This window comes from Shewanella phaeophyticola (assembly GCF_025398315.1).
Lineage (GTDB): Bacteria > Pseudomonadota > Gammaproteobacteria > Enterobacterales > Shewanellaceae > Shewanella > Shewanella phaeophyticola.
The window spans coordinates 3,056,583-3,287,268 of record NZ_JAODOQ010000001.1; the positions used below are offsets into that span (position 1 = coordinate 3,056,583).

181 protein-coding genes, 35 pseudogenes and 2 riboswitches (2 of these 218 only partly in view) are annotated in these 230,686 nt (G+C 42.7%); of the genes and pseudogenes, 80 read left to right on the forward strand and 136 right to left on the reverse strand.

All coding sequences use genetic code 11. The annotated features are described in order from the left end of the window. From glmM to rlmE, 4 genes and pseudogenes are all read right to left on the reverse strand, one after another. A protein-coding gene (gene glmM / locus N4T56_RS14145) for a phosphoglucosamine mutase (RefSeq protein ID WP_261733665.1) crosses the window boundary here: on the reverse strand, nt 1-906 show its 5' portion. Its footprint begins 432 nt before the window's first position; only the first 906 of its 1,338 coding nucleotides appear in the window; its start codon is at nt 904-906; the stop codon falls past the left edge of the window. A gap of 78 nt (nt 907-984) precedes the next feature. Then, nucleotides 985-1,818, reverse strand: a complete 834-nt coding sequence (gene folP, locus N4T56_RS14150) for a dihydropteroate synthase (protein WP_390904063.1) — start codon at nt 1,816-1,818, stop codon at nt 985-987. 69 nt (nt 1,819-1,887) lie between these two features. Then, nucleotides 1,888-3,838, reverse strand: a pseudogene (gene ftsH / locus N4T56_RS14155) (ATP-dependent zinc metalloprotease FtsH). Nucleotides 3,839-3,883: 45 nt separating this feature from the next. Continuing rightward, entirely contained in the window at nt 3,884-4,513 is a 630-nt protein-coding gene (gene rlmE / locus N4T56_RS14160; RefSeq protein WP_261733666.1) for a 23S rRNA (uridine(2552)-2'-O)-methyltransferase RlmE, read from the reverse strand. Between the two features lie 90 nt (nt 4,514-4,603). Here rlmE and yhbY point away from each other — a divergent pair, with 90 nt between their 5' ends. Continuing rightward, nucleotides 4,604-4,903, forward strand: a complete 300-nt coding sequence (gene yhbY, locus N4T56_RS14165; RefSeq protein WP_188917254.1) for a ribosome assembly RNA-binding protein YhbY — start codon at nt 4,604-4,606, stop codon at nt 4,901-4,903. Between the two features lie 68 nt (nt 4,904-4,971). Here the strand turns inward: yhbY and secF are convergent. The 12 genes and pseudogenes from secF to dnaK all read right to left on the reverse strand — a co-directional run bounded on the left by secF (nt 4,972) and on the right by dnaK (nt 20,898). Next, nucleotides 4,972-5,895, reverse strand: a pseudogene (gene secF / locus N4T56_RS14170) (protein translocase subunit SecF). A gap of 4 nt (nt 5,896-5,899) precedes the next feature. Then, nucleotides 5,900-7,725: pseudogene (gene secD / locus N4T56_RS14175) on the reverse strand (protein translocase subunit SecD). A gap of 300 nt (nt 7,726-8,025) precedes the next feature. Beyond that, a complete protein-coding gene (locus N4T56_RS14180; protein WP_261733667.1) occupies nt 8,026-8,412 on the reverse strand; it encodes a hypothetical protein in 387 nt (128 codons plus the stop codon). Between the two features lie 215 nt (nt 8,413-8,627). After that, a complete protein-coding gene (gene greA / locus N4T56_RS14185; protein ID WP_188917245.1) occupies nt 8,628-9,104 on the reverse strand; it encodes a transcription elongation factor GreA in 477 nt (158 codons plus the stop codon). Between the two features lie 226 nt (nt 9,105-9,330). Continuing rightward, nucleotides 9,331-12,553 (reverse strand): annotated as a pseudogene (gene carB, locus N4T56_RS14190) (carbamoyl-phosphate synthase large subunit). A 22-nt stretch (nt 12,554-12,575) separates the two neighbouring features. Further along, nucleotides 12,576-13,733 (reverse strand): glutamine-hydrolyzing carbamoyl-phosphate synthase small subunit, encoded by a 1,158-nt coding sequence (carA, locus tag N4T56_RS14195; protein WP_261734836.1) that lies wholly within the window; start codon nt 13,731-13,733, stop codon nt 12,576-12,578. A gap of 171 nt (nt 13,734-13,904) precedes the next feature. Then, nucleotides 13,905-14,718 (reverse strand): annotated as a pseudogene (gene dapB, locus N4T56_RS14200) (4-hydroxy-tetrahydrodipicolinate reductase). Nucleotides 14,719-14,791: 73 nt separating this feature from the next. Next, nucleotides 14,792-15,409, reverse strand: a complete 618-nt coding sequence (locus tag N4T56_RS14205) for an FKBP-type peptidyl-prolyl cis-trans isomerase (RefSeq protein ID WP_261733668.1) — start codon at nt 15,407-15,409, stop codon at nt 14,792-14,794. Nucleotides 15,410-15,490: 81 nt separating this feature from the next. Further along, nucleotides 15,491-16,296, reverse strand: a pseudogene (locus N4T56_RS14210) (M48 family metallopeptidase). Between the two features lie 97 nt (nt 16,297-16,393). Then, nucleotides 16,394-17,626: a DEAD/DEAH box helicase gene (locus N4T56_RS14215; protein WP_261733669.1), complete on the reverse strand. Its 1,233-nt coding sequence runs from the start codon at nt 17,624-17,626 to the stop codon at nt 16,394-16,396. Nucleotides 17,627-17,736: 110 nt separating this feature from the next. Next, the gene (gene dnaJ / locus N4T56_RS14220; RefSeq protein ID WP_261733670.1) at nt 17,737-18,864 is read right to left on the reverse strand and encodes a molecular chaperone DnaJ; all 1,128 of its coding nucleotides are present in this window, start codon (nt 18,862-18,864) and stop codon (nt 17,737-17,739) included. 111 nt (nt 18,865-18,975) lie between these two features. Further along, on the reverse strand, nt 18,976-20,898 hold the full coding sequence (gene dnaK / locus N4T56_RS14225) for a molecular chaperone DnaK (RefSeq protein ID WP_261733671.1): 1,923 nt from the start codon (nt 20,896-20,898) through the stop codon (nt 18,976-18,978). A gap of 403 nt (nt 20,899-21,301) precedes the next feature. Here dnaK and N4T56_RS14230 point away from each other — a divergent pair, with 403 nt between their 5' ends. Then, on the forward strand, nt 21,302-21,637 hold the full coding sequence (locus N4T56_RS14230) for a hypothetical protein (RefSeq protein WP_188917218.1): 336 nt from the start codon (nt 21,302-21,304) through the stop codon (nt 21,635-21,637). A gap of 345 nt (nt 21,638-21,982) precedes the next feature. On the opposite strand, the gene N4T56_RS14240 is transcribed toward N4T56_RS14230, so the two are convergent. The 4 genes from N4T56_RS14240 to N4T56_RS14255 all read right to left on the reverse strand — a co-directional run bounded on the left by N4T56_RS14240 (nt 21,983) and on the right by N4T56_RS14255 (nt 28,250). After that, the gene (locus tag N4T56_RS14240; RefSeq protein WP_261733672.1) at nt 21,983-23,257 is read right to left on the reverse strand and encodes a glutamate-5-semialdehyde dehydrogenase; all 1,275 of its coding nucleotides are present in this window, start codon (nt 23,255-23,257) and stop codon (nt 21,983-21,985) included. Between the two features lie 10 nt (nt 23,258-23,267). Then, nucleotides 23,268-24,377, reverse strand: a complete 1,110-nt coding sequence (gene proB, locus N4T56_RS14245; RefSeq protein WP_261733673.1) for a glutamate 5-kinase — start codon at nt 24,375-24,377, stop codon at nt 23,268-23,270. Between the two features lie 170 nt (nt 24,378-24,547). Then, nucleotides 24,548-25,837 carry an NCS2 family permease gene (locus N4T56_RS14250; protein WP_261733674.1) on the reverse strand — a complete coding sequence of 430 codons (1,290 nt, stop codon included), beginning with the start codon at nt 25,835-25,837 and terminating at the stop codon, nt 24,548-24,550. 871 nt (nt 25,838-26,708) lie between these two features. After that, nucleotides 26,709-28,250, reverse strand: coding sequence for a M17 family metallopeptidase (locus tag N4T56_RS14255; protein WP_261733675.1), 1,542 nt, complete (start codon nt 28,248-28,250; stop codon nt 26,709-26,711). Between the two features lie 163 nt (nt 28,251-28,413). Here N4T56_RS14255 and N4T56_RS14260 point away from each other — a divergent pair, with 163 nt between their 5' ends. Further along, nucleotides 28,414-29,877 (forward strand): aminoacyl-histidine dipeptidase, encoded by a 1,464-nt coding sequence (locus N4T56_RS14260; RefSeq protein ID WP_261733676.1) that lies wholly within the window; start codon nt 28,414-28,416, stop codon nt 29,875-29,877. A gap of 68 nt (nt 29,878-29,945) precedes the next feature. On the opposite strand, the gene dinB is transcribed toward N4T56_RS14260, so the two are convergent. From dinB to N4T56_RS14355, 19 genes and pseudogenes are all read right to left on the reverse strand, one after another. After that, nucleotides 29,946-31,025 (reverse strand): DNA polymerase IV, encoded by a 1,080-nt coding sequence (dinB, locus tag N4T56_RS14265; RefSeq protein ID WP_261733677.1) that lies wholly within the window; start codon nt 31,023-31,025, stop codon nt 29,946-29,948. A gap of 133 nt (nt 31,026-31,158) precedes the next feature. Then, nucleotides 31,159-31,626: a bacterioferritin gene (gene bfr / locus N4T56_RS14270; protein ID WP_261733678.1), complete on the reverse strand. Its 468-nt coding sequence runs from the start codon at nt 31,624-31,626 to the stop codon at nt 31,159-31,161. Nucleotides 31,627-31,637: 11 nt separating this feature from the next. Continuing rightward, nucleotides 31,638-32,108 carry a bacterioferritin gene (gene bfr / locus N4T56_RS14275; protein ID WP_261733679.1) on the reverse strand — a complete coding sequence of 157 codons (471 nt, stop codon included), beginning with the start codon at nt 32,106-32,108 and terminating at the stop codon, nt 31,638-31,640. A 220-nt stretch (nt 32,109-32,328) separates the two neighbouring features. Next, nucleotides 32,329-32,553, reverse strand: coding sequence for a (Na+)-NQR maturation NqrM (gene nqrM / locus N4T56_RS14280; RefSeq protein WP_261733680.1), 225 nt, complete (start codon nt 32,551-32,553; stop codon nt 32,329-32,331). A gap of 55 nt (nt 32,554-32,608) precedes the next feature. Then, nucleotides 32,609-33,622 carry an FAD:protein FMN transferase gene (locus N4T56_RS14285; protein ID WP_261733681.1) on the reverse strand — a complete coding sequence of 338 codons (1,014 nt, stop codon included), beginning with the start codon at nt 33,620-33,622 and terminating at the stop codon, nt 32,609-32,611. Nucleotides 33,623-33,738: 116 nt separating this feature from the next. Further along, nucleotides 33,739-34,986, reverse strand: coding sequence for an NADH:ubiquinone reductase (Na(+)-transporting) subunit F (gene nqrF / locus N4T56_RS14290; protein WP_261733682.1), 1,248 nt, complete (start codon nt 34,984-34,986; stop codon nt 33,739-33,741). Between the two features lie 45 nt (nt 34,987-35,031). Beyond that, nucleotides 35,032-35,639 (reverse strand): annotated as a pseudogene (nqrE, locus tag N4T56_RS14295) (NADH:ubiquinone reductase (Na(+)-transporting) subunit E). Between the two features lie 5 nt (nt 35,640-35,644). Continuing rightward, a pseudogene (locus N4T56_RS14300) lies at nt 35,645-36,278 on the reverse strand (NADH:ubiquinone reductase (Na(+)-transporting) subunit D). Beyond that, complete coding sequence (locus tag N4T56_RS14305) at nt 36,278-37,063, reverse strand: Na(+)-translocating NADH-quinone reductase subunit C (RefSeq protein ID WP_261733683.1); 786 nt, start codon at nt 37,061-37,063, stop codon at nt 36,278-36,280. The pseudogene N4T56_RS14300 and the gene N4T56_RS14305 overlap by 1 nt, the downstream one beginning before the upstream one ends. Beyond that, a complete protein-coding gene (locus N4T56_RS14310) occupies nt 37,056-38,255 on the reverse strand; it encodes an NADH:ubiquinone reductase (Na(+)-transporting) subunit B (RefSeq protein WP_261733684.1) in 1,200 nt (399 codons plus the stop codon). Before N4T56_RS14310 ends, N4T56_RS14305 begins: the two co-directional genes overlap by 8 nt. After that, a pseudogene (locus N4T56_RS14315) lies at nt 38,255-39,591 on the reverse strand (Na(+)-translocating NADH-quinone reductase subunit A). The gene N4T56_RS14310 and the pseudogene N4T56_RS14315 overlap by 1 nt, the downstream one beginning before the upstream one ends. Nucleotides 39,592-40,002: 411 nt before the next feature. After that, on the reverse strand, nt 40,003-42,075 hold the full coding sequence (locus tag N4T56_RS14320) for a TonB-dependent receptor (RefSeq protein ID WP_261733685.1): 2,073 nt from the start codon (nt 42,073-42,075) through the stop codon (nt 40,003-40,005). A gap of 179 nt (nt 42,076-42,254) precedes the next feature. Further along, nucleotides 42,255-42,764: an S-ribosylhomocysteine lyase gene (gene luxS / locus N4T56_RS14325; protein WP_188926516.1), complete on the reverse strand. Its 510-nt coding sequence runs from the start codon at nt 42,762-42,764 to the stop codon at nt 42,255-42,257. A gap of 143 nt (nt 42,765-42,907) precedes the next feature. Continuing rightward, nucleotides 42,908-43,996 carry a TRAP transporter substrate-binding protein gene (locus N4T56_RS14330; RefSeq protein WP_261733686.1) on the reverse strand — a complete coding sequence of 363 codons (1,089 nt, stop codon included), beginning with the start codon at nt 43,994-43,996 and terminating at the stop codon, nt 42,908-42,910. A 259-nt stretch (nt 43,997-44,255) separates the two neighbouring features. Beyond that, complete coding sequence (locus N4T56_RS14335; RefSeq protein WP_261733687.1) at nt 44,256-44,555, reverse strand: BolA family protein; 300 nt, start codon at nt 44,553-44,555, stop codon at nt 44,256-44,258. Nucleotides 44,556-44,779: 224 nt separating this feature from the next. Then, nucleotides 44,780-46,102, reverse strand: coding sequence for a DASH family cryptochrome (locus tag N4T56_RS14340; RefSeq protein WP_261733688.1), 1,323 nt, complete (start codon nt 46,100-46,102; stop codon nt 44,780-44,782). A gap of 122 nt (nt 46,103-46,224) precedes the next feature. Continuing rightward, entirely contained in the window at nt 46,225-46,872 is a 648-nt protein-coding gene (locus N4T56_RS14345; RefSeq protein ID WP_261733689.1) for an alpha-ketoglutarate-dependent dioxygenase AlkB family protein, read from the reverse strand. Nucleotides 46,873-46,896: 24 nt separating this feature from the next. Continuing rightward, complete coding sequence (locus tag N4T56_RS14350) at nt 46,897-47,865, reverse strand: magnesium transporter CorA family protein (protein WP_261733690.1); 969 nt, start codon at nt 47,863-47,865, stop codon at nt 46,897-46,899. Nucleotides 47,866-47,903: 38 nt separating this feature from the next. Beyond that, nucleotides 47,904-48,231: pseudogene (locus N4T56_RS14355) on the reverse strand (winged helix-turn-helix domain-containing protein). 193 nt (nt 48,232-48,424) lie between these two features. Here N4T56_RS14355 and N4T56_RS14360 point away from each other — a divergent pair. The 4 genes from N4T56_RS14360 to N4T56_RS14375 all read left to right on the forward strand — a co-directional run bounded on the left by N4T56_RS14360 (nt 48,425) and on the right by N4T56_RS14375 (nt 50,764). Further along, nucleotides 48,425-49,156, forward strand: a complete 732-nt coding sequence (locus N4T56_RS14360; RefSeq protein ID WP_261733691.1) for a PH domain-containing protein — start codon at nt 48,425-48,427, stop codon at nt 49,154-49,156. Further along, entirely contained in the window at nt 49,149-49,529 is a 381-nt protein-coding gene (locus N4T56_RS14365; RefSeq protein ID WP_261733692.1) for a hypothetical protein, read from the forward strand. Before N4T56_RS14360 ends, N4T56_RS14365 begins: the two co-directional genes overlap by 8 nt. Then, nucleotides 49,442-49,891 carry a PH domain-containing protein gene (locus N4T56_RS14370; RefSeq protein WP_261733693.1) on the forward strand — a complete coding sequence of 150 codons (450 nt, stop codon included), beginning with the start codon at nt 49,442-49,444 and terminating at the stop codon, nt 49,889-49,891. The genes N4T56_RS14365 and N4T56_RS14370 overlap by 88 nt, the downstream gene beginning before the upstream one ends. A 69-nt stretch (nt 49,892-49,960) precedes the next feature. Beyond that, entirely contained in the window at nt 49,961-50,764 is an 804-nt protein-coding gene (locus N4T56_RS14375; RefSeq protein WP_261733694.1) for a PH domain-containing protein, read from the forward strand. A 131-nt stretch (nt 50,765-50,895) separates the two neighbouring features. Here the strand turns inward: N4T56_RS14375 and N4T56_RS14380 are convergent, their stop codons facing one another. Then, nucleotides 50,896-51,327, reverse strand: a complete 432-nt coding sequence (locus N4T56_RS14380) for a universal stress protein (RefSeq protein WP_261733695.1) — start codon at nt 51,325-51,327, stop codon at nt 50,896-50,898. 322 nt (nt 51,328-51,649) lie between these two features. Between N4T56_RS14380 and N4T56_RS14385 the strand changes: the two genes are divergently transcribed. Continuing rightward, complete coding sequence (locus N4T56_RS14385) at nt 51,650-53,071, forward strand: coniferyl aldehyde dehydrogenase (protein WP_261733696.1); 1,422 nt, start codon at nt 51,650-51,652, stop codon at nt 53,069-53,071. Nucleotides 53,072-53,147: 76 nt separating this feature from the next. Then, nucleotides 53,148-53,738 (forward strand): TetR/AcrR family transcriptional regulator, encoded by a 591-nt coding sequence (locus tag N4T56_RS14390; protein ID WP_261733697.1) that lies wholly within the window; start codon nt 53,148-53,150, stop codon nt 53,736-53,738. A 42-nt stretch (nt 53,739-53,780) separates the two neighbouring features. Here the strand turns inward: N4T56_RS14390 and N4T56_RS14395 are convergent, their stop codons facing one another. Beyond that, nucleotides 53,781-54,098 (reverse strand): DUF1289 domain-containing protein, encoded by a 318-nt coding sequence (locus N4T56_RS14395; RefSeq protein WP_261734837.1) that lies wholly within the window; start codon nt 54,096-54,098, stop codon nt 53,781-53,783. Nucleotides 54,099-54,537: 439 nt separating this feature from the next. Here N4T56_RS14395 and N4T56_RS14400 point away from each other — a divergent pair, with 439 nt between their 5' ends. Both N4T56_RS14400 and N4T56_RS14405 read left to right on the forward strand, forming a co-directional pair. Continuing rightward, entirely contained in the window at nt 54,538-55,092 is a 555-nt protein-coding gene (locus N4T56_RS14400; protein WP_261734838.1) for a DUF4136 domain-containing protein, read from the forward strand. Between the two features lie 120 nt (nt 55,093-55,212). After that, nucleotides 55,213-55,857 (forward strand): DUF2913 family protein, encoded by a 645-nt coding sequence (locus N4T56_RS14405; RefSeq protein ID WP_261733698.1) that lies wholly within the window; start codon nt 55,213-55,215, stop codon nt 55,855-55,857. Between the two features lie 172 nt (nt 55,858-56,029). Here the strand turns inward: N4T56_RS14405 and N4T56_RS14410 are convergent, their stop codons facing one another. Next, nucleotides 56,030-56,602, reverse strand: coding sequence for a DsrE family protein (locus N4T56_RS14410; RefSeq protein WP_261733699.1), 573 nt, complete (start codon nt 56,600-56,602; stop codon nt 56,030-56,032). A 91-nt stretch (nt 56,603-56,693) separates the two neighbouring features. On the opposite strand from N4T56_RS14410, the gene N4T56_RS14415 reads away from it, so the two are divergent. From N4T56_RS14415 to N4T56_RS14425, 3 genes are all read left to right on the forward strand, one after another. Continuing rightward, nucleotides 56,694-57,227: a GNAT family N-acetyltransferase gene (locus N4T56_RS14415; protein ID WP_261733700.1), complete on the forward strand. Its 534-nt coding sequence runs from the start codon at nt 56,694-56,696 to the stop codon at nt 57,225-57,227. A 222-nt stretch (nt 57,228-57,449) separates the two neighbouring features. Further along, complete coding sequence (locus tag N4T56_RS14420) at nt 57,450-57,704, forward strand: DUF2960 domain-containing protein (protein ID WP_261733701.1); 255 nt, start codon at nt 57,450-57,452, stop codon at nt 57,702-57,704. Nucleotides 57,705-57,730: 26 nt separating this feature from the next. Next, nucleotides 57,731-58,240, forward strand: a complete 510-nt coding sequence (locus N4T56_RS14425; RefSeq protein ID WP_261733702.1) for an RDD family protein — start codon at nt 57,731-57,733, stop codon at nt 58,238-58,240. A gap of 61 nt (nt 58,241-58,301) precedes the next feature. Here N4T56_RS14425 and lptG read toward each other — a convergent pair whose 3' ends face one another. Both lptG and lptF read right to left on the reverse strand, forming a co-directional pair. Next, nucleotides 58,302-59,360, reverse strand: a complete 1,059-nt coding sequence (lptG, locus tag N4T56_RS14430) for an LPS export ABC transporter permease LptG (protein WP_261733703.1) — start codon at nt 59,358-59,360, stop codon at nt 58,302-58,304. After that, nucleotides 59,357-60,469: an LPS export ABC transporter permease LptF gene (gene lptF, locus N4T56_RS14435; RefSeq protein WP_261733704.1), complete on the reverse strand. Its 1,113-nt coding sequence runs from the start codon at nt 60,467-60,469 to the stop codon at nt 59,357-59,359. Before lptF ends, lptG begins: the two co-directional genes overlap by 4 nt. Nucleotides 60,470-60,742: 273 nt before the next feature. On the opposite strand from lptF, the gene pepA reads away from it, so the two are divergent. The 9 genes from pepA to N4T56_RS14480 all read left to right on the forward strand — a co-directional run bounded on the left by pepA (nt 60,743) and on the right by N4T56_RS14480 (nt 70,370). Further along, nucleotides 60,743-62,251, forward strand: coding sequence for a leucyl aminopeptidase (gene pepA / locus N4T56_RS14440; RefSeq protein ID WP_261733705.1), 1,509 nt, complete (start codon nt 60,743-60,745; stop codon nt 62,249-62,251). Nucleotides 62,252-62,464: 213 nt separating this feature from the next. After that, complete coding sequence (locus tag N4T56_RS14445) at nt 62,465-62,815, forward strand: transporter substrate-binding domain-containing protein (protein ID WP_261733706.1); 351 nt, start codon at nt 62,465-62,467, stop codon at nt 62,813-62,815. After that, on the forward strand, nt 62,802-63,254 hold the full coding sequence (locus tag N4T56_RS14450; protein WP_261733707.1) for a substrate-binding periplasmic protein: 453 nt from the start codon (nt 62,802-62,804) through the stop codon (nt 63,252-63,254). The genes N4T56_RS14445 and N4T56_RS14450 overlap by 14 nt, the downstream gene beginning before the upstream one ends. A 242-nt stretch (nt 63,255-63,496) precedes the next feature. Further along, nucleotides 63,497-64,189 (forward strand): DUF4189 domain-containing protein, encoded by a 693-nt coding sequence (locus N4T56_RS14455; protein ID WP_261733708.1) that lies wholly within the window; start codon nt 63,497-63,499, stop codon nt 64,187-64,189. 9 nt (nt 64,190-64,198) lie between these two features. Beyond that, nucleotides 64,199-64,570: a hypothetical protein gene (locus N4T56_RS14460; RefSeq protein WP_261733709.1), complete on the forward strand. Its 372-nt coding sequence runs from the start codon at nt 64,199-64,201 to the stop codon at nt 64,568-64,570. A gap of 84 nt (nt 64,571-64,654) precedes the next feature. Continuing rightward, entirely contained in the window at nt 64,655-65,104 is a 450-nt protein-coding gene (locus tag N4T56_RS14465) for a DNA polymerase III subunit chi (RefSeq protein ID WP_261734839.1), read from the forward strand. Between the two features lie 33 nt (nt 65,105-65,137). Further along, nucleotides 65,138-68,050 (forward strand): valine--tRNA ligase, encoded by a 2,913-nt coding sequence (locus N4T56_RS14470; protein WP_261733710.1) that lies wholly within the window; start codon nt 65,138-65,140, stop codon nt 68,048-68,050. 307 nt (nt 68,051-68,357) lie between these two features. After that, complete coding sequence (locus N4T56_RS14475; protein WP_261733711.1) at nt 68,358-68,696, forward strand: PBPRA1643 family SWIM/SEC-C metal-binding motif protein; 339 nt, start codon at nt 68,358-68,360, stop codon at nt 68,694-68,696. Nucleotides 68,697-68,831: 135 nt separating this feature from the next. After that, nucleotides 68,832-70,370 carry an MFS transporter gene (locus N4T56_RS14480; protein WP_261733712.1) on the forward strand — a complete coding sequence of 513 codons (1,539 nt, stop codon included), beginning with the start codon at nt 68,832-68,834 and terminating at the stop codon, nt 70,368-70,370. Nucleotides 70,371-71,013: 643 nt separating this feature from the next. On the opposite strand, the gene N4T56_RS14485 is transcribed toward N4T56_RS14480, so the two are convergent. The 4 genes from N4T56_RS14485 to N4T56_RS14500 form a co-directional block, all read right to left on the reverse strand. After that, on the reverse strand, nt 71,014-73,317 hold the full coding sequence (locus N4T56_RS14485) for an OmcA/MtrC family decaheme c-type cytochrome (RefSeq protein ID WP_261733713.1): 2,304 nt from the start codon (nt 73,315-73,317) through the stop codon (nt 71,014-71,016). 275 nt (nt 73,318-73,592) lie between these two features. Further along, nucleotides 73,593-75,923, reverse strand: coding sequence for an OmcA/MtrC family decaheme c-type cytochrome (locus N4T56_RS14490; RefSeq protein ID WP_261733714.1), 2,331 nt, complete (start codon nt 75,921-75,923; stop codon nt 73,593-73,595). A 336-nt stretch (nt 75,924-76,259) separates the two neighbouring features. After that, nucleotides 76,260-77,216: a LysR family transcriptional regulator gene (locus N4T56_RS14495; protein ID WP_261733715.1), complete on the reverse strand. Its 957-nt coding sequence runs from the start codon at nt 77,214-77,216 to the stop codon at nt 76,260-76,262. Nucleotides 77,217-77,280: 64 nt separating this feature from the next. Beyond that, entirely contained in the window at nt 77,281-77,994 is a 714-nt protein-coding gene (locus N4T56_RS14500; protein WP_261733716.1) for a 16S rRNA pseudouridine(516) synthase, read from the reverse strand. Nucleotides 77,995-78,064: 70 nt separating this feature from the next. Here N4T56_RS14500 and N4T56_RS14505 point away from each other — a divergent pair, with 70 nt between their 5' ends. The 3 genes from N4T56_RS14505 to N4T56_RS14515 all read left to right on the forward strand — a co-directional run bounded on the left by N4T56_RS14505 (nt 78,065) and on the right by N4T56_RS14515 (nt 81,603). After that, nucleotides 78,065-79,288: a [protein-PII] uridylyltransferase family protein gene (locus tag N4T56_RS14505; RefSeq protein ID WP_261733717.1), complete on the forward strand. Its 1,224-nt coding sequence runs from the start codon at nt 78,065-78,067 to the stop codon at nt 79,286-79,288. After that, nucleotides 79,179-80,708 (forward strand): HD domain-containing protein, encoded by a 1,530-nt coding sequence (locus N4T56_RS14510; RefSeq protein WP_261733718.1) that lies wholly within the window; start codon nt 79,179-79,181, stop codon nt 80,706-80,708. The genes N4T56_RS14505 and N4T56_RS14510 overlap by 110 nt, the downstream gene beginning before the upstream one ends. 391 nt (nt 80,709-81,099) lie before the next feature. Continuing rightward, the gene (locus N4T56_RS14515) at nt 81,100-81,603 is read left to right on the forward strand and encodes a YcxB family protein (protein ID WP_261733719.1); all 504 of its coding nucleotides are present in this window, start codon (nt 81,100-81,102) and stop codon (nt 81,601-81,603) included. A 1-nt stretch (nt 81,604) separates the two neighbouring features. Here the strand turns inward: N4T56_RS14515 and N4T56_RS14520 are convergent. After that, nucleotides 81,605-82,266 (reverse strand): annotated as a pseudogene (locus tag N4T56_RS14520) (uracil-DNA glycosylase family protein). Between the two features lie 91 nt (nt 82,267-82,357). On the opposite strand from N4T56_RS14520, the gene N4T56_RS14525 reads away from it, so the two are divergent. After that, nucleotides 82,358-82,615 carry a hypothetical protein gene (locus N4T56_RS14525; protein ID WP_261733720.1) on the forward strand — a complete coding sequence of 86 codons (258 nt, stop codon included), beginning with the start codon at nt 82,358-82,360 and terminating at the stop codon, nt 82,613-82,615. 131 nt (nt 82,616-82,746) lie between these two features. On the opposite strand, the gene N4T56_RS14530 is transcribed toward N4T56_RS14525, so the two are convergent. The 14 genes and pseudogenes from N4T56_RS14530 to N4T56_RS14595 all read right to left on the reverse strand — a co-directional run bounded on the left by N4T56_RS14530 (nt 82,747) and on the right by N4T56_RS14595 (nt 97,151). Next, entirely contained in the window at nt 82,747-83,130 is a 384-nt protein-coding gene (locus tag N4T56_RS14530) for an MAPEG family protein (protein ID WP_261733721.1), read from the reverse strand. Between the two features lie 174 nt (nt 83,131-83,304). Further along, nucleotides 83,305-84,648, reverse strand: a complete 1,344-nt coding sequence (locus N4T56_RS14535; RefSeq protein ID WP_261734840.1) for a sensor histidine kinase — start codon at nt 84,646-84,648, stop codon at nt 83,305-83,307. Beyond that, entirely contained in the window at nt 84,648-86,060 is a 1,413-nt protein-coding gene (locus N4T56_RS14540; protein ID WP_261733722.1) for a sigma-54-dependent transcriptional regulator, read from the reverse strand. The genes N4T56_RS14535 and N4T56_RS14540 overlap by 1 nt, the downstream gene beginning before the upstream one ends. 92 nt (nt 86,061-86,152) lie before the next feature. Next, nucleotides 86,153-87,364, reverse strand: a pseudogene (locus N4T56_RS14545) (FtsX-like permease family protein). Nucleotides 87,365-87,386: 22 nt separating this feature from the next. After that, entirely contained in the window at nt 87,387-88,700 is a 1,314-nt protein-coding gene (locus N4T56_RS14550; RefSeq protein WP_261733723.1) for an ABC transporter permease, read from the reverse strand. 10 nt (nt 88,701-88,710) lie between these two features. Further along, nucleotides 88,711-89,409 (reverse strand): ABC transporter ATP-binding protein, encoded by a 699-nt coding sequence (locus tag N4T56_RS14555; protein ID WP_261733724.1) that lies wholly within the window; start codon nt 89,407-89,409, stop codon nt 88,711-88,713. Nucleotides 89,410-89,541: 132 nt separating this feature from the next. Then, the gene (locus N4T56_RS14560; RefSeq protein ID WP_261733725.1) at nt 89,542-89,763 is read right to left on the reverse strand and encodes a hypothetical protein; all 222 of its coding nucleotides are present in this window, start codon (nt 89,761-89,763) and stop codon (nt 89,542-89,544) included. Between the two features lie 37 nt (nt 89,764-89,800). Then, nucleotides 89,801-91,060, reverse strand: a complete 1,260-nt coding sequence (locus tag N4T56_RS14565) for an efflux RND transporter periplasmic adaptor subunit (RefSeq protein WP_261733726.1) — start codon at nt 91,058-91,060, stop codon at nt 89,801-89,803. 821 nt (nt 91,061-91,881) lie between these two features. After that, nucleotides 91,882-92,079: a helix-turn-helix transcriptional regulator gene (locus tag N4T56_RS14570; RefSeq protein WP_188952830.1), complete on the reverse strand. Its 198-nt coding sequence runs from the start codon at nt 92,077-92,079 to the stop codon at nt 91,882-91,884. Next, a complete protein-coding gene (locus N4T56_RS14575) occupies nt 92,069-92,476 on the reverse strand; it encodes a hypothetical protein (RefSeq protein WP_188952828.1) in 408 nt (135 codons plus the stop codon). The genes N4T56_RS14570 and N4T56_RS14575 overlap by 11 nt, the downstream gene beginning before the upstream one ends. Before the next feature lie 286 nt (nt 92,477-92,762). After that, nucleotides 92,763-93,525, reverse strand: a pseudogene (istB, locus tag N4T56_RS14580) (IS21-like element helper ATPase IstB). Then, complete coding sequence (gene istA / locus N4T56_RS14585) at nt 93,515-95,032, reverse strand: IS21 family transposase (RefSeq protein ID WP_188927181.1); 1,518 nt, start codon at nt 95,030-95,032, stop codon at nt 93,515-93,517. The pseudogene istB and the gene istA overlap by 11 nt, the downstream one beginning before the upstream one ends. A 147-nt stretch (nt 95,033-95,179) precedes the next feature. Next, nucleotides 95,180-96,064: a cobalamin-binding protein gene (locus N4T56_RS14590; RefSeq protein ID WP_261733727.1), complete on the reverse strand. Its 885-nt coding sequence runs from the start codon at nt 96,062-96,064 to the stop codon at nt 95,180-95,182. A 49-nt stretch (nt 96,065-96,113) separates the two neighbouring features. After that, nucleotides 96,114-97,151 (reverse strand): DUF2235 domain-containing protein, encoded by a 1,038-nt coding sequence (locus tag N4T56_RS14595; RefSeq protein WP_261733728.1) that lies wholly within the window; start codon nt 97,149-97,151, stop codon nt 96,114-96,116. A 132-nt stretch (nt 97,152-97,283) separates the two neighbouring features. Here N4T56_RS14595 and N4T56_RS14600 point away from each other — a divergent pair. The 5 genes and pseudogenes from N4T56_RS14600 (at nt 97,284) to N4T56_RS14620 (ending at nt 100,050) form a co-directional block, all read left to right on the forward strand. Then, a pseudogene (locus N4T56_RS14600) lies at nt 97,284-97,827 on the forward strand (isochorismatase family protein). A gap of 61 nt (nt 97,828-97,888) precedes the next feature. Then, nucleotides 97,889-98,680 (forward strand): sulfotransferase family protein, encoded by a 792-nt coding sequence (locus N4T56_RS14605; RefSeq protein WP_261733729.1) that lies wholly within the window; start codon nt 97,889-97,891, stop codon nt 98,678-98,680. Between the two features lie 39 nt (nt 98,681-98,719). Continuing rightward, nucleotides 98,720-98,887, forward strand: a complete 168-nt coding sequence (locus tag N4T56_RS14610; RefSeq protein WP_261733730.1) for an SEC-C metal-binding domain-containing protein — start codon at nt 98,720-98,722, stop codon at nt 98,885-98,887. A gap of 18 nt (nt 98,888-98,905) precedes the next feature. Further along, nucleotides 98,906-99,088, forward strand: coding sequence for a hypothetical protein (locus N4T56_RS14615; RefSeq protein ID WP_261733731.1), 183 nt, complete (start codon nt 98,906-98,908; stop codon nt 99,086-99,088). Beyond that, nucleotides 99,085-100,050 (forward strand): aspartyl/asparaginyl beta-hydroxylase domain-containing protein, encoded by a 966-nt coding sequence (locus N4T56_RS14620; protein WP_261733732.1) that lies wholly within the window; start codon nt 99,085-99,087, stop codon nt 100,048-100,050. Before N4T56_RS14615 ends, N4T56_RS14620 begins: the two co-directional genes overlap by 4 nt. Before the next feature lie 73 nt (nt 100,051-100,123). On the opposite strand, the pseudogene N4T56_RS14625 reads toward N4T56_RS14620, so the two are convergent. After that, nucleotides 100,124-101,728, reverse strand: a pseudogene (locus tag N4T56_RS14625) (tetratricopeptide repeat-containing sulfotransferase family protein). A gap of 254 nt (nt 101,729-101,982) precedes the next feature. Between N4T56_RS14625 and N4T56_RS14630 the strand changes: the two are divergent. The 4 genes and pseudogenes from N4T56_RS14630 to N4T56_RS14645 all read left to right on the forward strand — a co-directional run bounded on the left by N4T56_RS14630 (nt 101,983) and on the right by N4T56_RS14645 (nt 105,973). Then, nucleotides 101,983-103,293 carry an ABC1 kinase family protein gene (locus N4T56_RS14630; RefSeq protein WP_261733733.1) on the forward strand — a complete coding sequence of 437 codons (1,311 nt, stop codon included), beginning with the start codon at nt 101,983-101,985 and terminating at the stop codon, nt 103,291-103,293. A gap of 57 nt (nt 103,294-103,350) precedes the next feature. Then, a complete protein-coding gene (locus N4T56_RS14635) occupies nt 103,351-103,605 on the forward strand; it encodes a hypothetical protein (RefSeq protein ID WP_261733734.1) in 255 nt (84 codons plus the stop codon). A gap of 100 nt (nt 103,606-103,705) precedes the next feature. Beyond that, nucleotides 103,706-104,083, forward strand: coding sequence for a VOC family protein (locus N4T56_RS14640; protein ID WP_261733735.1), 378 nt, complete (start codon nt 103,706-103,708; stop codon nt 104,081-104,083). Between the two features lie 164 nt (nt 104,084-104,247). Next, a pseudogene (locus N4T56_RS14645) lies at nt 104,248-105,973 on the forward strand (pseudouridine synthase). A 79-nt stretch (nt 105,974-106,052) separates the two neighbouring features. On the opposite strand, the gene N4T56_RS14650 reads toward N4T56_RS14645, so the two are convergent. From N4T56_RS14650 to N4T56_RS14660, 3 genes are all read right to left on the reverse strand, one after another. Next, nucleotides 106,053-106,634, reverse strand: coding sequence for a hypothetical protein (locus tag N4T56_RS14650; RefSeq protein ID WP_261733736.1), 582 nt, complete (start codon nt 106,632-106,634; stop codon nt 106,053-106,055). Nucleotides 106,635-106,869: 235 nt separating this feature from the next. After that, entirely contained in the window at nt 106,870-107,649 is a 780-nt protein-coding gene (locus tag N4T56_RS14655; RefSeq protein WP_261733737.1) for a prolyl hydroxylase family protein, read from the reverse strand. Nucleotides 107,650-107,756: 107 nt separating this feature from the next. Then, on the reverse strand, nt 107,757-109,124 hold the full coding sequence (locus N4T56_RS14660; RefSeq protein WP_261733738.1) for an aldehyde dehydrogenase family protein: 1,368 nt from the start codon (nt 109,122-109,124) through the stop codon (nt 107,757-107,759). Between the two features lie 110 nt (nt 109,125-109,234). Between N4T56_RS14660 and N4T56_RS14665 the strand changes: the two genes are divergently transcribed. Beyond that, nucleotides 109,235-109,591: a winged helix-turn-helix transcriptional regulator gene (locus N4T56_RS14665; RefSeq protein ID WP_188955736.1), complete on the forward strand. Its 357-nt coding sequence runs from the start codon at nt 109,235-109,237 to the stop codon at nt 109,589-109,591. Between the two features lie 198 nt (nt 109,592-109,789). Further along, nucleotides 109,790-110,551: a substrate-binding periplasmic protein gene (locus N4T56_RS14670; RefSeq protein WP_261733739.1), complete on the forward strand. Its 762-nt coding sequence runs from the start codon at nt 109,790-109,792 to the stop codon at nt 110,549-110,551. A 937-nt stretch (nt 110,552-111,488) separates the two neighbouring features. Here N4T56_RS14670 and N4T56_RS14675 read toward each other — a convergent pair. The 14 genes and pseudogenes from N4T56_RS14675 to N4T56_RS14740 all read right to left on the reverse strand — a co-directional run bounded on the left by N4T56_RS14675 (nt 111,489) and on the right by N4T56_RS14740 (nt 124,207). Next, the gene (locus N4T56_RS14675) at nt 111,489-111,848 is read right to left on the reverse strand and encodes a hypothetical protein (RefSeq protein ID WP_261733740.1); all 360 of its coding nucleotides are present in this window, start codon (nt 111,846-111,848) and stop codon (nt 111,489-111,491) included. Nucleotides 111,849-111,914: 66 nt separating this feature from the next. After that, nucleotides 111,915-112,991, reverse strand: coding sequence for a GIY-YIG nuclease family protein (locus N4T56_RS14680; protein ID WP_261733741.1), 1,077 nt, complete (start codon nt 112,989-112,991; stop codon nt 111,915-111,917). Further along, a protein-coding gene (locus tag N4T56_RS14685; protein WP_188927198.1) for an IS3 family transposase occupies nt 112,988-114,147 on the reverse strand; the annotation gives its coding sequence in 2 pieces (ribosomal slippage) (nt 112,988-113,898 and nt 113,898-114,147; 1,161 coding nt in all). The genes N4T56_RS14680 and N4T56_RS14685 overlap by 4 nt, the downstream gene beginning before the upstream one ends. A 37-nt stretch (nt 114,148-114,184) precedes the next feature. Then, on the reverse strand, nt 114,185-114,568 hold the full coding sequence (locus N4T56_RS14690; RefSeq protein ID WP_261733742.1) for a hypothetical protein: 384 nt from the start codon (nt 114,566-114,568) through the stop codon (nt 114,185-114,187). A 406-nt stretch (nt 114,569-114,974) separates the two neighbouring features. After that, nucleotides 114,975-115,292 (reverse strand): hypothetical protein, encoded by a 318-nt coding sequence (locus tag N4T56_RS14695; RefSeq protein ID WP_261733743.1) that lies wholly within the window; start codon nt 115,290-115,292, stop codon nt 114,975-114,977. Nucleotides 115,293-115,379: 87 nt separating this feature from the next. Next, complete coding sequence (ltrA, locus tag N4T56_RS14700; RefSeq protein ID WP_261733744.1) at nt 115,380-116,669, reverse strand: group II intron reverse transcriptase/maturase; 1,290 nt, start codon at nt 116,667-116,669, stop codon at nt 115,380-115,382. Between the two features lie 980 nt (nt 116,670-117,649). Beyond that, nucleotides 117,650-117,892 carry a hypothetical protein gene (locus N4T56_RS14705; protein ID WP_261733745.1) on the reverse strand — a complete coding sequence of 81 codons (243 nt, stop codon included), beginning with the start codon at nt 117,890-117,892 and terminating at the stop codon, nt 117,650-117,652. A gap of 279 nt (nt 117,893-118,171) precedes the next feature. Beyond that, a complete protein-coding gene (cobO, locus tag N4T56_RS14710; RefSeq protein ID WP_261733746.1) occupies nt 118,172-118,810 on the reverse strand; it encodes a cob(I)yrinic acid a,c-diamide adenosyltransferase in 639 nt (212 codons plus the stop codon). 128 nt (nt 118,811-118,938) lie between these two features. After that, complete coding sequence (gene cobU / locus N4T56_RS14715) at nt 118,939-119,469, reverse strand: bifunctional adenosylcobinamide kinase/adenosylcobinamide-phosphate guanylyltransferase (RefSeq protein ID WP_261733747.1); 531 nt, start codon at nt 119,467-119,469, stop codon at nt 118,939-118,941. Beyond that, nucleotides 119,469-120,254, reverse strand: a complete 786-nt coding sequence (locus N4T56_RS14720) for an adenosylcobinamide-GDP ribazoletransferase (protein WP_261733748.1) — start codon at nt 120,252-120,254, stop codon at nt 119,469-119,471. Before N4T56_RS14720 ends, cobU begins: the two co-directional genes overlap by 1 nt. 9 nt (nt 120,255-120,263) lie before the next feature. Then, complete coding sequence (cobT, locus tag N4T56_RS14725) at nt 120,264-121,403, reverse strand: nicotinate-nucleotide--dimethylbenzimidazole phosphoribosyltransferase (protein WP_261733749.1); 1,140 nt, start codon at nt 121,401-121,403, stop codon at nt 120,264-120,266. Between the two features lie 12 nt (nt 121,404-121,415). Further along, a pseudogene (locus N4T56_RS14730) lies at nt 121,416-122,503 on the reverse strand (FecCD family ABC transporter permease). Then, nucleotides 122,496-123,306 (reverse strand): annotated as a pseudogene (locus N4T56_RS14735) (ABC transporter ATP-binding protein). Before N4T56_RS14735 ends, N4T56_RS14730 begins: the two co-directional pseudogenes overlap by 8 nt. Nucleotides 123,307-123,385: 79 nt before the next feature. Beyond that, nucleotides 123,386-123,504, reverse strand: a riboswitch (cobalamin riboswitch). Further along, nucleotides 123,503-124,207, reverse strand: coding sequence for a histidine phosphatase family protein (locus N4T56_RS14740; RefSeq protein ID WP_261733750.1), 705 nt, complete (start codon nt 124,205-124,207; stop codon nt 123,503-123,505). (Overlaps the previous riboswitch by 2 nt.) Nucleotides 124,208-124,416: 209 nt before the next feature. On the opposite strand from N4T56_RS14740, the pseudogene metH reads away from it, so the two are divergent. Further along, nucleotides 124,417-128,133 (forward strand): annotated as a pseudogene (metH, locus tag N4T56_RS14745) (methionine synthase). A 236-nt stretch (nt 128,134-128,369) separates the two neighbouring features. On the opposite strand, the gene N4T56_RS14750 reads toward metH, so the two are convergent. The 4 genes from N4T56_RS14750 to N4T56_RS14765 all read right to left on the reverse strand — a co-directional run bounded on the left by N4T56_RS14750 (nt 128,370) and on the right by N4T56_RS14765 (nt 130,888). Continuing rightward, nucleotides 128,370-128,822, reverse strand: coding sequence for a DUF3465 domain-containing protein (locus tag N4T56_RS14750; RefSeq protein WP_261733751.1), 453 nt, complete (start codon nt 128,820-128,822; stop codon nt 128,370-128,372). Between the two features lie 5 nt (nt 128,823-128,827). Then, on the reverse strand, nt 128,828-129,583 hold the full coding sequence (locus tag N4T56_RS14755) for a hypothetical protein (RefSeq protein ID WP_261733752.1): 756 nt from the start codon (nt 129,581-129,583) through the stop codon (nt 128,828-128,830). Between the two features lie 70 nt (nt 129,584-129,653). Next, nucleotides 129,654-129,974 (reverse strand): DUF3465 domain-containing protein, encoded by a 321-nt coding sequence (locus N4T56_RS14760; RefSeq protein ID WP_315903090.1) that lies wholly within the window; start codon nt 129,972-129,974, stop codon nt 129,654-129,656. Nucleotides 129,975-130,006: 32 nt separating this feature from the next. Then, nucleotides 130,007-130,888: a LysR family transcriptional regulator gene (locus N4T56_RS14765; protein ID WP_261733753.1), complete on the reverse strand. Its 882-nt coding sequence runs from the start codon at nt 130,886-130,888 to the stop codon at nt 130,007-130,009. A 147-nt stretch (nt 130,889-131,035) separates the two neighbouring features. Here N4T56_RS14765 and N4T56_RS14770 point away from each other — a divergent pair, with 147 nt between their 5' ends. Both N4T56_RS14770 and N4T56_RS14775 read left to right on the forward strand, forming a co-directional pair. Then, the gene (locus tag N4T56_RS14770; RefSeq protein ID WP_261733754.1) at nt 131,036-131,758 is read left to right on the forward strand and encodes an outer membrane protein; all 723 of its coding nucleotides are present in this window, start codon (nt 131,036-131,038) and stop codon (nt 131,756-131,758) included. Between the two features lie 39 nt (nt 131,759-131,797). Further along, nucleotides 131,798-132,151, forward strand: coding sequence for a hypothetical protein (locus N4T56_RS14775; protein WP_261733755.1), 354 nt, complete (start codon nt 131,798-131,800; stop codon nt 132,149-132,151). A 166-nt stretch (nt 132,152-132,317) separates the two neighbouring features. Here N4T56_RS14775 and trxC read toward each other — a convergent pair whose 3' ends face one another. The 10 genes and pseudogenes from trxC to pbpG form a co-directional block, all read right to left on the reverse strand. Further along, entirely contained in the window at nt 132,318-132,740 is a 423-nt protein-coding gene (gene trxC / locus N4T56_RS14780; protein WP_261733756.1) for a thioredoxin TrxC, read from the reverse strand. A 343-nt stretch (nt 132,741-133,083) separates the two neighbouring features. Continuing rightward, nucleotides 133,084-133,452 carry a PH domain-containing protein gene (locus N4T56_RS14785; RefSeq protein ID WP_261733757.1) on the reverse strand — a complete coding sequence of 123 codons (369 nt, stop codon included), beginning with the start codon at nt 133,450-133,452 and terminating at the stop codon, nt 133,084-133,086. 407 nt (nt 133,453-133,859) lie between these two features. Then, on the reverse strand, nt 133,860-134,837 hold the full coding sequence (locus tag N4T56_RS14790; RefSeq protein ID WP_261734842.1) for a transposase: 978 nt from the start codon (nt 134,835-134,837) through the stop codon (nt 133,860-133,862). A 224-nt stretch (nt 134,838-135,061) separates the two neighbouring features. After that, nucleotides 135,062-135,598 carry a type II secretion system protein gene (locus N4T56_RS14795; RefSeq protein ID WP_261733758.1) on the reverse strand — a complete coding sequence of 179 codons (537 nt, stop codon included), beginning with the start codon at nt 135,596-135,598 and terminating at the stop codon, nt 135,062-135,064. Between the two features lie 193 nt (nt 135,599-135,791). Then, nucleotides 135,792-136,442, reverse strand: a complete 651-nt coding sequence (locus N4T56_RS14800) for a YitT family protein (protein ID WP_261733759.1) — start codon at nt 136,440-136,442, stop codon at nt 135,792-135,794. Between the two features lie 491 nt (nt 136,443-136,933). Next, a pseudogene (locus N4T56_RS14805) lies at nt 136,934-138,219 on the reverse strand (acetyl-CoA hydrolase/transferase family protein). 320 nt (nt 138,220-138,539) lie between these two features. After that, nucleotides 138,540-138,968 (reverse strand): HopJ type III effector protein, encoded by a 429-nt coding sequence (locus N4T56_RS14810; RefSeq protein WP_390904125.1) that lies wholly within the window; start codon nt 138,966-138,968, stop codon nt 138,540-138,542. Between the two features lie 95 nt (nt 138,969-139,063). Then, entirely contained in the window at nt 139,064-140,692 is a 1,629-nt protein-coding gene (locus N4T56_RS14815) for a methyl-accepting chemotaxis protein (RefSeq protein ID WP_261733761.1), read from the reverse strand. Between the two features lie 343 nt (nt 140,693-141,035). Further along, entirely contained in the window at nt 141,036-141,713 is a 678-nt protein-coding gene (locus tag N4T56_RS14820) for a cupin domain-containing protein (protein WP_261733762.1), read from the reverse strand. 293 nt (nt 141,714-142,006) lie between these two features. After that, the gene (pbpG, locus tag N4T56_RS14825) at nt 142,007-142,915 is read right to left on the reverse strand and encodes a D-alanyl-D-alanine endopeptidase (protein ID WP_261733763.1); all 909 of its coding nucleotides are present in this window, start codon (nt 142,913-142,915) and stop codon (nt 142,007-142,009) included. A gap of 286 nt (nt 142,916-143,201) precedes the next feature. On the opposite strand from pbpG, the gene N4T56_RS14830 reads away from it, so the two are divergent. The 8 genes from N4T56_RS14830 (at nt 143,202) to N4T56_RS14865 (ending at nt 148,411) form a co-directional block, all read left to right on the forward strand. Then, complete coding sequence (locus N4T56_RS14830; RefSeq protein ID WP_261733764.1) at nt 143,202-143,567, forward strand: hypothetical protein; 366 nt, start codon at nt 143,202-143,204, stop codon at nt 143,565-143,567. Then, complete coding sequence (locus N4T56_RS14835) at nt 143,473-144,528, forward strand: hypothetical protein (RefSeq protein ID WP_261733765.1); 1,056 nt, start codon at nt 143,473-143,475, stop codon at nt 144,526-144,528. The genes N4T56_RS14830 and N4T56_RS14835 overlap by 95 nt, the downstream gene beginning before the upstream one ends. Before the next feature lie 11 nt (nt 144,529-144,539). After that, entirely contained in the window at nt 144,540-145,352 is an 813-nt protein-coding gene (locus N4T56_RS14840; RefSeq protein ID WP_261733766.1) for a mechanosensitive ion channel family protein, read from the forward strand. Nucleotides 145,353-145,416: 64 nt separating this feature from the next. Next, a complete protein-coding gene (gene rpiA, locus N4T56_RS14845) occupies nt 145,417-146,076 on the forward strand; it encodes a ribose-5-phosphate isomerase RpiA (RefSeq protein ID WP_261733767.1) in 660 nt (219 codons plus the stop codon). A 256-nt stretch (nt 146,077-146,332) separates the two neighbouring features. Then, on the forward strand, nt 146,333-146,887 hold the full coding sequence (locus N4T56_RS14850) for an RNA polymerase sigma factor (RefSeq protein WP_223420015.1): 555 nt from the start codon (nt 146,333-146,335) through the stop codon (nt 146,885-146,887). Next, complete coding sequence (locus tag N4T56_RS14855; RefSeq protein WP_261733768.1) at nt 146,884-147,027, forward strand: hypothetical protein; 144 nt, start codon at nt 146,884-146,886, stop codon at nt 147,025-147,027. The genes N4T56_RS14850 and N4T56_RS14855 overlap by 4 nt, the downstream gene beginning before the upstream one ends. 20 nt (nt 147,028-147,047) lie before the next feature. After that, nucleotides 147,048-147,479 carry a hypothetical protein gene (locus tag N4T56_RS14860; protein ID WP_261733769.1) on the forward strand — a complete coding sequence of 144 codons (432 nt, stop codon included), beginning with the start codon at nt 147,048-147,050 and terminating at the stop codon, nt 147,477-147,479. Beyond that, entirely contained in the window at nt 147,476-148,411 is a 936-nt protein-coding gene (locus N4T56_RS14865) for a DUF4097 family beta strand repeat-containing protein (RefSeq protein ID WP_261733770.1), read from the forward strand. Before N4T56_RS14860 ends, N4T56_RS14865 begins: the two co-directional genes overlap by 4 nt. Before the next feature lie 147 nt (nt 148,412-148,558). Here the strand turns inward: N4T56_RS14865 and rsuA are convergent, their stop codons facing one another. Further along, nucleotides 148,559-149,251, reverse strand: coding sequence for a 16S rRNA pseudouridine(516) synthase RsuA (rsuA, locus tag N4T56_RS14870; protein WP_261733771.1), 693 nt, complete (start codon nt 149,249-149,251; stop codon nt 148,559-148,561). A 300-nt stretch (nt 149,252-149,551) separates the two neighbouring features. Between rsuA and N4T56_RS14875 the strand changes: the two genes are divergently transcribed. The 4 genes and pseudogenes from N4T56_RS14875 (at nt 149,552) to N4T56_RS14890 (ending at nt 154,008) form a co-directional block, all read left to right on the forward strand. Further along, nucleotides 149,552-151,639: a M13 family metallopeptidase gene (locus N4T56_RS14875; RefSeq protein WP_261733772.1), complete on the forward strand. Its 2,088-nt coding sequence runs from the start codon at nt 149,552-149,554 to the stop codon at nt 151,637-151,639. Between the two features lie 531 nt (nt 151,640-152,170). After that, the gene (locus N4T56_RS14880; RefSeq protein WP_261733773.1) at nt 152,171-152,950 is read left to right on the forward strand and encodes a GTP pyrophosphokinase; all 780 of its coding nucleotides are present in this window, start codon (nt 152,171-152,173) and stop codon (nt 152,948-152,950) included. Nucleotides 152,951-153,074: 124 nt separating this feature from the next. Further along, a pseudogene (locus tag N4T56_RS14885) lies at nt 153,075-153,476 on the forward strand (SMI1/KNR4 family protein). Nucleotides 153,477-153,507: 31 nt separating this feature from the next. Further along, complete coding sequence (locus N4T56_RS14890) at nt 153,508-154,008, forward strand: DUF4447 family protein (protein WP_261733774.1); 501 nt, start codon at nt 153,508-153,510, stop codon at nt 154,006-154,008. A 95-nt stretch (nt 154,009-154,103) separates the two neighbouring features. Here N4T56_RS14890 and N4T56_RS14895 read toward each other — a convergent pair whose 3' ends face one another. Beyond that, nucleotides 154,104-154,721, reverse strand: coding sequence for a glutathione S-transferase family protein (locus tag N4T56_RS14895; protein WP_261733775.1), 618 nt, complete (start codon nt 154,719-154,721; stop codon nt 154,104-154,106). Between the two features lie 81 nt (nt 154,722-154,802). Then, a pseudogene (locus tag N4T56_RS14900) lies at nt 154,803-157,356 on the reverse strand (TonB-dependent receptor). 554 nt (nt 157,357-157,910) lie between these two features. Between N4T56_RS14900 and N4T56_RS14905 the strand changes: the two are divergent. From N4T56_RS14905 to N4T56_RS14925, 5 genes and pseudogenes are all read left to right on the forward strand, one after another. After that, complete coding sequence (locus N4T56_RS14905) at nt 157,911-158,450, forward strand: PH domain-containing protein (protein ID WP_261733776.1); 540 nt, start codon at nt 157,911-157,913, stop codon at nt 158,448-158,450. Between the two features lie 16 nt (nt 158,451-158,466). Beyond that, a pseudogene (locus N4T56_RS14910) lies at nt 158,467-159,727 on the forward strand (Nramp family divalent metal transporter). A 10-nt stretch (nt 159,728-159,737) separates the two neighbouring features. Then, a complete protein-coding gene (locus tag N4T56_RS14915; RefSeq protein ID WP_261733777.1) occupies nt 159,738-160,787 on the forward strand; it encodes a serine hydrolase domain-containing protein in 1,050 nt (349 codons plus the stop codon). 84 nt (nt 160,788-160,871) lie between these two features. Then, nucleotides 160,872-161,336, forward strand: a complete 465-nt coding sequence (locus N4T56_RS14920) for a YehS family protein (protein ID WP_188738445.1) — start codon at nt 160,872-160,874, stop codon at nt 161,334-161,336. 487 nt (nt 161,337-161,823) lie between these two features. Further along, nucleotides 161,824-163,512 carry an NAD-dependent malic enzyme gene (locus tag N4T56_RS14925; RefSeq protein WP_261733778.1) on the forward strand — a complete coding sequence of 563 codons (1,689 nt, stop codon included), beginning with the start codon at nt 161,824-161,826 and terminating at the stop codon, nt 163,510-163,512. 79 nt (nt 163,513-163,591) lie between these two features. Here the strand turns inward: N4T56_RS14925 and N4T56_RS14930 are convergent, their stop codons facing one another. Continuing rightward, nucleotides 163,592-164,026 (reverse strand): DUF3069 domain-containing protein, encoded by a 435-nt coding sequence (locus N4T56_RS14930; protein WP_261733779.1) that lies wholly within the window; start codon nt 164,024-164,026, stop codon nt 163,592-163,594. Nucleotides 164,027-164,488: 462 nt separating this feature from the next. Between N4T56_RS14930 and N4T56_RS14935 the strand changes: the two genes are divergently transcribed. From N4T56_RS14935 to queG, 3 genes and pseudogenes are all read left to right on the forward strand, one after another. After that, complete coding sequence (locus tag N4T56_RS14935; RefSeq protein WP_261733780.1) at nt 164,489-165,010, forward strand: hypothetical protein; 522 nt, start codon at nt 164,489-164,491, stop codon at nt 165,008-165,010. A gap of 147 nt (nt 165,011-165,157) precedes the next feature. After that, nucleotides 165,158-166,318 (forward strand): GGDEF domain-containing protein, encoded by a 1,161-nt coding sequence (locus tag N4T56_RS14940; RefSeq protein WP_261733781.1) that lies wholly within the window; start codon nt 165,158-165,160, stop codon nt 166,316-166,318. A 40-nt stretch (nt 166,319-166,358) separates the two neighbouring features. After that, nucleotides 166,359-167,584 (forward strand): annotated as a pseudogene (gene queG / locus N4T56_RS14945) (tRNA epoxyqueuosine(34) reductase QueG). Between the two features lie 41 nt (nt 167,585-167,625). On the opposite strand, the gene N4T56_RS14950 reads toward queG, so the two are convergent. Next, complete coding sequence (locus tag N4T56_RS14950) at nt 167,626-167,832, reverse strand: dodecin (RefSeq protein ID WP_160053226.1); 207 nt, start codon at nt 167,830-167,832, stop codon at nt 167,626-167,628. Between the two features lie 381 nt (nt 167,833-168,213). Between N4T56_RS14950 and N4T56_RS14955 the strand changes: the two genes are divergently transcribed. After that, complete coding sequence (locus N4T56_RS14955; RefSeq protein WP_261733782.1) at nt 168,214-169,119, forward strand: LysR family transcriptional regulator; 906 nt, start codon at nt 168,214-168,216, stop codon at nt 169,117-169,119. Here the strand turns inward: N4T56_RS14955 and N4T56_RS14960 are convergent. From N4T56_RS14960 to N4T56_RS14985, 6 genes are all read right to left on the reverse strand, one after another. Then, the gene (locus N4T56_RS14960) at nt 169,099-169,839 is read right to left on the reverse strand and encodes an HDOD domain-containing protein (RefSeq protein ID WP_261734843.1); all 741 of its coding nucleotides are present in this window, start codon (nt 169,837-169,839) and stop codon (nt 169,099-169,101) included. The two genes, N4T56_RS14955 and N4T56_RS14960, sit on opposite strands and share 21 nt — an antisense overlap. Nucleotides 169,840-169,954: 115 nt before the next feature. Beyond that, nucleotides 169,955-171,946, reverse strand: coding sequence for a TonB-dependent receptor (locus N4T56_RS14965; protein ID WP_261733783.1), 1,992 nt, complete (start codon nt 171,944-171,946; stop codon nt 169,955-169,957). 130 nt (nt 171,947-172,076) lie between these two features. After that, nucleotides 172,077-172,268, reverse strand: a riboswitch (cobalamin riboswitch). A 136-nt stretch (nt 172,269-172,404) separates the two neighbouring features. Next, nucleotides 172,405-173,067 (reverse strand): hypothetical protein, encoded by a 663-nt coding sequence (locus N4T56_RS14970; RefSeq protein WP_261733784.1) that lies wholly within the window; start codon nt 173,065-173,067, stop codon nt 172,405-172,407. Nucleotides 173,068-173,186: 119 nt separating this feature from the next. Next, a complete protein-coding gene (locus tag N4T56_RS14975; RefSeq protein ID WP_238106757.1) occupies nt 173,187-173,498 on the reverse strand; it encodes a DUF3622 domain-containing protein in 312 nt (103 codons plus the stop codon). 126 nt (nt 173,499-173,624) lie between these two features. Then, complete coding sequence (locus tag N4T56_RS14980; protein ID WP_261734844.1) at nt 173,625-175,541, reverse strand: peptidase U32 family protein; 1,917 nt, start codon at nt 175,539-175,541, stop codon at nt 173,625-173,627. A gap of 154 nt (nt 175,542-175,695) precedes the next feature. Continuing rightward, complete coding sequence (locus tag N4T56_RS14985; RefSeq protein ID WP_261733785.1) at nt 175,696-176,262, reverse strand: phosphoribosyltransferase; 567 nt, start codon at nt 176,260-176,262, stop codon at nt 175,696-175,698. 349 nt (nt 176,263-176,611) lie between these two features. On the opposite strand from N4T56_RS14985, the pseudogene N4T56_RS14990 reads away from it, so the two are divergent. Together N4T56_RS14990 and N4T56_RS14995 are read left to right on the forward strand one after the other, a co-directional pair. Continuing rightward, nucleotides 176,612-177,223 (forward strand): annotated as a pseudogene (locus tag N4T56_RS14990) (DNA-J related domain-containing protein); the annotation flags it as partial. Nucleotides 177,224-177,336: 113 nt separating this feature from the next. Then, nucleotides 177,337-177,992, forward strand: a pseudogene (locus N4T56_RS14995) (thiol:disulfide interchange protein DsbA/DsbL). Between the two features lie 85 nt (nt 177,993-178,077). Here N4T56_RS14995 and N4T56_RS15000 read toward each other — a convergent pair. Next, a pseudogene (locus N4T56_RS15000) lies at nt 178,078-179,917 on the reverse strand (alpha-amylase family glycosyl hydrolase). Between the two features lie 63 nt (nt 179,918-179,980). Beyond that, nucleotides 179,981-180,951: pseudogene (locus N4T56_RS15005) on the reverse strand (aldo/keto reductase). Between the two features lie 456 nt (nt 180,952-181,407). Between N4T56_RS15005 and N4T56_RS15010 the strand changes: the two are divergent. Then, nucleotides 181,408-182,301, forward strand: coding sequence for a LysR family transcriptional regulator (locus N4T56_RS15010; RefSeq protein ID WP_261733786.1), 894 nt, complete (start codon nt 181,408-181,410; stop codon nt 182,299-182,301). On the opposite strand, the gene N4T56_RS15015 is transcribed toward N4T56_RS15010, so the two are convergent. From N4T56_RS15015 to N4T56_RS15035, 5 genes and pseudogenes are all read right to left on the reverse strand, one after another. Continuing rightward, nucleotides 182,298-182,813, reverse strand: coding sequence for a cytochrome b/b6 domain-containing protein (locus N4T56_RS15015; RefSeq protein ID WP_261733787.1), 516 nt, complete (start codon nt 182,811-182,813; stop codon nt 182,298-182,300). The two genes, N4T56_RS15010 and N4T56_RS15015, sit on opposite strands and share 4 nt — an antisense overlap. Beyond that, a pseudogene (gene hemG, locus N4T56_RS15020) lies at nt 182,813-183,338 on the reverse strand (menaquinone-dependent protoporphyrinogen IX dehydrogenase). The gene N4T56_RS15015 and the pseudogene hemG overlap by 1 nt, the downstream one beginning before the upstream one ends. A gap of 188 nt (nt 183,339-183,526) precedes the next feature. Further along, on the reverse strand, nt 183,527-185,161 hold the full coding sequence (locus tag N4T56_RS15025; protein ID WP_261733788.1) for a di-heme oxidoredictase family protein: 1,635 nt from the start codon (nt 185,159-185,161) through the stop codon (nt 183,527-183,529). A gap of 141 nt (nt 185,162-185,302) precedes the next feature. Continuing rightward, complete coding sequence (locus N4T56_RS15030; RefSeq protein ID WP_261733789.1) at nt 185,303-186,469, reverse strand: imelysin family protein; 1,167 nt, start codon at nt 186,467-186,469, stop codon at nt 185,303-185,305. A 41-nt stretch (nt 186,470-186,510) separates the two neighbouring features. Next, the gene (locus N4T56_RS15035) at nt 186,511-187,908 is read right to left on the reverse strand and encodes a hypothetical protein (RefSeq protein WP_261733790.1); all 1,398 of its coding nucleotides are present in this window, start codon (nt 187,906-187,908) and stop codon (nt 186,511-186,513) included. A gap of 442 nt (nt 187,909-188,350) precedes the next feature. Between N4T56_RS15035 and N4T56_RS15040 the strand changes: the two genes are divergently transcribed. Further along, a complete protein-coding gene (locus tag N4T56_RS15040) occupies nt 188,351-189,184 on the forward strand; it encodes a TIGR03899 family protein (RefSeq protein WP_261733791.1) in 834 nt (277 codons plus the stop codon). On the opposite strand, the gene N4T56_RS15045 is transcribed toward N4T56_RS15040, so the two are convergent. The 3 genes from N4T56_RS15045 to N4T56_RS15055 form a co-directional block, all read right to left on the reverse strand. After that, nucleotides 189,174-189,779 carry a hypothetical protein gene (locus N4T56_RS15045; protein ID WP_261733792.1) on the reverse strand — a complete coding sequence of 202 codons (606 nt, stop codon included), beginning with the start codon at nt 189,777-189,779 and terminating at the stop codon, nt 189,174-189,176. The two genes, N4T56_RS15040 and N4T56_RS15045, sit on opposite strands and share 11 nt — an antisense overlap. A 184-nt stretch (nt 189,780-189,963) precedes the next feature. Then, on the reverse strand, nt 189,964-190,578 hold the full coding sequence (locus N4T56_RS15050; protein ID WP_261733793.1) for a glutathione S-transferase family protein: 615 nt from the start codon (nt 190,576-190,578) through the stop codon (nt 189,964-189,966). A gap of 94 nt (nt 190,579-190,672) precedes the next feature. Then, complete coding sequence (locus tag N4T56_RS15055) at nt 190,673-191,350, reverse strand: type 1 glutamine amidotransferase domain-containing protein (protein WP_261733794.1); 678 nt, start codon at nt 191,348-191,350, stop codon at nt 190,673-190,675. Between the two features lie 320 nt (nt 191,351-191,670). Here N4T56_RS15055 and N4T56_RS15060 point away from each other — a divergent pair, with 320 nt between their 5' ends. Next, nucleotides 191,671-192,078, forward strand: coding sequence for a MarR family winged helix-turn-helix transcriptional regulator (locus N4T56_RS15060; protein WP_261733795.1), 408 nt, complete (start codon nt 191,671-191,673; stop codon nt 192,076-192,078). Between the two features lie 152 nt (nt 192,079-192,230). Here the strand turns inward: N4T56_RS15060 and N4T56_RS15065 are convergent, their stop codons facing one another. Continuing rightward, nucleotides 192,231-193,220, reverse strand: a complete 990-nt coding sequence (locus N4T56_RS15065) for a sensor domain-containing diguanylate cyclase (RefSeq protein WP_261733796.1) — start codon at nt 193,218-193,220, stop codon at nt 192,231-192,233. Nucleotides 193,221-193,689: 469 nt separating this feature from the next. On the opposite strand from N4T56_RS15065, the gene N4T56_RS15070 reads away from it, so the two are divergent. Next, nucleotides 193,690-194,655 (forward strand): 2-dehydropantoate 2-reductase, encoded by a 966-nt coding sequence (locus tag N4T56_RS15070; RefSeq protein WP_261733797.1) that lies wholly within the window; start codon nt 193,690-193,692, stop codon nt 194,653-194,655. Between the two features lie 92 nt (nt 194,656-194,747). Here N4T56_RS15070 and N4T56_RS15075 read toward each other — a convergent pair whose 3' ends face one another. Both N4T56_RS15075 and N4T56_RS15080 read right to left on the reverse strand, forming a co-directional pair. Continuing rightward, complete coding sequence (locus N4T56_RS15075) at nt 194,748-195,638, reverse strand: bile acid:sodium symporter family protein (RefSeq protein WP_261733798.1); 891 nt, start codon at nt 195,636-195,638, stop codon at nt 194,748-194,750. A gap of 67 nt (nt 195,639-195,705) precedes the next feature. Then, nucleotides 195,706-196,515, reverse strand: coding sequence for a class II aldolase/adducin family protein (locus tag N4T56_RS15080; protein WP_261733799.1), 810 nt, complete (start codon nt 196,513-196,515; stop codon nt 195,706-195,708). Nucleotides 196,516-196,606: 91 nt separating this feature from the next. On the opposite strand from N4T56_RS15080, the gene N4T56_RS15085 reads away from it, so the two are divergent. The 3 genes and pseudogenes from N4T56_RS15085 (at nt 196,607) to fdhF (ending at nt 202,979) form a co-directional block, all read left to right on the forward strand. Next, a complete protein-coding gene (locus N4T56_RS15085) occupies nt 196,607-197,515 on the forward strand; it encodes a LysR family transcriptional regulator (protein ID WP_261733800.1) in 909 nt (302 codons plus the stop codon). Between the two features lie 111 nt (nt 197,516-197,626). Beyond that, nucleotides 197,627-198,343: an oxidative stress defense protein gene (locus tag N4T56_RS15090; protein WP_261733801.1), complete on the forward strand. Its 717-nt coding sequence runs from the start codon at nt 197,627-197,629 to the stop codon at nt 198,341-198,343. A gap of 411 nt (nt 198,344-198,754) precedes the next feature. Next, nucleotides 198,755-202,979 (forward strand): annotated as a pseudogene (gene fdhF / locus N4T56_RS15095) (formate dehydrogenase subunit alpha). A gap of 140 nt (nt 202,980-203,119) precedes the next feature. Here the strand turns inward: fdhF and N4T56_RS15100 are convergent. Beyond that, the gene (locus N4T56_RS15100) at nt 203,120-203,341 is read right to left on the reverse strand and encodes a hypothetical protein (protein WP_261733802.1); all 222 of its coding nucleotides are present in this window, start codon (nt 203,339-203,341) and stop codon (nt 203,120-203,122) included. Between the two features lie 227 nt (nt 203,342-203,568). On the opposite strand from N4T56_RS15100, the gene N4T56_RS15105 reads away from it, so the two are divergent. Next, the gene (locus N4T56_RS15105; RefSeq protein WP_261733803.1) at nt 203,569-204,411 is read left to right on the forward strand and encodes a sulfotransferase domain-containing protein; all 843 of its coding nucleotides are present in this window, start codon (nt 203,569-203,571) and stop codon (nt 204,409-204,411) included. Nucleotides 204,412-204,487: 76 nt separating this feature from the next. Here N4T56_RS15105 and lgt read toward each other — a convergent pair. Beyond that, nucleotides 204,488-205,263 (reverse strand): annotated as a pseudogene (gene lgt / locus N4T56_RS15110) (prolipoprotein diacylglyceryl transferase). A 186-nt stretch (nt 205,264-205,449) separates the two neighbouring features. On the opposite strand from lgt, the gene N4T56_RS15115 reads away from it, so the two are divergent. Together N4T56_RS15115 and N4T56_RS15120 are read left to right on the forward strand one after the other, a co-directional pair. Beyond that, on the forward strand, nt 205,450-206,313 hold the full coding sequence (locus N4T56_RS15115; RefSeq protein ID WP_261733804.1) for a pseudouridine synthase family protein: 864 nt from the start codon (nt 205,450-205,452) through the stop codon (nt 206,311-206,313). Nucleotides 206,314-206,334: 21 nt separating this feature from the next. Beyond that, nucleotides 206,335-207,006: a DUF2057 domain-containing protein gene (locus tag N4T56_RS15120; protein ID WP_261733805.1), complete on the forward strand. Its 672-nt coding sequence runs from the start codon at nt 206,335-206,337 to the stop codon at nt 207,004-207,006. Nucleotides 207,007-207,048: 42 nt separating this feature from the next. Here N4T56_RS15120 and ybaK read toward each other — a convergent pair whose 3' ends face one another. Together ybaK and N4T56_RS15130 are read right to left on the reverse strand one after the other, a co-directional pair. Next, nucleotides 207,049-207,516, reverse strand: a complete 468-nt coding sequence (gene ybaK, locus N4T56_RS15125; RefSeq protein ID WP_261733806.1) for a Cys-tRNA(Pro) deacylase — start codon at nt 207,514-207,516, stop codon at nt 207,049-207,051. A gap of 10 nt (nt 207,517-207,526) precedes the next feature. Continuing rightward, entirely contained in the window at nt 207,527-208,489 is a 963-nt protein-coding gene (locus N4T56_RS15130; RefSeq protein ID WP_261733807.1) for a TDT family transporter, read from the reverse strand. 137 nt (nt 208,490-208,626) lie between these two features. Here N4T56_RS15130 and N4T56_RS22850 point away from each other — a divergent pair, with 137 nt between their 5' ends. The 3 genes from N4T56_RS22850 to N4T56_RS15140 all read left to right on the forward strand — a co-directional run bounded on the left by N4T56_RS22850 (nt 208,627) and on the right by N4T56_RS15140 (nt 211,734). Next, nucleotides 208,627-208,779: a LysR family transcriptional regulator gene (locus N4T56_RS22850; RefSeq protein ID WP_390904068.1), complete on the forward strand. Its 153-nt coding sequence runs from the start codon at nt 208,627-208,629 to the stop codon at nt 208,777-208,779. 94 nt (nt 208,780-208,873) lie between these two features. Beyond that, nucleotides 208,874-209,530 carry a LysR substrate-binding domain-containing protein gene (locus N4T56_RS15135; protein WP_390904069.1) on the forward strand — a complete coding sequence of 219 codons (657 nt, stop codon included), beginning with the start codon at nt 208,874-208,876 and terminating at the stop codon, nt 209,528-209,530. Between the two features lie 353 nt (nt 209,531-209,883). Then, nucleotides 209,884-211,734, forward strand: coding sequence for an SLC13 family permease (locus N4T56_RS15140; RefSeq protein WP_261734845.1), 1,851 nt, complete (start codon nt 209,884-209,886; stop codon nt 211,732-211,734). Nucleotides 211,735-211,894: 160 nt separating this feature from the next. On the opposite strand, the gene N4T56_RS15145 is transcribed toward N4T56_RS15140, so the two are convergent. From N4T56_RS15145 to N4T56_RS15160, 4 genes are all read right to left on the reverse strand, one after another. Continuing rightward, nucleotides 211,895-213,559: an AMP-binding protein gene (locus tag N4T56_RS15145; protein ID WP_261733808.1), complete on the reverse strand. Its 1,665-nt coding sequence runs from the start codon at nt 213,557-213,559 to the stop codon at nt 211,895-211,897. A gap of 316 nt (nt 213,560-213,875) precedes the next feature. Then, nucleotides 213,876-214,262, reverse strand: coding sequence for a DUF3592 domain-containing protein (locus N4T56_RS15150; protein WP_261733809.1), 387 nt, complete (start codon nt 214,260-214,262; stop codon nt 213,876-213,878). An 843-nt stretch (nt 214,263-215,105) separates the two neighbouring features. Continuing rightward, nucleotides 215,106-215,636 (reverse strand): hypothetical protein, encoded by a 531-nt coding sequence (locus tag N4T56_RS15155; protein WP_261733810.1) that lies wholly within the window; start codon nt 215,634-215,636, stop codon nt 215,106-215,108. A 572-nt stretch (nt 215,637-216,208) separates the two neighbouring features. Then, the gene (locus N4T56_RS15160) at nt 216,209-217,183 is read right to left on the reverse strand and encodes a transposase (RefSeq protein ID WP_261733811.1); all 975 of its coding nucleotides are present in this window, start codon (nt 217,181-217,183) and stop codon (nt 216,209-216,211) included. Nucleotides 217,184-217,321: 138 nt separating this feature from the next. Between N4T56_RS15160 and N4T56_RS15165 the strand changes: the two are divergent. Next, nucleotides 217,322-217,864: pseudogene (locus N4T56_RS15165) on the forward strand (IS110-like element ISShfr7 family transposase); the annotation flags it as partial. A gap of 168 nt (nt 217,865-218,032) precedes the next feature. Further along, nucleotides 218,033-218,176, forward strand: coding sequence for a hypothetical protein (locus N4T56_RS15170; protein WP_261733812.1), 144 nt, complete (start codon nt 218,033-218,035; stop codon nt 218,174-218,176). 221 nt (nt 218,177-218,397) lie between these two features. Here N4T56_RS15170 and N4T56_RS15175 read toward each other — a convergent pair whose 3' ends face one another. From N4T56_RS15175 to N4T56_RS15205, 6 genes and pseudogenes are all read right to left on the reverse strand, one after another. After that, nucleotides 218,398-218,919, reverse strand: coding sequence for a hypothetical protein (locus N4T56_RS15175; protein WP_261733813.1), 522 nt, complete (start codon nt 218,917-218,919; stop codon nt 218,398-218,400). A gap of 87 nt (nt 218,920-219,006) precedes the next feature. Continuing rightward, a protein-coding gene (locus N4T56_RS15180; RefSeq protein ID WP_261732418.1) for an IS3 family transposase occupies nt 219,007-220,547 on the reverse strand; the annotation gives its coding sequence in 2 pieces (ribosomal slippage) (nt 219,007-220,082 and nt 220,082-220,547; 1,542 coding nt in all). Between the two features lie 882 nt (nt 220,548-221,429). After that, entirely contained in the window at nt 221,430-222,341 is a 912-nt protein-coding gene (locus N4T56_RS15185) for a 2OG-Fe(II) oxygenase family protein (protein WP_261733814.1), read from the reverse strand. Between the two features lie 672 nt (nt 222,342-223,013). Further along, nucleotides 223,014-223,154: a hypothetical protein gene (locus N4T56_RS15190; protein ID WP_261733815.1), complete on the reverse strand. Its 141-nt coding sequence runs from the start codon at nt 223,152-223,154 to the stop codon at nt 223,014-223,016. Between the two features lie 212 nt (nt 223,155-223,366). After that, a pseudogene (locus tag N4T56_RS22855) lies at nt 223,367-223,929 on the reverse strand (fibrobacter succinogenes major paralogous domain-containing protein). A gap of 94 nt (nt 223,930-224,023) precedes the next feature. Further along, nucleotides 224,024-224,923 (reverse strand): AraC family transcriptional regulator, encoded by a 900-nt coding sequence (locus N4T56_RS15205; RefSeq protein ID WP_390904070.1) that lies wholly within the window; start codon nt 224,921-224,923, stop codon nt 224,024-224,026. A gap of 256 nt (nt 224,924-225,179) precedes the next feature. Between N4T56_RS15205 and N4T56_RS15210 the strand changes: the two genes are divergently transcribed. Further along, the gene (locus tag N4T56_RS15210; protein ID WP_261733818.1) at nt 225,180-225,965 is read left to right on the forward strand and encodes an SDR family NAD(P)-dependent oxidoreductase; all 786 of its coding nucleotides are present in this window, start codon (nt 225,180-225,182) and stop codon (nt 225,963-225,965) included. 311 nt (nt 225,966-226,276) lie between these two features. On the opposite strand, the pseudogene N4T56_RS15215 reads toward N4T56_RS15210, so the two are convergent. From N4T56_RS15215 to N4T56_RS15225, 3 genes and pseudogenes are all read right to left on the reverse strand, one after another. After that, nucleotides 226,277-227,984, reverse strand: a pseudogene (locus N4T56_RS15215) (amidase). A gap of 102 nt (nt 227,985-228,086) precedes the next feature. Further along, nucleotides 228,087-229,198: pseudogene (gene aguA / locus N4T56_RS15220) on the reverse strand (agmatine deiminase). A gap of 283 nt (nt 229,199-229,481) precedes the next feature. Then, on the reverse strand, nt 229,482-230,686 hold the end of the coding sequence (locus N4T56_RS15225) for a choice-of-anchor O protein (RefSeq protein WP_261733819.1). It continues 1,885 nt past the right edge of the window; the window shows 1,205 of its 3,090 coding nt (coding positions 1,886-3,090); its start codon lies off the right edge, out of view — the gene reads right to left on this strand; it ends in the stop codon at nt 229,482-229,484.

The window sequence follows — 230,686 nt, forward strand, 5'->3', positions numbered from 1 at the left end:
AACAAATGGAATATCAAGTGCTTGCAGTGCTAAGTCTAACCCTAAATTTGACATAAGGGTACCCACAACACCGCCTTTTAAAATACCACGTTTTTGCGCATCTACCGCTAAAATATACAGTATTTGATCGCCGTCTATCACTTCACCACGATTATTTACCATCATTATGCGATCGCCGTCACCATCAAGGGCAATACCTAAATCGGCTTTTTCAGCTAATACAGTTTCACAAATTTTGGCCATTGAGGTGGCACCGACTTTGTCGTTAATATTTAAACCATCAGGTTTATCACCAATTGCGACAACATCAGCGCCTAATTCGCGAAATACATTCGGGGCAATATGGTAAGTTGCGCCATGGGCACAATCGACAACAATTTTTAAGCCTTCGAGGGTCTGATCAGCCGGAAAGTTACCTTTACAATATTCAATGTAACGACCCGCAGCATCATCAATTCGACGTGCTTTACCTAATAGGTGCGATTCGACACACACTAATGGCTTTTCAAGTTCGGCTTCGATTTCAAGCTCAATGGCGTCATCGAGTTTGCTACCATCGGTTGAGAAAAACTTAATACCATTATCGTAGTAAGGGTTATGCGATGCACTGATAACAACCCCAGCTTCTGCTCTAAAAGTTCGAGTTAAATACGCCACAGCGGGTGTAGGCATTGCACCAAGTAGTAACACATTTAAACCTGCAGCTGATAGCCCAGCTTCTAACGCTGACTCAAATAAGTACCCAGAAATCCGCGTATCTTTACCAATAATGACTTTTTGAGTGCCACTGCGAGACAATACTCGCCCTGCCGCCCAACCTAGCTTTAACGCCAGTTCTGGGGTCATCTTGCCAGCCCCAACTTTACCGCGAATACCATCGGTACCAAAAAATTGTCTTTGTTTCACATGTCCCCACTTAAGCGATTCACTTTGTGATTAATATTATTATGTTTTTATATGAATGGTATGGACTCAAACATTCATTTATAGCTGTTCCATGGTGGCAGACATCACTTTAAGCGCATCGACTGTTTCAGCAACATCATGAACTCGAATAATCTGCGCACCTTGTTGTGCAGCAATTAGTGCACCAGCAAGACTACCGGCTAGGCGTTGGTCAGTATCGCGCCCGAGCAAATGACCTATCATGCTTTTACGTGATAAACCAACAAGTACGGGTAAATGAAATTCATGTAATGTCGGCAACATGGCTAGTAGTCGATAATTATGCGCTAAAGTTTTACCAAAGCCAAAGCCTGGATCAAGGATCAAACGTTCACGATCAATACCCGCAGCTTCACAATAAGCAATTCTTAATTCAAAAAAAGCCGCCACCTCGTCAACAACATCAGCATACTCTGGTGCATCTTGCATTGTTTGCGGTTCACCTTGCATATGCATTAAGCAAATAGGCACATCAAGCGATGCAGCCATGGCTAACGCACCCGGTGCTTGCAATGCTCTTACATCGTTAATTAAGTTAGCACCAGCATTAACCGCGGCTTCCATTACTTCAGGTTTACTGGTATCAATTGAAATCCACACATCATGTGTTTTAGCCGTATATTCAATAATTGGCAGCACTCGTGCAAGTTCCTCAGCCACAGAAACTTCAGCAGCACCAGGGCGAGTCGATTCACCGCCCACATCAATCACTAGCGCACCTTGCTCAACCATATGGTCAACATGTCGACAAGCTTGTTCAAGATCAGTATAAGCACCACCATCAGAAAATGAATCGGGTGTGACATTGACAATACCCATAACAACAGGTGTTGATAAATCGAGGGTTTTATTGGCATGAGTAAATTGAAACACTGGGATGTCCTACAATAAGATTAAAAACAAGAAAACCCCTTTCGGGGTTTTCTTTATTAGCGTGTATATTTATTTAGCAGGTGATTCATCTGCATCATTAATATCTGCCTTTGGTGCTTCTTCAGGCTTTTCTTCTTCAACTTTAGGCGCGCTATTTCCACCACCTTGGTCATCAGAAGAATCATCTTTTTGCCAATCGGCTGGCATACGTACTTCACGACGATTCATTAAATCTTCAATCTGCAATGAATCAATCGTTTCGTATTTCATCAAAGCCTCTTTCATCGCGTGTAAAATATCCATGTTTTCAGTCAACATAGTTTGCGCGCGTTGATAGTTTTTATCGATGAACATTTTGATTTCAGAATCAATAAGCGATGCAGTGTCACCCGACATTGCTTTCGATTTACCCATACTGCGTCCTAAGAAAACTTCGTTTTCTTCTTCTGCATACAATAATAGCCCCTAACTTGTCTGAAAAACCCCATTGAGTCACCATATTACGCGCAATCGATGTCGCGTATTTGATGTCTTGAGAAGCACCGGTAGAGACTTTATCACTACCATAAATTAGCTCTTCAGCTAAGCGTCCGCCATAAGCGACTGAGATTTGTGACTCTAGCTTGCGACGACTTTGGCTAATGGCATCAGCTTCAGGTAAGAAGAAGGTCACACCCAACGCACGGCCGCGAGGGATAATGGTCACCTTGTGCACAGGATCATGCTCAGGAACTAAACATCCTACAATTGCATGACCTGCTTCATGGTAAGCGGTCATTTCTTTTTCAGACTCAGACATCACCATAGAACGGCGCTCAGCACCCATCATGATTTTGTCTTTAGCGCGCTCAAACTCTTCCATGCCAACAACACGGCGATTGCCACGTGCAGCAAAAAGTGCGGCTTCGTTAACCAAGTTGGCTAAATCAGCACCAGAGAACCCAGGAGTACCACGAGCAATAACACTGGCTTTAACATCGTCAGATAGTGGCACTTTACGCATGTGCACTTTTAAAATCTGTTCACGACCACGTACATCAGGTAAGCCTACAACCACTTGACGGTCAAAACGACCAGGACGAAGTAGTGCAGAGTCCAATACGTCAGGACGGTTGGTTGCTGCAATAACGATAATACCTTCGTTACCTTCAAAGCCATCCATTTCAACCAACATCTGGTTTAATGTCTGTTCACGCTCATCATGACCACCACCAACACCGGCACCACGTTGGCGACCGACTGCGTCAATTTCGTCAATAAAGATAATACAAGGCGCTGACTTTTTAGCTTGTTCAAACATGTCACGCACACGAGATGCACCAACACCAACAAACATTTCAACAAAATCTGAACCAGAAATAGTAAAGAAAGGCACTTTTGACTCGCCAGCAATCGCTTTAGCAAGCAAGGTTTTACCCGTACCAGGAGGCCTCTACCATTAACACGCCCGTAGGAATACGGCCGCCTAATTTTTGGAACTTAGTTGGATCACGTAAGTAATCAACTAGTTCTTTTACTTCTTCTTTAGCTTCATCACAACCCGCAACGTCGGCAAATGTCGTTTTGATTTGATCTTCGCTCATCAGTTTAGCTTTACTCTTACCAAACGACATTGCGCCCTTACCACCACCGCCTTGCATTTGTCGCATGAAAAATATCCATACACCAATCAGCAGTAACATAGGGAACCATGAAATAAAGATTTGGGTTAGGAAGCTAGACTCTTCTGCTTCTTGGCCTTCATGGTGATGCCCTTACGGTCAAGATCGTTAATTAAATCTTGATCATACATAGGCATGATTGTGGTGAACTTCTCGCCGGTACGCTTGGTACCTTCAATCGTTCTTTGGTCGCTTTTAACTTCGACCGTGTTGATTTGACCATTTCGAACATTGTCCAAAAAGGCGGAATAATCCATCTTCTGCGAATTCGAAGAAGAGGGGGAATAACCCTGAAACACTGACATCAACACAACAGCGATGACAACCCAGAGTATTAAATTTTTTGCCATGTCACTCAAATTACTAGACCTCTTAACAGTCCTGCGATTATTAACGTTAGACTACTACAACTTGTAACCAGTCGCCACTAGATAGACTTCTCGAGAGCGAGCTCTAGAGGAGTCTGGTTTACGGGTTTTTACTACTTTGAATGCCTCTTTGACAGTTTTCATGTACTCGTCAAAGCCCTCCCCCTGAAAGACCTTAACAGCAAAACAGCCATTAGGCGCCAACACTTGATGACACATATCTAGTGCTAATTCCACTAAATACATAGCTCTAGGTTGGTCTACAGCATCCGAACCACTCATATTCGGTGCCATATCTGATAGTACCACATCCACTTTATCTTGCCCTACTCGGTCAAGCAATGCTTGTAATACTTTGTCTTCTCTAAAATCACCTTGCAGAAAATCAACACCAACAATAGGATTCATCGGTAAAATATCACACGCGATAACTTTACCTTTTTCACCTGCTAATTTCACCGCAACTTGTGACCAGCCACCAGGAGCAGCACCTAAATCAACAACCGTCATGCCGGTTTTAATTAAACTATCTTTTTGCTGAAGTTCTTCTAACTTAAATGCCGCACGTGAACGAAGTCCGCGCTTTTGCGCCAACTTCACATAGTGATCATCAAAGTGTTCTTGCATCCAACGAGCAGAACTCGCAGTACGTTTTTTGGTTACCATTTAAATTCCGCAACGATTCAGAGTTACATAAGCCTTATATAAGGGTAGAATACCGGTTTTTCAACAGTAACTCAGCAAAAGTTGGTACAAATGAACTTAACAACCAAACAAAAACAGCATTTAAAAGGTCTGGCGCACAGTCTAAAGCCAGTGGTGCTGCTTGGTGGCAACGGACTGACTGAAGGTGTTCTGGCTGAAATTGATAGCGCTCTTACTCATCATGAATTGATTAAAGTGAAAGTAGCCTCTGCAGACAGAGAGCTTAAAAATGCCATCGTTGACGCCATTGTACGTGAAACCCAGTCTGCGAAAGTGCAACTTATTGGTCATGTACTCGTTATCTTCCGTCATTCACCTGAAATGAAGATTGCCTTGCCAAAAGCAAAGTAACACAATGTTCAATGAAAAAGCCGCTGATTTCAGCGGCTTTTTCATAAATAAAGATTAACTAAATATGTCTAAGGGGTATCAGGTAAAGGTTCAACAATATAATGCTCTGCTTTAAGCCCTAAAAACTCAGGTAGTGTCGCCCCTACAGAAATCGATGACCAAGTCCCAGTTAGAATCCCAATAAACATTGCAATCGAAAACCCCTCAAGTGGTGAACCACCCATCATCCATAACGCAACCACAGTTAACAATGTCGTCCCTGATGTCACCATAGTGCGAGAAAAAGTAGTTTGAACCGCCAAATTATTAATATCAGATGTACTCCATTGCGATTTTGCGATGAGTTGTTCACGAATTCTATCGGCAATAATAATGGAATCATTCAGCGAATAACCCAAAATAGCTAAAATGGCAGCCAATACTGTTAAGTTAAATTCCATTTGGCTTAAGGCAAAAAAGGCTAATACAAATACAACATCGTGTACTAGCGCAAATAAGGCTCCAGATGCAAGACGCCATTCAAACCGGTAACTTAAATAACCCATAATACAGAGCATTGACACTAACAACGCTAAACTACCTTGCTCAATGAGTTCTTTGCCCACTTGCGGCCCCACTATGCTGCTATTGAGTACCGTCAGCTCTGACGCTAAAGGCGCTAAGACTTGCTGTAACTCAGGGCGCTTGTTTTCATCAGGGATATTGGCATAGCGTAACACCCAGCGCCCTGGCTCACTGGCTGAAATGACACTCACTTCTTGTTGATAGGCGGCGGTCATTAGTGGTTGAATTTCACTGGCGGTAATACGCTTATTTATTTGAATCTCGGTCACCACGCCACCGGTAAAATCTAGGCTCTAATTAAACCCCTTTACGCCAATAATGGTTAATGACAACAGCATCAACACGATTGAGATAATACTTGATGCATAACGCCATTGAGTGAAATGTTGTAACTTGTTTGCTGATTGTTTCTGTTGATTATTGTTCATGTGATTACACCTTAATCGCGCGACGAGTGTCACGCCCATACACTAAATTAATGATTGCTCGAGAAGCAAAAATGCCGGTAAACATACTGGTTAACAACCCCAAACCAAGGGTTAATGCAAACCCTTGAATAGGCTTCATTGCCAATTGAAAACAACACTACTGCAGTGATCATTGTGGTAAAGTTAGCGTCGATAATGGTTGAAAAAGCGCTGTCAAAACCCACATCAATGGCACTAGCAAAACTGCGCCCTTCAGCTAATTTATCTTTAATACGTTCAAAAATAAGTACGTTAGTATCAACCGCCATACCGACAGTAAGCACTAACCCCGCGATACCTGGTAGCGTCAAAACCGCGCCAGGAATTAACCCCAGCAAACCAAACAACATCACCATGTTAGCCAACAAGGCAACGTTAGCCACCCACCCTAAGCGGCGATACCAACAAGCCATAAATAACAAGGTGATCGCCATGCCTAATGCCAATGCGGCAAAGCCATTTACAATGTTTTCGGCTCCTAAACTTGGCTCCAATGGTTCGCTCTTCTACTATGGTTACAGGAGCGGTCATCGATCCCGCTCTAAGCAACAAAGCAAGTTGTTGCGCCTCTTGATGTGAACCTGCCCCCGTAATCTCAAATTTGTTGCCTAGTTGGCTTTGAATCGTCGCAACACTGATAATTTTAGTGAGCTGCTGAGCTTGCCCTTTATCATTTCGGCTGTACTCGCTGTATGCGGTTGCCATGGGGTTGCCAATATTGTCACGAGAAAACTCAGACATTAACTTACCGCCAGTGGCATCTAAACTAATATTGACTTTTGACATGCCAAAATCACCAATCGCAGCACGAGCATCAACAATATGCTCGCCACTTAACACAGGGTTTCGAGCAACATAAACCGGTTGACCTTGTTCATCCTTAAGCACCATGGCATTAACTGAACCCGTTTCTAGTACCGGATAAAACGCTAAGCTCGCAGTGGCGCCAATGACTTTTTTTGCGCTGGCAGGATCTTGCACTCCAGGTAGTTCAATGCGAATACGGTTTTCACCCTGGCGTTGCACCAAAGCTTCGGTAATGCCTAGCTCTTCAATTCGGCTACGCATAATTTGTAAGTTTTGTTGCACAGTAAGGTTAGTCAGCTTTACTTGCTCACTTTCATTCAATGAAACAACCAACATGTCTTGGTGCCCAGAGACTTGCCACAAGGGGTATTGCTCGGCAATAAACTGCCTTATCTGCCCTTTCGCATCTGTTTGCGCTGTCTCAATCGTCACTTCTGCGGCATCACCTTGGCGTACCAACACTGCGTTAATGTGTTCCTTACGTACAAATTGCTTTACCGAGTCACTAACCATAGTCGATTGATTTTTAAATACTAAATCTAGGTCGACATCAAGTAAAAATTGTACACCTCCACGTAAATCCAAACCTAACTTGATGGGTTCAAAGCCCATATTTAATAACCAATTTGGAGCCGCTGGCGCTAATGCCAACGTCACTTGTGCGCGATCGGCAAATGATTCTGACAAAATGTTTTTAGCCAGAGTTTGTTGATCAGCTTGTTGTAACACCACCAAGGTGTTTTGCATCTGTTGATCAATTCGCTTGGTATTAATCCCGGCTTGACTTAACACTTGGTACACTTGTTCTGACGATAAGCTTTTAGGTGTTTTGCTCGATAATTGCACCGCAGCATCTTCGCCATACCAAGACGGCAAAGCACTTAAGCACAGGATGATTAAAGTCACGATTAGCACCCAGTATTTCCACTGAGCGTATTTGTTAAGTTGTTTATTTAACGGTTTATTTTTCGATATTGATGTCATAACACTTGCTCTCACTACACCGTGACAAATCGTCACGATAAAAAACGCATAGCAAACGATAAATAGCATAAGGCTATTGTCTGTTCGCAATGAAACCCATTAGCCTAGCTAATGAAATTTGTAGTCAAAGAAAGGGGTTCTAGCAGGTATGAGCGAGCACGAAGAGTTGATTCGATTCTTTCCAGGCGGAAATTCGAGAAGGACCCGATGCCGAAGATAACACCCAGTCTAATTGCGGACTGAAGTTAATTTGATAGCCAATTTCCAAGCTTGGGATCGGCGGAGAAACAAACTCATAAGCTAATTCATAATTGGGGTTAACGTCATCGGCTTGATGCTGAGCAAGATTAATATAACGAGCCGAATAAGTTGGCACATAGTGAATGTCGTTTGGTCGGTTACGGGAGTGATATCAGGGTTAAGGTTGTTCTTTCCAACATAGCCAAGTCGCGAGGCATCAATATTAATCACTGCTGCTGAGCTTATCTGAGTGACATCAGTAGATTGATTTAGTTTTTTCGGCTCGCAACTAAAGGGGGCTGTACAAGCAGGTGAACTTATAGAGCTTAGCTGTGGGGCGCTAGAGTGCGATGACGGTAAAATTAATACACGACTATTGATCAGGAAGAATGAACTCAACCCTACAATAACCAGCATTAATACGATACGCACCCAAGGAAACGTCATAATAGCCTTATAACCTATATCAATTGACCTTAATTAAGCCAATAGCCCTAAGTAAGAGCCCTAATCAAGCATTATTTAAGATAGTATCGGCACTATTGTTAACAGGCAAATTAAATCTTTTACATCTTGCTTATAAAAAAAGCACTTACCTTAAAAGGTAAATGCTTTTTCATTATGACTTTAACGATATCTCATCATCCAAACCAAATAACGGCTTAAATGTACTCGACAGACACGATGTCGTAATCTGTTAACCCACCTGGAGTAGTGATAGACACTTCATCGCCTTCACTTTTACCAATCAAACCGCGAGCAATAGGTGAGTTCACTGAAATCAAATTTTGTTTAATATCAGCTTCATCGTCACCCACGATGCGGTAAGTCATTTCAGCATCGGTATCGACATTTAAAATGGTCACTGTGGTGCCAAAAATAACTCGACCAGTGTTTTCCATTGTCGTTACGTCGATAATTTGTGCATTTGAAAGCTTACCTTCAATATCACGGATACGCGCTTCACAAATGCCTTGTTCTTCGCGGGCTGCGTGATATTCAGCATTTTCTTTTAAATCACCTAATTCACGTGCTGATGCAATGGCTTCAGTAATTTTAGGGCGGCGATCAAACTTTAAAATCTCTAATTCTTTACGTAGTTGATCCGCACCAACCACTGTCATTGGAACCTTACTCATAATGTCTTTGTCTCCTTTAAAAACAAAAGCATCCCGTGTTAGCTAATGCCAACACAGTGAAAATTCTATTGGAAATACGCAATCGAGTTTGGCTGCGTCTTTGGGATGCATCTCTTCGATGATTGATCACAGCTTACCTAAGCTTTTAACGACTTGCTAGTGATCCATCACCAAAATGTCATAAAAAAGGTCGCCATATGGCGACCTTTTAGTAACGCTTTATGGTTTAACCAACAATACGCTTATGCAGCTCTTGTACCGAACTCACTTTTACGCGGTCATCGGCAGCGTGCGCGAGGCAAGTTGCAAATGCAGCGTTGAGTGTGGTGGTATAGTTCACTTTATAACGCAATGCACCGCGGCGAATTTGACGCGAGTCTTCAATGGCTTGACGACCTTCAGTGGTATTGACGATATAAGTGTATTCACCATTTTTAATACGGTCCAAAATGTGCGGACGGCCTTCATGTACTTTGTTGACTAAGCGAGGATTTATACCTGCTTCACCCAAGATAATGGCTGTGCCGTGAGTCGCATCAATTTCGTAACCTAATTCAATCAACTTAGAGGCTAAATCTGCAACACGTTTTTTATCACTGTTACGCACAGATAATAAGGCACGGCCTGATTTTGGCACTTCTGACGTCGCGCCAAGTTGCGCTTTTGCATACGCTTCGGCAAATGTATCGCCCACACCCATCACCTCACCAGTAGAGCGCATTTCAGGCTCTAATAATGGGTCAACACCTGGGAATTTGTTAAACGGTAAAACCACTTCTTTAACCGAGAAATACGGTGGGATAACTTCACTCGTGAAGTTTTGCGCTTTTAAGCTTTGCCCCGCCATAACACGTGCTGCAATTTTAGCTAACGGTACGCCTGTGGCTTTAGAGACAAACGGTACCGTACGTGCTGCACGAGGGTTAACTTCAATCATGTAGATTTCGTTATCTTTCACTGCAAATTGGACGTTCATCAAGCCAACAACACCCAGCTCAAACGCAAGTTTAGACACTTGTTCACGCATTCTTGCTTGGATATCTGCACTCAAGGTATAAGGTGGTAATGAACAACCAGAATCACCAGAGTGAACCCCCGCTTGCTCAATGTGTTCCATGATTGCACCCACAACCACAGTTTCACCGTCACACACTGCATCGATATCCACTTCAATCGCATCGTCTAGGAAGTGGTCAAGTAACACAGGTGATGCGTTAGATACTTTAACGGCTTCGTTGAAGTAGCGTAGCAAATCTTGTTGGTCGTAAACGATTTCCATCGCACGACCGCCCAACACATAAGATGGACGAACCACTAACGGATAACCAATATTTCCAGCTTCAATCACAGCACTTTCAACTGTTGTTACAGTCGCGTTTTGTGGTTGAATCATGTTTAAACGTTGAATCGCTTGTTGGAAACGTTCACGGTCTTCTGCACGGTCAATTGCATCAGGGCTAGTACCAATAATCGGCACGCCAGCCGCTTCAAGGTCACGGGCAAGTTTTAATGGCGTTTGACCACCGTATTGCACAATCACACCTTTTGGCTTTTCAATACGTACAATTTCAAGTACATCTTCTAAGGTTACCGGTTCAAAGTACAAGCGGTCAGACGTGTCGTAATCGGTTGATACGGTTTCTGGATTACAGTTAACCATAATGGTTTCGTAACCGTCTTCACGTAAAGCTAATGCAGCATGTACACAGCAATAATCAAACTCGATACCCTGGCCAATACGGTTTGGACCACCACCTAACACCATGATTTTGTCACGGTTTGATGGGGTTGCTTCACATTCTTCTTCGTAGGTTGAGTACATGTAAGCTGTGTCTGTTGAAAACTCAGCAGCACACGTATCTACACGCTTGTATACAGGGAAGATTTCATGGCGGTGACGTAATTTACGCACTTCAGCATCGCTAACACCTAACACATCAGCAAGACGAGCATCAGCAAAACCTTTACGTTTAAGCTTACGTAAAACCTCTTCATTCAAACCTGACATGCCTAATTCAGCCACTTTGGCTTCATCAGCAATCAAGTCTTCAATTTGAATAAGGAACCAGTGATCAATATTGGTCAACTTGAAGATTTCATCGCGCGATAATCCTGCACGGAAAGCATCAGCAATGTACCAAATACGGTCACATCCAGGCTCTTTAAGCTCATGACGAATGCGCTGTAAGCCTTCTGTAGACTTATAATCAATAATTGAGTCAAAACCATTGCGACCCACTTCAAGACCCCGAAGCGCTTTTTGTAACGATTCTTGGAAAGTACGGCCAATGGCCATCACTTCGCCTACCGATTTCATTTGCGTGGTTAAACGGTCATTCGCACCGGCAAACTTTTCAAAGTTAAAGCGCGGCACTTTGGTCACAACGTAATCGATTGCTGGCTCAAATGATGCAGGCGTTTTACCACCGGTAATGTCGTTACTGAGTTCATCTAATGTGAAACCCACCGCTAACTTGGCGGCAATTTTTGCAATAGGGAAACCAGTGGCTTTAGAGGCTAATGCAGATGAGCGCGATACACGCGGGTTCATCTCAATGATCACCATACGGCCAGTATTAGGGCAAATACCAAACTGAACGTTTGAACCGCCCGTTTCAACACCAATTTCACGCAGTACTGCTAAAGAAGCATTACGCATAAGTTGGTATTCTTTGTCAGTTAAGGTTTGCGCTGGAGCGACGGTAATCGAATCACCGGTGTGCACACCCATTGGATCAAAGTTTTCGATTGCACATACGATAATACAGTTATCGTTGCGGTCACGAACCACTTCCATTTCGTATTCTTTCCAACCGATTAACGATTCATCGATCAATAATTCGTTGGTTGGCGACAAATCTAAGCCTTGAGAACAAATCTCTTCAAACTCTTCTTTGTTGTAAGCAATACCACCACCACTGCCACCCATAGTGAAAGAAGGACGGATAATACATGGGAAACCCACCATGTCTAATACGCCGTAGGCTTCTTCCATACTGTGAGCAATACCCGCACGCGGACATTCTAAACCAATGGCTTTCATTGCGGTGTCAAAACGGCTACGGTCTTCAGCTTTATCAATGGCGTCAGCTGTCGCACCAATCATTTCAACGTTAAACTCTTTCAGTACGCCCATTTCTTCAAGCTTAAGCGCGCAGTTTAATGCAGTTTGTCCACCCATTGTAGGTAAGATCGCATCAGGGCGTTCTTTAGCAATAATGTTACGTACCACTTCCCAGTGAATCGGCTCGATATACGTTGCATCGGCCATTTCTGGATCCGTCATAATGGTGGCTGGGTTAGAGTTCACCAAAATGACTCGGTAGCCTTCTTCACGAAGGGCTTTACAGGCTTGCGCACCTGAATAGTCAAACTCACACGCCTGGCCAATTACAATCCAAGCCGGCACCTAGGATAAGAATACTTTTAATATCTGTACGTTTTGGCATTGCGTCGTCTTCTCCCAGATAATTACTTAACGTGCTGACGATATTGTTCAATAAGCTCGATGAAATGATCGAACAGTGGCGCGGCATCATTTGAGCCAGGGCTTGCTTCAGGGTGCCCCTGGAAACTAAACGCTGGCTTATCGGTTAAGTGAATACCTTGAAGTGAACCATCAAATAACGATTTGTGCGTGACCTTAATGTTGGCTGGTAATGTTGCTTCGTCAGCAGCAAAACCGTGGTTTTGGCTGGTAATCATGACATTGCCTTGCTCAATATTGCTCACAGGATGGTTTGCACCATGGTGACCAAATTTCATTTTTAAGGTTTTTGCACCTGAAGCCAAAGCAAGTAACTGATGGCCTAAACAAATACCAAATACTGGCGTATCGGTTTTTAAGATTTGCTGAATGGCTTCAATGGCATAGTCACAGGGTTCAGGGTCGCCAGAGCCATTTGATAAAAACACCCCATCAGGGTTCATCGCCAAGACTTCTGCTGCAGAAGTTTTTGCAGGCACAACGGTCACGTCGCAACCGCGGTCAACCAGCATACGTAAGATATTGCGCTTAACACCATAGTCGTAAGCAACGACTTTGTATTTAAGTTCAGACTCTGGCGTGTCAGACGGTAAACCACCGACTAATTTCCAGCTACCTTTGCGCCATTGATAAGCTTTATCGGTAGTGACTTCTTTGGCTAAATCCATGCCTTTCAAACCAGGGAATGCTTTTGCTTCCGCCAAGGCTTTTGCTTCGTCTAGGTCTCCCACCATAATACAACCGGCTTGAGCCCCTTTTTCACGCAGAATTCGAGTGAGCTTGCGAGTATCTATATCAGCAATACCAACCACATTATTCGCTGTTAAATAATCGCTTAATGATTGTTGATTGCGGAAATTACTCGCCAAAAGCGGTAAATCACGAATGATTAAGCCACACGCATGAACCGCATCCGATTCGGTGTCTTCATCATTGGTACCCGTGTTACCGATATGTGGGTAGGTTAATGTTACTATTTGGCGTGAATATGAAGGATCCGTAAGAATCTCTTGATAACCTGTCATTGAAGTATTAAATACCACTTCACCAACAGAGATACCGGTAGCACCAATAGCGGTGCCAGAGAAAACGGTTCCATCTTCGAGTACGAGTAAGGCAGACTGTGTCAACGCGACCTCCAGAAAAGAGCCAAGCCACTGAAATTTTGGGTTTTTATTTTGCGCTAAAATACCAACTTCCGCTTTAATACGAAATTTTGACAAATTCTGTCGAGTATATAAGAAATTGGTAATAACGTCTATGTTGTACTGGATTGTTTTCAAAAAAACACCAATAAATGGTGTTTTTGATTGTTACTGCAACCCAAGCACTTGCTGCATGTCATATAGACCTGCATTTTGATCGGAGAGCCAATATGCCGCTCTCATTGCCCCATTTGCAAAGGTCATCCGACTCGATGCTTTATGGGTAATCTCTAACCTTTCGCCTATATCTGCGAACATTGCGGTGTGTTCCCCCACAATATCGCCAGCACGAACGGTTGCAAAACCTATGGTATTTGGGTCGCGTTCACCAGTGATACCTTCACGGCCATACACTGCACATTGCTCTAAATCGCGACCTAACACATCGGCAATCACCTCTCCCATTTTTAAAGCCGTACCCGACGGTGCGTCTTTTTTATGGCGGTGATGCGCTTCGATTATTTCGATATCGGTATAATCACCCATAACTTGTGCGGCTAATTCAAGCAGCTTCCACATCACATTAACACCCACAGACATGTTAGGTGCTAACACAACAGGAACTTGTTCAGCATAGGCATTAATTTGCTCTTTTTGAGCATGATTAAAACCGGTGGTGCCAATCACAATCGCTTTATGATTTTTAGCGCACCAATCAAGGTGAACAATTGAAGCCTCTGGGGAGGTAAAGTCAATTAACACATCAAAATCATTTGTCACGCTATCCAGTGAATCAGTGATAGCCACATTCATGGTACCCACACCAGCAAGTTCGCCAGCATCAACACCAATTAAGCTTGAGCCCACTCTATCAATGGCTGCACCCAGTTTAATCACTTGTTGCTGTTTAGCAGACTCAATCAAGGTTCTAGCCCATACGGCCACTGGCACCCACTACAGCAATTCTCACTTTAGCAGTCATAAATATCTCCCAGTGTTGACTGAAAACAGCTTATACAAAAACGCCTAAGTTAACTTAGGCGTTTTTAGTGATGTTAGATAATATCTAACAACTCAACTTCGAATACCAAAGCCGAGTATGGCGGGATTGAAGCACCCGCGCCACGTTCACCGTAAGCTAAGTGATGTGGTACATATAATTTAAGCTTAGTCCCTACAGGCATTAACTGTAATGCTTCAGTCCAACCAGCGATAACACCAGATACAGGGAACTCTGCAGGTTGACCACGAGTCACTGAACTGTCGAACACTTCACCATTAAGGAAAGTACCGTGGTAGTGAGTACGTACAGTAGAATCGTATGTTGGCTTTTCGCCGTCACCTTGTACTAATACTTCATATTGAAGACCAGACTCAGTCACAGTGACGCCATCACGTGTTGCGTTTTCAGCTAAGAATGCATCACCTTCAGCAGTAGCAGCTGCAGCTGCGACTTCTTGAGCTTCTTGTAAGCGACGGCTGATTTCAGTGAAAGCAACTTGTAGCTCTTCCATTGTTACTTGGCTTTCTTTACCGGCAAATGCATCAGCAAGACCAGCTTGGACAGCAGGAATATCAATACCTTCAAAAGAATTTGCAGCTAATTGCTCGCCCATTTGACGGCCTACACCGTAGCTTGCATGCTGTTCCATCGTGCTGAACAAATCTGACATAATTAAATTTCTCTCAATAATTCATTAAAAATTCGCACGAGAGTTTATCACAATAATTTACTCTCATGTTGGCAAAAAACATTATTTAACTTGAGCAATTTTACACTCAGTCAAAGACTGTTTTCTTGCCTGTGTATAAAGTGGCATCACTTGATTTTGTGCCGCTTGTAAGTCTTCGATACGATGACTATGAGATGGATGCGTAGACAATAACTCGCACCTTGAACACCACCTGCTTTAGCCATATTTTGCCACAAGGTAATACTTTTTGCAGGGTTAAAACCCGCTTTAGCCATTAACTCTAACCCGACGATGTCGGCCTCTGATTCTTGGCTACGACCAAAGGGCAAAATGATCCCGACATTGGCCCCCAATCCCAGTGCAGCCATGTATAAATCTTTATTGGCTACACCAGAGGCACCAATTGCGGCATCGGCAACTTGCATGCCCAGACCAGTTAACTGCGCGCGCGACACTTGCTCGTTACCGTGTTGCGCCAACACATGAGCCACTTCATGACCCATAACCGTCGCAAGCTGGTCTTGATCGGCCGCCACATTTAATAAACCGGTATACACTCCAATATGGCCACCTGGCAGCGCAAAGGCATTGACTTGGTCAGACTCAAAAAGCACCACATCCCATTGCTGAGATTGATCAGGCAATACCGCCACAATGCGCTCGGCGATACAATTAACATAATCAGTCTGAGCTTTATTTTGACTGATTTTTTCACTTTGCTTCATGGTCTCAAACGACTGTGCGCCCATTTGTTGCATTTGCGCATCAGAAAACAACAAAGTTTGCCCACGTCCAGTCGGCGATTGGTTATTAACACAACCTGACAATAACGCAGCAGCCAATAAGGTTAGTGCAACAGCTTTCATCATCTCTTCCTTTTACATTAAGTCACTAAACATAATCCATGATCTAACTTATTTTATACTCATCCCATTAGCCAATGCATTCCTTGCTCAAGCTAAACTAGCGTGTCGGCTTTCGTTTAACAAAATCACTCGCACTGCGTTTATTCATGGTACGGCGGTTAGCTTGTTTATCGCGCGGTGCGCGTTTACTACTGCCGCTCAAAGGCTTATCTGTAACGGCAAAACCAACAAGTTCATTTAATGGCAAAGCTTGGGTGGTTAATGTGTTAATGGCTTCTAGGTAAGCCATCTCTGAGTGGCTCGTCAATGACAGTGCGACCCCAGCTAACCCTGCCCGCGCAGTGCGGCCAATGCGGTGCACATACACTGCCGCTTGTGCGGGTAAATCAAAATTAATCACCACAGGTAGTGCATCAATATGAATACCACGAGCCAACACATCGGTAGCCACTAATACACTAAACTGTCCCGATTTGAATTGTTCAAGTGTTTGACTGCGCAGCACCTGCTCTTTGTCTCCATGAAGCGCCGCCGCTTTGACACCGGCTTTAAGCAATTTTTTACACAATGCATCAGCATCGGCTTTAGCATTAACAAACACTAATACTTGTTGCCATTGATTAGCTTGCACCAAATGAATCAACGCTTGCGCTTTGCTGCCTTTATTGACGTGATAAACGATTTGCGCGATATCATCAACCGCACTATTGAGTACCTGAGCTTCAATATGCACATGAGTGGCAGACAGTATTTGCTGAGCCAATTCATTTAATACAGCAGGCATGGTAGCCGACAATAACAATTTTTGTCCCACAGGCATCATGGAGATAAGCGAATTAATATCATTAATAAACCCCATATCCAGTAATCTATCGGCCTCATCTAACACCACACTTTGCACTTGGCTAAACGTCACCACACCTTGTTGAGCTAATGCTAATAAACGCCCGGGGGTTGCCACCAATATATTAGCAGGAGTGGTTAATCGCTCTATTTGACATTCAATCGCTTCACCGCCACACACATGCTCAACACGTAAGCCAAGCGATTGTGCTAATGGTTGCAAATTTTGGGCAACTTGTTGGGCTAACTCTCTGGTCGGCACAATCAGCACTGCAGCCAAACTTAATGCTGAAGTCTGACTAATTCGCTGTAAAATAGGCAAGCCATAAGCATAGGTTTTACCGCTACCCGTTTGTGCTAAAGCCAACACATCCTGGCCATTCAATATGGCAGGAATGGCTAACTGCTGAACCCGACTTGGTACAGTAATCATTGCCGGTAAGGCTTTCAATAGCGCCGGGCTGAGTGAGAGATCAGAAAATAACATGGATAACGCCTAATAATGACTACGAACCGAAGATGACTAATTGTACACGCCAATAAAAAAGGCTGCTTACCACAGTAAACAGCCTTTGAAAGAGGTACTAATTAACGTAATTAACTGTTTAAGTCCTGAAAGAACTTTTTAACGCCATCAAAGAAGCCTTCAGCTTTTGGGCTGTGCTTTTTTGATTCGCCAGTTAATGTGGCTTCAAACTCACGCAATAACTCTTTTTGTTTCTCGTTTAAGTTCACCGGTGTCTCCATGACCACTTTACACAGTAAATCACCTACTGCGTGACTGCGAATCGACTTAACACCTTTGCCGCGTAAACGGAACATACGTCCAGTTTGGGTTTCTGTTGGAATTTTAAGGCTCACTTTACCGTCAAGTGTTGGCACTTCAATTTCACCGCCCAGAGCCGCTTTACTGAATGAAATAGGCACTTCGCAATATAAATTGTTGGCATCACGGGTAAAGATAGCATGCTCACGCACACTCACCTGAACGTATAAATCGCCTGGAGGTGCGCCAAACTCACCGGCTTCACCTTCACCAGAAAGACGAATACGGTCACCGGTGTCAACACCAGCAGGAATCTTAACAGACAGTGTTTTGCTCTTTTCAACACGGCCTTCGCCATGACACTTACCGCATGGGTCTTTGATAATTTTACCGCGACCATGACAGGTAGGACAGGCTTGTTGCACCGCAAAGAACCCCTGGCGCATTTGTACTTGGCCTTGGCCATGACAGGTGCCACATGTGGTTGCAGAAGTGCCTTTTTTAGCACCGCTACCATCACATAAATCACAGGTTGCCAGTGTTGGAATACGTAATTCTTTAGTTAAGCCACGGACGGCTTCTTCTAACGATAACTCTAAGTTGTAACGTAAGTCGCTGCCGCGTGCTGCTTGACGTTGGCCGCCACGACGACCACCACCAAAGATGTCGCCAAATACATCACCAAAAATATCGCCAAAATCACCTTGGCCACCGCCATGTCCACCACGGTTAGGATCAACGCCTGCGTGGCCAAACTGATCATAAGCGGCTTTTTTGTCGCTGTCGGTTAAAATTTCGTACGCTTCTTTAATTTCTTTAAAGCTGGTTTCAGCGGCTTTATCACCCGGGTTACGGTCAGGGTGAAACTTCATCGCTAAGCGCTTATACGCTTTTTTAATTTCGCGTTCGCTGGTGTCACGAGAGACACCAAGAACTTCATAATAATCACGCTTTGACATAGTGTTCTGTTTCTCGAAGGTATGAGTAAGTCGCTAAACTTAATTTATACAAACGGGCGTATGAGGATAACCCCAACGCCCGCTTCAATGGTAACTAACTGATATTGTTAATTACTTCTTGTCGTCTTTTACTTCTTCGAACTCAGCATCAACAACATCATCAGCAGGTTTTGATTGACCAGCATCTTGTGCTTGACCTTCTTCGCCACCTTGAGCTTGCGCTTTAGCTTGAGCGATTTCCATTAACTTAGCAGACGCTTCCATAAGAGCTTGAGTTGCCGTGTCCATTGCTTCTTTATCTTTGCCTTTGATAGCAGTTTCTAATTCAGCTACAGCCGCTTCAATCTTCTCTTTTTCGTCGCTAGGTAATTCGTCACCCGCTTCTTCAATTTGTTTCTTAGTGGCATGCACTAAACCATCAGCTTGGTTACGTGCTTGCACTAATTCTTCAAATTTAGCATCTTCATCAGCGTGAGCTTCTGCGTCACGTACCATTTGTTCTACTTCTTCATCTGATAAACCTGAAGAAGCTTTAATGGTGATGTTTTGTTTCTTACCTGTTTTCTTGTCTGTTGCAGACACATGTAAGATACCGTCAGCATCGATGTCGAATGCCACTTCAATTTGTGGTTGACCACGTGGGGCTGGCTCAATGCCTTCAAGGTTGAATTGACCTAAAGACTTGTTAGCGCTCGCTTGCTTACGCTCACCTTGTAATACGTGAATGGTTACCGCATTTTGGTTGTCGTCAGCAGTTGAGAACGTTTGGCTCGCTTTTGTCGGGATAGTGGTGTTCTTCTCGATAAGCTTAGTCATTACGCTACCCATGGTTTCAATACCAAGTGATAGTGGCGTCACGTCAAGTAATAGTACGTCTTTTACATCACCAGAAAGCACACCCGCTTGAATTGCAGCACCTACAGCTACGGCTTCATCTGGGTTAACGTCTTTACGTGGCTCTTTGCCGAAGAAGTTTGTTACCGCTTCTTGTACTTTAGGCATACGAGTTTGACCACCAACTAGAATCACTTCGTTGATGTCTGAAACTGATAAGTCTGCATCAGCTAGGGCGACTTTTAAAGGCTCTAAAGAACGTTGAATTAGGTCTTCTACTAGCGACTCTAACTTAGCACGAGTAATTTTAACCACTAAGTGCTTAGGACCTGTTGCATCAGCAGTGATGTAAGGTAAGTTAACTTCGGTGTGGTTAGTGCTTGAAAGCTCGATTTTTGCCTTTTCAGCCGCTTCTTTCAAACGTTGCATTGCTAAAGGATCTTTGCGTAGATCTAAGCCCTGGTCTTTTTTGAATTCATCTGCTAAATAGTTGATTAAACGGTTATCGAAGTCTTCACCACCTAAGTGAGTGTCACCATTGGTCGCTAATACTTCAAATGTTTGGTCGCCATCATTGCTGTCGATTTCGATGATAGAGATATCGAATGTACCACCACCTAAATCGTATACTGCAACAATGTTATCGCCTTGCTTCTTGTCAATACCGTATGCTAACGCAGCCGCTGTTGGCTCGTTGATAATACGCTTAACATCTAGACCCGCAATACGGCCAGCATCTTTAGTTGCTTGACGTTGTGAATCGTTAAAGTAAGCAGGAACAGTAATTACCGCTTCAGTGACTTCTTCACCTAAAAAGTCTTCCGCAGTTTTTTTCATCTTTTTCAAGATTTCAGCAGAAACTTGTGGCGGTGCCATTTTGTTACCGCGCGCTTCAACCCAAGCATCGCCATTATCTGCAGCGATGATTTTGAATGGCATGATGTTTACGTCACGTTGAACTTCGTCATCTTTAAAACGACGACCGATTAAACGCTTAATTGCAAAGAAAGTGTTCGCAGGGTTAGTCACGGCTTGACGCTTTGCTGGTTGGCCGACAATAGTTTCATCATCAGTGTAAGCGATGATAGAAGGTGTTGTACGATCGCCCTCTGCGTTTTCAATTACGCGTGCTTTGCCGCCATCAAGGACAGCCACACAAGAGTTTGTCGTGCCTAAGTCGATACCAATAATTTTGCCCATGAGGATCCTCCAAATTTGACGTTAGTCGTCACAAATATGTTATTTGATGTTGATATGGGGGTGAACTTGGTGTCTTTCAACCTTTGAGTTGGTTAACTTACCTTTCACGTTTTGCCGCTCATATCAGCCTTGATACCTATATTGGGACAACAAAGTGAAATACAAGGGCAAGATCAAAAAATTTATGCCATTTTACTGATATATATAAATACAAGCTAAAATAGTCGTAGATGATAAGGTTTACCTTTGCGACTGGCCTGGCGTAATCACAACGACCGTTCGAGAATGCTGCACGATTAACACGCACAAAAAACAACCTAAACATTTGATAAAAAACACGATCAAGTGTTATAACAATATTTCGATAAATTGAGTATGAAAGTAAAATAGAGGGATATCGGCAATGGGACTGCCAAGATGGAATTTTAGCGACAGTACTGAACGTAAAATACGCATTGTTATCTTAACGATTGTAGGCTTAATCATGGCCTATGAAAAATTTTATGGGGTAAGTAGTACTCAATATCCGGCAATGTATTTATGTGTGTTTGCCCTTATTGCTACCATCATGACAAATTCTGTTCAGCGCCGTTATTTCACGTTTGTCATGGAATACGCACAAGCTTTTCGCATTGTCGCTATTCTAATGACCTGCGCTTTTTTCATTATTTGGTTATTAACCACCTATGAACGATTTACCTTACCAGCAGCCCCAAGCCACCTTATTTACAATTTATAAGCCGTGATTGCACATAATATAAGGGCGCTAATTAGCGCCCTTATATTAGGGTCTGTTGATCTTCCAAGGTTATTTTTGCAGCGAATTGTTGACCTTTTATACAAGGCAGAGACTTTGAGGTGTAGCTATTCTACATAAAAAGTCGATAACGCAGTAAAAATGGCCAACAAACGCTGCCCAAAGGGTTCGGCTAAAAACGTTTTACTCTTTGTTGAATGATTCTTTGCAAATAAAGAGTTGCTTAGATGACTAGGCATCAATCCATTCGCCTCGATTAAAACGTTTTTAACTCGAACAAAATTCAACCAGCAAAGATCAACAGACCCTAGTGATGATCAATATATTTTATTGCCTACTGGTGTAATCTCCCCAAGCAAGCCACTTGTAAGTGGTTAATGCATCAAGCGCCATCGAGTCGCGTGCATGCAATTTTTGTGTACTCACCGCCACTTCGGCGCCTAAGCCAAATTGAGAACCATCGGTAAACCGAGTGCTGGCATTAACATACACAGCCGCTGAGTCTACCTGGTTCATAAAATGGGCTGCTGCGTGTATATCGTCGGTTAAAATGGCCTCAGAATGACCACTTGAGTATTGCCTAATATGCTCAACAGCAACATCGATATCATTGACCACTTTAATGCCTAAAGTTAGCGATAACCACTCGGTTGAAAATGACTCATCATGCGCCACTGTCACATCAAAACCCAAACCGTCTAAATACCCTGCCGCTTTGCCACAGGCATGAAAACGCACACCAAGCGTATGCAAATGTGAGGCGATATTGGGAACAAACTCTGCGGCAACATCCTGATGTACTAATAAAGTATCTAATGCATTACATACCGTCGGGCGCTGGACTTTCGCATTAGTGATCACATCAATAGCACGTACTAAATCAGCGTGTTTATCAACAAATAAGTGGCAAATTCCGATCCCCCCTAAAATGACCGGAATACTGGATTGTTCAGCACACAAACGCTGCAAATTTTGGCCGCCACGCGGAATGATCATATCGACATATTTATCTAAACGCAGTAAACCACTGACAATACTTCTGTCTGGTGAGTCAATCAGTTGCACTGCATCTTGCGGCAACTTCTGAATGGCGAGTGCTGAACGTATCACCTCGCTCAAAACTTTGTTTGAGGTGATCGTTTCTTTACCACCACGCAAAATTACTGCGTTACCGGTTTTAAGGGCTAATACGGCAATATCAACAGTCACATTGGGGCGCGCTTCATAAATCACCCCGACGACACCCAATGGCACACTGCGACGTGTAAGGCGTAAGCCATTATCAAGTACTCGGCTTTCAGACTCATTGCCAACAGGATCGGCAAGTGCAATAACATTGTCGATATCGGCAATAACGCCCGCTAGACGGCCTTCATCCAACATCAAGCGGTCTATCATCGCATCGGTTAAACCATTCGCTTTAGCATTGGCCACATCTTGGGCATTGGCTTGTAAAATATCATCTTTACGTTCACCTAATTGATGAGAAATCTCCATCAACAAAGCAGATTTTTGTTTAGCAGATAGTGAGGCCAAAACAAAGCTCGCTGCTTTTGCACGCTGGCCAAGTTGTGTTAAGTATTCTGTTTCAGAGGCTGACATAAGCTTATCCTTAGTTATTCAGTACGACCATATCATTGCGATGAATGACCGCATCTCCGTAGTCATAGCCCAGTAAGTGCTCTATATCATTTGAGTGCTTACCGCTAATTTTAGATAAGTCATTGGCGCAATAACGGCTCATGCCTTTGGCCAATACCTTACCTTGCTGATCAATAATTAATAACGTGGCACCGCGATCAAATTTACCTTCAACGGCAACAATACCTTTAGACAATAAACTGCGGCCATTGGCCACCACCGCGGTAGACGCGCCAGCATCTATGATTAATTTACCTTGCGTTGCAGAGCCAGCCAAAATCCACTGTTTACGGCTTTCCAGCGGGTTTTCAATTGCACTAAAATGGGTACCAACAGATTCACGGTCTGCCACTTTGGTGATGACATCAGGATGATGACCCGACGCAATGACGACTTCTATACCAGCACGACGGGCAATATCAGCCGCTTCGAGTTTAGTTGCCATTCCCCCAGTACCTAGACCCGAGACTGAACCACCCGCGAGCAAGCGTAAACTGTCATCGATATTAGCCACTTGCTTAATCAATTGCGCATCTGGGTTAGTGCGCGGATCGGCGTCAAATAAGCCTTTTTGATCGGTTAACAAAATCAATAAATCAGCATCACATAACAAGGCTGCACGAGCCGATAAATTGTCATTATCACCGACTTTAATTTCATTAGTCGCTACCGCATCATTTTCATTAATAATCGGGATAATATTATTTGCCAGCAGTGCATTTAAGGTGTCTCGCGCATTGAGATAGCGTTCGCGATCATGCAGATCGGCGCGAGTGAGTAATAACTGCCCCACATGCAAACCGTAAATACTAAAGAGTTGTGACCAAGCTAAAATTAACTGACTTTGCCCTACTGCAGCTAATAATTGTTTATTTGCCATAGTGTCGGGAAATACGGGGTATTGCAGGTGTTCGCGCCCAGCGGCTATTGCACCTGATGTACATAAAACGACTTCAACACCCGCACGCATTAGTTGGGTCATTTGCCTTGCTAATTCCACCATGTGTGCTTTATCAAGCTTTTTACTGCCCGACGTCAACACACTCGTCCCTAACTTAACCACTACACGGCGATATCCCATTATGTCACTCAGTTAACTAAACATATTCGAATTATTTTTATACCCAATTCTGTGACTAATTCATAGTGAAAGCCACTAATACTGGGCTTTTTTTATCATTGCACAACAAAAAAGGCCAAAAGGCCCTTTTTGTTGTTCAACTGTTGATAAATCGACTTATTAATGGCTCATTAACTGTAAGCAAATTTAGCAATAAACAGTGCTGCTACAACCAATACACCTGAATTCAAATCTTTAAATCGACCTGTCATCATTTTAATTACCGCATATGAGATAAAGCCAAAACCAATCGCATTCGCAATCGAAAAGGTTAATGGCATCAATAAACATGTCACGACAACAGGCGCCGCTTCGGTTAAATCTTCCCACTCAACGTTGACTAAACCAGACATCATTAGAATAGCGACATAAAACAATGTTCCGGCAGTAGCGTATGCAGGCACCATTCCTGCCAATGGTGAAATAAATAACGCGGCAACAAACAACAAACCAACAACCACCGCTGTTAATCCGGTGCGCCCGCCGGCACTTACACCCGCAGTACTTTCAATATAACTAGTAGTAGTTGATGTTCCTAGTGCAGCGCCAGTAATGGTTGCAACACTGTCAGCAGTTAACGCACGTTTAACTCGTGGTAAACGGCCTTTATCATCAAGTAAACCGCCACGCTGAGCCACGGCAACCAAAGTACCAGAAGTATCAAACAAGTCGACAAATAAGAAGGCAAAAATAACCGACAACATACTCACTTCAAGTACGCTTGATAGGTCCATTTTCATGAAGGTTGGCGCAATTGAAGGTGGCATTGAAACCAGTCCGTTATATTGCACATCACCAAATAACAAACCTAATACTGTCACAATCAAAATACTGAAAATGACCGCCGCTTTAAGTCCGCGTTGCACCATAGCGATAATCAAAAAGAAGCCTAATGCTGCCATCATCGCAGGGAAAGACGTGATGTCCCCCATAGTGACTAGGGTTGCAGGACTTGCCACTACAATACCGGCACTTTTTAAACCAATTAGTGCTAAAAATAAACCGATACCCGCTGCAATACCAAAACGCAGTGACATTGGAATACTGTTGACAATCCATTCACGGATTTTCACTAACGATAAAATTAAGAAGCACACGCCAGACATAAACACCGCACCTAATGCAGTTTCCCAGCTATAACCCATCTCACCCACTACTGTGTAGGTGAAAAAGGCATTTAATCCCATCCCTGGTGCTAGTGCGATGGGATAATTAGCTAATAATCCCATAATTAAACAACCCACTGCAGCAGCTAAGCAGGTCGCGACAAATACTGCACCGTGATCCATTCCGGCGTCAGCTAACATCATTGGGTTAACAAAAATGATGTATGCCATGGTTAAAAAGGTGGTTAAACCGGCGACAACTTCTTGCTTTAGGCTAGTGTTGTTTTGTTTTAATTTAAATAATTTTTCTAACATGGAACAAGGTTCCTTGGGTAAGGGTTAAATATAAGTAATTGTTTTAATTGCAATAGGTGGGCTTTGACTCAATCATCAAGCTGTCACGCAACACAATAAAGCAGTATAACGGGATCATAAAACCAACAATGTGAAGCTATGCCAACTTTAAGGAGGGAGATTATAATTATTTACAACACTGATAGCTACAAACCGCCTTTTTATTCAAAGATTTCAGTTTTTTATACAGCGAATTAATAAATTTGAGGCAAAAAAAAGCCTACTCAATAGAGTAGGCAGACATGTTACAAGCATCCCATATGGGGAAAGGAAAGCTAGCACCACTTAACGTGATGTGGCGATAAATCAAATAATTTACCACCTTGTCTAAAACGTCAAACGAGACGAACAAAAGGTTGATGGATATTAAAGCAACTTTAAGAGGGTCAAATCTTAAAGTTTCATGGCGAATATACCGCCACGTAAAACGGTTACGTCGGCAAACCAAGTGTTTTGCCAATAAATTTTGCTGTTACCTGTGTAAGACATAGTCTTTCTCCTGAATAAAGTTAAGTTGTATAAACCTAGTAAAGCTTGGCTCGGTTCCTTGGAACGTACATTTCTCAAATCCGTTGAGACAACTTGTCACTCAGCTCCTTGGAGGCTATATCCATCCTGGATTAACTAGAGTCGACAATCGCAATGCTTGTCGACGAGAAGAATTATACAAAACTGTAATTTAATTACAAGTATTATTTGCTTAAATTCACAAAAACCTCTCAAAAAGTGATTTTATTACAGATATTTTGTATTAAAACTATGTGCAACTATTGTTTAAAAGTTGTTAACATTGACATTTACACCACATAAACAACATGTTGCAACAAAAAAGTTACAGGATCGTAAATTGTAATAAAGTAACCAATGGGCTAGCGGTTGGCTTACCATATAAGGGATCGCCCTCTACAGCGCTACCTGCAATATCAATATGGGTAAAAGGCAACGCCGTTTGCCCTAGGCCAGATGCGTTAATTAAAAACGCTGCTGGATATTGATGTCCTCGAGCAGTAATTGATGACGGACCGTTATTAGATGACACCACATCAGCAGCACCATTTTTATCTGCCACTTTATCAAAATCCTCAGGACGTAAACGTGACACTTCAAATGGCTCGCCCCATTGCTCACCTGTCTGAGCCAATAACGTTGCTACACCTTGTTTTTTAGCCTCACTATTTTCAACTAATGCCGGATAACCGCCATATGCCCTTACAACATGGCCTGTTAAGGTTGCTACCGAAAACAACTGAGGATTAATTGCGCTTTGTGCTTGAATACGTAAATGCGACAATAAATCGGCAAGCACTAAACGCCCTTCAGCATCGGTATTGCCAATACGCACTCGCATGCCTGCATGGCTGGTAATGATCTCATCTGTTACAAAGGCATCGCTACCAATACTGTTTCTCACCAAACCAAGCTCTGCAACAACCTTTACCCCTTTTGGTTTAATAATGGATAATGCTTTCATTAACCCTGCTACAGCCGCTGCACCGCCTTTATCACGACTCATACCAGCCATTGAGCCAGCCACTTTAATATCCGCTCCACCTGTATCGTAAACCACCCCTTTACCGGCAAAGAATAACGTTTTAGTTATAGTACCTTCACCCACATATTCTAGTTTCACCACTCGAGGGTGATGGCGCGCAACATCAAACGAGCTTCGACCCACTGCGCTTAATAACGGGTAGTCAGTATTTAACAGCTCAACTTGGTCTATGACAGAAACCGCTAATCCACTATCTGCAAAAGCATCCACGCAATATTGGGCAAAGCCTATGGCAGACATTCGCTCAGGTTCGGTACCGCAAAGATCTCGCGCCAGTACTCTTCCTGATTCTGCAGCGTTAATTAACATGCTATGAGATGCGCTATTAAGCAAGCCTATTGCGGTTAAACTTGGTGTTAATGACTTAGCTTCACGCGCTTCTAATGGTTGCCATAACTCTTGCCCACACGCTAAAGCTGCAACTTGTTGTGCATATTGAAAGCGCGTACCACTTACCGCTGGCACAACGAGTAATGGTTTACTGGCACCAGCTGCTTTTGCAATAGCAATTCCCTCACGGGCAGCTTTAGCAAACACACGTACATCATGGTAAGCATTATCAGTATCTGCCACCGGCGAAATAATTAGACGACCACCGGCTAGGCCTGGCGCAAACAGTAAAGTGGCACTTTGGCCAACACGCATATCAATTTGGCTAGCATGGGCAGCCAGTAAATTAATTTCATCTTGTTTAATATCAGCAAGGCTCGGCACAATAACCACCACAGCATCCCATCCTTCACCTTCAAAAATGGCTTCGTCACTGGTGACATCAATGAAAGGTACTTGAAATGCTTGCGCAGTTTGATTTATTTGAGTCATAAAAGTCCTTATTCAACAACAGCGTTATTGGTTCATAATTATTTACAGATTTGTGGAGTAAACATTGGCAAATCGGTGTGGCAATATCAAGTAACACCGCAGAATATGTTAAAATATTCTGATATCTGTCGTATCCGACTGAATTATTCATAGAGGGCGTTTCGTGACTGCATTAACTCAATTATATCCTCAGCCTCTTTGGCAATGGTTTGAACAAATTTGCGCTATTCCACATCCTTCAAAACATGAACAGGCGTTATCGCAACATATCCAGCTATGGGCTATAGCTCAAGGGCTTGCGGTTGTTGAAGACAAAGTAGGCAATTTAATTATTCGTAAGCCTGCTACGCCAGGCATGGAAAATTGCAAAACCGTTGTGCTACAAGCACACATCGATATGGTGCCGCAAAAAAATGCCGACAAAGTGCATAATTTTGAAACCGATCCAATCGAAGCCTATGTTGATGGTGACTGGGTTAAAGCCAGAGGCACAACTTTAGGCTCTGACAACGGGATCGGCATGTCTTCAGCGTTAGCCGTTCTTGGCAGCTCTGACATTAAACATGATTCACTAGAAGTATTACTTACCATTGATGAAGAAGCCGGCATGACAGGTGCTTTTGGCTTAGAGGCAGGTTACCTTGATGCCGACATCCTGATTAACACAGACTCTGAACAAGAGGGTGAAATCTACATGGGATGTGCTGGTGGTGTAGATGCACAAATCAGTGTGCCTATGTCTTGGCAAGCTCCGGAGCAAAGTAATGCGAGCTTCTCATTAACCTTGTCAGGCTTAAAAGGTGGTCACTCTGGGGTTAACATTCACTTGGGTCGTGGTAATGCCAACAAATTACTGGCTCGCTTTTTGTTTAAATACAGTGACGAGTTAGCACTTGAGTTAGTCAGCTTTTCGGGTGGATCTTTACGCAATGCCATACCGCGTGAAGCCAATATTGAATTTATGCTACCAAGCGAAAATCTTGCTGCACTTAATGAGGCTATAGCAAGCTTTCAAGCATTAGTGCGCGCAGAGTTAGCAATTGCTGACCCAGATATGTTACTGACCTTAGCTGAGATTAGCGCACCAGCAAAAGTGATGGGCGAAAATGCACAAAACACCTTAATCGATTTACTTCATGCCAGCCCGAACGGGGTGATCCGCATGAGCGATGAAGTGGAAGGTGTCACCGAAACCTCACTCAATATTGGTGTAATTAGCACCGAAGATGAGAGCGTTGAAGTGTTATGCCTTATTCGTTCATTAATCGACTCTGGCCGTGAAGAAATTGCCGGCACGCTCACGGCATTGGCAAACTTAGCCGGTGCCAGTATTGATTTAAGTGGCGCTTATCCTGGCTGGAAGCCAGACAGTAGTTCACCAGTGATGGCCATTGTGCGTGACACTTATAATGATATTTATAAGAAAGATCCGACTATTATGGTTATCCACGCAGGTCTTGAATGTGGTTTATTTAAAGAGCCTTATCCGCTAATGGATATGGTCTCGATTGTACTTACCATTCGCTACCCACACAGCCCTGATGAAATGGTGAACATCACCACTGTTGGCCAATACTGGGAATTATTATTAGCCGTGCTAGCGCGTATTCCAGCAAAAAATGCCTAATCATAAGTAAATGATTCAATTTAATAATAAAGGCGACTTTGATGTCGCCTTTATTGTTTCTGCGCAATCTAAAATGCTAAGTCGAGCTGAGTCAAATTAGCATCGGCCTCATTGTTGTTAGCCGCAGTCATATCAACTAAGCCTATACTCACACCGATTAACCTTATTCCCCGACCTTCTGCACGTAATAATGCTTGTTCAAGCAGTTGGTAAAACACATTCACCGATATCTCATCACTGCGCTGTTCAATGGTGGTTTGTTTAAAGTCATTAAACTTGAGCTTGACGACTTGCTTGTTCACTATACGGTCTTTAGCGCTGCGTTGTACCCGTGCACTTAATTCCTGGATCAGTTGCGGTAAAACTTGATGGCATTGCTCTAGAGTGAATATATCCTTGGCTAAGGTGGTTTCAACGCCCACCGATTTGCGAACCCTGTGCGGACTAATTTGACGATGATCAATCCCTTGAGACCGCTCAATAAGCACATGGCCAAACTTACCAAAAGCCTCAATGAGTTTGGCTTGGGGATACTGCTGTACATCAAAACACGTTGTTAAGCCAAGATCGGCTAACTTTTGGGTAGTGACTTTGCCCACACCAGGAATTTTGCTTAACGGTAAGTCTTTAACAAAGTCACTAATTTGGTTGGGAGTGATCACATATTGCCCATTAGGTTTGTTTAAATCTGAGGCTATTTTTGCTAAAAACTTAATTGGCGCGACACCAGCAGATGCGGTTAATCCTGTTACCGCAAATATCTCATCGCGTATCGCTTTAGCGATTAAAGTGGCACTGCCTTTTTGTTCGGTGCAATCAGTGACATCAAGGTAGGCTTCATCTAGCGATAACGGCTCAACCAAATCGGTATAACGATGAAAAATTTCGCGTATTTGCCCCGAAACAAATTTATATACATCCATCCGTCCGGGTACCAAAATTAACTGCGGGCAAAGCTGCAAAGCATGATAACTCGACATAGCACTGCGCACACCAAACTGGCGCGCTTCATAACTGCAGGTACTTATCACGCCTCGGCGATCGCTTCTACCACCTACGGCAATGGGTTTTCCTCGTAACTCCGGAAAATCGCGCATTTCAACGGCAGCATAGTAACAATCCATATCGATGTGAATGATTTTACGCATTCTTAAACCGTCACTGAATAATTCAACTGATTTTATATTACTGTATATAAAAACAGTATTCAATCGATCGGAAACAAAAAAGCCCAAACAACAGTTGGGCTTTTGAGTAGTTTACATGGCATAAAGCAATCAATTACATTTGCTTTTGTAGATAGTTTTGCAAACCTACACGGTCAATTAAACGTAATTGCTTTTCTAACCAGTACATGTGATCTGATTCAGTGTCATCTAACAATACTTCTAAGATTTCACGGGTTTGATAATCGGCTTTTTCTTCGCACAGTTTTATAACTCGACGTAAATCGTCTGCAACTTTGTATTCGTAATCTAGGTCATTTTTTAGCATTTCTTGCACATCTTTACCGATGTTTAATGCTTCACGACTAGCAACATCTGGAGTGCCTTCTAAAAACAAAATGCGCTGAACAAGCTTTGCCGCGTGTAATTTTTCGTCATCAGACTCATGCAAAATACGGGTATATAATTCGTTAAATCCCCAATCTTCGTACATATGAGCATGAACAAAATACTGATCCATTGCTGATAGTTCGCCAGCTAACAGTAGGTTTAGGGCGTCGATAACTTCTGGATTGCCTTTCATGATAAATCCTATTAGTCGTTAATTTGTGATTGAAGATAGTTTTGAATACCGGTTTGGACGATGAGCCCTTGTTGTGACTCAATCCAATCTAAATGTTCTTCTTCGTCTTCGAGCAGCTCTTCAAGCATGTCACGGCTGACATAGTCTTGCTCTGTTTCGCATACATTAATCGCTTCTCGCAATATGGCAATTTGTTCAGTGACGGCAGCCATATCACAGCTGAGCATTTCTTCTGCATCTTCGCCAATACGCAACTTGTCTAATTGTTGTAAGTTAGGCAAACCTTCAAGAAACAATACTCGTTCAATCAACTTGTCAGCATGCTTCATGTCTTCAATCGATTTTTTGTACTCTTTTTCATTTAGCTTTTCTAGGCTCCAATGTTTAAACATGCGTGCATGTAAAAAATACTGGTTAATAGCCGTTAGCTCACACGTCAGTACACGGTTGAGTTGACTGATGACTTTAGGATGACCTTTCATAGTAATGTCCCTTGGTGAATAATTTGATCTCGATCAATTTTAAATAGCATAAAACACTGTAGAGGCAAACGCAAATTTTACTTTAATTTCATAAACTTACAATTGATAACCATTATCATTATAACTAAGATTTGTAACTCTAGTGTGATAAAACGGCCACAAAAAAAGCCTTCAAAATGAAGGCTCTTTACATTGTAAGCATTAGCTGAGGTCAAAAAGATTAAATAATTCGGTTTTGATTCAGCATCTCTTTGCGCTGTTGTTCTTTTTGCATGCGAAGTTTACGCGCATCACATGGATTGTCACAATCACAGGCTTTTTCAATACCCAGTACACCCAAGCCACCACAGCTGCCTTCTACCGCTTTCTTTTTCACGATATAGCCAACAGACATTAACAAGAAAAATAATAACAACACCACAAACGCTGCTAAAAATGTACTCATAAACAACTCCAATTAACTCAATTTTAGGCCTGACGTAAAAATCAGTAATATAACCCTATTTTACATATGCTTTAAAAGCATCACTGTAATAGACCTGAAAACCTTGATCTTGCTTTTCAATCAGCATTATTGCTAAATTTTTCTCTTTAGCAAGCGCCAACGAAGCTTGTGTACCTAACACCATCATGGCAGTGGCATATCCATCTGCGGTCATACAACTAGAGTGTAGCACGGTTGCAGAGGCAAGTTTATGCTTAATAGGATATCCGTTACGAGGATCGATTAAATGTGAAAAACGTTCACCGTTTTCCTCATAAAAGTTACGATAATCGCCTGACGTTGCCATTGACATGGTACCGGGTTCGATCACTTGCTGCACGGCCTGACCGCCATCTGTAGGCTGTTCAACTGCAATGCGCCATGCGCTACCATCGCCTTTTTTGCCTTTTACGTTTAGCTCACCGCCAATTTCAACCAAATAACCACTGGCCTGATACTTGTCTAAAATAGAAGCAATTTTATCAACGCCAAAACCTTTGGCTATCGATGATAAATCAACATACAAATCTGCATTATGCTTAACTAAAGTTTGCCCTTTAATGGCCAGCTCACTGATACCCATTTTGGCTTTCGCGGCATCGATTTGCGCTTGCGTAGGCACTGTTGTTGGCCTTTTGTCTGGATCAAAGCCCCATAAGTTCACTATCGGCTCTAAGGTAATGTCTAATGCCCCGTCCGTGTCTTGATATAAGCGTATGCCTTCGTTAACAACTTTGAGTGTATCTGCAGAGACTTTAACGCTTTGTTGTACTTGTAATTGATTAAATTTAGATAATTCAGAATCATTGCGGTACGTCGACATTTGATCGTTAACCACTTCTAACGCCATGTCGATCTCAGCTTGCAATAATTGCGCCTCAGGCAAGTTGTCGCCAGGCACCACTTTAACATGATAAGTGATCCCCATCGTACTGCCAGATAGCGTAATAATGGGCTCTGGTGAGCTGCAAGCACTCATGCCCAGTAACAATAATGATGTAATTAATAACTTGATAGCGTTTACGGTCATTTCATATTTACACTGGTTGATGAATAAAAAAATTGCAGCTTGCAGACCTGTGTTAAACACCCTGTCTGCATTGCTGCAATTTCATGACTTACTTGTCAATATTTTAGGCTAACAAATTAGCCACCGAAATCATCAAGTAAGATGTTTTCGTCTTCAACGCCTAAGTCTTTTAGCATACCAATTACGGCAGCGTTCATCATTGGAGGTGCACACATGTAGAACTCACAATCTTCTGGCGCATCGTGGTCACGTAAATAGTTTTCGTACAATACGTTATGAATAAAGCCAGTGTAACCCGTCCAATTATCTTCAGCTTGCGGATCAGATAACGCAACATGCCACTTAAAGTTATCATTTTCAGCTGCTAGGCCGTCAAAGTCTTCAACGTAGAACATTTCACGCTTAGAACGCGCACCGTACCAGAAGCTCATTTTACGTTTTGATTTAAGACGCTTTAATTGGTCAAAAATGTGTGAACGCATGGGTGCCATACCAGCACCACCACCAATAAAGACCATTTCTGCATCGGTATCTTTAGCGAAGAACTCACCAAATGGATCAGAAATAGTCACTTTATCGCCAGCTTTTAGGCTCCAAATGTACGAAGACATTTTACCACAAGGTAGGGTTAAATTACGTGGCGGTGGCGTAGCAATACGCACGTTCAACATAATAATCCCAAATTCTTCTGGGTAGTTAGCCATTGAGTATGCACGAATGGTTTCTTCGTCTACTTTTGACTCTAACTTGAAGAAACCAAAGTGTTCCCAGTCGCCACGGTATTGTTCAGGTACGTCAAACTCAGCATATTTAACATGATGAGCTGGCGCTTCAATCTGAATATAACCACCAGCGCGGAAAGGCACTGATTCGCCATCAGGGATTTGCAGCTTAAGTTCTTTAATGAACGTTGCTTTGTTATCGTTAGAGATAACTTCACATTCCCATTTCTTGATGCCGAAGATTTCTTCGTCAAGCTCGATTTCCATGTCAGTTTTAACGTTAACTTGACAAGATAAACGACAACCTTGACGTGCTTCACCTTTGCTAATGTGATCAAGTTCAGTTGGTAAAATATCGCCACCACCTGATTTGATGTTTACGCGACACTGACCACATGAGCCACCGCCACCACACGCGCTTGATACAAAAATACCGTTGTCTGCTAATACGCCAAGTAACTTGCCGCCTGCACCTGTTTTAATTGCTTTATCTGTGTCGCCGTTGATACCAATAGTGATATCACCGCTGGCTACTAGTTTTGATTTAGCGAATAAAATCACTAATACCAACACTAATACAATCACAGTAAACATACTCACACCTAGATAAACATCTATTGGAGTAGATTCAAGAATACCCATTCACTTATCCTTAAAGGTTCAAATTAATGCGTCGTCTCAGTGCTCTTAAAGAGAAACACCAGAGAATGACATGAAACCTAGAGCCATAAGACCTGCAGTAACAAAGGTAATACCTAAGCCACGTAAGCCATTTGGCACGTCAGAATATTTCATCTTTTCGCGAATACCGGCCAGCAATACAATTGCTAATGCCCAACCAATACCAGAGCCGATACCAAATACCACGCTCTCGCCTAAGTTGTAATCTCGCTCTACCATGAAAGATACTGCACCAAAAATTGCACAGTTCACGGTAATCAAAGGTAAGAAAATACCTAACGCGTTGTACAAAGGTGGGAAATATTTGTCTAACGCCATTTCCAAAATTTGTACAAGTGCTGCAATCACACCGATAAAGGTGATGAACTTCAAGAAGCTCAAATCAGCATCTGGTACGCCAGCCCAAGCTAAAGCACCAGGAGCAAGTAAACCTTGATAAATAATTTGGTTAGCAGGAACCGAGATAGCCAATACCACGATAACTGCAACACCTAGGCCATCGCAGTAGTCACTTTTTTAGACACAGCTAAAAAAGTACACATACCTAAGAAGAACGCTAGCGCCATGTTTTCAATGAAAACGGAGCGAATTAATAAACTAATATAATGTTCCATTGCGTTTATCCTTTTGCTTCAACTTGCTCTGGCTTATAAGTACGGATCATCCAGATCAAACCACCGATCAAGAAGAACGCACTAGGTGGAAGCAGTAATAAGCCGTTAGGCTGATACCAACCACCGTCAGAGATTTTACTGAGGATTTCTACGCCAAATAATGAACCATTACCGAATAATTCACGAATAAAGCCTACTGATAATAAGATAGCACCGTAACCCAAACCGTTACCGATACCGTCCATAAAGCTCATCAAAGGAGGCGTCTTCATTGCATAAGCTTCAGCACGACCCATTACAATACAGTTAGTAATAATCAAACCGACGAAAACCGATAACTGTTTAGAAATCCCGTATGCATAAGCTTGTAATACTTGATCAACTACGATTACTAAAGAAGCAATAATCGTCATCTGCACAATAATACGTACACTGCTTGGAATATGATTACGAATAAGTGAGATAAACAGGTTAGAAAACGCTGTTACCGCTGTTAGTGCTATTGTCATTACCAACGCTGTTTCCAGCTTAGTCGTAACAGCAAGCGCACTACACACACCCAAAATTTGCAATGCAATTGGGTTGTTATTGATAATCGAGTCCAGTCAGAACCTGTTTAAGTTCTTTAACGTCAGCCATTAGCTTACCCCTCCGTTGCGTGCTTTAGCGATAAAGCTTGCAAAGCCTTCTTTACCTAACCAAAATTGCAATGAATGTTGTACGCCGTTACTGGTTAATGTTGCACCAGATAATGCATCCACACCGTAAACAGTGCTCGCCACTGCAGGATTTTTGGTTACATTGATAGCCAAGTCGCCTTGCTCATCGAATAACTGTTTACCTTTCCACAACGCTTTCCATTTAGGGTTTTCAACTTCACCACCTAAACCCGGCGTTTCAGCTTGGTCATAATACACCAAGCCTTGAATCGTGTTTAAGTCAGCTTCTAAAGCCAAAAATGCATACATGGTTGACCACAAACCGTAACCGTGAACGGGTAAAATAACACTGGTTAACTTGCCAGCATCATCACGCACCAAGTACACAACAGCGGTGTCAGCTACGCGCTTAATCGAAGCAATGTCGTTTTCAGGAATCGACGAAGTTGCTACATCACGTGATGCTTTACGTTGATCGTAAGTATTGGCGTCACCTTCAACAAACTCACCTGTTGCAAGATCAACTAAACGTGCTTCAACATACTTGTCATAAGTGGTCAGAATATCTTGCTTAGTGACATTACCTTCTTTGGTATTGATAAGGCTTGCCGATTCAAGAATATACTTTTGCTTATCTAGCAGTTTGTTTTCTAACTGAGTCGGTTTTAACAACACAGCTGCTGTCGATACCAATACAGAACAAACAAGACATAAGCCGACAACAACAAATAGCGTTCTACCGAACGAATCTTTATTACTAGCCACGAGCAATCCTCCGCTTGATATTTGCCTGTACAACGAAGTGGTCAAATAAAGGAGCAAAAAGGTTAGCAAACAAAATAGCTAACATCATGCCTTCTGGGAACGCAGGGTTAATCACACGGATAAACACTACCATCGCACCGATTAAGAAACCGTAAGCCCATTTAGCGGTATTAGTGAACGACGCAGAAACCGGGTCAGTCGCCATAAACATCATACCGAATGCAAAACCACCTAATACGAGGTGCCAGTGCCAAGGCATTGCAAACATTGGGTTAGTATTACTACCGATAAAGTTTAGCAATGTTGCAATCGCAATCATACCTAACAGTACGCCACCCACAATGCGCCATGACGCGATGCGAGCATAAATGATCACTAAACCACCAAGCAAAATAGCAAAGGTTGATACCTCACCTACAGAACCCGGAATAAAGCCCATAAAGGCGTCCATCCAGTTTGCATTTGAGCTGTAATCAAATGTGCCTTGTGCGGCTTGGCTTAATGCGGTTGCACCTGAAAACCCATCAGCAACAACCCAAGAGGTGTCGCCAGACATGCTTAATGGATATGCAAAGAACAAGAAGGCACGGCCCGCTAATGCTGGGTTTAAGAAGTTACGGCCTGTACCGCCGAAGATTTCTTTTGCTACCACCACACCAAAGGTAATACCTAATGCCACCATCCATAATGGAATCGTTGCCGGTAAGGTTAACGCAAACAGCACAGATGTAACGAAGAAACCTTCGTTAACTTCATGACCACGCACCGAGGCAAATAGCACTTCCCAGAAACCGCCGACAATAAATGTCACTGCGTATATCGGTAGGAAGAAGCAGGCACCATAAAACATCAGCGATGCAATACCTGAATCTGCAGTAAGCTGTGCACCAAATAATTCAAATAGGCCAACCTGCCAAACGTCAGGCGTACCGAAATTGGCGGCCATTGCGATTTGTGCTTGTAAGCCTACGTTGTACATACCAAAAAACATGGCAGGAAACGTACAGGCCCAAACAGTAATCATCATACGTTTTAGGTCAAGGTTATCGCGAACATGAGTTGAACCATGGTTCACTTTACCTGGAGTGTAAAATACCGTGGCTGCCGCTTCATAAAGGGCATACCACTTTTCGTACTTACCGCCTTTTTCAAATTGCGGTTCAATACGCTCGATAAAATCTTTCAAGCTCATTAGCCTTCCCTCTCGATCGTATCTAAACAGTCACGTAAATATGAAGCGTAGTCATACTTACCTGGACATACGAACGTACACAATGCCAAATCTTCTTCGTCCAACTCTAATGCGCCTAAACGAGCTGCACCATCAAAGTCCCCAGAGACAAGATCACGAAGTAGCATGGTAGGTAGAATGTCTAAAGGCATCACGCGTTCGTAGTTACCAATTGGTACCATTGCACGATCTGAACCGCCAGTACTGGTGGTCATGTTAAACAAACGTGATGGGCTTAGGTGACCTAAAAATGCACGAGTGATAGAAAACTTGTTGGCACCAGGCATAGCCCAACCAAACAATTCTTTCTCAGTGCCTTCTTCAAGTACACTCACCTGTTGATGGTAGCGCCCCAGATAACCATGAGGTCCTACTGCTGTGCGGCCATTTAATACAGAACCAGACACAACACGCACACTTTCACCTACTGTTTCATTAGCAGTAAGCTCAGTCATGCTTGCACCTAACACGGTACGTACTAAACGAGGTTGTTTTGCTTTAGAGGCCGCCAATTGCCACTACACGCTCGGTGTTTAATACACCTTGAGTAAATAGCTGGCCAATTGCAATCACGTCTTGGTAACCGACATGCCACACACTACGAGTAGCAGATGCATTAAGTACGTGATGAATGTGGGTACCCACTAAACCTGCAGGGTGTTTACCCGCAAACTCTTCAACTTGAGCGTTAGCTGCAGGGATATCAGCACCAGGCGCTTTACATAGGTAAACTTTACCTTCAGTTAATCGTGCTAACACCTTAAGGCCATTAGCAAAATCGTCTTTATGTTCAGCGATGACTACCACAGGATCGGCAGCAAGAGGTTGAGTATCTATTGCAGTAACGAAAATACCTGCTGCTGTAGCATCTACGGCGGGCACTTTACTGAAAGGGCGAGTACGTAATGCAGTCCACAAACCTGATTCAATCAGATTATCGCGAACGGCTTGTACATCTAACGTGTCTAATTTGTCTGCATCATATTGAGCAAAAGCAACGTTATCGTCACCTTCTACTGCAATAACAACAGATTGAAGTACACGTCTTGCACCTCGGTTGATTTCTAAAATAGTACCACTGGCTAAAGCCGTATATTTAACGCCTAAATTCTTTTTATCTTCAAAAAGAACCTGGCCTTTTTGTACTTTATCGCCCACTTTGATCTTCATCGTTGGACGTAAGCCAATATACTCTTCACCCAAAGTAGCTACGTGTCCAATGGCTGAAGTCATTATGGATAACTTGCTCTGGTCCGCCTGCTATAGGCAGTTCCAATCCTTTCTTAATTGTAATCATATCCACAAGCACTACGTTTGAAGGAAAGACAATGCGCCACGTTCCGCTACAAAAACAAAGTATTAACAAATACTTGCCATTTGAGCTAGCGCAGATTTAACACGGAAATGCGATCGAAATCACGCTGGTCGCGCGCATTTTACCGTAAATATGAGACTATCGCCACGAAAATAATAGGTGTTTTCAAACCAATGCCCTCGCGAATCGGCAACATTTAACTCAAATTTAATAAATAACAGCACAATACAAAAAGATAATGGCTATTTTTTGATTTGGCATACTATAGCATTAATTTTTATAGAAATAATTTATATCATTTAACCGCAGCCAAACACACAATAGCCCAAGCATAAATGTGCTTGGGCTATTGATATAGGCTTAAAGATTTAACAAATTTCTCTCTAAGAATTATTAAAAACGAGCTTGATACCCTAAATACGCGGTCATTTCTGATTGGGCTTGAAGGCCTGCTAATGTCCGATTGGCGACTAAGGTTTCGTCAAATAGATTTTCAACTCGTAAATACACTTCGTGCTGCTGAGTAATACTGTAAGTTGCAGCTAAATTGACTTTCCATTGGCTGTCGATTGGCTCAATCGCGGCAAGGTTGCCTTCATATTCTAATTCTGATTGAAACAGCGCCTGTGCCATTACAGATACATCACCCACGACGACACCAGAGCTGAAACTAAACTGCTGCTTAGGTACCCAGGGTAATTGGCTGTCGCCGTCAAAGCACCCATTGGTATTTGAGCAATATCCAATATCTGTTTCGGCTTGGGTGTATTGATATTTTGCTTTAAATGGAATCGAAAAACTGTCAAACGCTAGGCTATACTCAGCCGATAAGTCGATGCCTGTGACCGTCACATCTTCGATGTTTTCTTGCAATGCAATTTGCTCATAATCGCAAATCATGCCAAACATACAACCAATATGTTGATTATCGTAATCATGCAAATAGGCTGTCATTGCCAACGCGAGAGTATCTTGTTGATACGCTACTGAAAGTTGATATTGCAACGCTTCTTGGGCGCTTTGTTGTAAATTACCCGCTGAAGCCGCTGTCCAGGCTTGTTTAGCCTGTAATGCTGCAGACCAGGCTCCTGTAGTGTAAGCCACTTCAATTGAAGGCATCCAACCATCGTCAGAAAAGTCAGCTTCAGTAACATCATAATCATCACTAACATCGCGAGACACACTGACATGCTCATAACCCAGACCAAGGTTTATCGACCAGTCACCATAATTTAATTTTGCATCCACAGCAGATGAAAATGCCGAAGCATCATCGGTGTAAACGGCAAACGCTTCTTTATCACTGGCAGAGGTTAATGATAAATCTTGATTCCATAACCAATCTTGGCCGCCTAATTCCATTTCGGCTTTGTCAGTATGATAACGAGCGCTATAAGTCACTTGATGTTGGCCATACATATTCACGCCTTTAGTTTGCACACCAAAACCCGCAAAGTCGTTATCTTGCGATAAGGCGCCTAAGTTCATGCCATCAGTGGTTGGATTGACTTCAAATGCGGCAATGTTGCTTAACAGGAGTGAATTAATAGTGTCGCCATCAACATACAACATGTCGACGGTTTTTTGTGAATAGGTTTGGTAATAAAAGTCGGTATCAACTGTTGAGGTTTTCGACAAATAAAGCTTATGGGCTAACACATAACGATTACGCTCTGTTTCTTCCATATCAATATTGGCAGCAGAATAAAGTTTGCCAGGGTCCTGGTCAAAATCAGTGTTGGTTAAACCAAGCGAGCCGATGTCGCTATCTTTACTCGAGTATTGATAGCTAAACTCGGTGGTTTGTTTGTTTGTTGCACCAGGTAAGCTGTCGGCGGTAATTTTAAACATTAGGTCAGTTTGGGTTGCGTCTGCATCGCGATCAACTTGATAACCTACTTCATCTGATGCCGATTGATAATCAAGCGCTAAAAGCATGCCGTATTCTTTGGTGGTTCCGCTAGCGATCCCACCGACACTAAAGTCGCTGTTATCGCTCATTTCTACGTTAAACTCACCTGCATTCTTTTTTGGACTAATTGCAGCAGATTGATATTCAAGCTTACCAAATGAAGCTTCCGAGCCGTCGACAATACTGGTCATACTCGACAAGGTGACACTCTGCTGATGCAGCATATTAGGTTGAATCACTAAATGTTGACCAGAATAAGGTGCCGGAGAAAAGAAAATACCATCTTGCATAACCGCCACGCCGTCTGACACACCGCGATGCATTAATTCAACGTCTTCACTTGTTGCTGTCGGAAGCACTGTTGCACCTGTTAACCCAACAGCGATATCACTTTGACGATAATGAAACGCGGTTTGAGTAGATTGTTTTAACTCGAGGTGATTATTTGCCTTATCAATTGATTCTGTCACCGTTTCGGCGACGGCATCAGAAGACTGACAAGCAAAAAGGACTGCAACGGCAATCAATGACAGGCTAAATGGATGGTTAGACATGGTTATCTCCGTATATTTGTCTGGTCAAGCCAAAATAAACATCATATTTGTTATTATGCCAATACAATAACGGTTTCAGTGACATAAAAACAGCATACCGATAACGTTTCCCCCATAAAATGCAATTTTATTAACAAAAAAAAGCGGCCGAAGCCGCTTTTTTACTGTTAGGTAAATGTTTAGAGGTTACCTAAAATCTCATCACTCAACTTTAAGTCATCATTTAAATTGACACTAACACCTGCAGCGATAATCATTCGGGCAATGTCTTGCGCTTCAGTAAGCGAATGCATCTCATAAGTACCACATTGGTATTCATTAAGTTCTGGAATGTCTTTTTGCTCAACCACATTGGTCACATCACCCATTGCAGCAAGCCATGCATCAGCGACAGCACTCTCTGTTGGCTGACCAATTAAACTCATATAAAAACCGGTACGACAGCCCATTGGCGAAATATCGATAATCTCAACACCATCACCATTTAAATGATCACGCATAAAACCAGCAAATAAATGCTCCAACGTATGAATTCCACGCTCGCTTAAAATATCTTTATTGGGTGCGCAAAAACGTAAGTCAAACACGGTAATCGCGTCGCCGCTTGGCGTGCTCATGTGTTTTGCAACGCGCACAGCTGGAGCATTCATACGAGTATGATCTACGGTAAAACTGTCTAATAAAGGCATTGCTTTCTCCCAGAATATAAAATGATGTTGACAATATACGATCGAATAACGAAATAGTATCACTTATCTGCTAACGTCACAGCCTGAGTTTTTATCGTTTTATTCATCTTAAGAACGATTGATCTTGCAAGGTTATTTTGACATTAGTTAAGTGCGTCTTCGGTATAGTGAAAATAACGTTTAACCGCAGCCTCGTTGGTTAAATAAGCTTGTAATACTTTATTAAACATTGGGTCTTTTGCTGCTTCTTCTGTTAATACCTCATCCCTAGCCTGTTTTAATGCAGCTATAACCTCTGGCGGAAAAGGGGTTACTTGCACATTATGTTCACTGATTAAGGTGTCCATTGCTGCAATGTGGCCTTGGGTATAATCATCGAGCATATCTTGATTTATCGCTCTAGCCGCCACTTTTACAATCGCTTGTAAATCGGCTGGTAACGCTGAAAACGCTTGTTGATTAATTAAAAACTCCATCGAAGAACCAGGTTCATGCCAACCAGGATAATAGTAATACTGAGCAACTTGATGTAGCCCGAGTGGTAAATCGTTATAAGAGCGCACCCACTCTGCCGCATCAATGGCTCCTGTTTGCAATGCACTGTACAGCTCTCGTCCAGCTAATTCGTCAACCGGAATCCCACCCAGTTTCTTTAATACCTTACCGCCAATACCTGGTAAACGCATTTTAAGGCCTTTCAAATCTGCCGGAGACATAATAGGTTTATTAAACCAGCCTCCCATTTGCATGCCCGTATTTCCACCCGCTAACGGCAAAATACCAAAAGGCTGATAAACCTCTTGCCATAATTCAATTCCACCGCCATGGTGCAGCCAGGCATTCATTTGTTGGGCATTTAAACCAAAAGGAATTGATGAGAAAAACTGCGATGCTGGTGCTTTTCCTTTCCAATAATGCGCCGCACTGTGACCCATTTGCACCGTACCTTTGCTTACGCCATCAAATACAGACAAGGCTGGCATTAACTCGCCTGCCCCATAAACATGAATCACTAAGCGACCATTAGACATTTGCTCAACCAGTTGCGCAAATCGCTCTGGTGCCATGCCTAATCCGGCAAGGTTTTTAGGCCAAGATGTTGCCAAACGCCATTCAATTACTTGATGAGACGCAGCCGTTTGAGTTTTAGCCACTGTGTCTGCAGGTGGCTGCTGACAACTTGCCAGCAACAATAATCCCAATAACCCGCAGTACAGTTTCAACTTCCCCATGATGAAATCCTTACTTTCTGTCATTGATAACGAACTAAAATAGACCACTGATTTGAACAATAATCACATAAATACCACCTTAACATAACAATAACAACTGACCACTATGACTATCTCAATAACAAACAAAAAAAGCCTCACAAAATGTGAGGCTTTACCGTATAAAGTTTTGATTAAATTATTATTTTTAACAACCGATTGGTTAGCGCCATACTTAAAAACAAGTTATTGCTCAGCAATAGTGGCCGCAACAATTGCGTTATCCTTTACAGTTAGGCGTTTTAGGCACTTCATCCAAAGCTTGCCATTCAGCTTCAGTGTAAACATTAATTGATAATGCATGCACACCATTAGCTAATTCATCAGCTAAGGCTTGATTAACTAAACGATGACGAGCTAATAAACGCTGCTCGCTAAATTTATCGCTGACAATGACGACTTTAAAGTGGGTTTCTGAATTAGGTGGCACATGATGACGATTACTTTCATTAATCACTTCAAGGTGCAATGGCGTAAAGGCTTGACTCAATTTATCTGTAATGATTTGTTCGACAGACATAGTGATACTCTTATTAATCCATATCAATGAAAGCGCAGGGTACTGGTTTGCCGAATAAAGGTCAAACAAGCAAACTAAAACTTATTACTGGTGCACAAATTTACCGCAACTTAAATCCATCCCACATGTTCATGTTGTTGGCCAATCGGCTATATCGACATAATCAAGTTCGACATCATACTCACTGCCACTTTGCGGCAGGTTTTCGCCCCCCAACCAAGCACTTATAAATTTGCCTTGAGGATCGTAAGTTTGCTGTTGCTTGGCAAGATTAAACCGTCTCCCCCTCGAGGGTCTGCGCCCACACCCGCCAGGTATTGCCAATTACCCCAATTAATTGCAACGTCATAATCAATGAGTTGTTGCTGAAAATAAGCTGCACCGTAGCGCCAATCGCATTGCAATTCATGGATTAAACAACTGGCGACAATTTGTCTGCCACGATTAGACATATAACCAGTTTGGTTTAATTGTGTCATCAATGCATTAACCAATGCAAAAGGGGTTGTAGCGCTTTTCCAGGCTTGCAATCGCTGCGCATAAAAACTGGTTAATGGCTTATTGCCGCTAATGCCTGAAAAGCAAAATAGTTTGTTGTTAAACTTATGGCCATACCAATGAAAATACTCACGCCACAGCAGTTCATATTCAATCCATTGGCTTGACTCATTTGCACCATGTTGAGATTCAAATTGGCGTAATGCCGACACCACTTGTCGAGCTGATAAACAGCCATTTGCCAACCAAGGGGAAAACTTGGTTGAGTGCTCCCAGCCCGCTAATTCGTTTCGAACAATTTTATAACGATGGGCTAACTTAGAGGAAAAATAACTGTCTAGCTGTAATAACCCTTGCGCTTCACCGCCACAAAACACATTACTCAACATGTGAGTTTGTTTCAGCCAGGCGGGATAAGATAACCACGATTGTAATAATGTATCTTGCACCTGCAATACAACCATTGGTGGTAACCAGGATGTTTGCTCTTTTGCTGCATCAAAATGGCTGTCTTTAATCCGTTTTCTAAACTGGCTAAAGCTAGGCGGCAATGCGTCTAACTCAAATGGCAGTTGCGGTAAATTAAACAAGGTTTGGGTCGTGCAGCTCACAAATTCAATATCTGTATCGCATTGTTGCTGAATCGCTTGCCAAGCAGCGCGCTCATCTGCACCGCTGTGATGGCTTCGATAAACTCGGTTTATACCATGGGTGTTAATTAAATGAGGCAGGCAAAGCTGCGCCTGTGCATACACAATATGCAATTGCTGACCATATTGATTAAGTGCTTCATCAAGTGCATGCAGCGACTCTAGCAAAAATTTTAGCCTGTGTTGCCCTAGGTACTCTGCTTGATATTGAGATCCCTTAAACCATTGAGGATCGATACAATACACAATCATCAGTTGTTGAGCATGTTGGGCGATGTCGTCAAATATGACGTTATCAGATAGGCGTAAGTCATCACCAAGCCAATAAAGTGCCCTCACATTTTTTGCCGAGGTTATCGCCTTACTAGCCGCTAAAGATTGAGCATTTGCGTTGCTCATGTATTGCACCACTTATTACGTGTTTCATGCTCAATTGATACGTAAATACACCGTGGCAAGGTTCAATTAAAGATAGTTTTTGTCATTAACGGGGCTTGAGGTGATGCGATTTACCGTAAAGCTTAGCGATAGTAATGGGGAATAATGTGCCTAAAGGTAAAGTTGATTCTAGGCTCTGTTACTTTAAGCCGCTTAGGCAAAGCATGTTGCCAATCTTGTTGCATGCCTGGGTGCATAATCAACAAATCTCCCGACTCTAGGGCAAAATTCACTTTGGTTTGCGTTTTTTTATGGCGCACAACAAAGTCTCTACAGGCTCCGAGTGTGACTGACGCAATAGCAGAGCCCTCAATAATTTCGGGTTCATCATCACTATGCCACCCCATGCAGTCGTGACCATTTGCGTAGCGATTGACTAACGCTGTGTTGCTTTGTATTTGATGTTCTGTAAACAATTTTTGTCGTAAACGGCTTAATACCTTAGGCCAGGGTAAGGCGCTAATGTGTAACTTAGAATAATGATAATCACAACCAGGATCGCCAAACCATGCTTGAGTGCGTGGAATAGGATGCCGCTTACCATAGACCTCAATAGACACTCTTTCTAACGGGTAGTGATCAACTTCGTTAAGTAACAACTGTTGCTGTTTAGCAGACAAAAAGCCTTTAATCCAGGTAACAGGTGGCGTTAATGGATGATGAACATCTGTATCGAGATCTAACTGGGCTTGTGGTACCTCAAAGTCAAACCCCTGTTGCAAACCAGACACTTTACCTCCTATTTCAAAAAACAGTTAAAACCAGCGCTTTATTTTAGCCCACCACAGCCCCAAAAGCACAATCAACGCCATAAGCAACAACACAGCAAAATAACCATAAGACCATTTTAGCTCTGGCATATTGTCAAAGTTCATCCCATAAATACCCGCGATAACTGTTAGAGGTAAAAATATGGCCGTGACCAAGGTTAACGTCATCATTACTCGGTTGGTTTTATGCGCGCTCACAGAGATAAAGCCATTAATCAAACTGCTCACTAATCCTTGATACAAGCTTGCTCGGCTCGATAAACGCTCAAACTGGTTATACAAATAGCTTAACTGTTGATAGTCAAACTCAATGTGTTTAGCACCATCGCTTCCTAATAATTGCTGTAATAGCTCTTCATGATAACTAAATGAACGTTTCGCTTTTTGCAATTTACTACTGTATGCCATTAACTCAGCAAGTAAATCGTCACTTGTGGCATCAAAAATCTCGTCTTCTATATCGTTTAAACGTTCTTCTAATGCCAACATCACGGCTAAGTAGTCGGTCACTATTTGACGCATAATGGCAAAACACACCCAGCTCATTTCAGGACTTTCAAGGCGTTGCTTAGCCATGACTTGCTCGGTAATTTTAGCCACACTAATTGAAGGATTTAGATGCTGGGTAATCAAAAACTGACGATTAACGTGCATCAGCAAATGGCTTCTATCGAGTAGTAAATACGACTGTCGTTCCATTAACTCATGCGTTAATAAATATGCGTGATTAGCATAAGCTTCAATTTGAGGAGGGTGGCGCTCACGGTGCGCTTCTTCAAAATCAAGATTATCAATACCAAACTGCGGGTGCGCTTGAAAAAAAGCTTGGTTATTAGAGCCGCTGATGTCAATCCAAATACGCTGCTTTTCTGGCTCATATTGCGCCATAAGACGCTCATCGCCATGCGACAATAGTTGACCTTGGTTATCAAACAATAAGATATGAATGGTCATAATTAACTCATGCTAAGACAACTGGGTGGCCGCTCAAACTAGCTGGCTAATTCTTGGGTTTCTACGTCTTCTATCACGGCTTTAATTTGTTCAAAATGACTATTAACCCAGGCGCTACTGATTCGGCCCACAGGTCGAAATTCGATAATGCCCTTCGTTATGCCTCTGCCCTTGCTGAATAAAATCGACTTTAATACCAATATCGACAAAAGCCGCGATAGCATCTTGCAGAGTGCGCCTTGGCATACCCGTTAACTTTTGTAGACTTAATAGGTTGTGTTGTTCTTCATCGAGAAGATGTGCCAGATATAGCTTTCGCAAAAATGCTTTTTGCGATTTATTAATAACGTTAAGTTGAGAAAACATCGATATAACGCCCTATAAATAATACGACTTTATTTGAAATTACTGCATGTGTTGCCCTGCATGCAAGTAATATCAACAGCTAAGCAATAATCAAATTGCGGTTTGAGATAAACATTTACAACCTGCTAGTCGCAAATTGCCCTAAAACCATGGCAGTATGATAAGGATACGGTAACAAAGGTATAACATAATAATGAACATGAATCCGACACAAAAAAGTCAGCCTTTAGTCGCACAAGCCTCAGATTCAACAGCTGAGTCAGCGGCAGAGTTAAACCATTACCAACATGGCCATATACTCAGGCCGGCACAATATATCCCATTATCCAGGTTAGCGCTGCAAGCCGTCGATGCTAACTACTCTAAATTACTGTTGATTATTAGCGTTACTATCGCGATGTTAATCACCCTAGCCATTACCATTTTTGGCCTAATGAATCCTGATATCCCAACGAGTGTGACCTTATCCATATTACCAGGTTATGCATTGCTAGCTGTGATTATCATTAAGCTTATCCATATGAAAGCCAAACGGATTGCCTATGGTGTATTTGAGCATGAGCTGGTGTTCCGTGAAGGGCTATTTTGGGTGTCAACAACTGCCCTACCTTATACACGCCTGCAGCACGTTAATTTATCTCAAGGCACAGCCGAACGAAAATTTAATCTGGTGTCATTAAAATGTTTTAGTGCCGGCAGTGGCGTGGCAGAGATTGATTTGCCCGGACTAAATGATGAACTGGCTGAACATTTACGTCAGCACCTGTTAGCTAAAGCCGCGGCGAGCCACCAGCCTATAACTGAACAGCCTGAGCATGACGGCGATAGTCCACTAAAAAATGACACTGAAACCACCGCAGATGTGGAGCATCAACTCACCACATCCAGAGCCGAAACATCCTTTGAGGACACACCTCATGGATGAGTCGCCAAAAACACCTCAACCAATAAAACAACCCGATGTTATAGAGGCTAGTACATCTGATCAGCACAGCAATAACGCTCTCGCCAATCAGCTCAAAGAGTGGCAAGCATTATCGCCCTGGTCGATTATTACCTACGTATTTGGTGCGCTCAAAGGGATCCTCAGTAATGGTATTGCCATCATCCCAATAGTTTATACCGGTTGGAAACAAGGATTTGATGGGCAATGGTTGGTGTTGATGATAAGCGTGATAGTGCTGCTTGTCAGTGTGGCTGCGGTGATTGAGTGGCACAAATTTCGCTTTCGTTTGTCAGGGGGAAACTCGATGTTAAACGAGGACTATTTTTTACCAAAAAAGATGAAATCCCGCTAAGCAGAATTCAAAACATACGTTATGAGCAACCTTTTTATTTTAAACCGCTCGCCCTTGGCACACTGGTGATAGAAACCGCTGGGTCGAAAAAAGATGAAGCCAAGCTAGCAGCGTTAAACATCGAACAGGCGCAGACGCTTAAACGCTTATTGCTTAATTTGACGCACCTTGAACAACCGACATCGTCGTCCTCTCAAGCCAATATTGAGCCGCAACTTGATGCTCAAACGCAGAGCTCTACTCCTGTAACGCGTAAATCTCTGGGTGATTTATTACTATTTGGCTTTTATCAAAACAACTTTATTTGGTTTGCAGTGATTGCGATCCATCATCGGCCAAATCGATATGGAAAAGGTATTTGACTCCGTTATCGCCAGACAATTTTGGTTATGGATTGAGGCCAAACCCATCAAAACATTGGCTTACAAAGCTTGTTTTTTATTCTTGGCTTGTTGTTTTTATACGGACTGTTTTCGCTTATTTCGATTATCGCCGCTGTATTAAAATATTATCCTTACAAACTCGATAGGCATACCGACACCCTGCAACGCAGTGGCGGAGTTATTTCACACCAACAAGATGCATTAGCCATTAAAAGGGTGCAGCTGATCCATGCAAAGCAACCGCTAATAGCTCGACTCTTTAAACGTTGGACCTTGTATTTTAAGCAAGTCAAAGGTCAAGAGGTTGAGCAAAAAACCAAACAACATATGCTTATTCCCAGCGTAAAACCAAACGAAGTAGAAGCAATATTAACGGCCATGCCAAATCTCAGTGGCGGCGCAAGCGCTTTACCACATAATTACACGTCTATTCACATAAAATGGTTTACACGACGGATCATACTGCCACTGTCTATCGCCATATTGTTATCGGTCATTGGCGGATTTGATGGACGTAGTTTGAGCTTTTTTGAATCCACCTGGCTAACCACTTCGGTGATTATTGGGCTTATTTATTTACGTTATAAACATTGGGGATATATCATTGACGACCAGGTGATTTGGCAGCATACAGGCTTGCTCGGCAGGCAATGGAAACGCATTGCTTTTGACAAAGTGCAACACGTCAAAATAACTCAAACACAGGGACAAAAACGGGCAAACTTAGCTTATATTGAAATCGGTCTTGCCAGCGGCAGTGTGGTGTTTCCTTATATCCCTATCGACATTGCTAATCAAATCATTTCCCGTTCGCTGCATGCGGTTAGTCGTAATAGTCAAAACTGGATTTAACCTCATACCGCTTACACAAAAACAAAAGTTTTGGGCAATGTCAAACAGACATTTTTCTACTCGAAATGCCAAATGCAACCAGTTACCCATCACTGGTGACTGGTCAGCATTGTTAAATGAGCTTCTAAAAGCTACTTGACCACTAACACTGGGCATTTGGCTTTATTCGCCACTTCTTCTGCCACATTGTCATGCAAAAAGTGTGAGAGACCAGTGCGGCCGTGGCTAGCAATCACCACCATACCTATTTCATCACTATTGGCTTCAGCTAAAATTTCGGTCACAGCATCACCACGACGGATCACTGTTTCAACTTTTAAATCAGTTTTTAACTGAGCTAATAATTCATGCATTTGCTTAGCGGCAGCATCTTCCATGGTTTTAGCCAACTCTTCAGGTGTAATCGCAAGCACCATATAGTTTTCGTCACCTAGAGGTTGATCAACCACATTCAAAATACGAATACCGACATTGTAGAGATTTGCCATCTCAATGGCATATCGTAAGGCATGCGACGCCGTGTCTGAAAAGTCGGTAGGCCATAAAATATTACGTGTACGCATTTTGCTACCCTCCTTAAACGTGAACAACTAAAGAGTCAGTTAACCCGCTTAAACTGGCACAGCCAACAGACTGTATTCACGCAGTTAATAACCCCTCTTACAAATTAAGTGTAGTCATTAATTTGAGTATTTTTAGTGATCAAAATCAAATCAATGCCGAAAACTTGCTTTAGTTCAAAAAAACGCCTAACATCAGACCGACTAATCAGTCGGTTTATGTGAATAAATTTATAGTTAAGCACATTGGCTACAGCTAATGCGATTATGTTTAAACAACATCAGGCGCAATTAACCGACTCAGACTATCAGCCGGAGAAAAATAATGAACATGGCAGTGGATCAGACAGTAAACTCACTCGCGCAATTACTCGACACACAACGTAGCCGTTATTTGTCACAACCGGCACCGAGTTATCAATCTCGCGTTGACAAATTAACTCAACTGAAACTCGCATTGCTCGATAACCAACAAGCGATAATTGATGCCCTTAATCTCGATTATGGTCACCGTTCCTCAAATGATACCGTTATTTCAGATATCATGCCGTGCGTGAACAATATCAATTACACCATTAAGCACCTTAAATCGTGGATGAAGCCTAGCCGTCGTCATGCAGGCATGTTGCTATCCCCCTCAAAAGTGTCTGTGCAATATCAACCTTTAGGTATCATTGGCATTATCGTGCCGTGGAACTTTCCAATCATGTTATCGATGGGGCTGTTAGTGACAGCCATTGCCGCAGGTAATGGTGCCATGCTCAAAATGTCTGAGTTTACCCCTGCTACAAATGGCGTGTTACGCCAATTACTCGCCACGGTTTTTGATGCCTCTGAAGTAACCATTGTTGAAGGTGAAGCGGAAGTTGCTGCAGAGTTTTCATCTCTGCCTTTTGATCATATTTTATTTACCGGCTCTACCGTCGTAGGGCGCCATGTAATGCGTGCCGCTGCCGATAACCTTACTCCTGTAACCTTAGAGTTAGGTGGTAAATCGCCCGCAATTATTGCGCCCGACATGTCGATTGATACCGCTGTTGAACGACTCATTTTTGGTAAATGTTTAAATGCCGGTCAAATCTGTGTTGCTCCTGATTATGTGCTCTGCCCTGCCGACAAAGTCGATGCGTTTATTGCAGCCTACCGCGCTCGTTTTAACAAAATGTATCCTGACTTTGTTAATAACCAAGATTACGGCAATGTCATTAATGATCGCCAATATCAGCGCTTATTAAAAGTGCTTGACGATGCTAAAGCAAAAGGCGCAAAGGTCATATCCGCAACGGATGACCCTATTTCGACCGATAACAGAAAATTAGCAACGCAACTGATTACCGACACAACTGACGACATGTTGATAATGCAAGACGAGATTTTTGAGCCACTCTTACCGATCATTAGCTATAAAAATGTGTCAGAGGCCATTGGTTATATTAACCGTGGAGACAGACCTCTGGCGTTATACATAATGAGTTTTGATGATAAAACCCAACAACATATTTTACAGCAAACCCATTCTGGTGGTGTGTGTATTAATGACACGGTATTTCATGTGGCGGCAGACGACGCGCCATTTGGTGGTATCGAGCCTTCAGGCATGGGGCATTACCATGGTAAAGAGGGCTTCTTAACCTTTAGTCACGCTAAAACGGTGCTAAACAGTGGTAAAATCAATACTGGCGTGTTTGTGCACCCTCCTTATGGTGGGCTCATTCAACGACTATTGATGAAATTTTTCTTGCGTTAACAACGCTGCTGCCCAGTCAGTTCATAGACATTTTCTGGGCAGTTAATCATTTTCAACCACAGGCACTTTTGACTTAATGAGCAGTAAAATAACAACCGCCACAGATAAAAAACAAGCCATTTTAGACTCAGCGCTACAACTGTTTGTCAGTAACGGCTTTAATGCAACATCAACGGCATCAATCGCCAAAGCTGCGGGAGTGGCAACCGGGACGTTATTTCATCATTTCCCAACCAAAAGCGATATAATGAGCCAATTGTTTCTATCAATAAAACAAGAGTTTGCCAATAATATGGTAAGCAATACTCAATTATCTGGTGACATTGAAAAAGACGCTAATAACCTATGGCAAAAAGCCATTGATTGGGCTATCGCACAACCTCTTAAGCAATTGTTCTTTTTACAATATTCAATGTCAGCCGATATTGATATTGCGGTGAGAAAGCAAGCGATGACAAGCATCTTAGGCTTTGTCGTTGAGTTGATTGAGCAAGGTAAGCAGCAAGGCATTATTGCCAATTTCCCCAACGAATTATTACTTGAAAACTGCCATGGGCAGTACTTAGCCGCTATCCGCTTCTTTACAGATAACCCGCAACTCGGTAGTAACCCACAGCACCGCAGTGCAAGCTTTAAACTTTTTTGGCACGCCATGAAAGCTCAGTAATCCACCGACAATGGCCTCTAGAGGTTTAACGACCTAAAAACATTAACCATCTAAATCAAAGCCCGCTAAATCAACATCATCGGTGGCTGAGTTGCTGTTATCTTCAAAATCTAATTGCGCTGTATGAGCGGTTTGCTGGTTAATCATTTCTTGCTGCTTGGCTTTGTGTATTGCATATTGGCGTCGACGCTTGCGCTGAAAGCATAAGCGAATAACATCTTGCTTTTGTAACTCACTGTAACTCATCCAATTAAAACGCTCATCACGGCTTCTTAGGCACCCAACACAATAACCGCGACTGTCAGACTGACACACGCCGACACAAGGGCTGGGTACGGCAAAAAAGCTTAACTGTTCCATCATCAGTGAGATTAACTCCAGTACATAAAATGCAGACTATTTATTATAGCAATCCGCATTAGAATGTGCTCTTTTAGCGAAAGTTATCAGTGCGGTATTCGAGGCAGCCTTTTGAGGGCATAGTGCACTACGTTAAGAAAGGCTAACAAAGAATACCACGCTGATAAATTCGCCCTTCGGGGTTGCGTCCCCCCCATTACGGCTTCAAATGACGTTGATGTAGATGACTACACCCGCAGTCATTTTCATTGTACTGGGTCTAGTGACGTAACCTAAAATAGATCATATTCTAATAAGGATTGGTATTAATGCGATATAGTCATATAAGCCTAATAATCTACAGGCAAACAATCGTCGTATATTAAGGTTATACTAATTGAGTTAATTTTGTACATTATTACACGTTTTAGGAGGTCTTATGACAACATCAAAGCGTTCCATGTTAAGAGGAAGCAGTCCAAGCTGGCACAGCCTGACATTAATAATATGTAGCTTATGTCTCCTCGCGGCATGCGCGACAAAGCCTAAACAAGATTATGATGTTAATTACGATTTCTCTGCACTTAAAACGTTTAGCCAACTCAGTGTTGAGCAAACTGATGACCCACTAACGGCCGACAGAATTAATGCCGATATCAAACAAAGCTTGTTAAACCAGGGGTTTGTTTATCAACCAGACGGTGGCGACTTTTTAGTTAACTATGCGTTTGTCACCCAAAATAAAGAAAAAGACTCTAGCCTTTCTATCGGCTTAGGCTCTGGCACTTGGGGCTCTAAAGGCGGTATTGGTCTTGGTACCAGCATTGGGATCCCGCTTGGCAGTAACACCGCCAAAACCCAAACGATCCAAATTGATATTGTTGATTCAACAGATAAGCGCTTAATTTGGCGCGGTAATGGTCAGTATCATTTTGATCAAGGCGGCGAAGATAAGGCCAAAGGTATTAACGAAACCGTTGCGGCAATTTTGGCGCAATTCCCACCACAAAAATAACGACTTTTGGCCGTTGTTAACCGCAAATGTAACAACGGCCATCGCATTGTAAAAAATCTATTTAGCAATGAGCGGTTGCACGGTAAACTAGCCGCTATTCTACTTTATCGATTTGTTGACATGACCACCGAAACATATAACCAAGCCATACTGGCATTAGCACTTGCCGGCATTGATGCCATCAATACTTCTGCATCACAACATAAAGCCCAACGCACGCCTGCGCAAGAAAGCCATTTTTTATGTAATTGGATGGTTGAATCGTTAAAAACAAAGCGTTTTTCTAAATTGGTTGCCGACGACTTAACAGCGTGGATCCGTCAAGCTCGTAGTCAAGGGGCTGGGGCGCAACTAAAACGTTTGCTCACCTGCATTGCAGACCAATATCAGCAAGCCAATAACAGCCCTATTGCGACAGGTAGCGGGCTTAAAAACTTATTAACAGAATTAGCGTCTCAGCAATGGGTTATCATCACAGACACCGATATTGACGCTAAACTGAAATTAGACAGTGATGGACAATCAAGCTTAATTATCTCTGCTAAAGAATTTAATCAACACATTGTTGATGACAAGATTGTTAAGCCGATTGCAATGTACATACGTGGCGATGAAAAAATCGTAGCTCAACTTGCGTTAACTCAGGGTTTATTACTGAGCCAAGGTAATAAAAAGACCACGTTAATCAAACACCACAAAACCTATACCTTAATGCCAAACAATCTTCATCCTAGTTTATGCTTGCTTTGTCTTGAGCAATATTAAGCCTTTTTTGATCAGCGTAAGGGAATGCATTACAAGCAATAAGGAGTGTCTATAAGAAACGACCTTATCACATTATGTGGTGATGCTTGCTTTGTTATACGTTAAGCGTTTACGCTGATACCTTGCTTATACCATATATGAATCCCAGCCCTAAGCAAAAAGTATCTGGGGTTTAAAATGGGTTAACGCTGTAGCCTTCATGAGCTAATACTGCATGGGCTGTTAACGCAGACAACGCCATGTCAACACCTGGTAATAAATCCTTTTGACTCATGCCATAATAGGCCGCCGTTTGACCGCACACATAAAACCTTACACCCACCTTCACCAACTGTGCGATCAGGTCTTTATTGGCATTATTTTTTTCAGCATTTAGCGTCTGATAGTAGTGTTCTTGAGTCATGTCGTTTGCCGCTTGACCATGTACCACCATCGCCAGCGAAATATCTTCCAGTTTAACGCCTGCTGCCACATGCATATTAATAAAACGAGCAAGGGTATTAATATGACGATTCAATTCTCCGGGTTTAGCTACCGCGCTTAAATCAAACGCCACCTTAAACTTCATTCCAGCAGGGATTGCCAAGTTACTCTTAATTGCAGCCACTTTACCGTACTCAGTGATCACTGTGCCAGGCTTAAAAGCTTCCATACCCGCAACGGCCATATAAGGGGTGCAAGAGCCTGTAATTAACATTGCACCATACAGTGCTCGTTTAGCCAAAAGAGGTAAGCGTTGTTGCATATTTTATCCTTATCGTTGTTGTAATTAGGCCTATCATTGGCTCATCCTGACTCACTTTAACACAGATTAACGCATAGATTTTATGGCGCATATGGGTATAATCGCGGCCAAACCACGCGACAGCCTAAATCATATGTCAATTCGCCCAATCATAGCTTCAGACTGGCCAGCCATTATGGCTATTCAGGCGCAATGTTATATTGAGTTAATCCCAGAGTCTCTTGAAGTCATGCAAAGTAAATGGCAAGCGTCACCCACGACATGCCTTGTCGTTGAGCAAGCTCAACACGTTGTTGCTTATGCATTAGTTCATCCTTGGGCAAAGGGTAATGCACCGTCTTTAGACACTGAAATAGCCCACAATGAAAGCAATAGCTGGTATTTGCATGACATGGCGATTTCGCCAGCAGCTCAAGGTATGGGTCTGGGTAAGCAATTACTCGAGCACGTGATTAACCAGGCGACTCAATTGTCTAAAAACGGCATTGGTTTGGTGGCAGTTCAGGGAGCAAAAGGCTATTGGCAACAACAAGGTTTTTTGCCTGAAGCGCCCTCAGAAAGCTTAAACACAGCTTTAAACACTTACCCCCCTGATGCGTGTTACCTGTATTTAACTCTAGATTAGGCTTGTGGACGAAATAAATTGTGTTATTTATGGCAACTCATTGGGGTTCTAGTTGGTTATCGGCCTACGAACGTGGGACAATTAACCACACTATTTGACCACACGATTAGCGCATCGGTTGCGTTTGGTCCTTATCGTCGAAAACATATCTGTTAGATGATATTGATTATAGATCATATTTTTATTTTTGAATGTAAATGACATTAATTTCAGGAGTTCGCCATGGCGCGCCAAGTAATTTATACCTTTAAAGGCCAAACCAAAACTATCGCCTTTAGCTATGACATCCACCATGACCTTTATGAAGCCGCAGCTGAGGCGGAAGGGATAGATTTAACAAAGTTTCTCGCTATGGAGCAGCAAATCGCCTTAACCTCCAAAAAAGGCGCAAAAGCTGAAAAAGAGTTTCGTAAAACCGAATTTGCCCGCTTTGGTTTTACCAGTATTAAGTTTGTTCGCGAAGACGATGAAATCTAATCTCAACTGAGACTTAAGGAATATCGATGTTAAATTCAGAACATGCCAACTTTCCTCGAGCGAGCTTTGTTCGTCGAGTTGGCGCAATCATTTACGATTCATTATTGGCCGTCGCGGTATACATGTTTGCCGGTGGCATTGGTTTTGGGGTGTTTTTTGCTTTACAAAGCACCGGGTTGATTGCAATGAACGGCTTTGAGCATACCTCAGATTTACTCAATAACACGCCGCTTTACCATGGGCTATATCAATTATGGTTGGCATTATGTGTGTGCAGCTTTTACGCCATATTTTGGAGCCGTGGCGGTCAAACTTTAGGTATGCGAGCATGGCGTTTAAAAGTACAACATCCTAATGGCCAAAACCTCAGTTTTATTACCGCTTGTGCTCGCGTGGTGTGGTCTTTGTTAGGTATTGGTAACTTATGGATTTTAATTAACGACGATAAACTGGCTCTGCAAGATATGATAACCCGCTCAGAAGTAGTGGTGTTGTCGGTTGAAGCCAATCAAATGCGCAATTGGCACGGCGCGTAATCTATACCAACAAAAATGGCAACCTAAGGTTGCCATTTTTGTGTCTTAGTTAATGAGACGATTATTTGCGTATGTAATGTATGGCTAAAGCGGTAAATAACAAACTTGGCGCAACCGCTCCGACAAAAGCGGGTAACTCATACACAAGACTCATAGGACCAAATATCTGGTTACTGATATAAAAGCTAAATCCAGCAACGACACCTAACAATACCCGAGCCCCCATAGTGACCGTTCGTAGCGGACCAAATACAAATGACAACGCCACCAGCATCATCACAGCCACCGTTATTGGCTGCATAATTTTGCGCCATAACGCCAATTCATAACGGCTAGGATCTTGCTGGTTAGTTTCGAGGTAATCAAGATAATCAACCAAACCTCTAATCGATAACGATTCAGGCTTTACTGACACAACACTGAGCTTATCTGGCGTTAACGTTGACTTCCAGTCATCGGTTTCTAAAAATTCACGAACAACTCTATCGTCTTGCACTGATGTATTTTCAACGCCACTTAATTGCCATAAATCACCTGTAAATACTGCCTTCTCAGCATGTGTCACCGACGTTAACTCAAGATTATTGTTAAACTTATACAAGCTTACAGAGTTAAGCATATCCACGTTTTGTACTTCGCCTATATTGACAAACATATCGCCATCTTTAGCCCAAATACCACGATTTGATTTAATTAAACTGCCGCCGGATACTTTAACAGCTTGTAGCTCTTTTGCGCTTTTTTCAGCAACAGGGGCGCCCCATTCGCCGAGCACCATGACCATGATCATTAATGGTATTGCGGTTTTCATTGCCGATTGGGTGATTTGCAAACGCGACATACCAGAAGCTTGCATCACGACAAGTTCGGAGTTGGACGCTAACATGCCCATCCCAATTAATGCACCGAGCAAAACAGCCATAGGAAAAAACATTTCAATATCACGAGGCACTAAAAACAGCACATAAACCCCGGCATCCATCATGGTATAGTTGCCTCGACCGACAACGCGTAGCTGATCAACCCACTTAATAATCCCCGATAACCCAGTTAAAATTAGCAAACATAAGGCTGACGTGCTCACAATCATACGAGCAATATAAAGGTCTAAAATTTTCATCCTGCCACCTGTTTACGCTTAAAAAATCCGAGCAACTTCATTCCAGATGGCCGTTCTTTAATCAACAACAATAACCCTAATACCAATGCACAACCGTGGATCCACCACATCCCCAACGATAATGGAATTACCTCATCTTGTAGCGCCTTACGCCCTGCGACCATTAAGCCAAAGTAGCCCAAATACAATAAAATCGCAGGGAACATTTTAGCAAACTTACCTTGGCGCACATTCACCCGTGCCAGCGGCACCGCAATCAAGGTCATTAATGGAATGGCAATCGGTATCGCTAATCGCCATTGAAATTCGGCCACAGCTTCAGAACCTGGCGTCGCCAGCAACTCATCGATAGGCAATGCAGACAATTTACGTCTACGCTCGTCGATTTCTTGCTCTTTAATTTCCATTTTATAGCCACCAAACTCGATAACTTGTATATCCAGTGACTTAGGGTTGCCTTGATAACGCACCCCTTTTTCTAGCTCTAATTGTTGGCTGCCGATATCGTCTTCTATCACTCGCCCTTGCTGAGCAACCACAAGGTTAGTTAATCCATCTTCATCATCAGGATCAGGTAATTGCGCCACAAACACTTTATTGAGGGTATTATCTTTATTAATCTTTTCAACAAATAACACCGCTCGACCGTTAGGGCTAGTTTGAAAGCGCCCTTGAGTTAATGCGGCAAGTCCGGCTTCTGATTGCGCTTTTTCTAACACTTGATTTTGGCGTTCTTCTGCCCACGAGCCAACATAAATTGACAAATAAGCCGTAAAGATGAGGTTAACTAACGCCAGTAGTAACGTCACCCGGGTCACATACCACTCACTAACCCCCACACCATGCAAAACCACCATTTCATTTTCAGCGTACATTCGCCCATGGGCTAATAAAATCGCTAAAAAGAAACTAAGAGGTAGCACCAAAACCGTCAACTGAGGCAAATTCAGCCCCAATAACGTCAACACTAACGATGCAGGAAATTCACCGTCAGAAGCATCGGCTAACACGCGCACAAATTGCTGGCTGATAAAAATAGTTAACAGTACTAAAAGTACTGCAAATTGCGCTTTTAAAACTTCACCAATCAGGTATCTAAATACAATCACAAGTAGGATCCGGTGGCTAAACTTATCTTTTTACTGGTATCAGAGCAACTTTCATGTAAACTGTCTACTTTCAGAAGTTTTGCTAGTTTTCTGACCAGCGCGGAAGGTGCTTTGGGGTCGTGGTTAACATCTATTTTGGCTGTCAACTTTCGCCTTTTTTTAGTTAATAATCCCAAACAGTTAACACCTTTTCGTTGATTATATGCCAGATGGCCTAATGCAAACATTATCTAATAAATATAAAAATTTGTCTTTAAGAATCTAGGAGTGCTCATGGAGTTTAGCGTAAAGAGCGGCAGCCCCGAAAAACAACGTTCAGCGTGTATCGTTGTAGGTGTCTACGAACCCCGCCGTTTGTCTGGTATCGCAGAGCAATTGGATAAAATCAGTGAAGGTTACATTAGTAACCTACTTCGTCGTGGTGACCTTGAAGGTAAACCAGGACAAATGCTGCTATTGCATCATGTACCAAACGTATTGAGTGAGCGCGTGTTACTAGTTGGTTGTGGTAAAGAGCGTGAGTTAGACGAGCGTCAATATAAACAAATTATCACCAAAACCATTAGCACCTTGAACGAAACCGGTTCAATGGAAGCAGTATGCTTCTTAACAGAGCTGCATGTCAAAGGCCGCGACACCTACTGGAAAGTTCGTCAAGCCGTTGAAGCGACTCAAAACAGCTTATATTCATTTGACGCATTAAAGACCCGCAAGGGTGAAACGCGTCGTCCACTGCGTAAAATGGTATTTAATGTACCAACACGCCGTGAGTTGACCATTGGCGAGCGCGCAATTGAACACGGCACGTCAGTGTCTGCGGGTATGCATTTATGCCGCGACGTGGCGAACATGCCACCTAACATTTGTAATCCAGCTTATTTAGCGTCACAAGCGCGTCAAATGGCTGAAGTACATGAAAACCTTAAAGTCACCACCGTTGGTGAAGAGCAAATGGCCAAATTAGGCATGAACTCTTACCTTGCCGTAGGCCGTGCTAGCTCAAACGAATCTATCATGACCGTGATGGAATATCAGGGCGCAGTCAACAGTACTGAAAAACCGATTGTTTTGGTGGGTAAAGGGTTAACTTTTGACTCGGGCGGGATTTCATTAAAACCTGGCGAAGCCATGGATGAAATGAAATACGACATGGGTGGTGCTGCCGGTGTTATCGGCACTATGAAAGCATTGTGTGAAATGAAGTTGCCTATCAATGTGATTGGTGTACTGGCCGGTTGTGAAAACATGCCTGCTGGCAACGCTTATCGTCCTGGTGACATTTTAACCACCATGTCTGGCCAAACGGTTGAAGTATTAAATACCGACGCAGAAGGTCGCCTAGTATTATGCGACGTATTAACCTACGTTGAACGTTTCGAGCCAGAATTGGTTATCGATACAGCAACCTTAACCGGCGCTTGTGTGATTGCATTAGGCAAACACGCTTCAGGTTTATTTAGCTCGCATAATCCATTAGCACATGAATTATTAAATGCGGGTGAGCAAAGTGGCGACCGCGCATGGCGCATGCCATTGTGGGATGAGTATCAAGACATGCTTGATAGCCCATTTGCTGACATGACTAACCTTGGTGGTCGTCCTGCAGGTTCTATTACCGCCGCTTGTTTCTTGTCTCGCTTTGCTAAAAAGTATAACTGGGCGCATTTAGATGTAGCTGGTACTGCTTGGAATAGCGGCGCAAACAAAGGTTCAACCGGTCGTCCAGTACCGATTTTAAGCCAGTTCTTAATTAATCGTGCTGGGGTTGAAATTAGCGAATAACGCTAAAACTCTCTCTGTAAAAGGTAAAGCATTGTGCTTTACCTTTTTTTTGGCCTTAAACCCAACTTGTACGTTTATTGAACATTTTGAGCGAGTGATATAGACTGCGTTGTTAAAATACGAATTAAATTAAAAACTCATCACAATCATAGGGATTTGATTAATGACACAATATAAACCGCATACAAACTCATTGCCCTATGAGCCTTTGATATGAAACCTCCTTATTTGTCATTTCAACCTTTGCTTTTGGCGATCACTTTGTTGCTCACCGCCAATGTAACCGCGGCACAACCCACCACCAAACTGATGACATATCCGTTACGCCCCTTCAGCTATCAGCAAGATGGCATGATAACGGGATTCGCAGTAGACATTGTTAATGCCATAATACAAAACTCGCACATCGATGCCCAAATTGAGATGTATCCTTTTAATCGAGGCTTTCAGCAATTAAAGTCACAATCCAATACCGCCTTATTTGCTATCGCTAAAAGACCTGAGCGAGAACAAAACATGAAGTGGGTTGGACTAGATTATTACCAGTGGAGTGTATTTTTATAAAAAACGCAGCGCTAACCTGACGTTATCGCGATTAGACGATCTTAAACGTTTGCAAAATGTGGGAGTTGTACTTGATAACGCTGATCACAGTTACTTAAACAGCATAGGGTTTACCAACCTCAGTACTGATAACGATCAATTACAATCGCTCAGAATGCTCAGCTATGGGCGGGTTGATGTTGCCCCGATGAGCGAGTTGGTCATGCCATTTTTAGCACAAGCGGCAAATATTGACATCAGTACCATTGAGCGCACGCCCATTAAATTATACGACTCAACCTTATATATTGCTTTTTCAGCCGACACCAGTGACGCGGTTATCGCACAATGGCAACACGCATTTGATCAATTAAAAGCATCTGGCCGCTATCAAACTATTTTTGATCAATACTTTAACAAAGAAATAAAAATCACCCACAACCAAGTAATACTTAATTAAACATCACTTTATGTAACATCGCAGTACTAAAAACCTATTAACGTACCAACTAACCATTATGCCAATCACATTAGCCAATTACCTTTTTATCAATCTAACAATGGCTATCTTTAATCAATTTCAAAACACCTACAGCTAAACAATTGTTAACTTGTTACACATAAGTAACAGGTCTATTATCTCGTTTGTAAGCATGATAAGTCCATAATCTATAAAACAAAGTCGCAGAAAGGGATCTTCAGGTGAAAGCGCTAAAAGTCATCATCATTACAATCATTAGTGCATTGGCTCTTTATGGATTAGTGGCAATGTTATTGGGCTATCTACTCAGCTCCATGTGCGGTAATACCGTATACACCGAATCGCTATCATTAGATAAAATGTACAAAGCTATTATCTTTGAACGAAGCTGCGGCGGCGCTTCTGGCCATTCAACCCAAATATCAATCATCAAAGCAGATGAGCAACTGTGCGACAATTGCGCGGGCGACGTACTTGTTGCTGACGGCCACCCTAACGACAATAAACTCAACTTAGTCTGGTTAGGACAACAAGATTCTGACAACCAACAACTGCAAATTCATGTTCCTGTTGATCTTACAAATGAGACAAAAGAAACCAGCTGGTCTTCTTGGTTTAACAGTGTCGATATTTCTTATCATGTAATTGATCAATATCCATTAACTTGCGAACAAAACCCAAAAGCTAAAGCGTGTCAATTCATAACACATGATCAAAAATTAATTGAAGTGTTAAAGCAATTTAAAGACTTTAACGATCACAAAGCTCTTGCTGTTGCTGTTAGCGAGAGTGGTCATATTCGCTATGGCTACGCATTTGGTTATGACACAATGCTAAAAGCGCAACGCAGAGCATTAAAAGAGTGCACCAAAGGCACAAGCCCTACCCATGTAAAATGTGAACTAATTCGCTAAGGATAGCTAATGCAATTTGAGCGTCAGCAGCACAAAACACATATCATTGATAACCAAAAAATCGATGTCTGTTACGACCGCTTCACGACCCGCTTTAGCTTATCCATTAATGAGCACCAGATCTTTAGCAGGCTACTGCTCTTAAGCCCATGGCGTAAACAGCAGCTAATGATTAATAACATCCCCTACAATTTAACGATTAAATGGTTTGTGTTATGGCGCTCAAGCTTAACGCCACAACAATCATCTCCTCAACGTCCATCCATCGAAGAGCTATTACCGCAGCGGCGTAGAAAATCCATTATGATTACGCTATACCTCGGATTAATCAGCTCGATTAAACTGACACTCATGACATTGAGCTATGCAAATGTCATATAAATCGCAGAACCACAGCCATTAACCCGCAAGCGATTTTAGTGTAAACTCGTGGCCAACTTATTAACCGCTAAAAAGCTGCACAACATGACTCAAGCCTTGTTTTACCTTATGCCTGATAATCATAATCAAATGAGTGCATTAGATGCGCTTTATTTGGCTGCCTGCCGGTTAGCAGAACAACATTATCGCCAGCAAAAAACCGTCTATATTCACTGCAAAAACAAGCAGCAAGCTTATGCAATTGATGAGTTACTGTGGCAATTTGAGCCCAATGCCTTTGTACCGCATAATTTAAAAGGTGAAGGCTCGGTAACAGGTGCGCCTGTTGAAATTGGTTTTGACACCCTAGGTACAAATAAAAGTCGCCAAGTTCTGATTAATCTTGCAGACCAAATGCCTACTTTTGCGGTAAACTTGCCCCATATTATCGATTTTGTCGCTAATGACGATGAACTCAAGCGCATTGCCCGCAATCGCTACCGTCAATACCAAAGTGCCGGCATCACACCTAGCACCCAAGCATTAGCAGAATAAACACTTAATTTAGATAGAGAACATAACGCTCCTATGGAAAAAACATACAACCCAAAGTCTATCGAACAAGCCCTTTACCAGAACTGGGAAGAGCAAGGTTACTTCAAGCCCCATGGTGATGAATCACAAGGCAACTACTGCATCATGATCCCGCCACCGAACGTAACCGGTAGCTTACACATGGGTCATGCATTCCAAGACACTATCATGGATACCCTCACCCGCTATCAACGCATGAAGGGTAAAAATACCCTTTGGCAAGTGGGTACCGACCACGCTGGTATCGCCACCCAAATGTTGGTGGAGCGTAAGCTTGAAGCCGAAGAAGGCAAAACACGCCATAATTTAGGCCGAGATGCGTTTATAGACAAAGTATGGGACTGGAAAGCACAGTCGGGCGGCACCATCACCAAACAGCTTCGTCGCATGGGCGCCTCTGTTGATTGGGATCGCGAACGTTTTACCATGGACGAAGGCTTATCAAAAGCCGTTCAAGAAGTGTTTGTTCGTCTTTATGATGACGAATTAATTTATCGCGGCAAGCGCCTAGTAAACTGGGATCCAAAGCTGCACACCGCCATTTCAGATTTAGAAGTTGAAAACAAAGAAAAGCAAGGCCACATGTGGCACTTCCGCTATCCTTTGGCACAAGGTGCGCTCACGGCCGACGGTAAAGACTACCTCGAAGTTGCCACAACCCGCCCAGAAACCATGTTAGGTGACAGCGCAGTTGCTGTGCACCCAGATGACGAGCGTTACCAGTCACTCATTGGTAAGTTCATTTTACTACCAATCGTCAATCGTTTGATCCCAATCGTTGCCGACGATTATGTCGACATGGAATTTGGTACAGGCTGCGTAAAAATCACCCCTGCACACGACTTTAACGACTATGAAGTGGGTAAGCGTCATGCATTGCCTATGTACAACATCTTCACGTTAGATGCATCGGTACGTAGCTTTGTTGAAGTGATTAACACCGACGGCACGCCAAACAAAGACATCGAAATGGCCTTGCCTGAGCGTTATGTTGGCCTAGATCGTTTTAAAGCACGTGATGCCATCGTGGCAGAATTTGACACCCTAGGTTTACTTGAAAAAGTCGCGCCACACGGCTTAAAAGTGCCTTATGGCGATCGCTCAGGTGTAGTGATTGAACCATTATTGACAGACCAGTGGTATGTTGCGGTTGAATCTATGGCTAAAACCGCCATTGAAGCGGTTGAAACCGGCGAAATCAAATTTGTGCCACAACAATACGAAAACATGTACTTTTCGTGGATGCGCGACATCAACGACTGGTGTATTTCACGTCAGTTATGGTGGGGACACCGTATTCCAGCTTGGTACGACGAAAACGGTAAAGTGTATGTTGGTCGTAACGAAGCAGAAGTACGCGCCAAGCATAAACTTGCCGATTCAGCCGTACTGCGCCAAGACGATGACGTACTTGATACCTGGTTCAGCTCAGCGTTATGGACTTTCTCAACACTAGGCTGGCCAGACAATTTAGAAGATTTAAAAACCTTCCACCCAACCGACGTGTTGGTGACAGGTTTTGACATCATCTTCTTCTGGGTTGCCCGTATGATCATGATGACCATGCATTTCATTAAAGATGAAAACGGCAAACCACAAGTGCCTTTTAAAACCGTTTACGTAACCGGTCTTATCCGTGACGAAGCCGGCAACAAGATGTCAAAATCTAAAGGTAACGTACTTGACCCACTAGACATGATTGACGGTATTGAACTCGAAGCCCTCGTTGAAAAACGTACCGGCAATATGATGCAGCCACAGCTGGCCGCAAAAATTGAAAAGAGTACCCGCAAAGAGTTTAGCGAAGGCATTGAAGCTCACGGTACTGACGCATTGCGCTTTACGTTAGCTGCAATGGCATCAACCGGTCGTGACATTAACTGGGACATGAAGCGCCTAGACGGTTACCGTAGTTTCTGTAATAAGTTATGGAACGCATCACGCTACGTGCTGATGAACACCGAAACTCAAACCAACCCAGACAGCGACGAAGCCGGCACACCACTTGATTGCGGCCAAATCTTAGTTGACGGCAAACCAGGTGAAATGGAGCTGTCATTAGCCGACCGTTGGATTATTGGTTTATTCAACCAAACTGTAAAAACCTTCGACGACCACATGGCCGCTTACCGTTTCGACTTGGCAGCTAACACTTTATACGAGTTCACCTGGAACCAATTCTGTGACTGGTATTTAGAACTCACTAAGCCTGTGATGCAAAATGGCAGCGAAGCGCAAATGCGTGGCACACGCCATACATTAGTCACAGTGCTTGAAAAAATGCAGCGCTTAATGCATCCAATCATGCCATATATTACCGAAACTATTTGGCAGCGTGTTAAGCCGTTAGCCGGCGTAACCGGTGACACCTTGATGTTGGCTACGTTCCCAACCTATCAAGCAGATCAAGTGGATGCCACAGCAATGGCCGATTTGGAATGGGTAAAGCAAGTGATTGTGGCAGTACGTAACATTCGCGCCGAGCTTAACATTGCCCCGTCTAAGCCACTTAACGCCTTAGTGCGTGGTGTAAGCTATCAAGACCGTATTCGCCTTGAAGCCAACCAGGCTTTCTTTGCAAGCCTCGCTAAGCTTGAAACCATTACAGTGTTAGAAGAAGGTGAAACGGCGCCAATGTCGACGACCCAGTTAGTGGGCGATATGGAACTGCTTATCCCAATGGCAGGCTTAATCGATGTTGCTGCTGAAATGGCGCGTATCGACAAGCAGCTAGAAAAACTGGCGCAAGAAATTGCCCGTATTGAAGGTAAACTGTCTAACCAAGGCTTTGTGGCTAAAGCGCCTGCGGCAGTCATTGAAAAAGAACGTGCAAAAATGACTGGCTTAACTCGCGATATTGAAAAATTAAACGAGCAAAAAGTAGAGCTGGCTAAAATAGAAGCGTAATCAAATATACCAATCAGGATAAATAAGTGATCAGAGATTGCGTAGGAAAAATCGCTTAGAATAAGGCAGAAATTGCAGCGAGCTAGTTGTTCTACCTTCAAAATTTCTAACGACCTTATAAGCGATTTTAACCAGTAAGAATGATCACATTCTTGTGCTGATTGGTATTAGTTACATTGACACTAAAAACCAGCGACGTGTCGCTGGTTTTTTATTTTGCACTTATAGCAAACTTTAATATCCCATTTTGCGTTTTTGCTGTATAAGCTTGCGCCAATATCATCATTCTATTTAATGGGTCAAAACCATGTCTGATAAATTCTTTTTTAAAGGTCGCAGAACCCCAAAGCCAGCCTATGGCGAAAGCGGTTATAACACCAAGCGAGCGACTAAACCTGGCACTGAACTATCGCCATTACTGTTATCTGTGCAAACCGAAGCGCGTAAAGCCGAAGTCGCGACATTGGTTGCTGAGCATAAATTATTTGCCGACATTACGGTTGATGCTGATAAAGCTGAGAACATTATTGAGCTAACAGGACTGTTAAATAAACCTAAGTCAGTGAGTTTTGAAGCCAAGCCTAACCGTAATGACGTTTGTACTTGCGGCAGTGGCAAAAAGTACAAAAAGTGCTGTGGCGCCTAAATATCGGCTAAAAGATACAGCAAATGAAATAAACAAAGCGGATCTCACGATCCGCTTTTTGTTTTTTGGATATTTTCCCTCAACTTAGGTAGAGTGTCTTCCGTTAACTCAACACACAATAATAAAGGGTGACTTATGAGCACTAATTCGCATTCAGGTAACGACCTGAGTGAAGTAAAACAACTGGGAATGTGGGCATCAATCACCAGTCTTGGTTATATTTTTTGGCTGGTCGGCGGCATGGAGCTGGTTGAACGTATTGCCTATTATGGAGTAAAAGCATCAGCAGGCTTATATGCAAAATCTCCGGTCTCTGAAGGCGGCTTAGGCATCGACTTGCACGATTACGGCATCATCATTGCTGTATGGGCTATGCTGCAAACCTTTATCCCGGTGTTTACCGGCGGTATCTCAGACCGTGTCGGTTATAAAGAAACCATTTTTGTCTCGACCATCATTAAAATCATGGGTTATCTCACCATGGCGTTTTTCCCAGACTTTTGGGGATTTTTAGCCGGAGCCATGTTGCTTGCCGCTGGTACCGGGGTATTTAAGCCCGGTATTCAAGGTACATTAGTGTTGTCGACTAAACGCGAAAACACCTCAATGGCCTGGGGCATATTTTACCAGGTGGTTAATATCGGTGGTTTCTTAGGGCCATTGGTTGCTGTGCATATGCGCCAATTGTCTTGGGACAATGTGTTTTATGCCTGTGCGGCAATTATCTCATTCAACTTTCTGTTTTTACTGGCTTATAAAGAGCCTGGTAAAGATGAACGTTTAGCGAGAGCCGCAAAAGTAAAATCAGGTGAATTACAACAAGAAGCATTATGGAAAGATGCACTGCACGAACTGAAAAAGCCTATCGTGCTTTACTACATGTTAGTGTTTGCCGGTTTTTGGTTTTTGTATAACTCGTTATTTGACGTCCTGCCTATTCATATCGCCGAATGGGTTGATACCAGTATTATTGTCACCTCATTATTTGGTCCAGAAGGCACCAGCAACGGCATATTGCAGTTCTGGCTAGGCTTGAGTAATGACGGCACCAAGGTGATGCCAGAGGGCATGTTAAACCTCAATGCGGGTATGATCATGACCACCTGCTTCTTAGTGGCCGCGTTTACGGCTAAATACCGTATTACTACGGCCATGCTAGTAGGATGTATCTTAAGTATTACCGCTATTATGTTAGTCGGCGTCTTTAATGCTGCGTGGATGATTGTATTGGCCATTGCGATGTTTTCTTTAGGCGAAATGATGATTAGCCCGAAGAAAAATGAGTTTATGGGCAACATTGCCCCTGAAGGTAAAAAAGCCATGTACTTGGGCTTTGTCATGTTACCGCAAGGGATAGGTTGGACATTAGAAGGCTACTTTGCCCCTAAGCTTTACCAAATTTATGCCTCTAAAGAGATTATCTCGCGCAATGAGTTAGTGAGCCGAGGCATGAGCCAAAGCGACGTTGATGCGATTCCACAAGGTGAAGCCTTTATGCGTTTAGTCGATTTTACAGGCATGGAAGCACAACCATTAACCCATATGCTTTATGAAGCCAATAACATCGGCATGGCATGGTACATCATTGCTGCTATCGGAATTATTTCAGCTGTGGGTATCTTTATATACGGAAAATGGTTATTAAACATGCAGCGCCAACAAGCCGCAGCGTAATAGCTAATAGCACTCGATGAGTGCTGCATATGAGTAGGACTAAGGGAGGCAGCAATGCCTCCCTTTTTGTATCTACGATAAAATGGCGACCACTCTTGAGTCTAAAGCTAGAGCGCTACGCCGCTAGGACGCTACGCGGCTAGAACCTATAAAATCTTAGAAGCATAGCGCCCCTAGCAAGACGAAGCTCGCTCTAGCAGCGAAGCGACCTAGCAAGACGAAGTCCGCTCTAGCAGCGCAGCGACCTAGCAAGACAAAGTCCGCTCTAGCAGCGCAGCGCCCCTAGCAGGTCGAAGTCCGCCCTAGCAGCAAAGCGACCCTAGCAAAACAAAGTCCGCCCTAACAGCAAAGCGACCTACCAGGACGAAGTCCGCTCTAGCAGCGCAGCGACCTAGCAGGACGAAGTCCGCTCTAGCAGCAAAGCGACCCTAGCAAGACGAAGACCGCCCTAGCAGCGCAGCGACCCTAGCAGGACGAAGCTCGCTCTAGCAGCGCAGCGACCCTAGCAAGACGAAGTCCGCCCTAGCAGCGCAGCGCCCCTATCTACACCGAAAATCAAACAAAAAAAGAGGGCGACATTGCTGCCGCCCTCTTACTTAGTTTCTTAAGTGATGATTAAGAAATTGTTTTTCTGTTCACTCGCTTAGTGAGCCACACTTGAATGCACAGTATCGATACCGTAAGTTTTACCTTCAGCATGACATGTTGCACAAGACTCTACAGGTAAATCAGCAGTTGTATCAGGTGTACCCTCAACAGTCGCGCCATTACTCTTAAAGTGAGCAAGTGCTGCAGCATCAGAGTGAGCATGACAAGAGCGACAAGCTTCTGCTACTGGTGAGATATATAACTCTTCAGTAGTACTCACTTTAATTGCACGTTTACCAGAAGTTAATCCGCCATCGTCAGCAAATAAAGACTCACCGTCGTTATGACATTCTGTACAATTGGTTTCTACAGCTGGGTATCCAAATAATTCACCGCTTTCATCACGGTAAATAGCAGGCTCACCACGAGTTGCATCCCAAAGGCCTGAATGGAATCTGTGTGACACAGCAAATAGGTCTCTTTGACTGAATGTAACGTCGTCTACAGTGACCCAAGTGGCATTACCATCAGCATCAACAGACTTATACTGTACAGGATGACCAGAACGTCCAACATTCTCGTTGTGACAATCCATACATTGAGTAAACTCGGTCACACCATGAGTACCTTTCACATATGTTAAGCTACCGTGACAGCTATTACATTTAGCTTCAGTTACGGTAATACGTGCAGGGTCATCAAAGCGTGAAATAACCTCAGTAGCATCAGCATCAGTTAAGTTGAAATATTTAACAGGTGCACTGTTAGCCACTGCAAGCTGTTCAATATCGCCATCGTCATCAGTTGTACACATCACAATCATGTCATCTTCAGCACAAACTTGAACTTCTGCTGTAACATAGATAGGACCAACTAAAAGGCTTGCATCAAAGTCACTAGCAACCGTTAAGACCCCACCAGTCATGCTCACAGCATCGGTAAGTACAGACATGCCAAGACCACTGGTAACTGCGCCATCTTCAGATAAATTACCAATTAAGTAGCCACGACTTGTAGAAGTCATATAAGGACTTAAGTCAGTATCATCTGCAATTGGCTCACCATTAAGTGTTACATTGGCAGTTACAGTTAACGTTGAAACTAATGGATCGGTTGTCGCAGTAGCAACGGCTGAAGTAAAGTCAAAGACTAATCCTTCTGCAACTCTATCACGTAGGCCGACTTCATGTGCTTCAACTGGGCTTAAGCTACCCGCACCATGACAACCAGAACAAACTGCATCACTTGATGGCACAATACCGTTATGGTTTTCACCCGTTGCCAAATCAACATCAACGTGACAAGACACACAGGCTTCTTCATAGACGTTGTCGTTCCACTGAGTGCCATTATCATGACATGCAGTACATTCATTTAACTCAGATGGGAAACCGATTTCACCAAATAGTTCTGCTGCTTCACCTGTTAGCGAATCAGCAATATGGTGTCCAGCATGGATAGTATGGATCATGGCGTTGAAGTTAGCGTTAAAGCCAACATCTTCGTCATCTTGTCCGCCGGCATAAGCTGGGTTATGACAAGCCACACAGTTTTCAACTTTTTGATAGTTATGGTGAGCATCAATGTTAGCGATACGCATATCGGTATCAGCGTAGCCATCTAATGAACTGTGACATTTAATACATGCCGCATTAGACACTGAATCTTTTTCAGAAACAGCTAGCTCGCCAGTCGCTGGAATAAAATCTAGCGGTGTTGATAAAATTTTATCACTAATGTCATTGCCGTCAGCATCAACCACATCATAGGTGCGGATCATGACACGAACGAGGTCATTAGCATCACCATCAGTTAATACCACTGGCGCATTACCATCGTGTGTCCAAGTACCTGTATAGGTACCAGGGTTTGCAGCATCTTCCACTAATGTACATGCTTCAACTTCACTGCCATCACGAGCCGTTGTGCTGCCCGTTAGGTTACAGTACATGCTGCTACCAAAGTCATTGGCTAACGCATGGTTAGTCCATAACATTGGTGCACCTGTATCAGTGGTATTGGCTGATTGACTGGTCACATAAAGTGCCACTCTTTCAAGGCCAGAGAATGGCACTTCAGCACTGCCAGTACCCACACCAGTAACGGTAAACTTAACGCTAAATGGATCACTGCCCACAACCACAATATCAGCTGGGTCAAGCGTTAAGTTATAATCATAAGCATTTTCAACTGTCGTTACAGTCAAGCCTGCATTGGTACCGTCAGCGCCATCGGCACCGTCAACACCATTGACACCATCAGCTCCGTCAGCACCATCACTGCCATCAGAGCCACATCCCGCTAAACCAAAAGCAGCGATAAAGGCTGCCGCAAGTAAGGTTTTATTATATTTTCTCATCTTAAATCCCCCGATTTAGATTTGTTAGTCTTACACCTATAAAATATAGGGAATTAAGATAGAAAGCTCGTGAGATGTTACAAAGGTGTGATAGCTGGTTGTAAATTCGTTAATTGAAATCGGTAATTTCGATTTTCGATATTCTCAGAATAGAAATTGATAAATTGTTATAGACAACATTGAATAAAAAAGAGAGGCAATATTGCCTCTCTTTTAGTTAGTTTCTTAAGTGATAATTAAGACATGAGTTGTTATCTATTCAATAACTCACAAGCTTAGTGAACACTATCAATACCATAGGTTTTGCCTTCAGCATGACACGTTGCACAAGACTCTACTGGTACAGCGTCTGCAGAGGTAATGTTATCACCAAATACAGTTGCACCATTACTCTTGAAGTGAGCAAGCGCGGCATCACCAGAGTGAGCGTGACAACTACGACATGCTTCAGTGACTGGAGAAATAAATTCGCCATTACCTAATGCTACCGAAGTTCTACCTGAAGTTAAGGTACCTGTACCATCAAAGAATGGCATCGCATCACCAGCAGTATTTTCATCTTTATGACACGCTTGGCAATTAGTTTGATCAGCTGGGTAGTTAACTAAGTCGCCATCAGCATTAATATAAACACCAGATGCTTCTTCAGCATACGTACCACTGTGATAACGGTGAGCAACAGTTGCTAAATCACGGTTGTAATACTCTAGGCCTTCTACTACAACAAACGTACCATCGTCAGATTCAACTTGAACCGTTTCATGGTGAGAACCTACAGCGCTCGCATTGTTATGACAATCAGCACATTGGGTAAAGTTAGTCACACCATGACGAGGTGATTTGATGTGCGCTAAGTTATCATGACAAGCATTACATTTCGCTTCATCAGCTGTGGTACGGTCATTACCCACCTGTGTAGGTGCGGTATACACTGTAGCATTAATGAAACGCATGTTATCGGTAGTTTCAACGCCTGTAGCTGCTGTATCGCCAAACACAAAGTATTTAGTGGCAATGTTAGCAGGAATACCAACATCACAACCCTCATCTGTAGTGACGATCATATCAGTCTCAGCATCACCACACATGTTCATTTCAGATGACACATACAGTGTTTCACCATCTAGTGATGTTGCATCGTCTAATGTTTGAGTTAACACGATTTGACCCGCGTCATTAACCACAAACATTGTTTCATCAGAAATGCTACTACCTTGTTCATAATCACCATTATCATCAAGGGTACCGATTAAGATAGCTTGAGCATATGACTCGTTAAAGAGGTAATCAAACAAGTCAGTACCGCTAGCAGCTGTTTCGCCGTTTAATTCAACACCAATAGTAACAGTTAATACACCTGCAGAAACGTCAGCAGAAACCACATCTAACACTAAGCCATCAGCCAAGTCTGCACGACGATTAACACTGTGTGCTTCCATAGGACTTAAGCTACCAGAACCATGACAGCCAGAACATACAGCATCACTTGCTGGCACAATACCGTTATGGTTATCACCTGTTGCTAAATCAACATCAACGTGACAAGACACACACGCTTCTTCATAGACGTTGTCGTTCCACTGAGTACCATTATCATGACAAACAGTACATTCGTTCGCTTCCGCTGGGAAGCCAATTTCACCGAACAACTCTAACGCATCACCCGTTAGCGAATCAGCAAGCTCATCGCCCATATGAATGGTGTGGATCATAGCGTTGAAGCTGATGTTATATCCTAAATCTGCATAGTCTTCATCAGCGGCCATCGCAGGGTTATGACAAGCTACACAGTTTTCAACTTTTTGATAGTTATGGTGAGCACTAATATTGCTAATACGCATATCAGTATCAGCGTAACCGTCTAATGAACTATGGCAATTAATACATGCCGCATTAGACACTGAATCTTTTTCTGATTCAGCTAACTCGCCAGTTGCAGGAATAAAATCAATCGGTGTTGATAACAGCTTATCACTGATACTAGTACCGTCAGCATTCACAACATTATATGCACGTAGCATCACACGAACTAAATCGTTCTCATCACCGTCAGTTAATACTGATGGCGCATTACCATCATGCTCCCAAGTACCAATATAAGTACCAGGGTTATCAGTATCTTCAACTAACGTACACGCTTCAACGTCAACACCAGCACGAGTAGTTGCTGTACCTGTAAGGGTACAATACATAGCGTTATCGCTAACAAAGTCATTAGCATATAAATGACTTGTCCATAGGTATGGTGCACCCGTGTCAGTGGTATTTTCAGACTGACTGGTGACATATAGCTGAACTTTTTCAAGTCCAGAAAATGGCACAGTCGCTCCACCAGTCCCTTCAGCCGTAGCAGTAAATTTAAGGCTAAAATCGTCAGCACCCACGACAACAACATCTTCAGGCGCTATCGTTAACGTAAATAGTGAAGCATCTTCAACGGTCGTAACAGATAAACTAGCATTAGCACCATCTGTACCATCAACACCATCAACACCATCAACACCATCAACTCCGTCAGCACCATCGCTGCCATCAGAGCCACATCCTGCTAAACCAAACGCAGCAATAAATGCTGCCGCAAGTAAGGTTTTATTATATTTTTTCATCTTAAATCCCCCGATTTAGATTTGTAAGTTTTGCACCTACAAAATATAAGGATTTAAACAAAAATACCCGCGTCATATAACAAACCTGTGATGCTTGGTTGCAAATTCAATAGCGGAAATCGGTGATTTTAAATTTGGTTATACATGAATATGAAACTACAAATTTCACATTTTACAACCCTAAAGAGGTATCTAAAATTCAAAAAAAGCTTGAACCATAAAAGTTCAAGCTTAAAACACACAAAACACTGATGTTGCAGGGTTAAACCAAGTAAACTGTAATAAAATTGTTAATTTAACCACCCCAATCATCAAGGTTGTTTTTTATACAAATATCTATTTCAATACTGAGTTAACAATATTGATTATCATTCCCCGCAAATCAGCAGAATAACGTCGATGATGCTCTGAACGTTCAATTAAACAATAATTTGGCATTGGCATCACTGAGTGAAGTCGTTCAAGCTCTGATTTAGGTAAACGCTTTACGCGTAATTGCGGAAGCTGCTCAGCAAAAGATCCTTCATGACAAATGGCTAATGACAAACTGTTCATGGTCAGTATATGTAAATACCAATCATCTAACTTACTAACACACTCAATGTCTTCTAATAATAGGCCGTTGTTTTGGCAATACAGTTCTAATGGATCAATACGATTATTAAAGCCACGGCAGCGTAAGTACACCAGTGAGTGTTGAACAATATCTTCAATTTTAAAGTGATCAACATTATCCCAAAAAGGGTGTTTCGCATTACCCACAACAGAAATATTACTTGGACAGGCTATAGGATAAACTTCTAAACCATGGGAGTCTTGGGTATCATAACCAATACCAAAATCTAACTCGCCATTGTAAATCAATTCTTCCGTGTCAGCTTGCCAACTGTGCAGCTTAACTTTGCCCATAGTGTCGAGGGGGCACTCACTTAGTGCAATAGCAACACTGGTAATAATGTTTGGCGAAACAGCCACATGCAATATACTGCGCTGACAATGATTGACTTTATCTTCAACAGAGCGCTCCATTTGACTAAACATATCGCAAAGTTGGCAAATAGGTTGATATAAACGTTCCGCTAAAGGTGTCGGTTTTAGCCCCTGTTGACGGCGAAAAAAGAGTTCGTCATTAAAAATAATACGTAGAGAGGTTAGGCAGCGACTAATCTTTGGCGCAGATACAGCCAACTCTTTCGCTGCAAAATTAGCAAAACCTGTTTCGTAAATGAACTTAAACACTAATAAGCTAAATACGTCGAGTTCACTGACTTTTTTTAATGCTTGTAAATCCACGTTTTATCCAATCCGTTGCAAGGAAATACATAAATTAGCATGTTAAGTAACTTAAAAAGTTGATCTACTGCTGAATTACACAATCAATTTCAGCTTTTGTTAATGAACGAAATTCTCCGGGTAACAAGGTGTTATCAAGTACAATCTCGCCTATCGACTCACGATGCAATCCGACCACAGGATTGCGAAAACGGCCAAACATGCGCTTTATTTGATGATACTTACCTTCACATAAACTCACCCTTGCCTGATGGCTAGACAAAATCGTTAGGGTTGCAGGTAATGTTGTTATATTTTCATACTCAAAATACATACCATTAGCAAAAGCGTCGATATATCGCTCATCTATCGGATTGGCTAAGGTGACAATATAATGTTTATCGACTTTATTGTTAGGCGCCATTAATGCAGCAGACCACTTTGCATCATTGGTAATCAATAATAACCCCGTTGAATGCAAATCAAGTCGTCCTGCAATATGCAGCATATCGTGCTCAACCCCTAATAATAAACTCAAGGCCGTAGGGTGTTTATCATCAATCGTTGCACTCACCACACCATCAGGTTTATTGAGCATGTAATATTGCTTTTGGTATTGCTGTAAAACCACCTCATTACACACAATATGACTAAATTCATCAATCAACAAATCAGGTGTTTTAGCATACTTACCATCTACGCTGACTTTGTTGTCAATTAATAACTGACGAACCGCTTTTTTGGAAACCTGTAATCTACGAGCAATAAATTGGTCTAGTCGACCACGCTTAGACGCCATAAAACCTCACTATACCAATTTGATTAAGAATACCTTATTCTGTTTATGGACTACATTAATAAGGAGTAACATGCTTTCGCTACCTGCCAGTACAGATATGCGCCCAGACATGACCACCGCCGAGTTTAAGCAGGCGATTAAGTCACTGGATCTATTTTTACAAGAGAACATATTTCAAAGCGCAATTAATGACACCTTGAACAAGCGATCGCAGTTTTTTGATACCCTATTATGCATACTCTGGCAGTCACTCGAACTAGACCACAATCATATTTCGCTTAACGCAGTTGGCGGTTATGGCCGGCAAACCTTACATCCGTTTTCAGACATTGATATCTGTATTATCCACGATGGTAAACTGTCTGCCACCGACGGCGCAAAAGTCAGCGATTTTTTAACACAACTGTGGGATATCGGACTCGACCTAGGTCATGCTGTTCGCAGCTTAAAAGATACCTTTCAAGCCTGTAAAGAAGACGTCACCATCGCCACCAGTTTACTTGAAATCAGGCATTTATATGGTAACACCGAGCACCAACAACAAGTATTAAACGCATTATATGGTCAGGATTTATGGCAAAGCCAAGCGTTTTTTAATGCCAAACTGAGCGAACAACAAGAACGTCATACCAAAGCTCAAGGTACGTCATTCAGTATCGAACCTAATTTAAAAACCAGTCCTGGTGGTATTCGCGATATTCAAACCCTCACCTGGGTTGCCCGTAAACATTTTGGTGTGGCCAGTATGCAATCATTACGACGCTTTGGCTTTTTAACTAATGATGAATACTCTGAATTAATGGAATGCCAACACTTTTTGTTTAGAGTGCGTTTTGCCCTGCACCAAGCAGCACAACGCTCAGAAAACCGTTTGTTACTACAATATCAAGCAGAAGTCGCCAAACTTATGGGCTTTGGTGATGGTATGCCCATCGGCGAAAGTGGCAATATTGCCATCGAGAAAATGATGCGTCAGCTGTTTAGAGTCATGAAGCGCATTGGCGAATTAAATAAGATTCTCATGGCGTATTTTCAGCGAGAAATTATTCCGCAGCTCAAACCACAAATCATCCCAATTAACGACAACTTTGAAATTGTCGACCAATATATTCATGTGCGTGATGAAACCGTCTTTATCGATCGCACTCAAATTATGGCGTTGTTTGAATTTATCGCGATTCATCATGACAAAATCGTTGGCATTAGTGCCGAAACTTTACGTTCGTTGCGTCAAGTTAGGCGTCGCCTCATGGGCGACTTACAAGATTTTCAGCGTTGCCGCGAGACAATTTAAAGCCATTTTTGCCCACCCACAAGGTATGGTACTTGCCATTACCTTAATGCATCAACACGGCATTTTGGCCTCGTATTTACCCCAATGGCGTGAAGTTGTCGGCCAAATGCAGTTTGATTTATTTCATGCTTACACCGTCGATGAACACACCCATAAGGTGCTGAAAAACATATACGCCTACGGTAAAGACATAAAAAGCCTTGATAAAGACTTAGCGTTAGCAGCAGACATTTACCAAAAAATGTCCAATAAATCGACCTTGTTATTTGGCGCATTATTTCATGATTTGGCCAAAGGCCGTGGGGGTGACCACAGTGAGTTAGGCGCGGTTGATGCCAATATGTTTGCCAAGTTCCACGGGCTAAAAGTGTCACAGCAAAAGCTGATTAGTTGGTTAGTTGAAAACCATTTATTAATGTCGATTACTTCTCAGCGCATGGATATTTACGACTCAGAAGTCGTCAATGCTTTTGCCAAAAAAGTCGGCACCCTTACCCGATTAGACGCACTATATTGCCTTACCATTGCCGATATACAAGCGACTAACGATGACCTATGGAACGATTGGAAAGCCTCATTATTACAAGATTTATACTTTATTACTCGCAAAGCGTTGCGGGGCGGTTTTGAAAATGTGTTGCAAATCCGTACTCTCGTGCGCGAACACAAACAAGAAGCCCTCAATCTGTTAAATGCCGATGAAACGACAGCCGATGCGATTAAAGCACTGTGGCAACGTTTACCGATAGGTTTTTTCAGTAATGCCGAAGCCGACGATATTGCCAGATACACCCAAGCATTATTGCAACATAACCAAAGCCCAGCCGAAGAAAATCAATACAATACATTGATTTTACTCGACGACTCAGTGGTTAAAGGTTGCAGCGACGTATTTGTTTATACCAAAGATAGATCCGGGCTATTTGTTAAACTATTTAATACCTTAGCGGCACTGCGGATGTCGGTAAAACAAGCCCAAATTGCCCGCACTAAAGACGGTTATGTAGTTGAATCATTTAAAGTACTCGACTTTGACGAAAAACCCATTACCAGCGCTCAACGACGTAAACAAGTACTTAACAAGTTATATCAAGTGCTCGATAAAGATGTCACTATCCCTAAAAGACGGGCATCAAGACGCCATCAAAGCTTTGATAATCACCCCAGCATTGAGTTTTTATATTCACGAAAATCAACCCGTACCTTAGTGAATATATCGGCACTAGACACCAGTGAGTTTATGGAACAAATCGCCAGTGCATTTCGAGCACTCGACCTTAATATCCATTCTGCGACCATCAGTACGGTCGGCGAGCGTGCCGACAACGTGTTCTCAATATCCAATAAGCAAGACCAGCAATTAACTTCAGAAGAACAGCAACAATTGACTCTAGAATTGGCAAATGCCATCACAGGGTAGCCAAGATCAACAGACCCTAAGGTCTGTTGAACTTGGCTGGTTGAATTTTGTTCGAGTTAAAAACGTTTTAATCGAGGCGAATGGATTGATGCCTAGCAATCTAAGCAACTCTTTATTTGCAAAGAATCATTTAACAAAGAGTAAAACGTTTTTAGCCGAACCCTTCGGGCAGCGTTTGTTGGCCATTTTTACAGCGTTATCGACTTTTTATGTAGAATAACTACACTTCAAAGTCTCTGCCGCGCACTTGTATATGAGTAATGGCCAACAATTCGCTGCAAAAACAACCTTGAAAGATCAACAGACCCTACCCATTGGTTTACACTTTACTTTGAGCAAACCAATGGCTATGCGATAATCACAGTAATTTTATTGTCGATTTTAGGTCATCATGTCATCAGCGTTTACGTACACCTGCGAATATGTACTCGATAAAGCTTACTTTGAAGAATGCTTTGATCAATCTGTTACAACCCAAGTGCATCCCAAGCAATACCTTAAGACCGCCATCTTTGTGATAATCGGCTTAGGTATTTTACTGCTCGACAACCTCAGTCAATTACCTATCAGCAATAAAGAAACTTACTATTTAGGCTATTTTTTTATTGGTCTCGGTGTAGTGGAATGGTTAAGCATTCGCTTTAAAAGAACCTGGTGGTTATGGCGTCAAATGATGAGTAAAGCCGCTGGCGACACGGTGACCTTAGAGATTAATGATGCGGGTATTCACAGTCAGTCAACTCATGTAAATCAACAGATTGCATGGAAAGATGTTTATCGTGTCACCCAGACTGAAGCAGGCTTTTTGATCGCCTTACAAAAAAGTACGACCTACTTATCTAAACGCTGCTTAGATGTAGCAAGTATCGAGTTTATTGCCAACAAACAATCGTAGTTTACGCCAATGCCTCACGAACGCGTTGTTGAAGGTGGCGAAGTAAATCGTCTTTAAACCAGTGATTGCGGCTCAACCAGATATTATTGCGCGGACTTGGGTGCGGTAAGGGGATAAAAAGTGGCTAAAGCTGCGCCATTGTTTGACCGTTTCGGTGAGGGTTTTAGGTTTGTTAGCGATATCGAAATCAACTAACTCATTATTGGTTAATGCATTAATCGTTGAACGATGCTCACTTAAATAATACTGTTGTGCATATTGGCCAACCAATAACACTAATTTAACTTGAGTTAAGTGAGCCAGTATTAATGCATGCCACTTCGGCGCGCACTCAGGCCTTGGGGGCAAATCACCCGACTGACCTTTTTTAGCTGTGGCAGCGGTATAACTCCCTGGGTAACAAAACCCCATTGGCATTATGGCAACCTGCTTGGTATCGTAAAACCCCTCACGGCTTATGCTCAACCAATCACGTAATCTATCACCACTGGCATCGTTGAAAGGAATGCCAGTTTCATGGACTTTACGCCCTGGCGCCTGACCAATTATCAATATTTTTGCTTGAGGATCGAGTTGCACCACAGGGCGCACGCCATGAGCTAATTTGGCCGCACAAAGCTGACACTGATGAACCTGATTGAGTAACACTTCAAAATCGGTCATATAAATATTACCTTTTTACACTCTATCCAAAGGAACTAAGCTACAGTAATATTTGTCAAAATAACTAAAGTTCTCCCAAGAAGGAACAACCATGCCATCTTTTATTACCAGCACAACGATTATCCGCACTAACCTCGCTGCATTACTTGCCAGTTGCGTTGCGGTCAGCTTTACCGCTAGCGCATTACCCGCCGCACCGCTTAAAGATGTTTTATCATTAAAAGAAGCCTGCCAACAAATCGCCATTGAAGACCAACTACCAGAAGCTGAAGTGAGTGCATTTTTATTAGATTGCGTAAATGACCAGCTTACTGAAATGGGCTACGAACGCATAGCTAGCTTAGATTAAATTGCCAGCCAAGATTAAACACACATAGCCGCGTTAGCATACTAATAAAAAAACGCCGTTAAGGCGTTTTTTTATGGCTATTACAGCATATAAAGCCTTTAAAAAGCCTTTAAAAAGCCTTTAAAAAGCCTTTAAAAAGCCTGGCAAAAAATCGCTATCGATGCGCCAATGGCCACAAACCAAGATAACGATCGTAACGTACCGTAATTAAGTAAATACATGGCATGGTAAACCACTCTCGCCACAACGTGCACGATAGCCAATAGCGCCACCACATCATTAACGTTATTGGTAATTAATGCTGTTAGCACTGCAACCCCAAATACAATTAACGACTCAAATGCATTTTGATGCCCAGCGACTGCTCTTGCGCCAAAACCGGTTAATTGCGCTTGCTGCGCGCGCGGATGGTTATTGTCATAACGGCCTAACTTAGCCATCGCCATTGCAACAGGCACTTTAGCGGCATATGGCAGTAACATGGCTATCAGTAAACAAATCAAAATGGTTTGCATGGTATCCCTTCTCTATTATTTTTAGCACAGTCAAACTAACACTAAGTTAGCTTCAGCATTGAAGACTCAGACTGCTATTAGCGTAAACTACACGCGATAATGTAACCTTATTCAGTATAAAATATGCTCAGCACCAAACTGATGCCCCGACAAGAGTGGTTAAAAAGGCAAAGATTAGCTTGCTTGATAAGGCAACCATACTTTAACACTTAAGCCCCCTTCTGGGCGATTTTGCATACTCATTCGCCCGCCATGCGCTTCTATTATTTCTCGGCACAATGGTAAGCCAATGCCTGTACCCGACTGTTTTGTGGAATAAAAAGGTAACAAAGCTTGCGACAAAACCTCAGAAGACATGCCAGAGCCGAGATCATCTACCTTAATCATTAATCCACTCACTGGGTGAGTAGTTTCTTCAAATGCCAATGACACACTGTCTATGTCTGCACCCGATTCATGGGCGTTTTTGAGTAAATTAATTAACACTTGTTCTAATTGCACAGCGTCGAGCTTGATGTTTAAAGTTGGCAGCGGCGTTAATAGCTTAAACGCATATTGCTGGGTCAATTGTTGCGTCATACGCGTCCAGTCGACCAGCGCTTTTTTCGGTAAAGGTAACTTAGCAAATTGCGCATAGTGAGAAATAAACTGGCTTAAGTGGCTGGTGCGATTTTCGATGGTATCAAAAATAAGCTGCAATTTAGAATTATCTAAATGCTGAGTTAACAACTTACCCGAATTCACCATCGACACGATTGGCGCAACCGAATTATTAAGCTCATGACTGATAATCCGAATCACCTTTTTCCATACAGCCACTTCTTGGCGGTTTAGCTCTTTGGTCAGTTGTTTGAGCAGAATTAAATGATGTTGCTGGTTATTTTGGGTAAAGCGACCACGGGAAATATGCCAAGTTTCAATATCGCCGTCTGTTGCATTATCCCCTGCTTTACCTGCCTCGTTATCCGTCATGGAAAACAGCCCCTCTTGCTCGCTGTTTAAGGCGTTTTTGAGCGAATCAGGTAACATTTCTGCCAACTCAGGCATTAACATGCCTTCAACGTTAACCCCGTGGTTAAATAAATGTCTTGCGGCGCCATTGGCATAAATAACCCGCTGAGAATCATCAATCAATAACATCACATTTGGCGAGTTCTGGATGACTTTATCGAGCATTAACTCACGCTGGTAAATAAACTGACGCTCACTGCGCAGCTTGGCAGACGCTTGGTTATATAAAAGCACTAGGTTATCAAGCTGTGGTTCGCCATAAGGATGCAAAGACACGCTAAAATCGTTATCTTTAAAATTAAGTAAACCGATTTCAAGTGCTTGCAGACTTTCACTTAACCGTCTTGTTAGCCAGATGCTGCAAAAATAACAGACCGCCAGCATCACAATCAGCGCTAACCATAAGGCACTGTCACCTAGGCTAAACCACACCAGCGCGCCACAAAGTAACCCTAGCAGGCAGCTAAGCATATTGGCTAACACCAGTTTAGTTCGCAGCGACAACATCATGATTTAGCGTCTCGAATACCAAATTTATCCATACGCCGATACAAGGCCTGACGGCTTAAACCAAATGACTTAGCCACTCTGGCAATAACACCATTATGCTGAGTTAATGCCGCTTCTATTTGCTGTTTATCAGGCTCATTGATTAAGGGCGCATTATCTTGTTGTTCAACGGGTGGAGTAGAAAAAGATGGGCTTAGATTATTATGACTCGCACCTACTTCAATTTGACTTGCAGGCAGGGTATTTAAACCAAAATCATCAATCGTTAATTGTGCTGACTTAGCTAGCAACGCAGCCCTTTTACAGGCATTTTCTAGCTCGCGTACGTTACCAGACCAGCAATGATTTATTAACGCCTGCTGAGTCGACTTATTAATAATAAACTGCTCACCCATAAAATGGGTTACCAAGGGTAAAATGTCATCTTGGCGCTGTTTGAGCGGCGGCACACTGAGTTCAATCACATTTAAGCGATAAAACAAATCTTCACGAAAGCGTCCATTGGCAATGTCATCGGCAAGATCGGCATTGGTCGCGCTAATGACTCGCACGTTCACTTTGCGGGTTTGATGACTGCCCAAGCGCTCAAATTCACCGGTTTGCAATACCCGCAATAGTTTTACCTGGCCAGACAAGGGCAAATTGCCAATCTCGTCTAAAAATAATGTGCCGCCATCGGCGGCTTCAAAACGACCAACGCGAGTTTTATTCGCCCCGGTGAACGCCCCCGCTTCTGCACCAAACAGCTCAGCCTCGAGTAAATCCATTGGTAATGCACCAATGTTCACCTTAATAAAAGGCTTATCTTTAAGCGGGGAGTTAGCTTGTAAAATGTCGGCTATTTTGTCTTTGCCCGCACCATTAAAGCCGGTGATCATCACTGACACATCTGAGCGCGCCACTTGTAAGGCCAAATCGACACAGCGCTGCATAGCCCCACTGGCAAATACAAGTCCACATAACTCAGCACCATTAATCGCCGACATTCGGTCGCTGTGCACCCGCGATAGTTGATTGTTTTGTTGTGATAAGCGGTATATCGATAATAAATTAGCGATGCTGGTTAGTAACTTAGCATCATCCCAGGGTTTGCCCATGTAATCGGCAGCGCCCGCTTTAACCAACTCCACTGCGGTTTCTAACTGGGTCCAGGCGGTCATTAAAATAATGGGTAAATTAGGCTGTAACTGACGCAATGCATAAAACAGTTGCTTGCCTTCTTCACCGGAGGTGGTGTCGCGGCTAAAGTTCATGTCTTGAATAACTAAGCAAATCTCTTTATTGCTAACAATATCAATGGCATCATCGGGCGAATGACAATAAATGGCATCATAGCCATGCAACTCAATCATCAGTGCAAGTGCCTGGCAAATAGCGTGGTTGTCATCAACAATTAAAATATTATCCATTACGATGATGTGGCTCTCATTGAGTAATTTGTAAATAACGGTAGCATCAAGCTACCGTAAAACAACATAAAATTCGAATAACAATCGCGAACTTACACACTACGCGTTGCCATAGCCGGTGAAATATTCGCTGCCTTAGTTGCAGGCACGATTACCGCCAACGTTGTTACCACCAGCAAACCTATCATTGAGACAAGCGGGTAAATCACTGGCACCATAGGTAAACTATATAGCGACATTAATTGTTGCCCAAGCACTAATGCTAACATGCCGCCAATCACGCCACCCACAATACATATCAAGTAGTTTTCCACCATAAAATATTGAATGATGTCTCTTTTTTTAGCGCCTAGGGCACGACGAGTACCAATTTGTTTGGTGCGGCGTTGAATATTAAACATCACCATACCGGTTAATCCTAGCGCGGTAATCAGTAACAGTAATATCACCATAATACTCAATACGGTCGCCATTAAACGATGGTTACTGTAGGTTAGATTTTTCATCTCACTGAGCGTTTGAAAATGATCTAACACACGATTTGGATTTTCAGCATGCAGTGCTTTACGTATGGTTTCTTCTAACGCTGGAATGTGTTCTGGTAATGCCCGCACCATATAAGACTTATTACTGCTACTGCCACCAAAATCGATATTTTGGATCACGCTGTATTCAAAGTTTTCATGGTCAATCCAAGCCCCTTGTAACTTATCGACCACACCAATAATGGTGACGGCTTGTGCGCCCTGATACATGGTTTTACCCAATGGTGATTCTTCGCCCCAAAATGCCTTAGCGAGGGGTTGCGATACTAACGCCATCATGCCGCTGTCATCTAAGCTGGTATTAATTTCATCGGCGGTAAAATTTCGCCCGGCAATTAACTTAGCGCCCATCACATTGAGTAAGTGCTCATTACCTAAATAAAAAGCAAAACCGGGTGTGCCTTTAGCCGTGTCAGCATCAGGTAGCCGTCAACATAGCGGTCCATCCAACCGCTGTCGCTTAACGGCAACATATTGCTATAACTGGCATCAATCACATTAGGCAATGAACGCAAAATTTGTTGCATTCACTTGGTTTTGCTTCATGTTGTCGATTGATGGATCAAAGTTGTACATACTAAATGTCAATATTTGCTCTTCTGCATAGCCCGATTCACGCTGCATTAACGACAAACGTTCGTTAATAATAAAGCTGGCATTAGACACTATCGCAACGGATAAAATGATCTGCAACAGTAATAAAATCGGCGCGCTTTTACTGCGCATTAAGCTCGATAAAATCGGTTTGATATGAAACATGGTGATGTCCTTATTGAATCCGTTATTGAGTTTTTAAATACACACTCGGTTTAGTGCGGCACACCACCCATGCAGGATAAACCCCAGCCAATACCGCGGTAGAAATAGCAATTAACGGTGTAATAACCCACATACTGGCATCAAGCCCAGTAACACTTTGATCCATTGAAAAATAACTGTGCAGCGCGGTTAACGAACCCCAAGCCCATAACAGCCCTACCACTCCACCAATAAAGCCAATCATGCCCACCTCGACCATGTACTGACTAAATATCTGCCTACGGCTGGCACCAATAGCACGTCGAACTCCCACTTCAGGCGCACGCTTTAAAAATTTAGTCAGTAACAATCCAAGAATATTGACCAGACACACGCTTAAAAACAGCAAGCTTAAACCGACAAGAATTTTGTTGTCTTCTGGTACCACATTGTTGTCTTCAAGCCATTTATCGATATCGCTAATTTGTACGGCTTCCGCTGACGTTTTAGCAGTATCAGTAAAACGGCCAATGACACGTTGCTGCTCAACATAACGAGTTAACCAGCTTTGGTAATTTTGCTTTTCATCTTCGCTGTTAAGCTCTGTCCAAAACTGAATCCACACTTTCTCTGATGCTAAGCGATCGCTGTAAGTGAGCATTGGCTCGAACTGCCAGCCACTGGTGTTACCCCACACATCGAATTCTTCCTGAGCGGTTAACGAAAAAGGAATAAAGATTTCTTCTGCATCATTAAAAGCCCCATTGAGCGGGTCGTAATATTTAGGTTGTGGATTCCAGTCCTCAATAACCCCAACTATCTGGTAAGGTTTACGGTCTAGAAATACTGTTTTGCCCACACTGTTTTTGCCTTCAAAAAAGCGTAAGTTTAACTTTTGGCTAATCACCACTTGATACGCGGGGCGTAAATCAACGTTGGCGTCCCAATAACTGCCATATAAAAATGGCACCGAAAAAATCCTGAAAAAGTCTCTGTCTGTTACACGCACACTTTGTAAAACAGGCTCAATTTTGGGGTTATCAGACTGCAACGCTAAACCGGTACGATAAGTTGCCGCTTTTAGGCTCAATTCATCGTTATTACGCAAGTTCATAGCATCGTTGTAGGTGATGTTTGAGCTAAACTCATCCCAGGTGTCTAACCCTTGGCTCCATAATTGCGCCGAGTTTATCACCTCACTGCGATCGCCCGCGGGGTTATAAGACATGGTTTTATACACGTTAAGAGTCGTAATGGTAATACCAATACCAATTGAAATAGCTAACACCATCAACATGGATAACATCGGCGTTTTACGAATACTTCGCCAAGCTAAATCACAATAATAAAAAAACATGATGTTCCCCTTAACGAGTGCCAGTTGCAGCAGGTTGGTACATCGAAAAATCACACACCTGACCATCAACAATTTGAATATTGCGCTGAGCCCGACGAGCCAATTCAGGGTCATGGGTCACCATAATAATGGTGGTGCCTTGCTGATTAATATTCTCTAAAAGCTCCATCACCTGGCGCGCCATTAAGCTGTCTAAATTACCCGTCGGTTCATCAGCAAGTAAAAAACGTGGTTCGCCCGCCAATGCGCGCGCAATGGCGACCCGCTGCTGTTGCCCACCAGACAATTGAGTCGGTAAATGCTTCATCCGCGCACCTAGCCCGACTTGCTCTAACGCTGATTCGACTCGACGCTTACGCTCGCTGGCATTCAAACCGCGATAACGCAATGGCACTTCAACATTTTCGGCTAAATTAAGATCGGGAATTAAATTAAATCCCTGAAAGATAAAACCAATTTTTTCATTACGCACTTTAGCGCTGTGGTTATCACTTAAATTAGACACATTCACGCCATCAAGGCTGTATTCGCCCGAACTAAAGCCTTCAAGCAGACCTGCAATATTCAAAAAGGTGGTTTTACCTGAACCAGAAGGCTCTGTTACCGCAACAAACTCGCCTTCATTCACTTCAAGGTTAAAGTCGCGTAGCGCGTGGGTTTCAACGAGGTCGGTTTTAAACACCTTGCTGATATTTTTCATCGATAACATATTGGCTTCCTTGGTTTATTAGGTTGTTGCATTCCAGTGCTTCTACTGCGAATGTCTTACTAGTCAAAACTCGAATGCTCAAATTGAGTCATGTAAAAACAGCGCTAAGGCGATGTTATTACTCTAAATGGGCTAAAACTGCAGCTTTACGTTAAGCATGTCGTTAATATTAATGTGTAAACTAACCGCTGAATTGATGTCTATTAAGCGCGTGCTGGCTTGGCTACTGATATCAATTAATTGCAAACTAACCGATAACCAATCTGTCTGATTATCAATACGATAACTCACGGCCATTGCAAGAATAAATAACGCTACTAGCGCAATAAGCTGTCTACGTTGAATAAAAGTCATAGAATGTCCTTACTCAGTTGAGTGTCTATTAATCTGTTTATCGAATTTGAATAGTAGGCTCATTTTTAAAGGTTTCGGTGCCAGATATCACCCAAACATCCCCTTCTTTACCGCCTTCAATCACTTCTACCTGGCTCATGCTGCGTGCGCCTAATTTAATGGCTTTCTTATGCGCGATAGCCTCATTCACTTGATACGCAACTTCGCCGCCCATATTGAGAAAATCACCGCGTTTGACGATTAATACATTAGGTCTGTTTTCCAGTAAGACTCGGGCAGACAAACGCTGATTTTGACGTAACGATAATGTGTTACTGTCAGCAAAACGCACCCTTGCAGTCACTTCACGATTACGTACTTCAGGTGAAATTGACGACAGTTGCCCCACTACATTAACGTTGCCAAAACTCAACTCGACATCCATGCCTAAACCTAACTCATCAGCATAAGACTCGGGGACAGCAAGCTCTGCTTCAAAGGCGGTTAAATCCACAACGGTTAACATCGGCTGGCTCGCACCAATACGGGCTTTTTGCTCCACCAGCCAGTTGCCAATAATGCCGTTCACTGGCGCAACAATATTAAGCGCATTCGCTTGTCGTGTGAGTTCGCGCACCACGATGGCCTGACGTTGAACTTCAAGAGTACGGTTTTTAATTTCAAAACTGAGGGTGTCGCGCATTAACTCAACTTCTTGCTGAGCATGTTTGTGCAGCAGTTTGGCTTTATGTAAATCATCTTTGCTTTTTTCAAAATCAATTCGACTGATCAAACTGGACTCAATCAGTTGGTCACCACGACGACTTTCACGATCTGCCGCTTCTAAATCCACTTTGGCCATGTCTAAAATTTGGCTGACGCGCAGTTGCTCGCGGCGGGCATCTAACTTAGCCCGCTCAAGGCTGCCTTGCATACCTTCAAGTAATGATTGCTGTTGCTGCAACTCGCTTTGCAAACGTGGGCTTTCAACCTTCGCCACCACTTGCCCAAGTTCAACTTCATCACCCGGTTGGCTTAATAACGTCACCACACCTTCTTCCGTGCTATATAAAATGGGTGCATTGGCGGCGACAATTTTACCGGTAGTGGCAATATCACGAACCAAAGTGCCACGGGTTAAAGTTGCCAAACGTAAATCAGCACCATCAACTGAACGTTGATTACTGTCATGACTAAAACTCGCCCACACCAACGCGCTCATCAAAATGGCGCCACAACCTATTATTAAGGGTAGGCGCAGCTTGCGCCCTAGCTTCGGCGCTACAAGGGTATCTTGGCTACTAGTGTCTTTAATCATCTCAAATCCTTAGGTAACACGTTGACAGCACGTACTACTTCACGTTTATATCTAAGATAAAGCACAAGCCATGCCAATAGTTATTTATTATTATTTTTCATAAAGATAGAAATAAAACATAAGAGGCGAACACGTTAAAAGTGTCCGCGGACAGCATTAAAAACTGTCCGGTAATAGGGAAAGTGTCCGAGCGGACACTTTGGATTACTTTGTGTTCATGTACTTTTTGTACCTATGGCCTGCGGCCACTAACGCTTAAGATCGCAAGGTTCCACCCTGCACCGGCCAAAAGGGGATCAACAGCAATCCCCTCTTGGATCACCCCTGCCGTTCCGGCAACATTTTCGCTTTTTAACCAAACAACAGCAGCGAAAAAATTGCGACGGAAATGTAATCCATCTTCTGACCGCGTTTGTAGCCTGCTTCGACTCCATTTTGCAATAAAGAGTGAAAATGCTAACGCTTCAGATGGGAGTCTGATGTGAAGGATTCACGAATGTCGTGGTGGCATGGATGCCAAGGAACGACCCTTCCCCTCTAAAGCTAGCTCGCCATCCATGGCTAGCTCACGTCATTTTCTTCAACGGCCTCAAGTTCAGAGTTGAATTTGGGCATTTGAAAGCTAAAAATAACTCGTTTTTGGACAAAAACGAGTTACGAAATTCTTAAAGTTTCCATATTTCGGATAACCTCAGCTATGACAAAGTACGAGTATCACCTACAAGCAAGTGGCCAGTTTAAGTAATCCACTACAAACAGAATAACACGTCGCTTAGTGGAAAAACTAAGCGAAAAACTCTGTACAGATAATAAAATTTAATTTACAGCTCGTTAGGGAAAAAAATTTCTTCAATTCTTTTTCCAAAAACTTCAGCAATTGAAAAGGCAAGGGTTAACGAAGGATCATGCTTACCTGTTTCTATTGCGTTAACCGCTTGTCGAGATACTTCTAACTTTTCAGCTAAAGTCGCTTGAGACCAACCATTCTCTGCTCGGAGAACCCTTAACCTACTCTTCATAGGTTTCACCTTTCAGTTGGATATATTGCGCTATACCAAAGACTACTGCGATGGCTGGCAACATAAAGGCCGGGTTAAGGGTTGGGACATCAACCATTTCACCTAATAAACCGTAAGCCATAGCTATACACCCAACGACTCCTACTGCCCAAAGTAAACTCTCTCCCATCACTCTTTGAATATATTCATCAAACGACCGATATTGGTTTACCACTACATATAATAAAAAAATGATAGGAACCACAGGCAACATGGCGAGAAGCCCTTTGCTAATTGTAGATAGATCATTATTTTCATTTAACACTACAGATAGAGCAAGAACACCTAAAAACATTGCTATACATAAAAGAAATTTTACTGTGAATTTCTTTTCATTTTTCTCTAATACATTACTCATATTAATTCTCTATTTAACTTTAAATTAAATTCAACTGGATTTTCGAGTGCCATGACCAAACTACATTGTATCAAGCATACCTTACATTTACTCAGTGGCAATGTCAAAGAAACCTGATATTTTATCAGGTTATCTTGTCACAGGAGGTCACAATCTGTCATCGTTATTTTTGTGTTGATTTAGAATGTTTATGAGTTAACGCGTGTTAATTTGCAGGTAAAACTGATCCACGATTTGCATCTAAAAGTGATCCACCCAATTGGTGTTATATGACCATAATTATGGTCTATTTTCTAGCCTTTTTCTCCTTTGATTTTTTAGTTGATTCTTTGAATCGGTAGCTGTCATTGCCGCTTTCAATTATATGGCAATGGTGAGTCAATCTGTCTAGCAAGGCCATAGTGAGTTTTGCATCCCCAAATACCTTCGACCATTCAGTGAAGTTGAGGTTGGTGGTGATAAGTACGCTTGTACTTTCGTAGAGTTTACTGAGTAAATGAAACAGCAGAGTGCCGCCCGCTTGACTAAACGGCACATAACCTAACTCATCGAGTATCACCAAGTCGCACTTGGCTAGGCGATTGGCCATTCTGCCAACATGACCTGCTTGTTTCTCAAGCTCTAAGGTATTCACTAACTCGATAGTGGATAAGAACCGTACTCGGTATTGATGATGTTGAATGGCTTGCACCCCGAGTAGCCGTTGCTAAGTGTGTTTTACCTGTGCCAGAGCCGCCGACGAACACCGCATTCTGGCAATCTTCAATGAACTCACAACGATGTAAGCCTCTAATCAGGTATTCATCGACTTCACTTTCATTGAAGTCGAAGCCGTAAAGGTCTCTGTAAACAGGAAACTTCGCGATTTTCATTTGATAGGCAATACTGCGCACTTCTCTGTCTGCTACCTCGGCTTTTATTAGGGTGTCGAGTATTGGTAAAGCTTGTTTGTAAGCAGGTGAGTCTTGCGAGGTCAACTCGGTAATACTGCTCGCCATGCCATGTAGCTTCAACGTTTTAAGGGTGTGTAATAGAGCTTCAGTGTGCATGGCGTTTACCTCGTAATGTGTCGTAGCGTGATGCATCACTGGTTGGTTCAGTGATTAATTGCAGGCTGCTACCAATCGGGATGGGCGCAGGCTGTGGTGGAGTAATTACGCGGCTTAAACAGTTCATCACATGTTGTTTAGATGGGCAGCCTGCGTCTAAGGCCATTTCAACCGCTTTCACAATATCGGCTTCGTCGTGATGCAATATCAACGATAACACCTCGACCATTTCCTTATCCCCGCGCGCTCGTTGCAGCAAAATGGATTGCAGGTGCTTAAAGCTATCGGGCATAGTATTAAATGGCGCACCATTGCGAAGTGCCCCCGGTTTACGTTGCGCGACCAGCAAATAGTGTTGCCAGTCGTAAATGACTTTGCCGGGTACATCGTGATTCACCATGAACGAGCGGGGATGCTCCGCTATCTGCTGCCCTTCAGCGATGAAGCTCAGCCGACTTGGGTACACGCGCAGGCTAATTCTCCGGTTAGCGAAGCTTGCGGGCACAGAGTAACGATTGCGGTCGAAGCTGACTAAGCAGGTAGAGGATACTTTTTTACTATGCTCTATGAAGCCATCAAACGGTGCGGTTACTTTCATCAATTGGCGTTGTTCTTGATACCACACATCTTCAATGGTTCTATCCGTAAACTGAGGATGCTTACGTGATTGCCAGTCGGCAATGCATTGCGCCTCTAGCCAATCGTTGAGCTCAGTTAGCGTGCTCACGCGCGGTAAACGTTGCCAGATAATTGATCGCGCATCACGCACATTCTTTTCAACTTGGCCTTTTTCCCAACCTGCGGCTGGATTACAGAAGTCAGCTTCAAACAGATAATGGCTAACCATGGTTAGGAAGCGGCGGTTAACAATACGCTCCTTGCCTCTTTGCACCTTATCAACCGCTGTTTTCATATTGTCGTAAATCCCGCGCTCTGGCACACCGTTAAACACCCGAAACGCGTGATTATGAGCATCAAACAGCATTTCATGGCTTTGCGTGGGGTAGGCTCGCAGAATATATGCTCGGCTATGACTGAGCTTAAAGTGAGCGACTTGCAGCTTGGTTTTACGACCATCGATGAAGGCATAGTTCTCGCCCCAATCAAATTGAAAGGCTTCACCAGCAGCAAACTCAAGTGGCACGTAAACTTGGTTGGATGCAGTTAATCTCTGCTCTTCACGCCATTTACGTACAAACGCAGCAACCCTGTCATATGAGCCTGAATAGCCCATGGGTAACAAGTCTTCATACAGATTTTTAACGGTTTTACGCTCTTTGCGTCGTTGCCTTGCTTCTCGCTTCAGCCAACTAATGAGCACTTCTTCGAACGCTTTTACCTTACTCTGCAAGTCACGTTGAGGATAAGCAGGCTCTGCAATGTCGCTTTTAAGATAACGACGTACAGTATTGCGAGACAATCCAGTGCGACGAGTGATTTCTCGCTGGGATAACCCATCACGAAAATACCATCGACGTATAACACTTAATAATGACACATCAATCACTCCACATTCTCCTGCTTAAGGGGGGCAGGAGGTATTAAATATGTGGATCAGTTTTCAATGCAAATTAGGGGGAAAGTGGATCAGTTTTGGGTGCAAATTAACACCGTAGGCCATAAGAAACAGTGCCAAACTCACCAGTTTAACCATCTACCCTCTTACTTTATCCAACGCCTCGCAAACCGCATTAACGCCTAAAATGGCTCTTGGGGTTGCGCGGTGGAGTAAATCTGCATCGAACTGATAAATATGCTGCTTTTTAACTGCAGGAAGCTCTGGCCAATCGGCCCAGTTAATGCCTAATACGTTGCCCTCATCTTGGCTTTGTAAAATCACCTCGGCGCCAGTGAGTAGCACATTTTCGATGCTAATTTGTGGGTACTCACTCGCAGCGTCATAAAACACATTTTCACCATGACACACATCAATCAAGTTTTGGATCCAGCTGCCTTTCGCCACCGTCATCAATGGCGTTGACCATAATTGATAAAACACTTTTACCACAGGCTTAGTCTGATTTTGCTGTTTTATATCAGCTAATTGTTGACGATAATCATCTGCAACTTGCTTCGCCTTAATTGAATGTCCTGTCAATTTACCGAGCAGTTCAAGATCAGTGGCAATATCAGCTAACGTTTTAGGATCGCTATTAACAAGGTTAAAGCCTAAATCTTGCAGTTGCTTAATGTCTTCCATCTTATTGCCGCTTTGCCACACCACAACCAAATCTGGGTTTAACTCAATCACACGCTCAATTTGCACCCCGTAATACCCGCCAATGCTGGGGATATTTTTAGCTTGTGTTGGGTAATCGGCATAATCTGTTGTGGCGACTATGGCATCACCCGCGCCAATGGCATAAAGCATTTCAACACTTTGCGGCGACAAGGCAACGATCCGTTTAGCTGTCGCTACTGGCACTGCGCCGTTTACAGACAGCTCATTAACCGACACTGTTGCAAAAGCAGTTGAGAGTACACTTGATAACATAAATAACGAAAACGCCATCGACAACGAAACAAATAAACGTAACAAAGGGATATCCTTAACAACTTAAGTAACAGATCAAAGATGATAAAACGGCTTATTCGACCAGTTTATCTGGCCAACCATAGTGATCAATATAATTAACTAAATTTTTAGGTCGATAATTACTGTCATTCAACCAACGTGTTTTAACTGATTTATGTAAAACAATCGGCACTAAATCTGGATCTAATTCACGTAAAAAACGCTTTTTAATTCGATAAAAGCTTCGATAAGAATCGTGAATGTCGGCCATGGGATTAGGCAATAAAGTATCAGACAAATGCAGCTCAACCGTTAACTTAAACATTTTGGCTTGGTTTAACATCCACTGTAAGGCAATGTCCGACAAGGTGCTGCCATCCTTATTCGGTGCACAACTACCACCAATATTACTGTGAGCTCCCGCAAACCACACTTGTTGAATATCAATGCCACTGCGAGGTTGCCAAATAGTGGGTTCAAAATCACTACGATGCTCATCCAGTGCCAAAGCATGACGCGCCACTTTAACATTATGCCCAAGCTTGGTGTCGTAAAACTCATCTTTGTCTTCAAATAGTCCTAAAAATGACACCGGGATCCCCATGGCGCCCACGGTATCCCACACGCCGACAAACGCCACTTCGCGCGATGGATGAGAATGCTGCTGCCTAAACGCAACCGAGCGTTCACCTTCTGGCGCAAACGGTTTACTCTTCATTTTATAGTGGTCAAATGCTTGTTGAATCAATTTGGCATCTGGGCGAGTCACAATACCGCAGTTATTAATTAAGCCGCATAAACAGCGCACAGTATAGGCGCCGCGACTAAAACCAAACAAATAGATTTCATCACCTGGAGAGTAGTTTTGCACGATATAGCGATAGGTATCCATGATGTTTTTATGTAAGCCACGGCCAGTTGCACCGCCGATTAATGCATCATGGTATGAGCCAATCCCCCAATCATAAAATACCTGCTGTGGCACGCCATCATCACCTAGCGGTTTAATCGCTCGGGCGAGTTTGAGTACATTGGTTGCGTGATCTTTTTCAAGATCCTTTTCAGGCCGATTCCATGTACCATCGGCACAAATTACAATTCGTTTTTTCATCACAGTCTATGCTCCCTGCCTAAGTCGTCCCGTCATAGTCGTCCTGTCATCACTATAGACTAAAAGCCAATTTGAACCCGACAAAAAATGACCAATACTCGACAATTAACCTTAAGCAAAAGGAACGGCTTTATGATAACTGCAGAGCAAAGTGTATTAATGATTGTTGACGTGCAAGGCAAGCTTGCCCAAGTGATGCAGCAATCTGAACAATTACATCAAAAACTGGCTGTATTAATTCAAGGGGCGCAACTTTTTGATATTCCTATTATTTGGCTAGAGCAACTGCCTGACAAACTAGGCCATACCAGTGATGAGTTGGCGCAACTACTCTCAAAAACCACTCAGCCTATCGCAAAAAAGCACTTTAGCGGTTGGCATTGTGATGAGGTAAAGCAACAACTCAACACATTAAACCGTCGCAACGTTATTTTAGCTGGGATAGAAACCCACGTGTGTGTTTACCAAACCTGCCAAGACTTACAGGCCAACGACATTCAAGTGCATGTGGTTAACGATGCAGTGTCATCAAGAGAATTACAAAACAAAACCCTTGGAGTACAAATGATGCTAAACGATGGCGCAAAACTCACTAACGTTGAGTCGCTATTGTTTGAGTTACAACATGTGACTCCAAGGTGAGCGCTTTAAGGCATTACTCAAGCTGATAAAGTAGCCATATGATGCCAGTATGAGTATGATGTTAAGCACAAATATAACAATAACATCATACTGCTATGCACTCATTTGATCGGCCCATTATTATTTTATCCGCGCCACGTTCAGGCAGTACCCTACTGTTTGAAGTGCTGTCAAAAAGCCAATCGCTGCATACTATTGGCGGTGAAAGCCATGCATTGATTGAAACCATTCCTAAACTCAATATTGCCTATCGTCAGTTTAGCTCCAACGCCTTAAGCGCTGACGATATTGACGATGAGTTAGCTCAGCAATTACAACAACGCTTTAGTGATGAGCTGCGTGACAGTAAAGGCCAAAAGCCTAAAACATCATCGGTTAGACTGCTTGAGAAAACCCCAAAAAACAGCTTGCGAGTTGATTTTTTTAATGCGCTATTTCCAGATGCGTTATTTATATACCTAGTGCGTGAACCCAAAGAAAATATCAGCAGCATTATGCAAGCCTGGCGTTCTAACAAATTTGTCACCTACCCTAACCTTCCAGGTTGGGATAAACGTCACTGGTCACTGTTATTACCGCCAAACTGGCAACAACTTAACCAACAACCGTTGCACAATATCGCGGCGTTTCAATGGCAAGCGGCTAACGATGCCATTATGAGTCAATTGCAAACGTTGCCACCCGAGCGTTGGTGCATGTTGTCGTATGATCAACTTGTGTCTCAACCTGAGCAAACAGTGAAAGCACTGTGTGAGTTCACCGGCATTGAGTTTGACCCAGATTTAGCCAGCTTATGCAGCCAACCGTTACCGCATTCGCGCTACACCATTACCACGCCTAAAGCCAATAAGTGGCTAGACAATTATCACGATATTGAAAAAGTGTGACCTAATATAGCCAATACGCTTGGTCAAATTAATCAACATTTGAGCGCACACGGTCAGCCTGTTTTTGAAGCACAATGGCAAGCACATGATGTGGCACCGCCACCGCCACCGCCGCCTAAAGTCGATGTTGCAACGGTGCCACGTAATAGCCCATGTCCATGCGGCTCAGGTAAACGCTTTAAACAATGCCATGGCGCATTACGTTAATTTAAAGAGAGTCATATAATGAAGTTACCTCATGAATTTTATCAACTCCCTTACCGCTTTGATGTGCCTAAACTCATTGAAGAAATTAGCCAATTTACCGAAGATGATTGGGTGACTCACCACGAGGGATTTCAAGGCAATTCGGCTATTCCATTAATATCAGTCAATGGCGAGTTTAATAACGATTTTAAAGGCCAATGAAACCAACTGCCGCCCTTGAGAAAAGCCCCTACATTAAGCAAATATTGGCCTCATTTGGTGAAGTATTGAGTCGTTCACGCTTAATGCGTTTAGCGCCAGGCGCGCAAGTGCCATTGCATTCAGACATTAATTACCATTGGTATAAACGGGTTCGGGTGCATATTCCTATCACCACCACCGAACAGGTTCAGTTTTACTGTCATGACAAGCAAGTGCATATGGGAGCTGGAGAATGTTGGATTTTCGACTCGTGGAAATACCATAAAGTTGAAAATAATAGCGATCAATATCGGGTTCACTTAGTGATAGACCTGGCAGGTTCAAGTGCATTCTGGCGAACAATATTTAACCATTCCCGGGCAATTGTTGCGCCGCAAACGCCGTCATTAGCTTGTAGCAGTATCGATTATCAGCCAGAAGCCCAGCCTGAAATCATCACCGAGCAATATAATGCGCCTATTATTATGCCGGTCGCTGAAGTGGAATACTTAACTAACGAGTTGCTTGCAGAAGTAAAGCATAATCCACAAAACCCAGCCGCCGAAATTGATGCGTTTAACCTATTAATTGCCGAGTTTGTTGCCGATTGGCGCATGCTATGGCTGCAGTTTGAATGCCAGCAACAAGGTTGGCCGCAGTATCATGCCCTGCGTGAGCGCACTATGAAAAAAGCCATGCAACAGGTGCCGTCATTGCAATTAGCCTACTCTGGCTCTGCCGTTAAAGCATTTGAGCAATTAGTGATTGTGGCGTGTATGAATATTGAGCTAAACCAAACTCGTCAAAGCCCACCGACTCAAGCCGCTCAAGCTAAACCTAGACCTTCACCTCAACCGAGCGTAATGGAACCTTCGGCGACGGCGGCACCTCAACAAGAGATTGCAGCACCGCCAACACGCAATACCCCTTGCCCTTGTGGCAGCGGTAAGCGCTATAAAGCCTGCCACGGTAAAATGAGTTAATACCTACTCACCAAAAAAATCATCAAATAACAAAGGCGCCATATCGGCGCCTTTGTTATTAACATTCCATCGTTTATGTATTGACGAATAAAGTCACATCGTCGTTAACCAAAAACTGCTGCGCCGCTTTTTGAGCTATCGCGTCTAGCTTGGCAATGTCAGCTGGCAGATAGTCGCGGTACTTATCGCCTTGACCAATGGCTTTAGGGTTCATTGGTTGTCTCACTTGGCTGGCACTTGGCGTTAATACCGCACGCTTTGACTCATAAAACGTAAAACACTGCGCCTGAGTCTCTAAGCCACAATAATCTAGCATTCGTTGAATTTGCACCTCTGGCTGATTAACCAACTGCTCAAAACACACATGCAGAATTTCATTAGGGTATAGCGTGTCCCAATGCGCCATGATATCTAAATAGTAGCCTCAATATGTGCTGATGCCATCGAGCGAGTATGAATAGTCATGGCCATGACTAAAATATTGTTTAAACACACTTAAGCCATTATCGACCGTATTGCGCACCACATTAATGATTTTGGCTTGAGGAAACAGGCTTTTAATCAAGCCGATATGCAAAAAGTTATTTGGGTTTTTATCAATCACATACACAGGTGCATCGTCAAAATAGTGATTCACTTCAGCCAAATACTTTACCTTAAAGGCATTAATCTCAGTGGCAGTTAAGTTATTTAGCCGCGCTTGATAGCCGCCCGACATTTCCAGTTGCAGCGCAAAACGCTCCATAAATGGCAGCTCATCCGTGGCACCGACCTGAGTATGACACGCTAAAATTTGCTCCACCAATGTGGTGCCAGAACGCGGCATGCCTACAATAAAAATCGGTGTTTGGTTATGTACTGCCTGTCGATCAATCTGTGCTGATGGCAGGTGTTTTAACAATGAGAACACTAAATTTGAAAACAAAGCCTGCTTAAAAGGTCGTTGAGAAGACATTAACTCATTGGCTTTTAACATCGCCTGACACGCTTTATCAACTTGTTCGTGTTGCTCATAAGCCTTACACAACGCAAATTGGATCAAGCTATGATTGCTAACACTTAACTGAGTATCACCTGCGCAGCGTTCAAGCTCGCTAACATCATCGGCGCTAAATTGATAACGCTTTAAGTCGGCCAGGCTCCAATAACCCACACCATATTGATTACCGCTTAAGTTAATGTATTTTTTGTAAAAGTCGGCGGCGATATCGGTGTTGCTTTTGGCTTTATGAATGTGGCCTAAATTAAGCATTACGGCGGGTTCAGGCATATTATTGCTGACACACCAGTCAAAACATTGCTCAGCCAGTGCCATGTTACCCACTTTAGTGGCAACCATCGCCAGCTTATATCGATACTGATGCGAAGTCGGCTCAAGCTCACACAGCTGCTGTAACAATTGTAAAGCCGCAAAATGGTCTTCTTTTACTTCATTAATACTCACTAAACCTGCCAGCACATTCACGGCAGCAGGCACCAGTGCTTGCGCCGCTTTAAGATGAGATTCAGCTTCTTGCAGTTGTTGTTGCTGCAAATAAATTAATCCCAACATGGTTAAAGCTGAAGCATTGTTAGGGTCACGTTTAACCACTTTGCGAGCATACATTCTGGCCGACGAGTAATTTTTAGATTGAAAAAGAGACTCTGCCTGAGATAAATATTGTTCAATAACGCTCACATCATGATCCTTTAATTATTATTTTATCAATGTAAATTGATTATCCTAATGACAGTGAGATTATCACAACTCACACTGACGACTGAACCCAATACTGAACGAAATAGCTCACAGCTACGTATTGTATTGCATCAGACATAGAGCATTGAATGTCTCAATGGTATGGTAAATAACCTAAGCTCATCCCTTATCCCGAGCTCAGGTTAAATACATGTCTTTAATATTCGACTACCCCCAAAGCATAGTGAGTTGCCATGAAAAATAATGAAGTAAAAGTCCCCAGTGGCCGTTTGTCCCGTTTATCTAAAATGGGTGGGCTAGCATCGCGCTTGGCGGGTAACGTATTATTTGAAGGGGCAAAACAAATGACTAAAGGCCAGTCGCCTAAATTACAACAATTGGTGATGACCCCATCGAACATTGGCCATGTGGCCGAAAAATTATCGCAACTGCGCGGCGCGGCCATGAAAGTTGGCCAAATGTTATCAATGGATGCCGGTGATCTCGTTGCACCAGAGCTAGCCGAAGTGTTAGCTAAACTGCGTTCAGATGCTAAAGTCATGCCGCATAAGCAACTAACCACGTTGCTGGTACAACAATGGGGCCGAGATTGGTTAGCGCCTTTCGCCCAATTTGAGTTACGCCCTTTTGCCGCTGCGTCTATTGGCCAGGTGCATTTAGCCTATTTAGATACTGGCGAAAAGTTAGCGGTAAAAATTCAATATCCCGGCGTACGAGACAGCATCGACAGCGACATTGATAACGTTGCCACCTTATTAAAAGTATCAAGGCTTATCCCCGCAAACGTTAAGCTTGATACTTTACTCGCCGAAGCCAAAGCGCAATTACATAATGAGGCTGACTACCACTTTGAAGCCGAGCAAATCGGGCTTTATCAACAACAACTTGACGACAATCCGCATTTTATTGTGCCTAAAGTGTACTCAGCACTGAGCAATAACAGCATCTTAACCATGCAATTTGTTGAAGGCGCGCCCATTGAATCAGTAGCACAGGCCTCACAAGAGGTGCGCAACCTCGTTGCCAGTCGCTTAATGGAGTTGTGTTTTAAGGAGTTATTTGAGTTTAAGTTACTGCAATCTGACCCTAACTTTGCCAATTTTCAGTATCAGGCCGACAGCGAAAAAATTGTCCTACTCGACTTTGGTGCCACGCGCAGTATTAGCGATAAATTAGCACAAGGTTATCAGCAGCTGATGGCAGGGGCACTTAAGCACGACAAAGCACAAATGGCAGCTGCCGCGCAACAAATAGGCTTTTTTCAAGATGCGATAGATCCTGCGCATAAGCAATTAATCATTGATATTTTCTATCAAGCTTGCGAGCCAATATATTTTGATGGCGAGTATGATTTTAGCCAAAGTACCTTAGCCAAACGCATCACCGAAGCAGGTAAAGCAATGAGCACTCAACAAAATGAATGGCATACACCACCAACCGATGCTATTTTTATTCATCGTAAATTAGCAGGTATGTATTTACTGGCGGCTAAACTCAAGGCAAAAGTGAACGTTGGCGAGCTATTTTCTAAGTATCGAGGTTAATGAAAACACAGTAATGATGCTTGTTATATTGCACATTTACTCAACCAAGGCATCATTATGACGTTAAATCATTTTTGGCGGTCTTACTCTCTTATTAGCATAGCGATGCTCACGCTAAGTGCGCCTTCATTTGCCCATGAAACCAAACAACCAACCACTCAAAGCAAAAGCGAAGCAGACCTAAAACAATGGCCTGTGACAATGGCAAAGGTACAAGCACAATTTACTGAGGCTAAAATGGTCGTCCCTGGGCATGGCAAAATCGGTGATACGTCACTGCTAAGCCATACCATAGACCTGCTCACACAGTAGTCTCACGTCAGCACTGATGTAATAATGCATTATTGTAAAATGATAAAAAAAACAGTTAGTTAATTTATAGTTCAGTTGAACTTACACAAGGAGAGTTACCATGTTTAGTCACGTTATGCTCGGCGTTAATGATATTGAAACGTCAAAAAAATTCTATGATGCCACTTTAGGCGCTTTAGGTATTGCACCAGGAAAAATTGACCCAAAGGGACGTTGCGTTTACATGACCCCAACCGGCATATTCTTATTAACTAAACCAATTAATGGTGAACCTGCATGTCACGGTAATGGCTCAACTATTGGCTTTGCTGCAGAAACCCCAGCATTAGCCGATGCATGGCATGCTGCGGGCGTTGCTAATGGCGGTACAGCCTGTGAAGATGCGCCAGGCGTGCGTTCAGCCCCAGGGATGGACTTATACCTAGCCTACCTGCGCGACCCAGATGGCAATAAACTGTGTGCTCTGCACCGAGTGTAATGAGCTTCAGGAATTCGCTTTAGAAATTAACTTCAGCTCAGCTAGAGTTAATAAACGAGGATGGCCTGGTTCACAGTCAGGCCATCACTTTAGTCAAGGTTACTGATGCATCACAACGCACGACAGGGTAAAATAGCCGCCCTTTTATGCTGTGAGTGTGTGCAATGACTGTTAGCGATCCGTGTTTTATCCCTTTTACTGATGCGATAGCGCTCAATAACACAGTTGCAGAACAAGGACTACCAGAGTCTTTTACCTTCCCATTTTATTATCAACCTCACCCATTAGCCATACTGGCAGCACAGCAGTTGCAGCAGGAGTTGCTTGAGGCTAATCCATGGCAGCATAACTTTGGCTTAGACAGCGACAATGACCGCGGCATGGTTATTGGCAAGATGTTTGGTGTGTTGGTAGTGAAAAATACACAAGGACAGTTGGGATTTTTAGCGGCGTTTTCAGGCAAATTAGCCGAGAAAAATATCTTGCCACCCTTTGTGCCTCCTGTATTTGACATGTTAACTCAAGACAGCTTTTTTAACGCTGAAAACAAACAGATTAACCAGATAAATCAATTCCTCCACCAGCATGAAAGCGACCCGTTATTGGCGAGTTTAACCGCGCAGTTAACTCAGCAACAACAGCAAGCAGAACGTGAGCTTGAGCAATTACGAGCCTTGATAATCGACAGCCGCAAACAACGTAAGCTCGCCCGCGAACAAGCCGATAACGCCTTAGCTCAGGCCGAAATCAGTAGTGATGAGCATAAAAGCTTATCAATTGAGCTTAGCCGCCAAAGCGTGCAGCAAAAACATCAGCTCAATGCATTAAAGCAGCAATGGCAAAGCCAAATCACGGCAACGCAAACCCAGCTAAATGAGCTGCAACAACAAATAAAACAGCTTAAGCGCCAACGCAAACAACTGTCTAACAGCTTGCAAAAAAAACTGTTTGCGCAGTATCAGTTTTTAAATATTGAAGGCCAAGCTCGAGACTTAAACGATATTTTTAATGATGCGCCGAATCACTTGCCGCCAGCCGGTGCGGGCGAATGCGCTGCACCTAAGTTACTGCAATATGCGTTTAAACAGCAATTAATCCCAGTCGCCATGGCAGAATTTTGGTGGGGCGCATCGCCAAAATCAGAAATCAAACAACATCAAAATTACTACCCTGCCTGTCACGGAAAATGCCGGCCAATTTTAACCCACATGCTAGCGGGCATGCAGGTTGACGCTGATCCATTACTGCTTAATCCAGGTAAAGATTTAACCATTGAGATTATTTATCAAGATGATGTGATGGCGATAATCAATAAACCCGCCGAACTATTATCGATCCCCGGTAAAAACATTACCGACAGTGTGTTTAGCCGCATGCAGCAACAATTCCCAAATGCGACTGGAGCCGCTTATTGTTCATCGTTTAGACATGTCGACATCAGGACTCATGGTGATTGCACTCACCAAAGAGGCTAATAAAGCCTTACAACAGCAATTTATACAGCGCAGCGTAACCAAGCGTTACATAGCGTTAATTGAGGGTGTGCCGAGCCAAGATGAAGGCGATATTAGTTTGCCGCTGAGGGTAGATTTAGACGACCGCCCTAAACAACTGGTATGTTATGAGCACGGCAAGCATGCAGAGACATTTTGGCAAGTGCATCAGCGCCTTAATCAGCGCACCTTAGTGCACCTGTACCCTAAAACGGGGCGTACCCATCAATTACGTGTGCATTGCGCTCATCATGATGGTCTTCACATGCCAATTGTCGGTGACGATTTATATGGCGTTGCTGCAAACCGCTTGCATTTACATGCTCAATATTTAGCGTTAGCTCACCCAGAGTCGGGTGAGGCATTAATATTTGAAGTTAAAGCTGATTTTGAATAACGGATGATAAAAACCATAAAACCGATATTGAATCAACAATATCGGTTTTAAGCATAATCGTTGAAAACAAAACGGATACTTAAAAGTTATTGGGTTTCTCTTCTAAGTGCATTTGCTCTACAAGTCCTTGACCTGTACGTTGCTGATAAGTCGACTCAGCCTGCTGCATTCTGTTTTTGCCACTGGTAACCAGAGCTTGACTCTGTTCAGTTTCGCTTTGCCCTTCGGCGACATTGGTATTGCCGTCTTCGATAAGCTCCTTAGCGTCGACATACATTTCGTCTGCATCTTCCCAAGCATCAGCAATATCATCTAAGCGTTCAACTAAATCGGCAGCACGCTTGCCATTTTGAGCACCAGTTAACGAGCTTGCCATTGCTTGAAACGCTTCACGTTGCTTTTGTGCATTGGTTCTCGCGAGGGTAATCAGCTTTTCACCTTCACGAATTTGTGCATTGCCTTTACTTATCGCTTTGCGACCATCGGCTAACAGTGTTTCACCTTTTTTAACGTCTTTTTGACCTTGTTCCCATTGCTGAGAGACATCAAGATGTTTTTCGCTCTCGGCTTTTACTTTTGAGGCAAAGTTATTTTGAGGCGTGGCACATCCGGTCATTCCCACAACACCAACAACGATCAAACTACACAGTACTTTGTTCAATTAACGTCTCAATAATTCAGGTTAGGAACGGCGCAATTAAACAGTTTCAACATAAATAAAGCAAGAGCCTAATCACATTAAATCGCGTTAATGAAACCCAGCCTCCTCGGGCTTTAGCATTAATAGCTAATAAACATATATCGCCAAAAAAACCTAAAACTAAAAGTGATGTGTTAACCTTATTTCCAAATATAAAACATCACTCAATTGATACGAAAAAGTATCCAATGTAATGTTACAGCTCGAACAACACATCCGTTCTAATGATGTATTTAACCCCATGATAAATGGGTTCTGAACTGTGAATACAATGCAACGGATGCATACCATGAGGAAAACACAACACACTCCCCGCAGGTGTTCTTACATCAACTTGCTTAACATTATCACCACGTTTTGCCGGCAAATGTGGATTGTCTGCATTAACCAAAAAGCGAGTTGCGCCGCCCTCAAAATCTTCAGTCAGTAAGATTAAAAAAGTTAATTGACTATAACGATCGCCAAAAGCATCGCGAACTAACTGACCATCAATCACCTGGCTTCCAGGCCATGAACCGTCAGAATGCGGTTTAAAATAATCCCCTTCATTGTAACGATAAAATCGGAAACGATTATTCAACCCTAGCGCGGCTTTGCCAGCAAAAATACCTAAATCATCACCCATAAGGTGCTTAACTTTATTCCAAATAGCTTGTTCTGTAGCGTTATCAACCACCCAGGTCAAACTGTCGTTATGGCGAACATCACGCGGTAATGACACGGCAGCATCGGGCAAAAAGCCCATCGACTCACTTGCCGCAATTAAGCGTTGGCACTCATCGGCAGACAATACATTCAATAACTGAAATGCCCCAGGTACTTCGTCTAACATTTTTTTAGTTGCAGGCGTTGCGGCAACGTCGCTGATAACAGCCGCATTAGGCTGATAATTTGCCCAGGTTGGTAGTGCAGGATGCTCAGCGCCTGGCTCATGGGCGACCACAAAAAACGTTGATTCTTCATTTGTGCTGTTCATTAATAACTGACCTTAATATTCAATATATAGCTTAGATAAACCGCCAATAAGCTAATGGCTAATGGCTAATGTTAAATGACTAATCTTAAATAACTAATGTTAGATGGCTAATAACTCATCACTCTGACCTGGGCAAACTGCCGATGACTCGCCGCCGTACCATGAAAACCAAACCCACTTTGCTTAGCGCCAACCCATGGTGCATTACCTGCCCCACCACCTTGGTTAACCCCCACCATGCCGGCTTCAAGTTGTTCGGCCACCGCATTTGCATCTTGTCCGCCAAATACAGCCGCACTTAAACCATAAACACTGTCATTAGCACGTGTAATCGCATCATTAATGTCACTAAATCGGCTGATAGCCACCACGGGGCCAAAGGTTTCTTCACGCTCAAGTTGCATATCAGGTGTGATACCACTGACTACAGTTGGTTGAATAAACGGTAACGGATAATCATCACTACCTAATAGAAACTGTGCGCCTTTAGCTTTAGCGTCTTGCAATTGTTGCAATACTTTTTGGTGTTGAGTTGGATTAACCATAGAGCCAATATTCACTTGCGGTTGATCCCATTTACCCACTTGATAACGGCTAGCCAGCTGCACCACCTTTTGCTCAAACTCATCGGCAATACTTTCATCCACGTATATACGCTCGGTTGAGGTGCACATTTGCCCGGCATTTTCAAACGAACTTGCCACCGCAAAACGCACTGCAGCATCAATATTGGCGCTGGCCATGACAATCATCGGGTCGTTACCACCAAGCTCCATCACTAATCGTTTTAACCCTGGAGCAGCATTGGCCATAATATGCTTACCTGCGGCCAGAGACCCAGTAAAAGCCACCATATTAATGTCAGCACCAACAAGTGCCTGCCCGATTGCTTTATCACCTTGTGCTACTTGCAACACATGCGCTGGCAACACGTTATTTAAGGTATCGACAAACAATTGCGCGACTAATGGCGTTTGTTCAGACGGCTTTAAAATCACACTATTACCGGCAATTAATGCAGGAAGCAGCAAGTTATTTGCCATCGCTAACGGATAATTCCAAGGCGAAATAACCGCGACAATACCTAAAGGTCGATATTGCAATTGAGTGTTGTTACCACGGTCTTCTGCTGCCAAGGCATCGCCTATTTCACCAGCAAAATAAGGCGCGTTTTGAATCGTGCCGCCAACTTCATAGGTGGCACGACGATAGTCTTTACCCATCTCTTGGCCAATTAACGTCGCCAAGTCATCTTGCACAGCGGCCAATTGCTGGTATGCCTTAACCACATACTGTTGACGTTCGCTTAACGCTAAGCTTGCCCATGCTTTTTGTGATGCTTTGGCTTGCGCTATAACTTGTGGAAGAACAGATATTGCTAAAGCATCAACACTGCCCACCTCAATGGCTTGAATGTTGTCGCTGCCAGCCACTTTATGGTAGCTACCGGCATCATAAGAAGTTAATACAGCCATGGAGAAATGCTCCTTAATGGTACTAGTCTAATTACCGCCTATTTTGATACAGTGGAATACAAAAGCAACCAGTATACTTTTGGTAACCTAGGTTAAATCAAGTAAACATAATGAAAACAACAATTGAAACAATGAATAACGGTCAAAAAAAAGTAATCAACCCATGTACCGAACCTTGCTCAGTTGAACGTGGCATGCGAGTGCTAGGCGGAAAATGGAAAGCGTCTATCTTGTGGCACTTACAAGATGAACCGGTTAGGTTTAACGATTTATCGCGCATGTTGGGCGGTGCGAGCAAAAAAATGGTCGACCAACGCCTTAAAGAGCTCGAAGCCCAAGGATTAGTGACTCGCCATGTGATTAATGACCGCCCTATCGCAGTGTCTTATGCCATTACCGATCTTGGCCGCACCGCGTTGGATATTTTAGAGCGATTGAAAGAATGGGCAGATGAGTATGTCGTGTGATGACACCGCGGTGATATTGTCACTTTTATAAGAAAAAGCTAACGCAACATACAGTTAGCCAACTTGATTAGACTAAAAACTCTAATTAGTAAAATAAACATGACACCAATACAAGAGCGATAATGGTTTAATACGTTTTTATCTTTATCAACATGCTTTAACATTCGCCGCTAAATTACTCGAGGTTAGCCTACATTAATGTTTAAGCTTATTGTCACTTTGGTCGTTATCACCATGTTAGTCCTATCGCCTTCTATTGCTGAGGCGAGAGATAAAGTGACTTTTTACACCGAACCTTACCCGCCATTTCAATCTCAAAATCAACAAGGTCAGCTGGTCGGTTTTTCAATTGATATATTACAGGCTGCTCAAGCGTATCTTGACTTTGATATCGATATTCAAATGATGCCTTGGAGCCGCGCTTATCATAATGCCTTGAGCCAACCCAATACCTTTATTTTCTCTATTGCTAGTACCGACAAGCGTTTAGCCTATTTTAAATGGATTGGTGACTTTTACACAGTGCAGGACATGATCTACAAGAAAAGTAATCGCCCAGATATTCAGCTCAACACTATTGACGATATCAAGCACTATTCTATGGCGTTATCACGCAATGATGCGTCGTTAGATAGGCTTAAACTAGACGAAAAAAACCAAAATGTATACATAGTTAGAAGTCAGCTAGCTGCTCTAAAAATGCTAAATTTTGATCGCGTAGATTTGATTTACAATAATGAAGTCGGGTTTCGCGAAGACGTTAAAAAAATGGGTTATAAAACCAGCGATTTTACCGCCGCACTGCCCGTGGTAAACATGCCCATTGGTATTTCAACCCACAAAGACACCAACGAAGCACTTGCCAACAACATGCGCCAGGCGCTAAATACGATTAAAAAAAATGGCGCGTTAGCACAAATCACCACTCGTTGGTTTGCCCCTAGAGTTATCTCCCAGTAATCCAGTAATCCAGTAATCCAGTAATCCAGTAATCCAGTAATCCAGTAATCCAGTAATCCAGTAATCATTGGTTTATTCGCACGCGTTTGGCAATCCGATTGCGTACAGCACCCACAATTAGCGTCCTCATATTCAGTGTTGAATTGTGGATATTATTAAGCGGATATTATTAAGTGGATAGTATTAAGTGGATATTGCGAAATGGATATTATTAGCCAGCGGCTGACTCATTTTGGGGCAAACCGTGAGACCCCCTTCTCGTGTAGGCAGTGCTTTTGAGCTGGGATCCTAGTTTGTTTTGCTTTGTACTTTTTGTGCTTTACGACCTGCGACCACTAACAGCCACCTCTTTATAATAAAGAATGAAAATGCTAACGCTTCAGATGGGAGTCTGATGTGAATGGATTCACAAATGTCGTGGTGGCATGGATGCCAAGAAACGACCCTTCCCCTCCAAAACTAGCTCGCTCTGATAGGTAGGATGCCTGAATGCCTTGAAGAACAAGGATGTGCTAGAAAGGCCATGGCCAGCTCACGTTTTCTCTTGTAAAGAGTCTTCAACAGCCTCAAGTTCAGAGTTGAATTTAGGCATTTTCAAGCAGAAACCAGCTCGTTTTTGGACAGAAGTTTGTTAGAACAAAAGCCCTAAAAGTGAGCAGTGAGATTAGGAGATGTAAGGTATGGATTAAAGTTCACACTGTTCTCTTATTTCCTAGGCAACGAAATTAGTTGGCGGTGCAAGGGGATCGATTCGGCTAGCGAAAAATGTTACTGCTCAGCACACACCTAAAAAGCATAAGATCTTACGCCGGTATTTACACTATAAAGGTATCACTCGGGCTTGTTCAACACTTGGGATAAGGACGAGGCTACGCGTGCCCTATCCTTATTTGTTATACGTTCTTTACCGTAGATTTAATCGCTGCAATAAAGTCATTTATTTTACTATGTTGAATTTGGGCATATAATAACTGTCTATTTTTATTGGAAGCCCTAAATACAACAAAGACTCTACCTTAAAGACTCTACCTTTCACTCTAATTTTATTGACATTTGCGTGAGCAATTGAGTTTCGGATATGTCGAAAAAGACTCCTAGCTCCGCTATTATCGCCTTTAGCTACTATTATAATTTGCTCAGCTTGCTCCCCTTTTGAGAGACTGTTTTGTATTGTTAAGTCCGATTGCATCCCTGTTTTTTCGACTTTAAATTTTAGATTATTAGCTCGTTTAAACTCGGTAAAGCCTTTTGCACGAAGATCAAAATTCCCTTTAGGATCTAGCATTTTAACTTTCACTTCCCAATGCCTTAAAAGGTCAAGATACAAAGAAGATGCTGTTTTTTATCAAGCATATGCTAAATCTCACTTAATCTTAAAAATCATTTCAGCCATCTTATCTATTATGTTCTGCCTACATTTTGGATTGATGGTTTCCGTATATCCATCTGGCATTAGCATCTTGCTAATAAAAGATGTGTTGCCAGTAATTTTTAAATTTTCATGCAGCTTTCTTTCAAAATGATATATTAAGTCCCCACTTGAGGAATGTATATAATTAACCAATTCATGCGTTAGTAAAGACTTTGCACTTTGTTGCTTCATTCGCTTAATTGGTTCACGATTTGTAATTCCAATTTTTATAGCAATCAATTCACCATCCATAAATAAATCTTGAAGATAAAAATATGCATCTTTACCTCTATTAAAACCAGTTTCACTACATTTGGGGCAACCACTACCACTAAATAGAGTATCTGGTGTAGTTTCCCACTGTTGCCTTTTTTCAGTTAAATCATTGTGATTAAGACAACGAATAATAACCTTACTCTTTACACCCAACTTTGAATCTGTGGAGAACTTTATAAACTCGTACCCTGTTTCTAAGTTGATTTTTTCAATTATATTCGACTCAGTATAGACATATCTATTTCTGCATTTCGGGCATCGGCCACCTCGTAGCACATTATTTATACTAGGTAGCCATGGATTATCAAAAAGTTTACCCTCTCCATGAACAGGGCAACACAAGTTTACTAATGAATGTTTGTTGATATTTTCACTGCTTAAAAAACCAATAACTGTATAAGACGTATTCACTTCTAATTCTTCACGATACTCATCTTCTGAGTATTGATACAGAAAAGAACATTTTGGGCAACCACTACCTCTTAAAATATCTTCTAATCGAGGTAGCCATTTTGTTTTATAAGTATCTCCATTACCATGAGAAGGACAACCAACAACAATACGAGTGTTTTTTCCTTTAAATTCAGAATCAAATCTAACAAATGTGTACTTAGTACTATTTACTACGTTAATCCATTCCGCCTTACTACGTTTATATACTTTAGAACATTTTGGGCATCCTTTTTTATGATAAAGTAAGTTTGATAGCGTGGGAGTCCACGGCGTAAAAAACTTGCTTCCTGTACTGGTCAAGCCAAACTGGACACTTTTAATTGAGAATTTTCAAACTCTACAGGTGACAGATCACCATTAGCAGAATGAAGTCGCTCCAAGTTGTAATATTTCATGTAAGCCGTCACATCTTGCTTCATAAACACCCTTGTTGGTTGAGCAACTTTAAAAATCCAATCGTGTTTCAAACTACCAAAGAAACGTTCAACGACGGCATTATCCCAACACGCACCCACATCCCCCATACTGGCTCGGATACCATAGTTCGATAGCAGCTTACTGAATTGCTTGCTGGTATACTGTGAGCCTCGGTCACTGTGAAATACCAGCCCTCTGTTCGGTTGGCGCAGGTTGTAGGCTTTCATCAATGCCTTAGATATCAAATCTGTAGTCATGCGTTTGTCTATGTGCCACCCAACGATCCGGCGTGAATATAAATCCATCACCACCGCCAAATACATCCAGCCTTCACCTGTCTTTAAATAGGTCACGTCACCAGCCCAAACCTGATTAGCGGATACTGGGTTAAAGTTCATGTTTAACAGGTTCTCAGCCACAGCATCCGAGTGTTTGCGTTGCGTAGTCACCTTGTAAGCACGTCGCTGAGTAACTTTGAGTCGAAGGCGGTGCATAATTTTACGAACGAGATAGCGACCAACCTGGTAGCCTTCTTTGCGCAATTTCTTCACCATTTCACGATTCCCTAAGCTGCCTCGACTTTGCTTAAACAGCTGTCGAATAAGGCGATAAAGCTTCAATGTTTCAAGGCTTATCACGTTTGCTGGGCGTTTATGCCAATCGTAATAGCCTGACTTACTAACACTCATTACTCGGCATAACTGTGCGATAGGGAACAGGTTAGATTGCTGTTTGATGAAGCGAAATTTTACTTCATTTCTCTCGCAAAGAAGGCGCTTGCCTTTTTTAGTATTTCTTTCTCCATGCGTAATTCTTTGTTTTCTCTACGCAATCTTTTTAGTTCATCACGTTCAGACTCTTCTAAAGCGATACCTTGTTGTAGGGCTTGGTGTTTTTCCTTCCAGTTGTAAAGCAGACTAGTGCTAACCCCAAGAGACTTTGCTGCATCAGCAACGCTATAACCTTGTTCTAGCACCATCAAGACGGCTTCATCTTTAAATGCTTGCGGATAACTTTTATGTGATTTTTTTAGACTCATATCGACCTCTTAATTTATTGACCATACTGTCACAAAACTAAGTGTCCGATGGAATTAGACCAGAACATCCCTCTCCATGAATAGGGCAGTCAAGATTTACATTTGTCTGAATGCCTTTAAACTCTCCTAAAAAATTTACGAATATAAATCCTAACTCTTTTACCTGTTCAATACATTCTTCTTGAGTGTATCTGTATCTACCAGAGCACTTGGGACAACCGTAACCTTGCATAACTGAGTCTGCAACAGGTAGCCATGGGTTACCAAATTCACTTCCTTTACCATGCTCTTTGCAGGATAGAATAACTCTAGTTTTTGCATTAAATTTATCGCCAAGAAAATCTATAAAATCATACTTCCCATCTAATCGATTTATGAATTTATTAAAATATGGTAAGTCTTTTTCTAATAATTTTTTCATGAAAGTTTCATTTCTAGCATAGAATGTAATAATGAGATAAAGCTATGACACTGTATTTGGTAGCATACCTGTTTACATGTAGCGACCGCACTGCAGCTTGTCACAAAATGATAATATTTAAAACAGTTAGAACACCAAAACGAGGGGGTAAAACGTTTTGGGGCATAAATGACTTTCGTATATTGCTTGCAACTGTCCAAATTCAACTCTGGACTTGAGGCCGTTGAAGAAAATGACGTGAGCCCAGACATGGATGTCTGGCTAGCTTGTAAGTCCCTTCACAATTTAACGCCCCACAATAAGGGGTCGTAACGCAGTTATTTTTTTGTTGTAGCGTACGTGAAACAACAAAACAAACAACGCAGTGTAAGTCCCAGCAGTGAAGCTGCGTACTTGACGTGATTGGTTATACATTTGCTATCGTAGCCCCAACAGCCCCTGCTGATATAGCGACAACAATGGCCAAGCTTCTTATATAGAGCTGGAATTTGGATTGCTGTATCTGGTATTTGGTTAGCCGTTGACGCCCCATGAGAAATAAAATAATTGATATCCCCAAGATAGAAGGAACCAAGTACTTACCTGAAGTAGACAGTATGTAACCAGCTGACACTATCAAAAACGAGGCCAAGAATAGCCAAGTAGTAGCCAGTATTTTATTTTCTTTCACATGACCATCCATAAAAACTTTCTCCATTTTATGTAATCGTGGTAGAGCGGCCATTACTGACCCGACCCCACACAGATCCGGACGTGCGGAACTACCGCATCCGGCTCTTCAGTTATATATTCACTCGTGTAAAACACGATCCTAGTACCAATCAATCAACACCAAACGCTTGTTGATCTTTGGACTCTCAATTCTAAAATACTCTAACATCTTCTTGAAATTACTCCAGTTATAACTTCGCCGTCCACTACGCCTATTCAACCATTTGTATAAGCTATGAAGAACATAGTCATATACATACGATAAGCTTCGGCTGTTATCTGGCAAACCAAAATAATTTCTAAATCCGACTAATTTTCGCTTTAACTGTGGCAGCCACTCTCTCAGTTTTAATGAGCGTTTAGCTTTGATCCATTGGTAATACTCGCTCAACGTCGCCTTCTGTTTCTTCACAGCTGTTCGTCGTCTGAGTCTTGCTTTACCTTTCGAATCTCTGCCCCAGTAAAACTCAAATCCAAGAAATACAAAATGACGTTTTCGTCCAATATGAAAGCGACTAAATCGCATCAATGATGTTTTATCTTCTGCGACGTCTAGGTTGAATTTCTTTAATCGTTTTGGCAAAGCCTTATAAAAGCGTTCAGCATCATGTGCAAACTGAAACGCACAAACAAAATCATCCGCATAACGGATCATCATTGCTCGGCCTTTCATCCTTGGCTTCACTTTCTTTTCAAACCAAAGGTCTAGCGCATAATGCAAATAAATATTAGCTAACACAGGGCTGATAATGCCACCTTGTGGGCTACCGCTTAATGGCTTAGTAAATTCACCATCAGGGGATTTTATCCTTGCTTTCAACCATTGATTTATCAAATTAAGTATCGCCTTGTCATCAATTCGTTGCTCGAGCATAGCCATCAGCCATTCGTGATCAAGGTTGTCAAAGAAGCCTTTAATATCTGCCTCAACAATATAACCATAACCTTTAAATTGCAGATTGAGCGTTAAACTATGCACCGCTTGATGCGCACTTTTATTCGGGCGATAACCATAGCTATTACGCAAAAAGTCTTGTTCCCAGATACTTTGCAGGATCTGACTGACACTTTGTAGCACTAGCTTGTCATCTACCGTTGGTAGGCCTAAAGGGCGTAATTTACCGTTCGATTTAGGAATAAAAATCCGTTTGATGTCATTAACTCGATAACATTTCTGTTTGAGTTGCTGACCTAAACGGTCGATATTTTCTATCAGCTTATCTCGGTACTTAGGCATGGTAATGCCATCGATACCAGGCTTCGCTTGCTTATTGAGTTGCCCCCAGCTTTGATACAGGCTGTCAGTATTTAGCAGTCCATATAAATTCTGAAACCTGTGCTTGGGGTGGGTTTGTGCTTTAAATGCGATGGCATTAAGTGTGGTTGTCATAGTGGCTCCAGCCCAACTTTGTCTGGACTATGTGGCAGCTTAATACCGAATATAACTGTCAGCTCCTTCGCCATGTACAAGGCTTTCCCCTGCTCAGACTACTATGGGCTGATCTGACTTCCAAAGGGTCATCGTTCGTCTCGCTTTTAACTAGACTTCTCTACCATCGTCCTGATGGAACACCTTTGGATCTCTCAAGTTCCTGATGCATCTCTTTATGCATGCCACGGCTTGATAACTCCGCTGACTCGCCACAACCTCACCCTTCATTTATATGAATAACGGCTGCTTTGCATGGACTTCGATGGCGTTACAAACCTCGTCAGTCAGTTCTAGTATTTATCGGAGCGATACCAGCACTTCAGGATCACGACAATCCCTATGGCCTACATAATTCTCTGTGTACGCTTCACCAATATTGTTCGCGTGATGCAGTCCTCACTGCTGAAAAGCATCTGCTAATCTCACACTCCGCCAAAGGTGCAACACTCGATACAGGTGGCTGGTTAAACCTTACCTGACAGGGACTTACACCCTGCAAGATGCATCAAGCTTCGCTTGACGCACTAACGCTGTTTTTTTAATGGTAAATTAACGTTAACTATAATCGCGAAGCGATGGCCAGCGGTAAGTTTTTCGGCTTGAAAACTCTTGCTATATGCAATTACTCCACTGCTTTAATTCTATGGCAACTTGAGGTTTTAGGGGCAACTTAACTAACATTTCAAAATCAGAGAATGAACCAATTACAGTTAAAAATTCATCGTTAGTCTGCATATCAACTTCCAGACTACTGAGTTTCTCAAACTTAAAGTTCATTAACTCTCGTGAACCTTGCTTCCATAAAATTGATAAATCACCATAAAATCCATTTATTTTAACAGTTAAATGACCGACGAAGTAAATGAATTTGTTGATTGACCGTATTGGGTACTAAAGGGTTCGCCTATTGACTGGCGGTGTTATATGCAAAGTACACATTAGCCAAGCCAAATATAAACTGCCCAAGTAACTGGTAGTAAAGTTAGCGACATATAAAATAAAGCCATCCTTAACTTTGAACTATTAGAAGGCGGAATACCAACCATTAACACTAACCATGCTATTAGGCTTACGGCACCTAAAATTAAATTAGAAACGCTAAATGCCACATAACCAATCACTGCACCTAGAAGCAAACCAATTGACAGAAATGTTAGAGTATAATTACCGATATTTGTCATTGGTGATTCGTTGAGCCCAGCTTTATCAAAGACGCTAATACCTTTACCGAGGCTGTAGCGACCCAAGACAAAAATATAAATATATTGACTAATTTTACATATATATCTGGCAGCTCATTTTTCATCGAACCCCTCGAAAACTACAAAAAAACCAAACTGGAGTTAAACATTTTAACTAATAAATCAATAGCATATAAAACAAAATGTCATATAATGGGTTAAATTTGTCAAACTATGGGTGCATTATGTCAATGTATGGGTTCAGCGACAATTAATAAATCAATAATCAAAACCCAACTGCGCTTTAATGCCGTCATTAAACGCGTGCTTTATCGGTTGAACCTCGCTGACTGTATCGGCTAACTCAATAATGTCGCGATGACAGGCGCGGCCGGTAATAATGACATGCTGCATTGGTGGGCGATTTTTTAACGCCGTTAATACTCGCTCAAGCTCGATGTAGTGATAACTCACCATGTAGGTTAATTCATCTAACAACACCATATTGATCGATTCATCTTTAAGCAGTTTTTCGGCTTCAACCCAGGCTTCCATTGCGGCTTGAGTGTCTTTTTCTTTGTCTTGAGTTTCCCAGGTAAAACCGGTTCCCATGACATGAAACTCAACCCCTGCGCCTTCTAATAAATTACGCTCACCACAAGCCCAGGTGCCTTTAATAAACTGCACTACAGCCGCTTTATGGCCATGACCCACAGCGCGAGCAACCGAGCCAAAACCTGAAGTTGATTTGCCTTTACCGTTTCCGGTGAGCACTAACAAAATGCCCTTTTCATCTTGTGCTGCAGCAATTTGAGCATCTACGCCTTGCTTTACTTTTTGCTGGCGCGCTTTGTGACGCTGCGCTTTAGTAGCATCAACTTCGTTTGTTGATTCATTGTCGTGATTTTCGGTTGTCATATCATTATTCCTGTTGATGTGCTCATCTTAAAATGCACTGCTAATGAGTCTGTAATACGCGCAAAGGGTTATACGCGGATCGGATTAATTTGTATTTGTTGTATATCGAGTATATGACCGCTGAAATACTATTGCTTTAATGCTAATGGCAAGCCAGCGACCACCAGCGTCACTTGATCTGCTATTGACGCGATAGCTTGATTTAACCACCCGGCCTCATCGACAAACCGACGATTGAGCTCGCCCATTGGCACAATCCCAGAACCGACTTCGTTACTCACTAAGATCACATCACTGTGTAATTGGGTCAGGCATTCAAGCAATGCCACCTTTTGCTCAGGCCAACGCCCAGGATTTGGGTCGAGTAAATGATTGGTTAACAGCAGCGTTAGGCAGTCGACTAAGATGACTTGTTGCGGCTTATCAATTGCCGTTAGGGTTTGGGCAACGTCAAAAGCTTGTTCGTGTAGTGTCCAGTTATGGGCGCTGGACACTCTGTCTTGCTGGTGCTTGGCAATACGTTGAGTCATTTCATGGTCTAGCGCTGTTGCGGTTGCAACATAAACGCATGAGTAACCAATGGCTGCGTATTCGGCAACACGCTGCTCAGCAAATCGACTTTTGCCACTGCGTGCACCGCCTAACACCAAATGAATCATTAGCTTAAACCCACTGCTAATATCACTAAATAGCAGCAAACTTCGCTAATTTGTTGCGCTGCACCCAGCGTGTCGCCAGTGTAACCACCAATCTGTTTGCGAAAAAAGCCACCCAATAAAATACGGACTAGCCACAGGGTAATAAACAACACAAAAGCGGCTAGGCCATTGAGCCACAACAATACAAAAATCCCGCTAGCGATTAAAATAAACAAGTCGTTTAATTGCTGGTGTTCAGCAACCGGTTTCGATTTGCTGCTGTCATCATCGCGAACATATTGCTCACTAAAAATAAAACTCGATGCCAATACTCGGCTCAACGTGTGCCCTGCAATGAGCGCACTCACCGCCGCCATTGGACTGTAAAGCGCAAGCTCAACCAATAGTTGCCATTTAAGCAATAACACGAGTCCTAGCGCTAAGGCACCATAACTGCCTAAGCGTGAATCTTTCATAATTCGTAACTTATCAGCTACCGTCCAACCACCGCCAAAGCCGTCAGCGGTGTCAGCTAAGCCATCTTCATGAAATGCGCCCGTGACGAACACACTCGCAACCATCGACAATAATATGGCAATGCTAGTAGGCAAAATTAATTGAGCTAACCAAAACACCAACGCACAAATTAAGCCAATAACTAATCCCACTACACCAAAATACCGGCTGGCCTTGTTGAGTTTATCGTTATCAATTACTACCCACGACGGTATTGGGATGCGAGTAAAAAAACTCATCGCCACAAAAAATAAATTTAACTGCCGCAACCATTTTATATCGCCAGACATTTTGCCCCTTTAAACCACATTATTAACGCCAGCATCATCGAAACTGGCCATTTGATTGTAGAAATTTACAGCCCCTTGAATGAGCGGTAAGGCCAACGCAGCGCCAGTTCCCTCTCCTAATCTTAATCCCAACGATAACAATGGTGTGGCCTGTAATGCTTGTAGCATTAATTGATGCCCTTGCTCGTGCGACTCATGAGCAAACACTAAATAATCGTGTGATTGTGGCGCTAATTTTAGCGCAACTAATGCTGCAGCAGTAGCGATAAAACCATCTATCACCACTAATATTTTTTGCTCTGCCGCCGCCAAAATTGCACCGGTCATTTGCACAATTTCAAAACCGCCCAAGTGAGCTAAAATCGACTCAATTGACGTAAATTCATTACGATGTAAATCGATTGCCTGATTAATTAATGTGACTTTTTTTGTTAATGTCGCATCATCAATGCCTGTACCACGCCCTACACATAGATCAACATCAAGATTAAGCACTGCCGCCATCAACGCCGCTGCCGCACTGGTATTGCCAATGCCCATTTCACCTAAGGCAATCATGCTGGTGCCATTATCGACATGCCTTTTGACCAACAGTTTTGCAAATTCAAACCCCTGACGGACTTGAGCTAACGACATCGCAGGTTGCAAATGCATGGCTTGGGTACCCTCGCCCAAGCGTTGATTAACCACACCTGAATCAGTGGCTAATGGTTGTAAAATACCGCAATCGATGACTTCTAGTGCAAAACCGACCTGACGACAAAACACATTAATTGCCGCGCCACCATAAATAAAGTTATGCACCATTTGGGTGGTCACTTCGCTCGGCGCAATTGACACACCATAAGCCGCAATACCGTGGTCGGCAGCAAACACCAGCATGGTGGGCTTGTTAATATATAACGGTAAATGGGTCGAACTCTGGCTCGATTCAGTGACCGCTGATTCTGTGCGATTAAGTAAAATGTGACTCAATTCACTTTCACGGCTGTATTGCACCCTAGCGATTTGCTTCGCTAAAGACTCAAGCTGCCCTAACGCACCGAGAGGTTTGGTTTTTTGGTTAATTTTGTGCTCTATGGCGTCATCATATTGGCGACTCGCCGCGGTAACAGAAAATAACGATTGTGCAATAGATTGTTGGTTCAATTCTCAACCCTTTTATCGACGATGACGCAAAATAAACAAAAAGAACACACTGCCAAGTGCTGCCGTAATAATGCCAACTGGTACTTCTTGATTTGTTAATAAACAACGGGCAACAACATCAATCCATACCATAAATAAGCCACCTAACACCGCTGTTAAGATCATCGGCTGACGCCCAGAAAACAACAACCTAACAGTATGGGGGATCATTAACCCCACAAAACCAATACCGCCACAACTGGCCACCAGCATTGCGGTAATTAATGAGCACAATAACAACATGCTTAGCCTAAGTTTGGCAACATTAACCCCTAGGGTATGCGCGCTCTCATCACCCGCTTGTAGCGCCATAATTTGTCGCTTAAAAGCCAACATAATCAGTAAGCTTGCGCCAACAGTTACTGTAGGGAGCCATAACTGGGCCAACTGGCTTTTGCAAAACTGCCTAAGCTCCAAAATAATACCGACGCAGCCGCTTGCGGACTGGAAAAATACAACAACAAACTGGTTAACGCGCCAAATAAAAATGAGGTTGCCACCCCAGATAACAACATGCGCTCAACCTGACTTGTGCGGCCAATACCAGATAACACCACCACTAATAGCACAGATAAACTGGCACCAATAAAAGCTCCAACAGGTAAACTGAGCATCGACCAGGATCACCAGGGTTGGTGACCAAGTGACGATACCACCAGCGCACCGCCAAACAGCTGGGCAAAAATCCCCGTTTGACTGAATAGCGAAATCACCACAACTGCTCCAAATGATGCACCAGAGCTAATACCAAATAAATACGGGTCTGCAAGCGGATTTCGGGTCACGGTTTGCAACACACTCCCAGCCAGAGATAAGCCTGCACCGGCCACAAACGCCAACAAAATCCGCGGTAAACGCAGCTCTAAAATAATCCGCTGGCTTAAATTTGCGCTATAGCTTGCATCGTTATGACCACTGATAAACGATGTCAAAACACCCAATACATCAGACAGCATAATATTGGCAGCACCAAAACTGGCGGCAAAAAACGGGGTCACTATGGTTGCTAGCACAATCAAAGCTAACACACTGTAATAGCGAGTATGAGTAGCATTAATCATTGTGTTGGCTCACTTTATTATTACTTTGATAACCATAAAAATAACTGATCAACGGCTTACCATGCTGGGGATGTTGATTAACCTCGCAGCACACGCCAAATACATCGCTGATTTGCCGTTCGCTAAGTACCGAACTTGGATTGCCTTTGGCGATAAGCTTACCTTGATCAAGTAACAGTAATTTGTCACACATGGCACTGGCTAAATTTAAGTCGTGGATAGAGGCGATGACGCTTATCCCAAGCGAGGCCACCAATTCTAAAATTTGAATTTGATAACGAATGTCTAAGTGATTTGTGGGTTCGTCTAATATAAGGATTTGCGGTTGCTGCACAATTGCGCGGGCAATGAGTGCCCGTTGTTTTTCGCCACCAGACAATTGCTCGTAAGGCTGTTGGGCATGCTGACTTAGACCCACTTTAGTTAACGCCGTGTCAATGAGCTCACGGTCACGCTGAGTTGTTGAGTCAAATAAGCCTTTATGCGGGGTTAACCCCATGCTCACTAATTGCTCTGTAGTCAGGTCAAAATAATGCGGTGTGTCTTGCTGCACCACCGCTACGGTGCGCGCTAACGCCTTAGCCGAATAATCGCTAATATGTTTAGAAAATAGCGTAATATTGCCGCCGCTAGGTTCAATATAACGATACAAACAGCGCAAGAGGCTAGATTTACCGGCACCATTAGAGTACAATTAACCCTAACATTTGCCCTTTAGGTAAACTGAAATGAATATCTGCAAGAATGGTTTTACCACCAACTTGCCAAAAAAGATGTTCAACATCTAATACCGACTCAGGCATGGTTTACACCTCGACATGCCCAAAAAGTGCTACTAAAGATCAACATAATAACTCCCCTAAGTCACCCGCTTAGGTATAGATATTGAGGCAATTCAAAGCTGGTATCTGACTTATATTCAATAGGCTATTGAATATCTACAGTTGCGGGTACAGTTTGGGCTTATCCCAATTCCCAATACCTTAAATTACATAATGATTAACGAGTTTCCAAAATTTGCGGCCAATTTAACCTAAAGGTTGCTTTAGCTTGATGTGTTTGGTTATCTACAAGAGATGTAACGTCATCGCTTGGGACATCCCAGTACACATCAACAGACATAATAGCAGCATAGGGGATAGCAAGGTTAGCGAATAATCCATTGTTTTGGCTGCTTTTAAGTACATAAGCCATAATGCAGCGCATTACCCCGCCATGAGTGACCACTAGGGCTTGCGGGTTATTTGCTTCAGGCTCATCTGTTGCATTTAGCGAGTGCCACATGCTGTCGACCACAGCCATAAAACCTTGCTGCACTCTTTGATAAAAATCCACCAAACTCTCACCATTTTCAGGCGTATTGTCTACTTGCCATGGGTCTTGCCAGTACGCATCAAATTGGCTTGGGTTGGCTTGATAAATGGCGTCATAGGTTTGGCCGTCCCATATGCCAAAGTTAACCTCTTGCAATGCGGGCAATACAGTGAGTGGCAAATTTAATTGTTGAGCAATGCTAGTCGCAAAACTTTGGCAGCGCACTAAAGGAGAGCTAAAAATCTGCTTCAAAGGCAATGGCACACAGCTAACAGCTTGGTGCATTTTCTCTCGACCCTGCTCTGTTAATGCCACATCTATTTGGCCACGGGCGATTTCACCACCTTCACACTCACCGTGACGCAAAAATACAATTCTGGCTTGTTTCATTTAATGCCACCTCAGCCTTGCCCTTTGAATAAAAACTCGCGTATTATAGCCGTCTATACGTTTATATGTCTAAATGAAGTTTTTAAGTCATCATTCAGAACAGACTCTTTGCCTTGTAAAATCAGGATATCGCCCTTTTCCATCTATTTAAGGGTATGCTTATCTCAATCAAGGTATCAAGCAACATAGTGATAAAAAGGTAACCGTTTATGGCGAAGTCGACTTCTCACAGTCAAACACTTGAACAACTTAACGCATTATTAGCAGAGCGTATTGTGATTTTAGACGGTGCGATGGGCACCATGATCCAAAATCATAAGTTGCAAGAAGAAGATTATCGCGGTGAACGCTTTAAAGATTGGCATTGCGATGTTAAAGGTAACAATGACTTATTGGTACTCAGCCAACCCGAGCTTATTAAAGCTATTCATGTTAAATACTTGCTCGGCGGTGCCGACATTATTGAAACCAACACCTTTAATGCCACCACCATCGCCATGGCCGATTACGACATGCAAGCCTTGTCTGCCGAAATTAACCGTGAAGGTGCCCGCATCGCTCGCCAAGCAGCTGACGAAGTGGCCGCACAAACCGGTAACCCACGCTATGTTGCAGGGGTACTAGGCCCCACTAACCGCACCTGTTCAATCAGCCCAGATGTAAACGACCCAGGCTTTCGTAATATTAGCTTTGATCAATTAGTGGAAGCCTACGTTGAATCAACCAGCGCATTAATAGAAGGTGGCGCCGACATCATTATGGTCGAAACCATATTTGATACTTTAAACGCCAAAGCCGCTTTATTTGCCATTGAAACCGTATTTGATCAAATTGGCGAACGTTTACCAGTGATGATCTCGGGTACCATTACCGACGCATCAGGCCGTACATTAACCGGCCAAACAACCGAAGCCTTTTACAACTCACTGCGTCATATTAAGCCGTTATCGATTGGCCTTAACTGCGCCCTTGAGTCAAAAGAGCTGCGCCCTTATGTAGAAGAGTTATCACGTATTGCCGAATGTTATGTGTCTGCCCACCCTAATGCGGGCTTACCTAATGAGTTTGGTGGTTATGATGAAACCCCAGAAGAAATGGCCGAGGTCATTATTCAATGGGCAGAAGAAGGCATGCTTAATATTGTCGGCGGCTGTTGTGGCAGCACGCCAACGCACATTAGTGCCATCCGTGAAGCAGTATTACGCCATGCACCGCGTACGTTACCGGAGATCCCCGTTGCTTGTCGTTTATCGGGATTAGAGCCATTAACCATTGATCAAAACTCATTATTTGTGAACGTCGGCGAGCGCGCCAACGTCACCGGCTCTGCTAAATTTTTACGCTTAATTAAAGAAGAAAAGTTTGAAGAAGCACTCGATGTAGTGCGAGAGCAAGTTGAAAACGGCGCGCAAATCATCGACGTCAATATGGACGAAGGCATGCTCGACGGCGCCGCGTCGATGACCAAGTTTTTAAACTTAATCGCCTCTGAGCCAGATATTTCTCGCGTGCCGATTATGATCGACTCATCTAAATGGGACGTCATTGAAGCTGGCCTTAAATGCGTGCAAGGCAAGTCGATTGTTAACTCAATTTCGATGAAAGAAGGCGAAGAAGCCTTTATTAAACAAGCTACATTAGTGAAACGCTATGGCGCTGCGGCGATTGTGATGGCGTTTGACGAGCAAGGCCAGGCTGACACTCGCGCCCGTAAAACCGACATTTGTACCCGCGCCTATCGCTTATTAGTCGATGTAGTCGGTTTTGCGCCAGAAGACATTATTTTCGATCCGAACATTTTTGCTATTGCCACCGGTATTGATGAGCATGATAACTATGCAGTCGACTTTATCGAGTCCATCAAAGACATCAAAGCCACTCTGCCACATGCAATGATTTCAGGCGGTGTGTCAAACGTGTCATTCTCGTTCCGTGGCAACAACCCTGTACGTGAAGCCATTCACGCAGTGTTTTTATACCATGCAATTCAAGCAGGTATGGACATGGGGATTGTTAACGCCGGCCAATTAGCCATTTACGATGACATCGATAAAGAGCTAAAAGACAAAGTCGAAAACGTGGTCCTTAATCTGCCTTGCCCAGTGGCCGACTCAAGCAACACAGAGCAGTTGCTCGACATTGCCGAACAATACCGCGGTGACGGCACCCAAGTGGCCAAAAAAGAAGACTTGGCATGGCGCAGTTGGCCGTTAATGAGCGCCTGTCTCATGCGCTGGTTAAAGGCATTACCGAATTTATCGACGAAGACACCGAAGCTGCGCGTCTTGAAGCCACCCGCCCACTTGATGTGATTGAAGGTAGCATTAATGGATGGCATGAACGTGGTTGGAGACTTATTTGGCGCCGGCAAAATGTTCTTACCGCAAGTGGTCAAATCAGCCCGGGTAATGAAAAAAGCTGTCGCCTATTTAAACCCGTATATCGAACTTGAAAAAGTTGAAGGCCAATCGAACGGTAAAATCTTGATGGTTACCGTAAAAGGCGACGTACACGATATTGGCAAAAACATTGTTGGCGTTGTGCTGGCGTGTAATGGTTTTGAAGTATTCGACTTAGGTGTGATGGTGTCGGTTGAGAAAATTCTCGAGGCGGTAAAAGAGCACAATATCGACATTATTGGTATGTCTGGATTGATTACCCCAAGCCTAGATGAAATGGTGCACAACGTGAAAACCTTCCACCGCGAAGGCTTAACCATTCCAGCCATTATTGGCGGTGCAACCTGCTCTAAAATTCATACCGCAGTGAAAATTGCCCCACATTACCCACACGGTGCCATTTACATTGCCGATGCTTCGCGCGCTGTGCCTATGGTGTCAAAGTTAGTTAACAATGAAACTCGCCAAGCCACCATTGACGAAACCTACGCTGAATACGACATTATGCGTGAAAAACGCCTGTCGCAAACCAAACGTAAAACCATCGTGTCAATTGAAGCCGCTCGTGAAAACCGTTGCAAACACGACTGGGAAAACTACACCCCATTTACGCCAAATGTACTTGGGCGTCAGGTGTTTGATGACTATCCGTTAGAAGATCTAGTGGAGCGCATCGACTGGATCCCCTTCTTTAGAAGCTGGGAGTTACACGGCCATTATCCTGAAATTTTAAACGACAACGTCGTGGGCGAAGAAGCACGCAAACTGTTTTCCGACGGCAAAGCCATGCTAGACACCATCATCAAAGAGAAATGGTTAACCGCCAAAGGCGTGATTGGACTATTTCCTGCCAATACAGTGAATCATGACGACATTGAGCTGTATACCGACGAAAGCCGCACCACAGTTGAAATGACGACTCATCATTTACGCATGCAGCTTGAGCGTGTGGGTAACGACAACTTTTGTCTTGCAGACTTTGTTGCGCCAAAAGACTCAGGCGTCGCCGATTACATGGGCGGCTTTGCGGTAACCGCAGGCCATGGTATTGACGAGCACATAGCGCGCTTTGAAGCCAATCACGACGACTACAATGCCATTATGCTCAAGTGTTTAGCCGACCGTTTAGCCGAAGCCTTTGCCGAGCGCATGCACGAGCGTGTTCGTAAAGAGTTTTGGGGATACGCCGCCGATGAAGTCTTAGACAACGAAGCGTTAATTCGTGAACGTTATAAAGGTATTCGCCCAGCACCGGGTTACCCAGCATGCCCAGACCACACAGAAAAAGGCTTGTTATGGGATTTACTCAAACCCGATGAAACCATCGATTTGAACATCACCGAAAGCTTTGCCATGTATCCAACTGCAGCGGTTTCTGGCTGGTATTTTGCCCACCCTAAATCACGCTATTTTGGCGTGACAAATATTGGTAAAGATCAGGTAGAGGATTACGCTAAGCGTAAAGGCATGAGCTTAGCAGAAGCAGAGAAGTGGCTAGCGCCAGTGCTTGACTATGACCCTGAGTAAAGAGTGATCCTGAGTAAAGCGTGAGCCGAGTAAAGAGTGACTCTTTGTTGAAAGTGATCTTGAGTAAAGAATGAGCCTGAATAAAGGGTGAGCCTGAATAAACTTTGATTCACCTATCATCTTGATGATGCATTTAACGCATCATTAAGATGATTTATCAGCCAATCCACTTACTCGTCTTTTTTGCAGGCATTATTTAACATTCCCGACAGACAGAACTCCCACACCCCAATAGCTTATTGATAGGTGCTGCCATTGTGCTTCAGCCATCCACCGATATGCTGCCCGCGAGGATCGTGGTGAGTCCAATGAATAACACCGCCTTTATTATTAAACTCATACACACCATAAAACTCGACGGTATCGCCAACATTAAGGCCATTTATGCGTGGGGCTAAATCGATATTATGGGCAACGAGTAAAGTGCCACCATTGACAATTTTTAAAATAAACCGCTGATGACGACTGCCTTTAAGATCATCTGACAGTACTTTTATCACATTACCAGAACCCGCCACTTGAACATTACTTTGTCGATTATCAATGGCACTTTGTAAGGCGCTATTACTGGCACTGGCAACGGTATCAGCTGCGAAAACGTTTTGTACTATTTGAGTGGTTTGAGCGTTTTTGTCTAAATAGCCAAATAACGCGATGCCGAGTAAGCCAATGAGCAGTATTTTTTTCATAATTATCAAATCCCTTGTGATAACAAGCCAAGTTTTTCTTGTTCTAAAATCTTACTATGTTGAATTAACAACAAGTCTAATACCTCAGGCGATAAACTAAAAATTTGCACTACATACTCACCAGAACTTGAATGGGTTGCTTGCTCACCTTCATAGGCAATGTGTAAGCCTAATCGCTTTAAGGTTTTCTGATCATAACTAAATAACTGCGCGTCTCTTTTATCGTGTAACCCCGGCATCATGCCTATCACCGTCACAATCTGATTCACCTTTACCTTGTTGAAAAAGTCGAGTTCAGCTTGACGCCATTTCGCAATAAATTGTTCATCTTTTATGTTAGATTTATCAACTTGATTTTTGGATTGCTGTAAAGATAAGTAGAGTGGCTGCAATGCACCGCCATGCCAACCTAATAGGCCACCTTGTTTGACCGTAACATCATTACTGGCAGTAGCAATATAATTAGCACAAGATGATGCGCAGACTTTGTCTACTATCACCTTTAACTCGTATTGATATACCAGTTCACCAAATCGAATGCCTGCGAATACTTCACCGCCACCACTATTGATGATCAGCGATTCTATTTTTGTTGGGCTGTTAGTTATAAGCTGTTCAAAAGAGGCGACATTATCAGCGGTGATTTCGCCACTATAAACAATTGTGTTTGCTGAGAGTGGATCTATCACCACACTGAAAGGTTCAGGCTGGCTTGCACATCCAGCTAAGGTGAAAAGTAAAACAACGAGTAAATTACGCATTCATATTCCATTATGATGTTGAATAAAATAAATTATCACGAAAAACTGCTTTTGCGTAAATTGATAAACATTAAAAATAACCCGTTCGGTTATTAATATTATGGGCAACGAGTAAAGTGCCACCATTGGCAATTTTTAAAATAAACCGCTTGTGACGACTGCCTTTAAGATCATCTGACAGTACTTTTATCACATTACCAGAACCCGCCACTTGAACATTACTTTGTCGGTTATCAATGGCATTTTGTAAGGCGCGATTACTGGCACTGGCAACAGTATCAGCCGCGAAAACGTTTTGTACTATTTGTGTGGTTGGAAGGTTGTTATCTAAATAGCCAAATATCGCGATGCTGAGTAAGCCAATGAGCAGTATTTTTCCATAATTATCAATCCATTATTATAATGCTTTAGTTTAACCTAACATTACAAACTCTGCTCTGCTAAAAATCGCACCAATAATAATGTCAGCGTTTCCCGGCGAGATTTATCTGGCCAAACGGCATAATATCCAAGCGGCTTAAGCTGCCACTCAGGTAAAACATGCACCAATTCACCCGTTTTAATCTGCTCTCTTGCAACAGGTTCAGGCAAAATCGTTAAACCGAGGTTTTGCCGGGCAAAATACCACAATGCATCGGCACTGTTTACGCTGATATTTGACGTTTCAGTCACACTCACTTCTTCACCTGTTTTCGAGGTAAAATCGACAGTACTCGCGCGCATACTAAAACGGATCCAGTTCCAGTCTTTTAAGTCAGTAGGATGCTTAGGTACAGGATGCGACATCACATATTTGGGCGCTGCCACCAACAAACGCTGACTTTCACCTAATTTACGGCACATCAACGTACTGTCTTTTAACCAACCGACTCGAATACTCAGGTCGATTTCTTCATTCAGAATATCGACGACCTGATCTGTGTAATGTAACGACAACGTAACAGTAGGATATTGCAGTGAAAATTGAGCAATGGCGCCCGAAATGGCCGATGAAGTTAAAAACGCAGGCATGGATACTTTTAACGAACCAATAGGCTGTTGCGAATAGCCATTTAACTCATTTATACCGGCTTCAGCACTGCGGGTTATTTCAGCCGCATGAACATATAACTTACGGCCTTCATTCGTCAAAAATAGCTTTCTGGTGGTTCGGTTTAGCAAGCTTACGCCAAGATATTGCTCAAGATCTGATACCGTCTGGCTGACTCGAGAGGGAGCTAAACCCAGTGCTTTGGCAGCAGCCCTAAATGACCCTTCATCAACCACCTTGGCAAATACTGACATATGGCGTAAGTGATTTATCATTATTCTGAATTCAGGAACTATAAAGTCAAATTACTACATATATTACCATCAATTAGAAGCAAGTATAGTTAGCGTTATATTCAACAAAGAACATTTGGTTGATAACAACAAAACTTCAATTACCTGCACACAATACAGAAGGTTTATATGAACACTCGCAGCGCAACAATTGCATTATGTATCGCCACAGCATTGGTATTGCCATCATTAGCTAATGCACAAGGTTTTTATGCTACCGCTCAATTAGGCTACAGTCAGCAGGCAAATGACGTGACACCTTATGGTAACAACATTGCAGCTGACAGTGACTTCCCTGGGGAGTTCGATGCCAGCGACAGCGCTGTGGGTGGGATCGGATTTGGTTATGCTTTTAACGAACAATATCGAATTGAAAGCCGCCTGAGCTATCGTGATGCAAGCTTCAACGATACAAAATTAGGTACCGGTGCCCGTAACGGCGAAGAATATCTTGTAGACGGTAACATAGAAACAACAACACTGACGTTAGAAGCCTTTTATGACTTTGCAAACAGCACTGCATTTACCCCATATATTAAAACGGGTGTCGGTGTCGCCTTTAATCGCTTTTCAGCAAGACTTGGAGGTGCCGGAGTTGCCGCGTTTGACCCGTTTGATGGCAATGTAGATGGTTACTATGATGCTTATAGCGATGAGGATTCAACCGAGTTTTCATGGAATGTCGGCTTAGGTGCTAATTACGCCATCAGTAAAACCGTGTCAGTTTATGGTGAATACCAATACGCTATATTTGGTGACGTAAGCACAGGGCAAGACTCTTTTACCGACGGTTTTAATATCGATAACGCCTCTGCCCACGAAGTGATGTTCGGCCTGCGTGTTTCACTTTAAACATTTGCTAAATCAATTAATACTTAAAGAGATATTATCATGACAAAACTCGCTAAAATTGTATTAAGCCTTTCACTATTGGCTGCTATCCCAACATTATCTTTTGCAGAAGTTATTGAAGTTGCTACCTTTAAACTAAAAGATGGCGTGACTTACCAACAATTCTCACCATTAGACAAAGCGGTTGAAACAGAACACGTTTCCAAACAGGCGGGGTTTTTATCAAGAGAAACAGCCAAAGGTTCTGAAGGTGAATGGTTAGTTATCGTCCACTGGGATAGTGTAGAAAACGCCGATGCATCGATGAATAGCTTTATGACAGCGAAAGCCGCAAGCGATTTTATGGCGCATATTGATGCTTCAACCATGAACATGAAACGCTATACCAAGTAATTTAGCTGCTAATATTTACAAAATAAAACGCCATAATGTGAAATAACATCATGGCGTTTTATTGTTTGATAGACAAAAGGTCGTATCAAAGAAATTAAGCGAACATATTTTCGAATAAACCCAGCCCATTTAAGCAATACACAGCTAATCGCTCTTTTCAGTCAATTTATTTTACTGATGCTAACCACTGATCAAATGACGAAGCAGGCATAGCGCCAGATTGCTGCGCAATCACTTTGCCTTGTTTAAATACCATTAAGGTTGGGATAGATCGAATATTAAATTGAGCCGCTAAAGCTTGTTGCTCTTCGGTATTAAGCTTACCAAAGCGGAATTGTGGCTCCCACTTTTTAGCGGCTTGAGTAAACACCGGCGCAAAGCTTTTACACAGATCACACCAACTGGCCCAAAAGTCCACCACCAGTGGTAATTCAGACTTATTAGCATGGTGGGCAAAGTTCGCCGCGGTTAGCTCTATGGGCTCACCTACAAACACAGGCTTTTTACAATGACCACAGGTTGGTTGTTGCTCAAGACGTTCATCAGGGACGCGATTTAGGGTATCGCAATGTGGGCAAGCTATTATCATGATATGACCTCATCAACTTCATTATTGAGACGAATAAATCATAAACCTTGTTGGTGTGTTAATCGAATAATCGATGCTATTTTTATGATACCAATCAGGATAAATAAGTGATCAGAAATTGTGTAGGAAAAATCGCTTAGAGTACGGAAAAAACTGAATCTAGCTAGCTGTTCTGACTTCAAAATTTCTAACGACGCTATAAGCGATTTTAACCAGTAAGAATGATCACATTGTTGTGCTGATTACACGCCACTTGCAACCAAAAACGTCTATTACTCTGAAAATTGAACAGCCGCGATTTGTTGAAGCACTATGCGTCTATCATGGTCGCAACACATGGCACTTATAATAAATGACTCGAAATTATCTTTGATATTTCCAACATTGAAGACTTACCCGTGAACTCAAATTTTACCTTGCCGATGGCCGAGAAGTAGATTTCTAATTCAGAATCAAGATCAAAAGTGCCTGACGTTTCGATAGAATAAGCCACAATATTTTTGTAAGGCAAAGAGGTAAAATCTTTTTTACTGCCCGTAATACCTTGAACATTCACCGCGATAATACGCTTATTAGTAAACACCACCCCATCACGCATCGTTTTATAAGCGTCGACTATTCGCTCATCATCTAAAAGCAACTCTGCCACTTTTTCAGCAAAGTCAGGGTTTTGCTTAAGCTTAAAAAAGCCTTTATTATTAAAATCTATCATAAAACATCCTTTTTATATTTAAAGCCCGCATTTAACTGATTAAATTTCTGACGCAGACACATCTTTTTATACAAAAACTTAAATAATATTTTCAAAATATCTCTTCAATCATGCCACCCATGATTAAATCATGAAACTTCAATCATGCCACCCATGATTAAATCATGAGAAATAACTGAATAACTCTTTTAAAAATGCCACCCATAATTATATCTAACAACATAACGCCTTTTGATTTGAGTTACCAACATTGGTTATTCTTTTCTCAACAAACAAAATCAGCAAAATTATTCACTGCGGATCACTTAACATTTACAAAATCAGATATTTGGTTAAACACTTCACAGCAGAAGGACTTGATATTGATCAAGTATCAGATGAGATATTCTCAGGAATGATACTAGAGCTTAAGCACACAGCCAGCGCTGGCAGTTTGAAGCTCCTTGTCGTCGTTTTCGCTCTAAATGCTCGCAATATTCAGTTAATGCGGGTAATGCACCTACGGCACCTTTGAATAAAATACCAAATTCAGTAGTGATTTTAAGCCAATTATCAGCGGGAATATTGAGTCTATTTAAGATATCTTGGCTACTTGAACTTATCGCGCCATGCTTATCTTCTCGTATAATTCTGCCAGTGTCATCAACCAGTTTGATGTAGTCTTTGACACTGAACTTTAGCCCATTAGTCATGTTTAAATGTTCATTACCAATAAAGGGTAATAATTCGGTTGGTTGCTCACCTTTTATCGCTGAAGCTATTCGGCGTTGAATGCTGGTGTAATCAGAAGTTTCAGGAGTAGCAGCCACATTAGCGCGGATGGGGTTTAAATCGACATAAGCCATACAAGCTAATACTGCGGCCTCATCGAGTAATGCTTGAGACTTGAATCTTCCTTCCCAGAAACGACCAGTACATTTATCTTCTTTATTGGCCATTCTTGCTATTGGTTCACTGAGGGAGCGCATAAACCAGCTAATATCAATTAAACGTTTACGATATTCTGTAATGCACTCATCAACTGTTTGAAGTTCAAATTGGTTAAGGTCTTCACCTTTAAGATACTTTTGAGTTAGCAATGTACCCTTAAAGCCTTTGTGCCACTGAATCAGCACCTCTTTATCTGACCATTGTCTTACTTTATCTGGGTCGACCTTTAGCACCACATGCAAATGGTTACTCATCACAGCGTATGCACAAATATCAATAGCAAAGATGGTCGCCAACTCAAGAATGCGTGAATCGACCCACTCGCGTCGATGCTCAAAGTTCTCGCCTGTCACATGATCAATACCACACAAAAAGGCTTTACGGACTACACGCGAACAGCAGTGATAATAAGGTGTATCTTCTAAGCTCACGATAGTTTGTCTGAGCCTGGCCATCATTCATTACCTACAAGTATATAAGGATACTTAAAGACTAGACTAACGATTAAATATTCGCCAGAAATCTTGGGTGGCTATCTTTGGGAGAAGTATGCTGCCAAAAATCTTGGGTGGCCATGTTTGGGAGAAGTATGCTTAAGAGGAAATTAACATGGTTTCCTCTTATTTTTATGTGATAAGCGCTACGGCCTTCATGGCCGTAGGTTATAAAAAGGGAAAGGTTAACAACCTGTGGTGACGGTTGTAATCTCAGGTTCACCTGCACTCTTCCAGTGGTATTGGAAATAACAACTGGTTGCGATAACATCAGTTGAGGTGGGCTGTGCAACATCAAGTGCCGACTTAGGGGCAGCGACTACGGCATAACTGCTGCTTGATACATAAATTCGATACGACCATTCATCCATGTCCAGGCCTGCGGCCTCAAAAATTTCAGATGACGTGGTGTAGCCCGAATTAAAACCACTGCCACTGGTATTCGCAGCAGCAGCCCAAGGTTGGTAATTACTGCCTTTCACACCAGAAAACTCAACCGTGTCAGTCATCGCACTGCCAGACGTTAAGGTTTTAGTTTTAAATAATGTCACAGCGCTTTTAATTGACCCAACAGCCCCATTAATCGCTGATATGTGGGCATCAGTCTTTAAATTGATAAACTTAGGCGCAGCTACAACAGCCAAAAGACCTAATATAATAATAACCACGACCAACTCAATCAGTGTAAATCCTGTTTGGCGTGGAGCTGTCAATTTATTCATACTGTGATACACCCTCAATACCCATTAACGATTAATGAGCCATAAAATCATTAGATTAATTATTCTAATTCGATTTTTACACATAATCACCTGAAATCATGAATAAAAACCACATAATGTAACATAAACTAATGACTGTAATTGCACCAAAGTAACAGAGTAGTTAAATATAACAGTGAATATGATGTTTGATTTACGCTTTTTCGGGGTTAAAAATCACGGTGTTTTTGGGCTTTTTAGGTTCGACATAAGCTTGATAACGGCCAGGTTTATGATTAATCGCAATCAACACATTGAGCATTGCGGCGCCCATCACTGACAGTAGGACCACTTCTATCGGGAACATCAACAACGATGAGCTTAAAATAATTGTGTCTATTAATAAGCCAAAATTACCGGCGCGAATTGAATACTTATTTTGTAAATACAACGCCAAAATACCTAAACCGCCTAAGCTTGATTTATGCCTAAACATAATCAGCATCCCTATCCCAATCAACATTCCACCTACCGTCGCAGCAAATACAGGATGGACATTATCGATATGAATAAATAGCGGCATATAATCTGTCATAACAGAAATAATCGATACAGAAATGAAGGTATTGATAGTGAAACGCTTTGACAGCTTGATCCATGCAATATAATAAAATGGCACGTTAACGATAAAAAATAACACACCAAAACTTAACGATGTTAAGTGCATTCCAATCAGTGCCAAACCCGCCGTGCCGCCAGTAATCAGCTGATTACTGCTATAAAGCGTTACGCCTAAAGACACCATTACACCTGCGCAAAACAAAGCCATAATGTCTTCGTAAAAACGGTGTGTTGGAAATTGCATGGTATTTTTATCCTTCTTTAACCAAAGTGTTAATAGCATTAACGCAAAGCTTACGGTTAGTGCTGAGCATAAGCACAACACCTTAAAGGCGCGCAGTTTACAGAAACACTGTAGATTTAACAGTGAATAAAACAAGACAAATGATGAATAACAAGCCAGTGTCGTACACAAAACTTTACACGCGATACGCAGCAGTAAACAAAATGATACGAAAATGTTATTTATCAGGTAATAATCAGTGCAAAACTATGCCTCAACACATAGTTAGGATGTGAATTGCGATATACGCTATGAATGTAAAATTATTTGTCGTGATAGATCAACAACGACTCAATATACCAACCTTGTAAATGACATAATTCAAATAAAGCTAACAATAAACTTGATGAGTTTCATCAATAAAAATGCAGAGCCATATGCTACAAAAAAACTAAAAAAACAACAAGATAAACCAACGCAAAGCCAAGTCTAACAATATCCATTAGCGAGAGTTAAACCCTAAGATGCCAAACTTCAAAGGCTTCTTGGCACAGTTGCTCTCTAAACTTAGGGTGGGCAATATCAATTAGTGCACGGGCACGTTCTCTTAACGATTTAGCGCGTAAATATGCACAACCATACTCGGTAACAATATAGTGAACATGGGCACGAGTAGTCACAACGCCAGCCCCCGGAGAGAGCACAGTCGCAATCCGTGAGACAGTGCCGTTAACAGCAGTACTAGGAAGAGCAATAACAGAGCGACCGCCTTCCGACAGCCCAGCCCCACGAATAAAATCCATTTGCCCGCCTACGCCAGAGTATATTTTTGTGCCTAATGAATCGGCACAAACCTGACCCGATATATCGACTTGTAGCGCAGAATTGATAGACATGACATTGGGATTTTTACGAATAATTGCCGTGTCATTCACTTGTTCAATGTCCATAAAGATCACTGATGGATTGTCATCAACAAAATCGTAAAGACGTTGGCTACCGAGTGCAAAACCGGTCACGGTTTTACCTGGATGTACTTTTTTAAGGCTGTTATTTATCACCCCTAACTCAACGAGATTCAGCACACCGTCTGAAAACAGCTCTGTGTGAACTCCTAAGTTTTTATGCTGTGTTAAGCACGACAACACTGCATCAGGAATGGCACCAATGCCCATTTGTAAGCAGTCACCATCACGCACTAATTGAGCAACATGTTGACCAATTGCTTGGCTGGTTTCATCACTCGAATCAATTAAATGTTGCGGCAATGGCATACTCTGCTCAAAAACTGCAGCCAACTTGTTGTAGTGAATAAATCCATCACCATGAGTGCGGGGCATCATAGGATTGATGTGGGCAATAATTTTTCCCGCCACCTGGCATGCAGCGAGTGTAGCCTCAACCGAAATCCCTAATGAACAAATACCGTGTTTATCAGGCGGCGACACTTGAATAATTGCCGTATCAATTTTTTGCTCGCCTGAGCGAAATAACTTAGGTACCTCAGATAAGAAAATCGGTACATAATCAGCATCACCTTGTTGTAAAAGCTCACGCGTTGGCGCGCCACCAAAAAAGCAACGATGACGGATATGCGGTTTTAAATGTGCGGCACTCAGAGATTCAGCCCGTTCAGTATGCAACTGTAACAAGGTTAACCCCTGCTTTGCGACGGCGTGGTGCGCAAGCGCATCGAGTAAAACCTTTGGCGTAGCTCTATAGAATGAGTCCATAAGGTTTCATAGTTTTCAATTAACGAAACTGCTTCTAACGCACTTTGGCAAATAATGGGTGTCATCGATATAACTCAAGGTAATTAAGCTACTTGTAGTGTAAGGAGGAACATCAAAATTTAATAGTTTTTAGCGCAAAGTCGCAAAGCTAATCACAACAGTTGAGAATGATATCAATCAAATGAATTATTTGAGAGGTCTGCCACAAAGCAGCAAATGATGATTCACCGCAACAAATCTACGTTGTAAGCAATTAGCCAAACAAGTGAGGGGAAAGCAATCGTAATGTCAGTGATGAGTTAGCCAGCACCATAAATACTATTTGATAAAAGTAATAAGTTAGCGCAACTCACAACCTGTGCCTAAATGAGCTTAGACCAGGCTGTCACAAGCGCCACTCAATCAAACTAGCAAGATTTTTTAGTGTTAACGCCAACTGAGAAAATAAAATCCCAGCCCAACCGTGTAGCATAAATTGACGAATATTTTGATGATCGCTGCCCTGAGGTGTGGCAAGCACATCACGATAATGTTGACCAAACAATTGCAATGTTTGCTGCTCGCTCAGTTGTTGTATCTGTCCAAATGCGAACACTTTACAAGAGCCAGAGTTTTGCCCCGCGTCATTTAACTGGTCGCCATTTTTAAATGCACTTGGGGTAAAGTCGTAATTCGCATCAATCAATGCCATCGTATCTTCAAAACGTAACTCATGTGCTCGCTGATTTAATGATTCTAAAAAAGCGTTATATTGCTTGAGTCCATAAAATTTATAACCTTGATAATCTAATACATACATCACCAAACTATACATCAATTTAAGTCCGTAAAGTTAGCACTAACATAACCGTTAAAATGACATATAGCTCAAGCGCCAAGCAGAGCTTCAGCCTCGGTGAGTAAGCTAAATTAAGCTATTTTAAATGTAGCGACTTGTTGCTGCATCGCTTTAGCAAGTGATTGTAAATCATCAACAGAATGAGTGAGCTTTTCAGTTGCTGCGGATGAAGCTTGGGTAATATCATTAATTGTAATAATATTTTTATTTATACTTTCAGCAACATAAGACTGCTCTTCTGCTGCCGTAGCGATTTGAGTATTAAGTTCGTTGATGCTATCAACCGAAGTAACAATATCACTTAACACTGTACCTGCACTGCTTGTTTTATCATTCGCATTGTTTACTAAAACTAAGCCTTCATCCATTGAAGACACAGCCAACACAACACTGTCTTGAAGTTCGCCAATCATAGTATCAATTTGCAGTGTTGATTCTTGGATTCGTTGAGCTAAAGTACGTACCTCATCAGCAACAACCGCAAAACCTCGGCCTTGCTCACCAGCTCTCGCAGCCTCAATAGCAGCATTTAACGCTAACAGGTTAGTTTGTTCAGCAATGCTCTTAATAACGCTTAACACCTGACCAATATTTTGACTCTCTTTAGCGACATGAGAGATGACTTCAGCCGTTTTACTTATTTGATTTGATAATTGTGACATACTGTCAATCGAGTGGTTGACGATATTATTACCGCTCTCTGCATATTCATTAGCTTTCTTGGTTTGTTCTGCTGCAAAATTCGTACTTTGAACAACCTCACTCACTGTTGCTGTCATCTCATTCATTGCCGTAGCGGTTTGTTCTGATTCCTCTTGCTGCTGCAACATTCTATGATTCGTTTCTTCAGTGAAACGTTGCAACTCACCTGACGAGCTATTGATTGTATTGGCTGCATCAGTAATAGATTCAATGATGTTTCTAAGATGTGTAATGACTTCGGTCAAGCTGGTCGAGATCATGCCTAATTCATCATCATTATAAGGTGTAAACACTTGAGTTAAATCTGAATTTTGCTTAATTAGTTGAAGCTTCATTAATATATCTGTTACTGGCCTCATTACACTTCGCAGTATCCATATCGTTAATAAGATGCTGATAACAACGGCACAAAAGGTAAAGAATATAAAGAGCTTAATTGATGAATTATAAATATCTTGGGTTAATAGCCATTCATCACCTGCCACTCTAATTTGTAATGCGACTAACTCAGAAATTTTACCACTAATAGGATCTATGACATTATATAAAGGCATAATATCTTCAGACAACTGACCAGATATTACCCCTGACATATTGTTTAGCTTATTGATTAATAGATCAATCTGCTGATTGGCAGGCGAAAACATTGTATTAGCTTCACTGCTAAGCTGGCTTTCCTCAGGTGTTAACTCTGTAGCTAAATATTTTTCCCAGCGAGTATCAATATTACTTTTGGCACTAATTAATGTTTGGCTTGCTTCTTGAGCTGTAAAATTACCAGCATTTGCTTTGTTAATTGCATCAATGACAGAAACAGCATATTCATCGCCAATTATTTTTAAATCTTCTAATGGAACAACGCGATCGGTATAAATTCTCGCGACTCCACTTTCAATTTTCCCCATCATATTGACTGCAACACCACAAATCATGATAAGGATAACTAATGGAATTAACGTGCTAAAAAGCATTTTTTGTTTGATTTGAAAATTCATCATAAATAGACCGCCAAATAAAAACAATTGATTATAAAGTCCGGTCAATCCTTAGGATGAACTTAGATGGAAACAACATTAAATGAGCGCAATAACATGACTATTAAAATAAGTAAATTACTAACTAAACGTATACTTACTAGCAAGAAACGATCAGAAAAAGTTCTTTAAACTAATAGTCATACACAATTTATATTATGCTTACTTAATATTCAAGCTTACATAAAATTTACATTATATTTTGTAGATTTTTTTTGATAAAAATAACAATTTTAAAATAAATGAGACATATTCCATTGTGATTCTTTAATATATGCTAATCCTGCATTAATAAATTATTTAACGTTTACATGTCATATTTCAAGACAATCAACTCAATCACAAATGGCTCCACTTTGACCAAAATCAGCGTGTCTTGTTCTACATAAGGATTATGCTGGCTTAAATGCGGGCTGCGGATCCAGGTACCAGCAGGATAGCGGCCAAACTCATCAATAAACTCACCGCTTATGACATAAATCTCTTCACCACCAAAATGACGATGCGGTTGAAAGTGTGTACCAGCAGGCCACATTACCAACGCGGTGGATTCTGTGCCATGCTGATGCAATGGCATTACCTTTAATTGACCATGCCCAGGCAGCCATTTGGCGCTATGGGTATCAATGGCCACTTGTTGCGAGTCAGTAGATTGAAACTGATGTAACTTCACTAACAATGTGCAACCTTCAATACTAAACGGTGCATGTTCAAACCCTTCAGGGTTGCGTAAATATGTGCCTGCTGGGTAATCGCCCGTTTCATCTGAAAACACCCCGTCGAGCACTAAAATTTCTTCACCTAGTGGATGAGGGTGTGAGTTAAACTTAGCGCCGGCCTCATATTTAACAATACTGGTTGCATGGCCGCGTTCAGCTTCTTCACGCGCCAAGCGTTTACGTAGCACTCCTACTGCTGGGCTATTTTGCCATTCCATCTCATGAGTGTTGATTACCACTCGCTGGCTAAAATCCATGTTCAACATATTGATGTCTCCAAACTCATTAATGGCAACAGTGTAAAGTGTTAATGCGTGATAAAAAAGTAGGTACTTTTTGGTGCCTAGGGTCTGTTAATCTTTCAAGGTTATTTTTGCAGCAAATTGTTTCCCATTACTCACATTTACAATTGCGCGGCAGAGACTTTGAGGTGTAGTTATTCTACATAAAAAGTCGATAACGCAGTAAAAATGGCCAACAAACGCTGTCCGAAGCGTTTGGCAATAAAAAGCCCAATCAACAAATGTGACAGGGCTTTATTTAAACAGGAGGTTAACGACTAAATACTATTACTTTGAGCTGCTTGGCGCTCCAACTTATACGCTTTTGCAGACGCAGGAATAGGCGTTGTCCGCCCTGTTTCTAGCCATTTTTTTAAGCGAGTTGCATCTGCCATATGAGTATATTTACCAAACGAATCGAGCACCACAAAGGCCACCTTGCGTTTATCCATTTCGGTTAACATCACTAGGCAGTGGCCAGCTTTATTGGTAAAACCCGTCTTAGTTAATGCAATATTCCAATTGTTTTTAAACACTAACTTATTGGTGTTTTGAAAATCTAATGCATATCGCGGTGAAGAAAAGTAAACATGTTTTTTAGTGGTCGAACTCAGCTCACCTAACAACGGATAGGACTGACTCGCCTTAAGTAACAAAATCAGGTCATTGGCACTCGACACATTGCTTGGCGACAAGCCAGTGGGTTCCACATAGTGGGTATTTTTCATCCCTAATGCAGCCGCTTTTTCGTTCATGGCCTTCACAAACATATCAAAGCCACCTGGATAATGGTGCGCTAACGAGGTTGCGGCGCGATTTTCCGATGACATTAACGTCAGTAGCAACATGGTTTTACGCGTCACCTTGCTGCCGATACGCACACGCGAATAGACATTTTGCATCACTGGTGAGTCGGTAATTTTTATCGAGATTTTTTCGTCTAGCGGCAATTTAGCATCCAGTGTCACCATCGCAGCCATTAATTTAGTCACAGAAGCTATCGGCACTGATTGATGTTGGTTAGTGGCATATAAGACTTCGTTAGTGGCTAAATCAACTAACATGGCACTGTTTGATGCTAGCTCTTGTTGAGGCTGCTCTTGAGAAACGGGGGCAGCAAAAGAAACCGCACTAGTCAGTGTGGTTGAACAAAATAAGGCACAGGCAAAAAGAAAACGAAACTTCATCACGCTCACTTGAAAATAGGCTAATAACGATTGAGTATACGACAAAGGTTTAGTTCAACAACAGATAAAATACTACTTTTGGGTAGGTATTTCGCAATTAATTAACGTAGATCAAACGCACAGATTTAGCTTTGCCTAATATTCGTACAATTTAGGTCACTTGCGGTATTCACTGTCAATATGATGCCAAAGTAACAAGCAGCAATAAAGAGTCAAATACCGCTTTTGTTGTCTTCATGTTAAGATGAAAATAATCGTTTAAAAAGAATGATAAAAGAGAGTGTAAATGGACATTAACTTGCGTTTCTTTAGTCGATTGGGTCAATGGGCAACCAATGTATTAGCCCCTAAAAGCCCACTAAAGTCTGAGTCAGATGACGCGCAGCAGGGGCTAATTTCACTCAAAACTATCGCCAATCAATACCCATTGCAAATCGGTCAGGGACAGCTCAACGAAGCCGTGCCCACCAGACCATTTTACTCAAGCGATCGTTTTGTGGGCAGAGAGTCACAGCTTAAGCAAATGGCCAATGTAATCAACTTATGGCGAAATCATCATGGTGAAATCAGTGCTATTGTGCATCTCTGCTGGTTCGGGGTTATCGGCTTTTTTAGGTTATATGCCAACGTTATTGCAACAGATCCAAGCTGACATTGAGCATGAGCCTCCAACAAATGCCAAAGCCCTACCAGACACCTGGTTGATAATGAGTTTTTACCAAGCGCCGTTAAATGCCCTTGCCGCCATCACCAACCTATGCCATTGCTTTAACATTGCCCCACCACACAGTATTTCAGACAGCAGCATTACCGACACCATCTACGCGATTAACCAACAATCGCCGCAGCTGATCATTATTGATGACCTACACAAGTTAATGTTAAGAATGATGGGCAATTACCAGGCACTGATCACCTTTGCCACCATCATTATGGAAACAAGAAAACACCACTGCTGGATTTTAGGTTGTGAAAAATACGCTTGGCAGCGACTCAGTGCCCAATATCAAATCACTCATTTTATTAAACATATCATCAATATTGATTATTTTAATGCCCAAGAGCTTGCTAGTATTCAAACCCAACAATTAGTCGAATTAGGCTTAATCAGTACCGACTACCTTGAACAAAATCCAGTAAAAAAGCCTAATAATCACAGCACAAAAACTCAAGACGACACTAGCGCAACGGATGTAAACCCTTACGATGAACAATTAAAGCAGCTCCACTCCATTAGCCAAGGGCATCCAAAATTAGCGGCGTTATTGTTGCAATATTCACTCACACACCAAGCAGATATAACATCAGACAACAAACATAAAACCGACATTTGTAAAATCAACTCGTCCGCCATTCAAGAGTGCCATGACAATGATTTATTTTCATTAGCTGAAATTTACATCCATGGCGGTTTAAGAGTAGAGCAACACGCCCATATTTTTGCCCAATCCATTGAACAAAGCAGTTTACAATTAGCTTACTTAGCTCGCCACGGCTTAATCATTGCCCAATACTCACAGCAAGATTTTGCTCAGCATTTTTATTTTATTACCCCTACGTTAACAAAAATTATCGCCAGCCATTTGGTCAACAATAACAAGCTGTTTAATTAAACGAGGCGAACATGGACAACTCACGTGAGGCATTACAAGCTTTTTTAGACATCATTTCATTTGATCGCATTTTAAGCATTTTATTGCTGTGCTTAACTGCGTGGCTGTTTTTGGTTCTGGTGCAATTTTGTTTAAACCAACTCAACAACAAACTGCCTAAATACCGCCTAATTTGGAATCGGTCATACCCATTTGTGCGCCTATTTGTGTGGCTGTGTGTGATCATTTATTCCATTGTCGGCATTATTGATCCTCATGAAAACTTAATCTTAGCTGTGGTTGGTTCTATCAGTATTGTGGTGGGCTTAGCCACGCAAGAACCAGCAAAAAATATGATTGCTGGATTTATTATTATGCTTAATCCGCCTTATCGGGTGGGTGACATGGTGACACTGGCAGGCCATTACGGCGAAGTGATAAAACTTGAGTGGAGCGTAACCTGGCTGCGCACCTTTGACGACAATACCGTCATGGTACCCAATGCTGAGGCGCTTAAAACAGCGGTATCGAATGCCAATAGTGGTGCATTAGATGAAATGGTCGTGGTTCAATTTACCATCCCTATGGTTGCCGAACTTCAAAAAGCCATCGCCCTAGCACGCGAGGCCACACAATGCTCGCCTTACACTTTTTTAAATAAACCTATTATTGTCAATCTAAGTAATGACTACTCGTTTGGGCAGTATCAACAAATCATTACCGTTAAAGCTTATGTTATGGATGTAAGGCTCGAAAAAAAGTTTGTCAGTGACATTAATATCAGGGTGTTAAGTGCATTTAAAAAAGCCCATTTTTATGATGAACAACAAACGCCAGCAGCATAATGTGCGCTATAATCGCGCCAATTAAGTTTCACATTTTTAAAAATTAACTATTGGGGATCAGATAATGACACAAGATGAAATGAAAAAAGCCGCAGGCTGGGCTGCACTGCAATATGTCAAAAAAGACACCATCGTCGGTGTTGGCACTGGCTCAACCGTTAATCATTTTATTGATGCATTAGCCACGATAAAAGACGATATCGAAGGTGCGGTATCAAGCTCTGAAGCATCAACAACAAAACTCAAAGAGTTGGGCATTGAAGTATTTGACCTCAATAGTGTTGACGCTATCGATGTGTATGTTGACGGCGCAGATGAAATTAACGACCGCATGGACATGATTAAAGGTGGCGGCGCAGCATTAACTCGCGAGAAAATCGTCGCAGCCGTGGCTAAACAGTTTATCTGCATTGTCGACAACACTAAGCAAGTATCGATTTTAGGTGATTTTCCATTGCCAGTTGAAGTCATCCCAATGGCACGCTCGTATGTGGCGCGCGAGTTAGTTAAGTTAGGCGGCGATCCGGTTTATCGCCAAGGTGTTGTGACCGACAACGGTAACGTGATTTTAGATGTTTACAACATGCAAATTTTAGATCCAAAAGTCATGGAAACTAAAATTAACGCCATCGTGGGTGTAGTAACAAACGGCTTATTTGCAAACCGCGGCGCAGATGTATTACTCGTGGGTACGCCAGAGGGTGTGAATACCGTTACCTTGTAATTACCGCATACTTTCTCATAGCTTCTGCTATTACAGAAAAAATGGCCTCGCAAATTTGCTAGGCCATTTTTTTAACTGCTATAAGCCTTAAATCACCATCGCTTCAAGGCTGTTCACGGTGTCAAAAAATTCTGGCATTCGCTATATATCCACACTGAAGAAAAAACTTTACCTCCATATAAACCTTTTACCGACTTGCACCTGTCAAATAACTACACAATCATAATCGACAGTTTGGAATATTAAGGATGCCGGTATCAATCAGCCCAATTCACAGCCAATAAATCACCTTGCGCAGCTAGACGACAATCAACTTGTCGCCATTGCGACTACCGGGTGTCAGCAGGCCTTTGAACAACTGTATCGCCGGCACCACCAGCGAGTGTACGCCATTTGTTTTCGGCTCAGTGGCCAATCCAGTTTGGCTGACGATATGACCCAGGCATGTTTTATTCGCTTATGGAAAAAGTTGGCGCAATTTAACGGCGATAGCCAATTTACCACCTGGCTGCATCGATTATGTGTTCGCCAAGCTATAAATGATCTCAAGGCACAGCAATCGTTATGGCGACGCTTTTTACCTGCAGAAGATGTCGCCCATCAAGACGTGCCCAGCGTCGAGTTAACCGATCACCATTTGCTCGACAAATGTATCGCCAGATTACCGCAACGAACCCGCATTGTGTTTGTGTTATGTGCCATTGAAGGTTATCAACACAACGAAATAGCAGCACTGCTGAACATTGCCGTCGGCACCAGTAAGGCGCAATATCACAATGCCAAACATTTACTACAGGAGATGCTTGCATGAGCGCTAAAAAGCATGACCTAGACCATTTAATTAACACGTTACCACCTGAGATTGCGCCAACCACTGACTTATGGAATGACATTAAGCCGCATTTAACGCCGCAGAAAACGCATCATAACAGTGTAGTGCGCCCCTTATAGCTATAGCCGCAACATTGGTAGTGTGCTCAATATTATGGTTAACGCAATGGCGCGCCGAACCAGAGCTAATCCAGGTACAAACGGCAAATGTTACCACTGCAACAATCGACACATCGGCATCAGTTGAAGTGGATAATCACTTAATAGAATTAATAAACCAAATTGCCCAAACTCATCAAAGTCAGTTAGAAGGATTTATTCGCAATCAATATACCGTTAGCTGGCAGTTATCAGCAGACAATAAGGAACACATTCAAACCGACATTGCCAAAGCGCTTGCAGAGCTAGAAAGTGCCTCAGTTCAAGTGCAAGCAGCATTAACACAACAGCCTACTAATCAACAACTTTGGCAATTATGGCGATGGATAATGCAGCGTCAAATCACCCTATTACAACAAGGGCAAAAATTGCCTTTTACCCACACACGCCCATCACAAGGAAATACCCTATGAGCAGCATTAAATACGCACTGTTAGCGCCACTAATGGCCATAAGCGCTTTAACGATTGCAGCAGAGCCGGTCGACCAACAGCAAGATGTTGCAGCTAACCCCAACGTGAGTGTCAAAGTACAACGTGGCAATGTTGAATTTATTCGCTGGGACAACAACAGCATCCAAGTTAAAGGCGAACTTGATGAACTAAGCGAAGGCTTTATATTCGATGTAAAAGGCAATACGGTAGTGATTGAAGACAAATTGCCGCGCAGTTATCAAGGGAGTAATAAGCAGGGCTCACAACTGACTATCTATTTACCCACACAGCTGAGTTTGGACGCTGAAGGCGTATCAGCCGACTTTGCCCTGTCTCAGCTCAACGGCCAAATCGCCATCGCATTAGTCAGTGGCAATATTGAAGCCAAACAACTGAGCGGCAGCAACAAGTTGACCACGGTTTCGGGCAACATTAATAGCGAACAATTAAGCGGAAAAATCAAACTTGAAACGGTATCAGGTGACATTGACGACAAGGACAGCAAAGGTGAGGCAGAGTTTAGGTTAGTCAGTGGAGAACTTGATACTCAAAGCGACTTTACTCAGGTGAGTATTGATCAGGTTTCTGGTGATATTGAGGCGACCTTAAGCCAAATAAACCAAATTAATATGGTTACCATCAGCGGCGATGCTAACCTAAACCTCGGCGCGCAGCTCAGTAAAGGCCACCTTGAAACCATTAGTGGCGATTTAACCATGGCATTTAGTGCAGCACCTAATCTAAATTTTATGATAGACGGTGGCCCAGGTGGCAAAATTAATAATCAATTAACTGACGATAAACCGATTAAACAAAAGTACTCATCCAGCCAAAGTTTGCAATTTAAAAGCTTGTCTGGTGATGGTCAGGTCAATATCAACACCATTAGTGGCCGCATTAGCGTGAAGTAATACCATTACATCCGTTGATTAATATTCATTCAGTAAAATGCCCAGTGATATCGCTATCGCTGGGCATCGTTACTTGATACTAATATCGCTGAGCAAAGTTACAGATTAAAATTAACCTTAACGAGAGTTCGCTTAACCAAGCTAGCATTACTTTACTGAACTCACTTCATCATCGGTTAAATAACGCCATTCTCCGGGCGCTAAATCAGCATCTAATTCAATACTGCCTACCGCTTCACGGTGAAGGTTAACCACTTTATTACCCACTGCAGCAAACATGCGTTTTACTTGGTGATATTTGCCTTCACTAATGGTTAAACGCACCTGAGTTGGCGCAATAATCTCAAGTACAGCAGGCTTTGTTAATCCATCTTCATTACGCAGTTCAATACCGTTAGCAAACACAGAAATTAAGCTGTCATCGACAGGATCTGCTAACTCAACTAAATAGCGCTTACCGCAATCCTTTTTCGGCGAGGTGATTTTGTGCGACCATTGGCCGTCGCTGGTAATTAACACTAAGCCTGTGGTGTCAGCATCTAAACGCCCAGCAATGTGTAAGGTGTCAGCTTTTTCAATTTCCATCAAACTTAATACCGATGGATATTGCTCATCAATGGTTGAACAAATGGTATCAACGGGCTTGTTCATCATCACATAGCGATCGCCTACTATGCTGATAGACTGGCCTTCTAAGCGCACATCCATTTGCGGCGATACCTTAAAACCAGAATTCTTAACCACCTCACCATCACAGGTTACATCACCACGATGCAGAGCTCTTTTGGCCAACGAACGGGTTAATTCGGTACTTTCACAGATAAATTTGTCTAAACGCACGATACACACTCAATCTAAAAATAATGGCGCTATTATGCGGCTTACACGGTTAAATAGAAATCAAACAGTGATATTTTTACGGGATACGTAATTTTTGGTTACATATCCTCAGCCATTCTGGAGGAAAAAGGGTTAAATGCGCCTTGTTTTCTGGCCTCCTAAGGCCTTAACATAGTATTCACAAAAAAAGTGTTGGTTTTTTCCTTACTAAGTAGCATTTAAGGATCCAACAACATAATAAAAATATAAAAATGCTCATACGCCTAAACTAGGCGCCTTAAACAAAGCAAAGGAAACACAATGAAAAAGTTGGTTATTGGAGGTCTTTGTGCCTCACTTATCGCTGGCCTAAGTGCATGTAGCGACGACAAAGCAGCAGTAGTCCCGGCAGCAGACGTAGCAAAAACAGCTGCAGCCGTTGCCGTTGAAAAAGCACTGACATCAGGCATTACGTTCGACAACATCGATAAATCAGTTCGCCCACAAGACGATTTTTACATGTACGTAAACGGTGCATGGATGAAAACAGCTGAGATCCCTGGCGATCGTACTAACATTGGCGCATTTTACGACTTACGTGAACATGCCCGTGATGACGTTAAAGCGATTATTGAAGACTTAAGCGCCACACCTAATCTAGCCGATGGCAGCGACGAGCAAAAAGTAGCTGACTTATATCGTTCATTCATGGATGTTGAAACCCTCAATAAATTGGGTATTACGCCGATTCAAGCTGACCTAGATAAAATTGCCGCATTAAAAGACAAACAAGAGTTAACCGCGTTTTTTGGTGAAAACCAAGCAAATGGTGGCGGTACGCCATTAGCATTTTATATCTCTGTTGATGCTAAAGACTCAACCCGTTATGCCACTCACATTTGGCAATACGGTCTAAGCCTGCCTGAAAAAGATTACTACTTTAATCAAGAAGAACGCTTCGTTAATATCCGTAAAGCCTTTGTTGAGCACATTGAAAAAATGTACAACCTAGCAGGCTTACCAAATGCTAAAGCAAACGCAGAAGCCATTCTTGCTCTCGAAACCCAAATTGCAGAGCAACATTGGGACGTGGTTGAAACCCGCGACAGCACTAAAACTTACAACTTATACCAGGTTAAAGACCTTGCAACACTAGCACCAGACATTAACTGGGAAGGTTATCTAGCAGCGTTAGGTGGTGACAAGCAAACTGACATCATCATTAACCAACCTAGCTTCGTTCAAGGCTTAAATGAAGTCATCAAGACCAACGATCTTGCGGCATGGAAGAACTACCTAACCTGGATGACCCTAACGCATAATGCCAGTAACTTGTCTGAAGCATTAGACAATGAAAACTTTGCGTTTTTCTCTAAAACCTTAAATGGTCAAGAAGAGCAAGAACCACGTTGGAAACGTGGTGTGAGTACAGTAAGTGGTACCTTAGGTGAAGTCGTTGGTAAAGTGTACGTTAAACGTCATTTTGCTCCAGAAGCTAAAACACGTATGGAACAGCTTGTAGAAAACCTGAGTGCTGCCTATGGTTCAAGCATTGATTCATTAGACTGGATGAGTGCAGACACTAAAGTGGCTGCCAAAGAAAAACTGGCTAAATTCAACCCTAAAATTGGTTACCCTAACAAGTGGGAAGACTACAGCCAATTAACCATCAAAGCTGACGATTTAGTCGGTAATGCTAAGCGCGCTGCAGTTGTACAGCACAACAAAGAAGTCGCTAAATTGGGTCAGCCCATTGATAAAGACGAGTGGCACATGACGCCACAAACCGTTAATGCTTACTACAACCCAACCATGAACGAAATCGTGTTCCCTGCAGCGATTTTACAGCCGCCATTCTTTAACCTAGAAGCAGATGACGCAGTAAACTACGGCGGTATCGGCGCGGTAATCGGCCACGAAATGAGCTATGGCTTTGACGACCAAGGTGCTAAGTTTGACGGCGAAGGTAACATGCGTGACTGGTGGACAGAAGCTGACTTAAAAGCGTTTGAAGCCAAAGGTAAAGCGTTAATTTCTCAGTACGATGGTTATCAAGTATTTGACGATTTACACGTTAACGGTAGCCTAACGTTAGGTGAAAACATTGGTGACTTATCAGGCGTGACTATCGCTTATAAAGCTTACAAAATGTCACTTAATGGCCAAGAAGCACCGGTCATTGACGGCCTAACTGGCGACCAACGTTTCTTTATGGGCTTTACCCAAATTTGGCGTGTGAAGATGAAAGAAGAAGCAATGCGTAACCGCGTAGCAACTGACCCACATTCACCTGGTCACTTCCGTGCACTTGGCGCATTGTCCAACATGCCTGAGTTCTATACCACTTATGACGTGAAAGAAGGCGACAAAATGTATATCGCCCCAGAAAACCGCGTTAAAATCTGGTAATCAATACTGTAAAAGCTGACCTAGGTCACATTTACACACAACAAGGGCATCGTTTGATGCCCTTTTTTTATGAGAAAATAATTTAAACCACTGATATATAGGTACATACATCCATATTCTCTAACCATCTCTTCGGTATAATACCAATTCCACTAATTATCTGGTCATTCAGCGGGAATTCTGTACCTTCTAGGCAAGTAATAGGATTGTAGGCATAGTTACTCTCGGCAACTGCTCCTGCGTTGCTCTACCTCCTGCATCCATGCAGTCGTACGTCAAAATACTATTAAGCAGCATAGAAGGCACAGAAACCCGCCTTGCAGGAGGCGCTCAGACTGTCCATTTCTTTGTTGCATTGCCTTAGAAGGGAATAACCATTATTTCAACAATGCGCCTCAAACTGAACAGTCTGAGCGACTCTGATTGGTCACATAATTAATGGAAATGGTATAATTAAACCTTGTTCATTAAGCCCCTATTCAGCTAAAAAACGGTAAAGTGATTTCACAGACATTACGCTGGAGCTATTCAATGAATAAGTTGTTTCGTACCTTTTTTATCTTTTTAATTTTACTGTCTACCCGCGGCGCGATTGCTCAACCTAACGAAGTTAAATATAACAAGTTAGCCGAGCCATCTGATTTCAGTCAAAAGTCATATAATGACATTGAGCAATTAGTCAGTTTAAGCGAGCAGCATACCGCGCTTGCACAACAAGACACTCAAGATCTGGATGCCTTAATGGCACGTGCACCAGCAGCTCAACAAGAGCTTATTGAGCTACTTAATCATATTAACCAGGCTAGCCATACCTCTGCGATTATTCCCGCGACAAAAAGCTACGCTCGTGCTGCACAAAAAGTGCAATTAAAGTTTAATGGTGACGCTAGCCAATTAACCGATATCGCCCGTGCCAGTGTGGTCGCCAATGATGTTAATAGCCTATTAACCAGTTACCAACAATTACGCGAGTCCACTGATGTGGTGCAATTAAAAAACCGTTTTGCTGAACCAAAAACCTCAGGGTATCGCGACTTAAACGTATTGGTTAAGTTGCCACAAAGCCAAATGGTGGTTGAAGTACAGTTTCATTTAAATGATATCGCCGAGATTAAAAGTGGCCCAGAACACCAGGTGTATGAGCAAATTCAAGCCATTGAACTACAAGCTAAAAAGGAGCGTAGAACGTTAAACGACTTTGAGCGCGCCAGCATTGCTAAATTACGCCAAGATTCGCATAAGCAATACCACAAAGCCTGGTTGTACTATAAACGCCAAAGCTTGTATCCATCGACCATTCAAGCGGCTTAACCTCCCGTATTGATTTACTCTTTCCACTCTTTAGCGCTCATTGAGCGCTTTTTTTTAACCGAAGAAACTCAGCGTCATTCACATCTGCTATACTCGCGCCAGAGACTCGCTGTCGGACATTGTCATGAACGAAATTATTGACCAATTGCAAGAACTAAGCGAAACCGTACCGGTGCCGCTCGAACTACCAACATTCGAACAAATTGTTGAAGTTGAAGAACAAATCCTAATAGGATTACCTAATGATTTAAAAGAATACCTATTACATGCCAGTGATGTTATTTATGGTGCTTTTGAGCCTGTCACCGTTGCCGACCCGTACTCGCACACTTACCTGCCAGAAGTCACCAGTTACGCCTGATCCATTGGCATGCCACGTGATCAAATTGCCATTTGCCAGGTCGGTGACAGTTTTTACTGTATCGACGAAGAAGGCCAAGTGCAGTTTTGGGAAGATGGCGATTTTGACGAGCAGGTTTGGGAATCGTTTTGGGATTGGGTTGAAGACGTGTGGCTTGAACAATAACCCACGTTAATCATGATTAAAGAGAACAAACATGGCTAAAAATACCGGCTTAAACGCCATTGAAATGCAATACTTACGCTTGTCTTTAGGCTTAACGACAGAACAAGTTGCCACGATTACCACTACCAGCAACGAAGACGTACTAGCCTGGGAAACCGGCGAAAAAGACGCGCCAGTACCAGTGCAAAAAAAGCTACTCGACATTGATGACATCATCGAAATGCAGGTTCTTAACACCTGTGATGGCATTGAAGAGCTGTTTAAAAAAGAGCCTAAGCGCCGTTTAGCGTTTGTGGTTTATCCAACTCAAGTTGTGTACACCCAGTATAATCCAGAGTTTTTAAGCTCATTACCATTAGCAGAGCTATACAATACCTCTGCATGGCGTATCAAAAAAGAGTGCAAACTGGTGCTTGAGGTCGATGTGACTTTAGTGGCACTAGATGCCGAAGCCTATAAAGCTTATCGTGCAGAAAACGGCATGAGCGAAAACCGTGAAAGCCGTGCTAAATGGGCTGCAACTCAGCTTTAACGAAAGCTTTACTTGGGCTTTAACTCAGTTTTAAACCGATGCATAGGAGCCTTCACGCTCCGTTATCAATTAAGAAGCCAATATTGGCTTCTTTTTTATTTTGGGGCTGTTTTTGCTAATGCGGCAGCCAGCGCAGGTCGCTCTTTCACTCTGTCACGGTAAGCTGACAATTTAGGTCCAATGGATTGTTCAAATCCTAATGCCCACCCTAACGTTTGGGTTAATAGTATATCGGCAACCATTGGCTCACTGCCGCACACAAAGCCAGATTCAGGTATCCATTGCTCGGCGATAGCAGCCGCCTGGGCAAACTCCCACTTAGCTACATTTTGCATCGCCTCAAGTCGCCACTCTTTTGGCAAGGCAAAACGGTGTTTTCCCATGTTCCATAAGGGCTGTTCAAGTTCGCTAATCACAAAACTCACCCAGCGTTCATGAATGCCCGATGCCTGAGTCCCCGGTGCGGGCAACCAATGGCCTTGACCATATTTTTCAGCAAGATAACGCATAATGGCGGCAGATTCGGTTAGCACAAAGTCACCATCGGTGAGCACGGGCATTTTACCGCAAGGGTTAAGGGCTAAAAATGTAGCACTTTTAAGTTCGCCATTTGCAAAATCAATAGCATGAAATTGCCATTCGATTCCTAATTCTTCTAATAGCCAAGAAACGCGTAACGCACGACTTTTTTGAGTTCCGAACAAGGTAATCATAAGGCCTCTTTTTAATTGAGTTAAAAAAAGCCACATTGCACCAAAGTGAATGTGGCTGTTGTTTATCTTATGACGCTGCGATTAGAAGTTCATTGTGACTTTAGTATAAATGAAACGTCCTAGTGGGTTATGTACTCCCATTGCGTAACCATAAAGATCAGCATCACCATCGCCAATGGCAAACGATGGGTCTTCATCAAACACGTTGTTCACCCCCACTGATAACTTAAACATCTCGTTAAAACGGTATGAGCCAGACATATCAACAAGCAACTGCGCATCTACGGTGCGAGTTTTGTTATAGTCTTCAAACTCACCGATATAACTTAAGTTAATGTTGGCTGCAAAATCATCCATCATCCAGTTAGTTGTTGCTAACCAACGGTGTTCTGGGTATTCATACTCGCCAGTGTAATCAATCGTTTCGCCATCAATTTCTTTTTCAAAACTGATTAAGTAACTGTACTCAAGGCCAAACTTAACATCACCATAGCTGTTTAACCCTAGGCTGTAGTGTGTAGACAAATCTACACCTTGTACTTCTTGTGAGCCAATGTTCACAAACGCTGAGTTAATGACGTCAATTGAACCAAAGGTTTCACCTGCTTGCGGCGCATTTCGCACACATACAGTGCTATTTTGATCGCCACAGAACTCATCGTAAAGATCTTGGTTTTGCAATGAATCAATTTTGTTGTCTTGCACAATATTGAATAAATCGAAACCAATATCGAACTCTTGGCTTGGTGCCCAAATCATACCCACATTCCAGGTTTCAGACTCTTCAGCTTCTAAATCTGGGTTACCAGCAAACACAAAGTTATAATCTAATAATTCACAATCAACATTATCTGCAGCACAGCGGTAACTATCGACTAAAAAGTCACTCTTTTCAGAAGGCTCTAAACCAATTTGCGCAAGCGATGGTGCACGGAAACCTGTCGACCACGAACCACGTGCAGTTAACTCATCACTCACGCCCCATTGGAAAGCAATTTTAGGATTAGTGGTTGAGCCAAAATCACTGTAGCTGTCATAGCGTCCAGCAAGTTGTAGCTCAAAATTATCAGTAACAGGGATAGAAAACTCAACGTAAGCAGCATGTTGATCACGCGAACCAAACGCCGATACCGCTTCGGTACCAAAAATTAAACCGCGTTGGAACTGCTCATCTGGTACATCACTGACACTTTCTTCACGGTACTCAGCACCGGCTGCCATCATGATATCGCGGCCACCAATGGTAAAAGCATGGCCAGAAATACTCGCATCATAAGCGGTAATGCTAGACTTTCCCTGTCTGACTAAGCTAGTGGTAATACGGTCAATCACATCTTGTGAATTAACCGCTGCACCAAATGGGTTGTAATTACCGGTATCGATTTCTGCTTGTAAGTAATCCGTTCTTACCCAACCTTGTGTGCGATCACCTGTTTGAGTTGATTCGCTACGGCCGCGTTGCGCCGACACTTCCCAGTCCCAATCGTTAAACACACCACGAAGCCCCGCCACAATACGCATGGTATCAGACTCAATATCCCAACGACGTGCACCTGCATCAACGGTACGGTAACGGCCGATATCAATGTCTTGCCCAAATGGGTTATCAGGGTGCGTACCAGGTACAGTTAAGCCGGCATCCTCATCTAATGGAGTGGGCGCACCACCCGCTTCAGAGGTGTTGTGTTGAACTGACAACTCTAAAAATGCGGTTAAATCATCAGTCAACATGTAATCAAATTGGCCAATAGCGCCCACGCGCTCAGAGGTCGGAATAGTCATATTGTATGCACCATAGTCAAACAAACAGCTACCGCTAGCGGTCGCGCTGTCAGCTGGGCAATCTGGGTCAATGGTTTTCACGCCATCAACATAAAAGTAGCCCGGATAACCCCGTGATGAACGGTAATCTTCACCGCCGTACGGCGATTGATTTGCCGTACCAAAACGACCCATATCTTCTGCCGATAAGGTGCCATTGGTAAAATAATCTAAAATAATAGACGCACTGCCTTTATCAGCTTTTACGCCCCACACTAAACTGGCTGTGGTTTCGTCATAGCCGGTGCCGCTGTCATCGCCATAATCTAAATTAATTTCAATGCCTTCGATGTCTTTTTTCAACACGATGTTAACCACACCGGCAATAGCATCCGAGCCGTAAATCGCTGACGCACCATCTTTTAAAATGTCGATACGTTCAATGGCAGATACAGGAATGTTGTTAATATCAACAAATGAGTTTGAAATGCCTTCTGCAAATGCACTCGAACCAACACGACGACCATTGATCAATACCAATGTCGCATCTGGCCTAAGCCGCGTAAACTGATTGACGCACCACCGTTTGCGGTAGAATCTTGACTATTACCACGGGTAGAAAACGCACCAGAGCCATTAGCAGGCATGCGCTCAAGTAATTGCTGCAGGTTGTCAAACCCCATGTTAGCAATATCATCTTTATTGAGTGATTGAACCGGAGATGAAGCCTTCAATATCAGTCCGTTTGATACGAGAGCCCGTTACTTCTATACGTTCAACTTTAGCTTCAGCAGTGTCTGCTGAATGTGACACAAAAGCGATAGGGGGCAAAAGAGAGTGAAACAGCAATAGCGCATGCATTGCGTAATACCAATTCCGATAATGATGTGCTCAATCAGAGACACTCAGACTTTTAAGTTTGAGGCGCATTGTTGAAAGAATGGTTATTCCCTTTTAAGACAATGCAACAATAAAATTGAAAGTCTGAGTATCTCCAGTAAGGCGGGTTTCTAGGCCTTCTATACTGCGTAATAGGATTTTGACGTACGACTGCATGGATGCAGGAGGTAGAGCAACGCAGGAGCAGTTGCCGAGAGCAACTATGCCTACAATCCTATTACTTGCCTAGAAGGCCTAGAACTCCCGCTGAATGACCAAATGATTATTGGAATTGGTATAGGTTAGGTTTTTTCATGATCATCCTTAACGTTAATTTATTGTTTTATATCCATGATTACTGCAAACTGCGGTAACAATATTACCGCCTACTACTTTCGCGAAAGCTAATCTACCAGCTTAAGTTAAGTCAAAATTTAACAATGTCAATACATTGTCAAGATTGTGCAGTAATGTAATTGCCATTATCGAGTTAAGCAAGAATAAAAAGTTAAAAAAAGTGAATTTATATTTAAAACTTAAGGGGGCGTCATGAGTGAAAAAACATTAGTTAGTGCCCACTTTCATCCAAAGCTAGGGCTTTACTGGTTAGTGTCTGGCGCAATATTAATCACCATCACTGTTGTTGGTATTCCCTTGTTATTAATATGGTTTCCAGTCGGTTTATTGGCGGTCAGACGCTATATTGCCAACATGAGTGCAGAATTAACCGAAAAAAGACTGATTGTACGTAAAGGCCTGTTAACGCGAACAGAGAATACCGTGCCATTAGATAAAATCACCGATATGGCGCTTATTCAAGATTCACTTATGCGCTTGTTTGGGATTTATAAACTCACCGTAGAAACCGCTGGGCAATCCGGTACTGGCTCATTAATTAACTTGGTTGGCGTCGTTGATGTGCAAGCATTTAGAGAACAAGTTTTACTACAAAAGTCGTTACTGACAGAACGCCAATCTACGGTTGTTGATAACGTCGACATCGATCAATTATTGCTTGAGAACCTGCAACAAATGAATGCCACTTTGCAGCGTATTGAACAAGCGTTAACGCCACACTCTCCACAATAGGTTGTTGCTGTTTATCATGTCGAATAAAAATAGATCCAGCTCTTTTGCAGCTCAAATAAATACTTTATTAAAAGCCACAGGTCCGGGAGTGTTAATGGCGGCTGCAGCCATTGGTGCATCACACTTAGTGGCATCGACTCGTGCAGGGAGCCGAGTTTGGTTGGCAATTAGCCTGGCTCATTTTGTTAGTTAATATTGTAAAATATCCGTTTTTTGCCGCTGGCGCCCGCTATACAGCAGCCACCGATGAAAGCCTACTACAAGGCTATCAAAAACAAGGTCGCGGTTATTTAATGCTCTTTACTGGACTGAATGTCATTGCTGCCATCGCCAGCACAGCTGGGGTATGTATGTTAACGGCCGCCATGTTGACTCAGTTTGTCCCGCTATCGATTGATGTATTGGCCTTAATTGTCTTATTGAGTTCATTAGCTTTACTCATTTTTGGCCATTACAAATTACTCGATAAACTCACAAAAGTGATTATGCTTGCCCTCACCTTGACCACATTAACGGCAGTCGCATTGGCGTTTAATCACCAAACAGGGTTTGCCACACCACACACAAGTGAATCTCCTTGGCAATGGGCGTATGTGGGCTTCTTAGTCGCAATGATGGGCTGGATGCCAGCGCCGATTGAAGTCAGTGCCTGGAACTCATTATGGCTCGTTGAAAAACGTAAAAGCCAAACCGTCACTGCAAAACAGGCTATTTTCGACTTCAACTTAGGCTATGTCACCACTGCGATTTTGGCGATGGTATTTTTAGCGCTTGGCGCATTAGTGATGCACGGCAGTGGCGAGCGTTTCTCAGACTCTGGGGCGATATTTGCCTCACAACTTATTACCCTCTACAGCCAAGTGATGGGTAATGAAACTCGCTATTTAATTGGGGTTGTGGCTTTTTTATGTATTTTTAGTACCACGGTAACCGTGATTGACGGCTACAGCCGCACTTTAGACATGGGCTGGAGGCTACTGTCTCACAGCAACTCACCACGCAGTTATTTAACCCCAGTCATGTTAGCGGTAAGTGCCTTGGGTTTATTACTGATTTTATTTTTTAAAGGCGCTTTATTGCCACTGCTTGAGTTTGTGATGATCCTTGCCTTTATGACTACGGTGATTTTTGCCTGGTTAAACTTCCGCTTAATGACCAGTCAAAACTTAGCCAAACAACATCGTTATGGCTATGCAATGGTCGCGCTATCCTGGTTGGGTTTAGTGTATTTAATTGGCTTTGCGCTGTTGTTTATTTATTGGTATTTAACAAAGTGATGTTTTTAAAATGATGGATATAAACCGCGTCAAACCGAAGTTAAAGCAAGTAGCGGTATTACTCAGCCTAAGCCTATTGCCTTTATCTGCTTTGGGGTTAACCCTAACTAATGCCGATGTGCAAACAATAATAAATCAGGGCTCCAGACCCTTTACAGGCAATATATTAATCCGCGACAACCAGCAAACCTATGTCGACCTAACGATAGGAGAACACATTCACGCTGACAGTCGCTTTTTAATTGGTTCAATTTCTAAAACCATCACCGCCACTCTGGTAATGCGGGCTGTTGATCAGCAAAAATTGTCCTTAAACGATGACATTACTGAGCATCTGAATATAGTGACCGAACACCCAATCACAATCGCGCAGTTACTCAATCATACCTCTGGTATATTGCCGCCTAAATCACCGAGCCTTAAAGCGAGATCGCAGTTTATTCCTGGCAGTCAATTTAGCTACTCAAATTATGGCTACAAACTGCTCGGCGATATTCTTAGCCAAAGCGACCAAAAGCCCTACGCTGAGTTGGTTAATCAATTTGCCAAACAATACCAACTCGATATAAGCGCAGATGTGGGTGAGATAACCGACCTGTACGCTCAACAGCCGCGATTAGTGCACGGATTTATGGAGCAACAACAGCAACGTGTACTGTTAGATGAGTTCACCATAGACAATGGCTTTATTGCATTTGGCGCCATGCAAGCCAGTAGCCAAGGCATAGCGGCATTTATTGAGGGCTTAACCCAACAGCAGTTTTTATCTGCCACGAGTTTACAAGCAATGACCTCACCTAGCGCCAAAAGGCCGCATCGTTGGGGCGAATTAAATTATGGCTATGGTTTGCAAATTAGTCAGCTGCCTGGCTTAGTTGAATACAGTCATACGGGGTATTTGCCCGGATACATCAGCGCCATGATCTATTATCCACAAACGCAATTAAGCGTAGTGATTTTAGAAAATACCTCCTGGGACCTAGACAATATGGAGCGTGTTTTTGGTTTGCATGACAAAATTCGCCAGACCATAAGAAATCAAATAAAAACTGACGATTAATCTGACGCTACGCTGATAACTCGCTATAATAGCGCCTCGTCACTTGACCTAAACTATTTATGCGCAGCCGCGCCAGAGAACCTTATGATTAACAATGATATTCTTCGCCGTATTCGTTTTGTGTTTGATTACTCAAACGCCAAAATGATTAACATTTTCAGCCAAGCTAATACCGAAATCACCTCAGATCAAATTATTGCACTGCTGAAAAAAGAGGACGAAGAAGGCTATCAAGCGTGTAATGACAAATTAATGTGTCAGTTTTTAGATGGATTGATTATCAACAATCGCGGTCTAAAACCAGGTACCGAAGTCCCTGCACCATTAAAGCAATTAACCAATAACCTTATTTTCAAAAAATTACGCGTTGCACTCGAAATGCGTGAAGAAGATATTATTGCCACCTTAGCCTTAGCCGACTTTGCCATGTCTAAGTCTGAGCTTGGCGCACTGTTCCGTAACCCTGACCACAAAAACTATAAAACCTGTGGCGACCAAGTGTTACGAAACTTTGTAAAAGGCTTATCGATTAAACATCGCGGCAAGTAGTCTCACGACAAATACTGAGATAACCCTCCATAAATGCACAGCTTAGGCTGTGCATTTTTGTTAGTAGCGCTTAATTTAAACAACAACCAACTCCTTGTCCAAATCAGCCGGACAATAATTCTATCCTATTGCGCGTTAATCAGTGATGACTCAGCGAGAGTTTAACAGGGCTTAAACAAGGCGCATGGCTGAATGAATAGTTATTCTCTTTCGAAGTCATGCAACGCAGTGTAAGCCCTTTTAAAACTCGCCTAAAAGGAATGTCCCAGCAGCTTTTGCTCTACATTCTCGCTATTTGAGGCAGCACCATGACGATACGGCTTAATCGAAAACTGCTGGACGCATTCTGAGTGGTCACTTATTGATGCGGATTGGTATCATTATAAAAAACGTGATTTTAATCACTTAACAGACCACAAAAAACATCAGACGTGGTAATCTAGCCCGATAAATATACTAATCACAAACACACACATTAAGGTTCCCCATGGACGATAATAAACGCCCCCTATATCTTCCTTTCGCTGGTCCTGCGATTCTTGAATCTCCTCTGCTTAATAAAGGCACTGCATTTAGCGAAGAAGAGCGTATTTACTTCAATCTCGAAGGATTATTACCTTGGGTAATTGAAACCATTGACGAGCAAGCATCACGTGCTTACGACCAGTTCAAAAGTTTCAATAACGACCTTGATAAACATATTTATTTACGCAACATCCAAGACACCAACGAAACCTTATTTTACCGTTTACTGCGTAATCACATCAGCGAAATGATGCCGATTATTTACACCCCTACCGTAGGGTTAGCCTGTGAGCGTTTCTCAAAAAACTATCGCCGTAACCGTGGTTTATTTATTTCATATACCAATAAAGACCGCATTGATGACATTTTAAATAACTCTACTCGCCATAAAGTTAAGGTAATTGTAGTGACAGACGGCGAGCGTATTTTAGGTCTTGGCGACCAAGGTATTGGCGGCATGGGGATCCCCATTGGTAAATTGTCGTTATACACCAGTTGTGGCGGGATCAGTCCGGCATATTGCCTGGCAGTGACTTTAGACGTAGGTACAGATAACCCACACTTACTCGAAGACCCAATGTACATGGGTTGGCGCCATCAGCGTATTGGCGGTGATGAGTACGCCGAGTTTATTGAAGCATTTATGCAAGCGGTAAGTCGTCGTTGGCCAGATGCGTTAATCCAGTTTGAAGATTTTGCGCAAAAAAATGCCATGCCACTGCTTGAGCGTTACAAAGACAAATACTGTAGCTTTAACGACGACATTCAAGGCACAGCGGCGGTTACGGTTGGGTCATTACTTGCAGCGTGTAAAGCGGCTAACAGTAAATTGAGCCAACAACGCGTCACCTTTTTAGGTGCCGGTAGTGCGGGCTGTGGCATTGCTGAAGCCATCGTGGCACAAATGGTTGCCGAAGGCATTAGCGACGAGCAGGCGCGTTCACAAGTCTTTATGGTTGACCGTTGGGGCTTACTACTGGACAACATGCCTAACCTGTTGCCCTTCCAGCAAAAATTAGCGCAAAAATGCTCAGAAGTGAATGCATGGGATAACTACAGCGACCATATTTCACTGTTAGATGTGGTTAACAACGCCAAGCCAACCGTATTAATTGGTGTGTCTGGAGCCCCTGGTTTGTTTAGTGAAGAAATCATTCGTGCCATGCACAGTCACTGCGAACGCCCAATTGTGTTCCCATTGTCTAACCCAACCAGCCGAGTTGAAGCCACGCCAAAAGACATTTTACACTGGACATCTGGCCAAGCATTAGTGGCGACAGGTAGCCCGTTTGAACCTGTCGTCATTAATGGCGAAACGTTCGAAATTGCCCAATGTAACAATAGCTTTATCTTCCCGGGGATAGGTTTAGGCGTTTTATCTTGCGGCGCGAAACGCGTATCAGATGAAATGCTTATGGCGTCAAGCCAAGCGTTATCAGAATGCTCACCATTAGGTAAAAATGGTACTGGTTCGTTATTACCCAAACTGGAAGAAATTCAAGAAGTCAGTAAATATATTGCATTTGCTGTTGCCAGAACGGCTATCGATCAAGGCTTAGCATTACCCTGTACCGACGAACTGCTTAAACAGTCAATCGACGCAAACTTCTGGGAACCAGAATACCGTCGTTATAGACGCACCGCATTTTAATAAATATTAAGCGCCTTAAACTAAAAAATCCCAGCTTGGCTGGGATTTTTTATGTTTGCTTACAATGGTTAAGTAAACATTAAGCAGACATAACTTGCTTAAAACTGTTTAACATTGAGCGATCGGTGCGAGCTTTTTTCAACTTACGCAAACATTCTTTCAATGACTGCTCAGCTAAACGACCAAACACCCCGTCGTATTCATTGTTATTCATTTCTTCTTCAGAATCGGCACTGTCAGCAATTTCTTGTGCCACACGGCTTAATTGCATCCAGGCATTGGCAATATAAAAGCCATGAAACTCTGCTTTAGTCATTAACTTTTGAGCGCTGCCAGGCAATGCATCCCAAGCCTGAGTAAACGCATTGGCATTGTCTGTGAGCAGTTCTTTAAACAAGCCCTCATATGCCTCTAACAGCGTTTCTGGTAGTTGGTCCATTGGTAGCACTTTATTCGCAACATTATACGAAACTTGCTTGGCGACATCTTGATACTGCTGATCAACGTTACTCATGGCTTTCTCTCTAACATGTTAATAGACCCTAAGTTCGTCACTTAGGCTTGATAACAAAGCCTGCTCATCTGTTAGCTATGCTCATCAAGGCGTCTTTATACCCGGGTATAAAAGCGAATGCAAATTTGGCTCAAAACCTTAACAAACCGGCTGCCTTGATTATGTTAACCATGTTAGGTAACACCCACTATACTGTGTAGCTCAAGCTGAATCGTTTTTTTAACAATGTAAACGCTAAAATGAGAGATACCAAACGGTCAAAATAATAAATTAAGTGCTATTGTTTTAATATGAGATGTCATCTCAAAACACCAACGATGATGATGGGTTAAACGCAAGACTTTTACGACTAAACACGCTACTCTACAAACTGATAGCTCGTTCAATAATAATCACAAATGAGACTTCGCTGCTTTGTTTACGACTAAATTACTCAATATAATCATATTGGCCAGCATCATAATGATGTCTTGCCATGTTAATGCTAACACCATTGATAACGCGCGCGCCGATGAAATTTACCAAAAAATTGATCGTGGCGATGTTTCGTCAATTGATGAAATAAACCTGTTACTCAAGGAATATAAAAATAGCATCGCGGTTGATGACACAGTTCGTCAACAATTAAATATAAGACAGACCTGTTGGAACCACCCTGCCAATAACGCTGAACAACTCAATACCGCCATTCGCTACGCCGATGAATACCTAAACATATACAAACAGCCCAGCCCGTCACCGATTCAAGTTGACTTAACATTATGTAAAATTTTGTTTTTACATCAACAAGGTCAAAACCAAAATATTTTAAAGCCATTAGACAATGCCATCAACAATGCTTATTTATTAGAAGACCCACGCTTAATTGCTGATAGTCGTAGTCTCCGAGGCACCATTTTATCTTATATAGGTAATTTTAGTGCCGCCTTAGAAGATCTTATTACCGCGCAAAACTTGTATGAGTCACTAAAACTCGATTATTAGGTCAACGCCAATTTACGTGAACTTGCCAATAGTTACCGCCGCTTTGGCGACCCAGGTACTGCGTTAACCTACCAAACCAAACTTGAAACTAACTACTTAAAAAATAATAAAGCCTTCGAGGCAAACCTAATCAATATTGAAATGGCCATGTCATTTGAAGAGCTAGGTCGCTACCAAGAGGCTAATGATCGCTATCAAAAGGCACGTGAATTTTGGCTTAAAGAAAATGAGTTAATTGCCGCAGCAGACATGGCCGTGAGTATTGGAGGTAACTTCATTAACTTAAATCGGCTAGACCAAGCCAAAACCATGTTAGAGCAAGCCCAAAAACATATCACACCCGATATTGCCAGTAGTTATAGCTACATGAATTTGTACCTTGCCAAAGTCCACCACAAACTAGGCAATCACAGCCAGGCACTCGAATATATAATCAACGCCGAAAAGGCATTTAACGACCACCATAACGCTCGTGGCCTCAACCTAGTGTTACAATTAAAAAGCCAAATATATCAAGCGCTAGAGCAATGGTCCGACGCTTATCATTCATTATCAGCTTATGTTGAAGCACACGACGCACTCGACAAAAAGACCATGTCAGACAGAAACTCCGAGATGCAAGCACGCTTTAACACTGACAAAATTCAATCTGAAAACAGCATACTAGTGCAGCGGGATAAAGACAAAGAACAGCAACTGCAAATGATGAAACGCAACGAACAAATGCAAATTATTATTATTGTTCTCGTGGCCATTATTTTAGCCATAGTATCAGTATTTGCTTACAAACAGCTTATGCGAAAACAACAGTTTAAATTTTTAGCATTAACCGATGAGCTCACTAAACTATCAAACCGACGCGACACTTATGCACAAGGACAACATTTTTTAAAAGCGGCTCAACAATCGGCTAAGCCTTTCTCAATTATCTCTTTCGATGCCGATCACTTTAAAAAAGTGAATGACAATTTAGGCCACGAGATAGGCGATAAAGTATTAATCAAGTTAGCCTCAATTTGCTCAAGCATGATGCGCGAAACAGATGTAGTTGGCCGAGTGGGCGGCGAAGAGTTTTTGGTGTTATTGCCTAATATCGATAAAACCAAAGCCATTGAAATCGCAAACCGCTTAATTGACACCATCGCCAATTATGATTGGAGCCAAATTTCACCCCATTTACATCAAACAATCAGTGCTGGGGTGGCAAGCTACAGTAACGAAACTGAATTATCACCATTATTACTTAAAGCCGATAAAGCACTCTATTCAGCCAAAGCCGCGGGCAGAAACTGTGTCAAAGCAGAGTAAAACGAGTATAATTTCTGCTTGTTTACTCAATAATAGCGCTATGACTGCAACGACCCCAGCTTCAACGCCAGATCAACAAAACGATCTCACTCGCCAATCAGCTGAGCCATGTCCTTTGACAGCGGCTCAACTTGACGCGCTCAATCGGCAAATAAAACAGTGGGGAAAAGAGCTGGGCTTTGCCCACATTGGGGTTGCCGACGTTGACTTAACTCAGCACCAGGCCAGTTTGCAACAATGGCTGGATAAAGGCTATCACGGTGAAATGAACTACATGGCGAGTCACGGCATGATGCGCGCACGCCCTCACGAACTCCACCCAGGTACCTTACGAGTGATTTGTGCACGCATGGATTACCTGCCGCCAGAGGCTGGTTTTGCCAGTAATTTAACCGACCCCAACTTAGCTTATATCTCTCGATACGCCGGCGGACGCGACTATCATAAACTGATGCGTCAACGCCTTAAAAAACTCGGCGACAACATTACCGCGCACTGCCAAACCCTCGGGTTTGATGACAGTAATTTCAGACCTTTTGTTGACTCGGCTTCAATCTTAGAGCGTCCATTAGCCGACAAAGCAGGCATAGGCTGGACAGGTAAGCATTCGCTTCTTTTGCATCCCAATGCAGGCAGCTGGTTTTTTTAGGCGAGTTATTGGTTAACTTACCACTGCCATTAGACATACCAATTGAAGAAGGCTGCAACACCTGTGTTGCCTGCATAAAATCCTGCCCAACCGACGCCATAGTCGAGCCTTACGTAGTCGATGCGCGCCGCTGCATATCGTACTTAACCATTGAGTTACAAGGGGCTATACCAGAAGAATTTCGGCCTTTAATAGGCAACCGTATTTACGGCTGCGACGACTGCCAATTAGTGTGCCCAGTCAACAGCAAAGCGCCAATAACAGCAGAGTCTGACTTTCATACCCGCCAAGCGCTTATTCAACCTGAGTTAATCGATTTATTTGCTTGGTCAGAAACCTTCTTTTTGCGCCAAACCGAAGGCAGCGCCATTAGACGAATCGGCCATAAACGCTGGCTACGCAATATCGCTATAGCATTAGGCAATGCCCCTGCAAACCCAAATATCATCGCCGCACTCGAGCAACGCAAACTCAGCGACGAAGTCGACGCCATGGTAATCGAACATATCGACTGGGCAATTGCACAACAAAAGCAAAAAGCACCACAAGAGGCGCTTTCACGTAAAACCCAACGCGTCATCCGCTCGATAGAAAAAGGTTTACCGAGAGATGCCTAGATTTTGGGCTATCGAGCCAGTCAGCATAAACCTTCAGGATGTTAAGTATCTAAGGTAAAGCCCACTTTTATGGTGACTTGCCAATGGGCAACTAACCCCTCTTCTAGATGACCACGAGTTTCAATCACTTCAAACCAACGCAAATGCTTAACTGTTTTATTGGCCTGGGCAATGGCATTTTTAACCGCATCGTCACTGCTGATGGGCGATGAACCGACAAGTTCAATAATTTTATAAGTATGACTCATGCTTAGCTCCTTATGTTCAGATCTTTAAAGTGCTGCTGATAAATAATTAATCCTTTATCAGTATAGCCTTAAGCTTGTCTGTTCGCCTTTTTCTATCGCTCGAGGTTTTGGGGATATGATGTCAATCGTATGATGCTGGCAAGCGCTTCTTTTGTTCAAATATGTGCTTTGGTTATCGTTTGACCTGCTCTGTAATAAAAGAGAACTGAGTTATTGAATATTGTATACAGCAAAGTCGCTTTATTAACTAAAATTAATAGTCAAATATGTAAAAAAACTCATACAGGCGTCTGGACGTCTAGAAGTTTATTGTGTTACTCTCTTGCAAAGCAATCGAATTGATTTCATCAGCTAGTTGAGCAAGATTCATGTGGAGAGAAAATGATAGAGCTTAGACACCTTCGCACCTTGATGGCGTTAAAAGAAAGTGGCAGTTTGGCAGGTGCAGCTAAAAAACGGTTTGTAACCCAGTCGGCGCTTTCTCATCAAATTAAAGAGTTAGAGACTCGTATTAACTCAGCGATTTTTGTTCGAAAAAGTAAACCGTTAACTTTCACTCATGAAGGGGCGCGACTGCTGAATTTAGCAGAAGAAATTTTACCGAAGGTGATTGCAACTGAATCTGATCTTAAGCGTGGTCTTGAAGGTGAAAGTCAGCAACTTAAATTAGGCATTGAGTGCCATAGTTGTTTTCGTTGGTTGATGCCAGTGATTGAACAGTTTAAGCAACATGCTCCCGAAGCGCAGGTTGATATTTCAAGTCGTCATTTGTTTGATTCACTTAATGCACTGCAAACCGGTGGATTAGACATTGTACTGACCTCAGATCCTGTACCTGGCCACAGTGTGGCGTATCAACATTTGTTTGATTTTGAGGTAAAGCTAGTCACATCAAGCGAACATCCACTCGCGAAAAAAGCGTATGTGACACCGCCTGATTTGGCTAAAGAAACAGTGATTAGCTACCCTGTGCCATTAGCACGCTTAGACATTTACAAGCACTTTTTAGAGCCTGCTGGTGTTGAGCCTGGCGAACAAAAGCAATGCGATTTAACCTCAATGTTATTGCAACGCGTCGCCTGTAATGATGGTGTCGCGACGCTACCAACATGGTCAATTCGCGAAAGCCAAGGCTTGAGTTTAGCTGCGGTAAAATTAGGTGCTGAAGGACTGAAACGCCCTTTATTTGGCGCTTATCGCCGCGATGCCACTAATGCTAATTTGATTCAAAAGTGGCTTGAGCTTGTGGCAAGTGAAGGGCTCGCACTACAACGGATTAATCAATAGTTTCCGTTTAGATAACACACGTCGAAGCACAAGTCCTGCCGAGTCAGGGTTTTGTGTTTGGCGTAAGTTATGTGCAATTAAAAATTCATCGCGTAAATCGTCATCCAATCCTAGCGATTCAAACGCCTCTAAAGACAGTTTTTGTTGCTGCTGTTCAATTAACGATTTAAGCACTTTTAACGATACAGGTCTTGGTAATTCTGCGTTCAAATACGCAAATGCAGTTAGCGCAATCACCTGGCCAAACACACTGAACAAGGCTAAAGTTTGCACTTCATCAGCGTCAACTTTTATTGCCGAACCTGCTTCGCTTTCTACACGTAATAATTCGATGCAATCATGAGCTATGGCTTCGTTTAATGCCCAGTAACCTTGTACTAACTTTTTGTACGGTTCGGCTAGCTCATCTAGGCGCTCTTTTAAATAAAACGAAAACGCATAACGATAAATATTCACCTGCCCTAAGCGGATTAAGGCATCTTTCACGCTGCGGCTTTTTGTTGACACAACTCCCGCATTTTGGGCGGTATTACTGCGTTGTAATAAATGGGCGGCGAGTGCAGGATCCGCCGAGACGGTATCGATAACAACCCGAATATCGGCTTCGTTAATTAAGGCCTTTTTTAACGGGATCAAAATACCACGACGACCAATGACCTGTTCTTCGTTGCCAATAATAGCTTGAACTTGAGTCAGTACTTGTTGTTCAAGATTTGTCATATGCATCAGTTACCTTTGGTCAATAAATCTGGGTATAAATTAATTTAACGATATATTAAAACGAAAGCCAGTAATAGTTACTGGCTTTGGTATTCATATCGCTTAGTTTTACCCTTTAAAAGCGGTAACCGGCAGTCATTCTAAACGAGCGGCCCGTACCTGAGTAATAACCATTGCCATAAGACGAATAATAGCCTGTGCCTACATAGTCTTCATCTAACAGGTTATCGACACGTACACTGGCTGTCCATGCATTACGGCGATAATTTAACGCGAGGTTAGTTAATACATAACTGTCGAGTTTGTCGTCGGTATTACTGTCATCGCCTTCCATGTAGCGCTCGCCTGTGTATATGCCTTCAATAAACGTTTGCCAATGATCAGCAAAGTCGTAACTCATAAACACTTTACCAGAATGTTCTGCCACCCAAGATAGCGCTTTGCCATCGTTGTCACCTTGGGTAAATTCGGCATCAATATAGTCGTACGATGCTCCCATTAGCCAATCTTTAGATAACTGCACCTCGTAGCTGGAACTGACACCAAAACGGCGCGACTCATCCGCATTAACGTTAGCACCACCGCCATAAGGCTCATCGGTACGGCTAGCGTCATAAACGATTTCATCTTCTAACTCGAGTTGATACGCATTGATTTTTAACGTTTGGGTAGCAGTAGTGTAATCCCAACCCGCTTCGTATGAGCGGCCAGTTTGTGGGTCTAACCCTTGCACATCTAATGGCGTGTAAGCTTGCTCATCGACTTTAGCAAAACGGAAGTTATCATTGGCGCGAACATAAAAACGATGTTCCGCACTTGGGCGATAATTAAGTCCAAGCTCAAATGCGTGTGCATCATTGTCGAGTTCAACACCCTCTGGGTAGAGTAATTGATCAGACAAATCATCGGTCACTTCAGAATAACGACCACCGACAACATATGACAATGTTGAGCTCAGCGGCACAGTAGCTTGCACATAGGCGCTTTGCATCGTTTGCTCGTTGTTACGTTGAATATACAAGGTATCAAAGTCAGCTTCGCCGCGACTCACATCAATCCCTGTCACTAATGTTAGCTCGCCATGAGCCAGTTGATAGTGAGCCATAGCTTTTGGCGAAAAGCTCAATAAATCACGTTCAATTCGCCCTGCACTGCCATATAACAAACTGGTTGTGAGTGAGTCTGAATAGGTTAAATCAGCACCTAGCGCCCACACGTCAGTCAATTGATATTGATACCCACTGCGCAGTGCGGTGGTCATTTCATGTGAGTATTCACCCTCAGAAAACGATGCGACTTGACGAGGATTATCTTGATATTGTGCGAGGGTTAATGCACCCGGTGCTTGGCGATCATTATCGAAGTAGTTTACTTCAACAAAAAAATCTTCGACGTCAGTTTGATACTGAACACGGCCTAGAATAGAGCCGGTTTCATTTTCGTTATTGTCACGATAGTTGTCGCTTTGGTTATAACTGCCCGCTAAAAAGTAACGCCAGGTATTATTAATTGCACCCGAGATATCGCCTTTGGCTTCATAGGTGTCAAAACTGCCACCACTGACTTGTATACCGCCAGAGGTTTGGGTTGGCGCTTTGGTAATAATGTTAATGACGCCGCCCACGGCTTGGTCGCCATAAAGCACACCTGCACTGCCTGATAAAATCTCAACGCGCTCGATTAAATTAAGCGGAATGGACTCAACACTTGGGGCTGAAATATCAATGTTATTTAACCGACGACCGTCGACTAAAATAAGGGTATTGTTAACGGCCTGCGAAGCAGAAAAACCGCGCATCGAAAATACCGCACCAGAGTTGTTATCTGATACTTGTATGCCTGATTGGCCACGGAGTAAATCGGTTAAATTAGTGGCGCCGCTCATTTCAATGTCGGCAGCGTCGATCACATTAACATTGGCTGCGATATTTAACGGATTAGCTTGATTACGACCAATAACCACAATCGTCTCGTCCATTGTGACTTCGGACTCAGTTGACGCACTGGGTATTGATTGTGTTGAGGTTGGTGCTGCAACAGTGTTAAAGCTGGTTGCGCAAAGCATTGCACTGATTAATAGTGCGAGTGTAGTTGGTTTAGTACCCATTTACCTTTAACTCCTAAAAGGAAAAATGGGGCAAAAGCGCCGCAACATTGACCACCACTTTGCGGCTTACTCATTCTGAGTAAGCCAAAAACGGCATAACATCACATCTCGAGATCTGCCCACCGAAATCATCGAAATCACCTTTATGGCCGGTCTCCGGACTGAGGTTGTGGTACTTAATCAGTACACGCGAACTCAGGTAGGTTACACCTCAATTCTCACCCATCACCGTTGCGGGGGCAGTACCAGACTTTCACTGGTTTCCCGATTCTCCAATTGAGCAAATCACACTCACCTTGGCACCGTAAAGATTGACTAAACGTTTAAATATAATATAAAAAAGTGCTGCATGTAACACAGCCGTAAACACCAGCAGGATTATAACGGAATAGCCGTTGAGCGGATAGGTTAAAAGCAGGAAAACAACGCGCGTAATATTCACGTTAATGTTGAGTAAATTACTCAGCCATAAAGTCGCGATAATTGTTTTGGGTGATAGGCGCAGTTTCGGCGGTAAACACTGCGGTACGAATCGATTTATGCACTAGGAATATGTTTTCGTCATCACTAATGACCGTAAAGTAACCCATCTCACCTCGTGGACTAGTAATGTAAGAGGTGGATACCACTGCAGAAGCATTGTGAATATTAGGCATGCTAGTGCAACCTAATAAGCCATGTACCGCTTCAAGTTCTTCAACTTTTAAGCCGCCCAATTGTTGATAAATGACTTCGCCTTGGCAATGTTCTTTGTAGGTATCAGCCATGGAATCTAAAAATTCAGCGGGGTCAATATCTTCCGCTAGGCCTTCAAAGCCTTGCATACAGACTAAGTTAGACCAATCGTTGAGGGTTTCATTAGCAGGAATAAATTCTGCCATGGTCATATCGCCGCGCTTTTCATTAAAGGCGAGCTTCCACGCTAAGGGAGGTAAAAAGCCGAAGGTTTTAGAGACAGTGATAAGCTTTTGTACATCGCTCGACATAACGACCACGCCGGATGAGTCACTTTGGGAGTCCAAGGTAACCAATGCTGGTAAAGTTGCATACGCGGCATGAGGCAATAGACTGACTATTCCAGCGCACCCCGCGTAGCAGATAAATGCAGCGACTTTGTTCATCCCAATGACATCCTTGCAAGGAATTAGTGTGTTTAAAAATCATTCTAATTAAGTATATCCTATCCTGAACATACCGAAATTAAAACTTATCTATAACATTTACCTATTTTGAGCAGCATTTAGTTGAAGTCGTCTTCGTCTTCTTCGTCAATGATTTCGTCTTCATCAATAGCAGATTCTGCAGCGATTGCAGCCGCTAAGCTTTTTGCTTTTAAGTGCTTTTCAGTTTTACGCTTGTTACGGTCAGCTTGCTTTGACAAGAAACCCTGTAATGACTGCTCGCCCCATGCAATGGCTTCTGCTTCTGTGGCAAAACCATCTTGGCTTTTTGATACGACGGTTTTAGTCGCTGTCATACGACGAGTGATTTCGGTTTTCCACGTGTTTTCTACTTGTGTGACACGTAAACCATACTTTTTGCTATCGCTCATAATCTTTTCTATCCTACTTTGGGCATCGCCATGCAAAACCCATGAAATTCAGCCGCGCAGTGTACTCGATACTCACGAGTTTGGGCAGCTATTATTGGTTATTTTTAACGCTTTTTTGTGATCGCGTTATGACTGCTTCACTAACTGGTTTGAGCCCACAATCATCATTTCACATTTATGGCAATCAAACACCAGCTTTAACTTGTCTTTACCCACGTCTAAAAACATAGGATCGGCTTTGATACCCTCAACTTCTTTAGGGCATAAATTAAAGCTATAGCGTAAACAATGCTTGGTGACCATTAAAGGCGCATCATGCAACACGGTGTTTTTTTCGTAGGTGTCTTCAATTTGAATCACCCCATGTTGCTCATAAAACGATTTGGCTTTTTCGTTAGCGACGTTAGACAAAAAGCTTAACGCCTTCTGAGGAAAACGCGCCTCTTTATTATGCACCCAACGCTCAGGGCGTTGATACGCTGCAACTCGTGCTGCCATTAATGCACTTACGGCATCGCGGCGCAGCTCGTTTACCATAGATGCTGGTAAAAACCACATTTGCGCGGTGTGTAAGTTGACCTTGTTTAACACAAAATCACTGCTGCCTAATTTGCCTAATTGTTTTTTAAGGTTATCAGCGGTTTTTGCTTGGTCGTTTGCAGCTTCTTTGCCGCATGTCAGTGTGACTGTAGCACTAATATTATGCGCATCGGTAAGGGTTAACCCGACACCGTCATCGGTATCAAAAAATTGCATATCAACCGCAATTTTACGGGTTGCCGAGTCCTTGTTTAGTGTTGATTCAAACTTGTGGTCAAAGTTACGGAACATCATTACGCCGGTTTTTAAGTCTTTTGGTACCTCGGTTAAATACAAGGTATTACCGTCGGCGCGGTTAACGCGTAAACCCGATAACTTGTCGTCAGACAGGCGCTGAGTTTCATAATGTTCAACGAAATAACACAAGCCATCACCATTGTTAAACTGAATGTCTTTGCCGCTTTCGCTGGTATCAATTTTGATAAAATCTTTTCCGACCTGGGTAATGCGACCAATTTTTTCACCAATAAACTTTGGCGAACTAAAATGCTCAATGGCTTCGGTACGCTCGTTAACAAAGTAATCGGTTTTACCGCGGTTGAAGCTTTTATCAGGATCAGGGGTAAAGTTAAACTCACAGCGACCGTGGGAGATAGATTCAAGATCGTTACGCTTAGCAATAATGGCATCTAATTGCTGACGATAATGAGCTGTCACGTTTTTAAGATAGGTAATGTCTTTTAAGCGGCCTTCAATTTTGAACGAGCTAATGCCGGCATCAATCAAAGCTTCTAGGTTATCGGTTTGGTTATTGTCTTTAAGTGACAATAAATGCTGGTTTTCAGCTAATACGTCACCGTCACGTGTGGTTAAATTACACGGTAGGCGACACATTTGCGAACATTCACCACGGTTAGCACTGCGGTTTGAGTACGCATGGCTTAAGTTACACAAGCCACTGTAACTGACACATAATGCCCCATGAATAAAGAATTCTAGCTTCATTTTGGTGTTGGCAGCGATATCACGAATTTGCGGAATGTTAAGCTCGCGAGCCAATACCACCTGCGAAAATCCCACTTGCTCTAAAAAGACGGTTTTTTCTGGGCTGCGGTTATCGGTTTGCGTACTGGCGTGTAAGGCTATTGGCGGTAAATCCAGTTGTAAAACGCCCATGTCTTGAATGATTAAGGCATCAACACCCGCTTCGTAGAGTTCCCATATCAGCTTTTGCGCTTTATCTATCTCGTTATCCATTAAAATAGTGTTTAATGCCACAAACACCTGGGCATGATAACGATGAGCAAACTCCGCTAAACGGGCAATGTCTTCAACACTGTTACCCGCATTATGACGCGCGCCAAACGCATGACCACCAATATAAACCGCATCAGCACCATGACGAATGGCTTCAATGCCGTAATCAGCATTTTTGGCCGGTGCGAGCAGTTCAAGTTGGCGCTTTACCGGAGCCTCGGGGGTAAACAATTCTACAGAAACCATAATGTTAACTAAATTTCGCTCAATTCGGATAAAAAAGTGCGCCAACATACTGATATCGTCTCATTGACATTAGTATGTTGACGCACTCGCATAGTCTTGTATTTTAGCAAACTTTAATCAAAGTTTTAAATAAAATTGCGACTAACTCGCTTGTTTATAAAAACAGCTCTTGGATGTTTTTAAAGTCAGATTTGCCTTCAGCAATTTCTTTTGAATTCAAGCCCGACACCTCGTGTGGGAACACCAACCAATCTTCTGATGCATGAATAAAATAATCAGGCTTTAGGTCGACTTTGGTGTTTTTTGGCTTGTAGTAAGGGCAAGCAATGCGAATATCGTTTGGTACGTTTAGGCGCATAAACTTTTTAAGCTTGCCAATTAAGGCATCAATACTGCGACCTGAATCGAATACGTCATCAACAATTAATAACCCGTCGCTAGCATTGGCATTTTCAATAATGTAGTGCAAACCGTGTACTTTAATGTTTTTGTCTTGCTTGTCGGTGCCGATGCCATAATACGATGACGTGCGTACTGCAATGTGATTCGTGTCCACTTTTTTGAAGTCATAATATTCTTGCACTGCAATACCAATCGGTGCACCGCCACGCCAAATACCGACAATAAACTGCGGTCTAAAACCACTGTCATATACCTGCGCAGCCAGTCTAAATGAATCTTCAAGAAGTTGTTGCGCGCTAATATAGTGTTTATCAGTCATTGGTAAGGCCTCAGGTTATTTTAGTGCGGCGAATTTTATACCAAATAAATTTATCTTGCCTGTAAGAATCAGAAATAATTGATCAAAGTCAGCATAAAATTATCCAGTTGAGTCGTAACTTATCATCAAGTGGTGTAAATGAATAAATGAATCTTTTTGCTCGTTCGTCATAGACAACAAAAATCTACTTGTCATTCACCATAGCTATGGCATAGTGTTTTTTAACAAATCTTTGACTATTTCCGCCAATTCAGGATGAATACGCCATTATGCTGCTCGAAAAAAATGCCCAAAATCATTCAGCAAATGCTCTATCTCACTCCCCTGATGCACGCACAATGAGGGGGCCAAAGGTGACAACCCACTTATTTGGCCATTGTTAACCTTACTCAAATCATCACGTCAAAGCTGGAAAGTGCATCACTTAGCCAGCGAGCTACAGACCAAAGGATTAATGCACGACCTCGACCCCATGCCAGAAAAAGATCTCTTCAAACGTAATTTTCTGCTAATGAATGCCTTGTATGAGCTGCAAGATATGCTAATGCCAAGACAATGGCTGCAAGTCAAAGCGATGGAAATTCAAATTTTTAGAATCATCCCCGCCAATGCAGATATTGAGCATGTTAGAGATGGGGCGCTACGTGATTATTATCTAGACTGGAGTAATTACGATGCCAGCGCCAATGTCGTGCGTGAAATGCTCGAATCATTTTGGTCAAGCTACCAGCAATTTATTGGCGTTAATGCTCAATTAATGCATAAAGGGCATGCTTTAAAAGTATTCGAGCTTGATGAAACCGCAACCGACAAAGACATTCGCAAACAATGGCGCAAGCTGGCACTGAAATGGCATCCTGATCGTGACGACGGTGATGCAGATAAATTCCGTGAAGTGTGCGAAGCATGGCAAACTCTGCGAGACAGAGCATTAGTCGGCACTTATCAGTCTAACGCGTAAAACATTCGCGAAAATCACAGCTGGATCACACTAATTTTGCCACTACACTTGGCTACTTATGCCATCATTAGCGGCATTATTGTCTTTAAATTTATCTCCATTTTGAGGTGTTCATGTTTAAATATTTAGCTTTAGCCGTGACCTTAGCCGTTGCTCCTATAACCAGTTTTGCTGCGCAATTTGTTGAAGGCACCCATTATACTCAAATCTCAAACAACATGGTTCCTAGCGAACCTAAAGTAACTGAGTTTTTTCATTTTATTGCCATAACTGCTTCAACATGGAAAGCCAGTATCTACCAGAAATCAAAAAAGGCTTAGACAAAAGAGTGGCATTTGACAGTAAACACGTCGACTTTATGAACAGCGACTTAGGTACTGAAGTGATGCGCTCACTCGCGGTTATCCACGAGCTAGATAACAAAGAAGCGTTAAAAATTGCCATGTTTGGTGCCATTCAAGGCAAAGACAATAACGCTGGCCATGACCACAGCGCGGCAGGACATGAGCATAAATCGTTGATTAACAGCCGTGATGACATCAAAAAAGTGTTTGCTGAATTTGGTGTTGATGCCAAGCAGTATGATGATGTTGCCGACAGCGCCGCAACCGATAAAAAACTCAGCTTATGGCGTCAACAGCAAGTCATGTACGCGGTACAAAGTGTGCCCGCTTTTATTGTTAACGATAAATACGCGATTAACTTAAATGAAATGCGTACCCTTGATGACATCATCGGTTTGATTAACTACTTAGCGTTAAAGCAATAATTAGCTTCAATAAATCAATAATAAATGGCTATCTGATGATAGCCATTTTTTTATCTACTTTGCGCTAAGCTTTATGCCTTAAATATTATGGCTGATTAGTGTAAATAGCGTAGCTTAATCTTGGTAGGGTGACGCTAAACTCCGTGTCTGTCACATCGCCTTTAACCACGGCTTGCTCTTGGCACCATGAGTGTAACAACCGATAAGGCTGTACAGTGTTTGCTAGCTCAATGCTATGTGCTTGCTCGCCACTGTTAAACACCATCAACATTTCTGCACCGGTTGTCGCATCCACGCGAGCAAAGGCAAATATCGGCTTATCCGCCTGATAAAGGCGGTCTTGATACTCACCACGGCGCAACAATATATGCTGCTTGCGCAATTCGCTTAATTGAGCAATGGCCTGGTACAGTGGGTGGTTGCTGTCAAAGTTATCGTTTGCGGTAGTGGCTTGGGTGCCTAACAAGGTATTGTCATTATAACTGGCTACTTGTGAGGCAAACATGTCTTCGCGAGCGTGAATATCGTTTCCATCACCGGTAAAGCCTTGTTCATCACCGTAGTAAATCACCGGAATACCGCGAGATAAAAACATAAATGCATGCGATAAAATACTGCGCTGTAGTTTGTCTTCCGCAGGCATATCTGGATTAGCTTGGTTAATAAAATGACCGGTACGGCTTCATGTCGTGATTGCCTAAAAAGGTCATTAACAAATCAGCTTGGCTGTCGTGGTCTTGATAAAGACTGTCTTGGGCAAATAATTGCTGCGCTAATTCAGGGCTTTTTTTACGGTAGAAAATATCTGCCGCAGCTTGCTGAAACGCAAAGTCGAGCACTGACGGCAGCTTGCCCTCGGTAGTGTACAAGCTTAATACTTTTGGGTCTGGTGCATAAACTTCGCCAAATACATGAAACTGTGGGATACCTTGCGCTTTAGCAAAGTTAACAATTTCTGGGCTAAAGGTTTGCCAAAATGATAAATCGACATGTTTAACGGTATCAATCCTAAAACCATCTGGTTTAAATTCTTTAATCAAATTTTGGTAAATCTCAATCATGCCGCTTAACACTGCTGGGTCAGCGGTATTAAGGTCATCTAACCCAGTAAAGTCACCATTAAGCGAGCTTTCGCCTTTAAAGGTACTGTCGCCTTGATTGTGATAGTAACGCGGATCGTTCAGCCAACTCGGCACTTTGACCTCAGTCTGGCCTTCGGGAATAAATGGCGTGTAACTGTCACCTTTTGCAAGTTGATCTAAAGATTTATATTCACAGTGCGTATTAGGTGCAATAAACTCGCCCGACGCTTGGTGACACTCCTTATACTTAATCACGTCAGCAGTATGGTTAGTAATAATGTCGAAAAATACTTTAATACCACGTTGATGCGCTGCGTTAATGAGCTGCGTTAAATCGGCATTACTACCAAAATGTGGGTCGATTTCAGTAAAGTCGACAATCCAGTAGCCGTGATGGGCAATGCCATCCGGTTGAATGGCTTTATTACGCAATAATGGTGTCATCCAAATGGCTGTAATACCTAGGTTTTGTAAGTAATCGAGTTTTTGCTCAATGCCGTTAATGTCACCGCCATGAAAACCACGAGGATGAGTTAAGTCCAAACCGCCAGCCGAAACCTCATGGGTTAATGAACCATTATCATTTTTGCTGTTGCCGTTATAAAAGCGATCAGGTAATACAAAATAAAAAATATCATCGCGAACATCGCGATGTAAGTAATCCTGATAAATGTCTGACGCACCTTGCGCCTTAACAAGTGTATCGGCAGACTGCACATCAGCCGATTGCGGGGCTATAACCTGGCCTTTTTCCTTGTCGACGTCTGCCGGCTGACAAGCCGATAACAATATTAGCGGAGTTAATATTGCTGCGGTCAGTATTGCGCCTATTTTTGTGTCCATATGGCCTCTTATCGTTATTATTTGTGCTGATTAACGGGTAACTCTCCATCGATACAGCAATAATTAAGGTAACTCTTGTCCCTTAGCGCTCACATACAGAGCATACCAATGCTCGCGACTCAGCGATACTCGAGTTGCCTGGCTACAGGCGTTAATTCGCTGCAAATTGGTGGTGCCAATAACCGGTTGAATTTGACTTGGGTGTAACATCAACCAACTGAGTAAAATGGCTTCTGGGCTGGCACCATAATCAGCGGCTAATTTTGTCACAAGTTGGCTGGTTTGCTTTACCGCTGCAGAGGGGGGAGCTTGCATTGCCCGTGTAAATCCCCTGGCATAAACTGCCCCAGGCTTGAAGCTGAATATGATGTTGATTGCAATATTCGATCGTACCTGCGGTGAAATTAATGTCTTTACCATCTTGATTACCGGCATAAACGGTTTCGTCTACCCAGGCATGTTTTTGCAAGCTCATTTCAATTTGGTTGACCACTAAGGGGGCATCTAGCACCCGTTGTAAGGCATTCATTTGATGTTGCTGCATATTAGACACACCAAGAAAACGCACTTTACCCGCAGCCTTAAGCTGATGAAATGTCTCTGCAATCTCGGTTACTTGCATTAATGGATCTGGCCGATGAAGCAGTAATACGTCGATATAGTCTGTGTGTAATTCAGTTAGGCTTTTTTCAACACTGTGGGTGATCCAAGCTGAGGATAAATCGTAACGTTTAGGCTACTTTGCTGTCTTCAAACCTGATACCACATTTAGTTTGCAAATACAGTTTATCGCGTAGAGAAGCTTGCTGCTTTAACACTTGACCAAATACGGTTTCGGCTTTGCCAAAGGTATAGATGTCGGCATGGTCAAAATAATTAATCTGGTTATCTAATGCGGTATCAATAACCTGGTGAGCTTGTTTAATATCGTCAGCGCAAATAGCGTTATTGTTCCAACCGCCACCTAGGCTCATACAGCCATAAACGAGTGAACTGACGTTAGGTAATACATTTTGTAAGGGTAAACGAGGCATGTTAGTGCTCTTATTTTTGCATTGGTGACTCATAGTTTATGAGATGTGGAATAAAAATGAAGAGCAAAAAACAAAATCATTGTTTGATATAGCTACCAATAAAAGATTACAGTTCTTTATAGATGACGATTATAGGTAATACCAATTCCACTAATTATCTGGTCATTCAGCGGGAATTCTGTGCCTTCTAGGCAAGTAATAGGATTGTAGGCATAGTTGCTCTCGGCAACTGCTCCTGCGTTGCTCTACCTCCTGCGTCCATGCAGTCGTACGTCAAAATACTATTAAGCAGCATAGAAGGCACAGAAACCCGCCTTGCAGGAGGCGCTCAGACAGTCCATTTCTTTGTTGCATTGCCTTAGAAGGGAATAACCATTATTTCAACAATGCGCCTCAAACTGAACAGTCTGAGCGACTCTGATTGGTCACATAATTAATGGAAATGGTATAAGCATAATGAGCCGAGAACATAAAAAGTTTGAGCGATTATTTTTATTCAGTGAGGTGGCCAAGCAGTTGAGCTTTACCGGTGCGGCAGCCGAATTAGGTATTTCACGCGGTTACTTATCTGAGCAAATTAGACAACTTGAACAAGAACTCGGTAGACCGTTACTCATTCGTACCACCCGCAGCGTTAAGTTGACGGTTCAAGGCGAGATGATATTAGCTAGTATGGCGCAGGTAAAAGCGGACTTACTGGATCTTGACCGACAAATTCGTCACGACAATGATGATATTGCAGGTAGGATCCGCATCACCGCCCCGAGCCAATTTACTCAACGATATTTATTAGACATTTGCCATGAATTTAGCGTGCTACATCCACAAGTGAATTTCAGCATTAATTGCAGCTACACCTTATTTGATTTAGCAAAAAACGATTTTGATTTGGCTATAAGGGCAACCCAAAATCCGCCGCAAAACATGGTCGCTAAAAAATTATTTGATTACCAACAAGTGTGCTGCGCGGCACCTGAGTATCTTAACAAAGCGGGTATACCTAAGAGTATTGATGATTTGCATCAGCACCGATGCTTAACGTCGGCAGAACAAAGTGATTGGTTATTTGGCAATAAAACCATCGCCATTAACAGCTTTATGAGCGTCAACGATAATCACATGCTCAAAACACAAGCTTTACTCGCAAGAGGGATTATTTTAGACTCGCAATATCTTGTCGATAAAGAGTTACAACAAGGCCAATTACAGGCCATTTTAACCCATGAAACCATGAGTCAATCGGCCACTTATATTGTGCACCCGCAAATGATTAACCAGTCAGCAAGGCTGAGCAGTTTTATTCAATTTACCCTTGAGTGGTTTAAACATAACAAACAGGCCATAGGTTAGTTAAAAAAATCTCTAATGTGTAACAGCCCTAATAAGCAGTGCAATACAATAAAGCCAATAAAACCATGGGTAAACATTATATGATAGTGACGCCAGGTTAATGCATTAGCCGGATCAGCCACAAACCATGCAATACCGGTCAATGCCACCAGCAGCAGTAAAATGACCCCTACCCCTTCAATAACACTGATTAAGCCTTTGCCTCCTGAATGAGGAAGCTGGCCGCGCAGTAAACCACCCACATCAGACAGTAGCGGCTTTATATCAAAAATTAGCCAGGGGAAAAACAATCGCCATTGACCGCCCTTACACACTTTAATTAAAAATAGCACTGCCACCATTGCGGTCAACAAGCCACCATAAACATGAAATAAATCCCAAAACCCCGCGCGCGCTGTTAACTGTCTACCAATGAGTATCCAGGGGCTTGTAAAGAGCAACAGCAATGACATAACGAGCACTAATGCATGTAATACTGCCTCAAAACCTTGCCAAACACGCTTTATGGTCATCAATTAGCCTCAATCATTTGCTGAGCAAATTGATCGACTTTACTCCAATCAGTAAACTCTACTTTGGTATTGGGGTCAGTTGCAGCCTTTGGTTATCCACATAATAAAGCGAATAATGTTACGATCCATGGCACCATAACCCTGATAATCTAAATTGCCACCAAACACTTGTAATAGCTTAGGCTGCCATGAGCTTTGGCTTAAAAACTGCTGCATGTACATATTTGTCTCAGGGGTGTTTTTAAGCGGCTTACGCGCCACTAAACTCACCGAAAAAAAGCCGCTAGGTTTTGTTTCGAGCTGTTGTTGATGAGATTCGATAAATTGGTACAGCGCAGGACGATGCTTACCGTGTCGAATACTGGCACCAATAAACACTTTATCGAACTTAGTCAGATCTGGCACCTCAGACAAGGAGGCTATGGTCACTTGTTGCTGCTGGGCTTCTAGCTTGCTTTTAAGGTATTCACAAATTTTTTGAGTGTAACCATGGACACTCGAGTGGATCAGTAAAATGTGGCTCATGCTGACCTCAAATTGAAATCATATAAAGTAATACAGCATCTTAGCTCAGTGGTATAAAAATTTACATGAAACAGATCACGGCATGAGTATCACGTTATACTCAATCAACCTGCAGATGCATATTAACTAAAAATCCCTTAGCCATGCTCGACTAAGGGATTAAACATTTTAATACGAGTCCCGTTTGCTTATAGCGACATTAAAAATGCCACCAGTTGCGTACGTTCATCTTGACTTAACGCCATAAAATCATCGGTTGATTGCTGAGCCTCTCCACCATGCCACAAAATTGCTTCTTCTAGCGTAGCAGCTCTTCCGTCATGTAAAAAACCCGCTTGCGGATTAACCGTTTGAGTCAGCCCTATCCCCCATAAAGGTCGGGTACGCCATTCATTACCGTCGGCTAAAAAGTCAGGTCGACCATCAGCAAGCCCTTCACCCATATCGTGCAGTAACATGTCAGTAAATGGGTAAATCGTTTGGCTTTTCAAACTGTCACTCATGGCGATTCCGCCAATATCACCTGATGTTTTGGTGACAAATGATGGTGTATGGCAACCACTACAATTAAGCTGCTCAAATAATCGAGCGCCTTCACGCACATCGCCATCGTCGACATTGCGTCTCGCGGGTACCGCTAATGTTTCAGCATAAAAAACCACGGCATCACTAAACTCTGCACTGGCTTCAGGTGCACCGTCAACACCTTCACCGGTATCAACAAATCCTGTGCGGGTTAAATATGAGTCATGCAAACTGGTACCAAGGACACTTTCTTCAGGAAATAACGGATTAGTAATACCAATATCACCACGTAATGCACCTAATGATTGCACTCGAACACTTGGTGTATTGGCTTTCCAACCAAAACGCCCTAATGATACTGGAGTTACATCTCCATTTTGTGCCTTTATGGCATCGAACACCCAATTTGCTCGACCAGAAATATTGTCATTATTACTGTCATCGGCATCCACATTAGCCAAAATGCTTGCCTCTGGTATGGCTTCTAATAAACCTAAGCCAAATACAGGCATACCATTGCGCCAGCCCATTAACACATCATCTTGGAGTAAATTGGAGGTTACATTCGCACTTTGTTTGGTTTCACCTGGCGCGTCATAGGGATTTTCGACTTCAAAAATAGGCTTTTTTAAGCTCACTGTTTGACCGTCAGAATAAACGACATCATGCCGTTCATAAGATAAATACACATCAGCTTGGCCTATAAATGAATTATCTTGCCAATCGGCACGCGCTTTTAATACCCCACGGTGAAATAATTGATCACCAAAATCTGGCACTTTAATTGGCGCACAATAATTATTTTCAGCCGTACCTTGTGTACAAGGTTCTGCAGAAGCTTTACTTATGCGCAAGAAAATTCCATCAGCAGAGCCTAATTTAATGCGAGTTTCATTTGCCGCAACCGAGGGTGTTGAATTTCTGCCATCACGTTGATGACAAGAATTACAATCTGCATTATTGAATACAGGATCTAAACCGTCCAATTCAGGATGTTGGTCATTGGGTGCGGTAGTAAATGACGCTTCAAAATTAGCATCACCTTCTAAATGCAATTCAAGTTCATCTTCAGTTAAATTAACAGATGGCGTTGAAAAACCATGGCCGGAACTATTAGCATCAAACGTGGTAGTGTCACCACCTAATGCAATAACAGAGGTGTAGTTCGGATAAGTTACAACGGGGTCAACGGGTTGAACAGGCTCTGAAGTACCGTCATCACCGCTGCCACCACAAGCACTTAAACTCAACCCGATTAATGCCGCAAACCAGTAAGGTTGTCGTAATAATTTATTCATCGTTTTCTCACACATTTTTAATCGAAATCAGATAATTAGCCATAGCACATCCTTTATTATTAGGATTATATTGTGAAAGGATTGCATTTCCCCTCCCAACCAGGTCACACAATGACCTGATTGGGAGAGAAATTAGCTAATTTATGAGTTCCAATCAGATAACAAAGGCAGTACGTCTGACTCCAATGAAGTTTGCAGTGTTGTAAGTGCATCAATTGCACTTTGCACTAACACACGACCATCTTCGTCCAAAATAGCTTGGCGAAATGGCATATCAGTACTGCCTGAAATGGCTTGAATTTTTAAAATTGAATCGTCAATTTCACTGGTAATACGAGCAGCTAACGTTGCATCAGCTGCAGCAACAAAGTCTACTAATCCGGTATTATCTGACGCACCAGTAAACTCTCCTTGATATACGTTTCGTACACCAATGATGTTATTAGCAAAGTCAGTCAGTGAGTTCCATGAATACTGTGATTCAACTTTAGACGTATCAGCAGTACTAATCGAATCACCAAATGGATCGGCTATTTTACCGTTACCCACTTCATCGACAATACCAATCATGCCATTGATTAATTCTTCAATCACCGCCAGCTGTGATGAATAAATCGTATTGGTTGCATCACCAGGGCTTTTGAGTAAATCGGCATAAGGTATAGCAGTTTCATTTTCAGCGTTATAGTTTACTTGCCACGCATCATCTAACAGTGTGGCGTAATCTCTAAACACTTCTGCTAACGCAATTAAATACTCACGCTCACTGGTAGTAAGATCTGCAATTAGCTTGGTATTGCTGTCAACACCATTACCAAATAACAAGTATTCCATGGTGTGAAAGCCTTGAACGTCATCGTTCCAAGCTTTAATGGTTTCGGCATCAAAACCACTATTATTGTCTAGCTGAGTCTGTAAGTCTGTGGTGTTTAAAGGCCAGCTGTCTAAATGTGGGTCAATACTTAAAGAATCTACAGAGCCAAAAATATGCGATTCACCTTGCTCCCATGGCTCACGTGCAGATTTCCATGCATTCTGTGCAGCCACGAGATCGGCTTGAGTTGCTGACGCACTTAGCAAAGCTTGTGTCGCTAATAATAATAATGCGTCACCCTCAGCGGCTAAATTGGCATAACCGGCCACAATAACATCATCGGTCAAATTAGTGATCATTTCTGTAGCGGCAAAGCTAAAGCCCGTTGTCGGCTCCACTGGTGTTTCGGTACTTGAATCATCAGAACCTGAACCACCACATGCAGATAAAGTCGTGATTAAAGCCAATGTTATTGCTGTGTGTTTAAAGCGCATAATAAAACTCCATGTAAAAAAATTAAAACAAATAAATAAATTTATAGCGAGAATTGATATCCCACACCCAAAGCAAAAAAGTGAGTATCTGGAATACTGGCAACGGCCACTTGGTGAACACCACCTTCGGCTTTAATCACAATCTCTGGGATAGGGGAATAGTTAACACCGACACTGCTCCATGTGTTTTCATAACGTTTAGTTGCGGTGCCCGTTTCAACAGCCATGAGTGGGTTGGAATAATCAACATTGGCAAAAACAGTCATCGGAAGATCAAACCATTCGTCAAGCTTTACACCTGCCTCAACAAAGAACGACTGTGACTCTGAACCCAATTGAGCAAAGTTACCCGGCTGTAAGCCTGGCGTGGTTTTATTGGCTAGGGTGATCGCATCGGCATTATCTAATGTGCCATATAAATATTGACCGCGAAGTATCCAAGGTCCTTCAACAAATGCACCTGCCACAGAAATAATGCTTAACGCACCATCAACATCTAACTTGTTACTTTTATTTCGATTACCACTGGTATTGCCATAATAATAAGCCACACCAACGGCACTGCCGGTTTTAAAGTTGCCGTAATCAAGACGTCCAGCAAAGGCTAAATCATCAGTGTTGACATGTTCAAAACGTTTTTGATGACCAGATGCCACCCAATCATAGGTGCGGAAATACTCCGAATTTAAGCCACTCACTATTTGGGCTTGATAATGAAAATCTGAAATTTCACCGTAAACACCAATACCGTTTTCGTTCCAAACGGTTGGCATCATTGCAGCCTCACTCTTATGTCGCTGTACGGTTAAATATTGGTTCGGCTTGTGTAAAATGCTTGATAGGCCAATTGGCAAATGAATATTGCCGAATTTCACCCCAAATGCTTTGCTTGGACGATAGCGAATTTCGGCTTTTTCAACGATCACTTCTCCACCGGCTTCCACTTCGGATTCGAACTCACCAAACTCATCAAAACCGTCATATTCTAATGCTGAGCCCGTGCCACCATGTTCATATTCAATTTCAACTTCCATACTCCAATCATCAGAGAACTGGTAACCAAACTCGGTCACAATGCGTTCAAGATCGGTGCGGTTGCGTCGCTCACCGGTTGTATCTTGCACGTTATCGAAATATTCATCGCTGGTGAACACTGCTGTACCATATGACTTAAAGCTAAACTGGCTAAAGCGGGCATCCGCTTTATCAACATTGTGCGATACTTGATCAACTTGTTTGGCGACATCTGTACTTTTTTGCTGTTGTTTTTGTTGCTCTGCCGCAAGTGATGCCAATTGCTGTTTCAACACAATAATTTCAGCTTCTTGTTTTGCAATGGCTTTGGCTAACGACTCAGGATCAGTCGCTGCCTGCGCTTGAGTCATTAGGCTGAATACACTAGCGACAGAGACCGACAACAAGGCTAACTTTGGGTTCATTTATCTCTCCAACAAAACGCACAATGCGTTAACAATTTTCAAAAATCTGAACGCAACATACACGTATTGATAACAATTCGCATTATAATTTACACTTTCATTTACTTTGTAAAGATTATTACTGACTCAATATTGCTGCTTATTATTGCGTCGATGACTTGTTGCATATAAAAATTAAGTGAGTGACCCTGAGGGTGGATGCGTGTGGATTTTTGAGATTGAATAACCGAGCTTTTATTTGGTAAATCGATAAATGTAAGGCATAGTTAAACTCTGTTTCAGACTGTAAATCACATTGATATGTCATCGATGAAAATCAATATAAAGTACGTCTTTATTTGATTCATCCACTCACGTAAATGAGAATTTATTGGCGCTAGTGCCTTATGAAAAGTTTTAATAATTTATTTTAAATCAAACTGCTATATTTTTTAGGATAACTATGGCCGATATAGATGTAATGGAAATGCCCGATGACAATGCTCAGGTGTCTGCGCGTAAAAAAGCGTTAATGCTCGGACGAGTTATAGGGTTAGCCAGTGAAGATGACTATCGACCTTCTACTGCTTCAATTGCTGAGCGCGCCGAACACCGCGAGCGTAAACAGCTCAGCCAACATCAGGCTAATCTTGAAAGTATCTTCGCCCTCGCCCTTAACTACACTCCGTCTGACGTGACCGGAGTAGAGCTTGATCCTGACTGGCGTTATCAGTTTTTCCAAATGGCGGAGCAAATCCATAACCGCAAAATGCAAGATTTATGGGCGCGGATTTTAGCCAGCGAAATCGTTAATCCGGGTCATTTTAGTTTGCGAACATTAGCCGTATTAAAGCAACTGACTTTGCGTGAAGCGCAGATATTTGAAAAAGCCCTCGGGATGTCAGTCAAGATCAATACTGAACCCAGATTTAAGCTGTTAAGTGGTTATCGAGTTAATGGTGGGATCACCCAGTATTTCCGTAAGCACAACCAAACCAATTTTGGTTTGTCGCAGTTTGGTTTGCCTTATTCGAATATTTTAACGCTGGTTGATGCGGGAATTTTACACAAAAGTGAGTTTGAAACTGGGTTATTAAACCGTAATGAAGAGATTCAATTAACTCTGTTTCATGCCAATATGAGCTTAACTCCTAAAGGGCAACATTTATTGTTTACCTATTATCGCTTTACTACGGTGGGAGATGAGCTGTGCCAGCTTATTCAGGCCAAAAATGACCACGATTTCATTGGTGCTATAAAAGTGATGTTAGCCAAAGACTTTAGCGTTAGCGGTTAATGTCTTCGTAAAGGTGCGAAAATTTAGCTTTGTGTTGGTTGAATAAGAACTGCCTTAACATTTGCCTGTTTTCGCCCTCGGCACTGATTTTGGCCGCCATTACGCCATTTTCAGTTCGAACAGGTTCAAACTCCATATCAACCTGAGTGCCATTAGGTAATATAAGTCGTGTGTGCCTTGGTGATTGGGTGTCGAGCTCTTGCGGTACTTTAATGGTGATGCCTGAACTTGATAACGACAACACTTCAACAAGCTTTGATGTTTCACTGTCTATCACTCGCAAATCTTTTACATTATCCATACGCCAACTTCGCTCACCACCACGCATATCAATCACTTCTGGCGTACCAAGCTCAGGCGTAAACTGGCCAAATTCATCTTGTTTAAGTTGTAGCGGAAACCATAACCGGTAGTAGCTTATTTCTGCCAGCAGCGTGAGTGTAGCGTTACCCAATATATGTGATAACACTTGTGGAATTTCAGTTGCTACGCTAAGTGAATGTTTTGATAATGTATTATCATCAGAATCACCAGAGCGCTCTGGCGAAAAAACATCGCAAAAGTAGGCTAACTCTTCTTCAGATAAAGTTGACATACATCACCTTAAACCAAAATATGACTAAACTGTCACAATACTAACACCTAAGTATTAGGTAGAACAAATTTTAGCCAACAAATTTACCCGCTTTTACTGTGTAAATGGATTGTTTAAATTTTAACCAAAACGAAGGCGTCCCCATTCACCTTTGTTTTGAGCGATGGTGTCACACCACAAGCGATTAATTATCCGCTTCAATTTGTAATGCTTTTTTAAAGGCATCATGGGTGAGCAATTGTTGATAATACTTGGCTATATTGGGGTACTTTTCAAACTCACCGTTTTGGCCAACAAGCTCAGCAATAAATGACATCATAATATCGGCGCCACTTAGGCTATCGCCCACTAAATAGCGTTTGCCTGCTAATCGGTCATTAACATAGCTGACCACTTTTGCGGTTTCTGCATCTGCGTATTGCCCTATAAAGCGGGTATCTGCGCCTTCCATTTTGACAAATATTTTCAACAACAATGGCAATGCAGCCGAGCTTTCTGCAAAGTGCATCCACTGTAAATAATCGACATAGTCAGCGCTGCCTTGGGTTGGCATCAATTTATCCGCGCCATAGGTTTGAATAAGGTATTCGGTAATCGCACCTGACTCAGCAATGGTATAGCCGTCAGCTTCAAGCACAGGTGATTTACCTAATGGGTGGATTTTTTTCAGCGACTCTGGCGCTAAAAATGTTGCCGCATCGCGCTGGTAAGCAATTAACTCATAATCCACGCCGAGCTCTTCGAGTAACCAAATAATACGCTTAGAACGGGACTTATTTAAGTGGTGTAATTTAATCATTTGCCATACTTCCTTTGTGCAATAAAATCAGCCCAATGGCAGGTCACTGGGCTGATTGCTGTAAAAGTAAATCTGCTACTCGAGCAAGTTTGGGTTAGCTAAGCAGTGCTAACATTTTTTCAGCGACTAACTCTGAAGAGGCTGGGTTTTGCCCAGTAACCAATTTACCATCAACAACCGCATATGGGTGCCAATCGTCAGCTTTAGTATACGTAGCGCCATTTTCTTGCAGCATATCTTCTACTAAAAACGGTACAACGTTTGTTAACTGCACCGCGGCTTCTTCACCATTGGTAAAGCCTGTTACGTTTTTACCTGCAACTAACGGTGAGCCATCTGCTTTTTTAGGGTACTTAAGCACACCAGGTGCATGACAGACTAAACCTAATAGCTTGTCGGTGTTGTAACACGCTTCAATCAGTGCAATTGAATCTTTGTCGTTAGTTAAATCCCATAATGGACCATGACCACCTGGGTAAAACACAGCATCATATTCAGCAAGGTTAATTGCCGCGAGCTTGTGAGTGTTGGCCAACAATGCCTGAGCTTGCTCATCGGCTGTAAAACGACGAGTTGAGTCGGTTTGAAAATCCTCTTTGTCACTTGTTGGGTCCAATGGTGGCAAACCACCTTTTGGTGAAGCTAAGACAATTTCAACGCCTTTATCAATAAACGCGTAGTATGGCGCTGCAAGTTCTTCTAACCAAAAACCGGTTTTATGCCCTGTGTCGCCAAGCTCATCGTGCGAAGTTAAAACCATTAATACTTTCATTTTGTGTCCTTCATTTTGATCAATTTTGGGCTAGCAGTGACCGTTATAATTAACTGTCATTGGTAAATATGTTGTTGATTGAGAATTAATGTTCAAGCCGTCGAAAATGTCGCTATATCAGTGCGTATGCCTTGCATTAAATCCACTCAGCAACAATAAGAAAGCCCATTTTAAGTTGTACATAAAAACAGCATGGCCTTTAGTGGTATATACAAGTAAACTATTGGGATAAAACCCGGTTATCCACCATTTTTAAAGCCATGTTGTACGAAAACGTTACCTAGGTTGATCACATTACATTAATCACTGAGCGCCAAATTATGAATGAACACCCACCTATTCGACTTAATAATCAGTTTTGCTTTGCGGTTTACTCCACCTCGCTAGCAATTATTCAACTCTATAAGCCTTTACTTGAATCTATAGGGCTAACTTACACCCAATATTTAGTCATGCTCATTTTATGGGAGCAAGACGGCTTAAGCTTAAAAAGTGTCGCCACGCAATTAGGTCAACAATCGGGAGCGCTCACCCCAGTGATTAAGCGCTTAGAGTCTGACGGCTTATTAAAGCGTGTCCGCACGCCTAATGATGAACGCAGGCTGTGTTTGCAATTAACCGACTTGGAAGCCGAGAGAAACAACCACAAGCACAATCGATACATAACAGTATTGTTGAGCAATGCGGTGTCTGTGTTGACGAGATGGATCAGCTCAAATTACTGCTAGATAAATTTAAGGCCAAACTCGTTGATCACATTGATTTCTAATCTGCAACGTTTACTGTGTTAGGTCTATGCATTTATAGTAACAGCAATAATTAATTGTGCACAACTTAAATTAACAAGTTTTAAGTTTACGGCATGACAAACTAGTGAGCTCTATGCAACATGTACGCTGTTTCTGCCGACATTTTTTGATGAATACAGCGCTTTGTCTGCTCTGGAAAGCATTTGTGCAAAGGATTTATCTTTTACGGATAAAGTCGATACCCCAATACTAATAGTCACTTCGGGCAAGTCATTGGCTTCATGTTGACCAGGAAACCGATACGTTTGCTGAGATGCTCTTAAGCGCTCTGCTAATTTATAAGCCGACTCAGTGTCTGTTCCTGGTAATAAAATCGCAAATTCTTCACCGCCAATTCGCGCTAACACATCAGATTCACGGATATGTTGATCACAGACCAATGCTACCCGCTTTATCACTTCATCGCCGACTAGATGGCCATAGGTATCGTTCACATTTTTAAATAAATCAATATCAATAATCATCAACGATAAGGGCTCAAAATAACGCATAGATCGAGCATACTCATGTTCACTAAATGCATTAAATGATCGACGATTATACAAACCGGTCAGTGGATCAGTATTAGCGAGCTGTTCAAGCTCTGAGCGTAAATTGTATTCGTCGGTAATCTCGGTCGACACGCCAATTAAGCCTGTTAACTTACCTCTTTCATCAAACAAAGGTTGCTTAATCTCATGATAAACATGACAACTACCGTCTTCATCACCCTCAACCATAATGTCATCAGCTATTTTAAGCTGAAACGCTAATACTTTACGGTCATTTTGAAGCAGTAATTTGGCTGCGGTTTTAGGGAAGTAGTTAACATCTGTCGTGCCTTTAAGCTGTTCTTGGGTGACACCCAAAAAATCTAAAAGCAATTTATTACCATACACATAGCGGCTATGAATATCTTTAACGTAGATATATGCGCCAACTTGATCGAGGATTTGTTCATAGGAATTTAACTGTTGTTTTTTGGCTTGTACTTGGCGATGCTCCTTTAAATTAAGCACCAGCAATACAGCTACAAAGCACAATAACACCACCACTAACAGTGCGATATTATTAATCGGCATAAGCAATCCTTAGCTAAAATCCACATCCTGTGTCTCCACTGAGCAGTCTGTAATGTAAACCTAATGCGGCAAAGACTTTATAGTGTTTTATACCGTATAAACAGTGTTTGCAATTATGAGAAAATTAGTAGAAAAAATCAAACAAAATAATAGTGTTAGAGGTCAATATTATTTTGGTGTTTAAATAAATGCTCCGAAAAAAACATAAATTCTAGCTGTAGAGAAGTTAATCCACCAAGGCTACCGTCGAAAATATCATCAGCGTTTATTGATAACTCCAACCTTCATCACAAAAGGCACATTTAATAGTGCATTAATATGCTTAAATGGGTTTGTTGGCAGTGCAATAATGTAATGATTTTTATGATTATCCGGATGTTAAAAGTTCTGCACTGACAAAAAGGCTGGTATGTTACAAATGATAACAAACAGAATATGTGCATCAGTGATAATACACAGAGGTGACTTAATGAGAATTGCCATTTTTGGTGCTGGCTCCACCGGATGTTATCTTGCAGGGCAATTGTGCCTTTCTGGCTTAGATGTGAGCTTGATTTGCCGCCCAGCAATAAAGCAAACCCTTGTCGACAACAACGGCATTACGTTAAGTGATTACCAAGGTTTTTTACAAACGATTATGCCACAAACACTGATCACCGACATTGAGCAAGCGCCAACAGCTTATGAGGCTTTTGATGTGGTGTTTGTCACGTTGAAATGTCATCAAGTTAGTAGTATCGCCCATACATTAATTGCCATCACGCATAGCAACAGCAGCATTATTTTTATGCAAAATGGCTTAGGCAGTTTCGATACCATCACAGATGCATTGAGCCACTGCCATTTGCTCCAAGGCATTACGCCTTTTAATGTGTTGCAGCAACCCAATGGCCGCTTCCATAAAGGCACCGAGGGCGCGTTCACTTTGCAAAAAAATGAGCACACCAAGGTGATTCAAATTGCCATGCTCGCGCAAGGGTTTGGCTGTAACTTACATCAAAACATGGCACCAGTAATTTACGGTAAATTATTGTTAAATCTTAATAATGCTTTAAACGCTATAACGGGTTTACCCATCAAACAACAACTGAGCCAACATGATTGCCGCCGCCAACTCGCCGCTGCAATGAAAGAGTGGCTCAACGTATGCCAAGCCGCAAACATCGAATTACATCAATACACTAAAGTGAAGCCCAAATGGCTACCGGTTATATTATCGTTACCCAATATGTTATTTACATTGCTGGCAAAACAGATGCTCGACATTGACCCGCAAGCCCGCTCATCAATGTGGAAAGACATTCAAGCTAAACGTAAAACAGAAATTGAATATATTAATGGGGCAGTCGTTCGATTAGGTGAGCAATACGGTATTAAAACCCCAGTGAATAGCGCTATCGTGACGAGCATCCATCAGCTAGAACAATCAATTTAACCCTAGTTTTACATGTGAACATGGTGACCAATATCGCATGTAACAACGTTTGAGGTTTACATCGACACCTAAAATTAATGTTCATTGATGCACTACATTGATGCGCTATTGTGATGAGTAAGCTGTTGTTTTTGCATATAACCGGCATACGCAATAAGCAGCCCTGCCCCTAAGTACATGGTTAAACTGTACACGCCAGCAACCACAGCATAGCTAGGCATTTGCAATAAGCTGATGCAAATGAGCATCGCCATAGTCGAGTTTTGCAAACCAATCTCAATGGCCAGGGTTAACCCATCTTTATGTGTCAGTTTTAATAGTTTGGCACTCACCACGCCAATTAACATGGCACCAAAATTTAGCAATAAACAGGCAATAAATACCTCGTTAAAAGCTTCAACTATAATGGCATGCTCTTGAACGACGACTCCAGTTATCATCAATAACAAAAACACTAATGCAAAACGCCTAAAGTACACTTCAACCTTAATGGCTACCTCTCGGTAATAACTGCGCACAAGCATACCAAACACAATGGGCAGTAACGTTATCACTAACAAGCCCAAAGAAATGCTGGTTAACGACACATCAATGGGAGCGCCATTGGCAAAGTAGCCAACCGCAAATTGAATCACAAAAGGGGCGGTAAACACACAAACGATACTGCTGATGGCGGTCAGACTCACCGACAAGGCTAAATTGGCTTTGGCTAAATGGCTCACCACATTAGAGGTAGTGCCTCCCGGGCATGCGGCTAAAATCATCAAACCTATCGCCATCGGTGTCGAGAGCTCCATAGCTAAACAAATCCCCAGCGCGAGTAAAGGCAGTGCAATAATTTGCCCCACAAATCCAGTAACAATTGGTGCAGGTGTCTGCCAAAGGCGTAAAAAATCAAATCGAGTTAAACTCAAGCCCATACCAAACATGATAAAGGCGAGCGCAAGTGGCAGCAAAATTTCGGTAATTATAGAGCCTGTCATAGATGCATCCTTGCTCGCCAAACCAAACGGCTTAGCGAGTGTGGTATTAAGCTATCAGCTATAGAGACTAATCTAAAAAGCTGTTGTCTTGTGCCAGTACCACTTGATACATAGGTTGGAAATTGCCCCAGGTCACGAGATCAGATCCATTCATTTGGCGGGTTTTAGTGGCAATATCATGACCAATAAGTTTAAGTTCTCCAGCCGCTTGTGCCAGTAATTGACTGTGACAGCAACTGTCTAGCATGACAAAATTTGCCGTCGCGGCATCAACAGACTTACCGACGGTTAATAAACCATGATTTTGTAAAATAACCGCAGCATGGCCTTGTAGTGCCTCGGCAATCATATCGCCTTCAGACAAGTCAGCCACCACACCGGTAAAGGTGTCAAATACGCTGTGGTTTTCATAAAACATGCAGGCATCTTGCGAAATCGGCTTTAACAGCTCGCCTAATGCTGAAAATGCACGGCCATAAGTGGTATGGGCATGAGCCACCGCATTCACATCTGGGCGAGCATGGTGAATGCGAGAATGAATCGCAAATGCGGCATTATTAATCGGGTGCTTGCCCTCCATAATGCTGCCTTTATGATTCACACGAACCAAATCTGACGCTCTGATTTTTGAGAAATGTACCGCCAATGGGTTAACCCAAAAGGTGTCTGGGTCAATACAATCTCGTAGGGTAATGTGGCCTGCTAAGCCTTCGTCAAACCGGTAATGGGCAAACACTCTAAAGGCTGCGGCTAAACGCTGCTTTTCGTATTGCTGTTGCTGTTGAGGAGTATCGAATTTAGGCGGTAATGGCATCGGGTATTTATCGGTACCGATAGTCATTTTTTTAATTTGTAATGCTTCTTGCGATGTAGTCATGTTGAGTCTGCTTTTATTAGTTTAGTTTGACTTTAATTTAACCAAGCCTAAAATTAATTCAAATGATACTAACTCATAGATAACTATTAATATGCTGCATAGTAAGATAGATCTTAACTTATTTCTCATCATGGCTACGGTCTATCAGCAAGGTAGCATTACCACGGCTGCCAGTAAATTACACTTAACACAACCAGCGGTAAGCCATGCTATCGCTAGGCTGCGCACTAAATTTAACGACCCATTATTTACCCGTAATGGCCGAAAAATGCTGCCAACGCCCTTGTGCCAAAAAATTATTCCCGATGTGTTACAAGCAATGGATTTACTCAATCACACCCTATCGACCCCTGCCAATTTCGATATCCAACAGCACAAACGTGAAATTAAATTGGGGCTAAGAGACATACTAGAGTCGATGTTTTTTCCGGTTTTGGTGCCCGATTTACTCAACAATACACCAAACCTCACCTTAAATAGTCGCCAAATAAAACGCACAGAGCTTGAACCGTCATTGGCCCAACAAAGCTTAGACATTGTGATTGATGTGCTTATGCCCACCCATAAAGACATCAGGAGTAGCTTGATTTGCCACGAATCATTCTCGCTAGTTTGCCGTAAAAACCACCCAATATTGCAGCAACTTACCCTAGATAATTACGCCAACGCATCACATGCATTAGTCAGCTTAAAAGACTTTACCATCGACACCGTCGACATGGCGCTCGCCACTCAGGGCATTACCCGCAACATTGCCTTGCGCTGCGAACACTACTTTGCCGCCATTAATGTGGTGAGCCAGTCAGATATGATCATGACCATGCCAAATAGTTACGCCATGTTGTTGCAACAATCGATGCCTATTGTGGTATCACCCTTACCCTTTGAGGTACCCGATTTGGCGGTGCACATATACTGGCACAAACAAGCCGATGACGATCCGGTCAATCAATGGATAAGACAAAAGCTCTTAACGATTTCAGCGCAATTGTTTGACTAAAAAAATAAAACCCTTTTTAGGTTTTGCCACGTTTACATAGATTAACAGCACGCTTTTAATCAACATAAGCGTACACACCTGAGCTAGTAATAAGAAACCGCGGAGTTATTAATGAATAAACTATTACTCACCAGCCTCATTTCAAGCACGTTTTTTGCCTTAACCGCCACCAGCAGTGTAGCGACAATACAAGCAGCTGAGCTTAATTTTGCCCACATTGAAACGGTAGGCACCAGTACCATTGAAGCACAAGCCGACATGGCAATTATTAACGTGGAGGTATCAACTGAAGCGGCAAATGCTAAGTCGGCCAAAGATGAAGCTGACGAAGCAGTTAGCCAGTTTAGACAACGTTTACTTGAGGCGGGTATTGATGAAAAGCACATTCAAACCGCTAATCTTCAGCTGAATCCACAATATCGATATGTACAAAATGAACCAAAAACGTTGACAGGTTACAGTGCTAATCGACAAATCACTGTGACCGTAATGGACCTTAATATGCTCAACGAACTGCTAGACAGCGCGTTAGTTGATGGACTTAATCAGGTGAATAATATTGAGCTCAAGTCGAGTAAAGAAGCAGACATGATGGCTCAAGCTCGTCAAGCCGCCATTAAAGACGCTAAGCAAAAAGCTGAGTCAATAGCCAAGGGATTTGGTGAGCAAGTGGCCGGGGTATGGCAGGTGAAGTATTTTCCAAGTCAATCTCATCAGCCAGAAATGTACCGCGCCAGCATGAAAATGAATGCCGACGTGGCGCAAACTTATCAACAAGGTCAAGTGACTGTTAGTGACAGTGTCGAAGCAATATTCAGGCTTAAGTAACACAGTAATACGCACAGACAGAGCCTAACTGGGCGAGCCCGTCAGTTCTGTCTGTAAGTGTTTAAACAACATAAACCTGCCATTTTACTGTACATAATCATAAACAATGGTGAAAAATTGTGACTTAACAGGTCTTACCATCGTTATTTTCATATTCATAACGCAATGTTAAATATGAAATAAATTCAAACATGCTTTTTAATTACTACAAAAATGATCTAAATCACGTCTGAACATCCCCTAGCCAATTAAACTGAATTTATCAACAGTGGGTGCAGAAGCAACACCAAGGTTATCAAACGCAACCTGCAGAGCAGCATATCCACGCTAAAAATCTCCGATTTTGCAGTTATAACCGAGTATCGTCCAGCTTGTACGCCCCATTTAATGCAGACTTAAAAAGGCTTTGTAATGATTGACATCACCATAGACGGCGTAACCCTATCACTGCCTAAAGCAGATAGCTTACTCAAAGCCGCCACAGATGCTGGTATTAACATCCCTAGCTTGTGTGACTTTTCCCACAATCAAGCCAAGCAACACTGTAACTTGTGCCAAGTACAAATCAAAAACCATGATGGTAGTTTAGGCTGTGCTCGTGCATGTGAAACCGCTCTAGAAACAGGCTTGGATGTGATTACCCAGTCAAGCTATTTAAGTAAAGTGCGCCAGCAAGCACTTAACGACATCTTAAGCGATCACTTTGCCGACTGTGAAGCACCATGCCAAACCGCCTGTCCTGCAGGTGTAGATGTGCAATCTTACCTTTACCACATTGGCAAGGGCGACCATCACGAAGCCGTTAAAGTCATCAAGCAAACCTTGCCTTTACCCTTATCGATTGGCCGTGTTTGCCCAGCATTTTGTGAAGCGGAGTGTCGCCGAGGGCTTGTTGATGAACCTGTCGCCATTAGGCAACTCAAGCGTCATGCTGCTGATTTAGACTTAAATGACCTCGAGTCTTACGTACCACCCAAAGCACCCGCGACCAACAAGCGCGTGGCCATTATTGGTAGCGGCCCAGCAGGCTTAACCGCTGGGTATTACCTGTCAAATAACGGCCACGATGTCACCATTATGGAGTCTGCCCCAAAAGCCGGCGGCTGGCTACGTTATGGTATTCCCGAGTACCGTTTACCTAAAGCGATTTTAGATAAAGAAATTGAACTGCTGACTCGCAACGGCCTTAAGATTAAAACGGGCTGTGCATTGGTACGCGATACTAACTTAACTGAGTTAGTGGCTAATTATGATGCCGTTTGTCTGGCCATTGGCGCGCAAAAAGCGGTGCCAATGAACTACCCAGGTAGTGACTTACAAGGCTGCTATTTAGGTGTCGATTACTTACGCGATTATTGCACCGACAAAACATTAATCACAGGTAAAAAAGTGGCCGTCATTGGTGGCGGTAATACCGCTATCGATTGTGCCCGCACCGCACTAAGAGATGGCGCCGACGTCACCTTAATCTATCGTCGTAGCCGTGAAGACATGCCCGCCGAACCATACGAAATCCACGAGGCCGAGGTTGAAGGAGTTAAGTTTCATTTTCTCACAAATCCAATTGAAAACCACAGCGACAACCAAGGCCGTGTCAGTTCTGTCACTTTTGCAAAAATGGCATTGGGTGAGCCAGATGCCTCAGGTAGACGTTCGCCTAAAGCCACTGGCGAAACATTTGAAGAAGCCTTCGACACCGTGATCCCTGCGGTATCTCAACAAGTCGATTTAGACTTTTTAGAAAAACCCGGAAATCAAATAGACACTGGCCACATCGCTCTCAGCCGTTGGCACACTTTCTTGGGGTGTGAGCAAACCATGTCTGCTGGGGTTGAAAAACTGTTTGTTATTGGTGATTCTCGCACCGGCTCAGGCACCGCTGTAGCCGCGGTTGCAGACGGCCGCAAAGCCGCTGAAGCGATTGAGGGCTTATTAACAGAAGGGTTAACCTGCCATTTAGAACCACAACAATTTAACTCACGCAAAGCCAAAAAAACCGCATCGTTAGCGGCAAATACTTACCCTGAATTATACCCAGACACCTCGAAACGCCCGCGTTTGAAAATGCCCGAGCTAAACCAGCTCACACGCACGGTTAACTTTGCAGAAGTTGAACTCGGTTTTAAACCAGACAAAGCAATGCAAGAAGCAATGCGCTGCCTAGAATGTGCCTGCCAAGCCAACACCGACTGTAAATTACGCGACTATGCCACCGAATATAAAGTCGATAGTAATAGTATTGAACAGCCCCGCGCCCGTAAATTTAAAGTCGATAATAGCGCCCCGTTTATCACCTTTGATGCCAATCGCTGCATCAGTTGTGGTGCCTGCGTTGAAGCTTGCCATCAGCAAAGTGGCCATAATGTGATTAGCTTTGCGCCCAATAGTTACCAAGCACTACCCGATGCAGCAGGTACAACAGACAGTCGCCGAAATGCACCACGCGTCGGCTTTAGCGCATCAATGAACGACAGCGATTGTGTGCAGTGTGGTAACTGTGTACAAGTGTGCCCAACGGGTGCATTAGTCGATGCCAGAGATAAAACTCAAGGTACACACCGAGCGCTAACCAAAACCTCAACAGTATGTACTTATTGTGGTGTGGGATGTCGAATTGAGCTTCATGTTGATCAAGCCAAAAACCGCGTAATGCGCGTCACTGGCGACAACAACTCACTGGTTAATGAAGGGATGTTATGCGTAAAAGGCCGCTCTGGTTTTGACTTTTTAAACAGCCCTAAGCGTCTTACCACGCCGTTAATCCGTAAAAATGGTCAGTTACAACCGGCAAGCTGGAGCGAAGCCATTAACTACATTGCCGAGCAACTTAAGCCGATTAAAGAGGCCGCTGGGTGCAAGTAAATTTGCCGCGTTATCTTCAGCGAAATGCACCAACGAAGAAAACTATTTAATGCAAAAGTTTACTCGTAGCATTATGGGCACTAACAGCATCGACCACTGCGCAAGATTGTGTCATTCATCATCAGTTGCAGGCTTATTCGACACCATTGGTGGTGGGGCAATGACCAATGATATTCCAAGCATAAAAGAGTCTGATGTTATTTTTATTATCGGCTCAGATACCACCAGCGCTCACCCTATTATTGCCTCTCACATTAAACGTGCTGTCAGCCAACATGGTGCGCGCTTAATTGTCGCAGATCCTAAAAAAACCACCATAGCAGACAGTGCCACCCTCTATGTCTCCCATAAACCCGGCACAGATGTCATGCTGCTCAACGCTATCATGCAGCAAATTATTCTTAATAATTGGCAAGACCAAGATTACATTAATAATCGAGTTGAATATTACGAATTGCTTAAGCAAGAAGTGCTCAAACCTGCTTACAATCTTAAAAATGCGGCATTACTTACCGGTGTCAGTGCTGAAGACATTGCCGAGATGGCAAAAATGATTGGTACCGCAACCAAAACGGCCATGTACTATGCAATGGGGATCACCCAACATACCACCGGCTATGACAACGTAGTCTCGACCTCTAATTTACAATTACTCTGTGGCAACATCGGCGTGGTCGGCGGCGGATTAAACCCACTGCGTGGCCAAAGTAACGTGCAAGGCGCTTGTGATATGGGCGCGTTACCCGATTTTTATCCGGGTTATCAAAAAATTAATAACCCCGCCAATAACGCCAAATTTGCCCATGCATGGGGTAACAACTCATTGCCTTCGACACCCGGTTATGCCGCTACAGAAATCATGCATGCCATCGTCAAAAATAAAATCGATGCCTTATATATATTGGGCGAAAACCCAGTACTGAGCGACCCAGATCAGGCTCATGTGATTGCCGCACTCGAAAAAATTAACTTTATGGTCGTGCAAGATATCTTCTTAACCGAAACCGCCCAAATGGCGCATGTAGTATTGCCTGCCAGCGCCTTTGCAGAAAAACAAGGTCACTTCACCAACACCGAACGCCGCGTACAACAACTTCGGGTAGCATTAACCCCACCGGGTGATGCAATGCTCGACTGGCAAGTCATCCAAATGATCGCCAATAAACTCGATGCCAATTGGCAATATCAAAACGCCCAGGATATTTGGCACGAAATCAACCAGGTTACCCCGCAATATCAAGGCTTAACTTGGCAACGTCTCGAGCATAAAGTAGATGGTTTGCAATGGCCATGTTTTGATGAACATCACCCCGGCACACCGGTTTTACATAGCGAAACCTTTTTACGCGGTAAAGGCCGCATGATCCCTGTCAGTTATCAATTCCCGGCTGAAATGCCCGATAGTGATTACCCACTAATCTTGTCTACAGGGCGTTTATTGGAGCAGTTCCATACCGGCACCATGACCCGGAAAACCCCAGAACTTGATATTAAAGGGGCGCCAAGAGTGATGATTTCGGTATATGACGCCGAGCAACTTGGGGTGAAAAATGGTGATATGTTAACCCTCAGCACGCGCCGAGGCGCCATTGAAATAGCAGCTTTTGTTACTAAACGAGCGCAAGTCGGGGTATTATTTTTACCCTTCCACTTTGCCGAATCTGCCGCAAATAAACTGACAATTAATGCATTAGACCCTATTGCAAAAATCCCTGAGTTTAAGGTGTGTTCAGTTAAAGCAGAAAAGTCACAACACACACTGACAGTGGCATAGTTTAAATGAGAAGTCGTAGTCGCAGCTGCCGCTAAAACCAAAATGCCTCGCCCTAATTAGGACGAGGCATTTTGGTTTTGTATCACATTACAATTAACCATTATTTACACTAAAAACGATTAACGATTAACGATTAACGATTAACCATTAACCACTGTTGGCGCGATCTCGATATCTTTTTTAAGCACAAGCACAACCAGGTAAATCAAACCTAAAATAGGCACTATCGATAACCCTGCACCAATCACACCAGCTAAAACCGGCGTTTGTGTTTTACGACGACCTAAGTAATAACAAATACAGCCCATGATTAACGCAAAAACAATAATCACTTGCCCAACCAAAGTTGCATTAACATCCATTTACCCTCTCCTCATTAACCAGATACAGCAAGCTAGCGCTTAATATTTAACATTAATATTACATCCATATATTACCCACAGTAAAGTGGAGTATTATTTTTTACTAAACAGCGATATTATCGATACGGTTAACTCTTACCAGTGACGCACTAAACTTGCCATTTTGCTGAATTATCGGTAGTTTTAACCGCATTGAAAGACGTAAAAATAACAACAAAGGATTACGAATGGGAAACATACTTTGGGTGGCCTCTTACCCTAAATCGGGTAACACTTGGGTACGCGCATTTTTAGAGAACTACATTCAAAATCAAGATCAACCTATCAACATTAATACGATGCACACCATTTCGACTGCTGAATCAGCAGCGCATCGTTATCAAGCTTATTTACCAAAAGATAAAGCCGCAACCACAGAGCTTACCTTAGAAGAAGTCAGTGTTTTACGCCCTCAAGTGCAAGCCGACATCGCCCATCAGGCACAAGGCACCACATTTGTAAAAACCCACAACTATTTAGGCGAGTACAACGGCCAACCATTGCATAACTCTTCAGTTACCTCTGGGGCGATTTATGTTGTGCGTAATCCACTTGATGTGGTGATTTCGATGGCTAATTACTTTGATTACACCATAGATGAAGCCATTGCCTACATGGCAGAAGAAATGACAGGTACCCCAAACGAGGCAGCGCATGTTCCACAAATTATTACCTCGTGGTCGATGCATGTATCGAGCTGGACAAGCGACGATACCTCAAAGCTCATTTTACGTTATGAAGACATGCTAGATGACCCTAAAAAAGTCTTCCGCAAAGTTGAGTCATTTTTAGGCTTAAAGAAAGATCCTGCAAGGCTTAAAAATGCCATTAAGCATTCATCATTTGCCCAATTAAAAGCTCAAGAAGCCAAACGTGGATTTGTTGAAAAGCATGAAAATGCCAATGCCTTCTTTAGAAAAGGTGGTAAGCATCAATGGCAATCACAGCTCACACCAGAGCAAGTCAAACGCATTGTTGATACCCATTACGAACAAATGAAGCGTTTTAAGTATTTACCTGCTGGAATGTAACTTAAAACAGTCAAACATAAAAAAACGTCCTATTGCCGCAGCACTAGGACGTTTTTATTAGGTTCACCACCTACGACTAGCGTTGCTTGCGATAAGCCATCACTAACAACACCACACCAGTTAATAAAAATGGCAAACTTAGCCATTGGCCAGCACTTAACATCGACTCATGGTAAGCAGCCTGGCTGACTTTAACGCTTTCTATTGCAATACGCGCACTAAATACCGACACTAAAAACACCCCAAAAATGGCACCGTGTTTTTGCTTCATATTGGTGTATTTGTAAATGGCGTAAAGACCAATAAAAATCACTAAGTATGCGAGTGATTCATACAGCTGCGCCGGGTGGCGCGGCAACATATCAACCCGTTTAAAAATAATGCCCCAAGGCTGATTCGTCGGTTCGCCTAAAATTTCAGAGTTAGCAAAATTAGCCATACGCACAAAAAAGCCAAATATTGCTGTTGCTATAGCTAAACGATCAAGCAAAAACAAAAACGGCAGTTTCACTTGGCGTTGATAATAATACAAGGCCAATATGGCACCTAAACCACCGCCATGGCTGGCTAACCCCCTTCCCAAATGGCCAGAATTTTAAGTGGATTAGCAAAATAATATCCAGGGTCATAAAAAACACAGTGGGCTAAACGAGCACCAACAATAATGCCCACAACGCAATACACCAAAAGATTATCTAACGACTCAACATCAAGTCCCTCTTTTGTATAAATCCGTTTCATCACCTGAAAACCAGTGGCAATCGCTAACGCAAAAAGTGCACCATACCAATGTACAGTTAAGCCCATAAACGAAACTAATATAGGGTCAAAATCCCAGACGATGTGTTCCAAACTGCCTACTCCGATTGCAATGTTGTTTGATCGCATTATGCTAAAACAACTTTACGACAGATGATACGTAACTGTAGAGAAAGTTTCATCAATCTGAGTGAGGTAAATTAACAATGAAGCAGTAAATAAGGTAACATTTAGTGTAATCGATGCTAAATATCCTGATTGTAAGAGTTAACCCAATTAATGACCGATAAAACCGAATACCACATTGATGTGCTTGAGCACAGTACTGATGCAATTAATCTGCTGGCACAAGCAAGTGGTTTAGGTAAGCAAGTATTAAAAGATGCCATGCAAAAAGGCGCTATTTGGCACAGCCATGGTAAACAAACCAACCGTATTCGGCGGGCCAAAAAACCACTGCAAGCGGGCGATAAACTGCATCTTTATTACAATCAATACATACTCGATGAACAAGTCACACCTGCAGAGCTGTTATTTGATGAAACTGACTACAGTGTATGGTACAAGCCTTACGGCATGCGCTGCCAGGGGTCAAAGTGGAGCGACCACACCACCATTAATCGTTTTGCTGAGCTAAACATGCAGCCCCAGCGCAATGCATTTATAATTCATCGCCTTGACCGTGCTGCCACAGGGCTATTAATTCTCGGTCACAGTAAAAAAGCCACTGCCGCTATCGCTAAATTATTTGAAACGCGCGCATTAGAAAAACACTACGAAGTAATTGTTCACGGCAAGTTTTCCAGTGAAACAGTACAAATTGACACCCCTGTCGATAACAAGCCAGCGCTGTCTCATGCAACATTAATCACTTATCATTCAAGGCTCAATCAATCTAAAGTACAGGTCAAAATCGACACGGGGCGAAAGCATCAAATTCGCATTCATATGGCCAGCTTAGGCCATCCGGTGGTGGGCGATCGTTTACACGGCGAGGCCGATATCACTGCGCCCGACCTTAAATTAACCTCGTGTTATTTTACATTTCAGTGCCCGTTAACGGCTAAGCAGAAAGTCTTTGAACTGCCTGAAAAGTATCGCCCCCAATTTGCAGATAGCAACGCTGAACACTGCATTAACTGACTTTTACCATAGGAAATATTTATGCGCTTATTGATTAGTATTGTGCTCTGTTTCGCTACATACATGTTTTGCCAAAGCAGTTTTGCAGCCAGCTTACAGTTACCTAACAATGCCAAAACGGTATTGGTAAATGGTGTTGCGACTGAGCAGCAACAAGTTGCCTTAGATATCAACACTCCACAGGGGTTACAACAAATCGCCTTTCGCTATCATGCCCGCTTTAGAGATCAAGGTAGTCAACATAGCTTTAGCTCAGACGTAATTATTTTGCGTTTTGCCGCGAGTGACCAAGATTATCAATTATCACTACCCAGCATCCGCTCACAAAGCAATGCGACACAATTTAATCAACAGCCACAGATAACCTTAACTAATCAAGCAGGCCAAGCAATTGAGTTTACGCAAGATAAATTGATGAAATCAGGCCTTCAAATAGGCCGTGACTTTGAAACTGAAATAGCTAAGTATAATGCCTCTGGCGCCATCGCAGCCTGGAATGCAGCCTCTGTTGCACTCAAGCCGACAGCGACAACAAACACAAACGCATCAGCAATAGCAGAATCTACAGCACAAGAACTGCATAAAACAGATGCAGTAGTAGATCAACAAGAAGTGAGTAATATGCTTGATTACTGGTACCAAAAAGCAAGCCCACAAACTCAAGCTGAGTTTAAGGCCAGAATAAATCAGTAATGCGCTTTTTATTGAAGGTGTAAAGGGATATATCGTTTTTTATTAGGCGCAAATATCGGCGAATGTCGCATTGAGTAGGCGTTGTAAATCATCGGGCTTAAGTGAAATATCTAAACCCCTTTTGCCGGCGCTGACGTACATGCTTTCAAACTGCTGCGCAGATGCATCGATGACGGTGGGCAAGCGTCTTTTTTGCCCTAATGGGCTTACGCCACCCAGCACATAACCACTTGAACGCTCAACCGCTATTGCCTCAGCCATATGGGCTTTTTTAGCCCCCGACGCTTTGGCCATTAACTTCATGCTCAACATCGAAGACACTGGCACTACTGCCACCGCTAATTTTTGATTATCAAGGCTCACCACCAAGGTTTTAAAGACTTGCTCGGCTGGCAACGCTAATTTTTGTGCAGCCTCTAAGCCATAGGATTCATTACTGGCATCATGTTGATACTCGTGCACCTTAAAATCAATCTTGTGCTTTTTGGCTATATCAATGGCTGGGGTCATAACCACTCACTTATGCAGAAACTAGTTTTCTGGGCTGATAAAAATGTAAATAACGCACACAAACATAACTGACAACCCCAGTTGCAACAACTAATTCAAACTCAGCTAAACCTCGCACCTGGGCAATATATTCTGCGCCAACATCCATGCTTTGCATCCAAGCTGCCACTTTAAATAATGCCGTAGCCCCTATCACCATCGGGAAGGTAAATGCAGCATAACCAGGGCTAAACGGTAAACGCATCAGTTTAAAAAATGACAAATAAATAATACTGGTCATCAACACACCAATACCAAATAACAAACCAATAATCACCGGCGACGGCTGCGAGCTAATGGTTAAATAGCCTGCTAACGATAAACTTGCTGGCGCGGCTAAAACGGCTAATGTCGGCTTAGCGGCATCGGGGATTTGCTCAGTAAAAATAAGTCGATAAATCATCATAGGTAACATCACTGCATAACTCAACATGCCAAAAATCAACGCGCTATCGGCTATCCACAATAAATGCGCATTACCTGAAAAAGACACATCGGCAACCACAATACCAATCGGCGGAATAAACCAGCTCGGCACCATTTGAGGTAAGCTAAAGTGCTGGCTGCGATGATAAATAAACCCGACTAAAAAACTGATGTGCAGTATGACCGCAAAGCACCACAATAAATCACCGGCCATTGCCGAGGCATAACCCAGCGAATTAGACACTACCATTAATGCCATGGCAAAAGTCGGCACCACACTGCCCACCACCGGATGGGCAACATCCTCGCGCAGTAGATCATGATGCAATACAAACTTACTGGCTAAGATCAGCAATAACACACTGGCAATAGCAGCACTGATCCATTGGCCATAGTGCTGTAAATCAACAGCGTTCTCCCAGCTCCAACCTAAACTGGCAATACCTAACGCTAGCCCCGCCATAGGTGTAGGCACACCCACTATTTTTCGTTTTACTCTGTTTACCATAACAACCTCAACGGCTACCAGTCCGCGACATACCGTTATATTACGCTTGCACTTTGTTTACATATATCCAATTATATAAAACATATGTTCAGTAAAACTAAACATTCAGCCCACTATTATTTACCCAAACCAATATTATGAATATCTCACTCAAACAACTTAACGTGTTTAGCAGCATTACACAGCACAACACTTTAACGGCCGCAGCCGAGGCTTTGTATTTATCTAAGGCGGCAGTGAGTATGGCGCTCGCTGAATTAGAAAAGCAGCTGGTGCCATCCGCTATTTGACCGGGTTAATAACCGCTTAATTCTCAACCAAGAAGGTCACAAGCTATTACCACTTGCTGATGAGCTGCTTAGTAGAGCAAATAACATCAGCCAATTGTTTGATGCAGACCACGCTTTTTCAGGTCAGTTAAAAATAGGTGCCAGTGATAGCGTCGGTAATCATGTGGTTCCGGGGTTGCTAAACCAATTTAGGCAACAATCACAGCATTTTTCGCAAAGCGTGGTGATTTCTAACTCACGATTAATTTGTCAAAAGCTGCTCGATTACGAGTTAGACATTGGCCTTATTGAAGGTAAAAGCCATCACCCAGAATTAGTTGCCCATCAGTTTAGTCACGATCAAATGTGCATTATTGCTGCACCTCATATAGCTATAAGTCAGCAAACGCAATGTGTATTTAGCGATTTAGAACAATCACAATGGGTATTACGCGAGGCGGGCTCAGGCTCAAGGGAGTTTTTTTTACGCACTATTGCACCGCACATTGAGGCTTGGCATGAGGTGTTTGAGCTCAATACCACTGAAGCGCTCATCAACAGTGTCGCGGCAGGATTAGGTTTAGGCTGCTTATCGACCTTAGCCGCGCAGTACGCCATTAATGATGGCCGAGTCACTCAACTGCAATTACCTTACAATAATAATACGCTCAATATGCAACGCCCCTTTTGGCTAGTAGTGCACAAAGACAAATACCACAGCCCGTTGTTAACAAGCTTTATTTCCTTTTGCCATCAATGGGGTAATACATAATGCGGTTGTTTGCAGGGTTCTCGCTCTATGATTTATGGCCAAAGTTGAATTTGCACATTTGAAAACTAAGACTAACTTGACCCACTAAAGCTTGTGATCCCACTATTGCTTGAGCTATGGCTATAACGGTGAATTGACAAAATAACCTTGGTATCCATTAACTTATTATCAATTGCTTCCAGCTAATTTGGCTAAATAGATTATACTTAATGTGATTGTAATTGTAGCCGGTAAGGAGACAGAGCATTGAAACAACTCAGTCGGTGTTGTCTTACAACTCGAGCACAGCAGAATTGTTGCCCAATGTTGCAACCAACCAAATGTAAGCCGTGTTCATGACAAACGACCAGCTAATGATTCTGCTGATTTTGTTCGCCACTGTAGGCCTGTTCCTATGGGGGCGTTGGCGCCATGACATGGTGGCGATCTGCTCTCTGGCTGCGTGTGTACTCACTGGGCTTGTGCCATCAAGTGATGCTTTTGTTGGTTTTAGTCACCCAGCCGTAGTCACTGTGGCTTGTGTTCTTGTGCTCAGTCGGGGGCTTCAAACCTCAGGGGCAGTTGACGCACTATCACGAGCCGTATTACCTGCCCGCGCAGGCGTGCTGCTTAGCATGTCAACGCTTTGTGCACTTGGTGCGGTGCTTTCCGGTTTTATGAACAACGTTGGCGCAATGGCATTGCTGATGCCTGTTGCAGTGCAACTCGCTGGTCGTCTAAATCTGACGCCAGGACAACTTTTAATGCCGCTGGCATTTAGCACGATTCTTGGCGGCATGACCACAATGATAGGCACACCGCCTAACCTGATAGTCTCTAGTTTTCGCGATCAAACAGGCACAGGCAGCTTCGCCATGTTCGACTTTCTGCCGGTCGGGCTTGCCGTTGCAGCAGCCGGTGTCGGCTTTATCACTCTGATAGGCTGGCGACTGGTGCCAGCACGTAAGCAGTCTGGGGTAAAAGGATTTGAATCAGAGGCTTACATAACCGAAGCCCGTGTACTCGAAAACAGCAACGTTGCAGGCATAAGCCTGCGCGATATTGATAAAATGATCGACGAAATAGATGCCCAGATCATCGGTATGGTTCACAATGATGTCCGTATGATGGCACCTAGTGCTTGGCGTAGAGTTCGTGCTGGCGACATTCTCGTTATCGAGGCTGAAGCCAAATCACTGGCAGTTACACTCTCCACACTAGGCCTAGAGCTTGAGGAAGCTATCGAGCAAGAAAAGGCCGACCAGAACAAGGCTAATGACGCAGTAGAAAACCAAGAAAATGCGCCAAATAATGACGTTGATGAACAGATCGACAAGAGTAAAGAACAAGATCAAACTAAAACCTCAGACCATAACGTACTGATGGAGCTTGCTGTGTTACCTGGGTCTCCTTTACTTGGACGTTCGGCCACCGATATTATGCTGCGCACGCGCTACGGCATGAACCTGTTAGCAGTATCACGCTATGGTAAGCCTTCATTGTCACGATTACGTTCACGGCCTTTTCGTTCAGGCGACTTGCTATTAATGCAGGGTTCCCCTGAGGCAATAGCTGAATTTGCCAGTGATAACAACTGTGTCCCCCTAGCCAAACGGGAACTGCGCATACCAAGCAAACGTAAAGCTTGGGAAGCAGGGATCATCATGACTTTGGCAGTAGGTGCTGCAGCCTTTGGTTTACTTCCGGCAGCAATATCATTTGCTCTTGGCGTACTCGCCTCTATGGTATTGCGAACCGTACCACCACGCTCAGTTTACAATGCTATCGACTGGCCAGTGATTGTACTTCTCGGCGCGCTGATCCCCGTTGCTGGCGCAATGGAGTCCAGCGGTACAGCAGACCTAATGGCACGGTTTTTACTCAACAATATGGCACAAGGAAATGCTGTACTTGGGTTAACGCTTATTCTGGTTGTCAGCATGTTCCTCTCCGACTTGATGAACAATACAGCAACCGCAGCCGTGATGTGTCCCATAGCTATTGCCACCGCAGCCGCGCTTGGGGCCAGCACCGACCCCTTCCTGATGGCTGTAGCAATCGGTGCCTCTTGTGCTTTTCTCACCCCCATAGGCCACCAAAACAACACCTTGATTTTGGGGCCTGGAGGCTTTGGTTTTGGTGATTACTGGAAGCTAGGCGTCCCGCTGGAGTTACTTGTGATCGCTATCAGCCTTCCCATGCTGCTTTGGGTTTGGCCACTGTAAGTGTTAACACACCTAACTGTTTTGTGCACTCTAAATGTGATTCAAATATGGCCTGCGGCCACTCTCGTCGTGGCGCTTCGCCCACACCAGACTAACATCGCAAGGTCTCTCCCTGCACAGGCCAAAAATGTTGGTGATACTTAGACGTCAGTAATAGATCCTATGAATCGCGTAATTCTCGACGTAAGATCTTGCCAACATTTGATTTTGGCAATTCATCTCTAAATTCGATTATTCTTGGATTTTTATAACCAGTAAGATATTTTCTACAATGTTTTTTTATTTCATCAACGGTCACATTACCTTTACGTACAATAAATAATTTCACTTTCTCTCCCGTGGCATCATCAGGAATGCCAATCGCCGCAGCTTCGATGATGTGGGGGTGAAGTGTTGCAACGGCTTCAATTTCAGTTGGGAAAACATTAAATCCCGACACTAGAATCATATCTTTTTTACGGTCTTCAATATAAAAAATGCCATCGTCATCCATTCTTCCTATGTCGCCAGAGCTTAACCAACCTCCTGCATGCGTTACCGTATTGGTTTCGGCTTCTTGTTGCCAATAGCCTTTCATCACTTGAGGCACTCTAATTTGGATTTCACCTATTTGATTGGGATCTAAAGGTTCATTTTTATCATTAACAATACGGAGTTCAGTGCTGGGTAAAGGGACACCAATTGAAGAAATGAATGATTGTTGTTGATGAGTACCGGCAGCGACTACTGGAGAACATTCCGTTAAGCCATAACCTTCTATGACAGGCATTCCAGTGAGCTCTTGCCAACGATCAGCAATATGTTTCTGTGTGGGCATTCCACCTGCAATAGTAAAACGAGCGTGGCTAAAATCTAATGCTTGAAAACCAGCATGATTGTTTAAACCATTAAAGAGTGTATTTAAACCAAAAACCATTGTGAATGGATATTTACTTAAATCGGCTACAAAACCATCTATATCTCTTGGGTTAGTAATGAGTAAATTCGTTGCTCCGAGAAAAAGCATAAACATCATACTCACTGAGTTGGCAAAAATATGATAAAGCGGAAGTGGGGTTACAGCATATTCCTTATCATATAAAGTTCTTGGACCAAAATGAGCATGAACCTGCAGAACATTAGCAATAATATTATTATGAGTAAGCATTGCCCCTTTCGCGAGCCCCGTGGTTCCACCTGTATATTGGAGATACGCTAAATCATCTGCTGTGATTTTGGGATCAATAAAGGGAAGTTTCTTGCCATCGGTTAACGCTCTACGCAATGAAATAGCATCTGGAATATGATATTTAGGCACTATTTTTTTGACATGTTTAATAATAAAGTTAACTAATGTACGCTTATGAATAGCTAACTCATCACCTATTTTGGTTAGAATAACATGCTTAATGTGAGTCTCACCCAATATTTGCTGAAGGTTATTACCAAAATTTGTTACCGCAACAATAGCACTGACTCCTGAGTCTCGTAACTGATGTTTTAACTCTCGAGGGGTATAAAGTGGATTAACATTGACAATAATGAGTCCTGCTTTTAATGCACCTAAAATAGTGATGGGATATTGCAATAAATTAGGCATCATCAAGGCGATTCGTTCGCCTTTTTTCATTTTTAGTTCAGATTGTAGATAAGCGGCAAAAGCGTTACTTTTACTTTCAAGATCTTGGTAGGACAAACTATGTCCCATATTAATATATGCAGCTTTTTTAGCATGCGCACTAAAAGACTCTTTAAACAACTCATTGATATTGTTATACATACTTGAATCTATTGTTGTGGGCACATCTTCAGGGTATTGTGCTAACCACGGTTTATCATTTGTCATTACAATCATCACCAATACTGTTATTTAAACATCACTATTGTAATTTAATTTACCTGATTAGTATAAAAATAATAGCTTTAATTCAATGAATTAACGACTGTACTAGAGGGTTATCCGTTGTTAATCTTTCAGAATGTGACTCGTCTCTGCTTTTATCATTTTGCCACTTCACGCTTTCTTTCTTAACAATGAAAAAAACTAAAACCATGTAACTCATTATTTTAACATTCTAGGGTTAGGTGGTCATGTCCAACTTATCGTGGCTGGCTGTGTAATTTTTATGTTTCTTTTTACCTAGAAAGTAACTTTAAATAAATTAGTGAAATAAGCCAAAATAATAAGCTGGTAAAGAGAGACCTAAAAATAAAATACCTAACCCCACTCCATTCCCTTTTGCTAGTCGAGCATTTTCTTCATCACCTTCTTGATATAAAACATCAGCATGATGGCCTACCGGTATGATTTTAGAGTGAAATGATGTCTTAGATTTAACGCTATAAGTTGTACCATTAACTGTTAACTCGAAATGAGGACGATACATCTTTCTTTTAATATTATTACTATCTTTGGAAATGTACTCTTCATAACCAAGTACTCTACCTTTAATTTTAAGAGCTTTGTTATTAAAACGTCGATAGTCGTAACATATGTATATCCCTATCGCGCTGAAAACAATCCCTCCAAACAATGGAATAACATTCATTTTCCCTTCCTTGACATGATTAAAAAGTAAACCGATTCAGTAATAAAACCTAGCGAGCCTAGAATGACTCGTTTTAAAATTTATGTTAATTAATGAATAAACAATATCTGAGTTTATTTTTTGATTCAATTATTTAGTGGTGTTTAGATTATTATTTAAAGAAAAATTAGCCATATATGGCCATATTGAAGCCAAATAAAACCTTACAGTCATATGCTTTGCAATAAGCGAAACGCCACAGCGTTAGTGGCCGCTGACCATAAGTACAAAAGTACAAAAGTACAAGCAAACACCTGGATCCCGGCTTAAAAGCATTGCCGGGACGACGAGAAAGTAGCTAACAAGCTTCTGTCGGATAGGCGACACCTGTTACCAAGTGCCGCCCTCCTAAGAACCGTACGTGCAACTTTCACTGCATACTGAAGAAAACGACGAAAACGCTGCCACCCATTTCTTGAACAAATAACATAACTCGTTTTCATGGAGTGAAGAAAACAATGCCACCCATTTTTTGAGCATGAAATTGGTTTCGTCCATGGCGCTATAGCCCAGATAAATAATGACTTAGCTGTCTTGCCGATGCGTTCAATCTCTCATGATGTTAGATATTCACGTTCACGAACATCTTTATATTTGCGGGTATTGGTAACTTTCGAGTTTTCGGTGTTCGGGGTGGGTGTTCTGTAATCTTCTAAGTTGCTGATATTACTCATTCGGCTCTCCATAACTTTGGACATTTAGCCGAAGTTGGAAAGATTTATACGATGATGAAGATTGCTAGTAATGCTGAAGTCGGTGCTAAGCTGTGATGATAGAGTTGTCACTCCATCATCACATGTAGAGTTAGCCCAAAGATTCGATAAACTTATGCAGCTTATTTTCATCCTTACCAGCTAGATAAATGGTAACAATAGTTATAATCACACCCAAATCATTCAACTCCTCTTTGTTTGTTTTGAGCCAATCGACTTCCCTTTCATCAGATCCAATTGATGCCTTAGCTAGGTATTGAAACAATTGCGCCAATATAAAATTTGCTACAAGCTCACTTTGCCCACAAAAGACCACTCCAAAAATGTCAGGTGCATACAATGCCATATTTGAAACGAGTCCGCTTACATACTTGCTATTCAAATCATCAAGTACAAGGTCTTCAACATTAAACTCAGAGTTAGTTCTTGATACCGACTTTTCAATTAAGCCAATCAACCTACCATCTAATTGATTCTGCAATTCAACAGCTTTCTCTTTGGGAAACACCTTCCCACTCAAAAAAATTGGGTTACCTGCCATGTTAAACTGAATTTCTTGAGGTAGATTTCCAAGTACGCATGACTCTAGCATTCTATTATCGATTTCTTGCTCTTGAGCCACTAAAAAGGGCTACACAAAACAAGAAAAGGCATTGTGATTTTGAATAAGCTTTTCATAATTATTACCTATTATTTCCAAGATGTTGAAAGGTTAGAACCCGAAACATCTTTTCCTGAAAAGTTTTTGTATGGCGGGAAATAACCTGCCCCACGACTAATTCCGTGTTTACGAGCCATTTTCGGGGTGCTGTATTGTAGCTTCCAACGAAAACGAAGCCAACGAAAACGAAGCTAACAACGAAAACGAAGCCACCCATTTCTTGAACACAACGAAAACGAAGCCACCCATTTCTTGAACACAACGAAAACGAAGCCACCCATTTCTTGAACAAATAACGAAAACGAAGAAATAACGAAAACGAAGCCACCCATTTCTTGAACAAATAACATAACTCGTTTTCATGGCTTTGGCGAGGGTTACGAACGATGTGATCAACTCATCAATTTTTATCGATATGGCTAAAATATTATCGTTAAATGAGTGATTTATGGTCATCTAAGAAATTCAGCACAGCAGAAAATCTTGATATCAATCAAGTATAAGGAAGATGGCGGTTTTTCAAGAATTAATGCTTAAGCGCACAACCAGCGCTGACAATTTGCAGCGCCTTGTCGTCGTTTTCGGTCTAAATGCTCACAGTATTCGGTTAATGCGGGTAATGCTCCTACAGCACCTTTAAATAACGCACCAAATTCAGTGGTGATTTTAAGCCAATTCTCTGCGGGGATGTTGAGCCTATTCAGTATGTCCTGACTACTTGAACTAATGGCACCACGCTTATCTTCTCGAATAATTCGACCGGTATCTTCAACCAGTACAATGTAGTCTTTCACGCTGAACATGAGCCCGTTAGGCATATTGAGTCGCTCATTACCCACAAACGGTAATAGCTCAGATGGTTGCTCGTCTCTCATTGCTGAATTTATTCGACGCTGAATACTGGTGTAATCTGAGGTTTCTGGAGTTGTTGCCATTTTGGCGCGGATAGGGTTTAAATCGACATAAGCCATACAGGCTAAAACTGCGGCTTCATCAAGCAAAGCCTGAGATTTAAATCTTCCTTCCCAGAATCTTCCGGTACATTTATCTTCTTTGTTGGCCATTCTGGCGATGGGCTCACTGAGTGAGCGCATAAACCAACTGATATCAATTAAGCGCTTACGGTATTCAGTAATGCATTCATTAACCGTTTGAAGCTCAAATGAGTTAAGGTCTTCTTTCAGGTATTTGTGTGTGAGTAACGTGCCCTTAAAGCCTTTGTGCCATTGAATGAGCACTTCTTTATCTGACCACTGTTTTGCTTTATCAGCATCGACTTTTATAACCACATGTAAGTGATTGCTCATCACGGCATAAGCACAGATATCAATGGCAAAGATAGTCGCTAATTCTAGAATCCGGGAGTCGACCCACTCACGGCGATGCTCAAAGTTCTCACCTGTTGAATTATCTATTCCACATAAGAATGCCTTACGCACTACACGAGAACAGCAGTGGTAGTAAGGTGTATCTTCCAGGCTCACGATTGTCTGTCTTGGTCTGGCCATCTTTAATTACCGTTTGGAAAGGGTAAATAAAGCGTAGTTCACTGTTTATTATTTCGCCAACCATTATGGGTGGCCATGTTATTTGCCTGTTATTTTTTCATTATGGGTGGCCATGTTATTTTTCTAGGTGGCCATGTTATTTTTTCAAGACAAAAACTTCGCGAGCAATATCAAGATCCTATCGTACAACGCAACATTGATTTAGACATGGCACTACTTGATTGTTATGCAAAGGAACTCGCACAGGTTGAATGGTTCATTGAAAAACAGGCCAAAAACCATAATCCCGTCTATTTAGAATTACTGAAAACAGTACCAGGTATTGGCAAGATTTTGTCACTGACAATCCTCTATGAAATCGGTGATATCAGTCGATTTGAGTCAGTACAAAAGTTTGCTTCATACTCTCGATTGGTCAAATGCAAAGCAGAATCAGCGGGTAAAACCTATGGCACCAATGGCAATAAAATCGGTAATGCTCATTTGAAATGGGCATTCTCAGAAGCAGCGGTGCTTTACCTGCGAGGCAATGACAAAGCACGTAACTACCTTAATCGATTACAAAAACGAATGAGTAAAGCAAAAGCGTTGTCTGCACTGGCACATAAGCTTGGCCGCTGCGTCTATTTCATGCTGAAGAACAAAACGGTGTTTGATGAACAACGATTCTTAAAAGGATAAGTCGCGCAATAAGGTGAGCTGAACGTCTAACTAGATACTCTTAAAAAGAGAAGCGAGCATGACCGTGAATGATGTGGCTAATGAAGCAATGACTTCTCACCATCATCACTATGCCAAATGCTATTTAAGCTACATCGCCTTGATTAGACACCTTATTGGCGCGCATTAATGAATACAATCAACAAAGTCGTTTACACCCTAAATGAGCCTGAAACTAACTGTGCAAAAAGCACCTCTGACTTGAATAGTGCCATCTTAGGGTTAACCGATAAATGTCTCGGCTTTGGCTTCCTGCGTCGCTCTACCTCCTAAATCCATTTAGTCGTAGTGCCCCTGACATTTCAAAGGAATGAAAAGCGTCAGGCAGCGATAAGATCGCACTAAGAGAGCCTCTATATGTGTTTGCTGTAAACGATGATTTGACAGCTAAATGACAGACGAAGTAGATGAATTTGTTGATTGATTTTAATTTGACAGCAAAAGCAGTCAAATAAGTTAGGCGCGCCTATTGACTGGCGGAAGGCTCATATGTGTTATAAGCACACGGCACCATTGCTAGGCTTACATTTGTTTAGCGATAAACTCTTTTCTATTTGTTCGGAGTATTCTAGTGCAGCTTGCATAATTAATGTCGTAACTCCAAATTCATGCTGCTCTTTATCAAAACACTCAACCAACATTTCTAATTGTGAATCGCTATAGTCTTTAGTACTCGATAATCTACGTAATTCTGCCGTTGAAAGGTTGGAAATATATTTTACCTGAACTTCAAATTCTTGGCTTTCGTCAAGTAGCGTTCTTACCATCATCGGCTTTTGTTCTAGTGTGCTGTGAGAAATATGAACATTGTAATTTCTAAGTATTTTTATTAAATGAAATATTGGATTTACTGATTTATATATTCGATATTCTGCCTTTGGTAAATTTGGATATACTTCTTTTATATACTCTTCAATTCCAACAAACTCTGATAAGGCGGCTATAATATAGGCTGCATCCTTAGCATTATTACTTATCATTGATTTATCAGGTTTACCGCTCACTTTTACAAGCATATAAATAACACCGCAAAAGCGATCATAAATGTCTATATATTGCTTTAGTACTTTCGGCGTTTTTCAAGACAGTTGTCGCCTAAATTGTTAAGCAGCTTCTTTGTGTTGCTCTGGATTTAACTCCACAGCCCCTATGGGCTGCCAGTTTCGCTCTTCTTTTGACCATCGTTCTGGATGTTCATTTCTTTTTGTCTGATACAACACTTTTCGCTTCGCCAGTATCTCTACATCAAGACCATCATGTCTCTGGTTTGGTGTCACAAACTTAATCCTGCTATGTCGATGCTCATTGTTGTACCAATAAACAAATTCTTTTACCCATTTACGCGCTTCATCTAACGACTTAAAACCTTCGCTAGGCCAACGTGGATGATACTTTACCGTTCTAAACAGTGATTCTGAGTACGGATTATCATTACTCACCCTTGGGCGACTTCGTGAGGTCACAACGCCTAAATCGTACATCTTAGCTCGCATCGTTAGGCTCTTCATGGGCGCGCCATTATCAGAGTGCAACACGACATCTTTCTTCAAGCATTTCTCTGCCCAAACGCTACGCTCTAGCAGTGCTGCTGCTTGCTCACCTGTTTCGCTGTAGTGAACTTCCCAACCGACGATTTTTCGACTGTAAATATCTTCAATCATGTACAGATAATAGTGTATTCCTATCACCGTTGTAGGCAGGTAACTGATATCCCAACTCCACACTTCGTTCGCTTTTTTAGCCGTATAACTGGTTGGCTTTTTATGAACATTTCTCGGCTTAGCTTTGCCTCGGTGGTGCAGCATGTTTTTAGTATGTAATACACGGTAAAAACTCGACTCCGAAGCAATATACTCACCTCTATCGGCGAGTATCGGGACAATTTGGCTTGGTGGTAATGAGGCAAACTCTTCACTATTACACACATCAATCACGGCTTGTCTTTCAGCATGACTCAGTTTATTTCCAGGCTCTGGCCTCATTGCGGTTGGCCTTTTATCTGCGCTAATCTCACCGCCTATTCGCCAACGCTGTAAGGTTCTACTTGATAATCCAATCACGTCACAGGCCTTATCTTGTCTCGCGCCTGATGCTACTGCTGTACTGACCCACTGCGCGTGCTTCTGCCTATCGGTCAGCGAAATCAGTCTTCCTCTTTTTCCTTCCAATAGGCATCGAACTTTTTTCCGAGTACGAGTAAAGCAGCCGCTTCCGCTAACGCTTTATCCTTTCTACGTAACTCACGTTCTAGCTCGTTAATGCGTTTTTTGTCAGTCTTTTGTCCAGGTGTTGTCTTGGCTTTACTTGTCAGTGTTGTGCTTGTATTACCGGCAATGCAAGCTTGCTTCCATCCGTTGACTTGCTCAGGATATAACCCCTTAGCTCGGCAATATTCACTTAACTCAACTGCCGACAGAGAGGCTGTTTCCAATACCACTGAAAACTTTTCTTCACTTGACCACTTATCCGATGAACTGACTTTTGACACGTTTAACCCTGAGGTATTAAATTGCTTTTGCCAACTATACAGGGTTGAGAGATTAATGCCTTCTTGCTCTGCAAACTTACGAACCGACAAACCACTTTGACTAAACTTGTTTAATATAGCTTCTTTAAATTGACCTGAATGCCTTTGATAATTCACTTGCTGTAACTTACCGCTCCCTGTTTATTTGTAAATTAATTGAGGCGACAACTATCCTGACACAGGGGGCTTTGCTGGGTTCAGGAATTATTAAATATCCGGATTCCACCTTCGTATGTTGTTCAAAATCTATGCGCAAACGAAACTCCAGATTAGTGCTTATAACGCTTATTGAAGGGCAAATGAAAATTAAAGTCGCCCTTTAACTTATTGATTAATAACATCCTACATTTACTATCTTATTGTTGTAAAGCAGTTTTCTTTGACGTCACTTACAAATAAAAGCGGGCTTGCGCGTTAAAAGTGGACTCTATATTCGCTAAAAAATTATAATTCATTAATTTCAATGCATTAAGAAAACCTCTATTTATTTTTAGTACAACTTTAGCTTGATTATTAGCCGATTTAGCTTGGGAAGTTACTAAACACCATTACAACACCTGTAAAGCTTGCCACCCCTTATTATCCTTTAGGTAAACCAAGAATTTTCGTAAATAGGTTTCAATGAAACAGCCCAAATTCAACTTTGAACTTGAGGCCGTTGAAGAATTTTTCCAAAAGAATACGTGAGCTGGCCAACGCATGCACCTCACTAAACTATTCTTTAAAACTTGCTGATAAGACAAACATTGACAGCTTCATCATGGTGGTTTGCGAGCCGACCGTCCGACCCATGGACGGGTCGGTCGAGCTACATGGATGTACTCGCGCGTGTCGGTAAGTGAATGCCATGTTGAAGCCAAATAAAACCTTACAGTTACATGCTTTGCAATGGGCGAAGCGCCACGACGTTAGTGGTCGCATGCCATAAAAAAGAGTCCCGGCTCAAAGTAATGCCGGGACAACGTGAGGGGGTGTATTTAACCTTTTGCCATAAACTAGTTAAAACGGGGCAAAACTATCCAGTGCAGCCGTTGGTGTTGTCCAACGTTCGCTTGCATCTATGGCTGGTCGCTTAGCGTCTTGTGGTGGTATTTGGCCTCGGTCGCCATATAGCCACAACACAAAGTTAGTGCGCTCGCCACTTGTTATTGGCTGAGCAGCATGAACCACATTGCCACGGTGGATCATCGCAGAACCTGGTTTAAAGGTTAAGCTATGTTTTTGCCCTGAAGCCAAATCAAAAAAGTCGACTGCAGAACCGGTAAAGGCTTCGTCTGGCAAATTTAAGTTAATGTTTAATGTGACCGCCGATGCATCCGTATGAGGACGAATAGAGCTGTCAGTATTTGGCTGATAATGAATCGAAAAACCAAATGTTTGCGTGTCGTACCCAATAATTTCAGGAAATAGCATCCGCGCGATTGGGCGCATATAGGTATTTAACATTTCACGATAAAATGCTTGGAAATTTGGTGCGGCAAGGTAGCCTTCTGAGCGGCTGTCGAGCATAGCACCACGGCGATTAAGCACAATGCCATAAGGTGGACGCAATGGAATTTGTGCATCCCATACGCGCTCTAAATATTCACGCAAATCCGCTAGGCGCTCAGGGTCGAAAAACTGCAACTCAAATACACCAGGTGCCACTTCTTGCAGCAGCTCTTTAACTGCCACTTCTTTACTTGGGTCTTGCCATGCTTGAGTGACCGCATCACGTAAACGTTTATCAAGTAATGAACTGTCGAGTGTAAGTAAGTTATCTTGCTCGGTTTGTTGCCACTCGTTCCAGGCATCACTGAACAACGCTTTATGGGTATGCCAAAACTGATGTACTGATGGATCGCGGCGTAACATGGCTTCTCTTGACGGTAATGCAATGGCACGCGCTTGCTGTAATTGATTAAATGACATAATGAGTAACACTCCTATTCTGTGGCTCGGTGATCACTATCACCTTGCGAGGAGCTCAATTTATTACATCTATTTACATGAATAAATAACACGCACAAGCAAACAGAATTAAGATTTTATTTATAATAGCGTAAATAAAGGCCTTAGTTTTAACTGTTTTTCTAGCTCGAACTCCATTACTCATGAGCATTCAGGGTATTAACTACTAGCAGAGACAATGCGTCAAATGCACGGTGAACAGGCTCAAATAACCCAATAATATTGTCGAAATCAGGATTAGCCAGAATTGTGCCTGTGAGTAATTAACCACATCACAGTAAATTTGGGGTATCTATACCCAATCAGGATAAATAGGCGATCAAAGATTGCGTAGAAAATCGCTTAGAATAAGGCAGATATTGCAGCGTGCGTGTTCTACCTTCAACATTTCTAACGACGTTAAAAGCGGTTTTAACCAGCAAGAATGATCACATTTTTGTGCTGATTATTGATTAGTATAAATGCGCTTGCTAGCCGGCAGGAGTCAATAGCCTCATCCACTCATCCGTATTCGCTAAAATGAATGTTTTTATCTGGTTATCTGTAAACGTTAACTCAATGGCATCAGTAGAGAGAGGTAAAATCCCAGCACCTTTGGCCATAGATTTTTTAACCTTGATGATGTGAGAGAGTTCAAATGTGTATGAGTACAAGGCCAAGCTGTTTATTGTATGGTTCGAAATTGATATGTGATGTGGTCAGAGTGAGTTTACCATCTGACTTAGCAACCCCAGCTTGTAGTGTTGCTGTAACAGACTTAATTAGATTTTCCATGTCATCCTCCTCAAAGCGCTAAAGCTTGATGTGTTTGCGCTTCTCACAAAGCTTCTGTTTTAACTTAAACCCGCATTAAATTCTGACACACCTCACCGAAAACATATACTCTTTTGAGCTGGTCGCACGGCGGATTTCAGTTTTATGCGCATTCCACCACGAGTATGCAAGTGTGCGAATAATAGCTTGGTTATCGGTTGCACTGGTTGCGGTCAAAACTCGGTGTACGCCCCCTGTGTAATGTAAAATCCGTTCCATTTAACGCCTGCAGGTCTTGCAAAAAACTGCTGCTTATTAACTAGTGCTGGTTCGAATTTAGTCAATAGCCCATCAGCTTGAACCTCTTTTAACTGTAAACCAATATGTTGCTCACCGCCGCGCCAGCCGTTTTTGTGCACCTCTGCTTCAGGCATGCCTAAGGTGCGCTCTAGGACTTTCCAATCTTCATCGGTGGCAACTCGCCAGCCCGCAGGGCAAGGTTTCGTTCATCTGACACATCATGCCAGTTGTACAAGCGGCCGTATGTTAATAGGTTTGCCGCATCATTATTTAGCACTGCGCCCGAGCGCACCGCTGAACCATCTTGAAACTGAGTACTGCGAAGGTTTTCAGCAAGCCAAACTTGATCGCCAATACTCACAGTGAGGTACACATTACCTTCTCTGTCTTGAACAGTATTGTCGAGTTTATGTAACTCGCTGTTGATACCGCTGGCCGATGCCGCTGTTGATGCCATGACCATGCATGCTCCTATCGATAAGATGAGTTGTTTCATAATGAGTCCCCTGCATTACCTTTAAGCAAACAACTTTAGCGCTCAAATCAGTATCAAACTAGGCGATATACTGTCTAAAACATGCCTATTTGTATCAATGTGCGATTTTAGCTTCTAACTCGAGTAAGGGGGTTGAATGACTCCATTGCTTAGGCGACTTGCCATACATACGCTTAAATTCTCGACTAAATTGCGACGAGCTGACATAACCTACCTTCATAGCAGCTTCACTGACATTCATACCGGTGGCGATTCTCATGGCGGCATTGTTAAGGCGCATCGATTTCATAAATTGAATAGGCGACATTCTGGTGGCTTGTTTAAATTTACGATGAAAAACCGCCCGGCTCATGCCCACTAACGAGGCTAAATTATCTATGGTGACATTTTTATCCAGGTTAACAGATAAATAATCAATAGAGCGCGCAATCTCATTACCCACACCAAACGCCCGTCTGGCTGAAATCCCTGCGTCCCCTTTTAATACGGCGAAGTACAGCTCTCGCAATCGGCTTTCGCCTAGTATTGAGGCATCCGAGGTGCCATCGAGTTGCAATAGTCTCAGTAACGCATCCGCAAAGGCGTCATCCCAGTTTGCAAGAGAAAGCCCTTGTGGCTGTGTGCTGCTTTTAGGTTGTTTAATGGTACCAATGGTATTTTCCATTTCGATAGCAAGCTCTGTCATTACTTTAGTATTCAGTGAGATGTAAACACCCAGTAGTGGCTCATCGACTGAGGCTTCTGGCGTGCCTGCCTCTACGGGCAAAGAAACGGTGCAACACATGTACTGGCTGTTGTCGTAGATATACCTTTCGCCTTCAAGAATCGCCTCTTTTTTGCCATTCAAAATGACGATGATGGTGGGATCATAAACCGCTGGCGAGCATGGAATGGCCTGAGTGACCCTGAACAAACTCACCCCCTTTATACTGGTTTCAATCATACCCTCACCAGTAATGCGTTTTTCGACTAACTGCTTTATTTTTTGTCTCATCACTTTTACCTAAAAACAAAATTGATACAAATAGGCATATTTTAGACACTAATACACCTATTTTAAGCCAAAATTGAGAGTTATAGTGTATTCAAGATAACGATACTACCGCAAAAAGCAACATGCAAATGAATTAACGGTGATATCGCAGGGCATCACAACACAGGTAACGATTATGACAAATATGCTAACAAAACAATTTGGTAAAAAAGGTTGAATCCCAGAGCGTATTGGCTCACTTAAGGGGAAAACCTATGTGATCACTGGCGCTAACAGCGGCGCAGGCTTTGAGGCATCTCGCATTTTGCTGAGTAAAGGTGCCAAGGTTGTGATGATGAACCGAAACCCTGACAAGTCAGCAACGGCCATTGAAGCGCTAAAATTGTCTCTAGGCCAGCACATTGATGTAAGTTTTATTCAGGTCGATTTAGGTGAGCTAGGCTCGGTGCGCACTGCGGCAAACGCGTTACTTAACTTAACTCCGTCAATCGATGCGCTTATCTGTAATGGCGCCATTGCACAGGTCGCAAAACAACAAATAACCGTTGATGGTTTTGAAAGCCAACTCGGGGTCAATCACTTTGGTCACTTTTTGCTTTGCGGGCTGTTGTTTGATCGTATCAATGAGTCAAAGGGTCGCATTGTGATGGTGGGTAGCAACGCTTACAAGATGAGCCTTAAGCGCATTAAATTTGAAGACCTCAACTTTGACAACAAATACACCGCTTGGGACTCATACGCACAAAGTAAACTGGCACAAATGATGTTTGGTTACGAACTGCAGCGTCGTATAAAAGCGGCAGGCAAAAACGTAGAGGTACAAGTGTGTCACCCAGGCGCTTCTCGCACAAACTTGTTAAAAGATACTGCCAGTACATTTAACAAGATTTTATGGGCGGTGATGTCTCGGGTTATAGCACAATCTGCAGAAAAAGGCGCATGGCCAGAGGTGATGTGTGCAACAGAGCAAGGGCTGCAATCGGCTGCGCTTTATGGCTCGACTAAACGCGCCAATACTGTTGAAGCCGGTGAATCAAAATAAACTCGATAGCATCGCACTTAATCAAGACATGGCAGCCAAACTGTGGACGCTATCACTTGAAAAAACATCACTAAACTGGTCGCTTTAATCTAGGGTCATCGAGTGAAAAAAGCGCTACTCTTAAATTAAACGATTGAGCTACGCGGCTAGTTCACTTGTCTCGAGTCATTAAACCTAAGTGATACAAATGAACTTCAGTAAAATATGCATCCCCCCTGAATTCTAGAAACAAAAAACGGGATTGGCTTTTACAAACCAACCCCGTTTTCATATGAGTGCTTAGCGCTTAATTTAGCACTTAAATTTAGTGTTTATTTAACCAGCGCTGGCGTGCGTGGAGGAATAACGCGCTTGTTGCCTGTCGATTCAAATGCACTCGCAAAACTTAAAAGGTTGTTGTCATCATAAGCACGGCCTGCAAACGTTAACCCAACAGGCATGCCAATATCAGCCATCACGCCCATTGGTACGGTCACTGTCGGCACACCTAAGTGACGAATTGCCAGGTTGCCGTTAGCCACCCAAACACCATTACTCCAGGCGATATCTGCCGAAGCTGGGTTTACGTGCGCATCAGCAGGGCCAACATCAGCAACCGTTGGGAACAACACGGCATCGAGTTTGAGCTCGTCCATCCAGTCTTCTAGATCCAACTTGCGTGTTTTCTCTAAACCGCGCAAACCATCGGGAACACTGTCGATTTGGTTATACGACTTAAGCCCTCTTTTGGCCATGTTGACGTACTCATCCATACCAGCAGCTAAATCACCTTCACGATTTGGCAAGGTGCCTAAATCATGCGGGAAAATCAAATGGCCGTTCACGTCAGACAGTTTGTTTAGTTTAGGGTCATTATTGGCGCGCAAGAATTCATCTAAAGCCCAGCCAGAAAGCTCCCACAGCTCATCTTCCAAAAACTCAGGCGTCACTATACCGCGGTTGTATACGGTCGGCGCACCAGGGCGATCGCCTTCGCAATTTGACACCAGTGGAAAATCAACTTCAATGACTTCAGCACCCGCGGCGACCAATGCTTTACGAGCCGCTTCACAAAGGTCGATGACCGATGCCCGAGTATTGATGCGCTGACCGGTTGGGCCGCCAATACCTGGGTTTTCGCTGGTGCCAGCCAATTCATCTTTATTGATAAACATACGTGGCAAGCCGAAACGCTTACCTTTTAAGGTGTCAGCTTGAGCCGCAAGAGCCAAATAAGATTGTGGACGCACACTTGAGGCTTTTGGGATTTCAACCCAAGGTTGCAAGCGCCATAAGTCACCGCGAGTAATAGGGTCGTCGGCAACGATCACATCAAGCACTTCTAGCATATCAGCCATGGTACGAGTGTAAGGCACCACGACATCCATGGTCGGTGTCAGTGGCCAATTGCCGCGTACAGAAATCACCCCGCGCGAGGGCGTATAGGCGCACAAACCGTTATTTGATGCAGGCCGCGGCCGCTCGACCATGTCTCTTCGGCTAAGCCAAAAGCAGAATAACTTGCGGCGGTGCCAGTACCTGCACCATTCGAAGAGCCAGAAGCGAAAGGCGCGGTAAGGTAATTGGCGTTATATGGGCTTTCTGCACGGCCATAATGGCCGCGTTGCATGCCACCATTAGCCATAGGCGGCATGTTAGTTTTGCCAATACATATCGCTCCGGCTTCACGCAGACGTTCAACGGCAAAAGCATCGTATTGTGCCACTAAATCTTTAAAAGCTGGGCTACCTGACGCCGCCGTTAACCCCTTAACGAGGTAGCTGTCTTTTGCGGTATAAGGAATGCCATCTAGTGGACTCAATGTTTCGCCACGAGCCCTTCGTGCATCTGACGCCTCGGCTTCTTTTAGCGCCTCTTGATTTCGCACTACCAATGCATTTAGCTTAGTTTCTGTCGCTGTAGCCATCGTAAGCATCAACTCGCGCTAAATATGACTGCACCAATTCAACCGATGTAGTACGGCTCCGATTCGAGCGCATTACGCAGCTCAGCAATGGACACCTCTGTTACTTCGAACATGTTAAACCTCTTCTTTAAAGCCCGTGGCTCTTAAAAGTCATTATCGAGAGACAGTGGCTTAACATTCACTGTCTTTCTTTTTATTTTGGTCTAGGTTTTTATTTACTGTCCAGCGGGGACTTGTTGAGTAATACAATGGATATTACCGCCGCCCAATAAAATTTCACGGGCAGGCACACCGACAATCTCATACTCAGGGAAAATATCTTGCAATTTTTGTGCAGCAATATCATCTGTTGCAGGGTCGAGCAGTGGGAACACAATGCGCTGATTGGTGATTAAAAAATTCACATATGAGCCAGCCAAGCGCTCACCCGCCGTGCGTGGCACCCCGGTACCCACTTCTACGCCTTGGGCTTCTTCTTCGGTGCAATACAACGGATCCGGTTGTGGCATTAAATAAATGTTTAACTTACGCCCTTGTGCATCTACCGCATTTTGTAACACCTCTAAAGCCGCTTTTGAGCGAGGATACTGTGGATCGCTTTGATCATCAGTCCAATGCAAAATCACTTCGCCTGGGCGCGCAAAACAACATATATTATCGATATGTCCGTCGGTCTCATCCATGTACACGCCGTCTTCCAACCAGATAAACTGCTGCACATTTAAATACTCAGACAAATAAGCTTCTATCTGTTCAAGAGTCAAATCGGGGTTGCGGTTGCTGTTAAGTAAACACTCAGCACTGGTCATGCAGGTGCCTTCACCGTCGACATGAATTGAACCGCCTTCAAGAATAAGCGGCGCGCGATAAGTATCAAAACCATGTTGAGCATTCATTAACTGCGCAACTTGCTCGTCTTTATCCCACGGAGAGTACAAACCACCGTTATGACCACCCCAGGCATTAAAGCCCCAATCAATACCGCGGCATTCGCCCTTGGCATTTACCACCACTGTCCAGCCAGTATCACGGCCCAGCAATCGTCGCTATCGATTTCAACCAAGGTGACATGAGCAGGCATAACTGTTTTAGCCTGTGCTAAAAATGCCTTGGGAACGCCCATGTATACTGGTGTTACAGCGCCAATGGCATCGGCAACGTTTGCAAATGTTGTTTGAGCATAAGCCCCTGCTGCGCGCCAGTTGTCTGGGCGATATGGCCAAAGCATCCACACAGCTTGCTGAGCCGCCCATTCGGCTGGCATGTGAAAACCATCTTGTGATGGCTTTGTAGATAATTGTGTGGTATCCACATTCGCATTGGTCATGAATTTTGGTCTCCAGTAATGCTGAAAAACGATAATATTATGTGCCCTAATATAGGACGACATTCTGGGTGAATTTGAGCTTAGTCAAAATATGGCAAGTATCATATCATTTAAGCCTGTTTGCGCTAAATACTTGTATGCAGGGCATTGATAACTATTTTTAATATAGAATATTTTACCGCAAGATAACTAACCAACACATATCGGGCGAGACTCTGCGCCAAAAAAAGCCCCCTTTGTCGAAGGAGGCTTTCGCTAACCATTAAATCAATCTAATGATTCGTTAGTTTTTACTTCTGCGGGTTAATAGCCCAAGTCCAAAGACACCCAATAGCAACTCAAGTAACCCTACGCTACCACCGCTGCTACTACCAGATGTGGTAGTCGCTGTAGAAGTCAGTACCCCAACCGTGACTGGGTCGACAATAGTTCCATTAGCTTCGCCATCTTCATCAAGCTCTCCGCCATCTGTAATACTCACTTGTATCAAGTTATCACCAATGAGTTCCCAATAATCTTCTGCAACCACAACCGTACTGCCGTCATCCTTAACTTTAAGCAACGCAAAGTCTGTGGGTAATGCACTGCCAAAATTAATGGTAACGGAAATCGTACTACCTTCAGCAAGGCCTGTGACGTTGTAGCTAAATTGCGGCATAGGATAAGTATAATCAGTCCCTGTTGCTGTTGTTGAAGACACAACAAGGCCGGTGACACTACCCTGGTCAACCGTAATAGGCTGGCTATAGTTGTAAATGTAGGTGCCATCATCAAGTAACGTCATAGGAGCGCCTGCATCTTCAAGGTCAGCTTCAGCACGATACCTCACCACAGTATCTTCATACCCTGCTTCATCTGTTGAAGTTTCCATCCATACCGCATACAAATTATCACCGTTAGGCTTCATTCTGAGTTGTGATTCAAAGTCAGGTTCGCCTTCTGGATCTAATGGCACGGTAATATTGGCAGATAACAATTTAAGAGGCTCGTAAGTGCGGCCACCATCTCTGGTTTTGGTGACAAACACATCAAGTTCTGTACCCGTACCAATATGCGCTAAGGTATTTTTGATAGAACCCCAAGCAACAATAAAGGCATTAGGATCTTGGCAATTTTCACCATCTGGTGCAGTCGCTAAGTCACAGGCAGAGGTACTACTAGGCGCCCCCACAATCCGCGGCTCTTTAATGTCGACTTCTAATGCTGGTAAATAATTGGTCAAGTTTTGGGTGCCAGTCCAAGTATTACCGCCGTCATAACTACGGCGAGTGAAGAAGTTATAGTTATCTTCGGTTGTGTACTTGGCCAATGCCCAGTCTGATGTGTAACTGTAACCAAACAAGATAGTATCACCACGAATAGCACCGCGGTGTGCTCGGGCATCTTCAAGGTTATTATTCTCAGTTGTGATGGTTAATGCTTCAATGGTCTTAGTTGAGTCATCAGTGGTGACTTCTGCAAATGCATTAGTACTTAGGTTAACGGCAC

Excerpts from the sequence above, each read along its gene's own strand:
- rlmE (WP_261733666.1), bottom strand. The coding sequence starts at position 4,513 with ATGGTAACCAAAAAACGTACTGCGAGTTCTGCTCGTTGGATGCAAGAA.
- yhbY (WP_188917254.1), top strand. The coding sequence starts at position 4,604 with ATGAACTTAACAACCAAACAAAAACAGCATTTAAAAGGTCTGGCGCAC.
- N4T56_RS14180 (WP_261733667.1), bottom strand. The coding sequence starts at position 8,412 with ATGACGTTTCCTTGGGTGCGTATCGTATTAATGCTGGTTATTGTAGGG.
- greA (WP_188917245.1), bottom strand. The coding sequence starts at position 9,104 with ATGAGTAAGGTTCCAATGACAGTGGTTGGTGCGGATCAACTACGTAAA.
- N4T56_RS14205 (WP_261733668.1), bottom strand. The coding sequence starts at position 15,409 with ATGTCAGATTTGTTCAGCACGATGGAACAGCATGCAAGCTACGGTGTA.
- N4T56_RS14215 (WP_261733669.1), bottom strand. The coding sequence starts at position 17,626 with ATGTTATTTTCTGATCTCTCACTCAGCCCGGCGCTATTGAAAGCCTTA.
- dnaJ (WP_261733670.1), bottom strand. The coding sequence starts at position 18,864 with ATGTCAAAGCGTGATTATTATGAAGTTCTTGGTGTCTCTCGTGACACC.
- dnaK (WP_261733671.1), bottom strand. The coding sequence starts at position 20,898 with ATGGGCAAAATTATTGGTATCGACTTAGGCACGACAAACTCTTGTGTG.
- N4T56_RS14230 (WP_188917218.1), top strand. The coding sequence starts at position 21,302 with ATGGGACTGCCAAGATGGAATTTTAGCGACAGTACTGAACGTAAAATA.
- N4T56_RS14240 (WP_261733672.1), bottom strand. The coding sequence starts at position 23,257 with ATGTCAGCCTCTGAAACAGAATACTTAACACAACTTGGCCAGCGTGCA.
- proB (WP_261733673.1), bottom strand. The coding sequence starts at position 24,377 with ATGGGATATCGCCGTGTAGTGGTTAAGTTAGGGACGAGTGTGTTGACG.
- N4T56_RS14250 (WP_261733674.1), bottom strand. The coding sequence starts at position 25,837 with ATGTTAGAAAAATTATTTAAATTAAAACAAAACAACACTAGCCTAAAG.
- N4T56_RS14255 (WP_261733675.1), bottom strand. The coding sequence starts at position 28,250 with ATGACTCAAATAAATCAAACTGCGCAAGCATTTCAAGTACCTTTCATT.
- dinB (WP_261733677.1), bottom strand. The coding sequence starts at position 31,025 with ATGCGTAAAATCATTCACATCGATATGGATTGTTACTATGCTGCCGTT.
- bfr (WP_261733678.1), bottom strand. The coding sequence starts at position 31,626 with ATGAAAGGCAATCCAGAAGTTATCGACGCCCTAAACCTACTGTTAGCT.
- bfr (WP_261733679.1), bottom strand. The coding sequence starts at position 32,108 with ATGAAAGGTCATCCTAAAGTCATCAGTCAACTCAACCGTGTACTGACG.
- nqrM (WP_261733680.1), bottom strand. The coding sequence starts at position 32,553 with ATGAGTACATTTTTAGCAGCGTTTGTGGTGTTGTTATTATTTTTCTTG.
- N4T56_RS14285 (WP_261733681.1), bottom strand. The coding sequence starts at position 33,622 with ATGACCGTAAACGCTATCAAGTTATTAATTACATCATTATTGTTACTG.
- nqrF (WP_261733682.1), bottom strand. The coding sequence starts at position 34,986 with ATGGGTATTCTTGAATCTACTCCAATAGATGTTTATCTAGGTGTGAGT.
- N4T56_RS14310 (WP_261733684.1), bottom strand. The coding sequence starts at position 38,255 with ATGAGCTTGAAAGATTTTATCGAGCGTATTGAACCGCAATTTGAAAAA.
- N4T56_RS14320 (WP_261733685.1), bottom strand. The coding sequence starts at position 42,075 with ATGTCTAACCATCCATTTAGCCTGTCATTGATTGCCGTTGCAGTCCTT.
- luxS (WP_188926516.1), bottom strand. The coding sequence starts at position 42,764 with ATGCCTTTATTAGACAGTTTTACCGTAGATCATACTCGTATGAATGCT.
- N4T56_RS14330 (WP_261733686.1), bottom strand. The coding sequence starts at position 43,996 with ATGGGGAAGTTGAAACTGTACTGCGGGTTATTGGGATTATTGTTGCTG.
- N4T56_RS14335 (WP_261733687.1), bottom strand. The coding sequence starts at position 44,555 with ATGTCTGTCGAACAAATCATTACAGATAAATTGAGTCAAGCCTTTACG.
- N4T56_RS14340 (WP_261733688.1), bottom strand. The coding sequence starts at position 46,102 with ATGAGCAACGCAAATGCTCAATCTTTAGCGGCTAGTAAGGCGATAACC.
- N4T56_RS14350 (WP_261733690.1), bottom strand. The coding sequence starts at position 47,865 with ATGACCATTCATATCTTATTGTTTGATAACCAAGGTCAACTATTGTCG.
- N4T56_RS14360 (WP_261733691.1), top strand. The coding sequence starts at position 48,425 with ATGAACATGAATCCGACACAAAAAAGTCAGCCTTTAGTCGCACAAGCC.
- N4T56_RS14365 (WP_261733692.1), top strand. The coding sequence starts at position 49,149 with ATGGATGAGTCGCCAAAAACACCTCAACCAATAAAACAACCCGATGTT.
- N4T56_RS14380 (WP_261733695.1), bottom strand. The coding sequence starts at position 51,327 with ATGCGTACACGTAATATTTTATGGCCTACCGACTTTTCAGACACGGCG.
- N4T56_RS14385 (WP_261733696.1), top strand. The coding sequence starts at position 51,650 with ATGAACATGGCAGTGGATCAGACAGTAAACTCACTCGCGCAATTACTC.
- N4T56_RS14390 (WP_261733697.1), top strand. The coding sequence starts at position 53,148 with ATGAGCAGTAAAATAACAACCGCCACAGATAAAAAACAAGCCATTTTA.
- N4T56_RS14395 (WP_261734837.1), bottom strand. The coding sequence starts at position 54,098 with ATGGAACAGTTAAGCTTTTTTGCCGTACCCAGCCCTTGTGTCGGCGTG.
- N4T56_RS14400 (WP_261734838.1), top strand. The coding sequence starts at position 54,538 with ATGTTAAGAGGAAGCAGTCCAAGCTGGCACAGCCTGACATTAATAATA.
- N4T56_RS14405 (WP_261733698.1), top strand. The coding sequence starts at position 55,213 with ATGACCACCGAAACATATAACCAAGCCATACTGGCATTAGCACTTGCC.
- N4T56_RS14410 (WP_261733699.1), bottom strand. The coding sequence starts at position 56,602 with ATGCAACAACGCTTACCTCTTTTGGCTAAACGAGCACTGTATGGTGCA.
- N4T56_RS14415 (WP_261733700.1), top strand. The coding sequence starts at position 56,694 with ATGGGTATAATCGCGGCCAAACCACGCGACAGCCTAAATCATATGTCA.
- N4T56_RS14420 (WP_261733701.1), top strand. The coding sequence starts at position 57,450 with ATGGCGCGCCAAGTAATTTATACCTTTAAAGGCCAAACCAAAACTATC.
- N4T56_RS14425 (WP_261733702.1), top strand. The coding sequence starts at position 57,731 with ATGTTAAATTCAGAACATGCCAACTTTCCTCGAGCGAGCTTTGTTCGT.
- lptG (WP_261733703.1), bottom strand. The coding sequence starts at position 59,360 with ATGAAAATTTTAGACCTTTATATTGCTCGTATGATTGTGAGCACGTCA.
- pepA (WP_261733705.1), top strand. The coding sequence starts at position 60,743 with ATGGAGTTTAGCGTAAAGAGCGGCAGCCCCGAAAAACAACGTTCAGCG.
- N4T56_RS14445 (WP_261733706.1), top strand. The coding sequence starts at position 62,465 with ATGAAACCTCCTTATTTGTCATTTCAACCTTTGCTTTTGGCGATCACT.
- N4T56_RS14460 (WP_261733709.1), top strand. The coding sequence starts at position 64,199 with ATGCAATTTGAGCGTCAGCAGCACAAAACACATATCATTGATAACCAA.
- N4T56_RS14465 (WP_261734839.1), top strand. The coding sequence starts at position 64,655 with ATGACTCAAGCCTTGTTTTACCTTATGCCTGATAATCATAATCAAATG.
- N4T56_RS14470 (WP_261733710.1), top strand. The coding sequence starts at position 65,138 with ATGGAAAAAACATACAACCCAAAGTCTATCGAACAAGCCCTTTACCAG.
- N4T56_RS14475 (WP_261733711.1), top strand. The coding sequence starts at position 68,358 with ATGTCTGATAAATTCTTTTTTAAAGGTCGCAGAACCCCAAAGCCAGCC.
- N4T56_RS14480 (WP_261733712.1), top strand. The coding sequence starts at position 68,832 with ATGAGCACTAATTCGCATTCAGGTAACGACCTGAGTGAAGTAAAACAA.
- N4T56_RS14485 (WP_261733713.1), bottom strand. The coding sequence starts at position 73,317 with ATGAGAAAATATAATAAAACCTTACTTGCGGCAGCCTTTATCGCTGCT.
- N4T56_RS14490 (WP_261733714.1), bottom strand. The coding sequence starts at position 75,923 with ATGAAAAAATATAATAAAACCTTACTTGCGGCAGCATTTATTGCTGCG.
- N4T56_RS14500 (WP_261733716.1), bottom strand. The coding sequence starts at position 77,994 with ATGGCGTCTAAGCGTGGTCGACTAGACCAATTTATTGCTCGTAGATTA.
- N4T56_RS14505 (WP_261733717.1), top strand. The coding sequence starts at position 78,065 with ATGCTTTCGCTACCTGCCAGTACAGATATGCGCCCAGACATGACCACC.
- N4T56_RS14510 (WP_261733718.1), top strand. The coding sequence starts at position 79,179 with ATGACAAAATCGTTGGCATTAGTGCCGAAACTTTACGTTCGTTGCGTC.
- N4T56_RS14515 (WP_261733719.1), top strand. The coding sequence starts at position 81,100 with ATGTCATCAGCGTTTACGTACACCTGCGAATATGTACTCGATAAAGCT.
- N4T56_RS14525 (WP_261733720.1), top strand. The coding sequence starts at position 82,358 with ATGCCATCTTTTATTACCAGCACAACGATTATCCGCACTAACCTCGCT.
- N4T56_RS14530 (WP_261733721.1), bottom strand. The coding sequence starts at position 83,130 with ATGCAAACCATTTTGATTTGTTTACTGATAGCCATGTTACTGCCATAT.
- N4T56_RS14535 (WP_261734840.1), bottom strand. The coding sequence starts at position 84,648 with ATGTTGTCGCTGCGAACTAAACTGGTGTTAGCCAATATGCTTAGCTGC.
- N4T56_RS14540 (WP_261733722.1), bottom strand. The coding sequence starts at position 86,060 with ATGGATAATATTTTAATTGTTGATGACAACCACGCTATTTGCCAGGCA.
- N4T56_RS14550 (WP_261733723.1), bottom strand. The coding sequence starts at position 88,700 with ATGTTTTTTTATTATTGTGATTTAGCTTGGCGAAGTATTCGTAAAACG.
- N4T56_RS14555 (WP_261733724.1), bottom strand. The coding sequence starts at position 89,409 with ATGTTATCGATGAAAAATATCAGCAAGGTGTTTAAAACCGACCTCGTT.
- N4T56_RS14560 (WP_261733725.1), bottom strand. The coding sequence starts at position 89,763 with ATGACTTTTATTCAACGTAGACAGCTTATTGCGCTAGTAGCGTTATTT.
- N4T56_RS14565 (WP_261733726.1), bottom strand. The coding sequence starts at position 91,060 with ATGATTAAAGACACTAGTAGCCAAGATACCCTTGTAGCGCCGAAGCTA.
- N4T56_RS14570 (WP_188952830.1), bottom strand. The coding sequence starts at position 92,079 with ATGAAGAGTAGGTTAAGGGTTCTCCGAGCAGAGAATGGTTGGTCTCAA.
- N4T56_RS14575 (WP_188952828.1), bottom strand. The coding sequence starts at position 92,476 with ATGAGTAATGTATTAGAGAAAAATGAAAAGAAATTCACAGTAAAATTT.
- N4T56_RS14595 (WP_261733728.1), bottom strand. The coding sequence starts at position 97,151 with ATGAAAAAACGAATTGTAATTTGTGCCGATGGTACATGGAATCGGCCT.
- N4T56_RS14605 (WP_261733729.1), top strand. The coding sequence starts at position 97,889 with ATGCACTCATTTGATCGGCCCATTATTATTTTATCCGCGCCACGTTCA.
- N4T56_RS14615 (WP_261733731.1), top strand. The coding sequence starts at position 98,906 with ATGAAGTTACCTCATGAATTTTATCAACTCCCTTACCGCTTTGATGTG.
- N4T56_RS14620 (WP_261733732.1), top strand. The coding sequence starts at position 99,085 with ATGAAACCAACTGCCGCCCTTGAGAAAAGCCCCTACATTAAGCAAATA.
- N4T56_RS14630 (WP_261733733.1), top strand. The coding sequence starts at position 101,983 with ATGAAAAATAATGAAGTAAAAGTCCCCAGTGGCCGTTTGTCCCGTTTA.
- N4T56_RS14635 (WP_261733734.1), top strand. The coding sequence starts at position 103,351 with ATGACGTTAAATCATTTTTGGCGGTCTTACTCTCTTATTAGCATAGCG.
- N4T56_RS14640 (WP_261733735.1), top strand. The coding sequence starts at position 103,706 with ATGTTTAGTCACGTTATGCTCGGCGTTAATGATATTGAAACGTCAAAA.
- N4T56_RS14655 (WP_261733737.1), bottom strand. The coding sequence starts at position 107,649 with ATGAACAGCACAAATGAAGAATCAACGTTTTTTGTGGTCGCCCATGAG.
- N4T56_RS14660 (WP_261733738.1), bottom strand. The coding sequence starts at position 109,124 with ATGGCTGTATTAACTTCTTATGATGCCGGTAGCTACCATAAAGTGGCT.
- N4T56_RS14665 (WP_188955736.1), top strand. The coding sequence starts at position 109,235 with ATGAAAACAACAATTGAAACAATGAATAACGGTCAAAAAAAAGTAATC.
- N4T56_RS14670 (WP_261733739.1), top strand. The coding sequence starts at position 109,790 with ATGTTTAAGCTTATTGTCACTTTGGTCGTTATCACCATGTTAGTCCTA.
- N4T56_RS14690 (WP_261733742.1), bottom strand. The coding sequence starts at position 114,568 with ATGAAAAAATTATTAGAAAAAGACTTACCATATTTTAATAAATTCATA.
- N4T56_RS14695 (WP_261733743.1), bottom strand. The coding sequence starts at position 115,292 with ATGGCCGCTCTACCACGATTACATAAAATGGAGAAAGTTTTTATGGAT.
- ltrA (WP_261733744.1), bottom strand. The coding sequence starts at position 116,669 with ATGACAACCACACTTAATGCCATCGCATTTAAAGCACAAACCCACCCC.
- N4T56_RS14705 (WP_261733745.1), bottom strand. The coding sequence starts at position 117,892 with ATGACAAATATCGGTAATTATACTCTAACATTTCTGTCAATTGGTTTG.
- cobO (WP_261733746.1), bottom strand. The coding sequence starts at position 118,810 with ATGACAACCGAAAATCACGACAATGAATCAACAAACGAAGTTGATGCT.
- cobU (WP_261733747.1), bottom strand. The coding sequence starts at position 119,469 with ATGATTCATTTGGTGTTAGGCGGTGCACGCAGTGGCAAAAGTCGATTT.
- N4T56_RS14720 (WP_261733748.1), bottom strand. The coding sequence starts at position 120,254 with ATGTCTGGCGATATAAAATGGTTGCGGCAGTTAAATTTATTTTTTGTG.
- N4T56_RS14740 (WP_261733750.1), bottom strand. The coding sequence starts at position 124,207 with ATGAAACAAGCCAGAATTGTATTTTTGCGTCACGGTGAGTGTGAAGGT.
- N4T56_RS14750 (WP_261733751.1), bottom strand. The coding sequence starts at position 128,822 with ATGAAAAAAATACTGCTCATTGGCTTACTCGGCATCGCGTTATTTGGC.
- N4T56_RS14755 (WP_261733752.1), bottom strand. The coding sequence starts at position 129,583 with ATGCGTAATTTACTCGTTGTTTTACTTTTCACCTTAGCTGGATGTGCA.
- N4T56_RS14765 (WP_261733753.1), bottom strand. The coding sequence starts at position 130,888 with ATGATAAATCACTTACGCCATATGTCAGTATTTGCCAAGGTGGTTGAT.
- N4T56_RS14770 (WP_261733754.1), top strand. The coding sequence starts at position 131,036 with ATGAACACTCGCAGCGCAACAATTGCATTATGTATCGCCACAGCATTG.
- N4T56_RS14775 (WP_261733755.1), top strand. The coding sequence starts at position 131,798 with ATGACAAAACTCGCTAAAATTGTATTAAGCCTTTCACTATTGGCTGCT.
- trxC (WP_261733756.1), bottom strand. The coding sequence starts at position 132,740 with ATGATAATAGCTTGCCCACATTGCGATACCCTAAATCGCGTCCCTGAT.
- N4T56_RS14785 (WP_261733757.1), bottom strand. The coding sequence starts at position 133,452 with ATGATAGATTTTAATAATAAAGGCTTTTTTAAGCTTAAGCAAAACCCT.
- N4T56_RS14790 (WP_261734842.1), bottom strand. The coding sequence starts at position 134,837 with ATGGCCAGGCTCAGACAAACTATCGTGAGCTTAGAAGATACACCTTAT.
- N4T56_RS14795 (WP_261733758.1), bottom strand. The coding sequence starts at position 135,598 with ATGAATAAATTGACAGCTCCACGCCAAACAGGATTTACACTGATTGAG.
- N4T56_RS14800 (WP_261733759.1), bottom strand. The coding sequence starts at position 136,442 with ATGCAATTTCCAACACACCGTTTTTACGAAGACATTATGGCTTTGTTT.
- N4T56_RS14810 (WP_390904125.1), bottom strand. The coding sequence starts at position 138,968 with ATGTATAGTTTGGTGATGTATGTATTAGATTATCAAGGTTATAAATTT.
- N4T56_RS14815 (WP_261733761.1), bottom strand. The coding sequence starts at position 140,692 with ATGATGAATTTTCAAATCAAACAAAAAATGCTTTTTAGCACGTTAATT.
- N4T56_RS14820 (WP_261733762.1), bottom strand. The coding sequence starts at position 141,713 with ATGTTGAACATGGATTTTAGCCAGCGAGTGGTAATCAACACTCATGAG.
- pbpG (WP_261733763.1), bottom strand. The coding sequence starts at position 142,915 with ATGAAGTTTCGTTTTCTTTTTGCCTGTGCCTTATTTTGTTCAACCACA.
- N4T56_RS14830 (WP_261733764.1), top strand. The coding sequence starts at position 143,202 with ATGGACATTAACTTGCGTTTCTTTAGTCGATTGGGTCAATGGGCAACC.
- N4T56_RS14835 (WP_261733765.1), top strand. The coding sequence starts at position 143,473 with ATGGTGAAATCAGTGCTATTGTGCATCTCTGCTGGTTCGGGGTTATCG.
- N4T56_RS14840 (WP_261733766.1), top strand. The coding sequence starts at position 144,540 with ATGGACAACTCACGTGAGGCATTACAAGCTTTTTTAGACATCATTTCA.
- rpiA (WP_261733767.1), top strand. The coding sequence starts at position 145,417 with ATGACACAAGATGAAATGAAAAAAGCCGCAGGCTGGGCTGCACTGCAA.
- N4T56_RS14855 (WP_261733768.1), top strand. The coding sequence starts at position 146,884 with ATGAGCGCTAAAAAGCATGACCTAGACCATTTAATTAACACGTTACCA.
- N4T56_RS14865 (WP_261733770.1), top strand. The coding sequence starts at position 147,476 with ATGAGCAGCATTAAATACGCACTGTTAGCGCCACTAATGGCCATAAGC.
- N4T56_RS14875 (WP_261733772.1), top strand. The coding sequence starts at position 149,552 with ATGAAAAAGTTGGTTATTGGAGGTCTTTGTGCCTCACTTATCGCTGGC.
- N4T56_RS14880 (WP_261733773.1), top strand. The coding sequence starts at position 152,171 with ATGAATAAGTTGTTTCGTACCTTTTTTATCTTTTTAATTTTACTGTCT.
- N4T56_RS14890 (WP_261733774.1), top strand. The coding sequence starts at position 153,508 with ATGGCTAAAAATACCGGCTTAAACGCCATTGAAATGCAATACTTACGC.
- N4T56_RS14895 (WP_261733775.1), bottom strand. The coding sequence starts at position 154,721 with ATGATTACCTTGTTCGGAACTCAAAAAAGTCGTGCGTTACGCGTTTCT.
- N4T56_RS14905 (WP_261733776.1), top strand. The coding sequence starts at position 157,911 with ATGAGTGAAAAAACATTAGTTAGTGCCCACTTTCATCCAAAGCTAGGG.
- N4T56_RS14915 (WP_261733777.1), top strand. The coding sequence starts at position 159,738 with ATGATGGATATAAACCGCGTCAAACCGAAGTTAAAGCAAGTAGCGGTA.
- N4T56_RS14920 (WP_188738445.1), top strand. The coding sequence starts at position 160,872 with ATGATTAACAATGATATTCTTCGCCGTATTCGTTTTGTGTTTGATTAC.
- N4T56_RS14925 (WP_261733778.1), top strand. The coding sequence starts at position 161,824 with ATGGACGATAATAAACGCCCCCTATATCTTCCTTTCGCTGGTCCTGCG.
- N4T56_RS14930 (WP_261733779.1), bottom strand. The coding sequence starts at position 164,026 with ATGAGTAACGTTGATCAGCAGTATCAAGATGTCGCCAAGCAAGTTTCG.
- N4T56_RS14935 (WP_261733780.1), top strand. The coding sequence starts at position 164,489 with ATGATGTCTTGCCATGTTAATGCTAACACCATTGATAACGCGCGCGCC.
- N4T56_RS14940 (WP_261733781.1), top strand. The coding sequence starts at position 165,158 with ATGTCATTTGAAGAGCTAGGTCGCTACCAAGAGGCTAATGATCGCTAT.
- N4T56_RS14950 (WP_160053226.1), bottom strand. The coding sequence starts at position 167,832 with ATGAGTCATACTTATAAAATTATTGAACTTGTCGGTTCATCGCCCATC.
- N4T56_RS14955 (WP_261733782.1), top strand. The coding sequence starts at position 168,214 with ATGATAGAGCTTAGACACCTTCGCACCTTGATGGCGTTAAAAGAAAGT.
- N4T56_RS14960 (WP_261734843.1), bottom strand. The coding sequence starts at position 169,839 with ATGACAAATCTTGAACAACAAGTACTGACTCAAGTTCAAGCTATTATT.
- N4T56_RS14965 (WP_261733783.1), bottom strand. The coding sequence starts at position 171,946 with ATGGGTACTAAACCAACTACACTCGCACTATTAATCAGTGCAATGCTT.
- N4T56_RS14970 (WP_261733784.1), bottom strand. The coding sequence starts at position 173,067 with ATGAACAAAGTCGCTGCATTTATCTGCTACGCGGGGTGCGCTGGAATA.
- N4T56_RS14975 (WP_238106757.1), bottom strand. The coding sequence starts at position 173,498 with ATGAGCGATAGCAAAAAGTATGGTTTACGTGTCACACAAGTAGAAAAC.
- N4T56_RS14980 (WP_261734844.1), bottom strand. The coding sequence starts at position 175,541 with ATGGTTTCTGTAGAATTGTTTACCCCCGAGGCTCCGGTAAAGCGCCAA.
- N4T56_RS14985 (WP_261733785.1), bottom strand. The coding sequence starts at position 176,262 with ATGACTGATAAACACTATATTAGCGCGCAACAACTTCTTGAAGATTCA.
- N4T56_RS15010 (WP_261733786.1), top strand. The coding sequence starts at position 181,408 with ATGAGCCGAGAACATAAAAAGTTTGAGCGATTATTTTTATTCAGTGAG.
- N4T56_RS15015 (WP_261733787.1), bottom strand. The coding sequence starts at position 182,813 with ATGACCATAAAGCGTGTTTGGCAAGGTTTTGAGGCAGTATTACATGCA.
- N4T56_RS15025 (WP_261733788.1), bottom strand. The coding sequence starts at position 185,161 with ATGAATAAATTATTACGACAACCTTACTGGTTTGCGGCATTAATCGGG.
- N4T56_RS15030 (WP_261733789.1), bottom strand. The coding sequence starts at position 186,469 with ATGCGCTTTAAACACACAGCAATAACATTGGCTTTAATCACGACTTTA.
- N4T56_RS15035 (WP_261733790.1), bottom strand. The coding sequence starts at position 187,908 with ATGAACCCAAAGTTAGCCTTGTTGTCGGTCTCTGTCGCTAGTGTATTC.
- N4T56_RS15040 (WP_261733791.1), top strand. The coding sequence starts at position 188,351 with ATGGCCGATATAGATGTAATGGAAATGCCCGATGACAATGCTCAGGTG.
- N4T56_RS15045 (WP_261733792.1), bottom strand. The coding sequence starts at position 189,779 with ATGTCAACTTTATCTGAAGAAGAGTTAGCCTACTTTTGCGATGTTTTT.
- N4T56_RS15050 (WP_261733793.1), bottom strand. The coding sequence starts at position 190,578 with ATGATTAAATTACACCACTTAAATAAGTCCCGTTCTAAGCGTATTATT.
- N4T56_RS15055 (WP_261733794.1), bottom strand. The coding sequence starts at position 191,350 with ATGAAAGTATTAATGGTTTTAACTTCGCACGATGAGCTTGGCGACACA.
- N4T56_RS15060 (WP_261733795.1), top strand. The coding sequence starts at position 191,671 with ATGAATGAACACCCACCTATTCGACTTAATAATCAGTTTTGCTTTGCG.
- N4T56_RS15065 (WP_261733796.1), bottom strand. The coding sequence starts at position 193,220 with ATGCCGATTAATAATATCGCACTGTTAGTGGTGGTGTTATTGTGCTTT.
- N4T56_RS15070 (WP_261733797.1), top strand. The coding sequence starts at position 193,690 with ATGAGAATTGCCATTTTTGGTGCTGGCTCCACCGGATGTTATCTTGCA.
- N4T56_RS15075 (WP_261733798.1), bottom strand. The coding sequence starts at position 195,638 with ATGACAGGCTCTATAATTACCGAAATTTTGCTGCCACTTGCGCTCGCC.
- N4T56_RS15080 (WP_261733799.1), bottom strand. The coding sequence starts at position 196,515 with ATGACTACATCGCAAGAAGCATTACAAATTAAAAAAATGACTATCGGT.
- N4T56_RS15085 (WP_261733800.1), top strand. The coding sequence starts at position 196,607 with ATGCTGCATAGTAAGATAGATCTTAACTTATTTCTCATCATGGCTACG.
- N4T56_RS15090 (WP_261733801.1), top strand. The coding sequence starts at position 197,627 with ATGAATAAACTATTACTCACCAGCCTCATTTCAAGCACGTTTTTTGCC.
- N4T56_RS15100 (WP_261733802.1), bottom strand. The coding sequence starts at position 203,341 with ATGGATGTTAATGCAACTTTGGTTGGGCAAGTGATTATTGTTTTTGCG.
- N4T56_RS15105 (WP_261733803.1), top strand. The coding sequence starts at position 203,569 with ATGGGAAACATACTTTGGGTGGCCTCTTACCCTAAATCGGGTAACACT.
- N4T56_RS15115 (WP_261733804.1), top strand. The coding sequence starts at position 205,450 with ATGACCGATAAAACCGAATACCACATTGATGTGCTTGAGCACAGTACT.
- N4T56_RS15120 (WP_261733805.1), top strand. The coding sequence starts at position 206,335 with ATGCGCTTATTGATTAGTATTGTGCTCTGTTTCGCTACATACATGTTT.
- ybaK (WP_261733806.1), bottom strand. The coding sequence starts at position 207,516 with ATGACCCCAGCCATTGATATAGCCAAAAAGCACAAGATTGATTTTAAG.
- N4T56_RS15130 (WP_261733807.1), bottom strand. The coding sequence starts at position 208,489 with ATGGTAAACAGAGTAAAACGAAAAATAGTGGGTGTGCCTACACCTATG.
- N4T56_RS22850 (WP_390904068.1), top strand. The coding sequence starts at position 208,627 with ATGAATATCTCACTCAAACAACTTAACGTGTTTAGCAGCATTACACAG.
- N4T56_RS15140 (WP_261734845.1), top strand. The coding sequence starts at position 209,884 with ATGATTCTGCTGATTTTGTTCGCCACTGTAGGCCTGTTCCTATGGGGG.
- N4T56_RS15145 (WP_261733808.1), bottom strand. The coding sequence starts at position 213,559 with ATGACAAATGATAAACCGTGGTTAGCACAATACCCTGAAGATGTGCCC.
- N4T56_RS15150 (WP_261733809.1), bottom strand. The coding sequence starts at position 214,262 with ATGAATGTTATTCCATTGTTTGGAGGGATTGTTTTCAGCGCGATAGGG.
- N4T56_RS15160 (WP_261733811.1), bottom strand. The coding sequence starts at position 217,183 with ATGGCCAGACCAAGACAGACAATCGTGAGCCTGGAAGATACACCTTAC.
- N4T56_RS15170 (WP_261733812.1), top strand. The coding sequence starts at position 218,033 with ATGAATACAATCAACAAAGTCGTTTACACCCTAAATGAGCCTGAAACT.
- N4T56_RS15175 (WP_261733813.1), bottom strand. The coding sequence starts at position 218,919 with ATGCTTGTAAAAGTGAGCGGTAAACCTGATAAATCAATGATAAGTAAT.
- N4T56_RS15185 (WP_261733814.1), bottom strand. The coding sequence starts at position 222,341 with ATGTCATTTAATCAATTACAGCAAGCGCGTGCCATTGCATTACCGTCA.
- N4T56_RS15190 (WP_261733815.1), bottom strand. The coding sequence starts at position 223,154 with ATGGAAAATCTAATTAAGTCTGTTACAGCAACACTACAAGCTGGGGTT.
- N4T56_RS15205 (WP_390904070.1), bottom strand. The coding sequence starts at position 224,923 with ATGAGACAAAAAATAAAGCAGTTAGTCGAAAAACGCATTACTGGTGAG.